This is a genomic window from Aequorivita sp. Q41 (genome assembly GCF_039831855.1).
In the GTDB taxonomy this organism is placed as follows: domain Bacteria; phylum Bacteroidota; class Bacteroidia; order Flavobacteriales; family Flavobacteriaceae; genus Aequorivita.
In genome coordinates, this window is the sequence record NZ_JBDPMS010000001.1 from 1,036,186 (window position 1) to 1,266,871 (window position 230,686).

Genomic DNA, 230,686 nt, shown 5'->3' on the forward strand with positions numbered 1-230,686 from the left:
TACCCATGACGGTTAGTTTTTTTACCAAACAGAGTAAAACACGTGCCGCAGGTATTAAAAATGCAATCATATACGGTATTGCAATCATCCTTATATACATTTTCCTTGGCGCAATAGTTACGTGGCTGTTTGGAGCAGATGCTCTTAATGCCCTATCTACAAACGTTTGGTTTAATGTTATCTTCTTTTTATTATTGGTTGTTTTTGCATTCTCATTCTTAGGGGCTTTTGAAATTATGCTGCCAAATTCTTGGGCAAATAAAGTGGATAGACAAGCAGATCGCGGTGGATTAATTGGAATTTTCTTTATGGCTTTAGCCTTGGCTATCGTTTCCTTTTCTTGCACAGGTCCAATTGTAGGAACCTTGTTGGTTGAAGCCGCTTCAAAAGGAGGTATTGCTCCATTTGTTGGGATGTTTGGGTTCTCTTTAGCACTCGCATTGCCTTTTGCACTTTTTGCCGCTTTCCCAGGCTGGATGAACTCGCTTCCAAAATCTGGTGGTTGGTTAAATACAGTAAAAGTATTTTTAGGCTTTCTAGAACTTGCATTAGCATTCAAATTTTTATCGAATGCAGATTTAGTACTTCAGCTTCATTGGCTGGAAAGAGAAGTGTTCTTAGCTATATGGATTGCTATATTTGGAATTTTGGCACTGTATCTCTTCGGAAAAATAAAGTTACCGCACGATTCTCCTTTATCACACATTTCAGTAGGAAGATTGAGTCTGGGTTTACTCGTTTTAGCCTTTACTATTTATATGATTCCTGGACTTTGGGGCGCACCATTAAAATTAATTAGTGGCTTCCCACCAGCTATGAATTATAGCGAATCTCCGTATGGCGTTGGGTATACAAAACTAGGCAGTGGTGGCACTTCCAGTCTTGAAGAATTTCCAGAAGGCGCACATTTAGGACCACACGATATTATTTCATTCCACGATTACGAAACCGGTTTGGCCTACGCCAAAAAAGTTGGAAAGCCAGTTTTAATCGATTTCACTGGACACGCATGTGTAAATTGCCGTAAAATGGAAGAACGCGTTTGGAGTGAACCAAAAATATTAAAACCACTTAAGGAGGATATTGTGCTTATTTCACTTTATGTGGACGACAAACGTCCGTTACCTGATGGCCAAGAGATTGTTTCAGAAATATCTGGAAAAAAACTTCGCTATATTGGACAAAAATGGAGTGAGTTTCAAATTCTTAAGTATAAAGCAAACGCGCAACCATTCTATGTTTTAATGGACCATGACGAAGAAAACCTTATAGACCCTGTTGGTTACACACCAGACATTGAGGAATACAACACTTGGCTGCGAAATGGGATTGATGCTTTTAAAAAATAAAAAAGGATAATTTGAAAAAAATCATATTCTTACTTTTATTCATTCCATGGATAACATTTTCACAAGAATATGTAGATATTTTTCGCCTTAATTATGGCCAGACCTTCAATAATAATTTTGAAGGTGTAACCAGCAGTACCTATGTAAAATCTTTCGAAGCGGGTCTTACTTTTCCTGTGGTTATAAATGAAAAACATGCCATAATAACAGGGGCAGATTTTAGCAGAAACAACCTTCAACTCTTTCCAGACACCGAATTCGTCAGTCTTTATAGCACAAACATAAAACTGGGAATGGCTTCAACTTGGTCTGAAAAGTGGAGCACAACTATTGTTTTATTACCCAAAATTGCCTCAGATTACAACCATATTTCAAGTGATGATTTTTATTTAGGTGGTTTTGCGGTTTTAAAGCTGAAAAAGAATGAAAATCTTAAATACCGCTTTGGTGTTTACGCATCGCAAGAAGCTTTCGGACTTTTTACAACACCCATTTTAGGCTGGTATTATATGAGTCCTAATAAAAGGTTTGAAATGGATATGAGCTTACCCATTTCTGCAGCTGTAAGCTATAAATTGGGCATTACAACAATTGGGATAGATTATTTTGGAATTGGGCGGAGTTATAATGTTCAGTATAAAAATAACCCTACAGTATATGCAGACCTTAGCTCTTTAGAGTTTGCCAGCTATGTACAATTTAATGCCTTGGAAGAAAGTGTTCTAATACGAGCAAAATTAGGGTATTCTAGTAATAATTATGAAATGTATGCTGCAGGCGATAAACAGGATTTGGGGGTTTCAGCTTTTAGTTTTGGAGACGATCGCACCCAATTGAACCCAGCACTAAATGGAGGTGTATTTTTAAAATTTGAAGCTGTTTATAGATTTCATATAAAAGAAGCTAAAAAAGATAACTAGCAATACTACTGCTTCTTTTTTTGGTTTAGCCTTTCGGAAAAAAATTCTATCTTTAAAATATGGAAAGAACTTGTCCGGAATGTGGCGATAAATTGATTGGACGAATTGACAAAAAATTCTGTAGTGATGCATGTCGAAATGCACACAATAATTCCTTGAATAAGGACAACAAAAACCTGGTGCGAAACATTAATAATAGGCTTCGGAAAAACTATCGCATACTTGAAACTTTAAATCCCGATGACAAAACCAAAACCACTAAGGACAAACTGCTACGAATGGGTTTTAGTTTTGATTATTTTACCGGAATTTACACTACAAAATCTGGCGCAACATACTTTTACTTATACGACCAAGGCTATCTACCGCTGGATAATGATTTCTATCTTTTGGTAAAAAAAGACCTAAAATAAGTTTCATCCCGATTTTTATTTTACTGCTTTATAAAACATTTTGCCTTTATTAATCCACATTTTTTTCACCTTGAGTAATGGTCTATTTAAGTTTTTAGACGGAGATTGTTTTAATTAATACCTTTGAAAAAAAAATGAAGTGCTTTTATGACTTTAGAAAAAAACCTTAAAGAACGTATTAAAGAACTTACCTGTCTATACGAAGTCTCTTCCATAATAGTAAATAACGATTATAAAGAAGTTGATAAAACGCTCTATTCCATTGCGCTTAGTTTACGTAAATCTTTTCAGTATAGTAAAAACACTATCGTAGAAATCAAGGCCGAAAAACTTCACCTTATCACTTCAGCTTTACCACATAAAAGTGTGTTTATTGAAAGTATAATTACTATTTTCAATGAACCCAAAGGATATATAAAAGTTCACTATTCCACAGATAAATTTGAGAAAAAAGATTTTTTAAAAGAAGAAAAAAAATTGCTGAAAAACGTCGCCATCAATGTCGGAGATTTATTAGAGCGTGTTGCCATCAGAGAAAATGAAGCGGTTATAAAACGAAAAATGGAACATGCGGATCGTTTAAGTATTTTGGGCGAAATTACTGCTGGTATAGCACACGAACTTAACACCCCCCTTGCAAATATTCTAGGCTTTGCGGAACTTCTTAAAGGCAAAGAGCCAAACAGCACTCAGGCTAATAAAGATCTCGATAAAATTATAAACAGTGCTATTTTTTCGCGTGAAGTAGTGAAAAAACTAATGTTCTTTGCTTGTGAAATGCCACAAAATTTCACAAAAACCGATATCGTGCCAGTAATAAAAGAAGCTATAAATCTTCTAGATGCTACTTTTAAAAAAAACGAACTTACTTGTAAAACCACACTTCCAAAAGGTGAAATATTATTAAAAGCAGACACCATCCAACTTACTCAAGTAATCTTTAATTTGGTCCTTAATGCCATCTATTTTTCACCTAAAAATGGGTTGATTGAAATAACCTTGGAAGAAACTTCAAAAAAAATAATTCTTAAAATTTCTGATGAAGGCTCTGGTATTGAACCAGAAAATGTTCAGAAAATATTTCAGCCTTTTTTTACAACAAAAACCGTGGGAGATGGCTCTGGTCTAGGATTAAGCGTGGTTCATGGGATTATAAAAAGCCACCGAGGCACCATAGATTATCAGGCAAATAACCCCACAGGTGCATTATTTATTATTACTTTTCCGAAACAATAACAACAATGCTGCAAAAGGAAAACATATTAATTGTAGATGACGACATCAATATTCTGGAGCTTATCCAGCGTCATTTGCAATCGTTACATTACCATACTTACAAAGCTGTTTCGGTAAAAGAAGCCATCGTCATTCTGCGTGATACGGAAATCGATTTGCTTATTACAGACTTAAAAATGCCAGAAGTTGATGGATTTCAACTTATAAAATTTGCTGCAGAGCATTATCCTACGCTCCCGAAACTTGTAGTTACAGGCTATCCGTCTGTGCAGGACGAACTTTCAGTAATTAAATTCGGGGCTGTAGATTATTTGGTGAAACCTTTTACCAAAGAAGAATTAAAAAAAAGTGTCCTAAAATCGCTTCCACTAGAAAAGAATAAAAAGACATCTACTGCAAACAAGCAAACTAAAAAATACAACGAAATAATTGGCGAAAGTGAAGCTATAAAAAATGTAACGCAAATTATTGATCGTGTAAAAGACAACAAAGCCACAATTTATATTAGCGGTGAAAGCGGTACCGGAAAAGAGCTTGTTGCACGATCTATTCATTATAACGGAAAGTTTTCGCGCGCACCATTTATCGCGGTTAATTGCGGTGGAATTCCTGAAAACTTATTGGAATCTGAACTTTTTGGGTATATAAAAGGTGCTTTTACAGGAGCAAATGACAATCGGGAAGGGTTTTTTCAAGCTGCTGAAGGCGGTACAATTTTTCTTGATGAAATAGGCAACGCCTCTCTCGCGGTGCAATCTAGACTTTTAAGAGTTTTACAAGAAAAAGAAATTGTAAAAGTAGGTGCCCGGAAAAGTGAAAAAATAGACGTACGTGTTATCGCGGCTACTAATAGCAATTTAAAGGAAATGATTGCAAAGGAAACTTTCCGCGAAGATCTTTTTTATCGCTTAACGGTTGTAGAAATTAATGTCCCACCTCTTCGTGAACGCAAAGAGGATATTGCATTATTGGCAGATAAATTTCTTCTTAAATATGGAAATGAATATAAGGACCGGTATATAACAATTGATTCCGAAGCAAAAGCGCTGATGCAACGTTATAATTGGCCAGGAAATATTCGAGAGTTAGAAAATGTAATTCAGCGGGCTGTAATTATGTGTGATAGAACGATTGGCATCAAAGATTTGCCTGAAAGTTTAAAATATCAAATAGATTTTCCGAAGGACGATTTGCTTTCTTTAAAGGAAATTGAAAAAAAATATATTGAAAAGGTATTGGCTGCAACAGATAACAATCAAACGAAAGCTGCAGAAATTTTAAAAATTGACCGCAAAACACTTCGCAGTAAATTCAAAAAGTAGTTTTATATTTCTATAAATTTTATTCTAAAATATATAGTTTAAAATATCGCAATTGGGGAGTTTTACCCCACTACGGTACGAATTTCCCCACATACACTACACCACACAAACTCCCCAAAAACACTTAAACCTTTTTATTTCAGCCGTTTACCTAATCCCTTAGACTCTAAAGGTGCTAATGGCACACAGCTTGTCAATAGGAATAGCAAACAAAAAGTATCTATGAATGCTAATTCTTTAAACCTTTGTCCTAAATGTGCGTACGAATCTTTTTGTGTGTTAACGCACAATAAAAGCTTGGTATTTTCATGTAGTGAATTTGATGAATCACAGTACCAAGCACCAAAACCTATTGTGAAAATCAAAGAAAGCGAGCCAGAATTGGTTACAATTTAAAAAAATATTAAAATGACAAATGAACAAACAGTGGAAAAACCAATAACTGTAAAAAAAGGAATGTTGGAAAATGTGTTGGAACAGTTTAATACAGCTGCCGACCAAATAAAGCTAAACCCAAACGTTCGCAAGATTCTAAGTATTACGAATACAGAGATAATCATCAATTTTCCAGTTCGTATGGACAATGGTGATGTGCAAATATTTACTGGATATAGAGTACAGCACAACAATGCTTTGGGGCCATATAAAGGAGGGCTTCGCTATCACCCAACTGTAGATATTGACGCTGCACGTGCTTTAGCAATGTGGATGACATGGAAAACTTCGTTGGCAGGTCTACCTTATGGAGGCGCTAAAGGAGGTATCCAAATTGATCCTTCAAAATATTCAAAAAGTGAACTAGAACGCATTACACGTAGATTCACTTATGCTTTAGGCGAAAATATTGGGCCTGAGCATGATATTCCTGCACCAGACGTAAATACAAACGACCAAACAATGGCGTGGATTGCAGATACGTATATGAGTACTAAAAATACGAGTGAACGCTCTAAAAACCAACACGTAGTTACAGGAAAGCCTGTAGGTAGCGGTGGTTTAGAGGGTCGTGATCGCGCAACCGGTTACGGTGTATTTTTAACTATTAAATTTTGGGCTGAAAAAAACAATCAAAGCTTAAAAGGTAAAACTTTTATTGTTCAAGGTTTTGGAAACGTTGGGTATTGGGCTGCACATTTTCTTGAAAATGAAGGCGCAAAAATGATCGGAGTTCAAGATGCCTTCGGAAGCGTTCAAAACAATTCTGGAATCACAGTTGAAGATCTTTTCAACTACGGAAAAGCAAACAATGGTAGCATTGTAGGGTTCCCTGAGGCTACACCTTTAGAAAGTAGTGATTTCTTTGCATTAGATTGCGATATCTGTATACCTGCAGCTTTGGGCAACCAAATTACAAAACACAATGCCAATGCTGTAAAAGCATCATTAATTGCCGAAGGTGCTAATGGGCCTACAGATGTGGAAGGCGAAAAAATATTGCTGGAACGTGGCATTACCATTATTCCAGACATTATGTGTAATTCTGGGGGTGTAATTGGCAGCTATTTTGAATGGCTTCAAAATCGTAACGGAGAGCTTTGGCAGATGGATGAAATCCTTGAGAAATTAGAGAAAAAACTTCGTACTACCTTTAAAAAGGTTACAGCCTATTCTGAAGAAAACTCGGTAGACATGCGTACTGCAGCTTTTAGTATTGCCATAGAACGTATTGAAAAAGCATATATTTTAAGAGGTATTTTCCCATAATAAATATGGGGTTGATGGAACATCCATTAGAAATTAAAACACTAATGGATGTTTTATCATTTTAAAAAATTGAAGAGCGATGAAATATGAAAATATAGTATTAGAGAAAAAAGAATATGTTTTTTTAAAGCGCCTTTTGAATGTAACAGGGTACTACAAAGACCAAAACACAAAAGATTCTTTAAAAAAGTTAAGTGGTGAACTTACAAGTGCAATTATTTACGACAATGAAAGCATGCCTGAAGATGTAATTCGCTTTAACAGCCTTGTAACAGTAAAATCTGGGACTTGGGAAACTCAATTTCAATTGGTAATCCCAACAGACCGTGATATTTCGGCCAACAAAATTTCCATTTTGGCACCAATGGGTTCGGCAGTTATGGGCTATGCAGAAGGAGATTCCGTTATCTGGAATTTTCCAAATGGTGCTAAAGAATTACAGATTACAAATGTAAAACAAGCTGAAAAACCTATTGATATAGACGTTCTATTATAGAAATTATCACCTAAAAATTAGTTATATAATGCAGATTTACGATCACGATTCTCCGGAAACAATCACTTTCAAAAACAATTCAATTGAATTAGAGAGCTGGATTGAGCATCTCTATTATATAGCCAAAGAAATTACAAACTTGTTAAATCTTGAGAATTTAGAAGTTCACAAAAATGAAGCATCTAAAACGATTCGTCTTAAACTCAAAAAAGAAAGTGAAGATAATACACGAGTTATAAACGACTTTTTAAAATACAAAGAAGTACTTCCTAAAGCTACCGAATGTGAAGATGCAGACTGTGATATGTTTTATATAACCGAGCATGAAAAATTCAGAAAAAAATACATGCTTTATTTAAAAAAATATAGAGAAGTTAAGGAAGAATATTTTTCAATTCTGAGCAAATAAGTACAACGACATAATTTATTTAAAACAATGAGCGAGCAGCCAAAGCTTATGACAATTGGAATTTTAAAAACCCCAAATGATCCACGGGTTTGTTTGTTGCCCAAGGAGGTAGCGCGTATTACAGGGGAGTTAAACCTCCATGTGCTTTTTGAACCTGGGCTGGGCAGCTCGCTTCAAATTGAAGATGAAGAATACACAAAAGCGGGAGCCACGTGCATGCCTCGTGAAACCGTAGTTAAAAAATCGGATACCATTGTATCCATAAATCATACTTTTAGCGAAGTGGAAATGAAGGGGGATTGTTGCTTCATTGGTATTTTCAATCCCCTATTTCATGATTCGAAATTCGCTACTTATAAAAATCATGGTGCTACAGTTTATAGTCTGGACCTTTTACCAAGAACTACCTTAGCACAGTCTATGGATGTACTTTCGTCCATGGCATCCTTGGCTGGGTATCGTGCCATATTAAAATCGGCTGAATTTTATAACGGGGTGTTCCCAATGTTTACAACAGCTGCCGGAACACTTACCCCAGCAAAAATATTAGTATTGGGTGCGGGTGTTGCTGGCTTGCAAGCAATTGCCACCGCAAGAAGATTGGGGGCCGTAGTAGAAGTGTTTGACGTTAGAAAATCTGCTGGCGAAGAAGTACGCAGCCTTGGCGCAACATTTATTGAAGTGGAAGGTTATGTAGAATCCTCAAATGCTGGAGGGTATGCCGTAGAGCAAAGCGAAGAATACCAACAAAAGCAAAAAGAATTAATTCACAAGCATATCCAATCTGCAAATATTATTATCAGTACCGCCAACATTCCTGGAAGAAAAGCACCTTTACTCATAGAAACGCGCTCTGTACAGGCGATGCAGCCTGGAAGTGTTATTATCGATCTTGCTGCAGAACAAGGAGGAAACTGTGAACTTTCAAAAAACAAAGAAGTTGTCAACTATAAGGGAGTTACCATCATAGGAAACTCAAGCCTTTCAGCTGAAATACCTGCGGCAGCTTCAAAATTACTTTCAAATAACTATTTCTCATTTATTAAATATATGTCTAAATCTGAAAATCCAGAAGACATCTTGCTTTCTGCTTGCAAAATATTAGATAAAGGTGAATGGTCACACCCTCATTTCACAAAACAACTACAACCAGCATAACCATGGATTTTATTAACCTACACATTCAAGAAATTTATTTTGTAATTTTCTGTGTCTTTATTGGCATTGAAGTAATTGCAAATGTACCTGCAATTTTACATACTCCTTTAATGTCTGGCGCTAATGCCATAAGCGGAGTAATTTTGGTAGGAGCAATAATTGTTATGCTTCGCGTTCCTGCCGATGATTACCTAAACCTCACCTTGGGTGGAATCGCAATTTTTCTCGGCACCCTTAATATTTCTGGAGGATTTTTTGTTACTGGGCGTATGTTAAAAATGTTTAGCCCTAAAAAATAATAACCCATGCACGCAATTATTGAAGTAGGCTATTTATTAGCCACCCTATCCTTTTTGGGAGGATTAAAGTTTATGAGTTCCCCAAAAAGCGCAAAAACAGGAAATTTAATAGCCGCCATCGGTATGGTTTTGGCCGTAATCCTAACTTTTATAGCCGCTATTACCGCAACGGTTCCTTACACAAACCTGATAATAATGTTTTTAGCAATAGCTGTGGGAACTGTAGTAGGCAAACGTCTTTCAGATAAAGTAGAAATGACCGGAATGCCTCAATTGGTTTCTTTGTTTAACGCAACGGGTGGTGGTTGTGCAATGCTTTTAGGGTTAATGGAAGCCAACCAAATTGATGTTTCAACTACAATTTTAGGAAATAAAATACTCCTTATTGCCGGCTTAGTTACTGGTGCAATTGCCTTAACAGGAAGTATAATCGCTGAACGAAAACTGGCAGGAAACGTAAAAGATAGCCGTAGCAAAGCAGTTATCTTTTCAGCAAGAATACTTTTAGGATTAATACTAGTATTACCAATAGTATATTTCATTGGCCTTATTCCTATAGGTTTTACTGCTTTTATGTATGTTTTGGCTTCAATCGCCATGATATATGGGGTGCTTTTTGTACTGCCAATTGGGGGTGCAGATATGCCCGTTGTAATTTCACTTTTAAATAGTATTACAGGTATTGCAACTGCTTTTGCTGGCTTTGTTTATGGCAATAAAGCAATGATTGCGGGTGGTATTTTTGTTGGAGCCGCAGGAATTTTACTTACACTTTTAATGTGTAAAGCGATGAACCGCTCACTAATGAAAGTACTGGCTGGAACTTTTAAAAAGAGTAAGGCTGGTGCTGTTGAAGAAGAACAAGAAATAAAGGAAATAAGTATCTCTGAAACTGCCTTAACACTATCATTTGCTCAAAAAGTTGCAATTATCCCTGGCTATGGATTAGCAGTTGCGCAGGCACAGCATATTTGTGGCCAGCTTCAACAGTTATTAGAAAAAAGAAATTGTGAAGTCGATTATATTATTCACCCCGTTGCTGGCCGTATGCCTGGACACATGAACGTGCTACTTGCTGAAGCAAATGTAGATTATGCGCGTCTAAAAGAAATGGATGAAGGCAATGAAAACATGGCGCAATACGATACTGTTTTAGTTTTAGGAGCCAATGATGTGGTAAACCCTGCAGCCGAAAACAATCCGGATAGCCCTGTGTTCGGGATGCCTATAATTCGTGCCTATGAAAGCAAGCAGGTTATTGTGATGAAAAGAAGTATGAATAAAGGCTACGCCGGCATTCAGAATGATCTTTTTGGCCTTGATAACTGTAGCATCCTTTTTGGTGATGCAAAGGCTTCTTTACAGGAAATTGTAAACCAGTTGAAGTTGGTGTAATCGACGTAGAGGTCACTGTGTAGTAAACCTAGATTTAAAAAAAAGTTTTAATACCTTTAAGCTCCAAAAAAAAAATCATGTTTATGAACTCTTTTTCTGCTAAAATCACACTCTTTGTATTTCCGCTACTTTTCTTATGTTTTTCAGGGAATGCCCAAGTTTTAAGTGGATCACAAATTGATAGCTTGGTTCAGAAAACAATGAAAACTTTTGATGTTCCAGGAATGGCGGTAGCCGTTTTAAAAGATGGGAAAATTTATCATAAAAATACCTTTGGCGTACGTTCCCTTAAAACAAATGCGCCAGTAGACGAAAATACACTTTTTGGTGTAGCTTCAAACACCAAAGCATTTACAACAGCTGCTTTGGGGCAACTTATAGATCAGGGAAACTTAACTTGGGATACCAAAGTAACAGATATTATTCCTGAATTTAAATTACATGACGCCTACGTTACAAGTGAATTTACAGTACGCGATCTTGTTACTCACCGAAGTGGCTTAGGGCTTGGCGCTGGCGATTTAATGATTTTTCCTGCTGCAAACACAACTACAAAAGCTGAATTGATTCATAATCTTAGATATTTAAAACCTGTTTCTTCTTTTAGAAGCAAGTTTGACTATGACAACTTGCTTTATATCGTTGCTGGTGAGATAGTTGCAAGAATTTCGGGCAAAGATTTTGACAATTATATTTCAGCTAACTTTTTTAAGCCTTTAGGAATGAGCCGTTCTTTACTGTCTATTCCAGAAATAAAGGCCGATGCAAACCGTATTGATGGGCACGCTCCAGTAAACGGAAACCTAGAGGTAACAGGAGATACATTTACTCAACTTGCCACACCAGCCGGTGGTATTTATGCTTCAATAAATGATATGAGTGTTTGGGCACAAGCACAATTAAATCGTGGTAGGTATGGGGCAAAATTACAGGATAGTCTTTTTAGTAAAGATGTTCATGCCGAAATGTGGACGCCACAAACCATTTTAAGAAGTGGAAAAGGTCCATACAATACTCATTTTTCGGCCTATGGTTTGGGCTGGTTTTTAAGTGATGTAAATGGTTATTTTCAAGCTACACACACAGGAGGTTTGTTAGGAATTGTTAGTCAAGTAACCCTTATTCCAGAATTAGATTTGGGGATAATTGTGCTTACCAACCAACAAAGTGGCGCAGCGTTTACGGCTATCACTAATTCTATAAAAGATGGCTACTTTAATATAAAAGGGGAAGATAGAATTAAACAATACAACGACCGTCGTTTGGCAGGAGAACGCAAAGCAGATAGCATTGTGCTGGCTGTAGAAAAAAATATTGCTGCCCAGCTTAAAACAAAAGCTCAAAAACCAAATCCATTAGATTATATAGGTGTTTACGAAGATGCTTGGTTTGGCAAAGTTACTATCAGCAACCAAAATGGGAAGCTACGTTTTATTTCAGAAAAATCTGCAGATTTAAAGGGAACCATGACTTTCTATAAAGGAACAACCTATGTGGTTTATTGGGATGATCCAGCATTAAAAGCAGATGCGTTTGTTAATTTCAGTTTAGATGAAGAAGCTAAAGCGGCTGGTTTCTTAATTAGTGCTATTTCGCCATTGACTGATTTTAGCTATGATTTTCAGGATTTAGATTTCCAAAAGGTTGAATAAAAAATAAATTTTCGTACTTCAATCAGGAAAATAACTGATTTAAAACTGCGAGCGATTTCGGCTTTTGGTACCCTTGCATATGAAAGCTATAATAATTCAAAATCAATTCCAACACATCATGGCGTTGTTTTTTTGTGAGCTTAATATCTTTTATCGCTTGTATTTTTATATCAAAAAAACTTTTAAAATTTGCTATTCTTTCTCCTTCTAAACAATAACTATTAGTGTTTCTTGCTTGAAAATTTCCTTCGCTAATATTGAAATATTTTTGTTCAATATTGGAAGCATCTGGATAAAAACCCAAGTACATACTTAACTGTAATAAGAAGTAAATGTGGAAGTTGGCAACAGCGTCATTTTGGTCTAACCAATGCAGTGCGTTTTCTAAAAAAGTATAGAGCTCTTGGTTTGTTTCTTCCTCACGGATACAGTTTTTTAGCATTTCAGATAGAAACAATACCAGGCCAGACTTTACAATATCGGTATGTAAGGTTTGATACGGATTATTAATTTTTGCTTCTTTTATATATTCTAAAGTGCCTTTGTTTTTATGGTCGGCAATAAGCTCGAGTTGTGTAAGGGGAAGAAAATAAGACGCCTTTAATTTTCCTTTTCTTGATTTTAGGATGTTGCGAAGTAAATAGCTTTTAACTCCAGCAATTTCCGTATAACAACTAACAATTAAATCTGCTTCGGAATATTTTATAGCTGAAAAAACAATGGCTTTTGTAGCAACAACCATTAGCGAATAATCATAATTTTAGCCACTTTGGTTTCCAAACTATCATCTGTAGTAACAAGAACTAAATACACCCCAGAACGAACCCTATATTTCCCAAAAGCCGTTGTATCCCACAGAACACTTCCCCCTTCTGATGTTTCTTCAAAAACAAGGTTGCCGGTAATATCGGTTATTTTTACATTGGCTTGAGCAGTAAGCCCGTCGATAGTAACGTTTCCAAAGAAACCTGGGCGTACAGGATTAGGAAAAGCGTGAAGGTTTTCTAAATTATCACTAGGTGCGGTGGCACTTCCTTTAAAAGCAACAAGACCTTGAGTAGTTGCAAAATATACAACTCCAGTAAATGGGTCTATGGCAATATCTTGAACATTATTTGTGGGCAATGGAGAATTATCTTTTGTAAAACGAAGTAGCGTTTCCTGACCATTTGGAGATAAATAAAACACGCCCGAAGTAGCTGTGGCTACCCATTTATTATTGGAACCATCTACTTCAATGTCTGTTATGGACTGTTCAAATAAAAGTTCTTGAGCCACCCCATCTTCAAGTATAATAATTGATTGGGATTCTGGCGTGGTACCTTGTTCAAAAAAACTTCCAGGGCTATAAATCACTCTTAGCCCTTTTCGGGTTCCAATCCATAGTCTATTTTGTTTATCGAATGAGAGTGCGCGAATATCTTTGTTGGGAAGATTCCCTGAACCAGGATTTTCAGAAATGATATTAAACTCTTTAGTCGTACGATTATAGCCTATAAGTCCCGCCCCATAGGTTCCAAAAAACACATGCCCCTCACGACTAATTGCAAGTTTAGTAAGTGCGGTTTCTTTTTCATTATCTATAATGCTTGAAATATCTATTTTTTGAAACGCTCCATTTGGGCTAAGCATAATTAAACCTTCATTCTCTCTACTTTGCACAAACCAAAAATTTCCTTGAGAGTCATACTCAGAACCATAAATACGTATTCCTGCATCATCAAATCCACCACCTGGTTTTGGAATAAGAACTCTATCTAATGGACTATTGGTTTCATCGTATAAAATGGTTGGGGTCGCTTCTTTAACCTTAAGAAGCCCTTTTTGATAAGAACTCATAAAAACTTCGGAAGGATCCTGCGGATTTATAGTAACTTTTACTAAATCTGTTGGGTCTGCGCCAACAGCAGTATTTAAATCTTTGTACGGAATGTTATTCCAAAGCGTATCCTTTAACTGGCTTATACCTCTTTTACTTAAAACTCCATTTGGAAAATATGGATTAAAATTAATATCTACTTCTCCAAAACTAACCCATAATTGACCTGGAGCACTAGCTATAGAAAATGGATCGTTTCTAATCGGGCCATTTGGCAATATTTGTAATGGCTGTCTGCTCCCAAAAGGAACAATTAACAATCCATCTTCTGAGGTTCCTAAATATAAGTTTGAATCGTAGGCATATCCAGATAAAAGATTAAGTTCAAAATCTGGGAGTGTTGTTACGGAAGCCTCCATCACAAAACCTTCGGAATAAGTTTGAATGGATTTTGTTGTGGTTATAGTAAGCAGCTTATCTGCAGATCTAAATTTTTTAATATTCGAGTTAAAATTTTCTACAACCGTAGTGGCCCCTGTGGGTGTAAAACGAAGCACACTATTTGATGAAGTGGCTGCGTACAGCTCGTTTCGTAGGCTTTCTACTGCAATAAAACTGCCTCCCATAATCGTTGTCCAGTTTTCGTAATCAATCAGATCGTCATCAGCAACTGCGGCTCTTCGCATTCCATTTGAAGCGCTTGCAGCATAAATATAAGGCTCCTTTACGGCAATTTGCATAATGTTTATTTGGCTTCCACCGTCACCAATAAAATAAGTATCTCCAAATTCAAGTCTGGCTAGATTGTAAACCGAGATTCCATATTGTGTAGCAATGTAGAGGTTGCCGTTGTATTCTTTAAAGTTATTTATTCGTTTTCTATCTGCAGGAATGGTTTGCTTGTCAACAATATCCACTATTCTCAAGATATTTTCATCCCCATTTTTTACAATTTCCATCAATCCACTTTCATAGCCAATAATTAGCAATTCATATTCTTCACTGTAATGGATTGTCGTTATAAACTCTCCTGAAAGACCATTTATGGTAGAAAGCGTTTCCACCTCCTTTGTGGAAAGGTTATATGAATAGACTGCATTTTCGGCACCTACATACATTTTGTTTCCGCCTTGGGAAATGTCTTTTATTGAAATATATGAAAAATGGCCTGTCCAATTGTCTTCAAAATTCTGAGCGCTGACAAGAATAGGAAATAGGATAAGGAAAGCAATAACCCACTGCTTCATAAAAAAGGTTTTGTTTATTAACACGCTAAAATACTATTTATTGCGGTATATAAATGAAAAAGCCTTTTCCTATCTTTTTTAAATGCAAAAGATAATTGAAAAGGCTTTAATTTATTTTTAGTGGAATATTAAACTACTCCTTGAGCAAGCATTGCATCAGCTACTTTTACAAAACCAGCAACATTTGCACCTTTTACGTAATCTACATACCCATCAGCATCTTTTCCGTATTGTACACAAGCCGCATGAATATCTTTCATAATACCGTAAAGTTTTTCATCTACTTCTTCAGCAGTCCAGCTTAAACGCAGTGAGTTTTGAGACATTTCAAGACCCGAAGTAGCAACTCCACCTGCATTTGATGCTTTTCCTGGAGAAAATAAAATTTTCGCTTTATGAAAAACTTCAATAGCCTCAGGAGTACAAGGCATGTTTGCCCCTTCACCCACGCAAGTACATCCATTATCTACAAGCATTTTTGCCTCTTCGCCATTAAGTTCGTTTTGAGTTGCACAAGGAAGTGCAATATCACATTTTACTTCCCAAGGGCGCTTACCTTCAACATATGTTGCCCCTGTATATTTTTTTGTGTATTCTGAAATTCGGGCGCGTTTTTCATTTTTAAGTTCCATTACATAAGCCAGTTTTTCTTCATTAATTCCTTCTGAATCATAAATATATCCCGCAGAATCTGAGAATGTAACTACTTTTCCTCCAAATTGAATTGCTTTTTCAGCAGCATACTGAGCCACATTTCCAGAACCAGAAATTACTACCGTTTTACCGTTGAAGCTTTCCCCACGAGTTTCAAGCATATTTTTTGCGAAATATACATTTCCATAACCTGTAGCTTCTGGACGAATTAATGACCCACCATACGAGCGGCCTTTTCCAGTAAGTACTCCAGTAAATTCATTACGAATACGTTTGTATTGCCCAAACATATAGCCAATTTCTCGCCCTCCAACACCTATATCGCCAGCAGGAACATCTGTATCTGGGCCAATATGTCTTGAAAGCTCCGTCATAAAGCTTTGGCAAAAACGCATAATTTCGGCATCGCTTTTCCCTTTAGGGTCAAAATTTGAACCTCCTTTACCACCCCCCATTGGAAGTGTAGTAAGACTGTTTTTAAAAGTTTGTTCAAACCCTAAAAACTTAAGAATACTTAGGTTTACGGATGGGTGAAAACGCAACCCCCCTTTATAAGGCCCAATAGCTGAATTAAATTCAACTCGATACGCTTTGTTTACTTGTATTTCACCAGTATCGTCCGTCCAAGGCACACGGAAAAGTATGGTGCGCTCTGGTTCTACCATTCTTTCCAACAATTTTTTGTTGGCATATTTTTCATTTTCTTCAATAAATGGGATTACTGTTTCAGCAACTTCGGTTACTGCCTGTAGAAATTCAGGTTCATTAGGATTGAGTTTTTCAACTTCAGTAATGAAATCTCTTATACTTTGCTTCATTGTTTTTCTTTTAATTTTACTTTTAGCGAATTCCGTTGGTATCTTTTTGCACAATATGTCTTACAAAACCACTTTTTTTAAAAGCTGAAAAAAAGACATTAAATGAACAAGTTACAAAAGGAAGCACAAATATAAGTGTTATGATAAAAACTGTAACTCAATTTTTTACAAATTAGCTAAATCACAGTTTAAAGTTTCAGCCTTGAATATGTTTTTATATATTTGCTACCTCTCACACTAAACCCTATTTTAATGAATACCAGAGTATTATTAGTGGTATTTTCCCTGTTGTTTTTAAGTAATCAACAAGCGCATAGCCAATTAGGCTTTTCTAATGAATTGGGTATAATTGCTGGGCCAGTAGTATTTTATTCAGATTTTGGTCAGCGTAATGATTTCGACACAAATTCAAACAACGTTGGTATAGGGGTTGGCCTTATACATTATATAAATTTTTCATATAGTGCGGACTGTAAGTGCTATACAAGAGATCGGTATTTTAATGACCATTTTAAAATCCGCAACGAAATAGATTATCATAAAACAAATCTACAACACTATGGGCGTTGGGTTGAACCCGACCAAACGTCTTTATTTGCTGATCAGCTTCGGGCAATGAGTGGTACTGTAACCGTTTTTGAAGTAGGCTCGCATTTAGAATATTTCCCTTTAAGTCTCCGAGATTTTGTAGGTGGCGACTATAAAATAGCACCCTTTGTAAGCCTAGGTGTTCATTGGGTAAGTTATGACCCTGAAGTTGAATCTACTTTAGGCCCCTTAAATAGCCCCGTTTCTACCCCAACAAAATATTTTAATTCTTTCTACCAAAACCCGGAAACCACGTGGGCTATTATTGGCAGTGTTGGTTTTCGGTATAAACTGTCTCAATCAAGCGATTTAATGTTAGACAGTAGGTGGCAATATTATTTCTCTGACACACTGGACGGCCTTAACCCAACACTTGAAAATAATGGCTCAAAACCTGTTCCTGAAAATAAATCTAAGGAATGGATTTATTGGTTGAATATTGGGTATATTTATTATATAGATTAAGAGGTTAAGGAGGCTCTTTTTATAGAAAAATATTATCCTATAGCCTGTTTTAAATCTGCTATTAAATCATCCGCATCTTCAATTCCTACACTCAATCTAATTAACGCATCTACAATACCTATTTTTTCGCGTTCTTCTTTCGGAATACTTGCATGCGTCATACTTGCAGGATGACCAGCCAAACTTTCCACCCCACCCAAACTTTCCGCTAAAGTGAATATCTTAAGGTTTTCAACTATTTTAATAGCGTCTTTATAATTATTCCCTTTGGTTACAAATGATATCATTCCTCCAAAATCCTTCATCTGTTCCTTTGCTATATTATGGTTAGGATGACTTTCAAAACCTGGCCAATATACTTTTTCAATCTTTGGATGCATTGCTAAATATTCAGCAATTATTTTTCCATTTTCACAATGACGTTGCATTCGAATAGGAAGCGTTTTTAGCCCTCTTAAAACAAGAAAACTATCCTGCGGACCACAAATGGCACCACTTGCATTCTGTATAAAGTATAATTTGTCAGCAAGTTTTTTATCCTTTATAATTAATGCCCCCATCACCACGTCGCTATGGCCACCAAGATATTTTGTAGCGCTATGCATTACAATATCTGCTCCCATTTCTAAGGGTTGTTGTAAATAAGGGGTTGCAAAAGTATTATCTACCGCAAGGAGCACTTTGTGTTTCTTAGCAATGGTAGCTACTTTTTTAATATCAATAATATTCATCATTGGGTTTGTTGGTGTTTCAACCCAAATTAATTTTGTTTTAGTGTTTATATAGCTTTCAACTGCAGTGGCATTTTCCATGCCCACTAAATGAAATTTGATTCCAAAGCCTTCAAATATTTTTGTAAACAAGCGATACGTTCCTCCATAAAGATCGCTCGTAGCGATAACTTCGTCACCAGGTTTTAAAAGCTTCATTACCGCATCAATTGCAGCAAGACCGCTGCCAAAAGCAAGGCCATAATTTCCATTTTCAATACTTGCAAAAGCCCTTTCTAAAGCGGTTCTTGTTGGGTTTGCACTACGTGAATATTCAAACCCTTTATGACCTCCTGGTGTCGCTTGTGCATAGGTAGTGGTTTGATATATCGGCGGCATTACTGCGCCATAAGCCGGATCTATATCATGCTGTCCGCCGTGAATTGCTTTTGTATTGAATTTCATACTACTCTTGAAAATTTAATGTGAAAACAGAAAGTTAGAAAGCTATAGGGTACTATTTAATATAACTTTCACAATAGCTGGTATTAAAGTTATTACTTTTGATAGACAAATGTAATAGTTTCATTTGGCAATGCTAAAAACCTATTTCTTTTATCTTATGAAAAACAACATTACGATTCTTGTGCTAATTGCGTTTATCTGCATGAGTTGCGATCAAGAAAAAAGTATTGAATTCGCTTCGGAAAGTTTTACCGAAAAAGAACTTCCTATATGTAAAAACAATAGCTGCCCAGAAGTAACAATAAACTATGTTAAAGTATTTGGCGAGACTCCCGCTTCATTAAAAATAAACGAAGAAATTAAAAATTTTATTTTTAGTGCTTTACTTATGGGTGAGGATACTATTCCCACTGCAAAAACCATTCAAGAAGCCGCTACAAATTTTATTGAAGCGTATAATGCAGACAAACTTCAGTTTCCAGATATGGCTGGAGAATATTTTGCTGAAATTTCTGTAAATGAAATATACAATTCACCAGCGCATATCTGTTTTGAAATGCGTCAATATCTTTTCACTGGCGGTGCCCACGGGTATGGTACCACCTCATTTTTAAATATAAATCCAAAAACAGGGAATAGGTTAACTTCAAGTGAACTCTTTAAAAACAATGAAAAATTTATTGCTTTTGCTGAAAATAAATTTCGTGAACAACAAAATATAGCTTCGAATCTTTCTATAAATAGTACTGGTTTTTGGTTTGATGATGACGTTTTTTATTTACCTGAGAGCACTGGGTTTACCAACGATAGCATCATTTTCGTTTACAATCAATACGATATTGCAAGTTATGCAGACGGCCCTATTGAGCTAAAAATACCGATAAAAGAAGCAATCCCTTTTCTTAATATTCATTAATTTTAACCCATGCAAAAAGTATATTATTTATCAAGTTGTGATACCTGTAAAAGAGTATTAGCCGAAATCGAGATTCCATCATCATTTATAAAACAAGATATAAAAGTTCAAGGGATTACGGAGGAAGAATTGGATGAACTTTTTAACCTTACTGATAAATATGAGGATCTTTTTAGTCGAAGAGCTAAACTTTACCAAGAAAGAAATCTAAAAGATAAAAATCTTTTAGAGGAAGATTATAAAAATTTACTCGTAGATCATTACACCTTTTTAAAGCGTCCAGTAATAGTAAATAATGATGAAATTTTTATTGGCAGTAGCCCAAAAACTGTAGCCGCAGCAAAAACCTCTATCCATAAAAATTGAACAAACACCGCATTTTTGCACTTATAGCAGCAACTACTGCCAGTACTATTTATGGCATAAACCACACAATTGCAAAGGGCTTAATGCCCGAAGTAATCAACCCCTTTGGCTTTATATTACTTCGTGTAATGGGAGCTGCCGTATTTTTTTGGGCAATCAGTCTGTTTTTTCCTTCTGAAAAAATAGATCGTAAAGATTGGCTTCGTTTTATTGGCTGTGCTTTTTTTGGAATGGCTTTAAATATGCTCGCCTTTTTTAAAGGGTTAAGCTTATCAACCCCTATTAATAGTTCTGTAATTATTACGCTATCACCCGTGTTGCTTTTAGTACTTTCTGCTTTTATTTTAAAAGAAAAAATTACGTTAATAAAAAGTTTCGGAATATTTTTAGGGCTGGCAGGAGCTTTAGTACTCATTTTATTTGGCTTAAAAGAACAACCAAATGCACCAAACATCCCGATGGGAAATTTCTTGTTTATCATCAATGCTACCGCCTATTCAATTTACCTAATTTTAGTAAAGCCCTTAACTAAAAAATACAGTTCAATTACCTTAATGAAATTTCTTTTTCTATTTGCATTACTGATAAATCTTCCCATCGGCATTACAGAATTTTCGGCAGTTGAATGGACCCGTCTTGGATTTGACGAGGTATGGAAACTAGGCTTTGTAGTACTTTGTACAACAGTAATGACCTACCTTTTAAATATTTACGCCTTAAAACAATTGAGCCCCACCACCCTTGGAGCCTTTATCTATCTTCAACCTGTTATTGCAGTACTTTTTGCTATTTTGGTTGGCGCAGATAGTTTGTCACCGCTACGAATAGGCGCCGCGGCAATGATATTTATAGGTGTTTATCTTTCCACAATAAAACGATCTAAAAAAGCAGCGTTTTAAAGATCCTGTGGATATTCACTTTTTTTTCGAGTGTCTTCTTTAGTTAAAATTTTAAAGTCTTCTGTTTTTTCTAAAGATTCTAACTTTTCAAAAAGATCTTTTGGAAGTCCAACTAATTTGCGCTCTTTCAAATTAATCCAACCTCCCATCATTTCACAACGTGCAAAATTCTTTCCCTTTTCATCATAGAAATTATGAAGAAACTGAAAATACATCCCATCCTCAGAAATACCTTTAAGTTGAAGTGATACACGAACCGGTTTTCCTGGAAAAGCTTCTCTAAAGTAATTCATATGCTCATAAAAAGCCACAGGCCCAATGTCGTGCTTTGCCAAATGTTGGTGGCCAAGCCCCTTTTCTAGCATATAGCTCATTCGGGTATGACTCATAAAATCTATATAAGCACTGTTTCGCAAATGGCGATTGGCATCTACATCGCTCCAGCGTATTTCAAATTGTTTAAGGTACATCTTCAAATTTTTATACAAATTTAAAGTACTTTTGCTATGCAAGCATAATAAATTTGTTTAGTTTTTGTTAAAATTATTTTAAGAAAATGCCTCAAATTAAAAGTAATTACAAGCCACCCTTTCCCTTTAGAAACGCACATTTTTCTACCATTTATTCTGCTAAGCTGAGACCATCACCAAGGATAGCGCAACAACGCGAACGTTTGCAATTGCCTGACGGTGATTTTTTAGATATTGATTGGTCGTTTGCCAAAAAGTCGAATCAAAAAGTTACAATACTCCTTCACGGACTAGAAGGCAATGCGCAGCGAACATACATAAAAGGACAGGCTTATATTTTAAACGAAAATGGCTGGGATGTTGCTGCCGTGAACTTTCGTGGGTGTAGCGGCGAAACAAACACAGTGTACCAATCATACAATGCTGGAAAAACAGATGATCTTGATAGCGTTATTAAGGCCGTTTTAGAAAGGGATATTTACATTGAGGTTAGCCTGCTAGGTTTTAGCCTTGGCGGAAACTTACTTCTTAAATATTTAGGAGAACGTGAAACCCTTCCAAAAGAAATTAAAAAAGCAGTCGCCATTTCAACGCCACTTAGTTTAAAAGGTTCTTTAGAGTCTTTGAACCAATACTATAATTGGGTATATAGAAGTTCTTTCTTGATAAATCTTCGGAAGAAATACAAATTAAAAATGAAAGATTTCCCTGAAAAAATGACAGCTGAAGATTATAAAAAAATCACTTCTTTATATGAATTTGATAATCTATACACTGCTCCAGCTCATGGTTTTAAAGATGCTTTAGAGTATTATAAAAAAAACAGCAGCTTGCAGTTTCTTCCAAATATTAAGATTCCGATCTATCTTTTAAACGCTAAAAACGACACTTTTCTTTCATCCGAATGTTATCCAATAGAATTGGCCTTAAAAATGAAAAACTTACATTTAGAAATCCCAAACTATGGTGGACACGTAGGTTTTCATCAGTCAAATAAAATATACTACAGCGAAAAAAAGGCTTTAGCTTTTATAAAAGAATAAGAAATAAAACCCGCTTGGCTCCAATCTACAACCAACCGCCTAATTTTAGTACCTTTGCCCTTCAATAAAATAGGAATATGATCCAATCCATGACCGGATACGGCAAAGAAGTTATTCAATTGCCATCCAAAACAATAACAATTGAAATTAAATCACTAAATAGTAAAGGGCTTGACCTTAACACCCGCGTACCTTCTGCATACCGAGAAAAGGAACTAGAAATTCGTGATTTGTTAGCAAAATCTTTACAAAGAGGGAAAGTGGATCTTTCCCTTTATATAGAAGTAACTGGCGAAGAGACAAGTACCCAACTTAATGAAGCTACAGTAAAAAAATATATTGAACAGTTGGCTAATGTAGTAAACGGTGACCCTGTAGAACTTTTAAAAATGGCGGTTCGAATGCCAGATGCTTTAAAAACAGAACGGGAGGAAATTGACGAAAAGGAATATGAAACAATCTTAAAGGGATTAAGGAAGGCACTTGAAGCAATCAATACATACAGAACCGATGAAGGTTTGGTGCTCGAAAATGATTTTATAGCACGTACTAAAACAATTTCAAAATTACTGGAGGAAGTAATTACAATAGACCCAGAACGTATTGATGCTGTTAAAGAACGCCTTCGAAAAGCTGTTTCAGATTTAAAAGAAAAAGTAGATGAAAACCGTTTTGAGCAAGAATTGATTTATTATCTTGAAAAATACGACATTACCGAAGAAAAGGTGCGGTTAAAAAACCATTTAGAATATTTTGAGGCAACACTTAGCTCGCACGATTCTAACGGAAAGAAATTAGGCTTCATCACCCAAGAAATTGGACGTGAAATCAACACCATTGGCAGCAAGGCTAATTATGCGCCGATGCAGCAAATTGTGGTACAAATGAAAGACGAGTTAGAAAAAATTAAAGAGCAAGCCTTAAACGTTTTATAGATGAAAGGAGGAAAATTGATAGTATTTTCGGCACCTTCCGGAAGTGGAAAAACTACCATTGTACAACATTTACTTAAGCAGAAAGATCTTAACTTGGAATTTTCCATTTCGTGTACTTCCCGTGAAGCTCGTGGGGATGAAAAACACGGTGAAAATTATTATTTTATTTCACTAAAAGACTTTAAGCAACATATAAAAGACGAAGATTTTTTAGAATGGGAAGAAGTATATCGCGATAATTTTTACGGAACTTTAAAAACAGAAATAGAACGTATTTGGAGTCATGGTAAAAACGTGATTTTCGATATTGATGTTGCTGGCGGGCTTCGTATAAAAAAGAAATTTCCAGATAAAACCTTGGCTGTTTTTGTAAAACCACCAAGCATAGACGAGCTTAAAATTCGTTTAAAAAAGCGTAAAACGGAAAGCGAGGATCGCATAAATATGCGTATTGCAAAAGCCTCTGTAGAGCTTGCTACTGCGCCACAATTTGATTACATAATAAAAAATTACGACCTAGAAACTGCCTTAAACGAAGCGCATGATTTAGTAAAAGGTTTTATACATAAATAAGCACCAAGATTTGAAATCGTCAAAAAAAATAGGGCTCTACTTTGGCACATTCAATCCCATACATGCTGGGCATTTAATTCTTGCCAATTATATGGCGGAGTTTAGCGATTTAGATGAAGTTTGGTTTGTTGTAACACCCCATAACCCACATAAAAAGAAAAAAACATTATTGGAGGATCACCACCGTTTGGCAATGGTCCAAATTGCGGTGGAAGACTACCCAAAATTGCATGCTAGCAATGCAGAATTTAATTTACCACAACCCAATTACACTGTAAATACATTAGCTTATTTAGAAGAAAAATATCCTAAAAAACATTTTTGCTTAATTATGGGTGAGGACAATCTAAAAAGTTTTCAGAAGTGGAAAAACTACGAAATAATCCTTGAAAGGTATGCTATCTATGTGTACCCAAGAATTTCCGAAGGCACTGTTGAAACACAATTCAACAATCATAAAAAGATAACAAAAATTGATGCTCCCATTATTGAGTTATCGTCTACGTTTATTAGAAAAAGTATAAAATCTGGAAAAAATATCCAACCGATGCTTGCTGCTAACGTTTGGAAATATCTAGATGAAATGAATTTTTACAAATAGAAAAAACCGCCCAACAAATTAACTCTGAAGAGCGGCCTCAACTAAATAACCAACCAAAATCATTGAAACTACTTTCGTATTGATGGGAAACCCCACCTCAACAATCAAATGCAATAACGAAACGTATTCTTGAATCATTGCATGGCCATTCTTAAGCTACTGTTAAATGTTTAAAACAAGAAATTATGTACTTTTGGTGCTATAACTAAAAATAATGTCTGATAAACCAAAATTTGCAGTATTTGGCGGAGGAAGCTGGGCTACTGCAATCGTAAAAATGCTTTGCGAAAATCTCGATGAAGTACACTGGTACATGCGAGGGAAGGAGTCTTTGGATTTTATTAAAAAGAATAATCACAATCCAAATTATTTAAGTTCTGTTGAATTCAATTTAAAGCAGTTGAAACTCAGTAACGATATTAATGAAACCGTTTCAGCAGCAGATTATTTAATTTTTGTGATTCCGTCTGCCTTTCTTCACCAAGAACTCGAAAAATTGACAGTTTCTTTAGAAGATAAAATAGTTTTCTCAGCAATTAAAGGAATTGTTCCAGAAACCAGCTTGATAGTGGGCGATCATTTCAATACATTTTATAAAGTTCCATTCAACAATATTGGTGTAATTTCGGGTCCTTGCCATGCAGAAGAAGTTGCGCTAGAACGCCTCTCCTACCTTACCATTGCCAGTGCAGACGATGAAAAAGCAAAAATTATTGCCAATGTGTTACGAAGCGATTATATAAAATGTACCACCAGCGATGATGTTTTAGGGACAGAATATGCTGCCATGTTAAAAAATATTTATGCCGTTGCCGCAGGTATTGCCCACGGCCTTGGTTATGGTGATAATTTTCAAAGCGTTTTAATGAGCAACGCCATCCGCGAGATGAAAAAGTATGTGAAGAAAGTCCACAAAATGAAACGGGATATTAACGATTCAGCTTATTTAGGAGATTTATTGGTAACGGGATATTCCGTTTTCAGCAGAAACCGTTTGTTTGGTACAATGATAGGCAAAGGGTATACCGTTAAAAGTGCTCAATTAGAAATGAGTATGATTGCGGAAGGGTATTACGCCACCAAAAGCGCTTATAAACTAAATCAACAAAAAGGCAAGAAGAAAGCCAAAACACCAATTATTGATGCCGTTTATGAGGTTTTATACGAAAATAAAGATCCTAAAAAGACCTTTAAGAAATTAACAGATAAATTAGATTAAAAAAGAAGCTGCCTAAAATGTATTGATCGATTAAAAATCGATTTATTAATACATTTTAGGCAGCTTCTTTTATTGCTTAATAGCTTTACTTATATTTTCTGGCAATTCTTCATACCCCATATTGAATAGGGTAAAACCAAAAATATCTGCGTACTGTTCGATTGTTTTACTTACAGGAGTTCCTGCACCATGCCCCGCATCAGTTTCAATTCGAATTAAAACAGGATTATCCCCAACATGCTTCGATTGAAGCTCCGCAGCAAATTTAAAACTGTGTGCTGGAACTACTCTATCATCGTGATCGCCAGTTGTAATTAAAGTTGCTGGATAACTAGTGCCTTCTTTTACATTATTCAAAGGAGAGTATCCTTTTAAATACGCAAACATCTCTTTACTGTCTTCAGCAGTTCCATAATCATAAGCCCATCCAGCTCCCGCAGTAAATGTGTGGTAACGAAGCATATCTAAAACGCCTACGGCAGGAAGCGCTACTTTCATTAAATCTGGGCGTTGCGTCATTGTTGCTCCAACAAGCAAACCACCATTAGAACCTCCTCGAATCGCTAGGTAATCTTTTGAGGTATACTTATTCTCCGTTAAATACTCCGCAGCAGCTATAAAATCGTCAAACACATTTTGTTTCTTCATTTGGGTTCCTGCATCGTGCCATTTTTTTCCATATTCACCACCTCCACGTAGATTTGGTACTGCATAGATACCGCCTTGTTCCATCCAGACTGCATTGCTTATACTAAAACTTGGAGTTAGACTAATGTTAAACCCTCCATAACCATACAGAATTGTTGGATTTTTACCATCCATTTTCAAGCCTTTTTTATGTGTTATTATCATCGGAATTTTAGTTCCATCTTTTGAATTATAAAAAACTTGGTGACTTTCATAATTTTCAGGATTGAAATCAATTTCAGGTTTAATAAATAATTCTGAAGTACCACTTGCTATATTGTATTTATAGATACTTCCTGGCGTTACGTAATTTGTAAATGAAAAATAAAGTTCTTTTTCTTCTTTCTTAGTTCCAAAACCACCTACAGAACCTATGCCTGGAAGTTGTACTTCACGTACTAATTTACCTTCATAATCATATTGCATTACTTTTGAAACAGCATCTACCATATAGTTTGCAAAAATGTATCCCCCACCCGTGCTTGCAGAAAGTACATTCTCTGTTTCAGGAAGAAAATCTTGCCAATTTTCTGGGCTTGGGTTGTTAGCATCTACAGTAACTATTTTTTTATTTGGCGCATTTAGATTTGTAACAATATAAAGCTTTGAACCTACATTTTCCATTACATACGAGTCTGTTTCTGTATGGTCTAGAATAGTTACAAATTTGGAGTTTGGCTTTGTTAAATCTTTAATTAAAAGCTTGTTTCCTGAAGTTGAAACGCTAAGGCTTAAAATTAAATACCGATCATCTTCTGTAACATTAGCGCCAATATAACGGTGTTTTTCTTCTGGGGTGGCACCAAAAACTATTTGATCTTCACTTTGTGAAGTTCCCATTTTATGAAAATACACTTTGTGTTGGTCTGTTTTTGCAGAAAGCTGGCTTCCCTTAGGTTTATCATAACTTGAATAGTAGAATCCTTCTTCACCTTTCCATGACAACCCGCTAAACTTAATATCGTGAAGTGTATCGCCAACCAATTCTTTCGTTTCGGTATTCATTACAAGTACTTTTCGCCAATCGCTACCTCCTTCAGAGATACCGTAAGCTAGTTTGCTTCCATCTTTTGAGAAACTCACATTCCCTAAGGAAATAGTTCCATCTTCTTTAAAAGTATTTGGGTCTAAAAATACCTCAGCTGTTGAAGGGGCTTCACCTGTTTTATAACGATAAATTACATATTGGTTTTGAAGCCCATCATTTTTATAAAAATAGGTGTAATTTCCTTCTTTAAAAGGGGCTCCTACTTTTTCATAATTCCAAAGGTCGGAAAGACGATTTTTTAATTCTTCACGGAAAGGAATTTTATTTAAATAACCAAAAGTTACTTCATTTTCAGCTTTCACCCAAGCTGCGGTTTCTTCGCTACGGTCATCTTCTAGCCAGCGATATGGATCTTGTACTTCAACACCAAAATAAGTGTCTACAGTATCAACTTTTTTGGTTTGTGGATAGGTCACGGAAATAGATTCTTTTTTTTGTTCTTCTTTACAGCCAACGAATGCCAGCACTACAATAAGGGAAGCAATTGATATTTTCATGGGTTTTTATTTTTACGAAATGTAAATGTAGCATTTTTAATAGATAAAGAAAATAGCCACAAATTAAAAAAGGCTCCCTTTTATAGAAGCCTTTAGTGTTATGATTGTATTTATTCTTTAATGAAAAAGCGGCCTGTAAACTTTCCAATGTTTATAAATTAACATCGCATTTAAGGCTATAACCAGCAGTGCTGGAATGATACCTGGTATGTCTAAAAACAAATGAAACATCATAATATTAAATGTAATTGGCGCTAATAAAAGCAACGCAAATGGAACCCACTTATTTAATATTAGAAGCACGCCAATTAAAATTTCAAAAAAGCCAACTATCTTCAAAATATAACCTGAGTTGCTAAGTGAATCAATAAAAAGGGCTGCGTCTCCAGTATAAATATGCGTAGGCATAAAGTTAAAATGAATCAATTTGCTCAGTCCGAAAAAGAGTAATCCTAAGCCTAAAATAATTCTTAGAATTTTAGTAAAAGTTGAATTCATAAAATTTCCTTTTAAAGTTAATTATCTAAAGATAAATAAAATATAAAAGAAAGCATCTTGTGGCTTTAATAAATAATTAAGAAAAAACATACATTAAAAGCTATTGTAACGCTGAAAGTAATTTCTGCGCTTTTTTATATTCTGGTGTAGTAGAAGGAATCGTTTCAAGTAAGTTTATAACTTCTTTATACTTTTCTTGTTTTAACATGCTTAAAGCTGCAACCCATTTCGCTTTTGAGGCATAGACCGAAGGGCCGTTATAAAGCACTTTCAATAAATTATCAGCTTCTTCAAAACGATTTATTTCTACAAGTGCCGTTGCTTTGTAGTATTGAAACTGAGCATTATCCGGTTGCTCCTGAAGCAATGCATCAAAATAAGAAAGCGCTTCCTTATAATTTCCAACATTGTAATTCGCTTCAGCCTTTTTGGCTATTTTAGAAGTATTACTCCTTACAGTTAACGAAATATCTTCATGTGCAGCATATTCTATATAAGTAGGTTTGTTCGAATCATTAAATAGAAAGAAGCCAATTACTAACAAAATAGAAGCCGCCACCCCGTACTGCCACGGTTTAAAGCTAATTAGTTTCCCTTTTGATTGAAGCGTATTTGCCTGTGGCCTGAATTTGGAATCTGCTTTCTTTACACTTTCAACAAAAGAAACTCTTTCTTCCGAAAATTGATTCTCCAAAACTTTATAAATACTTTTAAACTCATAAAATGCTTCTGAAAAAGAAGAATCTTCAGCAAGTTTTTTTTCGAATGCGTTGCGTTCGGCAACTGCTAAAGTTTCTTCCAAATACGCTATAAATAGGTCGTTCCCTTTAATTTCCATATTAATAATAATCTTTATAAAGCTTCCTGTATTGCGGACTCTGTTTAATTAATTGGGTTAGTTTGGTTATGCAGAGCGACTTTTTTTTCCGAGCATACGCATAGGTTATATCCAGTTGGTCTGCCACTTCTTGCATTGATGCAGCAGTAAGCCCTAAGGTGATAATTTTTTTACAGATATCACCCATTTCAGACAATACAGAAAGGTATAATTTCTGTTGGGCTTCAAATTGTTGGGTTCTCAATGCTTGTTGATCTGCATCATCAGTTATAGATAAACGTTCGTCCTCGATTGTTACCGTTTTAGAACCACTTTTTTTTAGTGCGTTAAGCCATTTGCGTTTACAGATTAAGAAAAAATAAGCGTCAAAGGGGCAGCTAAGCTGCAATCCTTTAGTTTTTGCTTGATCGTAAATAGTTAGAAGTGCTTCCTGAACTATATCGCGTGCCGAAGCTTCGTCGCCATTATTTTTACAGATATAGGCAATCACTTTTGGAACAAATTTCAAATATATTTCATCTATAAGAACATGATCGTTTGCCACAAGTGCCGCTACGTATTGCTGATCTGGGTGTGTTTTATTTGTTGTCAACTAAAATTATTTTTTATTAAAAGTAAAAAAAATTGAGAGCTTGGGGGTAACAAAAAGTAAAACTATTGATATAAGGGTATAGAAACACAAAAAATAAATATTATGAAAACTTCAATGTATCAACAAGCAAAAAAAATGACTTACTGTCTTGCAGCATTAACAGTAATGGGATTGGTTAACTTAAGCTGTGAAAAAGAAGAAGGGGAGGTGCCACAAATAGCATTTACACCACCAACCGCTGCCGAATATAATTCTTTAAAGAATGATGCGCTGGCAGTACATACAGAAAAGGTAACTTTTAATGCTGAAGATGGAATCTTTTTTACTTCAAATGACGGCGCAACTTTAGATATCTCTCCTAATTGTCTTCTAAAAAACGGAGCCCCTGCAACTGGTGAAGTAGAACTTACTTTTATAGATCTTTATGATAAAAAAGATATGTTGGCAACAAATAAGCCTACCATGGGGCTAAAACCAGATGGCAAAAAAGCAGCATTGGTTTCTGGGGGCGAATTCTTTATTGAAGTACGTCAAGATGGAGATTTGCTTCAAATGGGGTGTAATTATCAACTTATAGTTCCAGGAGATAATACAGGAGGAGCAGATCCCGAAATGAGCCTTTGGAAAGGAATTATTGATGCTAATGGAGACCTAACCTGGGACGAAATGGAAGAACAGGATCAAGAAATATTTGTTGAAGGTGTAGATTATTACATATTCGGAAATGAGATAGGATGGACTAATGTAGATAGGTTTTATAACGACCCAAGAGAAAAAACTACCATAAAGGTAAAAGCGCCTACAGGGTTTAATTCAGAAAATAGTGCCGTTTACCTTTCTTATGATGGTGAACCAAACACATTAGCACAATTAGATACCTATGATGCAGCTACTGGAACCTTCTCTGAACATTACGGACAAATTCCTATTGGATTGGAGGTACACATCATTTTTGCAACTGCCGATGGCGACAACTGGCGTTATGCAATACAAGGACAAACGATCTCTGAAGACGAAGTGTATACATTTACTCTGGAAGAAACACAAGTAGATACGATGGAAAATTTACTAGCAGTTATCCAGGCCTTACCATAAATTGTTGATTAATTTGTTTGAATGCCACTTAAGCCGCTATTATTAGCGGCTTTTTTGCACAACTTATTAAAAAGCAAAACCTTTAAATAATAAAAAGGAAGCATTAACGAAGAAAGCTTGTCAATTATATAATTATAGTATCTATTGAAATTATTGTATGTTATATTTGTCAAAAATCGCGCTATGATTCATTTTATTAAAATTTTTAGCTTTGCTTTCATTCTACTTTTTTTAGGATGCAATACGGATAGTGAAGATTGTGTTCACGGGGCGCTTGAACACATAAATCCACAACACGATATAGCTGGCGAAAATTACAAAGAGAGTTTAATGGCTTGTAGACTACCCAAAGTGCAAACCTTCCAATTCAACGGTTTTCAGGAAATGGAAATTACCACAGCAAAAGGTACTATATTTAGTATTTCATCGCAAACATTTTCACAACTAGATGGTTCACCAATAGATGAGGATATTAATTTTGACGTTATTGAAATGTATACTCCTGGCGAAATTGTTGCTTGCCAGTTATCTACTAACGGAATTAAAGAAAACGATATTATAGAACCTTTACTAAGTGAAGGTATACTCTATATAAACGTAACTTATAACGGTGCTCCTGTGTTAATAAATCAACAAATAGAAGTGTTTATGCCTTCTGAAAATGAAGATCTGTTTTTATCTCTTTTTCATTCACCTAGTTGTCTTGATGTACACTGCAAGGTACTTTGGGAAAGAGCTACTAACACTGAAGTGATTTTTGACCAATACACAGATTCAAATGGAAATGTAATTACAGGCTACAGAACTTTTGTACAAAACATAGGGTGGAAAAGCATTGCCCGTTATAATGAAAACCCAGAATCGCGAGGTATCCTATACAATAAAGCACTTCAAGGCTATGACAATACAAACAGCACTGTGTATTTAATCTACGATTCCCCAAGTATAGCCGTTGGAATGTTTTCAGAATTTGATACTAAAAATGAAGTTTTTAGCGAAAAATACCGGCAAATACCTAATAATACGTCTGCAAACGTACTCTTTGTAAGTAAACCAGAAAATGAATTTACTTTTGGCATGCAGCCAGTAGTTACACAAGACGAAAAAATAGCAGTAACCAGAACGGTACAAACGGGAACTGAAAGTAGCTTAATAACCTTCATAAACAACCTATAGGCTATGAAAAAAGCGAACCAAGCTTATTATTATTTTTTACTCATCTTAATGGTTTCAGCAGGGAGCTTTAGCCAAAACCCTGTTCAAGATACACTCACTAGAACAGCCCCTATATTTTATGATGTAATGGGAAATAAAGTGGCGTTTCGCCCCGAAATGCCACCTTTAAACCAGATTGCTGGCGCCCCAAAAGCCTTCTACACCTATTATTGGGAGTTTGGCGACGGAAGTTTCGGTTTTAAAGAAAAGCCCAAACACGCTTATAAAAACAAAGGCGAATACACCGCAAGACTTTGGAGTACAAATAATTACGACAACGGAAAACCGCCAAAAAGCAGACCCGAAATTATTAAAATTGAAACCGATTATTTAGATCAAGCTAGCGCTTCAAATGATTTTATAGAAGATTCGAGTCCCACGGTTTTTCTTCAGGATGAAGATTTAATAATTAAAACAAACCGAGATCCACTTCCTGAGCAAGAAATGGTATTAATAACCAGTTATAAAAACACTAAAAATTACAGTACTAGCGGAAGTCTTTATCTTTATTACAACGATAAAAAATTTAAAGACGATAATTTTAGTATAGAAGATACCCGTATGCACAATGGTGAAACCATTGTATCAGCAAGCCAAGGTTTTGCTTCACATCTTGAAAAAGATAACACTACTTCTTTTTTAGCAACTACAGCTGAAGCCATTTTAATAAACACTAGAAGCATACAGGATTCTACTAAACGGTTAATATTACCGGTTACCTTAGAAGAGTCTGAGAAACTATACAGAAACGTGCAGCATATAGAGTTTGAAAATATGCAACCTGGCGAAGAACGTCATATTTTCAGAACATTAAAAACTACACCAGAAATGCTGAAAGACACTAGTGCAATCGTTACACTGCGCACTATATATGTTCCAGATAATAAGTATGGAAACCACACAGTTAAAGACACCGAATTAGAGATAGTAACATCTCATGACCCCAACAAAATGTCTAATAACGGAACGCTTCTAAACTATCGCCTCGTTCGTTATAAAAAGGTAAAGTTTAAAGTGAAATTTCAAAACAATGGAGAAGGGCCTGCAAATACCATTCGCCTTGAAGTAGACACTCCAGACATGTTTGACAAAAACACTTTAGAAGTTACAGAAATGTACCCTGAATGCCCTATTTGTCCTAAAGAACGAGAGGTAAATTATTCTTGTTTGGATACTATTATAGCAAAAGATAAAATCATCTTTACATTCAAAAAAATATATTTACCAGGTACTGCACAAAAAAATGTAGTAGAACGTGACTCTACCAAAGGGTTTGTAAAATACGCTATGAAATTTGGTAAGGATTTCCACAAGCAGAAAACACGGAGTCGCACCGCTATTTATTTTGATAAAAATGAACCTATTATTACCAATTACAGTACCACTCGGTTTATGCCCGGAATTTCTATAGGTGCAAAAGCAGGTTATATATTTACCCCTTCTAAAAATAACAGTCGCGAGTATTTTGCAGGAGTAACTGTTTCGCCCTTTAAATCGTACCGCGGGTACCTACAAGCTGAGTTTTACCTTTCTGCTGCTTCTTTCGATGACTTAAAGAACTTTGAAACGAGTAGCATCAACGATCTAGGCATTGAAAGCCTAATGCGTTTTTCCGAACAGAACAAAGAAAATAGCATCAAGGCGTATTTGGTTCCAATATCCTATAGGTATAATATCAATAACTTTCTGGCGGTAGGTGCGGGTGTACAACTCAATCTAGATCTCACCAGTACAACAGAAACAACCACTAACGGCACTGGGTTTATAAACGTTCCAGGGGAGGGCACATTTCGCGATGAAAGAAACGATACTTTTCAGGAGAGTGAATGCTCATCTAGCTTTTCAAACTTTAACAGCGGTATTTTTATTGGTGTGAATGCGGGTGCTGTCCGAATTGGCCCCAGTGTAGGGGTACGGTATGTTCTTAACTTTAATGAGCCCAACTCGCAAATTCAGGCATACGCAATTTGGAAACTGTAAAACATCATATACGCTGCTTAACAATATTGCTTTTTAGCACATTAACAGCTATTTCACAGCAAAATTCAACAGATTCTATCTACAAACATTTAGATGTTTTTTTAGAAAATCCATCTTCACAAAACAGTACAACACTTGCGCTTTTTTTAGAAAAATCTACTACTACCAAAAAAGAAGTTCTATTAGCAAAAGCAGTAGCGTATTGTAATTTAGGCTATGTGGAAGCTGAAAAAAACAACTATCAATCAGCTATTGGGTTTTATGAAAAAGCAAAGCAATTGTATTTTTTCGAAAACCTTAATGGGTATGATATTATAGAGTATTGCTTAAAACCTTTGGGCAATTTATATGTAAAGACACAAGCCTTTTCTGAAGCTGAAAATACTATCAAACATTATATTGTAATAGCGCAAGAAACAAAGCAGCTTAATCAAGAAGTAAGTGGAATCGTAAATCTTTCAATACTGTATCACAACCGTGGAGAGTTTAATAAAGCTGGACTAATATTGAAGCAAGGGCTTCAAATAGCACCAAACAATACAGCTCTAAAATTAAATCTCGCCACAAATTATTTTGGCATGGGCAATTATAACCTTATAAAACCATTGCTTAACGAGGTTTTGGCGAAGGCTCCAAAAAATCCACAAGCCTACCAGCTTTTAGCACAATTATATCTCTCAGAAAAAGAATACAACAAGGCTATCTCAGCCTTAAAAGTTGCCTTAACTGTTTTTGAAAATTCGCCAAAAGGAAATAAAAGAGCTTTGGCAAAAACATATTTAACACTTGCAGATACTTATTATGTAACTAATGATATTCAAAAATCTATAGCCACAATTCAAAAAACATACAGCCTGTTGCTTCCCTCATATACAAAGACGCAACAATTTCCATATAAAAAACAGTTGTATGCCGACACGGCATTACTAGACGCATTAGACCTTCAGGCAACTGCATTTACAACTTTAGGAGAAACAGACAAAGCCATTGAATGTTTTGAAATGGCTGCAGAAGTGTGCGATTATTTAGCCATCCAACTTTATAGCCAAGAGAGCAAGTTGATTATTCAACAACAAGTAAAATTTCGCGCTGAGCACTTATTGGATTTATATTTTGAGAAATACCAAAAAACAAAACATCCACAATGGATAGAGCGAGCTTTACAACTTGAAAGCACTATAAAAGGACGCGTTGTTCTCGATGCTATTAATTATAAAAACAAGCTAAACAAGGCCGAAAATGGAACTTTTAAGCTTTTTAACAAACAGCAAAACAACTTAGCCGTTTTACACTCCCAAATTCTTGAAATTACCAGTCGCCAGGAAATTGATTATGAAAAATTAAAAACTCTTCAAAAACAATATAGTAATGTTTTAACCCGCCAACGAATACTCTATGACAGCACAAGGAGGAGTGTCTCAACACTTAAAAAACAATTTTTTTTAACCGAAATTAAAACAAAAGCTGCTGAATTAAATCAAACCGTGGTAAGTTATTTTGTTGGAGGACAAACAGTCTATCAATTTATAATTTCAGCAGAAAACACAGCATTTGTTAAACTTACAAATTCTAAAGAAACCTATGAAAAATTCATAGAAAATATAGCTGCTTACAATCGCTTTTTTAATGCTGCTGAAACTATAAATAATGATATTTCACTTTTTAAGAAAACCGCATATACTTTATTGGAACAGTTAAATATTCCAAAAGCGAAAAAATTGCTGATCATCCCAGATGGTATTTTATCTTTTGTTCCATTTCAAACGTTAATAACAAAAGAAACGGAAACTTTAATGTATGAAAAAATGCCATTTTTAGTATTTGAAAGTGAAGTGTCTAATGCAGTTTCTCTTTTGGAATATTTAAAAAATGATACTCCTTTTATTAATGGCCAAACGGTATTAGGAATCTTTCCCGGATTTAAAAACACCCCTCAGGAATTAGAATATTCTGGTCTGGAAGCTAAAACGATTGCAGCACTTTTTCCTACAAAATTACTTATCGAAAAACAAGCAAATACAACTGCTTTTAGAGAAAGCACCTCATCGTATAGTATTTTGCACATTGCAACTCACGCACTTGGAGGTACATTTACGAGCGAACCTTCTATACTCTTTAGTGATAGCACTCTTTCAATAGAATCAATTTACGGACTCCATTTATCGAACCAATTAGTAGTTTTAAGTGCATGTGATACGGGCATAGGAAAAGTAGTAAAAGGGGAGGGTGTTCAGAGTTTGGCTCGTGCATTTCAATATGCTGGAGCTCCAAATATATTATTTTCACTCTGGCAAGTAAATGACAAAAGCACCGCGTTTTGGATGGGGTATTATTATGAAAATTTAAAGAAAACAAAGTCTAGAAATTATTCGCAACAACAAGCAAGTTTACAGTATTTAACCAATGAAAACATTGATAATTCACGAAAATCCCCATATTATTGGGGTGCTTTCGTATACTATGGAGCCATTGATATACCACAACCATCCTTTGGAGTGCATTGGTACCTGGCGGGACTTGTCTTTCTACTTATTTTGGGAATTTTATCTTGGATTTATTTTATTCGAAAATAAACTTTATACCAAAGCATTTTTAACTAAGTATTCCGCAATCTGCACTGCATTGGTCGCTGCTCCTTTTCGAAGGTTATCGCTTACAACCCACATATTTAATGTGTTTGGTTGTGTTTCATCACGACGAATTCTTCCTACAAAAACATCATCTTTATCGTGCGCGTATATTGGCATGGGGTAGGTGTTTGTTTCTGGGTTATCTTGAACAGTTATTCCAGCCGTTTCATGCAATATTTTTCGAATATCGCTTAAATCAAAATCATTTTCAAACTGTACATTTACGGCTTCACTATGCCCACCGGCTGTAGGAATCCGTACTGCTGTTGCGGTAATTGAAAAAGTACGATCGTCCAATATTTTTTGTGGCTCCCGCGCTAATTTCATTTCTTCTTTGGTGTAGCCGTTTTCTTCAAAAACATCGCAATGTGGCAATGCATTTTTATGTATTGGATACGGATAGGCCATTTCACCTTTTATACCCGCCATTTCATTTTCCATTTGTTGAACGGCTTTTAAACCTGTGCCTGAAACAGATTGGTAAGTAGAAACCACAACTCGTTTCATTTTATATTTTTCATGAAGCGGCGCTAAAGCCATTACTAGTTGTATTGTAGAACAATTTGGATTTGCTATAATTTTATCCTCTTGAGTTAATAAATGTGCATTAATTTCAGGAACGATAAGTTTCTTGTCTACTTCCATACGCCATGCGGAAGAATTATCAATTACAGTAGTTCCTACTGCTGCAAATTTTGGAGCCCATGTTAAAGAAGTGCTTCCTCCAGCGGAGAAAATAGCGATGTTTGGTTTTGCAGAAACTGCTTCCTTTAACCCAATTACTTTATAGACTTTACCCTTAAAAGAAATCTCCTTCCCTACAGATCTTTCTGAAGCGACTAAAAAAAGTTCATCAATCTGAAAATTGCGTTCTTCTAATACTTTCAACATTACTTCGCCAACCATTCCGGTAGCTCCAATTAAGGCTAGTTTCATTCTTTCTAATTTTTTCACAAAAATAGTTTATCGAAGCTTATCTTTTCAAGATAATTAATAAAAAAACCCTCTTTTATAAAGTAAAAAAAGGGTTTAAGGTTAAAAATATATAATGCAGCGGTGGCTGTAATTTATTTTTTTCTAAGTTCGTCACGAATTTCCATCAATAAATCTACTTCTGATGGTCCTGGTGCGGGTGCGGGTGCTTCCTCTATTTTTTTAGCTTTTACCTTTGAGTACGATTTAACAATTATAAACAATACAAAACCAACAATTACAAGGTTAATGAGAGAGTTTATCCACTTACCCCACATAATAGCATTTTCGGGTTTTGTAATTTTACCTTCTGGGCCAACAACAGCTGGATCCAACACAAATTTAAGGTCAGAAAAATCCATGCCCCCAGTAAAATGCCCAACGATTGGCATAATCATATCGTTTGTAAATCCAGTAACAACAAGACCTACAGCTCCTGCCAAGATCACCGCAACGGCTAGATCTATGACATTCCCGGTCATAATAAAATTTTTAAATTCTTTTAACATATTGAATGGTTTTTGGAGTTAATAATCACTAAGTTAGATAAATGCAATTTAATGTAGAAAAAATTAATGTGAAAATAACTATTTCCTACAGATTACTCTTTTTATACGTTGCGAAACAGAAGTTATAAGTTCATAAGAAATGGAATTAATTGCAGCCGATAGTTCTTCTGCTGTATTAGAACATCCAAAAACAATGGCTTCATCGCCTTCTTCACAATCAATATTTGTTACGTTTACCATAATCATATCCATACAGACATTTCCAAGAATAGGTGCTTTTTCTCCATTTATGGTAACCCATCCTTTGCCTTTTCCATAGGAGCGTGAAATTCCATCAGCATGACCAATGGGCAAGGTTGCAGAACGTGTATCTTGTTCAGCAATTAGTCCGCGATTATACCCAACACTTTCTCCTTTTTTAATTGAATGAATTTGAGAAATAATAGTTTTTAAAGTCGCAATTGGCTTTAAATGGCTATTTTCTTTTTTGTCATTCCCAAAGCCATAAAGACCAATTCCAGAGCGAACCATATTAAAATGAGCGTCAGGATAATTTACGATTCCCGAGGTGTTTGCGCAATGCAATAATGGGGTATATCCTATTTTTGAAATAAGCTTTTCTGAAATTCTATTAAACGCTTCAATTTGATTTAATGTGAATTCTTTTTCATTCAAATCTTCACTTGCAGCAAGATGAGAAAACATTGATTTCACTTTTACACTTTCGGTTTTTGAAAGTAAATTATCAATAAATATTAGGTCATTTTCAACAAACCCCAAACGGTTTAATCCTGTGTTAAATTTTAAATGAATTGGATAGTTTGTCTGCTTGTTTTTTTCTGCAAAATGAATAAACTCTTCAAGCATTTTTCGGGAATAAATACTTGGCTCCAGACAACGACTTACAATTTTTTCAAAATTAACAGGTAGTGGATGCAGTACCAAAATAGGGGTTTCAATCTTTGCGTCTCTAAGCGTTTCACCCTCATTTGTATAGGCAACCGCTAAATAATCAATGCCTAAACCTACAAGTTCTTTGGCTATAATTACAGCATCGCTTCCATAACCATAGGCTTTTACAACAGCCATAAACTTTGTTCCAGGTTTAACTTTGGAAACTAAATATTGATAGTTATTTGCAAGAGCATTAAGGTCTATCTCCAGCACGGTTTGGGTGGTTTTGGGCATATTAGGCTTGTTTTCCAGTATTTTCGGAAGGGTTGCTTTTAGAAATTTCTTCGGCATCATTTACCTCCAGTTTTACCACTTTTTCACGAAGTTGCGCTTTAAAAAAGGCTGCGCGGCTTAAGGGTTCGTATTCTTCGGTTTCGCCAAGTAAAACAAGCGCTTCACTTTTTGCTTTACGGTAGCTATAATTTGCTAGATTTCCTGTGCGCGTGCAAATGGCGTGAACTTTAGTAACATATTCTGCAGTTGCCATCAAAGCAGGCATGGGGCCAAAAGGGTTTCCTTTATAATCCATATCCAAACCAGCAACAATAACGCGCACCCCGCGATTGGCAAGATCATTACAAACTTTTACAATTTCATCGTCAAAAAATTGCGCTTCATCAATACCAACAACATCACAATTATCTGCCAAGATAGGGATGTTTGCAGCAGCAGGTACTGGGGTAGATCTAATTTTATTGCTATCGTGACTGGTTACTGCATCTTCAGCATAGCGCGTATCGATGGAGGGTGTGAAAATTTCTACTTTCTGACGCGCAAATTTTGCACGTTTCAGTCTTCGGATAAGTTCTTCGCTTTTTCCTGAAAACATAGACCCACAGATGACTTCAATCCATCCAAATTGTTCTTTCTGATTTACGGTATTTTCAAGAAACATAGTTTAATTTTACGCGAAATTTTAAGTATCAATAGTATTCTTTACAGAATTTTCAACCAAAAACTGCTTGCTTTTAGTATAAAAACAAAGGTTTTAAATAAGAAAACAAAAATAGTTGACGTTTACAGTAATGATGCGTAAATTTATAAAAACAAAATAGAAATTCAGTTTAATTTAAAAAGATATGCGACAGAAAATCCGCAAGCAGGTAACAGCACTGGCAAAGCAATTGATCGAAGAGGAGAAAACGTTTAATCCCACTACTGTAAAAGGTTTGCTGAATACACTTTACGAAAAACTAACCATTCTTGAATATCTTGAAAACCAGCTGGAAGACACTTCAGAAGATGTTGCTGAAAAAGCTATGGACTCCAAAAGCTTTCGGGAGGAAAACTGGTTTACCGAACCAGAACCTTTGCCACAACCCGAACATAAAGAAGACCTTATTGAACCCTTAATGGAAAAAATAAAAGATATTGTAGCTCAAATGCCTGAAGAAAGTGAACGTATAGACGAGCTATTAGATGAAATGCTCCCTAAGTACCCTCAATCAGTTTCTGAAGAACAAGAGCCGCCTTCTCAAAAATATATAAAAAATGATTTAGAGGAATTTGCTTCAAGTTATCAACAAATGCCAGAGTTTGAACGTAAACAACCAGAAATTTTCCCCAATGTTGTTGAAAATAAAGAAGCCGAAAATAACATGACAGAATCTCGGGCAAAATCTTTAAACGATTCAATAAATAAAGGTTTGAATATTGGACTTAATGATCGGTTGGCATTTATAAAACATCTTTTTGAAGATCAAGCTGAAGATTTTACCCGCGTACTTTCCCAAATTAATACGATGGAAAATTATGAAGAGGCACAAAATTTTATTACCGGAAAAGTAAAACCCGATTATAACAACTGGAGCGACAAAGAAGAGTATTCTGAACGATTTATGACTATTATTGAAAAGCGTTTTAATTAATCATACCATTTATGAAAGCCCAAAAATTAATATATTGGTTTGCCACTGGGCTTCTTAGCGCCTTATTTCTCTATTCCGCATTTATGTACCTAACTAATACCGCAGTTGTAGAAGGTTATTATCAAGATTATCAATACCCCGTTTATTTAGTTATCCCAATGGCAATTGCAAAAATCTTAGCGATTGTATTTATTCTTTTAAGAAAACCAAAATGGGTAATGGAATGGGCTTATGCCGGGCTTTTTTTTGATATGGTGCTAGCTTGCTTTGCGCACTATCGCATAAACGACGCTGGAATTACACTGCCTTTAGTTGGAATTTTAGTATTGTTGCTTTCGTATTTTTTCGGAAAAACTGTTCGTGTATAAATTATGGGAAAACTATACCTAGTACCTACGCCTATTGGTAATTTAAAAGACATGACTTTTCGCGCTGTTGAAGTGTTAAAAGCAGTAGATTTAATCCTCGCTGAAGACACTCGAAATAGCGGAAAATTATTAAAGCATTTTGAAATTGGCACACAAATGCACTCCCACCATATGCACAACGAACACAAAACCGTTGAAGGCATTGTAAAAAAAATTCAAAATGGCGAAAACATAGCATTAATTAGTGATGCTGGCACACCTGCCATAAGCGATCCTGGTTTTTTATTAGTGCGCGCCTGTGTTGAAGCCGGAATTGAAATAGATTGCCTTCCTGGACCTACGGCCTTTGTACCAGCACTTGTAAACAGTGGCTTCCCTAATGATAAATTTATTTTTGAAGGTTTTCTTCCAGTAAAAAAAGGACGGCAAACACGTTTAGAGCTTTTGGCCGAAGAAACCCGAACGATTATCTTTTATGAATCGCCTCACAAACTTTTAAAAACACTTACCCAATTTGTTGCTTTTTTTGGTGCAGAAAGACGAATATCTGTTTCACGTGAACTCACAAAATTGCATGAAGAAACCATTCGCGGTACCACGGAAGAGGTGTTAAAACATTTTGAAAACAAACCCCCTAAAGGAGAAATTGTGATTGTAGTTTCTGGAAAAAAAGGCGTTAGGGAGAAGGCATTTGGCATTAGGAAAGTTCAGTAGCAGTATGTAGTTGCAGTAGGCAGTTGCAGTTTGCAGTGTTTACCAACAAAAATCGGGTGAAAACGAAATCGAAAAACCCAGAACCCATCCCGATAACTATCGGGAAGAACCCTAAACCCTAAAGAACTAACCGTGTTTCCCCTTATTCCAGCCGTGTTTTCCAAGGTATTGCTCACCACTTTCTACGGCACCATCTGTTAAACAACAGAACGGCAAGTTTTAATAAATCAAGAAGAAAAAGCACTTGATTTATTAAAAACAACCACCATAATCTATGAGAACTAGCCGTGTTTCCCCTTATTCCAGCCGTGTTTTCCAAGGTATTGCTCACCACTTTCTACGGCACCATCTTCAATAGAAGTTCCCATAGAATCATTCCAACGGTTTAAATACCCAAAGAGCGAAATAACGCCTAGCATTTCTACTATTTCACCTTCATTCCAGTGTTTGTATAATTCTTCTTTAATATGCTCATTAACGGCATTAGGCACTTGACTAGCAGCTAGAGAGAAATCGAGTGCAGCACGTTCTGCTTCCGAAAAAGCGGGATGCGTTCTGTACTCCCAGATATTATCCAGCTGTTCTTGCTCCGCTCCATAGCGTTCTGCAGCGCGAATGGCATGTGCTTGACAATATCTGCAACCTGTAGCATTACTACTTACCCAAGCAATCATCCTTTTTAAAGCCGAAGTCACTCTGCCTTCATTTGCCATTACAGCTTTGTTTAAATTGATAAAAGCTTTACTTATTGCTGGTCTATGCTGCATAGTAAGTACACTGTTTGGGCAAAAACCGAGGGTTTCGTTGAAAAATTCAGCCAATTGCTTAGTATCGGCATCGTGGTTTGGGGAAAGCGGGGTTACTAATGGCATTATTTTTTTATTTGATTCCAAAGTACAAAATAATTAAAAAACGGCTGCGGAAAAATTTCAATTTCCCACAACCGTTTTAACAAATAGAATTACTAGCTTATCTACAGAATAATATCCTATCCCTAATATTACGATGATTATCCCTTCCGTTGGTAAGATTTAAACCTACTTCCAAACGGATTTCATATGCACAAGGTTTTAAATCAGTAAAACTACCCAAGTATCTCGCTGTTCCATTGGCTTCCTCTCCTGGTACTGGAAAAATAATAGGCTCAAAGGTATTGGTAGCACCTTGACCCGTAAACTCAATAGAAACACTACCAAGGTTTGCACTTCCTGCGGTATAATTTACCGTGATAGAATCGTTTATTTTTTTACACCCATTTCCAGCACCTGTTAATTCTTCCAAATCAACCATTGCAATTCCATGTTCTTTAGGGTCTTGGATTGTAGAAAACCAAGATCCACCTTTATGAACATCCTTATATTTAGTATTAAAAATAGCCAATGGACGTGAAAAGCCACAATTAACTTTCGAGGCTTCATTACCACTTTCACGTTTGAGCATACGAAGCGCAAAATATTTGTTTTTTTGAATTAAAGCAGCTGGATCTCCTGCAACTACGGAGTTTTTATTTTCTTCACCATTGTATAAAACATCTGTTTTCAGAGCTATTAATGATTCCAATAAATTAATTTCATTAATAGTTCCTGCTGGTTGTTGTGGAATTTTTATCCAATTACCATCAAAATCAACTTTAATTTCTGTTCTGCCCCATACATCTGTAACACCCGTTCCGTGAATTACATAAGTGTCATTTCTCCAAATCGAACCCTCGAGTAATCTATCGGCAATTTTGGTGGTGGCTATATCACTCGGAGTAACATCTGTCCATTCACTATCAGTAATCGTACTTAAATCAATTGAAAGGTCTTCCACCTTCACGTATTGAAATTTATACTCCCCAGGCTGGCCATTGACTTTTTGATTTAGGGAACCTTTAAGCTCAATAGTGCTATAAAATGCTTTTCCATTCCATGAAGTTTCAACTTTTCCAGAAGTTTTACCAGTTGTTGGGTCAATATTCAAAATTGGGTGGTAATTCCTTTCCCCTATTCCATAAAATGCAATTGGAACACCTGGGTTATTGCCTTGTACATCTTTCAAACAAAGTGAAACACACAGGCAATGCCCTACGTTTCTTCTGCTTGGTTTATGAGCTTCATAATGGCTTTCTGCAAAAAACTCTACTCCCCCAACTGCATATTTAAAATAAATATCTGGACCACTACCAGAGGCAAAGAAAGGTGTGGTTTCTATATTAATAAAAGGAGACAAAAATGTTTTTTTAAAATCCTTGGAGCGATAGTAAATACAAAATCTACCATTTATATCTGTTACTTTACTACCCAGAAAATCATCGGTAATTATATCATCATCCATTGCTATTACTTCAATTCCTGGAAGTGGCTCTTTACTTTCGCAATTAGTAAGTATGCCACAAATTACCCAAATGTCTAGACGTTGAAGAATATAACACCAAACTTTTTTAAGAATAGTATAGTTCCAGCCTGCTAGAAAATCGTTCTCTACTTGGCGCCATTTTGGTTGAATAACGTCAAGAAGCACTTCAAAAGGCATAAAGTTTTTCGGTTTTTTAGTATCGCCTTGTCCATAATCTGGTACCTTGTCATAAAAAACTGTTATAGCTACAACACCACCTTGATATGTAAGCTTTTTACCATTAATTATTATTTCATAATTCCCTGATGCATCCGTTTTTGTTTCTGCAAGTAATTGTTTACTTCGTTTTTTTATATCGGCTTCCTCAAAAACCTGTGAAACTTCCTTACTTTGTGCAGCCGTATACGCAGTTGTAGCGTTTAAATCTTCATTTAAACTATAAACTCGAATGCTTGTATTCGCAATAGCGAAATCGTTTCCATCGCAAATTGCTGATTGCAACCTACCTTTAATTGTGTACCCCATAATACTTTTTTTAAATTAATACTTTAAATACATCTTAGTGTATTTGTAGAATACTAAAGTAATGCGACTCAATTAATTAAATAAAAATAAACAACTGATTTTAAAGCCATTAAACCCTGTTTTTTTAAGGGGGAAATCCCTTTTTTGACTCAAGAAAAAGGGGTAAATTTAAAATGCAATCCCTTATCTTGTACCTTTATTTTAGAATACCAAAACATGCGCTGGACCCTTAAACCAAAACCTGATAACGAAAAGGTGAAATCACTTTCAAAAACACTGAAAGTAGAGCCAATTATTGCCTCGCTTTTGGTGCAACGGGGCATTGAAACTTTTAAAGAAGCAGAAAAATTTTTCCGTCCAAATTTAAAAGATTTACACGATCCTTTTTTAATGAAAGACATGGATAAAGCCGTGTTTCGGATTGAAAAAGCTATTGAAAATGAAGAAAATATATTAATCTATGGCGATTATGATGTGGATGGAACCACAAGTGTAGCGCTGCTTTCTTCCTATTTAAAAAGTTATTATCCAAATATCTCAACATACATTCCAGATAGATATGATGAAGGTTATGGAATTTCATACAAGGGAATTGATTTTGCTGCAGACAATGATTTTTCACTCATCATCGCTTTGGATTGTGGTATAAAGGCGATTGAAAAAGTAGCGTATGCTTCCGAAAAAAATATAGATTTTATTATCTGTGACCACCATCGACCAGGAAAAGAAATTCCAAATGCAATGGCAGTACTCGACCCAAAACGAGAAGATTGTGAGTATCCTTATAAAGAGCTTTGTGGCTGTGGTGTTGGTTTTAAATTAGTTCAAGCCTTGGCTGGTAAACGCGGTTTAGAAATCAAGGATTTGCTGCTGTATTTAGATTTGGTGGCTACTGCAATTGCTGCCGATATAGTTCCAATTACAGAGGAAAATAGAATCCTTGCCTATTACGGCTTAAAGGTAATAAATAGCAATCCACGTGCTGGAATGCTGGCTATTTTAAAGCAAGTAAAAAAAGAAACGCTTACAATTACTGATGTCGTTTTTATAATCGCCCCGCGTATAAATGCTGCGGGTAGAATGAAACACGGGAATCACGCGGTTACCTTACTTACTGAAACAGCTATTGAAAAAGCAGAAGCCTATGCAGCCGAAATAGAAGTTTTCAACACAAATCGTAGAGAAGCGGATAAGCAAATTACCGAAGAAGCACTTCAGCAAATAATCGCCAATAAAGAAGAAAACCGAAAAACCACCGTAGTTTATCAAGAAAACTGGCATAAAGGCGTTATTGGTATTGTTGCTTCGCGGCTAACAGAAACGTATTATCGCCCTACATTGGTATTTACCAAAAGCGGTGAAAAACTTGCTGCCTCTGCACGTTCTGTTACAGGGTTTGATGTTTATAATGCTTTGGAAAGTTGTTCCGAACACATAGAACAGTTTGGAGGACATATGTATGCTGCTGGCTTAACTCTGCTTGAAAAGAATTATGTGAAATTCAAAAATGAATTTGAACGCGTTGTTTCTGAAACAATCGACACTCAGTTACTTACACCAGAAATTAGAATAGATTCCGAAATAAATTTGAGTGACATAAGCCCGAAATTTTTTAGAATTTTAAAACAATTTGCGCCATTTGGCCCCGGAAATATGACCCCGACATTTATGACTCAAAACGTATTGGACATTGGTTTTGGAAAATGTGTGGGTGAAGATAAAACGCATTTACGCCTTGTTGTAAAACAAGGAAATTCAAAGGAATTTACAGGAATTGGCTTCGGTATGGGAGAAAAACACGCTATTGCCTGCAATGGAAAAGCTTTTAAAGCAGCCTACTGTATTGATGAAAATGATTGGCAAGGAACTGTTAGCTTACAACTTCGGCTAAAGGACATAAAAGAATAAGTGCGTCTTCGACCTGCAATGGTTTAAGAGGCATGTGTTTTTAACTCAAATTTTTCGCCATCAAAAACGCCATATGTATAGTGATTTATCCAGTCGCCAAGATTAAAATACCAAGCGTTTTCACCTACTTTAATTTCCATTGGCAGATGGCGGTGTCCAAAAACAAAATAATCAAAGTGTTTAGTTGCAAGTTTTCGTTTGGAATACTGCGCAAGCCATTCTTGCTCTTCACCTAAAAACTGTTTGTCATCATCGCCAGAAATAAGTTTGTTTTTAACTGAAAGGTGCTGTGCCAACCGTACACCAATGTCCGGATGCAACCAACGAAAAAGCCACTTTGAAAAGGGGTTTGTAAACACTTTTTTCATCCGTTTATAACCCATATCGCCAGGGCCTTTACCGTCACCATGGCCAATAAAAAAGTGTTTATTATTAAAAACGAATTCCTTAGGGTCGTGATAAACGGGAATATTTAATTCCTTTTCAAAATAATCGTTCATCCATAAATCGTGGTTTCCTACAAAAAAATAAACCTGAATTCCGCTATCGCGAAGCTCGGCGAGTTTTCCCAAGGTGCGTACAAATCCTTTTGGAACAACAGTTTTATATTCAAACCAAAAATCGAAGAGATCTCCCAACAAAAAGATTGCTTCAGCATCATGCTTAATACTGTCTAGCCAGTTTACAAAAATCTTTTCACGTGGAAAGCTTTCAGCTTGGGTAGGTGCGCCAAGGTGGTTGTCGCTGGAAAAGTATATTTTTTTGCCTTTTGGAATTTGCATATTCAAAGATAGGAAAGTGATTTGGTTTAATTATCTCCAGCAAACCATTCCGCATAACTGCTATCAGTTTCTTGAAGCCTTAGGGAATGAAGTTGAATATTTTTTGGCAAACGACTCTTTATTTTTTCAGAAAAATCAATCACCATCATTTCGCTGGTTGGTTGGTACTTTACCAACAGTACATTATGTCCACGATCACTCAGTTCCTTCGCCAACTCTACATGAGGGGTGTTTTTATTAAAGACCGTGGCATGGTCAAAAACATCCACAATTTCTTCTTTTACAATCTTTTTTAGGTCGCCAAAATCTATTACCATCCCAAATTTCACGTTTGTATCATCTTCAATTGGTCGCCCAATAACAGTAACAGAAAGCTTATAACTATGGCCGTGTACGTTCCGACATTTACCATCATACCCATAAAGTGCATGACCTGTTTCAAAAGAAAAAATTTTAGTAATTCGTATTGTGTTCATTGGTTTTCTTTAGATTTCAAAGATACTGCTTTTGTAAGGAAAATTATTTTCTGAAACCCTATTGATTTCTGACCTATATTTGTCCACTTTTTTATAGGAGCAGAAAAATGACAACAGAACTTTTTGAACAACTGGATTTTATTGAAAACCCTTTGTTTGAAACAATTATTACTGAACTGCTTCAGAAGCAATTCAGCATTGTAAACGACTTTTTTTCGTTAGAGGAAGTTGAAATTTTACGCAATTCATTAGTGGCAAAATACGAAGCAGATCGCTTTAAAAAATCGGCAATCGGTAACCGCATCAATGAAGAAATAGATAAAACCATCCGTGGAGATTTTATTCTTTGGATGGATGAAAAAAATGCTAATGAAGCAGAATTACTTTTCTTCAAAAAAATTAATGAGCTCGTAAAGTATCTTAATAAAACCTGCTTTTTAGGAATCCTTTATAAGGAGTTTCACTATGCCGTTTATCCGAAAGGAAGCTTTTATAAGCGCCATTTAGATACCTTTCAAAATGACGACCGCAGAAAACTATCTCTTGTCTGCTATCTAAATGAAGCTGACTGGTTGCCAGAAAATGGAGGAGAACTTACTATATATAATGAAAAAGACGCGTTAAATATTTTACCGCTTCCTGGAAGATTGGTGATTTTTGAAAGTCAAATTTTGGAGCACGAAGTAAAAATAGTGAAAGCCTCGGAGCGGATGAGTATTACAGGTTGGCTAAAAACAAGGTAATTAGTTCCTTATTGTATAGATAATTCAAAGCGATACTTACACTTTTTAATTAGTTTTTAATAAGTGGAATGTATTTTCTTCGGAATTTAATCAGCAATGCAACAGCGCGATATGCGATCCAAACAATAAGTGCTGCCCAAATACCTATGAGCCCCCAATCCATATATTTTGAAAAATAAAGTACGGGGATAAAACCAAAAATGGTGGCGCCTAAGAGTACATTTCGTAAGTACCCCATCTCGCCCAAGCCTTTAAATATAGAATCTAACGTAAATGCCAACGCATTAAATGGCAAGCATATAAGCACCATAAAAAACATGCTATAGAAAACAGCAAGTACTTTTTCGTCTTTATTAAAGAGTGTTCCTAAAGGTTCGTAAAGAACTAATCCGACCAATACAAGCATTGCTGCTACGCCCAAATTATAAAGGTTTACTTTTTTAGTAAGTTTCCACAGTAAATTATAATTGCGTTCACCCAAAAGTTTTCCGCTTAAAATATTTCCTGCAGCACCATAACCATCAATAAAAAAGGCAGTGAAAATCCAAATATTAAACGCAATGGTATGTGCCGCAATGTATTCTTTTCCAAGTGCTGCAGCTTCACGAGTAGCTAAAATTAATGCCGTATTTAAAGCTACAGATCGCAAAAAAAGGTTAAGACTCATATTGACCAACCGTTTTATTTCTGGATGCAATGGAAATCTCAATTTTAAGGAAATTTCGGTCTTCTTTAAAAGAAAAACAAGTGCCATAACTGCCATTATTGCTTGTGCAATTAGACTCGCCCATGCCGCCCCTTTTATTCCCATTGGAAGCACAAAACCGTCAACTCCATACACCAAAGCAAAATCGAGCGCAATGTTTATAGCGGCTCCAATAGCGGCAATAATCATTGGCCAAAACGTATTTTGAAGTCCCCGAAACAATCCAAATACCGCGAATGTAAAGAGTGTAAGTGGAAAACCCCAAACGCGAATGTTATAATAATCAATACTAAATGAGAGAATGATCCCCTCTGCATTTAGTAATGAAAAAATTTCTGCCACAAAAAAATAGGTAGAAAACAACACGATAATGCTTAACGCAATATTAAAATAAATAGCTTGAGCCGGAAAATTATGTAAATCTTTCAACTTTCCAGCGCCTAAATTTTGTGAAACAATGGCAGAAATAGCAGAGCGTGTTTGCCCTAGAATCCAAATTAAAGCTGAAAGAAAAGAACCGACAATACCAACAGCAGCAAGCGATTCAATACCAAAATCTTTAATGTTTCCTACTATAGCTGCATCGGTTGCAGAAAGTACGGGTTCTGCAATGCCAGAAATAATGGCAGGAATGGCAAGTTGCTGAATTCGCTTAAATGAAATGTTCGTTTGTGACATTTTGGAAGCTGCAAATTTACATAAATTGCGAAAGCACAAAGGGATAGATTAGCTATAAAATACATAGAATTTATTGAAAATGTGAAAGAATTTTGAGTTGAACGATATTTAACCTTAATTTTGCATACACTTAAAGAAGTATCAAATCATGAATAATATTTTAGTACCTGTTGGGGCTTCAGAAAATTCGGCAAGCAACCTTCAATACGCTATAGATTTGGCGGAAGAGATTAATGCCAATGTATATGTAGTTTCTGTTTTTCAGGAACTTTCTAAGGTTGGTGGACTTTCAAAAGTGAATACTATTCTGAAAGAGGATTCTGAAAACCGTTTGGATGAAGTATTGTCTAAGGTTGATAAAAAGGGGGTAAATGTAGTAGCACACCCTATAAAAGGTGAAGTTTTAGAAGGCATTAGCCGTATCAGTAAACAAGTGCCAATCGATTTAATGGTTTTGGCTCCACGAAGTAATTCTATAAAAGAAGAAGTTTATCTCGGAAAAACTTCTGGAAAATTATTGAAGCAAACTAACATTCCTATTCTCATTGTTCCTGAAGGTGCTAAATTTCAAGCACCAAAAAATATGCTGATGGCATTTAAAAATGGAACATTTGAAGAAGATTCATTATTGACAGCCGTCAAAAAATTCAAACAAATTTTTGGAACTGAAGTACATGTACTTCATGTAGAAACACCTGAAACTACTCAAGAAATGAAAATAGTTTCCGAGAATTTAAAAGAACTTCAAACTTCGTATACACAAGTTGAAGCCGCTACTACTTTTCAAGCTGTAATTGAATATTTTCAGCAGTTTAATCCAGCTATGCTTTGTGTAGTAAGAAGAAAACGTGGTTTTTTCAAAAAGCTATGGGAGAAGAATGAAATTCTAAAAAAAGAATTTTATACCAGCAAACCACTTTTGGTATTGCCAGTTCAGGAATAATATTTAAGACACTAGAAGATATACGGAGAATTGATATTTTTATTCTCTAAACTAAAAAAACCACCCTTTTGCGGTGGTTTTTTTGTGGAGAATATCGGAGTCGAACCGATGACCTCTTGCCTGCCAGGCAAGCACTCTAGCCAGCTGAGCTAATCCCCCTTATATCCTTTTAGGAATGCCAAAAATAGTGAATTTTTCAATACACTTCTTTTATTTTAAAAATTCGATCGTATGCTCAGTTACTTTTTTAAGATCGCTAGGCATTTTATCTTCTTCCCAAGGATGTTTGGCACCAAAAACATGATCTGCGGCATCAATTACAACCAATTCACTTTTAGGGTTCCACGAATGAATTGCCTGTGCTTCTTTTAAGGAAACTGTAGGGTCTTCATTTCCGTGAATAATTAGTTGTGGGACCTTTATATTTTTAGTTACACGAGCTAATGTATAACGCTGTTCATTTTCTTTAAAATCTTTGTAAAATTGAAAATTATGAGGCAGCATTTGCTTCGTTCTGCTGTTTTCAACATAGGTTACCCCTGTTTTTTTCCAGGTATCAAACTCCGTTGTGCCTTCTAAAAATCGCGCTTTAAAATCACTTATTCCTGCCCAGCTAATAACTTTGTTTATTCGCTTATCTTCTGAGGCTTTAATCAAGACTATTCCACCGCCGCGACTATGGCCAATCAATGATATTGTTGCGATTTTTTTTGGAAAATTATCGTTTTCGCTTTCAATTTCATTTAAAATTCTATCTAAATCATCCAGCTCAATACTAAAATTATTTTCTGCAAAAGCTTCCAGATCTGCGAAATCAAGAGGTTGTTCTATCGTTCCGCCGTTATGTGAAAAATTAAACTTTACAAAACAAAAACCTGCTTCCGCAAAAGTTTCTGCCACTAAATGCCATGCACCCCAATCCTTGAAACCTTTGTAACCGTGACAAAGAAGCACTACTGGTTTCGGTTTGTTGGATTCTTTATAATATACGTCGTAAAGGATAGGTTTTTTTGCTTCGGAAGTAAGTATTTGGTTTTGTTTAATAATCATTATTCAATTTCTTTTTCTGTAAATGCTATCTTTTGATTGCAAATTTCAACAATAAGTTTCTTTAATTCAACCGTAAATGTTTCTAAAATATCAGTTGTAATAATTTGAGATTTTTTTCCGCCGCGGGCCTTTTCTTTTACGCCAAATTTTAAATATCCGCTACTTAAATTTTTAAATGAAATTATTCCAGCTTCACCATTAGCTATTGGCATTTCGTTGTTCATCATTAATGCATACATTAAAACTTGAAATGCTTTGCTAAATTTATAGTCTAAAGTCAACTCCTCCCAGTCAAATAATTCTACATCGGCTTGTTTTACAACCCCCGTTTTATAATCAATTATTCTAAGTTGACCGTTATACTCATCAACTCTATCTACTTTTCCGTGAATTTTTACAGGAAAATTAAGCTCCGGAATTGAAAGTTGAAACGTGAGATCAGTCTCTATTTTTATGATTTTTATTCTGTTTCCAGCTTTAATTTCTGCAATTTCACTATCAAGAAAATTGGAAATATAACGTTTCGCAACTTCAAAAACGATTAAGTTTTTTCCTTTAGAAAAACTGCCCCCCTTAAAGGTTTTTTTAAATTGATTTGTTACTTCTTCGTGAATTTCTTTCTTTAAATCTATAAGCTGTTGAGCGGTTAAATATTCTCCAATAAATGGTTTATAAAATGTCTCTAAGGTGTCGTGAACAATGGTTCCTAACGTATTGGCTGCAACATTTTCTTCAACTTCTTCAAAGTCATTTAGCTTTAAAATTTTTTGAAAATAAAAATCTAAGGGATTGCGAATATAGGATGTTAATGCCGAAGGTGAAAAACCTTTTACGGCAATCTCCTGAAGGCGTTGCATAACCGCTTCGGTTTTTTGAATTTGCTTAAGTGCTTGCTTTTTTATTTGAACTTTTGGAGACAAAATTCGTTTTTCAATTGTATGATTTGGCTGTTTCTCTATTTCTAATTGTCTAATAAAACGGCTTTTTTCACCAGTATTAATGCCTTCAGAATGGTTGTTATAAATTAAGGTACAGCTCTTAGCACGGTGTAATAACCTATAAAAATGGTAGGAATAAATAGCATCTTTCTCTGTGAAAAGTGGCAGGTTAAATTGCTGTTTTAAATCGTAGGTTATAAAAGATGCATTAGATTTTCCAGAAGGAAAAATACCTTCGTTAACCGAAGTTATAATAACGTTTTCAAAGTCGAGCACGCGGGTTTCTAACACCCCCATTAATTGGAGCCCGCTATATGCATCACCTTCAAAATCGAGCGATGTGGAAGCTGATAGTTCTGAAAATAGATTTAGTACACTCTTAACAGATTTTAAATGAGGATACTTTTGATTTAGGGTTTCAATTTTATTGAAAATACTTGCAAGTTGACGAAATATAGCACGTTCAATAGAATTTGTTTTATGCTTTTCTTCCAATAAATGGATAATTTTTAAGCCTATAGTTATAGCTTTCTTACTATCATCATTCCAATCTTCAAAAAGAAGTTGAAATAATTGTTTGTCAGCAGTACTAACTAGTTCTGCAAAAGTAGCTGGTGAAATATGAGTTATATTTTCTCGAATTATACTGTGGGTAATTTGGCTTGCATTTGGCAACAAATCAGCGGCAATAGGATGATTTAGTATCGCGAGAATATCTTTATAGTATAGGGTTTCTATGCTATGAAGATGAATAGAAAAAAGCAATTCAAAAAAGACGGTTGCGGGAAAATTTTTCAATGAAACGCCCATGGTAACATTTAGACTCTTCACATTTTCTGGTAAAGAATAAAGCACAGGAATCAGCAAGTTTTCATCTCCCAGTACGATTGCGGTTTTATTTAACGCGTCTATAGAAAGTTTGGAAAGCAATTCTCCTATATATTTTGCCTGTCCTATGTTTTTTTGAACCTCTATGAATTGAATTTTTTTAGCGGTTTCGAAATTAGAAGCTATAAATTTGGGTGTTTCCTTTTGAAAGTACTTCCAATCCTTTAAATATTTCCTAACAAAATAAGAAGCGCTGTGTTTTACATCTTTATAAAATGAGTGATCTGCATCCCAATAAATTTTAGTGTTTCCTGTTTCTAGAAGCTCTTGAATAATGTTTTGCTCTGCCGTATTTAAGGCATTAAACCCAATAAACACATGAATTTTAGAAGGGGTAGCACGAATGTAATGTTCAAGATTTAATGAAGCTTCACGGTATACCATCCCTTGATACCCAATACTTTCATTTAATAATAACGACTGCATCTTTTCATAGAAATCTGGGAGGCTTTCCCAAAACTGCAGGTAGTTAGTTATAAGTTCTGTTTTTTCACCTTGCACACCCCATCTTTCTAAGGTTTTTATACTTGCCAAATAACCGAAAAAAGGTTTTGGATCTACCAAATAGCGATCCATTTCATTAAAATCATTAAGGAGTGTAATGGCCCAAGTAGAATACGATTCGAAATCTTCTTTTTCTAAAATACCTCTTGTACTTAGATAAGCTTCATAGCTTTTAAATAGCAGCTCTGTATTATCAATTATAGAAAGATTAGAGATATCCTCTACAAACTCTTCGATGCTGCAAATATGTGGTGCAAATTGTGTTTTATCGATGTCCTTTTTAAGTTCATTCATCAAAAACCCTCCTGCTCTTTTACTTGGAAGTATGAAGGTAATTTCAGAAATATCTGAAAAGGTTTTTTTAATATCGGCGAGGGTTTCTTGAATGAATGTTACCATAGCCTAAAAATAAGAAACGCCTCCGAAATTCGGAGGCGTTTCAAAAATATTTATTAAAACTTGTTTGTTGAAATTATTTCTTTAAAGAAATTTCAACACGACGGTTTTGTTGTCTTCCTGCTTTAGTAGCATTAGTTGCAATTGGTTTTGCTTCACCATATCCAACTGAAGTCAATCTGTTACCGTCCATACCAATAGTAGTTAAGTAATCTTTTACAGAAGCAGCTCTAGAGTTAGACAACTTTAAGTTGTTTGCCTCACTACCTTGGCTATCTGTGTGACCTTCGATTTCAAAATTATCGTTAGGATATTCTTTCATAATATCTGCGATATTTTGAAGAACAGCGTAAGATTCTTTTCTGATAGAAGATTTTCCTAAGTCAAAAAGGATTGTTTTAGAGTAGTCGTTCAATTGCTTAACGATTTCGATAGAAACCTCAGGACAACCTTTGTTTGCTACAGTACCTGCAACATCTGGACATTGATCATCTTTATCTAGTACACCGTCACCGTCTCTATCTTTGTAAGGACAACCGTTGTTAGCTTTTGGACCAGCTTCATTAGGACAAGCGTCATCTTTATCAGCAATACCATCGCCATCAGCATCAGGACAACCGTTAAGAGCAGCTACACCAGCTACAGTAGGACATTCGTCTTGTGGATCAGCAATACCGTCACCATCTGTATCAGGACAACCATTGAATTCAGCTAAACCTGCAGTGTTTGGACATGCATCGTTTCTGTCTTCGATTCCGTCACCGTCAGTATCAGGACAACCGTTAAATTCAGCTAAACCTGGAGTTTCTGGACATTCATCATCTTTATCGTAGATTCCGTCACCGTCAGTATCTTTTCCACCAAATTGGAAAATTACACCAGCAGAATGTTGGAAATGAGTTACCCCATATTCTTCTTCAAATGCATGCTTATAAGTAGATTGGAAGTTAAGACCAATGTATTCGTTAAACCAAAATTTAACACCAACGATCCCGTTTGCAGTTCCAAAACCGATATCATCGATCCATGTGTAACCACCACCAACACCAATAGAAGGATCAAACCAGCTACTTCCTAAAGCGTTTTTGAAGCTATATTTAATTTCACCATCAGCACCGTAGTAGCTTAGGTCGTTTACTTCTACATCACCCATTCTATCTAAACGGTTAATAGAACCACCAGCAGTAAACACAAATCCACTACCTACATATCTACTAATAGCAATTTTAGAAACTGAAGGTAGAATGTTCCAATGGTTATCTGCATTAAAATACTCGTCAAAGATTTCTCCTCTCATACCATGATCTTGGTATAGTACTTGATCCTCATTAAGGCCAGCGGAGAAAACGTCAACTGCGTTTACACCAACCTCAACAGCCCAAGGATTGTTTTCGTCTTGTGCGTTCGCTACGCCAGTCCCTAAAATAAGGATGGCAGCAACTAATAATCTGTTAAGATGTTTCATATTCGATTGTTTAATTTTTAAGTGTTAATTATGAGCAAAAGTAAGTTGTTAAATATTATAAACAAAAGCAAATCTAATAAAATTTTCCTAAAATCAGTGCTATTGATACGTAATTGAAGGATTTATCTTTCAATTACATCTAATTCTTTTCCAATCTTAATAAACGCATTAATTGCTTTATCCAAATGTTCCTTAGAGTGTGCTGCTGAAAGCTGCACTCGTATTCTTGCTTTTTCTTTTGGCACTACTGGAAAAAAGAACCCGATTACATAGATTCCTTCTTCTAATAATTTATCTGCCATTTGTTGGGAAAGTTTTGCATCATAAAGCATTACAGGCACTATTGCAGAGTCTCCATCAATAATATCGAATCCTGCTTTTTTCATTCCTTCTTTAAAGTATGCGGTATTTTCAGCAAGTTTATCTCTTAATGATGTGTCTTTAGAAAGCATTTCGAACACCTTAATAGATGCACCTACAATTGCTGGCGCCAAAGAATTTGAAAAAAGATACGGTCGAGAGCGCTGACGCAATACTTCAATGATTTCTTTTTTTCCTGTGGTATAGCCTCCCATTGCACCTCCTAGCGCTTTTCCCAAAGTACCTGTTATAATGTCTATTCTTCCCATTACACCTTTTTCCTCAAGAGTCCCTCTACCTGTTTCGCCAATAAAACCTGCTGCATGGCATTCATCTATCATTACCAAGGCGTCATATTTATCTGCCAAATCGCATATTGTATCTAAAGGAGCCACCAAACCATCCATAGAAAACACACCATCGGTTACAATAATTTTAAACCGAGCACCTTTTTCATTGGCTGCAATGAGTTGGTTTTCCAAGTCTTCCATATTGCTGTTTTCATAACGGTAGCGCGCCGCTTTACACAAACGCACACCATCTATAATAGAAGCGTGGTTTAAGGAATCTGAAATAATTGCGTCTTCAGCTCCTAATAATGGTTCAAAAACACCTCCATTTGCATCAAAAGCAGCTGCGTATAAGATAGTGTCTTCAGTTTGATAATAATCGGCAATTTTCTGTTCCAATTCTTTATGAATATCTTGCGTCCCACAAATAAAACGCACTGATGACATGCCGAAGCCATGCGTATCCATAGCATCTTTTGCAGCTTGAATAACTTCTTTGTTTGATGAAAGTCCCAAATAATTATTGGCACAAAAATTTATCACTGTCTCACCTGTAGAAATAGTGATTTCAGCATCTTGAGGTGAAGTAATAATTCGCTCTTTTTTAAATAAGCCATTATCTTTTATTTCTTCAAGTTCCTTTTCTAGATGGTCTTTAATTTTTCCGTACATTTTTATCTTTTTTTAAAGCTCCAAAATTAAACTTTATTTATTACTATTTCACCTCCATTGCTATAGATAAGCATTTTTTTAGAAATTGAAAACCCCATATCTTCTATAGCATTGGCATAATCCAATAGTTGATCATTATGCCATATGTTAGGACTACCTGTCTTATAATCAATGATTATAACATTATTATTTTTTGCAATATTGATTCTATCAGGACGTAAAACCAAGCCGTCTTTTGTAACTATATTGCGCTCATTATATACTTTTTCATCACTATTAAATAAGCTTTCTAACGCCGGATGTTCAATAATTTGATGTACTGTTTTCTTTAAAACCTCAAATTCATCCTTTGGAATTATTGCTCGTGCTTCCAATTCCGATAAAACACGCGTCGCATCCGTTTTTGAAAAAATTTGTGCCATCGTATCATGCAGTAAGTTTCCAGCAGAAATTGCAGCTTCCGTTTCTGCTTCATATTTTTGTTCAGAAACAACTATTTTAAGACCATGATCGCTTGGATTACTAGATATAAAGCGTGGCTTAATTTGATAAACAACTTCTTTTACTTTTGAAATTTTCTCCAAATCGATTCCAAATTCATAAAGCATCTGCTCACTATTCCACATGCCTTTTTCCTTCAGAAACGCCATAAAAAGATGATTGTACGTTGAAGGCTCTTCATTTGACTCTGAAGGCATTTCTGAAAAAACAAAAAGCTTTTCAACTGCCCGCGTTAAAGTTACATACAGCAAATTAATCGTATCCAACTCCAACTGGCTTCGATGTGCTGTATACATTTTTTCGCCAACCTCGCTATAGTCTGTAATTTCTTTTTTGAACTTTATCTGCGCTTCCTGAAAGTTAAAATCATCCCCTTTATCTAACGGATACCATAGGGTATCATTCTTTCCGTCATATAATTGCATATCTGCAAAAGGAAAAAGAACAACGGGAAACTCTAGGCCTTTTGACTTATGAATTGTCATCAACTGAACCGCGTTTATCCCTTCGCTTGTAGCGATGGCAGTATTTTCTCTTTTACTTTCCCACTTATCTAAAAACGAAATTTTATCTGCTTTTGGGCTTGCTTCAAACTCAAAAACTAAATCCATAAACCCAAATAAATATGCATCCGCTGCGGCAGCAAGCTTAAATTTTTCAATACAATACTCAAAAGTTTCATATAGAGAAATGGAACGTATTTCGGCAAATGAAAAGTCAATTCCATATTCTTTTAATCGCTCACTAAATTTTTCTTCTGAAATATTTAAAAACCTAGTGAAAAAAGTGTGCTTCGCTTCTTGAAGATTAAGATGATCGTGTAGCAAATCCAATAAATTTATGGTTGCTTCATCATTTTTTGGATATAAACTAACGACTAAACTTGACACCAAAATTTGCACAATCGGTGAAGACTGAAGCAATAATGTTTCAGCAGAGATTACAGAAATACCTCGCTCCATCAAAAAAGCACCCAGTGCAATTCCGTCATCTTTTTTACGCGTTAAAATACAAATATCACTTTCTGAAAACCCTTTGTTTTTTAAATTCAGAATGGTTTCAAGAACTAATCCTGAATATGCTTCTTGCTTTTCAGCCTTATTTCCTTTCTCAATAAATTCAAATTTAACATACCCGCCATTTGTATCATTACGTTCTTGTTTATTGCCCTCTAGATATAATTTTGTATGATCTAAATCCGCAAAATAAGAAGAAACAAAGGTGAAAAACTGGTTGTTGAAATCCACAATTTCATCACAACTGCGATAATTTTTATCTAAAGAAAGCACCTCTTTTTCACGGGAAAAAGGATTTTGAGTTCCATATAAGCCCATAAACTGTTCTGGCAAACCACCACGCCACCTATATATAGATTGTTTGGCGTCGCCCACTAACAAAAGACTGCCGGAAGCTGGATCCAATTCTTGAGAAAGCGCATTGTCAATTAATGGGATTAGATTTTCCCATTGTAATTTTGAAGTATCTTGGAATTCATCAATAAAAAAATGTCGGTATTTTTCGCCTAAGCGTTCATAAATAAAAGGCGCTGGTTGGTTTTTTATTTCCTTATTTATAAGCGAATTAAATTCTGAAATAGGAAAAATATTTTTCTCCTCCTTAATCCTTTCAATTTCTTGGTTCACCAAATTCAAGACGGAAAGCGGGGTGATATTTTTTAAAATTGATTCATATAATTTTAGCTTGTGTACATGCTTTTTTATAGCCAAGTAATGAAATAACAATTCTGGGCGGATGGCATCAATAACCGAAGTAATAGCACTGACTTCCTTTACTTTATACAGTCCTTTTCCTTCCTCCAAGTTTTCCTGAAGTTTATTGGCATAAACCTCATAATTGCCTTCTTTTAATTTTAAAAAATGATTGGGTAGTGTCCCTCGGGTAAAATCTGAATGTTCTAAACCACTTTCATCAATAAGCAAAAGTACTTGTCTTGCATTATTTTTAATTTCTTCTGAAAGCGTTTTAATTTTTTGAACCAATTGCTTTTTAAAATCTAGAAAATCTCCTAAGGTTTTTTCCTTTAAAACAGCAACGTGATCTGCATCATTTTCTATATAAAGCAGTTTGGCGGCATTAGCAATATCACGAGAAATATCCCAAGATTTATCATCGTCTGTTTTGTCTAAAGCAAAATCAAGCAAAACCTTTGTTATTTCTTTATTTTCTCCCGCTTTGCTCAGCAATAAATCTACTGCTTCTGCTAATAATTCATTGGTTTCAAGGGTAACTTCAAAGTTGGTTGCCAGTTTTAAATCGCGCGCAAAGGTTCTAATCAATCTGTGGTTAAAACGATCGATGGTTTCTACACTAAAAGCGGCATAATTATGAAGTAAGTTTTTTAGAATTTTTTTAGAACGCTTCTGAATTTCCATTAAATTCATGCCATTTTCTTCAGAAATTCTAAGCATAATTGGCAGCGGCTCCGTCACACTTTTTTCCTCACTAAAGCGCACCAATGTTTCTACGATTCGTTGTTTCATTTCAGCTACCGCTTTGTTTGTAAAAGTGATTGCTAACAAGTGTTTAAAATAATCGTCCTGCTGTACGGAAAGAATTTTTTTTAGATATTCTTTTACCAGTGTAAAAGTTTTTCCGCTTCCTGCTGAAGCATCATAAATAGAAAAGGAGGTTTGATTTTTCAAGAAACTGGCTTTTTGCACTAAATTAGTGATTTTATATGGTTAGAATCAAATTAATCTATCGCAGCATAGAAATCTTATAAAATCTATAACACTTTAAAAAATTGATAATGTTTAACTTTGAGTGAATTTAGTAATAACCAATATAAAACAATATACTTATGTCTTTCGAATTACCAAAATTACCGTATGCATTTGATGCTTTAGAACCAAACATCGATGCACAAACAATGGAAATACACCATGATAAGCACCATCAAGGGTATACAAATAACCTTAATGCTGCCATAAAAGATACCGACCTAGAAGGAAAAACAATCGAAAATATTTTGAACAACTTAGACATGGATAATAAAGCTGTGCGTAATAATGGCGGCGGATTTTATAACCACAGTCTTTTTTGGAAAGTAATGTCTCCAAATGGCGGCGGAAAACCTTCAGGGGATTTAGCTACTGCAATTGATAGCGCTTTTGGAAGTTTTGAAGATTTTAAGGAAAAATTTTCGGAAGCGGCAAAAACACAATTTGGATCTGGATGGGCTTGGCTTTGTGTGCACAAAGGAGGGAAAGTGACCGTTTGCGCCACCCCAAACCAAGACAATCCACTAATGCCAGGCGTTGGTTGTGGTGGAACTCCAATTTTAGGACTAGACGTTTGGGAACACGCATACTATTTAAAATACCAAAACAAACGCCCAGATTATGTTGGTGCATTTTGGAATGTGATTAATTGGGAAGAAGTTTCTACCAATTATGAGAACAATAAATAACGGGTATAAAACCCTTTTATTTAACTATAAAAAAACTGCAGTCAAAATTTTGACTGCGGTTTTTTTTTGTGAAAATGTCTGTTTAAATGAAATACCCGCAACCCAAATATTGGAATGTAAAAAAAGGCAAACATTAGTTTGCCTTTTTTTGCCCCAAATCTACCATTTAATTTTACCTGTTTAGGCTAATGGTATATATAAATGTACGGCAATAAACTATTAGTTATGAATGTTTTAGACAAACAACCTGTTTTTCAGTTAAAAAGTATATTAAACAGTTAATTGTATTTAAAATTAAGACTAGTTTCCTAAAACAGGCACCAAAAAATGTTTTTGAAAATTGATTGCTACCCCAAACATAGAAATAAAAAAAGGCAGGCTTTCGCCAGGAGAATAGACAACGGCTCATCAAACTCTAGATAAAAAACAGATTTTCGCCACCCTTAGGATTGGGACCAATGAAAAAAGGCAGGCTTTCGCCTACCTTTTTTGCCCCAAATCTTACCATAGACCTAACCTACTTACGCCATATGGTAAGCCAAATATATAGTAAGTTTTATCACTAAAACAGTGTTACTTAACAAATTCGATTAAGTGAATTAGCTTTCCGTTAAACGGTAAACTGTAGGTTAATTTTGGCTTAAAGGCTAATAGGCGCGGTCTGGGTTACCTTCATAAAAATTAATATAAGCCCGATTTACAACTCTATTACCTCCTGCCGTTGGATAGTTTCCTGTAAAATACCAATCTCCAAGATTTTTTGGACATGCCTTGTGCAAATCAGTTACTGATTGAAATATCAATTTTACTTTGGCAGTAATATTTTCTTCACTTATAATCTCCGCTATTTTATCTGAAATTTCTTCATCCGTAAAAGGAGCATACAAGTTTTTTACGTGATTAATAACAGAAGCATCTTCCATAGCAACTTGCTTTTTACATTTATGGTAGATTTCTTCAACTATCCCAAAAGTTCCATGGTCTTTATGAAGTGCCAAAGCAGCTTGAAACGCTATTAAATCCTCAAGACGCGCCATATCAATTCCATAACAATCTGGGTAACGAATTTGAGGTGCAGACGAGACAACTACAATTTGTTTGGGATGCAGCCTGTCTAACATCTTTAATATACTCTTCTTTAGGGTAGTTCCTCGAACTATACTATCGTCTATAATAACGAGGTTGTCCTCTGGCTTCACTACGCCATAAGTAACATCATAAACGTGTGCAACCAGATCATCACGACTACTATCATCAGTAATAAACGTTCTAAGTTTAACGTCTTTTATCGCTATTTTTTCTGTTCGCACTTTATGTGCTTGTATCTGCTGAAGTCTTTGTGTTGTTAAACTTTCTTTTTCGTTGAGGATTGCTTCATTCTTTTGTTTGTTCAATTCATCTTGTGCAGCTTCCAACATTCCATAAAATGATGTTTCAGCAGTATTTGGAATGAATGAAAAGACAGAATTCTCTGTATCAAAATTAATCGCTTCCAAAACTTTAGGCATAACCAATTTTCCAAGGGTTTTACGTTCTTGGTAGATTTCGGCATCGCTTCCACGGGAAAAATAAATTCGTTCAAAAGAACACGACTTTCTTTCTAAAGGAGTAAGAATTTCAGAAAGAGTAAAGCTTCCATCCTTTTTGATGATAAGTGCGTTCCCTGGATCCAACTCTTTTACTTCTTCAAAAGGAACATTAAAAACGGTTTGAATTGCTGGTCTTTCGGAAGCAACTACAATTACTTCATCATCATGATAATAATATGCGGGACGAATTCCTGCTGGATCTCGTAGCACAAATGAATCTCCATGCCCTAAAAGTCCTGCCATGGCGTAACCGCCATCCCAATTTGAAGCAGATTTTCGAAGAATTTTTGCAAGGTTTAAGTTTTCAGCAATATAAGGCGAAGCTTCTTGCTTATTAAACCCTTTGGCTTTTGCTTTTTTATATAATTTACGAACCGCATCATCTAAAAAATGCCCTATTTTTTCCATTACCGTTACGGTATCGGCCTTTTCTTTAGGATGCATTCCAAGCTTTATAAGATTATCAAAAAGCTCATTGGTATTGGTCATGTTAAAATTTCCAGCGATAATTAGATTTCGATGCATCCAATTATTTTGACGAAGAAAAGGGTGCACGTTTTCAACACTATTTATTCCGAAAGTACCATAGCGAACATGGCCAAGAAATAATTCACCTATATATGGTATGTTCTTTTTTTGTGCAGCTACGTCATCTTTATATTCTGGATGCTCTAAAAACTCATGATTTATGCGTTCGTTTATTTGCGCAAAAATATCCTGAATAGGCTGCGATTCATTAGAGCGAACCCTACTTATATAACGTTCTCCGGGATTAACATCCATTTTAATGCTTGCAAAACCAGCACCGTCTTGTCCGCGGTTATGCTGTTTTTCCATCATTAAATACATTTTATTGACTCCGTAGAAAGCAGTACCGTATTTTTCTTTGTAATATTCCAAAGGTTTCAACAGTCTTACTAGGGCAATTCCACATTCATGTTTTAAAGCGTCGCTCATATTTTTCTGAAACTATATAAATGTACAAAAAACGCCCTGAATTTTCAGGGCGCGTATTTAGGTTAATTTGATATCAAATTGTGTTAAGCTTTTAAATTGCTGTAAACGCTGGTGTATTTCCTTGTTTGAAAGGTTTAGCAGTCGTTCTGGGCCAAATTTTTCTACACAGAAAGAAGCTAATGCTGACCCATTGATTATAGCATTTTTCATGTTTTCATAACTGTAATCGCCTGTTTTTGCCAAGTATCCTGTAAATCCACCAGCAAAAGTATCTCCTGCGCCAGTTGGGTCAAAAACTTCTTCTAATGGAAGCGCTGGTGCAAAGAAAACGTCGTCATTACCAAAAAGCAATGCCCCGTGTTCTCCTTTTTTTATCACTACATATTTTGGCCCCATTTCCATTATTTTATGAGCCGCTTTTACTAGTGAATATTCCCCTGAAAGTTGTCTTGCTTCTTCATCATTGATTGTAATAACATCAACTTTGGCAATAACTTGAAGTAACTCATCCAATGCGCTATCCATCCAGAAATTCATGGTATCTAACACGATTAGTTTTGGAGCTTTCATCTGCGCAATTACACCAAGTTGGACGAGTGGATGTAAGTTTCCTAACATAACCACTTCGGCATCTTGGTACTTAGCTGGAACTTGTGGATTAAAATCTGCAAGTACGTTTAGATCTGTAATAAGAGTATCGCGCGTATTCATATCGTTATGATATTTTCCGCTCCAGAAGAAAGTTTTTCCGTTTTCAACCACTTCAAGACCTGAAATGTCGATATTTTTAGATTCGAGCATTTTTAAGTCTTCCTTCGGAAAATCACCTCCAACGATTGACACAATAGCGCCATCTACATTAAATTGTGAAGCAGCCAAACCTATGTAGGTAGCTGCACCACCAAGTATTTTATCCGTTTTACCGAAAGGAGTTTCAATAGCATCAAAGGCAACTGTGCCTACAATTACGAGTTTGCTCATAAAGGGTTTTTGAAATGAAGGTGCAAATTTAATCAAATTAATAATAAAAACAGGTCTTTTAACAGCTTAGATAGCAAGTGAAGTAAAATCTATTTCCGACCAAAATCTGCAGGGATTTCACCCCAAGCTTTGGTTTCCCATTTCACGATTTTTGTTTCGTATTTATTCGCTTTTAGCCAATTTTCGGCTCTTTCAACCAATTCAAAAAGGGTTTTGTTTTTTGTGGATTGTTTCAGTTTTGTGTTGCATATGCCAAAAAAATAAACCTTTCAGTTTTTAGGCTGAAAGGTTTTAGAATCTTCAATATTAATTTATCTATTCTAGTTATTTTTGAACCGTAATTGCGTACTCCTCATAAATAAAATTGGTCGCTTCAATTTGTTGTTCATTAACAAAAAAAGTGAACGTTCTATTATAAGGGTTTATGGTCTGTACGTCATGAATTCTTAGCGTATCCACGTCTTCATTAGCATAACGCAATAACCAATATTTGTCTTTCTCAAAAGGTACTGAACCTTTTACATCAACGCCCTCTGCTCCTGAAGCAAATTCAATTGACCCAAAATCAGAAACACAATTGGGTCCACCACAAGGACTACCGTACAAGGTTCTCCCGCTTCCCTGAGTTTCCTCGGTAACGATTTTGCCCAAACCTAAAAAGGGGTATTGTCCATTTGTGAGTTCTATCAAGGTAGCAATTCCAGTATTATTAGTGATTTCCACCTCTCCATCTTCGTATGTACTCCCATCAACACGAAATAGTTCAAAGTTTAGATTGTATATTTTAGGATATCCCCCAGAAGGCTCGTTACTTTCCTTATTGCAACTATTAAGTGAAAGTACCATTACCAATAATAAAATATATGTTTTCATACTATTTTTATTTAATGATTAATCTTTTTGTCACGGTATTATTATCCGTTGTTAAATAAATGAAATAGATTCCTGCTGGATATTTTTCCAGATTTAAATTAAATTCATTTTCAGTAATATTATTTTCTTTAAGGAGTGTCCTACCATTAATATCTTTCAAATCTAGATTATAAAATTCCTGTGAAGGCCAAAAAACAGTTACATTTGAATTGGTTGGGTTGGGATAAACCTTTATATCATCATTTACATAATCATCTAGGTTTTTATTTCCAAGGGGGCGATCTCCAACAGAAAGACATTGTAAGGCAGGTGGCGGTGGGTCGCCGTGGGTTATTACCTTTTGTTTATAAACTGTTGAAGCACAAGCACCATTTATATTTAAAGAAAGCCACGTTTTGTTAGAAGAATTTGGTATAAGACTTATATTTACTGTCCTAGTGCCTTGCCCATAATTTATGGTTCCATTCGTAATGCTCCAAGTATAACTTGCTCCAGATACTGGTGGAATATTATAATCATATGTATATCCATTTTGAGCACAGGCGGAATCATATCCCTGAATTTCCAAATCATAAAATTCACTTATAGTCCAACTTCTTGAACCATACCCGCATCCTGGGAAAACTCTTACATAACCTCCGTTATTGTTTGTAGCCTGTACTGTTATACTACTTGTGCCTTGCCCGCTTGTAATAGGTAAATTACTCGAAGTTTCCCAAAAGAAATTAGAAACCCCTGATATGTTTGAGACTGAATAATATGCGGTTTGCCCACTGCACACATAATTAGCCCCATTAATTGAATAAATAGGGTGGCTTATGCCTATTTGGGTATAATAGTAATTCATTTTGCCTACTTGCAAAGGGGAGAAATACTCAAAACAATCTAAATTTGAATAACTCATTATATTAGATGTGTTTGGAGTCCATACCTCACCCCAATTGTCCGTTCCGCCATTGGCACTTTTATATATACAGGAATAACTTACTAAACCTGTTAATTCGGGGGTCAGCTGCTGTATCACATAAAAAATCTCCGTTAACATCACATTTCAATTCATTATAAGTACCTATACATCCTAGTTCCTGCCTTCTTGATCTACTAACGGATTCTTGATGGCAATCACCACAACCCCCATTGTTGGAATGGCTCCAACTTCTGCCTGAGCTATGTGTATGGTAAAGCCCCAAAGTATGACCAATTTCATGAGCCAAAATAGCCTCCATTTCAGATATACTATGCTGTTCAATAGCACAAGTATATCTTAGCCATAGATTGCCGTTAGGAAAATTCGCTTTACCTCCCCAATCACTATTGCTGTCAATAATAAAATGTACATTAATTACGCCAGATTCTTTATATTGGTAGCACATATAATTGAAATATTGATCTCCATTATTAGTAATATCGCTATTGTTCATCTCTGAAATTTCGCAAAGAAGATAGAACCTTATGTTAGTGTTGTTTGAAAATAATTGATTGAGACCATTTATTACCTGATTAACTTGGGAGAGGCTAATATTACCAGAACCGTTAGTATTTCTCCATACCCATGCTTTTATAGGGATTTCTCTTAATACTGATGCTGAAGCCTTATTGACATAATCTTTATTTCTTCCTATATAATTACCATAAGTGTCCAAATTGTCCAAATAATCTTCGGGCATATCATAGCCAGCTTTCCGCAATATATTCAAGAGTGACTTGCTGTTCCCATAAAAAGGATCTCTTAGGTATCCATCTTCAATAGGTAATGTACCACAACCAAGTTTACCTTCTTCTTGGGCAAGCAAAGAAAAACCAACTAAAAGGAAAAGGAAAAATAGATATCGTTTTAGGATAGTGAGGGGGGGGGGGGGGGGTAAAAATACATTTCATAACTTAAAAATTTAAAGGTTAAACTTTTTCTAGGGAGTTACGATTTTTAAAGATAAAATGAAACAATTAAAAAAGCAAATTAGTTACATAAAATTATATGGCAAAATCTATTTCCGCCCAAAATCTGCTGGGATTTCACCCCAAGCTTTGGTTTCCCATTTCACGATTTTTGATTCGTATTTATTCGCTTTTAGCCAATTTTCGGCTCTTTCAACCAATTCAAAAAGGGTTTTATTTTTTGCGGATTGTTTCAGTTTTGTGTTGCATTTTTTCTTTTTCACCCATCCCATCGCAATGCGAGAGTCACTATAAATAATACGGTCGCTATTATTATTTTTTAGAAAGGCCAAGCCATGAACAAGCGCTAAAAACTCACCAATATTATTCGTTCCTTGCTGAAAAGGACCCTGATGAAATAATTGTTTGTGCGTCTGCGTATCTACTCCACGGTATTCCATTATCCCAGGATTACCGCTAGAAGCCGCATCTACAGCAATAGAATATAGGTTTGGCTCTCCAATTTTTTGAAGCTGTTCTTTAGTAAGTGCTTTTTTTACCGTTTTACCTTTATAATCCGCATACTCTTTATTAAACGCTTTTTTAGCTTCATCAAAAGTCTCGAAGCTTTTATATTGTGCGCCTTTTACACCGTCTATAGAACGCTTGCATTCTTGCCAACTGCCAAAAATTCCGGCTGGGTTGCCAAACCAAACCACATAAAATTTCTGCTTTTTACCCATGCTGAAGTATTTCTTCAATTATTTTTGGAAACCATTCGTACTCTAAATTATGAACTTTTTTAGCAACTGTTTCTGCTGTGTCACTCATTGAAAGTGCTACTTTCTTTTGTGAAATAATGGCGCCTTCATCATAATTTTCATTTACATAATGAATTGTTATTCCTGTTTCAACTTCATGGTTTGCTACCACAGCTTCGTGCACAAAACTCCCATACATTCCTTTTCCGCCGTATTTAGGAAGCAAGGCTGGATGAACATTTATCACTTTGTTTGGAAACTCTTTCAATATTAATTCTGGAAATTTTAGAAGAAATCCGGCTAAAACGATACAGTCTGGATGGCTGTTTTTTAAAATTTGCAATACTCCATTTTTAGAAAACAAGGCCTCTTTTGTAAATGATAAAGCGTTAATATTCAAGTTTTTAGCACGCTCCAATACTTTGGCATCCTTCTTGTTTGATAACACAAGAACGACCTCGGCAACTTGGGTTCGTTGAAAGTATTTAATAATGTTCTCGGTATTGGTACCGCTACCCGACGCAAAAATTACAATCCGCTTCTTCATTCCCGTTTCCAATGTTTTTCTCGAAGTAAAAATTAACAAAATAAAACACAAAAGTAAGGCAATAGGGTTTTACTTCGCCCAAAATTGTTTAAATTGGTTTAATCTTTCTGAACTATTATAAATTTTTAGAAAGATGGAATGCACAAAGAAAATAGCGTTATAATAAAAAAATTAGCGGGTTGCATTTTCCAAATTTTGTTCAAATGTGAAATTTTGAAAACTATCAAAGCCACATTTTTAACATTAAATGGTATTTTCAATTAAAATATTTTATTTTTGCCACTTATATTTAAATTTAAAAATCAAGAATTATGTCAGACATTGCATCAAGAGTAAAAGCGATTATCGTAGACAAATTAGGTGTAGACGAGAACGAAGTTGTAAACGAAGCAAGCTTCACTAACGACTTAGGAGCAGACTCCCTAGATACGGTTGAGCTTATTATGGAATTTGAAAAAGAATTTGATATCCAAATTCCAGACGACCAAGCTGAAAATATTGCTACAGTTGGTCAAGCAATTTCCTATATAGAAGCAGCAAAATAAGAATTCTTCTATGGAATTAAAGCGAGTTGTAGTTACAGGCCTTGGTGCCCTTACCCCTATCGGCAACAATATTAACGAATATTGGGAAGCGCTTATCAGCGGGAAAAGCGGCTGTGCGCCCATTACGTATTTTGATACTGAAAAGTTCAAAACAAAATTCGCTTGCGAATTGAAGAATTTCAACGCAGAAGATCATTTTGACAGGAAAGAAGCCCGAAAACTGGACCGTTTTGCTCAATATGCCTTAGTTTCATCAGATGAAGCTATACTAGACGCCGGAATAAACCTAGATAAGATTGATAAATTTCGCGTAGGTGTAATATGGGGTGCCGGAATTGGTGGCTTAGAGACTTTTCAAAATGAAGTAATAAACTTTGCAGAAGGGGATGGAACACCACGTTTCAACCCCTTCTTTATTCCAAAAATGATTGCAGACATTGCGCCTGGAAACATTTCTATAAAGCATGGTTTTATGGGGCCAAACTACACTACCGTTTCGGCCTGTGCCTCCTCTGCCAACGCAATGATTGATGCCCTAAACTACATTCGTTTAGGACATTGCGATATTATTGTAACTGGTGGAAGTGAAGCCGCAGTAACCAAAGCAGGAATGGGAGGGTTTAACGCAATGCATGCTTTATCAACCCTTAATGAAAGCCCTACTACAGCCTCTCGCCCTTTTGATGCGACACGCGATGGTTTTGTTTTAGGCGAAGGTGCAGGTGCTTTAATCCTAGAGGAGTATGAACACGCAAAAAAGCGTGGCGCAAAAATTTACGCCGAAGTTGTAGGCGGCGGAATGAGCAGTGATGCATACCATATGACTGCCCCTCATCCAGACGGAATTGGCGTAGAACGCGTAATGCTAAATACGCTTCGCGATGCCAATATGGACCCTAGCGAAGTAGATGCTATAAACACACACGGAACTTCAACACCTCTTGGGGATGTTGCCGAATTGAAAGCAATTGTAAATGTTTTTGGAGATCATGCCAAAGATATCAACATCAATTCTACAAAATCTATGACCGGACACCTTTTAGGTGCAGCCGGTGCTATTGAAGCAATCGCTTCAATTTTAGGAATGAAACACGGGATTGTTCCACCTACAATAAACCATACTACGGTAGATGAAAAAATAGATCCTTCTTTAAACCTTACCTTAAATAAAGCTCAAAAACGCGAAATAAAAGTAGCAATGAGTAATACCTTTGGGTTTGGTGGGCACAATGCTTGTGTGCTCTTTAAAAAACTAGATGCCTAAAACAATTAATGGCTTCCATTAAAAACATATTTACATCTCGTTCAAACAAGAATGGGGAATTTTCTAGTTCCCTAAAAAAAATATTAGGCTTTAAGCCCAAAGACATTTCAATATACGAAACTGCCTTTACCCATCGCTCCACCAACGAAAAAAATACGGATGGACAACCTCAAAACTATGAACGCTTAGAATTTTTGGGGGATGCCATGCTTGGCGCTGTAATAGCAGCACATCTTTTTAAAAAAGTGCCTAGCGGAAATGAAGGGTATCTTACAAAAATGCGAAGTAAAGTGGTGAGCCGAGAACATCTAAATGAACTTGGCCGAGATTTGCACCTCGTGAAATTTTTAAAAACCACCATCCCCACCCAACAATTTAGCGGGAATATTTATGGGAATGTTTTTGAAGCCCTTGTTGGCGCAATCTATTTAGACAGAGGGTTTAATTATTGCGAAAAATTTATTCAAAAAAGGGTTGTAAAACCATATGTAGACATCAAAAAACTAGAAGGAAAAGTAATAAGCTATAAAAGCCTTTTTATTGAATGGTGCCAAAAACACAAAAAACAATTTAATTTTGAAATCTATGAAGACAACGGCAAAGATGAATTAAAACATTTTGCCGTTCGTTTAAAGGTAGATGATGAAATAATTACAAAAGCACGTGCAACTTCAAAAAAGAAAGCTGAAGAACGTGCCGCAAAGAGAGCTTTTTACAAACTCCAAATTAAAATTGATTCAGAAAAACCTTAAAGCAAAGGTTAATTTTCTGTCAAGATTCGCAAGAACCAGCAAGTTGTTTCGTTATTACATTTAAAGTTGTTTATTTTTGTAATAGACTTTGTGAAACCTATTACAATCGCAAACCTTAAGCAATAACAGGATTAAAATCTTCCATGGCAAATCACAAATTACTTATTGAAGATGATTTTGAAGAGCCATTTACACTCATTGCAATACATTCTGGGGAAGAAGATTATAAAATTGCATATTTAATTAATAAATATCTTCACACTAGATTTCAAAGAAGAAGAGTAGATATTGATTATCCTGCAAATGGCTTAATGATTACGTTTCCAATTTTCGATTTTATAGACGAGCGAAACTTCAATCAATTTTACCTCGTTGCCAATAAATGTAGAACCACGGAAGCAACTTTACAAAGTTCAGACGGATTGTTTTCAGAATTTAATTCAGAGAAAGCTACAAATCATTATTTGCTTCCTGAGTTTAAAAAAGTAGATTATTTTCTGAAAATATATTCAGATTTTGAAAATATATCATTGCGAAACTTTGTTTCAGAAATAAATAATATAACACAAATTGTTTCCGCTTATACGGTAGATACAGACACTATAAAATCTAAAAACAATTTAATATTCGATTAAATGTCAAACAAAAAAAGAACAAAAATAGTTGCTACGCTAGGCCCTTCAACCTCAAGTGAAGAAATTCTAAGACACATGATTTTAGAAGGAGTAGATGTTTTTAGAGTAAATTTTTCGCATGCAGATTATGCTACTGTAAAAAAGAATATAAAAACCATCCGAAAACTTTCTGAAGAACTAGATATACACGTCGCTATTTTAGCAGACCTTCAAGGGCCAAAACTGCGTGTAGGTATGATGAAAGAAGAAGTAGTTGTACAACCAGGTGATGAACTATTTTTCTGTACTGGTGATGAGTTTGAGGGAAATCGTGAAAAAGTCTATATGAATTATGACAATTTTCCGATAGATGTTCAAGCTGGAGAACGTGTACTTTTGGATGATGGTAAACTTATCTTTGAAGTACTTGAAACAAACAAAAAAGACTCCGTAAAAGTTATGGTAATTCAAGGTGGTCCTTTACGTTCTAAAAAAGGTGTAAACCTACCAAACACAAAAATTTCGCTTCCTGCATTAACCCCAAAAGATAAGGAAGATGCCATTTTTGCAATCACACAAAATGTAGATTGGTTTGCACTCTCCTTTGTGCGCCATGCTGAAGATTTAAAAGAGCTTCAAGCCTTGATTGAAGCACATTCAGAGTATAAAATACCCATCATTGCAAAAATAGAAAAGCCAGAAGCGGTTGAAAACATTGATAAAATAGTTGCTTATTGTGATGGGCTAATGGTTGCCCGTGGCGATTTGGGCGTTGAAGTTCCAGCGGAAGAAGTTCCACTTATTCAAAAAGAGTTGGTGCTAACTGCAAAACGCGCACGTATTCCAGTAATTATTGCAACCCAAATGATGGAAACAATGATTACCTCCCTTACCCCAACACGTGCAGAAGTAAACGACGTAGCAAACTCGGTAATGGATGGTGCAGATGCTGTCATGCTTTCTGGTGAAACCTCCGTAGGTAATTATCCTGTGGCGGTTATTAAAACCATGACAAAAATTTTAAAGAGTGTTGAAAATTCTGAATTAATCAATGTACCCCAACAACCGCCACAAATAAAAACAAACCGTTACGTAACAAAATCTATTTGTTACCACGCAGCGCATATGGCTAATGAAATTGAAGCCCAAGCTATTTGTACATTAACAAATAGTGGGTATACAGCTTTCCAAATTTCTGCTTGGAGGCCTTCAGCTTTCATTTTGGCTTTTACCTCAAACAAGCTTATCCTTGCACGTCTAAACTTGTTATGGGGCGTAAAAGCATTTTATTATGACAAATATGTGAGTACCGATGAAACCGTTGACGATGTAAACAGAATTGCTTTTGAAAAAGGGTATGTCCACAAAGGGGATTATCTGATTAACCTTGCAGCCATGCCGATTGTGGACAAAGGGATGGTAAATACGCTGCGGGTTACACAGGTAAAATAATTAATCCGCTACCTCAACTTTTTCAAGTTTCATATTATTTGCATCTTTAGTAATAGTTACCACATACCCAAAACCAGTTGTTTTGTAGTTATACACTATTTTTTGAAGTTCGTTTTCATTTCTTGAAATTTGAAGCTCGCTGATAAAATCGGTTTTCTTTTTACTTCTACTCTGCTGGGTTTCATTGTTGGCGCCTTTTGGGTTTGGAAAAGCAAATTCTTTTGGAATATTAAAAAGTTGTTGCGCAGTAAAAAAGGATTCATGCCATTTAGAGGTAGGTAAAATAAGCGTTTCTGTTTTTGTGGGTTTACTTACTGAACCTCCTGTCGCCTCCGAATATATTACATTCGGAAAATCTTTTTTAAGTTCTTCGGCATAGTTTTTTGCCAAAGCATCTTCTTCGGGAGGGAAAAATTTCGACATAAAACCATTAAAAGCAAATCCTTTTTTATTATTGAATTCAACCTCATCCATTGCGCCCTCAATGCCGCCCACATTCATCGTCGCCTTTCCTTCAGAGGTCACAATTTTTAATTTTGTCCCCAAAGGCATTACGGCTAATTTTTCACTTTGTAAATTAGGATGTTCCCGCAAGGTTAAACCACTTACAGCAGTTACGTACATTGCTTTTGGGGTTACTGCTACGGGAATAGAATCTGTTACAACCGCCTGAATTTCTTGGTTGTTTTTGGCATCATTATTACAGGAGGAAAGAAAAATTAAACCTGCAAGTGCAATAATAGAAAAGGTTACGGTCTTCATAATTTGGAGTTTTTAATTAATAATAAGCTAAGTAACTTTTTCTCATATTTAAAATTCAAGTTTAAGTTGTACGTCAATAGATTCTCTTGCAACTACCTTTTTCTTAGGCGTTTCGTTGTTAAGGTTCGATATTGAAATTCCCAACAATCGTACCGATTCTTTCATTTTTTCTTGAAATAACAAATCTTTAACTATCTCTAAAATCAACTCTTTAGAAGCAATAAAAAGCGGGAGTGTTTTACTTCTCGTTTGCAATGAAAAATCGCTGTATTTTATTTTTAAAGTTACTGTTTTTCCAGCAAGTTTGCTTCGTTTCAATCTATTTTCAACTTCAGTGGCAATTTCTTTTAAGCGTTCCATCATAAAAATTTCAGATGAAATATTTTCTGAAAAAGTATGTTCTGCAGCCAATGATTTTTGTGTGCGGGAAGGTTTTACGGTACTATTATGAATTCCGCGAACCACATTATAATAAAAATCACCACTTTTTCCGAAATGTAGATGCAAAAATTCTAACGGTTTTTCTTTTAGATCTTTTCCCGTAAAGATCCCCAAGCGGTACATTTTCTCCTTAGTAACTTTTCCTACGCCATAAAATTTTTTTACGTCCAGTATTTCTAAAAAAGGGATTACTTCTTCTGGTCCAATCGTTTTTTGTCCATTAGGTTTATTAATATCACTGGCTATTTTTGCTACAAATTTGTTTACCGATATTCCCGCAGAAGCATTTAAACCAGTTTTCTCCTTTATTTTTTGTCTTATTTCAGTGGCAATCATTGTTGCGCTGGGATTGCCTTTTTTGTTTTCGGTTACATCCAGATAGGCTTCATCTAAAGAAAGCGGTTCCACCAAATCTGTATATTCAAAAAATATATTTCGAATTTGTTTTGAAACCTCTTTATAGCGATCAAAATTTGTTTTCACAAAAATTAATTCTGGACAAAGTTTTCGTGCCATTGCACCACTCATCGCGCTTCGAACACCATATTTTCTGGCTTCATAACTTGCAGCACTCACTACGCCGCGTGCAGATTTTCCACCAACAGCAATAGGCTTTTCGCGCAATTCTGGATTGTCTAATTGCTCCACAGATGCATAAAAAGCATCCATGTCTACATGGATTATTTTGCGTAAGTGAAGCTTTTCTTGCATCTTGTAAATTTAATATCTTTAAGGCAAGTCTCACACTTTTTAAAATACCAATGCAAGAAATAGAACGCAAATTTTTAATTACTTCCGCAGCTTTCAAAAAAGAAGCTCATAAACGCACTAGAATTGTGCAAGGTTTTTTAAATACGCATCCCGAACGAACGGTTCGCGTCCGAATTAAAGGGGAAGAAGGTTTTATAACAGTTAAAGGAAAGGCTAATAAAGCGGGGCTTTCAAGATTTGAATGGGAAAAACAAATTTCGTTGCTAGAAGCCGAAGAACTTCTGGGGCTTTGTGAACAAGGAAGTATCGAAAAAACACGGTATGAAATTTTTTATGGTGCCCATACTTTTGAAGTAGATGATTTTATGGGCGAAAACAAGGGGTTAATTATAGCAGAAATTGAATTAAAATCTGAAACTGAATCATTTTCCAAGCCAGATTGGTTAGGAAAAGAAGTTACTGGAGATGTAAAATATTACAATTCCCAGTTAAGTAAAAATCCTTATAGAAGTTGGCTGCATGATTAAACTTATGGAGCTAATTCTTAGTTGAAATCCATTCAGAAAAAACATTTAAAATGGGTAAAACAGCACAATTGATTAAAAAAATTAAAAATATTTTAAATATTTAGAGTAATGTTTAATATATTGAGACCAAATTAACTTTTCTAACAAAATCTATTTCAATGAAAAAAACGTTACTTATGGGTTTATTCCTAAGCTTTTGCTTTATAGGAAATGCTCAAGATTATCTCGCCGAAAATTATGTAAAAATCAAAAATGTTACTTCTGATGGGGTATTAAAATTTGTCTCTTTTAAAACAAATTCAAACATACCCTTAGCCAAAGGTACGATGTTGCTTCAAGAAGTTTTAAAAATTGAAGGAGCCAATACCCTAGAAAAATCAACTACAGAAATGGATGTTTTTGGCGCGCAACATGATATTTACAAACAGTATTTTAATAGTGTCGAAGTAGCTTATAACTCTTATAAAGTTCACTCAAAAAACGGATTTATTACATCTATAAATGGAACTTTTTCAAATATTGAACTACCTACTACTATTGCCAATTTAAAATCAAGTACCGAGGTATTAAGCCTCGGATTAAACAATCTAGGCGCAAGTTATGCCGTTAATATAGGTGAAAATATAACTGGAAAATTATTAGTATTACCTAGCTTGTTTTCTGCAAATAATGAAGATCGTTATGCGTATGTGTACAAACTTGCTTCATCTACTTATGGTATTGAAGAGGTTTATCTAGACGCACTTTCTGGAGAGGTTTTGCTGAAGGATGCATTAATGATGACACATGCCTCTGCCCCACAAACAGAAATCACTGAAGCACAGATTGATTATGTACTTCGTAAATCACAAAAGGATTTGTTGTTTAAAAAATCTGATGAAAGTAGCTCTTTCCTAGATACTGGAACAGCTGAAACGAGATATAGTGGAACCAAATCTATAGAAACAGTACAAAACATATTTAATTACAATTTAACAGATGAAGGGAAAGATATCTATACAAAAGATATACTACACACGGACCCTCTTGTTGTACAATTAATGGCTGTATTAGGGGGTATGGGCGCTGTTGATGTGCTCAGCGCAGAATTTAAAGACGATGATAATAATTGGACTACTGCAGAACACAGTGACAATAAAGATACTGCGGCACTCGATGTACATTGGGGAATAACGCAAGTTTATGATTTCTTTTTAGATAGGTATAATCGTGATAGCTTTGATGGTGCGGGAGCAAAAATTAGAAGCTACGTTCATGTAGGAAATGAATATATAAATGCCGCATGGCTTGGCCTTAGCGCGAATGAAGGTGGCATGATATACGGCGATGGAAATTATGATGAAACCACTGGTACGGGAGCTTATGATGCTTTGGTTTCGTTAGACGTTACTGCACATGAGTTAGGCCATGCAATTGATGGTGCCGAAGGTGGTTTGGTTTATCAAAGAGAATCTGGAGCTTTAAACGAAAGCTTTTCAGATATCTGGGGATCGGTTGTAGAATTTCATGCTGCTCCCGAAAAAGAAAAATGGATTATGGGAGAAGATTTTGTGCTTGTTGCCCCACGAGGAATTAGATCTATGGACAACCCAAAATTGTTTAATCAACCCGACACCTATTTAGGTCAATTTTGGAAAGATGCAACCACTGCTGGATGCCCAACGCCCGATTCTACAAATGACAATTGTGGCGTACACACCAATTCAGGAGTGTTTAATTATTGGTTCTATTTATTGTCTGATGGAGGAAATGGCACAAACGACAATAATTATGACTATGATGTTACAGGAATTGGAATTGAAAAAGCAACAGATATAATATATGCTACTGAAACTTCGTATGTAGAGTCTGGATCTGTTTATGAAGATGTGAAGAATTATACCATTGAAGCCACTATTCAACTTTATGGAGATGGTTCTCCAGAGGTCTTAGAAGTAGAAAAAGCATGGTGTGCCGTTGGTTTAGAAACAGCCTTTTGTGATCCAACAGCTGGAGTTTCAGATTTTGGTGCAGCTATTTTCAAAATTTACCCTAACCCTGCAGATAGTGAATTAAATATAAGCTCATCTAAGGTGGCTAGTGGAACATTAAGTTATACCATTTCAAACACAATTGGGCAGCGTATTCAAAGCGGAAAAATTTCGAATAATAAAATTGATGTTTCCAGTTTAGTAAAAGGAGTTTACATTCTTTCATTGGAAGGACCAGATAGCGGAAAATACAACCATAAATTTATAAAGCAATAAGCTTTAGTTTAAGGTTTTTATTCACGTATTACAAAAATTGAAGTACTACAAAAAAACTGCCCCAACTAAAAATGCTGGGACAGTCAATCAATCAACAAAAAAAATATGAAAAAATTATTTCCAACCTCCACCCAAAGCTTCGTATAAATCTACGATGGATTGAAGTTGGTTGTATTTTGCATTCACCAAATTAAGGCTTGAGTTTAACGCATTTTCTTGAGCCGTTAAAACTTCCAAATAAGTAGCCATACCATTATCTAAAAGTTCTTCAGAGTAGGTTGTTGCCAAATTATATGCATTAAATTCTTTTTCTCTAATTTCAATTTTTTCAGTTGCAGCTTTATAACTATAAAGCGCATCGGAAACTTCTTTACTTGCAGTAATCACAGCTAGGCGAAAATCTAAATATGCTTGTTCTTGTTGCGCCTGAGACACTTCGTAGTGGGTGCGTATTTGACGTTTATTAAAAATTGGTTGCGTCAAACCACCTATAACTGTTGCAAATAAGGAATTGGCATTAAAAAGTTTATCAAATTCCAGGTTTTGTATGCCTCCCGTAGCTGAAAGTGTTATGGAAGGGTAGAAACTTGCGCGAGCAGCGTTGGTAAGCTCAAAAGCATTCATTAAATTATATTCAGCAGCCATAACATCTGGACGATTTCGAAGCAATTGCGTGGGGACACCTGTGTTAAGAGGTGCTTCAATAACTTGGTTTTCTAGGTCGCCACGGGGTATTTCTTGTGGAGCACTCCCCAAAAGTATGGATAAGGTGTTTTCCAATAAACGAGCTTGGTTTTTTAAATCGATTAAAATTCCATGGGCGGTATATAACTGCGCTTCCGTTTGTTTTACACCTACTTCAGTTACATTTCCAGCCTCTTTTAAAGCTTTTGTGGTTTCCAAGCCTTTTGAACGTGTTTCAATGGTTTTTTCAGTAAGCTGAATTTGTTCATCCAAAGCCACTAATTGGTAGTATACAGAAGCAATATTTGCAACTAATCTACTTTTTACAGCTTGATGTGCGGCAACGCTTTGTAAATATGTTGCTTGAAAAGCTCTATCATTACTACGTAATTTGCCCCAAATATCTGCTTCCCAAGAAAGGCTTCCACCTAATTCATATTGTGTTAATTCAGAAAACTGAGCTCCAAATTGACTTCCTTGAGAAAATTGTTGATGTGTTACTTTCGCATTTCCATTTAATGTAGGAAGATAACTTGCCTTCCCTTGTTTTATATATGCTTCAGCCACTCTAATTTGTTGAAGTGCTACACGAATGTCTATATTATTTGTAAGTCCTTCTTCAATATATCCTTGAAGAATAGGGTCTGTAAACAATTCTCTCCAAGAAACTGTAGCAAGTGTTAAGGTATCCTGCGGAAGGTTATCTGTTCTGTAATTAGCTTCGTTCACTACTTCTGGGCGAGCATATTCTTTTGCTGCAAAGCAGGATACAAGTAAAAACGGAATACTTGCTAATAACAGTAATGAATAGATTCTATTGGTTTTCATCTGTTTTATTTTAATGTTTTTTATGTCTGAAGAAAAATATCTAGTACCTGTTTTCATCAGTCTTAATTTTATCAGTATCCATTTCAAGCGCCCTGTTTTTTTCAGAAATTTCTATCGAATTTGAAGGAGCTCCTGAAACTTTTTCCTGTAACCATTGGAAAAGGATGAATAGGATAGGAATTACAAACACTCCTAAAAGGGTACCTATTAACATACCGCCAGCTGCACCTGTACCAATAGAGTTGTTACCTTCAGCACCAACACCTTTTGCTAATACTAACGGCATTAACCCAAGTATAAAGGCAAATGAGGTCATTAAAATTGGTCTTAAACGGGCTTTGGCACCATGAATGGCTGCATCCACAATCGACTCTCCATTTTTACGACGTTGGAGCGCAAACTCTACGATTAATATGGCATTTTTAGCGAGTAGGCCAATAAGCATGATCAGAGCAATTTGAAAGTAGATATTGTTTTCTAATCCAAAGAGTTTTGTACTTATATAAGCGCCAAAAACACCAAATGGAATGGAAAGCACCACCGCAAATGGCAATAAATAACTTTCATATTGCGCACTTAATAAGAAAAACACAAAGAGAATACTCAATATAAATATAAAGGTTGTTTGATTTCCTGCATTAACTTCTTCTCGTGTTAAACCAGAATATGCAACGGTATAATTACTTGGTAGTTTTGCCACTTCTTCTTCAATAACCCTAATGGCATCTCCGGTACTAAACCCATCATTTGTAGCACCCGATATCATTGTTGAATTAAACAAATTAAAACGTGTTACCGATTGTGGACCATAAACCCTTTTAAGGTTTACAAACTGTGTAATTGGAGTCATTTCCCCGGAATCTGTGCGTACATACATATTATTCAAGGCATTTGCATCTGCTCTATCATCTGGTAAGGATTGTATGTAAACCCTAAATTGTTTTCCAAATTTTGAAAAATCAGAGGCATAAACCCCTCCAATATATCCTTGTAGAGTTGAGAAAATACTATTTATAGGCACCCCTTTTTCTTTCGCTAAAGGCACATTAACTTCCATTTCATATTGAGGATAATTTGTATTGAAAGACGATTGTGCATATTTAATTTCTGGATGCGACATTAACGCTGCTGCAAATTCTTTGTTTGCCGTATCTAAATCTGTAAATTCACCACCAAACTTATCTAATAAATTTATTTCGAACCCAGCAGAGTTACCAAAACCACGAATACTCGGTGGGGAGAAGAAAATAATATTAGCTTCTGGCATTGTTGATACAACGCCAAACAATTTACCTGTAATAGCCTGTACTGAAAGTGAAGGAGCTTCGCGTTCGCTCCAATCATCTAGTTTTATTATTCCGAAGCCGTAATTACTACCTGCTCCACTTATTAAACTACGTCCTTTAATAAAGTTGACACCTACAATACCATCAATACTATTTATTTTTCCATATAAATCTCTTACCACTGCGTCTGTTCTATCTAAAGAAGCACCAGCAGGCAATTCAATATTTGCGAAAATAATCCCTCTATCTTCATTAGGTACAAATCCTGTTGGAGTTGTTTTTGACGCATAAAATATCCCTACAACTGCCAATACTAACAATAAAGCAGGTACCCATTTTCTTTTGTATAAAAACTGAAGTGATTTTCCATAGCGTTCTACTGTCGCATTAAAACCGCGGTTGAAAAGTGTATAAAAGCGCTTTAATGGACTTTTTCCTTTTAATTCTTCGTCATCTTTATGGGCTTTTAAGAATAGGGCACATAAGGCAGGGCTCAATGTTAATGCGTTAACTGCTGAAATAAGAATTGCAATAATTAGAGTAACACCAAATTGCTCATAAAATACACCTGTTGGTCCCGATACAAAAGTAACTGGTATAAATACAGCTGCCATTACCAAGGTAATAGAGATAATAGCTCCAGAGATTTCGTTCATGGCTGTTAGCGTTGCTTTTTTAGGGCTTTTTTCACCTTCATCCAGTTTCGCATGCACTGCTTCTACCACCACAATAGCATCATCAACCACAATACCAATGGCGAGCACTAATGCAAAAAGGGTTAAAAGGTTGATGGAATACCCAAAAACACTGAGAAAAAAGAAGGTTCCTATAATGGAAACTGGTACTGCAATTGCTGGAATTAAGGTAGAACGGAAATCTTGCAAAAACAGAAATACAACTAAGAATACCAATAAAAAGGCTTCTAATAGTGTGCTTATAACTTTTTCAATTGAAGCATTTAAAAACAGACTTGTATCATAAGGCACAAAAATGCTTAATCCTTCTGGAAGATCTTTTTCTACCGATTCTAAAGTTGTTTTTATGTTTTCAATAATCTCTCTTGCATTCGATCCTTTGGTTTGAAAAATTCCCATAAACACCGCTGGGTTGCCTAAACTCATAGCGTTTGCAGCGTATGATTGTGCGTCTAACTCTATAGTTGCCACATCGTTTAAACGTAGAAATTCACCATTACCTAAGGCCTTAATTACAATATCACCATATTGTTTTTCATCTTTAAAGCGTCCACTATAAGTTAATGAATACGAAAATGCTTCCCCGTTATTTTCACCCAAAGATCCTGCTGCTGCTTCTAAATTTTGTTCTTTTAAGGCCGCAGTGATGTCTGAAGGAATTAAATTATACGCTGCAAGCTTTTCAGGCTTTAACCAAATTCGCATTGCATAATCTTGGCGTGAGAATACACTAACATCTCCCACACCACTAATACGTTGCATTGCCGGAATAACATTTATTTTTAGGTAATTCTGAATAAAAGTAGCGTCATACGCTTCATTTTCAGAATACATAGAAATAAACATCAAGGCACTTGTTTCTTGCTTTTGTGTGGTGACCCCTGTTTGAATAACCTCTTGCGGTAGTAAAGGGTTTGCCCTTGCTACACGGTTTTGCACGTTTACAGCAGCAATATCTGCATCTATTTTTTGATCAAAATAAACTGTAATTTCGGCGGTTCCTGTGTTGGATGCTGTAGAGGTAATATAACTCATCCCTTCTACACCATTAATCTGTTCTTCTATTGGAATAATTACACTCTCTAAAACAGTTTCTGCATTGGCTCCAGTATATGTTGCTGACACCTTAATTGTTGGGGGGGCAATATCTGGATATTCCTCTATAGGTAAACTTGAAATACTGATTACACCAAGTACAACTATAATAATAGAGATTACTGTTGAAAGAACGGGTCTTTCAATAAATGTTTTTAACATAATGACAGGGATCTAATTAATTTTTAAATAATGTTTTGATAGGCTTAATTATACTATCATAAGCAACTTCTTGAGGGGTAATAGGCATATCGTTACGTAGTTTTCCTACACCTGAAACAATAATCTTGTCTCCTTCATTTATCCCAGATTCAACGACATACAAATTATCTATTGTTGCTTTTACTTTAATTATCGTTAGTGAAACGGTGTTGTTTTCATTAAGCTTAAAAGCCATCACATTTCCTTGTTGTTCGTAGGTTGCTTCCTGCGGAATTACGATTGCATTTTCATATACAACAGGGATTTGAACCTTTCCGCTATTCCCATTCGTTAATAACTGATTTGGATTGTTGAAAATAGCTCTAAAACTAACGGTCCCCGTATTTGGATTAATTTGCCCCGAACTGGTTTCAATTTTTCCTTTTTCAGAATAAGGCATTCCATTGGCAAGTATCAAAGTAACTTCAGGGTAATTCGCAATTTTTTCTTCTAGATTTTTCCCTGCGGTATTTTGTAGGAAGTCTAAGTAATCCGATTCATTTAAACTAAAAAAGGCATACACCTGGTTAATGTCGCTTACTGTTGTAAGTGGTTGTTGATCATTCGGACTAACTAAAGACCCTTCTCTAAAGTTAATAGCTCCTACATTTCCATTCACAGGGCTTTTTACCGTTCCATAATTAATATTTGCAGCAATACTATTATAACCGCTTTTTGCCTGCTGAAGCTTTGCTTTTGCCGTTTCTAATTGCACGTTGCTGATAATGTTTTTTGCGACCAAGGGCTTAAGCTTGTCAACCTCAACCTGAGCGGCATTAACATTTGCCTTTGCTGCTGCTGCATCTTGACTTAATGACTGCGTTTCTAAGCGAAAAAGCGCTTGCCCCTTTTTTACTTTCTGCCCATCATCCACAAGAACATCTGTTATATAACCTGAAATTTTAGCTTGTACTTTACTGTTTACAACACCTTCAATACTTGCAGGGTAGGTTGTATATCCCGTTACGGTTTTAAGTGGAATTTGAACCACAGGTAGTGTTTGTGCTGGTGGAGTTCCTTTTGCTTGTTGTGCACTTTTATCATCACCACAGGATGAAAATAGAAGTAATATTCCTAAAATAAATGGAAGGGAGTAGATTAAATTTTTCTTTTTCATTATTTAGCTATTAATCATTTTTAAATTTTTCAATAAGTTTTTTTTGGATTTTTTCAACAGAAGAACTTGCTTGTTCAAGGAAACTCAAATAATCTCTGTGGAATTCTAAATCAAACATTTCATTTGAATCTTCCCCCAAGGTATCATTCACCTCCTTTTTATAATCCATGATCTCCAAATGAATTTCCTTTTCATTATTCCACTTCCGAAGCATCTCAGACATTGATTGAATCATCATATTTGGGATAAGAATAAAATATTTCTTTCTATCTCCAGGTTTTGTAAAATACGTAATCCTATTTCCCGCTTGAAGAGTCGTTAAATGTGTAAATATTGTGCTTTTACTAGCTCCCAATTCACAAACTAACGATTCGAAAGTAATCCCTTTTTTACCTGTTAAAATTAAAGTGGAAAGTATTCTGGCAGCTAATGGCGCAAGTTGCTCCTTGCATTCTATATGCACACCAAGTTTTTCAATTATTTTCTCTCTTTTTGTCAACTTAAAGTAATTTTAAATTTCAAGCTGCAAATATAGGTTTGGTTCGGAATATTACGAACTAAACGATATTAATATTCTGTTAAATAAATTTATGGGGTATTTGAAGAGAATTTTATTGAAATCTGCTCCCGAAGCTCATTCCCTTCTTGATCTACTGCTGTTAAAAGATAATTTCCCGGTTTGGGTGAAATAGCCAGCTCGTGAAAAGTTTCTGTCTGCCCAATAAATTGAGTGTCTAAATACCAAAAAACTGTAGTTGAAGGTGACCTATGGGCAAGTTTAAAAACTACTTCATTGAGGTTTTCTTCAAAATTTTTAGGCAAGAGTACAGCTTCGTTTTTCTTAGGATAAATAAAAGCCATTAATTTTTCTCCTTCCTGCAAACAATCTGGCGCAAACGATGGTAAAACCTTATACTCTGGGTGTAGTGAAGCGTAGTAATACTCCATAACCGGTGGTAGTACAAACCAGTTTTGCTGTTTCATTTCTGAAAGTTCATAACAAGAAGAATTAACACGGTGATTTTCTGAAGTATTTAAAAAAACTGTTTGATGATACGGGCAGGCTTCAGTTCTAGTTCCATTTTTTGGAATCCATGCTACTTTAGTCTCTTCACAATAAAGACCCGATAAATGCCCACTTTTAGAACAAATTTCTATTTCTACTAATTCATCATAAGGGGTATTAAACCAACCACTTTGTGGCAACACATTTAAAACATCAAACAATACTGGGGCGGCGGCTTGAATTCCTGTTAAACCCGGGCGACCTTCCCCATCGGCATTTCCCACCCAAACACCTATGGCGTATTTTGGGGTAACACCAACAGCCCAAGCGTCTTTAAAACCATAACTCGTCCCTGTTTTCCACGCTAGTGGCTGGCTGCTCGTAAAAAACTCCCAGTTTTCCTCTCCGCTAGGGCGATTTACTTTTTCCATAGCTTCGAATGTCTCATAAATTGCTCCAGCATTCCAAACGGAAGGTTTTTGCTGTTTTTCTCCGAAGTCAATCGCTTTGTGGTTTTGAAGATAAACAGGATCTACAAATTCATTTTTTCTGTATTCGCTAGAAGAATTATTGAAAAAATTTAAGGTAGAAGCCATTCCCGCGTAAGCCTTAGTAATATCCCATAAACTACTTTCGGCGCCGCCGAGTATTAATGAAAGCCCATAGTAATCTGGGGCTTTGTTAATGGCTTTTTGGTCTAGTTTATTGAGTACGTTATAAAAACGCTGAAACCCATAATCGCGCAACATACGCACTGCAGGAATATTTAGTGAACGCGAAAGTGCCACGCTAGCCGGAACTGCACCATTAAACTTCTTGTCGAAATTTTCGGGTGTATAGCCATTTACAGTTGTGGGTATATCTGCCACCAATGTGTTTGGGAGTAACTCGCCAGCGTCTAGTAAGGACGTAAATAAAAATGGTTTTAATATACTTCCGGTGCTTCGGGCTCTTTCAATAATGTCTACATAATTATTGTGGGCTCTAGTTGTTGGGGCATTACCTACATATGCCAAAATTTCGCGCGTCTCTACGTCCAAAACCAAAACGGCTAGATTGTTTATTTGGTTTTGAGCCAACTTATAATTATGCTCTTTTACGATATTATTCACTTTTTGTTGCAGTGAAAAGTCTACCGTAGTTACAATTCGTTTTCCAGAGTGTTCTTTTCGTATTTTTTCGGTTAAATGCGAAGCGAATTCGGGTAAGGGCAAGGGTTTTCCGGGTAAATTTTCATCTAAAGCCAATTGATAGGTCGTTTTATCTATCACTTCATTTTGAAAAAGTTTTAGCAGTAAAGCATCTCTTTTTTGCTTCAAGATTTCTTCATTTTTCCCTGGAAAAATAAGTGAAGGCGCATTGGGAAGCACCGCCAAAGCTGCGGATTGCCCCCAGCTTAATTCGCTTGCTGGAATTCCGAAATACCGCCAAGAGGCAGTTTCTAAACCTACAACATTACCGCCAAAAGGAGCGTAAGAAGCATAGAGATTTAAGATAGTTTTCTTTTTGTAAGTAGCTTCTAAGCGTGTTGCTTGAAAAATTTCAATCAATTTTTCAAAATAGGTTCTGCCTTTATTTTTTCGGGAAAGCCTAATTACTTGTTGTGTAATTGTACTTCCGCCACGACGAGAATCACTCGTAAGATTACTCCAAAGTGCTTTAGAAATAGAAACCGGATTAAAACCCGGATGCCAGTAAAAATGTTCATCTTCAAAATAAAGAATACACTGCTCAAAGCGTTTTGGCACCGAATCTACTTGTGGAAACCGCCATTGGCCGTCATCGGCTATACGTGCGCCGAGCATTTGACCATTACTGCTTTCGGCTACGGTTGCGGTTGGAACATTGAATAAAGGTGAAGGAAGGCAAAAAAGCCAAACTAAAAATAAAAAGCCCATCCCGACCTTCCCAAAGGGAAGGTGTTTGATTCGGGATTTTCTTAAAAATTTCAAGCTAAAATAAATTAAGTTAAAAAGATTCTGCTTCCCTCCATCGGAGAGACGGAGGCCTATAATTCAACCCTAACCCACATTCCTTTGTTTCGTGCGTAATAGTTGTTGTCGTACATCGCTTCCACTTGCGTTCCTGGCAGATAATAGGTGCCTAGGTAGGAAGCATTCAGTTTAACTGTAAAAGTTTTGGTTTCATTTCTATTTAAGTCGAAAAAGAAATTTACTCTATCGTCACGTATATCGGTATAACGAGCAGTTCCGCTAGCTCCGCCTCCTAATTCAGAAAAACTGGTATTGACAATTTCCCAACCACTAGGGAAGATCTTAGCCAAAGCAATATTATTTATACTGTTTAGAGACGTATTGCTAACACTTACTTTTGCAATGATTTCTGTTCCTTGTCGCAGTTTGGAAACATCAATTGTATTTCCGGCACCGTCTAAATATTGAGATTGTATTGAGAGGTTTCTCTTTTCTGCAAGCTCATTTCCTAAAGGCAATTTGCCAGCTTGCGAAAGTGTTAAGTAAACGATGTTTCCTTTTTTATTAGTAACGGTAATAGCATTGTTGCCCATCACAAAAGAAAGGTCTCGTTGTGCAACGGCTTTATCAGATTTTAATTCAATTGTTTTACCACCATTCGTAAAACTAAGCTCCATTGCTTTTCCACCGTTTTTGTCAAGCATTTTAGCCATTGCCATCAATGCATAGGCAGTTTCTTGAGTGCTATACCAATTACTAGAAGACAAATCTTTAGCCACCGAAACTGCCAACTCACGTTGTTTAGTATCTTCCAATAACACCATAGTTTCTAGCGCCATAGCCTTATTTCTAAATGGAGAACCATAAGTGTAATAATCGTACTTTTCTGGTGTAAAATTAATATTTGCCGTTTGTGCAATTTGCTGCGCTACATTTTTCTTTCCTGCTAAAGCATAAGCTGCGGCAAGACGCCATTTAGCATCGTTGCTTAACTCTTTGCTTTCGCGAAGTCTGTTCATTGCGGCAAGCTCCGGTTTTCCGGCCAGTGCCAAAGTATAAAGCCTATAGGCTTGTGTTAAACTACTGTTGTACTTTGTGTAATTATTTCGCCATTGACGCGCTGTGTTTTGCTGATATTGCAACCAATTATTCATAAAACTTATTGGTAGTGCATAGCCTTTTTGCTTTGCCTCTAGCATAAAATGCCCCACATAATTGGTGCTCCACTCGTCTGCTTCACGCTCACCAGGCCAATAAGCAAGTCCGCCATTTGTGGTTTGGTATCTTCCTAGTTTTGCAATTGCCGCTTTTACGTTTTTCTCTATTGCTTGTTTTTTATCTAAAGTAATATCAAAAATAGCTGCTAAATAAAGCTGTGGAAAAGCAGAAGAAGTTGTTTGCTCAACACATCCGTAAGGATATTGAATTAGATACTCCATTCTCTTACCAAAATTCATTGGTGGTAAGGTAGAAAACTCAAGCATTGCTGCATTGCTTCCCGGTACACCGTAGGTTTCAAAATTGATAGTTTGCGTTCCGTTTTCTAAAAGCGTGTATTGAGTTGCTTTTTGCGAAATTGGATTCGGGTTTTCTACATCAACTTCAACTTTATAAGTTGCTTTTTCACCATTACCCGAAGCAATTACTTCTATAGTTTGAAACTCTTTTGTAGGCAGTACTTCAAACTCAAAATTAACAATTTGCTCTCCAGGCCCATTGAAAGAAACAGTTTTTGAAGTGCCGTTTATAGGTTTTAACGCTTCTCCTGTTTTTACTGTTATACTAGCGTTTTTCACTTTGTTTTCCATTGCAAAAACGGTGACAGGAAGTGTAACTTTTTCGCCAGGAGATAATTTTCGCGGTAGCGAAGCCAACACCATTAATGGAGTGCGAACTGGTGTTGTATTGTCTACACTACCATAAGCGCTCATTGTTTTGTCGCCCGCAATTACCATAGTGCGAACGGAGCCAATATAGTTTGGCATCATTATATTGTGAGTTGCAGTTTTTCCGCTAGCAAGCTCAAAAGGGCCTAAGTATTTTACAACAGGCTTAAAACGGTCTGCTTTTCTGTTTTTTGCTCCTGCGGCAGCATCGCCACCACCAATAGCGTATATATTATCTACACTGCCAGAATAGGCACCAATAACATAATCAAACATATCAAAAGATTTAACACCTAGCGCTTCACGGCTGTAAAAAGCTTGGTGAATGTTTGGTGTTGCAAAACGAGTTAAATCTAGCAACCCTTCATCAACTACTGCCAAGGTATAGGTCATTGGTTTTCCATTTTTTTCGGAAACTTTTACGCTGAAGTTTTCTTCTGGTTTTAAAACATTAGGCATACTAATTTCTGGATGAAGCACCGTGCTTGGGTCTTCTACCAAAAGTGGAATTACACCGTACAATCTTATAGGAAGGTCGTTTTTAGTCTGGCTATGCGGCTGAAGCAGTGAAATATTCACATATACATTCGGCGTCATTTCCTTAGTGATTTTAATTTTGGCTTGTGTTTCGCCTTTTTGGGTTTCTACCCAATGAGTTTCTAGAACTTCGGTACCGTTTTCAACACTAATTAAAGCACGACCATCACTTCCCGAAGGAAAACGTATTACAGCCTCATCGCCTACATTGTATTTTTCTTTATCTGCTGAAAACACTAACATACGTGCGCTTTCAGAATCGCCATCATTAGGGCGCTGCCACCAGTTTCTATAAAAATACGTAATGCGCCCTGTGGCGTGACCCGATTGTTTGTCTAAAACACGAATTAAATACCTTCCACCTTCTTCCTCGGGAATATTTAGGGTGAATTTACCCTTACCACTAGCATCGGTTTTTATTTTTAATTCTTTAACTGGTCGGTGTACCGTTGAATTTTCGTAAGTAGAAAGATTGTCTGAACCTCTATTCCACCACCAACGCCATTCAATTTTAAAAACCTTTACCTCTAGTTCTCTATTAGGAGCCGTTGCACCTTGGGCGTCTAGAGAAACCACATCAAAAACAGTGTTTTCATCTGTAAAATATGAGCCATAACGCCCGGCTTCTGGAGATTTTAAACCTACAAAATGTGAGAATGGCGCTAGATCTTTTGAAAAAATATCCATTGAAAAATCACCACCACCTTCGTAAACCTTCGTTAAAAAAGTAGCTTTCAACATCCCCGGAGCATTCTTACCAATTTCTAAACTTTGACTGAAAGCAGTACTGCCTTCAGAAGAAAGTTTAGCGTCTAAAACCGGTATTTCTATTTCAGAAAAACTCCTTATAGGGTCAATAAAATTGTATTTAGAATATTTAGGAAAAGCGGTATTACTAGCCCGTAAAGTAGCCGTCATATCAATTTTTAAATTTCGTGCTGGCGAGCCGTGTAACCACATTGCGCTGGCCGTTCCTTTTACGGGTTTTGTAGCATCGAGGATGTCGTCTTCAAAATCTAATTTTATTTTTAAACGGTTTGGCTTTATGGTCGCTACCTTTAAAGTATGGTTAAATTGAGCCCCACCAACACTTATAGTAGCATTCCAGTTACCCGTTGGTGCTGAAGGATCTGTAGCAATTGGGAAATAATAAAATCCTTTTTCAGTAGAAACATTTGTAGCAGAGCTTGAGACCGTACGTTGTACCAATTTTCCACGGGCATCGGTTACAGTAAGCGTTACAGGATGATTTTTTGGAAGTTTATTAGCATTGTCATTTAGCACAAAAGTAAGGTGAATGCTATCGCCTGGTCTATACACACCGCGTTCTGTATAGGTATAGCCTTTTAATCCTTTTTGTAGCTCTTTTCCTGAGATATCAAAATTACTCATAGAAAGCGCATTGCCGTCTTCCAATTTAACGTAAGCGTAATTATTTCCTTTTTGAGCTACTGCAAAAGCTGCATTTTTAGTTCCGTCGTAAATTGTTAGTCCTTCACTATCTGTAGTTACCGTTTCTATAAGTTGCTGTTGGTAATTAAAGAGTTTAACTTTTACACTCCCCTCTGGTTTTGCCGTAATTAGGTTTGTTGCCGCAAAATGATAGGATTGATTGTTCCCTTTTTTTACAATCAGCCCCAAATCTGAACCTAGAATATTTGTTGTAACTATACGGTCTTGGTTGTAATATGCACTATGACAAGGGTTGTCTTGTTGCTCCCAATTATAGGAGTAGTTTCTCCAGCTGTAAAGTTCGTTATCCCAATAACGGGCTTCACGCTCCTCTTCATCTTCCTCTGGATTGGTAGTGTAATAAGGGTCTTCTTCGTAATACTCGTCGTAATATTCGTCTTCATCGACTTCATTCTCTTGTGTAGCTGTTTCTGCACAATCATAGATAATATAGTCTTTTTTAAAACTTAATTCTAACTGGTAAATAGCTCCCGGATCTGCATTAAAATATTCAGAAAGGTTTATTCCGTAGGCTTTCCAGCTTCCGGTATTACTAATATTGTCTTTGTTTAACTCAATGGTCTTTTTAGCTATTCTTCTACCTACGTGTTTAATATTATAAGTGTTGTTGTCGTTTAAGTTATACCCCTGTAGAAACTGAAGCACATTGCTTTCATAAATTTTTACAATACGCACATCTACTTTTGAAAGGTTTACGGCTTCAAAATAAACTGGTGATGAAGCAGAATTTGGAAGAATCACTCCTTTTGAAACCATACGCACTGCAGGTTTTAATTGTTCAAAAGAAACGAGTTCAGAAAATTCGTTTTTCAGCTTAAAACCGGTATCGTTTTTAATTCCGGTAAACACAGTAACTTTTACATTGCCCACTATGCGGTTTGGTGGGTATACATTTAAAACATTGCCTTGAACCTCATAACGCAAATTGTTTGTCTTCTCTATAGTTACAAGTCCGGCAAAATCTTGATTTTCATGTAATGGGTCAGAAAAATTGATACTCAACATAGCTGCTGGTGCCAGAGTACTGCTAATATCTACAATTGTAAAATTGTTTTGACCAGGGATTTTAAAAGTGTTTTCGCCTTTATTTTCTGCATTTATAGGCTTGCCGTCCCATTTTATGAGTACTTCGGAATCTTCAATTTTTCGGCTAATACTATCTATAGTGAAATTAAAATAACGCGCATCGGCATCTTCTGTTGGCCATTTTAACTTTAAATTCTTTCCGTTTTGTGAAGCCGAAACCAATTGTTTTGCCTTTTCTGAAGCTATAAGGTCTGAAGTTTCAACAGTTGCTTCTACATATTGCCACTGTTTATTATACGATTGTAGTTTTCCTAAAGTGACTTTAAAATTTGGTTTTAAAGTAAGAAAACTGAAAGTGTAGGTTTTAAATTCTTTAGCAATATCTTGGTATAATTCATTAAGCTTAACTGTTACGGTATATTCTGTATCTGGCTTTAAATATTCTGAAGGCTGAAAAATTAAAGTAGTCCCGTTTTCAACTATCAATTTACCTTCGGTTTTTGGCGATATTTTTAAATAATCTTCTGCCGAAAGCTCTTGTGTTAGCTCAAATTGTTCTAATGGTTTAAGTAAGGAAACACGAATATCTGTAGTTATAGATTGGTTTCCGTAGGTATTATATGAAATATACTCCTTAAATTTAAAAAGATTGTCTGTTTGGAAATGATCACTCTTGTCATTGCAAGAAAAAACAAAGAGAAGTAAAAGAAAGGAAGCAAACTGAAGAACATTTTTCATAAGCAATGGTTAAAAAGTATCTAAAATTAAGGAAATAGATTGGCCTACAAAGCAAAACCAATTCGTTTTGTTTGAAAAAAGATTTAAATAAATTTTAAGTGGGTGATTTAATTTTAAACGATACTTTTAAAAAAATTCGTATTTAAAAATTCAATATTTAGGATGGAATTAACAACTAATCAAAAACATACACTATTTAATGTGTAAACGCATATTCCCTTTCAACTTTACATATCCGAACTTTATAATAGGAATACCATTGGTCACGACCTTTTTTCTGTGCAACCATATGGTCTAGATTAGCCTTCCATTTTTTAATACTCTCAAGGGTTTGCCAGTAACTCACGGTAATCCCAATTTCATTTCGGGCGTGTTCTATAGCCATAAAACCTGGTTGTTGTTTGGCAAGATTTTCCATTTTTTCAGCCATTTCTGCATAACCTTCAGTGTTTTCGGTTTGAACAGAAGTGAAAATTACCGCGTAATAAGATTGTTCCATTTATTCGTTTTTATAAATTTTAATAATTAACACTTTTTCAAAATTCATTTTTTCCAGATACATTCCTGCCATCTTAGAACCAATATCACAATTATGCACTAGCATCTTGTATCCTTTATATTACTAGATTACTTTCTATAACAGCTCTTTAGAGGATTATTTTTTTCTTTAGTTGCTCTCTGGTGCTTTCATAAATAATAATTCAGAAGCTTTCTTATTCCAATTAAGCATTCTACAGTAGGTTTTCAATGTTTTTGCAAATAAAAACCAATGAAATCACAAAAAAAAGTGATTAAAATTTTAACCCTTACACTTCTAAAAATTTGGATCCTAATATACGTGAAAATTATACTGTTTATAGCACTTAAGGGATATTTCATTTTAACTTTTTATACACAATTAATATTCATATATCCGATAAAGTGTAATGTTTACACGTTTAAAAACCTTTTTTATTAAATTTTTTATATATTTGAGAAATATCATATCCCAAATTTGATAGTCTCCAAATTATGTACCTACTAAAAAACAACCTACTTGCAATGGCATTAGTATGCTTGCTAATTAGCTCTTGTTCAAAAGAGGACTCGGTTGAAGTTGAAGCAGCTAACTATGATATTGATTTGGCTTTAGCTCAGAAAAATGATACTGATATGTCCGTCCAAATTTTAGAGCTCGTAAATATTCACCGTAAATCTTTGGGGCTTTCTACACTTAAAATGGATACTCAATACTCCTCTGCTTTCGCTGTAAATCATACACAATATATGATTGAAAAGGAACAGATAAGTCATGATAATTTCGGATATCGCTCTGAAGGAATAAAATATCATGTTGGCGCACAGGTTGTAGGTGAAAATGTTGCTTATGGTTATGATACTGCTGAAAAAGTTATGAATGCTTGGTTAAAAAGTCCTGGACACAGAGCCATTATTGAAGGCAATTACACACACACAGGTTTTGGAGTAATGAAATGTGATGAGGGCCGAAGCTACTATACCGAGCTCTTTTATAGAAAGTAGCCTCACTTTCTTTTCTATTAGACCATTTTGACTTATTTTTACGTAACAGTATAAAAATATGGCAATGGCTATTAAAAAACCTTTCAACTTAATTAAATGGATTGAAAAAAACCGCGATTTGCTTAAACCGCCGGTTGGCAATAAGAACTTATATGTAGATTCAGGCGATTATATTGTTATGATTGTAGCCGGTCCAAATGCCCGAAAAGATTACCATTACAACGAAACCGAAGAACTTTTCTATCAATTAGAAGGAAATATTCAAGTTGCTATTCAAGAAGATGGTGAGAAAAAAGTAATGGAACTCGGGCCAGGAGATATGTACCTACACCCTGCAAAAGTACCACATTCTCCAGGTAGAAGCGAAGGTTCTATTGGTTTAGTAATTGAAAGAAAACGCAATGATTTAGAAGGAAAGGATGGCCTTTTGTGGTTTTGCGACAATTGCAACAACAAATTATACGAAGTTTACTTCCCCCTAAATGATATTGAAACCGATTTCTTAAAACATTTCAAGCATTTTTATGGCAGTAAGGAACTTCGCAGCTGTTCTAAATGCGGTACCGTTATGGAAACCGACTCACGATTCACAGAGGACTAAAAACATATTTTTCAAACAGATATCTTTTCATTTTACATTCTAAAACGCAATGTGTACCTTTGCGTTTCACTCAATTTTAGAATAAAAAATTACAAAATATATGCAAGCAACAACCACTAGCTTCGGAATTGAAGAAGCATTGGCACAATTAGGAATTAAAGATGTAAACAAAGGGACTTCCACCGGAAACGTGTGGTTTCCTGGAGGTGCAGAAATTGCTTCGTACTCTCCAGTAGATGGTGCTTTAATTGGTAAAGTAACTACAACTTCTAAAGAAGAATACGAAAAGGTGATCGAAACTGCTCAAAAAGCTTTTTTAACTTTTAGAGCAATGCCAGCACCTCAACGTGGGGAGATTGTACGTCAATTTGGTAATAAACTACGTGAATTAAAAGAGCCTTTAGGAAAACTTGTTTCTTATGAAATGGGGAAGTCTTTACAAGAAGGTTATGGTGAAGTACAAGAAATGATTGATATCTGTGATTTCGCCGTTGGTCTTTCTAGACAATTAAACGGACAAACTATTCCGTCGGAGCGCCCAGGTCACGTAATGCGTGAGCAATGGCATTCGCTAGGGATTGTTGGAATTATTTCGGCATTTAACTTCCCTGTAGCAGTTTGGGCTTGGAACACAGCACTTGCCTGGGTTTGTGGCGATGTGTGTGTGTGGAAAGGAAGTGAAAAAGCACCATTATGTGCAGTAGCTTGTCAAAATATTATTGCCGGTGTTTTAAAAGAAAATAAGCTTCCAGAAGGAATTTCTTCTATCATCAACGGAGATTATACCGTAGGTGAAATGATGACTAAAGATACGCGTATTCCGTTAATTTCTGCTACAGGTTCTACAAGAATGGGACGTATAGTTGGCGCAACGGTTGCAGAGCGTTTCGGAAAATCATTACTAGAATTAGGTGGAAACAACGCCATTATCATCACCCCAACAGCAGACCTAAAAGTAGTTGTTCCTGGCGCCGTATTTGGTGCTGTAGGTACTTGTGGACAACGTTGTACCTCTACCAGAAGATTAATTATACATGAAAGTGTGTATGATAAAGTAAGAGATGCTATTGTAGGTGCTTACAAACAAATCGTTATTGGAAATCCATTAGATGAAAAAAATCACGTTGGACCATTAATTGACAAAGAATCTGTTGATACCTATTTAAAAGCAATTGAAAAAGCAAAAGCTGAAGGCGGAAAAGTTCTTGTTGAAGGTGGCGTTCTTGAAGGGGAAGGTTATGAAAGCGGATGCTACGTAAAACCAGCTATTATTGAAGCTGAGAACAGTTTTGAAATCGTACAGCACGAAACTTTTGCTCCTATTTTATACCTTATGAAATATACTGGAGACGTAGAAAATGCCATCGATATGCAAAACGGTGTTGCACAAGGTTTATCTAGTGCAATTATGACCAACGAAATGAAAGAAGCTGAAAAATTCTTGTCATTTGCAGGGTCAGATTGTGGTATTGCAAACGTAAACATTGGTACTTCAGGCGCAGAGATCGGTGGCGCCTTTGGTGGTGAGAAAGAAACCGGTGGCGGTCGTGAATCTGGATCTGATGCATGGAAAGTTTATATGAGAAGACAGACAAATACTGTTAATTACTCTGACGAATTACCATTGGCACAAGGGATTAAGTTCGATTTGTAAAATGTATAAATAGAGAATTTAAAAAAGCCGTTTCAATTTGAAACGGCTTTTTTAAATTATACAATCCCATTAGGTTCAATCCATTTAAAACGGTTGGCGTCTTCTGGTATTTTTATTCTATCTGCAATACGCAGCATTCTAGAAGGTAATTTTAAAAGGTAATCACGTGCTTTTTCAGCTTCATCTGTTAAGCCACTTATTTTTGAAATTTCCCAATGAGAGTTCAATTTTTCAAGAATATCTATATAATCATAGGTCGTGTAAACTCCCAAACGTTGTGCAGCATTGCTAAAATCATCAAAAGCAGAAGCCATTTTTCCGCCACTTTGACGTAGGTTTTGCGCAGGCATAATAATTTTTTTCTGCATCATATCTTGAAAGGCGAGCATCATTTCGCTAGCGTCATACTCAAAAATAGTTTTTACAAATTGGCGGTAGGCTAAATGGTGACGCATTTCATCACCAGCAATAATATTACACATCTTTGAAAGCATTTTATTGCCTTTTTTCTTCGCTATTTTTCCAACGCGATTGTGTGATACATTCGTTGCCAGCTCCTGAAAACTTGTATAAATAAAGTTTCTGTACGGATCGCGACCCGTACCTACTTCAAAACCATCATTTATTAGGTGTTGTGTGGTTTTTTCAACTTCTTTCATATTTACCCTTCCAGATAAATACAGATATTTATTTAATGCATCGCCATGACGGTTTTCCTCTCCCGTCCAATGACGAATCCATTTGCTCCAACCATTCCGGCCGTGCTGATCTACACCTTCCATATCCATTAACCAGCTTTCATAAGTTGGTAAAGCCTCTTCTGTAACCATATCACCCACCAAAACGATCCAGAAATCATAGCCAAGTTCCTTTGCTTCTTCCCGAAGTTGGAAAACTTCATCCATATAATTCTCCTTTTGAAAATTAGGCAACAGATCTGTGGGTTGCCAAATTTCATCTACAGGAATAAGGTATTGGTCAATATAACTATCGATTTCTTTCTCAACAGTTTGCATTACTTCTAGTCTGATATTTTTAAGCGCCATTGTATTTATTTAGAGGAATTACAAAGATAGTGAGTGAAAAATTGAATTTGTAATAAAGAAGTATTAATTCCTTCCTTTTTCATTTGAATACAGTTTATAAACTGGCTCACTCTGCCAAGTTTCTTTAGTATCTACATCCAGCATTGCTAATTTTCCTTTAAAAGCCGCGCCTGTATCTACATTCCATACATTTGCAATATTAAGAGGTTTGTCTTTTCCTAAGCGAGTTACGGGGGTATGACCAATAAAAATTTCGTTAAATAGCTTTAATCGTTTAGGGTATGTATCGTCATCCATAGAAATTGAAGGATCCAATGCACAAACCATCTCCCAAAGCGTTCTATCCCAATAGACCATATTTGCGTAATATTCGTGTTCTGGCCCGAGTTGGTTTGTAAATCCTGCATGTACAAAAAGACGGTTTGCAGAATCTATATGATAATTAACAAGGTTTTCAAAAAACTGAAGGTGTAGCTGTTTTTCTGCTTCGGAAAGCTTTGCATAGCTTTTAATGCTCGTTTCACCGCCATGTTTTATCCAAACTGGGTTTTTATCTCCAAATTTTAAAAAATTATACAGTAACTCATCGTGATTTCCTCTTAAGAAAACACAGTTGTTGTTTTTTGAAAAAGCTATTAAATACGTAATCACTTCCGCAGATTCGCTCCAACCATCTACATAATCTCCCAAAAAGATATAGTTGGTGTTTTCGGGCAGATTATTAGATTCCAATAACTGCTTTAATGCCTTGTAGCCTCCGTGTATATCGCCAATTACAACTGTTTTCATTTTGAAGAAAATAAATAAATTACTCCAATTAGCATTATTATAGTTAAAACGAAGAAAAATATCTTCCAAAAAGAATACGGTCTTTGTCCTGAGATTTCCCCGCTTTGTCCATTTACAAAAAAGTTATAGCGTTTCCCTTTATATTTATAGGTACTTATATACACCGGAAGCAAGATGTGTTTAAAAGTTTCATCGGTAAGCTTCATGTTAATAGTGCTTATGCTTTGTGTATCCCCCCCAATATCGCGACAGGCCAAACTGCGCGCAATCTGCTCTGCAATTTTATTGCTTTCATTGTGGCTTTCTAAAAGCGGAATGGTATATTTTTCGGTAACAAAACCAGATAAATATCCGCTGTTAAAGGGTTTTAGTAATTGTAAATTCCAACGTGCTATTTTTTGAGGAATCACACCTGTTTTTTGATTGGAAGCTTTAATTAACGTATCATCTACAAAGCCTGAAATAGTTCCAGATGCAGGATACCAACGCGTTCTTCTTTCTTGAACGGTGCGTTTGTTTTTACCACTTCCAACGGTTTTTGTAACATAATAATATTCGCCACGCTGTCCCGTATAATCTGCATAAAGCTGGGCATCAAAAGTCCAATAGGGTGAGTATAATCCTCTGGTTTTTTCGGGATCGATTGCTGCTTTTTTAAGATTGTTTGGTGCAAACCAAAGTCCATCAACCCATTTTTTAAAAATTTGAAATGCTTTTTTCTGATCAATTTGAAAAGGCAAAACAGCTCCTGGTAAAATCCATTCTTCTTTGTAGGCGTCTTCAATTATTAATGGTGAACCACAGTAAATACAGGAAAGTGATTTATAATTTTCTTCTATATGTTGGTTTGCGCCACAGTTTTTACAATGAAGCATTGTAATTTCTTCACTATGGCTTTGCGAGCCCATTTTGTCTAAATAGGGCTTCAATTCCAGTTCTTGAAAACCAGCTTTAGAAGCAGCAATTGTTTCTGTATGCCCGCAATAATCACATTTTAAATCAGTCGTTCCAGGAGCATAGGTAAGCGCTGCACCACAATTGACACAGGATTTTTTAAGTTCAGATTTTTTGGGCGAAATTTCTTCCATGAAGTTTTTCTTCCGAAGGAATGGTTATTTCAGAAATTATAAATCAGTTATTGCGGTGGAAGTGGTGGGGGGGTGTTTCCTCCTAAAAATGATTTTAATTCCTCAATTTGTTGAAGTGCTGTCCACTCTGCCAACCCAGCTTTCCAGACCAACGTATCTTTGTTTACAGTCCTATTTGCAAATAATGCCTGTAATTGCTCGAACCCTACAGGGCCAACTTGTGCGCCATTTGCAGCATAAAAATACTGCACTGCGGCAGGCATCGGTGGGGGCATCATTCCACCTTGTTGTTGCTGTTGTGCTTGCTGCTGCCCCATTTGCGGGTTCATCATACCGCCCATTTGTTGGGCAAGCACAAAGCCCATACCCATGCCCATTCCAGCTCCAGCGGTTCCGCCTTCGTTTGCTGCAGCAGCTTCAATAGCTTTTGCAGTTTTAAACTTGGTAAGCTTATCTAAATCTAATTTGTCAATTCGGCTGTACTCGAAGATTTCTTTTTTAAGATCTTCGGGCATTGAAACATTTTCGATGTAGAATTTTTCTAATGAAATCCCAACACTATTAAACTCCGGCTGCATTACTTCTTTACAGGTTTCAGAAAGTTCCGTTGTATTGGCAGCGTACAATTCTATAGGAAGTTTTGCCTCGCCAACAGTATCTGTAAATCGTGTGGCGATAAGGCTTTTTAGGTGTTCATTAATTTCAAAATTGGTGAAATTATTATCTGTCCCCACAATGTCTACAATAAATTTTCCAGCATCATTTATTTTGTAGGCATAGCTTCCAAAAGCACGAATTTCCACCAAACCAAAACGATCATCACTCAGTGTAATCGGGTTTTTTGTTCCCCACTTCTCGTCTGTAAAAAGATGTGTATTCACAAAATAAATTTCCGCTTTAAACGGACTATTAAAACCGTATTTCCATCCTTTTAAGGTCGTTAAAATTGGAAGGTTTTGAGTGTTTAAAGTGTACGTTCCAGGTTTAAAAACATCTGCCAATTGCCCTTCATTGATAAAAACAGCGGTTTGCCCTTCGCGAACAATAAGCTTAGCATTGTTCTTTATTTCGTTTTGGTAACGTTCAAAACGATGACAGATAGTATCTGGAGTATAGTCCAACCATTCAATAATGTCAATAAATTCGTGACTTAGCTTTTCTTTAATTTTGTCGAAAATGCCCATAATTACAGTGAGTTTAAAAATTGAAGTTTAAAGATATAAAAATAGGTTGAAACCAAGGTTAATTATAGCTTACCTTCCTTAAAATACGCAGTGATTCTTTTAAAAGCTGATATGCCTCAGCGCTGTATTGCTTCAAATATTCCTTTGCTTCTTGTAGTTTTTCTTTTGCTTCTTCAAAATCATTTAAATAGCAAATAAGATAGGTTGATGGCAAATTGTGTAAATCTCTTTCTTCGGAAGCATTAAGTGGAATGTGCTTTTTCAGTTTTTCTAAAATGCTGTTGTTTGCATTATAAATATGAAAAAGCGTTTTTTTGTTGAATTGTGGCGGTTCAAAAATAAGTTTGGAATCTATTTTATACGAACCATTTTCTTGAAAATAAATAGTCATTTCTTCCAACGGATAATATTTAAATTGCTCATTCAAACCCAAATGAACATACTCCACGGTTTTAAAATAATCGTCTGTAAAAGTGATGCTAATTTCATCTAAGGCAGAATAAAAAAGTCGTACCTGCTCGTTAATAAGCTCAATATCTACACGAGAATAATATAAATTTCCTTTCACTTTTTTATAATTTCCAGCCCAGCATACTACAAACTGCTCTTTAAAAACTTTATAGTGACTTTCTAGATCTTTGTGGCGGTTGTTTGTAAAATCCATCACGCCGTCTAGCGTATGTTGAATATTATTTTTCGCAGCATTCTCAATGGATTTCACTATTTCTGAATTCACATCTTTTATTTCAATATCAAAATCCTTCGGCATTGATATGCTACCGTCACGAAGAAAAATAGAGCCGCCCCAATATTTCCAAATATTTTTACGTAGCGAAGTGATTTTTCCGTTGGGTCGAATGGTAACCAAACCCACCACTTTATCTGAAGGCAGGTTAGGAAAAGCAATGTTTTCATAGATAATCAAGGGTGCATTTGTGAGATACGCATTTACAAGATTTTGAATTTTACTATCGTCAAAAAAATCTACGCCTCTAATCTCGTTGGTTTCGTCTTCCACCCCAATAACGATAAAAGAGTTATTTGCAGGATTGCTATTGCTGAGTGCGCAAATGTGTTTTAAAAATTTTGCTTTCCCTTCTTTAGTGCCAAGATCTATTTTTCGCTTTTTATCATAAAAACTGCTCTCATCGTTATGCGCGAGTAAATTTTTAATTAAAAGGCGTTTATTGATCATTATTTCTTATTTACAAGCGTTGAAGAAGCTTGATCCAAACACATTACCGTTAAATCTGCAATATTAACATGAGGTGGACGCGTTACAGCAAACCAAATAACATCGGCAATATCTTCAGGTTTTAATGGTGTAAACCCTTGATACACTTTTTCAGCTTTTGTGGAATCTCCTTTAAAACGAACTTCGCTAAATTCCGTTTCAACCAATCCTGGATTTATAGCGCCTACTTTTATTCCTTTTCCGTTAAGGTCTATCCGCATGCCTTGGTTTATGGCATCTACAGCATGTTTACTGGCGCAATACACATTCCCTTTTGGGTACACTTCTTTGCCAGCTGTGCTTCCAATATTTATAATATGCCCACTTTTGCGTTCAATCATTTTTGGAAGAATTGCTTTACTCACATAAAGCAATCCTTTTACATTAATGTCTAGCATGGCATCCCAATCTTCTATAGCACCTTCATCAATTGTGTCCATTCCATGGGCATTACCAGCGTTGTTTAATAGAATATCGACTTCTGAAAATTCAGCTGGAAGCTGCTGTAATTTTGAAAAAACTTCTTCTTTATTCCGCACATCAAAATTTAGTGTGTGTACTTTTGTAAATTCGGAAAGTTCTTCAGAAATTTTTTTCAATCGATTTTCTCTTCTTCCGCAGAGCACTAATTTTAATCCATTTTTTGCAAAAAGCCTTGCTGTGGCCATGCCTATTCCTGAAGTAACTCCAGTAATTACTGCTGTTTTATTTTTCATTTTCAAACTTTTTTTAAAAATACTATTTCTAAAGGGTTCTAAAAGCAAAATAGCGTACTCTAAATTGGTAGGTAAAACTAATTTAAAATGTATCCCATAATTTTAAGTTTTTCTCTTTTTTAATTTAACCAATTGTTAACAGGGTTTTTATCAATAAATTTTCAATTTGCACCGTCTTTTTAAAAAGAAATATACATTGAATCTAAATCATAGTATGGAAAATACAAATTCGACCTTTGACATTGGGGCATTAAATGAGAAAATTGAAAGAGAAAGTGCCTTTGTGGATGTTCTTTCAATGGAAATGAATAAAGTAATTGTAGGCCAAAAACACATGGTGGAACGGCTTATGATTGGGCTTTTAGGCCAAGGCCATATTCTGTTGGAAGGAGTTCCTGGGCTTGCAAAAACGCTTGCTATCAACACACTTTCTAAAGCAGTGCACGGAACTTTTAGCCGAATACAGTTTACGCCAGATTTACTTCCTGCAGATGTAGTGGGAACGATGATCTATAACATGAAGGTGAATGATTTTAGCATCAAAAAAGGTCCCATTTTTGCCAACTTTGTGCTTGCAGATGAAATTAACCGTGCGCCAGCCAAAGTACAATCCGCACTTTTGGAGGCGATGCAGGAAAAGCAAGTTACCATTGGGGAAACTACTTTTAAACTTGACAGGCCATTTTTAGTAATGGCAACACAAAACCCGATTGAACAGGAAGGAACCTATCCGTTACCAGAAGCACAGGTTGACCGTTTTATGCTGAAAACAGTAATAAAATATCCACAGATTGCCGAGGAGCAACTTATTGTGCGCCAAAATTTAAAAGGAAGCTATGAACAAGTGAATCCTGTAGCAACTATAGAGCAAATTACAAGAGCTCAAGCGGCTGTTCGTGAAGTTTATATGGATGAAAAAATTGAAAAATACATTCTAGATATAATTTTCGCAACTAGAACCCCAGAGAATTTTGGTCTTTCAGAAATTAAACCCCTTGTAAACTTTGGTGCTTCCCCGCGTGGTAGTATTAACCTTGCAATTGCTGCAAAGTGTTACGCGTTTATTCGTCGTCGTGGCTATGTAGTTCCTGAAGATGTTCGCGCCGTAGTACACGATGTACTTCGCCACAGAATCGGGATTACCTATGAGGCTGAAGCCGAAAATATTACTTCCGAAGAGATTATCAATAAGATTGTAAACGTAATTGAAGTCCCATAGGATTTACGATTTTAGAATGCCGATTTACGAATTCCTTTCAAATTAAAAATTCATAAATCTAAAATCGTATATCGTAATTAATCAAAATGGATACAAAAGAACTTCTTAAAAAAGTACGGAAAATCGAGATCAAAACACGCCGATTAAGCGATCATGTGTTTGGTGGCGAGTATCATAGTACATTTAAAGGGCGCGGGATGACGTTTAGCGAAGTGCGTCAGTACCAATTTGGCGATGACGTTCGGAATATAGATTGGAATGTTACCGCGCGTTACAACGAGCCTTTTGTAAAAGTTTTTGAAGAAGAGCGCGAACTCACTTTAATGTTGATGGCAGATATAAGTGGTTCTGAATTTTTTGGAACACAAGAACAGTTTAAAAATGAAATTATTACTGAAATAGCCGCAACCTTGGCTTTTTCAGCAATGCAAAATAACGACAAAACGGGATTGATTCTTTTTTCAGATGAAATAGAACTTTATATTCCCCCGAAAAAAGGAAAATCGCACGTACTGCGAATTATTCGTGAGTTGATAGAGTTTCAACCAAAAAGCAATAAAACAGACCTTGCCAACGCATTAAAATTTTTAAGCAACGTAATGAAAAAGAAAGCCATCGTTTTTGTGCTTTCAGATTTTATTGCAGCCGATTATAAAGATACATTGAAAATTGCCGCTAGAAAGCACGACCTCACCGGAATTAGAGTTTATGACAAAGCCGAAGAAAACATTCCAAATTTAGGAATGGTGCAAATGCAAGATCAAGAAACTGGCGAGCTTCTTTTAGTAAATACAGGCTCCAAAAGTGTGCGTAATCACTATTATAGTTACCATCGTGAACGTGTGGATTACTTCACTGAAACTTTTACCAAAAGTGGCGCAGGTGCTTTGAGTTGCAGGGTTGATGAAAGTTATGTAAAAAAATTATTAGGGTATTTTAAAAGACGATAGATTTTATACTTGAGATGTTAGATTTTAGACAAAATAGTAATCAGAAAAACCGAAAAGTTATTTTTCAGGGCAATTCATATTTACTTTTTTCGGTAATCGTATTCTTCTTTTCTTTTTTTGCTAACGCCCAAGTAACCTCTTCCATAGATTCTACAAAAATTAGAATTGGCGAAGAAATACTATACACCATAAACGTTCAAGCAGACTCAACCGATGTAGTTGTTTTTCCTGAAGAGCAAACTTTTATGCCTTTAGAAATGATCACGTCCTATAAAATGGACACTACATTTGAAGCTTCAAAATACCGCCTCATTAAAAAATACGGGTTAACGCAGTTTGATAGTGGTCATTTTACCATTCCGCCCCAACGTATTTTTATCAACAACAAGCCTTTTTTAACCGATTCCATAAAAGTGGAAGTTGCAGATGTGGTTGTAGATACTACAAAACAAAAAATGTTCGATATAAAACCTGCGGTGGAAGTAAAAAGTCCGCCGTTTGATTGGCTATCGCTTTTATACTGGTTACTTCCTGTTTTATTGATTATTGCAATCGCCTTTTATTTATTCCGAAGAAAAAAACGAAAAGACGCTGCCGAAAAACAATTACCTCCTTATGAAGAAGCCATTGTAGCGTTAAAACAATTGGATAATTCACAATTATTGCTGGAGAATAAAAGCAAAGAATACTATAGTAATCTTACTGAAATTGTAAAGCGTTATTTAGACCGTGAAGTAGATGAAGCTGCGCTAGAAAGCACCAGCGACGAACTTATTAGTCGTTTAATGATGCACAAAGATGCTGGAAGTTTTGATTTTGATTTGGACACGATTCGGAAGTTAGATCAAATTTTTAAACGTGCCGATTTGGTGAAATTTGCAAAAATGAACCAACAATCTGGGCAAGCGGAAGTTGATAGAAAAACTATTGAAGAAATTATCAACGAAACCCATGAAGCCGTTCCGGAGCCTACCGAGGAGGAACTCTTAAAAAACCAAGAACACCTAGAAAAGCTTAAGAAAAAGCGCCAACGCAAAAAATGGATTTTGGGAATTTCGGGCGTATTTGCTGCAATTATCTTGTCGGCAATAATCTATGGTAGTATTTCTGGTTTTGATAATTTAAAAGATAAAATTCTTGGCAACGAGCTCCGAGAGCTTTCCGAAGGACGCTGGATAAATAGCGAATACGGAAACCCAGCCGTAATTTTAGAAACCCCCGAAGTACTTATTAGAGGCGAAATGCCTAAAACAAATGCCGATAATAGCATTATAAGCGCTAGAGATGTATTCACTTTTGGTGAAAAAAATGCACCGCTCTACATTATGGTTTCCACAATACAGTTTTCACAAAAACAAGACATTGCATTAGATACTGCTTTAGATGCTGTTTTGGACGATCTTGAGCAAAGTGGAGCTAAAAATTTAATTGTAAAACGCGATGATTTTGAAACCGAAAAAGGCATCAAAGGTTTAAAAGCTTATGGTGCGTTTAATGTTCAGGTTTCAGACAACAAAATTCTAAAAGAGAAAAGCACTTATGAACTCTTACTCTTTGCACAGCAAAATGGTTTGCAAGAAGTTTTGATTGTATATCAAGACGATGGCAACTACGCCGAAAAAATAAAAGAACGTATTATCAATTCCATAGAACTTGAAATTTCAGAGCATGATGGGCAGTAATTTCGAATTTGTAAATCCGCAGTTTTTCTGGTTGTTTCTATTACTTCCAGCACTTGTGCTATGGTATTTATGGAAACGAAAACAACAAACAGCATCTCTAAAAATTTCTAGTATTAGCGGTTTTAAAACTGGAAAAAACTGGCTAGCACGCTTAAAACCATTTTTGTTTGTACTTCGCCTTTTGGCACTTTCAGCATTAATCGTGGCAATGGCAAGACCGCGTACTGTAGATGAAACCACAAAAACAAAAACTACACGTGGAATAGACATTGTTATGGCAATGGATCTTTCTGCAAGTATGCTTGCGCGCGATTTAAAACCAAATCGTTTGGAGGCCCTAAAAACAGTTGCCGCACGTTTTATAAGCAGTCGCCCAAATGACCGAATTGGTTTGGTGGAATATGCAGGAGAAAGTTATACCCGAACCCCTTTAACAAGTGATAAAACCATAGTCCTTTCATCGTTAAAGAGTATGGTTTACAACACAACCATTGAAGGCGGAACAGCAATTGGTTCAGGTTTGGCAACGGCTGTAAACCGTTTGAAGGAAAGCCGTGCCAAAAGTAAAGTTATCATTTTATTGACCGACGGGGTTAACAACTCAGGCTTTATAGACCCAAGAATAGCAAGTGAGCTTGCGGTGGAATTTGGTATAAAAGTATATACCATAGGTTTGGGAAGCAATGGTATGGCAATGTCGCCCATTGGTATTCGCCCAGACGGTGGTTTTCAGTACGGAAATGTGCAAGTGGAAATTGACGAGACTTTGCTAAAGGAAATCGCTGCAAAAACGGGTGGTCAATATTTTCGAGCAACGAGCAATACGAAACTAGAAGAAATTTACGAAGAAATAAACAAGTTAGAGAAAACGGATATCGAAGAATTTAAATACACAAATTATAACGAAATGTTTCGCCCATGGGCAATTTTCGCATTGATTTTAATTGCCTTTGAGTTTTTGTTGCGAACAACCATTTTCCGTGGGTTTTTGTAAAGCTCCTAACCCCCAAAGAAATGGAACAGGAAAATGATTTTGCAAACAAAAAAAACAATTCGTTTTCTGTTGAAAGAATGAATATGAAAACCAAAATAATAAAACTAAAAAACAGCAATAAAGAATAAAAAATGTACCAACTGGAGCAACCCATATATTTTTACATTCTCTTCGCCATACCGGTGTTTGTAGTGCTTTTTCTATTGGTTATACTTTGGAAAAAAACGGTTCAAAAACGGTTTGTGGATAAAGATTTGCTTAAAAAATTGAGTCCAAACCAGTCGCTTTTCAAATCAATTTTGAAGATTTTTGTGCTTTGTTTGGCAATTGCATGTTTAAGTTTTGCTTTGGTAAACCCAAAAATTGGAACCAAGTTAGAAACCGTTAAACGTGAAGGTGTAGATATTGTTTTTGCACTAGATGTTTCAAAAAGTATGCTTGCTGAAGACATTGCGCCAAACCGTTTGGAAAAATCAAAACAACTTATTACCCAGATAATAAACAGCCTTGCTGGCGATAGAATTGGGATTATTGGCTATGCCGGTAGCGCATTTCCGCAGGTTCCAATTACTACAGATTTTTCTTCTGCAAAACTATTTTTAAGCGGCATGAATACTGACATGGTTTCTTCACAAGGAACTGCAATTACGCAGGCAATTGATATGGCGCAGACGTTTTATGATGATGAAGGCCAAACAAACCGGGTTCTTTTTATCATTTCAGACGGAGAAGACCACGAAGGAAATGTTTCAAGTATCGCCGAAGAAGCTGCAGATAATGGGGTTCGCATTTTTACTATTGGGGTAGGAACCGTAAATGGAGGGCCAATTCCTATTAAAGAAAATGGCGTGTTACAATATTACAAACGGGATCAAAACAACGAGCAGGTAATCACTCGTTTAGGGGAAGAAACACTTAAAGAAATTGCCCAAACCGCCAATGGTGCCTATATTAACGGTGCTAATACCAAAGTAGTGGTGGATGAAGTTAAGGCCATTTTGAACGGCATGGACAAAAAAGAATTTGAGGCGAAGCAATTCACTGATTTTAAAGATCAGTTTCAGTGGTTTTTAGCTGGGGCATTATTTTTGTTGGTTTTTGATGTATTGTTGTTAGAACGAAAAACCGCTTGGCTTAAAAAGTTGAATTTGTTTAATGAAAAGGAAAAAGTATAAAGATGATTTTTGAAGTTAAAACATTTTTTCAGAAAAAATCGATGCGAAACATTTCGTGTATGTTTTTATGTGCGGTTATGTTTTCGTGGAATTCATTTGCACAACAAACTAAAGAGCAGGAAAAGGAACTACGCGCAGCACAGAATTATTTAAGTGAAGCACAGCAGTCACTTCAAAAAAATGAATTTGCAACTGCAGAAGCAGATTTCAGAAAAGCAATTTCTTTAAATCCAAAAAGTGAAACTGCAAAGTACAATTTGGGTACCGCTTACTACGGAAAAGAAAAAAATGCCGAGGCAATGCTTCGTTTTCAACAAGCTGCAACCACCGCTACAGAAAAAAGTGAAAAACATAAAGCATTTCATAATTTGGGAAATACTTTTATGAATGAAAAAAAATATACTGAAGCCGTTGAAGCCTATAAAAATGCACTTCGGAATAACCCCAACGATGAGGAATCCCGTTATAATTTAGCATTGGCAAAAGATTTACTAGAAAAAAATCCGCCACCCCCGCAAGACGATAAAAAAGACGATAAAAACCAAGATCAGAACAAGGACGACAAAGACCAAAAAGATCAGCAAGACCAGGATAATAAAGATAAAGAAGGCGATAAAGGCGACGAGAAAGAAGACAAAGATAAAGGCGATCAAAAAGAGGATAAAAAAGAAGGAGATGACGAAAAAGACCAAGGAAAGCCTGATAAACCTAAAGACGAACAAGGTGATAAACCGCAGCAACAGCAGCCTGTTCCAGGGCAATTATCGCCGCAACAGGTAAAAAGCTTGTTGGAAGCAATGAATAACGAAGAGAAAAAAACGCAGGAGAAGATAAATGCCGAAAAGCAAAAAGGCGCAAAAGTAAAATCGGATAAAGATTGGTAGCACTATGAAGACGAAGAATTTTTTATTCTTATTGGGGTTTGTACTGTGCAGTATCACTGCCACGGCGCAAGTTCAGTTTGATGCCAAAGTGAGCAAGAAAAGACTAGGAATAAACGAGCGTATGCGCGTAGATTTTGAAATGAACCAAGATGGCGACAATTTTAGACCGCCAAGTTTTGAAAATTTTAAAGTAGTAGGTGGTCCGAACCAATCTATCAGCAATTCATGGATAAACGGCAAGCGAAGTTTTTCGAAAACGTACTCGTATTTTTTGGCACCACAAACTCGTGGAAAAGTAACTATTGGGCAAGCAACCATTGAGGTTAGTGGAGAAACCTATAAAACCTTGCCGGTTGAAGTTGAGGTTACTGCTGCAGTTGACGTGCCTAAAGATGGAAGTAACGCAAATTATGTGGCGAGTGAGAATGTGCATTTGGTGGCAGAAGTTTCAAACGCAAACCCTTATTTAAACGAAGCTATTACCGTTACTTACAAACTTTATGTTTCACACGATGTAAGTATTACCAGCCAATGGCGTGAAATAGACAATCCAAAATACGCTGATTTCTGGAGCCAGAATATTGACAATAAAAACAATTTTAAAGTTTACGAAGGCAAATACAACGGTGAAAATTACCGCTACGTAGTTTTAAGAACCACCGTTCTTTATCCTCAAAAAACTGGAAAATTAGATATTGAGCCACTTACGTTAGATATTCCCATAGACGTTCAAGGCAATCGCCGCGATATTTTTGGGCGTAGATTGATGGAACGTGTTAATAAAACCATTTCTGCAGGAAATAGAACGATCGATGTAAAACCACTTCCTTTGGAAGGAAAACCTGACGGTTTTAACGGTGCCGTTGGTAATTTTTCTTTTGATGTTACTACCAATAAAACAACACTCAATGCCAACGAATCTTTACAACTAGATGTAAAAATTGCTGGAAAAGGAAACTTAAAATTATTTACTGCGCCGAGCTTAAAAGTACCAAATACACTGGAAATGTATGAGCCAGAACATACGGAAAACGTAAGTACTACTGTAGGTGGAATGCAAGGTTCCATCACAGACACATATACTATTATACCGCAATTTAAAGGAACGTACCCCATAAATCCGATAACTTTTTCGTATTTCGATCCCAAAGCTGAAACCTATAAAACCATCACTTCAAAAGAATTTACCCTTGAAGTTGAAAACGGGCCCATTAGCGCCGCCACTGCATCCACTAATTCAAAGGAAACAAATAAGCAGCTTGTACTTTCAAAAGACAATTTTAAATATTTAAAATTGGAAGCCAACTTAAAGCCTATTAAGCAGGAAGATTTCTTTAAATCCCCACTGTTTTGGTCGCTTTTAGGCGGGCCATTTTTATTAATTCCGATGTTTATACTAGCGGGAAAAAAACGCAGAGCACGTTTAAGCGATGTGGAAGGAAATAAATTGCGCCGTGCGAATAAACTGGCTAAAAAATACCTTTCGGAAGCTAAAAAGAACATTTCAAACCCTGTTGCTTTTTATGAATCTTTGGAACGCGCCCTACATAACTACCTAAAAGCGAAGTTGAATATAGAAACTTCAGATATGGAGAAAAGTGGTATTTCAAAAATGTTGTTGGAGCGGAATGTGGAAATTTCAGTTGTAGATAATTTTATCGCCCTGCTAAAAAGCTGTGAATTCGCTCGTTACGCTTCCTCCTCCACTGCAACTGTACAACAAGATTACAGCAAGGCAGTAGAGATTATTTCAAACATTGATAAACAGATTGTTTAATTATGAATAACGAAATAAATAAGAAGGCTAAAAAATTTCAAGGGAAAATCTTTCTCTTTTTTGTGTTGGTTTTTCTTTCATTTTCTGCTTTTTCGCAAAATCAAAATCTTTTTGAGGAAGGAAAAGAGCTTTATAAAAACGGAAAATACCAACAAGCAATTAATGCTTGGATGGAAATTTTAGAGACAGGAGAGCATTCTGCAGAGTTGTATTTTAACTTAGGAAATGCGCAGTATAAATTAAATCATATTGGGCCGAGTGTTTATTATTACGAAAAGGCACTTCAGCTTTCACCTAATGATGCCGATATAAAAAATAATTTGGCATATGCCGAAAACGCTCGAATTGACGCTATAGAGCCCTTACCTAAAACGGTTTTTGCTAAATGGTATGAAAACGTTTCAACCATATTTACTTTTGAGGGTTGGGCGATTTTAGCAGTCACATTTTCTGTATTTTTTGTGATTTTATTCCTCTTTTATTATTTCGCATTTACGGAAAGAAGAAAACGATTGTTTTTTGTGAGTTCAATGGGTGTTGGGTTATTATTAATTACTTCATTAACAATGGCATTTTTGGTGTATGGCGATAATTCAAAAAACCGTCCTGCCATTATTTTTTCAAGTGAAATTGAAGTAAAAACAGAACCCTCTATGGGCAGTAATGTGGCGTTTACACTTCATGAAGGCACTAAAGTTCAAATTGCTGCGCAAGATGGAAATTGGTACCGTATAACGTTAGCAGATGGCAAAGACGGATGGATTCCTGCGACGGACTTAAAACAGCTTTAGTTTTAATATTTACTTAACAGGAAATAATCTTCAAACACCTATTTTTGTTTTCTTAAAAAAAATCACTTGAGGTTAAGCAGTATTTTTCTTTTAATAGTATTTACAAGTTTTCTTGTAACACCTGCTATTATTACCATTTCTGGGAACCAAGCAGATGTTTCTACTTTCTTTTCAATGAATGAAGAGGAAAACTCTGTTAAGCTTCCTAAACTTGTTTCGGAATATCAAGTGAATGATTTAAAGTCCAGTTTAGCGGCTATTCAATTCTTAAAACAACAAAAAAATAATTTTCAATACTATCTAAACAACTACAAGATGGTATTTCTGGATGTGGTTTCTCCTCCGCCAAAATTAGCATAATCATTTTTACATCTTTTTAATCTTTCCAAAAAGGAAGGATTTCTTGAATACTATCCGACAATAGCTATTGTTCGGACTGTATTCAATCTATCAAATTATTAATTTAAAATTACAGGTTTCCTGTAAGTATTATAGTGTAAAAAAATTATGTTTAAAAATATTAAAAATGACTTGCCGGCAAGTATTGTCGTGTTTTTTGTTGCCTTACCATTGTGTTTAGGGATTGCGCTTGCAAGTGGTGCACCTTTATTTTCTGGCTTAATTGCTGGTATTATTGGAGGAGTTGTTGTTGGAGCCTTAAGTGGTTCTAAAGTTGGCGTTAGTGGTCCTGCGGCAGGATTGGCTGCTATTGTTTTAACTGCCATTGGAACTTTAGGCGGGTATGAAAATTTTCTTGTCGCCGTTGTTTTAGGAGGAATTATTCAAATTCTTTTTGGAGTTTTAAAAGCAGGAATTATTGGTTATTATTTCCCCTCTTCTGTCATTAAAGGAATGCTAACGGGGATTGGAATAATTATTATTCTAAAACAAATTCCTAACTTTTTTGGGTATGATGAAGAATCTGCCTGGGATCTAGTATTTTTTGAAATTGACGGGGGTAATACTTTCTCCGAATTGTTTGCAATTATTGGAAATGTAACGCCAGGTGCCGCTTTAATTGGAATTATAAGTTTATTGCTTTTAATTCTTTGGGATAAAGTTTTAACTAAGAAATCTAAACTATTTAAGATTATTCAAGGGCCATTCGTGGTAGTTGTTCTTGGTATTTTATTTCATATTGTAACCCAAGGGAACAGTTATTTTGCTATAAATGGAAAGCATTTAGTGGAAGTGCCTATCCCGGATACCTTTAATTCATTCTTAGGGCAATTTAGTTTTCCAAATTTTGCTGTAATTACCAATATGGATGTTTGGGTGGTTGCTTTTACCATTGCATTGGTAGCAAGTTTAGAAACATTATTATGTGTTGAAGCTTCCGATAAAATTGACCCCGATAAAAACGTAACTCCAACCAATAGAGAGTTATTGGCACAAGGTACTGGTAATGTTATTTCTGGTTTAATTGGAGGATTGCCTATTACACAAGTAATTGTAAGAAGTTCGGCAAATATTCAATCGGGCGGAAAAACGAAATTAGCAACAATCCTTCATGGGTTTCTTTTACTGATTTCGGTAATTATTATACCTCGCTTACTGAATATGATTCCTTTATCTGTTTTAGCCGCAATACTATTAGTGGTAGGCTATAAACTGGCAAAACCATCCTTATTTAAACAAATGTATAAACAAGGATGGAAGCAATGGATCCCTTTTATTGTTACTGTTCTGGGTATCGTTTTCACCGATTTATTAACTGGTATTGGTTTGGGATTAGGCGTTGGAGTGGTTGTTATTTTGATTAAAAGCTACCAAAACTCACACTTTCTTCATATTGAAGATAAAAGTAATGGGAAGCATAAAATAAAAATGACCCTTGCTGAAGAAGTTACATTTTTTAATAAAGGAGCAATCTTAAATGAACTGGATAGCTTGCCAAGAGATACCTATTTAGAGCTAGATGTTACCAAAACACGGTTTTTAGATAACGATATTATTGAAATATTAGATGATTTCGCATTTAAAGCTAAAGAGCGAAATATAGATATCAAATTAATCTCTGAAAGAGAAATTGTTGAAAATCCTGAAAGCTTTATTGAGTTTTTCAAATTAAGACCTAAAGCTGCTTAAACGAAATCCTATGAAAAATAATAATTATAGAATACTTCTGCTTTCAGATTTAAAAAAACCTACTGAAAGCACCTTAAAAAGTACAGTTAGTCTAGCCAAGATGATTGGTGGGCAGATTGATTTTTTTCACGTTAAAAAACCCACTGATGTTGTAGTAGGGGAAAACCAGTTATCAGCGATTCGAAATATTAAAGAAGAGCAGCACCTAATCCGTAAAAATATACAACAGCTTATTACACCAATTTCAGAAGAATTTGGAATGCCAATCAGCTATAATTTTACCATAGGAAATGTAAAAAATGAAATTGCAGATTATATTAAAGAAACCAAACCAGACATTGTTGTTCTTGGAAAAAGAAAACCAAAACGATTAAAATTTATTGGTGATAGCATTACTCATTTTATACTCACTAATTTTGAAGGAGTTGTATTTATAGCTGCTGAAAACAATGCAATCGAGCCAAATAAAAAAGTTACTATTGGCTTGTTTAATGATGTTACACATTCATTTAATATAGATTTTGCTGCAGCCTTATTAGCAAATACTGAAACGACTTTAAAATCATTTAATATTCTTTCAAAAAACGATACTGGGTTAAACAAAACCACGTCATCCATACCTACAGAAGCGTATACATTTGAGCAAGGCGATAATGCGGTTAAAAACGTCTCAAAATATATAGCTGTAAACAATATTAATTTATTGTGCATTAATAGAAAAAATGGGGTTTCCCTTGCCGAATCAAATATTAATGAAGCAATGGACACCCTAAATGTTTCCCTTTTAGTAAACAGAGAGAAGCTACAATTAAACAATTCTTTATAAAAAATAGTACAAAAATAAAAGCATTATGAAAGCACATACAAGAGAAACACAGGCGACGATGACGCCTCAAAAAGCATTACAATATTTAAAAGAGGGAAACCAAAGGTTTCAAAATAATTTAAAAGCAAATAGAAATCTGCTAGAGCAGGTTAATGATACTAGCGATGGGCAATTTCCTTTTGCTACAATTTTAAGCTGTATTGATTCTAGAGTATCTGCAGAACTGGTTTTCGACCAAGGTTTGGGTGATATATTTAGTGTTAGAATTGCTGGAAATTTCGTCAACGAAGACATTCTAGGAAGCATGGAGTTCGCCTCTAAATTGGCAGGAACCAAACTAATTGTTGTATTAGGGCACACTAGCTGTGGTGCAATAAAAGGAGCATGTGACGATGCTAAAATGGGAAATCTTACAACCATGCTAGAAAAAATAAAACCTGCAGTACACGCGGTGAAACTTCCAAAAGAAGAAGCGCAACGAAACTCTAAAAACCTCGATTTTGTAGACGCGGTAGCAGAAAAAAATGTAAGCATTACTATTGATAAAATAAGAAGCTTAAGCCCCGTTTTAAAAGAAATGGAAGACAATAATGAAATTGATATTGTAGGCGCTATGTACGATATCAATACTGGAGCTGTTTCTTTTATAGCATAAAAGGTATTGCTATTTAATAAATAGCAATAAAAAAGATTGGATAGTGTTCTAAGCTATTTACACTATCCAATTTTATGATAACCAGAACTTTAAGCCAAGGGCTTAGACCTTGAAAAGATAGAAGTACTAACGGTTTCATAACTAAGTTCAAGAATTAAGATTAAGAAAACACCCCTGTTAAAGCGGCATTGAACAAGTTATGGGAACCAAATTTTTAATGAATTAATACCCAATAATTATGACTAAAAATATATTCTCAAATTTTAGAGGAAACCTATTTGGCGGTATTACCGCTGGTATTGTTGCACTCCCACTAGCCTTGGCTTTCGGCGTGCAATCTGGGCTAGGTCCCGATGCAGGATTGTATGGCGCCATATTTATTGGATTTTTTGCTTCACTTTTCGGAGGTACGAATACCCAGATTTCAGGCCCAACAGCTCCAATGACGGCTGTATCTATGGTGATGGTTGCAGGAATAATTGCCGCAAATAATGGCGATGTAGAAGTAGCCATGCCTTACATTTTACTTGTTTTTTTAATGGCAGGTTTAATGCAGGTTTTATTAGGCATTACGGGCGTTGGCAAGTATATAAAATACATTCCATACCCCGTAGTTTCAGGGTTTATGACAGCAATTGGGGTGATAATTTTAATTACACAACTACTTCCGGTTTTAGGATATTATACTGAAAATGACACCGCTTTTATTGAAACCTTTAAACCAAAAGCTGAAGAAGTATTAATGACAAAAATCCTTAAGGACGAAGCTGGTGAAGGCATTTTGGTTCTTGAAGATTTCAGAGAAACTGTAGCACGCTCTGAAAAAATTTCAGAAGAAGAAATTTTTCAAGAAGCAAAAACGCTAGCAAAAGCAGAAAACTCTGGGGTAGCCGGCGCAATTAAAGCATTGCCTAGAGCCCTTTCATTTATAAATTGGTTAGAGTTTATTTTAGCTTCGCTTACCATATTAATAATTTTTGGTTTCAAAAAAATAACCACTAAAATACCAAGTACCTTGGTGGCATTACTGGTAGTTTCAGTCGGTGCGTATGCATTAAACCTAAACTACCAACCTATTGACCAAATTCCAGGAGGATTCCCAATCCCAAACATAGATATGTTTAGTCAATTTCAATTTGGGCAAATTTCGCCTTATGTTTTTACGGCATTAACATTAGCTTTCTTAGGAAGCATCGATTCCTTATTAACTTCTGTAGTTGCAGACAATATGACGAAAACCAAACACAACCCGAATCAGGAATTGATGGGGCAAGGAATTGGTAATAGTGTCGCAGCAATTTTTGGAGGGATTCCAGGAGCGGGAGCAACAATCCGTACGGTTGTAAACATAAATGCTGGAGGAACAACCAAACTTTCAGGAATGGTAGCCGCAGTATTGCTACTCGTTATTTTACTAGCCTTAGGTCCTATAGCCTCCCAAATTCCTGCGGCTGTACTTGCTGGAATCTTAATAACCGTCGGTATCGGTGTAATGGATTATAAAGGACTTAAAGCAATTCCAAAAATGCAAAAAGCCGAGGTAACCATTATGATAGTAGTAATGCTACTTTCTGTCTTTTGGAACTTGGTATATGCTGTAGGAATAGGGCTTGTTTTGGCTTCAATTATATTTATGAAAAAAATTGGAGACTTAACCGCGGGCCAATCTAAACTTGTTCAACTTAAGAATGCAGATGAGCTTTCGATAGCTTGGAAAGATGAATTACATTTCCCTGAAAAGCTTAAAGAAGAAGTATTTATTAAACGTCTGGAAGGGCCATTATTTTTCGGGTATACCTCAGATTTTCAAAAATTAGCTAGTGAACTTCCTGAAACAGCGACACACGTAATTATCAGGATGGGGAAAACACCCTATATTGATCAATCGGGTCTTTACGCACTGGAAGAAGTATTGATGAATATTTCAAAAAAAGGAATAAAAACTATTTTTGAAAACCTTCAGACGCAACCACGCATTATGATGGAAAAAATTGATATCATTCCAGATTTAGTACCAAAAGAAAGAATATTTGAAACTTTTGAAGAAGCATTACTATATGCCAAAGAAAACGTAAAAGATATAAGTTAAAACTTATTAATTTTCAGATTCAAGCTCCGTTTCTACGGGGCTTTTTTCATTTAAAATATCATAATCGCTATCGTTAAATTCTTCAACTTCCTTCATTAGTGTAGGTAAAATCGCAGGAGCAATCATTGCTACCGGAGCGTATAATACAGAAGCATCGCGCTGTTCTTCAGAAAGAATTCTATAGCTTTCTGAAGCGTTAACAAACATAAAAACAACACTGATTAAAAAAGCAAATTTTAACACGTTAAAAGCACCTCCAAGGAGTTTATTAAAAATACCCAACATCGCAAAGTCGGCAACTTTTGTCAATATTTTTCCCAAGAGACTGAACAAAATCATTATTAATAAAAAGGTAACAATAAATGAAACGACACTCGTTGTTCCTTCACTCAAATTAAACCAAGCAACAAGATACTCACCTACAAAACCCGAAAAAAACATAGCGCAATAAACGCCAACTACAATCCCAATTAACGATGCAAGCGACCGCAACAAACCTTTGCTAAAACCCATAAAAAATGCAATTATCAGAATGATGCCTATAACAATGTCTATCGTGTTCATAGTAGAATAAATTTTTTATAAAGATACTACTTTCCAAATTCTGATTTTTGAAATGAAAATTCAGAATTGTAAAATGTATCTTTGCAGCTAATTAATTTATAAAGAAATGGCGCGCGACGAACAATTAAAGGAACGATGGGAAGCAGTAGTGAAAATGCTTGGCGACCGTTTTGCTGATGGACAAACTTTAGATTTGGACGCCATCATTTATTTGGTGGGCATACAAGAATTGGGGCAACTCCATAGAAAGTTTAAAAAAGATGAAAAATTAAACTTGATGCACATTGCTATCTGCCGCCTTTTAGAACCGTATGGATATTATGAATTTGAATATTTTGACGAACAAGGGTGGCCACATTATAAAATTTTAGAACAATTGCCTACTCTTAAAGCAGGCGAGCAAAGTGTTTTGATGAAAGAAGCTATTGTACAATACTTTATTGAAAAGGAAGTGATTGTATAATTACTTTACTTTAGGATTCATTAAGTTTTTGTCGCATTAAAACGGTTACAACTAAACAACAATTTTAAACGCTAACTGTCTGAAACAAGCTACAAAACCTTAAAAATATTAGAAACTTTACAGAAAAATTAATAATGTTGCAAAACAAAAGGGACCGCACTTAACACCACAGTATTTAACCCTCTTTCAGCCAAAAAACGACAGGAAATTTCTGGCAAAAAAAAATGTAAAATGATAGAAACAGTAAAAACACATATTGCAGAAGTAAACGCATTTTCTTCCACAAACAAAGAAGAAATTGAAAACTTCCGCATAAAATATCTAGGCAAGAAAGGACTTTTAAATGATTTTTTCGCCGAATTTAAAAACGTGCCTAACGATCAAAAAAAGGAATATGGGCAGGTTATAAACACCCTTAAAAATGCTGCACAACAAAAGGTAGATTCGCTTAAAGAAGCAATTGAAAACAATACAGAAACTAAAGGTGTTTACGGGGACCTTTCACGACCTGGAGAATCAATTCCGTTGGGGTCGCGTCATCCTATTTCAATCGTAAAAAATAAGCTTATAGACATCTTTTTACGCATTGGGTTTAACGTTTCTGAAGGGCCAGAAATTGAAGACGATTGGCATAATTTTACTGCATTAAACCTGCCAGAATATCACCCAGCGCGCGATATGCAGGATACGTTTTTTATTCAGACAAATCCAGATGTTTTACTACGCACTCATACCTCATCGGTTCAGGTTCGGTATATGGAAGAAAATAAACCGCCTATTCGTACTATTTCTCCAGGGCGCGTATATAGAAACGAAGCCATTTCAGCACGTTCACATTGTTTTTTCCACCAAGTGGAAGGACTTTATGTGGATAAAGGCGTAAGCTTTGCAGATTTGAAGCAAACACTACAGTATTTCACTACTGAAATGTTTGGGAAATCAAAAATTAGACTGCGCCCCTCCTATTTTCCATTTACAGAACCAAGTGCCGAAGTCGATGTTTACTGGGGTTTAGAAACGGAAGCAGATTATAGAATTACCAAAGGAACAGGCTGGTTAGAAATTGGTGGCTGCGGCATGGTAGACCCAAATGTGTTAAAAAACTGTGGCATCGACCCTGAAGAATACTCCGGTTTTGCCTTTGGTGTTGGAATAGACCGAATTGCAATGCTACTACACCAAATTCCAGATATTAGAATGTTTAGCGAAAACGACGTCCGCTTTTTGGAACAGTTTAAGAGTGTGCTTTAAAATAACTCCAAAACATAAAACCGCTGCTCTAGAGCGTAAGACAAAAAAACAATGCGAAAGGATATTGAAATCCCAAAGGTTGAAAACAGCTATATTGCTGCCGTAAAAGAATGGGATAAAGACTTTACAGAAAAACAATGGAATGTTTATTTTATAAATAACCGCGAAGATACTATCGATACAGTATTGGTTCTGTCTCGTGGTAAAAGTGAAGACAAAAAAACGTCTACCTTACGTCACAATTTGGGGAATATAGCGCCAAATACTGCTGCTAAAATAGAATTTATTACTTCTGAAGTTCTAGCGTTTACAAATGAATATTTGGTGACTTTCTTTGCTGAAAATAAATTATATGAACGGAAATTTATTTTTGAACCAAATAGTATTTCTGAAAAAAATAGCATTAAAATTCCAATATTGGAAAGTGAAGGAATTTTGGCAAAATAAAATTTTTAAGCTATGCTAAAAGTTGAAATTGATTCCTTTTCGTACGCTGATAAAATCATTTTAAAAAACATCCACTTTACCCTAAGTCCTGGGGAACATTTAAGTATTTTAGGTGCAAGTGGTTGTGGAAAATCTACCCTTTTACATATTGTTTACGGCTTGCTACATCTAGAAAATGGATGTATTTATTTCAACGAAAAAAAATTACTCGGGCCAACAAAAACACTCATTCCTGGCGAGAAATTTATGAAACTTGTAGCACAGGAATTCAACATTATGCCTTTTACAACTGTTGCCGAAAATTTGGGTTCTCACCTATCGCGATTAGATGAAGAAAAGGACGAAAAAAGAATAAATGAGCTGCTCGAAGTTGTTGAAATGGAAGCATACAAAAATACACTCGTTAAAAATTTAAGTGGCGGACAAAAACAACGTATTGCACTTGCAAAAGCATTGGCAAACGAACCCGAAATCCTTTTGCTAGATGAACCTTTTAGCAATATAGACAGCTTTAGAAAAAATAAATTACAGCGTAAAATTTTCAATTATTTAAAGGAAAAAAAAATCAGCTGCATCACTGCAACCCATGATAGTGAAGAGGCGTTGACTTTTTCAGACCATATTATAATGTTAAAAAACGGTGCTAAGGAAATGGTTGGTACACCGCAGTTTATTTATGAAAATGTTTCAACGGAATACCAAGCTGGTTTTTTTGGTGATGCTAATTTAATACCTAAAAATCTATTTTCTTCAAAAGAAACTTCTGAAAAGAGCATCGTTTTTCCACATGAACTAACAATTTCAGAAGAAAAAACGAATCTAAATGTAGTTGTTAAAAAATGCTATTATAAAGGCAGTCACTTTCTTATTGAAGCAATTTATAACAATAAAGCCCTTTTTTTTAACCACCACTCTCCCTTGAAATTAGGAGAGGAATTCTGGTTAAAAAAGCATCTCTAAAATCAAGTTAATTTTTCTTTTCTGATAAGATTAACGAACTTAAGGAATGCACGCAATATCTTTGCAGCTATAGAAATGCATTCTAGTGAAACCTTCAAAAATTAGCATCGCAACAACATTTAAAGACCTAACGGAATACTTTAAAAGCACCGATTTTTCAAAAGCAATACTTTTGGGGATTGCACTTACAATTCCAATAATTATTGGCGTAAAACTCAATGTACTTTCAGTTGGAATAACCGTTAGCGTTGGTGCCTTGCTCGCTTCCCCCAGTGACGTAAGCGGTAGTATTCGCCATAAAATTACAGGTGTTTTACTCGCCACACTCTTGGCAATGCTTGTAAGTTTAATTGGCGGCTATCTTCATGTTTCACTCTGGTTACTATTTCCCATATTGGGAATTATGATGTTCAGTATTTCTTACATCGCCATTTATGGATTTCGGGCGTCGCTTATTAGTTTTTCGGGACTTTTAGCATTGGTTTTAAGTTTTTCGAATATTTCTAGCGGAATGCAACCCTATGAAAGAATGTTGCTTATTGGAATTGGAGGGCTTTGGTACGCCTTGCTTTCACTACTTCGACATTCAATTTTTCCAAAAGCTCCCACAGAATATTACCTTTCAAGAACACTGAAATTAACTGCAGATTATTTAAAAATTCGTGGCGAACTTGTAGCTGAAAGTAAAGATAGAACAGAACTTCTTAAAACTTTATTGAACATACAAACTGAGCTTACGGCAACACACGAAACCCTTCGCGATATTTTAATAAGCTCTAGAACAGTTTCTGGAAAATCTAATTACGAAGGAAAACGGTTGCTCATTTTTGTGCAATTGGTAGACATGCTAGAATTGGCAATGGCAAACCCAGTAAACTATTCTAAAACGGATGAACTTTTCAAAAAAAATCCTGAACAATTAAAAGATTTTCAAAACTTACTTTTTGCAATGGCGAGTAGATTAAATGCAATTGCAATAACTATTTCCACCCCAAAAAAACTTCGAAAAAGCGGTAAGATTAATGAGTTTCAAGAAAAAATAAATCAAGAGATCGCACTTTATAAATCAAGATCAACAGAAGGCTTTGACGAAAATTTAGTAATGCTTAAAAACCTTTTTAAATACCAAAAAGAGCAAGTTAAGAAAATAGAAAAAATAGAATGGTTACTAAAAAACCCTGCACAGCGTGAAATATCCATGCTCAAAAAAGAAGACTCAAAAAGGTTTTTAACAAAGCAGAAGTACGACTTAAATATCTTGTTTGAAAATTTTAATCTCCGCTCCCCTATTTTTAAACATTCGTTGCGTCTTGGTGTAATGACAATGATTGGTTATGGTGTTGGGATGCTTTTTTCGGTTCAAAATCCATATTGGATTTTGCTTACCTTAATTGTTATTATGCGCCCCACCTTTGGACTTACAAAAACACGATCTATAGAAAGAACTATCGGTACTTTAATCGGTGGGGGCCTAGCAGTAGCAATTGTTTTAATTACGCAAAATGAAACCGTGTATGGTATTTTGGCAATTGTTACTTTGGTAATTGCTTTTTCGATGGTGCAACGAAATTATAAAGCCGCCGCCACTTTTATTACCTTGAGTGTCGTTTTTATTTATGCGCTTTTAAGACCCGATATTTTTAATGTAATCCAGTTTCGTGTTATGGATACTTTAATTGGTGCAGGGCTTGCAACTCTTGGAAATTTATTACTGTGGCCCGCATGGGAAATTCAAGGAATTCAAAATACATTGATGGAGACTATTAAATCGAACAGGATTTATCTAAAAGAAATCGTCGGTTTTTATAACACCAAAGGAAGTCTCTCGTCTGAGTATAAAGTAGCACGAAAGCAAGCTTTTTTAGCAATGTCCGATCTTAGTTCGGCTTTTCAAAGAATGACACAGGAACCAAAATCAAAGCAGAAAAATTTAGATAAGATATATGAAATTGCGGTTTTAAACCATACTTTTTTATCTTCTTTAGCATCGCTCAGTACTTTTATACTGAACAACCCAACAACACCAGCATCCAAAAATTTTAATAAAGTTTCAAAAAAAATTAATCAAAACCTATTGGCTTCAGAAGCTATATTAATAAAAAGTACTACCGAAATAAACGAAGAAAATATCGACTCAGAATCGATACTTAACGACACTTTTGAAACAAACATCTTCTTTTCAAAAGCTGACAAAACAAAAGAAGAGTTAGCAGAATTTCATTCAAAGATTGAAGAAGCACATTTAGTTCATGAACAATTAAAATGGCTGCTTGCAATGAGTGAAAAAATGCCAAAATTGGTTAAAGAAGCACACTTTTAATACGTTGTATTACTTTACACTCGTAATTTTATAACTCGAACCATTCAAATTAAATTCTTCACCTTTTCGTTTTCCAGATAAAAGTAATCCAACGGGTGAGTTTAAGGCAACACAGAGATAGTCCTTCTTTCCTAGGGGAACAGTGCCTATGGATAAGCTTATGAAATAGGTGAATTTATCTGTATAAATTAAACTGCCCAAACGTGCATAATCTGAAGTAGCTGCCACTTCAATTTTTTTTAGTAAGGGAATTATTTTTTCTATTTCTTGCAATTGTTTTCCAGCATTTTCACGTTCTATTTGAAGCATAGCACGCCCCGTTTCGTGTTTGTCGCCACTGCTACTTTTAGATTCTTCCAAAAGGGATTCTTCAATATCTGCAATTGTCTGCTTAATTCTAGAAAACCGATTATCAACCTGCTTTTGGCAGTGTTGTAGCAATTCAGATTTAATTTCTACTACGGTCATTTTTTCTTTTTTGTTTTAGCTTCTTTTGGTTTCTCTTCTAATGTAAATGGGCCGTAATAACGCATTTGGCGAACAATCCATTGGGTCCTTCGCGCTACATATGCGCTAGCAGGGTTGGCTTTATACCGCTGTGGACTTGGTAAAATAGCAGCAATTGCAGCAGCATTTTCAGTGTTTAGCTTATTTGCAGGCTTATGAAACCAATATTGTGAAGCAGCCTCAGCACCAAAAACGCCATTTCCCATTTCAATACTATTTAAATATACCTCCAATATCCGCTCTTTACTCCAAAGGGTTTCAATAAGTACTGTAAAATATGCTTCCATTCCTTTTCTAAACCAACTTCTTTCTGGCCACAAAAAAGCATTTTTTGCCGTTTGTTGCGAAATAGTACTTCCCCCACGTAGTTTTTTACCTTTTTCATTGCTTTCAAATGCCTTTTCTATGGCTTCACGATCAAAACCACTATGACTTAAAAAAGTTTGATCCTCTGCACAGATAACTGCTAATTGCAGATAGGGTGAAATTGCTTCAATAGGAACCCAATCGTGGCGGGTTTCATATTTTTCGTCCCCTTCAATGGTTCGAATAGCCATTAATGGAGTGTATGGAACAGGAACAAATTTATAGATAAGCACCCATAAAACTGAAAGCCCCAGGAACCACAAAAAAAGTTTGAAGAGAAATTTTATAAATTTTTTAATCATATAAAGAAGCTAATTGTTTCCCGATGGAACTACCAATAGCAACGCCCATTCCACCAAGTCTTACACCACAAAACACATTTTTTGAAACAGCTTTTATAATAGGTTTCTTTTGTTTTCCTAATCCCATAATCCCGCTCCAACGGTGTGCAACTTCAAAGGGTTGATCTGGTAAAATTACCGTTTTAAGTAGTTCCTCTAGCTTGTTTTGAATCAGTTGCGTTAATTCCATATCAGTAGTTTCTTCCTTTTTAAAATCAAGATTTCTACCACCTCCAAAGAGGATTCTGTTTTCGATATTTCTAAAATAATAATACCCTTTATCAAGGTGAAAAGTACCTTTTATTTTTAAGTTTTCAATTGGTTTTGTAACTAATACTTGTGCTCTAGCGGGTTTTATATCCTCCTTTAAAAATTGTTTTGCAAAGCCATTAGTAGCTATAAAAACTTTTTTTACTACGATGTCAGACTGCGCTTGTCGAAGTCCAGCCGAAGAATTAAATTGTATTGAAACTGAAGTGCCATTGTCTGAAATAGTAGAAATTTCAGAAGAATTTAAAATTAAAATATTCTCTTTTGAAGCTTTTTTAAGCAAGCCAAGCATCATTTTTCCAGTGTCTATTTGACCTTCAAATTTGTTGTAAATTAAGTTAGACTGAATGTTTTTAAACCCGAAATCATTCCCTTTTTCTGAAAAAACATCGGTATTAAAAATTGGTTTCAACAGTTCATTTACGGTTTTAAGTTTTAAACTACACGTTTCAAAAAGCTCAGTGTCTTCATTTGTAAAAAGTTCATACCCTCCATGTTCTTGGTAATCTAGCTGCGTATCGCCTAGGGTGTTTCGCAATAATTGCAATCCTGCTACTCTATTTTTCACAAGCTGAACAACCTCTTCTTCCGAATGATTTTTAAGATCTTCTAAAATTTCAGAAATACTTCCAAAGCAAGCAAAACCAGCATTTTTAGTACTCGCTCCACTTGGAAGGATTCCGCGTTCAAAAACTACAATTTTACTTTTAGGGTGTTTTTCCCGAAGTGAAAGGGCGCAGTTTAACCCAACGATTCCACTTCCAATAATTGCAAAATCTATAGCTGAAAACCACGTTTTATTTTCCCAGAATGAAAGATTCATTTCCTCATTATTTAAAAACAAATATAGGGAGGAAAACTACTTCTTAAATTTTTGGAATAAAAAAAGCATCAAATTCCAATAAAATATTTTGAAATTTGATGCTCGTTAAAAAGTATTTAGTGTCAGTTTTATATTATAGCTGTTTTCTTTTTTAAAAAAGAAAACGGGATACTGCCACTTTTTATTTATTCTTCTTCCGGTTCATTCATATGAAATGTATTCATAAATGCCGTTGTATAGTTTCCAGCCACATAATCAGGCTCGTCCATCAATTGACGGTGAAATGGAATGGTTGTTTTTATGCCTTCAATTACAAATTCATCCAGTGCACGCTTCATTTTGTTTATTGCTTCCTCACGCGTTTGTGCGGTTGTTATAAGCTTTGCAATCATAGAATCGTAGTTTGGAGGAATAGTATAGCCTGCATACACATGAGTATCTAAACGAATTCCGTGGCCTCCTGGCGCATGTAATACGGTTATCTTTCCAGGGGAAGGACGGAAATCATTGTATGGATCTTCGGCGTTTATTCTACATTCAATAGAGTGCAATTGTGGGGTATAGTTTTTTCCAGAAATTGGAATTCCAGCTGCAACCAAAATTTGTTCGCGAATAAGATCATAATCAATAACCTGTTCGGTAATTGGATGTTCTACTTGAATACGGGTATTCATTTCCATAAAGTAGAAATTTCGGTGTTTATCTACCAAAAATTCTATGGTTCCAGCACCTTCGTATTTTATAAACTCTGCTGCTTTTACGGCTGCATTCCCCATATCTGTACGAAGTTTTTTCGTCATAAATGGGCTAGGAGTTTCTTCAGTAAGTTTTTGGTGACGTCTTTGTATTGAGCAATCACGTTCACTTAAATGGCAGGCTCTACCGGTACTATCACCGATAATTTGTATTTCTATATGGCGAGGCTCTTCAATAAGCTTTTCCATATACATTCCGTCATTTCCGAAGGCAGCGGATGCTTCTTGGCGCGCGCTTTCCCAAGCTTTTTTAAGTTCGTCTTTTTTCCAAACAGCACGCATACCTTTTCCACCCCCACCTGCGGTCGCTTTTAGCATTACTGGATAGCCTACTTCTTCTGCAAGTATTTCACATTTTTCATAGGATTCAATAATACCTTCACTTCCTGGAACTGTAGGCACTCCAGCTGCTTTCATGGTTGCTTTTGCAGAGGCTTTATCACCCATACGATCAATCATTTCTGGAGAAGCGCCAATGAATTTTATTCCGTGCTCTTGGCAGATTTTTGAAAATTTAGAATTTTCTGAAAGAAATCCATAGCCAGGATGTATCGCGTCTGCATTGGTAATTTCCGCAGCAGCGATAATATTAGACATTTTTAAATAGCTTAAATTACTAGGAGCTGGCCCAATACATACTGCTTCATCAGCAAAACGAACGTGCAAACTTTCCTCATCTGCTTTTGAATATACAGCTACAGTTTTAACGCCCATCTCTCTACAGGTGCGGATTATTCGCAATGCAATTTCGCCCCTATTTGCAATCAATATTTTTTTAAACATAATTTTCTGAAAATATCAAATAGCAAATTTCAAAGTCCAGTAGTTGGATTTTGAGATTTGATAATTGGGGTTTATACTATGATGGATCTACTAAAAACAATGGTTGGTCAAATTCTACGGGAGAAGAATCGTCCACCAAAACTTTCACGATTTTTCCAGAAACTTCACTTTCTATTTCATTGAAAAGTTTCATTGCTTCAATTACACAAAGTACATCTCCTGTACCAATTGTACTTCCTACTTCAACAAAAACAGGTTTGTCTGGTGATGGTTTTCTATAAAAAGTACCAATAATTGGCGATTTTATAGTGATAAAGTTAGAATCGGTTGCAGGGGCTGCGTCTGCTGCTTCAGTACTTTGAGGTGCTGCTGCTGTTTGTGGCTGCATTTGCATTTGCGGTTGCGCCATAGTAGGTATCTGTTGAATATACGTGGTTTCGCCTTTACCTTCTTCAGATCCAGTTTTTATTGTAATCTTTATGTCTTCAGTTTCAAGTTTAACTTCGCTAGCACCACTTTTTGCCACGAACTTGATTAAATTTTGAATGTCCTTTAAATCCATAATATTTGGGTTTTGTCTTTTTTTTTGTTGGTAATATTTATTTTGAATTGTAGGCCCATTTCAAATAAACGGCGCCCCAAGTAAAACCTCCTCCAAAGGAAGCAAAAATTAAATTATCTCCTTTTTTAAGTTGTTTTTCATAGTCGGCTAAACATAATGGTAAGGTTGCAGAAGTTGTATTGCCATATTTATGTATGTTTATCATTACTTTATCTTCTGGCAACTTCATACGCGAAGCTGCAGCATCAATAATTCTTTTATTGGCTTGATGTGGAACGAGCCAATTTACATCATCATCAGACAAATTGTTTCGCTTCATTACTTTTTCACAGACATCTGCCATATTTGAAACGGCAAATTTAAACACTGTTTTCCCTTCTTGAAAAACGTAATGTTGTTTGTTTGCTACAGTTTCTGCAGATGCTGGCAATAATGACCCTCCTGCGTCAATCTTTAAAAATGGTCTTCCTATTCCGTCGGTACGCAAATATTCATCCGTTACACCAAGCCCTTCTGTATTGGGCTCAAATAATACTGCACCTGCACCATCACCAAAAATAATACATGTGGTTCTGTCTGTGTAATCAATTATTGAAGACATTTTATCGGCACCTATTAAAAGCACCTTTTTATATTTTCCTGATTCAATATAACGTGCTGCGGTTGACATTCCAAAAAGAAAGCTGGAGCAAGCGGCAACCAAATCATACGAAAAAGCATTTACTGCACCAATTTGTGTGGCTACATACACTCCCGTTGTTGCGACTGGCATATCTGGCGTTGCGGTTGCCATGATAACCAAATCTATTTCGGAAGGGTCTGTATTACTTTTTTTGAGGAGGTCGTTTGCTGCTTGGATAGCAAGATAAGAAGTCCCTTTATCTTTATCCTTTAATATTCTCCGTTCCTTAATTCCAGTTCTGCTGGTGATCCATTCGTCATTGGTATCGACCATTGTTTCCAAAACTTTGTTGGAGAGAACGTAATCTGGAACGTAGCTCCCTACAGCGGTAATAGCTGCCGTGATAGTATTCATAAAGCTGAATTAGAATTCACAAAAAAGACCAAAAATCTTTTAAAAAGAGTGAAAATTACTAAATTTTACTTGAAATTCGGCAATTAATATGTTGTTTTTGACTTTTTGCAAAGTTAAAAAACAAAAAAACCCTCACGTTGCTGTGAGAGTTTAGTATTATATAAAATATATTATGCTTCTACTTGCTCAGTTGCATCAATAACAACTTGACCACGATAATACATTTTTCCTTCGTGCCAATGTGCTCTGTGGAAAAGGTGTGACTCACCTGTTGTTGGGTCTATTGCAATTGTAGGGGCAGTAGCTTTGTAATGCGTTCTTCTCTTATCTCTTCTTGTTTTCGAGATTTTTCTCTTTGGATGTGCCATTGCTATTTATTATTTATCCGTTAATAGTTTTTTTAATGAATCCCATCGGGGATCTGTTTTATCATCTTCAGGCTCAACAATATCGTTGGGTGCTTTTAGACTTAATTCTTCAAGTTTATCAAGTATATCACTTTTTAAAGTGCCATCTATAACTCCTGGATGAATTCTTCGTGATGGCATGGCCAGCACAATAGATTCATATATGTATTGCTGAATATTCACTTCATAACTTCCGTGAGGCAAAATGAGTAAATCTTCATTTTCGTCATTATATTCCTCACCAAATTTCACTACAAATGTATACTCCCCTGATATCTCTTGATCAAATGGTTCGTTTGTGGTGTCGCAAGCTACATTCACACTTCCCTTATAGGTTAATGTAAATTCAAGCAAGGTACTCATTTTTTCCAGCAGTACGTCGAGATTAATGGCAGCGTCATTAAATTCGTCATACTCAAAATGCTCAAAGAACGCTTTTTTTAATTCAAAATTAAACTGGTGTTTTCCTAATTTAAGCCCTACGAAAGGGATTGTAAACTCTTTCAAATCCTTCATTTTCACACCTATTTAAGACCTTTACCTTACGGATAAGGCGGGTGCAAAGATAAAAAATTATTTGATAAGCAATTAGTTTTTTTATTTCTTTTTTGAGTAGCTTCTTTTTCGGGTTGTTTGCATGGGATTTTTTGATATTTCAGCATAACCTTCACGTGTTTCAAATATAGAAACAGCGGTAAAAACGGCTTCGCGAAAGGATTCAAAATTGGCGGTATTTTTTCCAGCTAGATCAAATGCCGTTCCGTGATCTGGGGAGGTCCTAATGCGATTTAGACCCGCAGTAAAATTTACGCCTTTACCAAAAGCCAAGGTTTTAAAGGGTATTAATCCTTGATCGTGATAGGAGGCAATTATCGCATCAAAGTTTTTATAATTTCCCGATCCAAAAAAACTATCTGCAGCATAAGGCCCCAAAACTATTTTGCCATTTTTACGAATATTATCTAAGGCTGGGCGCAAAATGGTGTCATCCTCATCACCAATTACACCATTATCACCAGTATGAGGGTTTATACCCAAAACAGCAATTTTTGGTTTTTCAATTCCGAAGTCTTCAATTAATGTACGGTAAATGATATTTATTTTTTTATCGATACGCTCTCTAGTTATGTTTTTAACAACATCCTTTACCGCTACGTGATCTGTTAATAACCCAACTCGCAAATCTTCTGAAACAAGAAGCATCAAACTTTCACCTTTAAGCTCTTGTGCTAAATAATCTGTGTGGCCTGGAAAATTAAAACTTTCGGATTGTATGTTTGATTTATTGATGGGCGCAGTTACCAAAGCATCAATTTTATTATCTTTTAAAGCAGCAACTGCTTCTTTTAGTGATTTTATGGCAAATTCGCCACCTGTTTTATTTTCTTCTCCGAATTTAACATCAACATGCTCCTTCCAAACATTTAATACATTTATTTTCTTTGGAACAACATCCTCTATTTTGTCAATCCCATGGAAATTGATATCGGTTTCAAAATGTTTCTTAAAAAAAGACATCAACTTTACCGAAGCAAAAATAACAGGGGTGCAAAACTCTAACATTCGTGAATCCTCAAATGTTTTTAAAATTATCTCGCTTCCAATCCCATTGATATCACCGATGGAAATCCCTACCACTATTTTATCCGCTCTGCTCATTATGTTTGGCTTTTTTAATTGTTACTTTTGCAGTACAAATGTAACCAAATACTACAATGTTTACAGGAATTATTGAAACCGTTGGTGAAATAGACCAACTTACAGCAGAGAGCGAAAATCTTCATATAAAAATAAAGAGCCCGCTAGCACAAGAGCTTAAAATAGATCAAAGCGTTTCACACAATGGGGTTTGTTTAACTGTCGTGGAAATAAATGAAAACACCTATGTGGTTACTGCTATTAAAGAAACTTTAGACAAGACAACTTTGAGGTCTCTTAGAAAAGGAGAATTGGTGAATTTGGAAAGAGCCATGCAACTTGGCGATAGGCTAGACGGGCATATAGTGCAAGGCCACGTGGATGGGACGGCTATTTGCGAAAGTGTTGCAGAAGCAAATGGCAGTTGGGTTTTTACTTTTACATATAAAAACGCAGATTTTAGCACCGTTGAAAAAGGTTCTATTACAGTAAATGGGGTTAGCCTAACCGTAGTAAATTCTCAAAAAGGCAGATTTAGTGTAGCAATAATTCCGTATACTTTTGAAAATACAAACTTTAAAGAAATTAAACCCCAAACTGAAGTTAATTTAGAGTTTGATATAATAGGAAAATACGTAAAAAACCTTATGCAGCCTTATGTATAGCTTGCATTTTTTTATAAGCGATATAAACTCCAAAAACAAGCCCGATTACAAGAATTACCCACAAATTATCATCAATCGGCACTAAAGGCGGCCTATTTTGATCTGGTGGTGGTGGTGGCCCAGAATTATCTGATGTAGCTTGAACAACCACTACTATAATATTGTAAATAATTAATTTCATTTTTAAGTATTATCGATATAACGCTGAATTTGAAAGGGCAAAAATATGATTTATTTCAAATATTTATGTAAAAATTAAATTGTGCAGTGTTAATTAAGCTTTTTTTAACTTAAACATAACCTTTAAGGCGTAATTTATAAATATTTCATAAATTTTTAACATTTATAGCCAGGTATTTTATCTAGTATAATATACTAAAATTAATGAAAGAAAAAAAATATGGTTATTACGAATTTTTCTGAACAAGTAGTGTTAATACTCGTACGTCTAGCAAATTCTTTCCGCTAAACATTTAAAGTGAAGTGAAAATAAAAAGTGGTCCCACATGGGCTCGAACCATGGACCCCCTGATTATGAGTCAGGTGCTCTAACCAGCTGAGCTATGGGACCGTTATAAAATTCAAAATTTCAATTATCTCTTTATTTCTATTTTGAATAAAATTAGCTATCCAAAGAAATATTTCGGAGTGCAAATGTAAAACACTTTACAAATACAGCAAAACAATTTTCAGTTATTCTCAATTTCTTGACAAAGTTCTACCAAAACCCCATTAGCAGACTTTGGGTGAAGAAATGCTACCAGCTTATTATCAGCCCCTTTTTTAGGAATATCATTTAGCAAAATAAAGCCTTCTTTTTTAAGTCGTTCCATTTCAGCATTTATATCTTTTACTGCAAAAGCTATATGATGGATTCCTTCCCCACGTTTGGCAATAAATTTAGCAATGGGACTGTCAGGGTTAGTAGCTTCTAAAAGTTCTATTTTGCTTTCACCACAGCGAAAAAAGGAAGTTTCAACTCCTTCTTTTGCTACTTTTTCACTTTTATAAGGAGCGCTTCCTAATAAAGCTTCGTATACTTTATTTGCTTCAACAATATTTTTTACTGCAATCCCTATATGTTCAATTTTCTCCATAAATACCTCTTAAAAGCATCAAAAATACAAACTTAATTCTATAAATTTTAAACAAGCTTGCAGCTTCATTAACATTCTGTACCGTTTATTGTCCTATTTTTGCAATATGGTAGAAAGTAACAGACAAAAAAAAATAGCAGGCGTTTTGCAAAATGACCTTGCAAAGGTACTCCAGAATATGCTTCGTGAAGCAGGACAAATGGGGATTATTATTTCAGTAAGCAAAGTGGGTGTAACCACTGATCTTTCCATTGCAAAGGTTTATGTAAGCGTTTTTCCAGCTGATAAAGCTGAAGCAATTGTAAAAGAACTTAATAAGATTAAGCCCAATATTAAACATCAAATTGCGCAGCTTACAAAAAATCAATTACGAAAAATGCCCGAATTATCATTTTATAATGATGATTCCTTAGAGTATATAGAAAAAATTGACAAAGCTGTAAAAGGTGAAGAAAACCCATTGAAAGATCCCGATTTACTTCCGAAAAGAAAAAAATCATAAATTGAACTTCTCGCTCTACATCGCTAAGCGTTATTTGTTTTCAAAAAGTAGCAATAATGCCATCAATATCATTACTGGCATTGCAGCAGTTGGTGTAGTTGTGGGCGCAATGTCATTGTTTATAGTGCTTTCAGGGTTTTCTGGTTTAAAAGATTTTAGTCTTCAGTTTACAACTGAATTTGACAGCGACCTTAAAATTCTTCCTAAAAGTGGAAAAACAATCGCTTTTTCGGAAGCTCAAAAACTAGAGTTAAAACAAATTGAAGGGATTGAACACTTTTCAGAAATAATTGAGGAGCGTGTTTTTTTACATTATAGAGGAAAAAATCATATTGCATATATTAAAGGTGTTGATTCTCTTTATGGAAAAGTAACACAACTTGATAGCATCATGTATTTTGGTGAGTGGTTATACCCTTCGGAACACCAAGTAGTTATTGGTCTTTCCACAATTGCAAAATTATCTATTGGCGTAAATGATTATACAGATTTATTGGAAATTTACGTGCCAAAACCTGGATCTGGACAACTTAATACACTGGATCCTTCAAGTGCTTTTGTTAAAGAAAACGTGGTTGTTTCTGGAGTATATCAGGTAAATGAGGATTTGGATGCTAAATACGTTTTTGCTGACCTAGCCTTCGCAAGAAACTTACTTTCTTTAGATAGTTCAAAAATTTCTTCCATAGAAATAAAGCTACAACCAAATACTTCCGAAGAAAAAGTGCGTAGTGAAATTGAAAAAATATTTCCTAAAGAAATTCTTCTCAAGAATAGAATTCAGCAAAATGATGCGCTTTATAAAATGCTGAATACCGAAAACATTGCAGTTTACTTAATCTTCACTTTGGTGTTAATTATTGCGCTTTTCAACGTGATTGGTTCTATAATTATGATGATTCTAGACAAGCGAAAAAATATTAAAACACTTTATAATATGGGTGCTTCGCTTAAGGAAATTCGTCGCATCTTTTTTTTACAAGGAACCTTAATGACCATTATAGGAGGCCTTTTAGGAATTTTTATAGGAATACTTGCGGTGTTGGCACAACTAAAATTTGAGTTTGTTAAAATAACTACTTCCCTTCCATATCCCGTAAAATTAGAGTTCCTTAATAGTATCGTTGTTTTTGCAACAATAAGTATTTTAGGAATTCTCGCTTCGTGGATTGCTTCGAGTAGGGTTCGGGAAAAACTGCTTGCTTAATTTGTTATAATCAAATTTTAAGTGTGTTAAACCACAAAATATTCAGGATCTGAACCTAAACTTACCAAGGCTTCACAGATTTCTTCTGTAAACATTTTTGGACCACACACATAAAAACGTGCGTTAAAATCACCAATGGTTTCAATAAGAAATTTACGATCTATTCTTCGTTCACGAAAACCAATTACCCCTTCGCGTGTAAATACATTTTTGTAAGCAGGCCCGAGCATTTCTGTCAATTCTGTATGTAAAATAATATCGTCTTTAGATTTATTTGAATATAGAAGCGCCACATTGCGAAGGTTGCCACTACTAAAAAGTGCTCTGAAAATTGCGATAAAAGGAGTAATACCAGTACCGCCAGCTATAAATATACCTGGGCCTTTAAATTTGATTGTCCCGTCTATACTATGAAGTAAGAGCTCAGCACCCGTTTTTAATTTCCCTAATTGGGAGGTAACTCCGTTATGCTCTTCATAAATCTTAATAATAAACTCTAAATAATCCCAATCCTGTAGTGAGGTGAAAGTAAAGGACCTTATTTGTTCTTCCCAGCCAGGAATATTAATAGAAATATTTGCAGACTGTCCAGGTGTATACTCAAAGTCCTTAGGTTTTTCTAGCACAAAGCGCTTAACGTTATGAGTAATATAATGGGTTTCTACTATTTTGAGTTTCTGCATCGTATTAATTTAGGGTTTTAAAGATAAGAAGGATTTTCAAAAAATCACTTAAAATTAAAGATGCGAATAACTGTATTTTTTTATAAAATAGCTAAATTTTATAAGAAGAGGTATAAACTAATAACTAAGCAAATTCATACCCTTTAAAAAACTTCAAAACGGCATCAAAAGCTTCAAAAACCGAAGCAGAATCATCACTGGTTACCATCTTCATTCGGTTATCTTTAAAGTTTAGGATGCCTTTAAAATAGTTGGTGTAATGACGGCGAGTTTTAAAGATATCGGCATTTCACTTTTTAATTATTTAACAAAAGATAGTGTAAAACACTAATAAATCAATTTTTTAACTAATCTATTAGGATTATCGTATATAATATTATATTTTTAAAAATCCTAGCTTCCCAGAAAGTGTAAAATTTAACCTTTAATTCTTTATGTTATTAGTAAAAATTCTCCCCCCCCCTTTCACTCGTATTTGAGAAAATGGTTTTTTGCCTTTTTGTTAATAACGACCAGTTTTTTGTTTGCTCAAAAAAGTATACCGGTCACTCCTAAAAGTGTAGTGTTTAATTTAAATGATGGAGCGATTGTTAATGCCAACAAGGAATTTTTACCCCCATTAAATCTTTCAACGATAGCCTCTGAAGACATTATGGATGAACAAAATGGATTGCCTCCAAGATTTGGTGTGCCCGTTGATGTAAATTATAATCTGACAAATTCTGGGATTTGGACAATATTACCTAATAACGACAGGATTTGGCGTTTAAAGGTCACATGTTCAGAAGCGGTTTCAATAAATTTGCTATATGACCAGTTTTGGTTACCAGAAGGTGCAAAACTTCATCTTTACACTCAAGACAAAACCCAAATGTTGGGTGCGTTTACCTCAGAAAATAACAGAGGCACAAACAATAATCCTAGCAAATTTACTACGGGTTTATTGTTTGACGAAAGCATTATATTAGAACTTTATGAGCCAAAAAATGTTGAAAATTTATCTGTACTCTCAATTGATAAGGTGGTTCAGGGTTACATAGAGTTGAGTCAATTGGCAAGTGCAGCAAATGGTTATGGTGATTCTGGGCCCTGTCAAGTAAATGTAAACTGCATTGAAGGGCAAAATTGGCAAGATGAGAAAAAAGGCGTGGCCATGATTTTGGTCAATGGTTCTAGGGTTTGTACAGGCTCTCTTGTAAATAATACCGAAGCTGATTTCAAGCCATATTTTTTAACAGCCAATCATTGTATAGGAAGTTTGGACGCAAATGGCAATACTGATGCTTCGCATTATTCATTTTATTGGAATTACGAAAGTAACAGTTGCAATAATTCGTTTAATTATGTGCCCAATGCTACGTCTGGGGCAACTCTTAAAGCTAATAACCCCTATTCTGATTTTGCACTTTTCGAGCTCACTGAATCCCCACTAAATAGTAATATTGATGTGTACTTTAATGGTTGGGATAGAACTATAACCCCTGGTCAAACTGGTGCTGGTATACATCACCCAAGAGGCGATTTTAAAAAAATTTCTACACATTATATGGTGCCTACACAAGGGCAGAATCCAAACCCGAATGCAAGCTGGAGGATAAATTGGATTGCAACACAAAATGGACATTCGGTTACCGAACCAGGATCATCTGGATCTCCTTTGTTTTCATATAATCATAGAATAATTGGGCAATTATGGGGAGGAAATACTGAATTCTGTAACAATCCAGGAGATGCCCACTCAGATTATGGAAAATTTAATTATTCTTGGGTCGGTAATAGCCCTCAACGTAGATTAAAAGATTGGTTGGATCCAAATAATATAAATCCACTATTTGTAGACGGCCTTAAAGTAATTGATGTCGTGACACCAGAAAATTTGGTCTGTGCAAATAGTGCTACTACATTTACAATACAAAATGCTGCTCCACCATATAACTGGACATCATCTACTAATATTACAATAAGCCCGCCAACTAACGGAAGTACAATAACAGCACAAGCATATAATTCTAATACAAGAGCACCTGGATTTGTCCAAGTAACCCACGCAACGGGCACTGAAACTATAAATGTTTGGGTAGGAAAACCATTAGTTAGTGTTTTGCTGACCCCAGATATAAGTGTTCCAGAAAAATTTGTGTTTGTAGATTTGGTAAATAGTAATTATGCTCCAGAGCTTCAAGAAGTAACAAATGCTAATTGGCAAAAAACTGGAGGCACCGGTTTTCTCCATCAATTTGGTTTATTTGATGGAATGGGTCACGGTAGTGCAGTTCATCCTTGGATTGTTAACGTTAGCATAGAACTAACAAACTCCTGTGGCACCACCACCAATATATTCGATATTGCCCCTCCAGCACCCCCCTTGGAAAGTGTCGTCCCTATTCCTAATTCTACAGACGAACAATTTAGTTTGGATTTTTCTAACTTACCTTTAGATACATATTATATTATAGTTTACGATCAATATTCAAATATTCATTATTCGGGTGAAAATTCAAATACCGAAAAAACTATAGAGACACTTAATATTCCAGAAGGTCTATATATTATACAAATATATGATTCGCAAGGAAACATGACCGCCAAAAATCTTATTGTTGACCATTAAAAACAAACATTATGAAAAAAGCAATTCTATTTTTAATAATCTTCGCCTCATTGCTAGGCTGTAGTTCTGAAAAAGATGATACTCAAAATAATAAATTATTTGGAAATTGGAAACTTGAAGCCTTTGTAAACGAAACTAATGGAATAATTTTGACAGCAGATGATTTCGAAAATTCCAATGAAATAAACATTGATTTTAAAGAAAATAATAAATTTGAAGGCTATACTGGTATAAACGATTTTCTTGGAAATTATTTCATGAAAACAAAGGAATTATTAATTTTTAATGATGTTAATTTATCATTTGTTAGCGAAAATGATTGGGGTAATTTATTTTTTGATTCTCTTTATTTAAATTATAATGTGACAACAAGCAATTACGAAAATAATATCAAACTTTCAGCTAACATTTTAAAACTCTATTATTCAGAAAATGAATATATGAGGTTTGAAAAAATGTAATGTTATAAACGATATAGTTCAAAAACCTTCTTCTCCCAAAGAAGGTTTTTTTTATTAACAAGAATTAAGCAAGCTCATAATCGCCATACTTCGACTATGTTCAGCAGCCTTAAACAAACTCATAATCACCAAAAGTCTCCAAAACTTCATCAAAAGCTTCAAAAACCGAAGCAGAATCATCACTGGTTACCATTTTCATTCGGTATTCCTTAAAGTTTGGGATGCCTTTAAAATAGTTTGTATAATGACGGCGGGTTTCAAAAACGCCTAGGGTTTCACCTTTCCAATCTATTGCCATTTGTAAGTGGCGTTTGGCAGCATACACGCGTTCTTCCATGGTAGGTGGTGGTAAATGTTCTCCTGTTTTAAAAAAATGCTTTACTTCTTTAAAAAACCATGGATACCCAATGCTGGCACGACCAATCATTGCGCCGTCCAAACCATATTTGTCACGCATTTCCATTGCTTTTTCGGGAGTATCTACATCGCCATTGCCAAATACAGGTATATGCATACGCGGGTTGTTTTTTACTTCTGCAATAGGTCTCCAGTCGGCTTCGCCTTTATACATTTGCGCGCGCGTACGTCCGTGTATAGAAATTGCTTGACAACCTACATCTTGCAAGCGTTCTGCAACCTCAACAATTTTAATAGAATCGTGATCCCAGCCCAAACGCGTTTTTACGGTTACTGGCAGTTTGGTGTGTTTTACCATCGCTTCGGTAAGACTTACCATAAGGTCTATATCTTTTAAAATTCCCGCACCGGCACCTTTTGAAACTACTTTTTTTACGGGACAACCAAAGTTAATGTCAATCATATCTGGGCCACTGGCTTCAACAATTTCCACACTGCGAAGCATTGATTCTAAAACGGCGCCAAATATTTGAATTCCCACGGGGCGTTCTTTTTCATAAATATCGAGCTTCATCACACTTTTAGCGGCATCGCGAATAAGCCCTTCAGAAGAGATAAACTCTGTAAAAACCACATCTGCACCTTGTTCTTTGCACAATGCGCGAAACGGTGGGTCGCTTACATCTTCCATAGGCGCGAGTAGCAATGGAAAATCGGGTAATACTATGTTTCCTATTTTTGGCAATTCTTTTTATTTAGAACTGCAAAAGTAATAAATATCAGTAAAATAAGTTCGAATCACGCTTATACATCTATAAAATAAAAACAACGTATTTTTCATTAAAAGTTGATTAAAAAATAAATTTTAAGACACAGTCAACTTAATAATTCTGAAAGAAATAATCATAACTATAAAATCACTCTTTTACTATATATTTGCAAATTCTAGCACGAGAAGGAATTTTTATGAAGAACATACGTAATTTTTGCATTATCGCCCATATTGACCACGGTAAAAGCACCTTGGCAGATCGTCTTTTGGACGCCACTGGTACTGTTACCGATCGCGAAAAACAGGCGCAATTGCTTGATAACATGGATTTGGAGCGCGAACGTGGCATCACAATTAAGAGCCATGCAATCCAAATGGATTATGAGTATAAAGGTGAAAAATATATACTCAACCTAATTGATACTCCGGGTCACGTAGATTTTTCGTACGAAGTTTCACGTTCCATTGCTGCTTGTGAAGGCGCTTTATTAATTGTTGATGCTGCACAAAGCATACAGGCACAGACTATTTCAAATTTATATTTGGCACTTGAAAACGATCTAGAAATCATTCCTGTACTAAATAAAGTGGATCTTCCTTCTGCAAATGTGGAAGAAGTTACCGATGATATTGTGGATCTTCTAGGCTGTAAGCCTGAAGAAGTTATTCCTGCAAGTGCTAAAACAGGCCTTGGTATTGACGAAATATTGAGTGCTATTATTGAGCGGGTCCCACCACCAAAAGGCAATCCTGACGAATCATTACAGGCCTTAATTTTTGACTCTGTTTACAATCCTTTCCGTGGAGTAGAAACCTATTTTAGGGTTCTGAATGGTGAAATACGAAAAGGGCAGCACATAAAATTTATGGCTACCGGAAAAAGCTATTTTGCAGATGAAGTAGGAACGTTGAGGTTAAAGCAATTTCCAAGAGATGTAATTAAAACAGGCGATGTAGGTTATTTAATTACGGGGATTAAAGAAGCAAAAGAAGTTAAAGTAGGGGATACAATTACCGATTCAAAAAGCCCCACTGTTAATATGATTGAGGGTTTTGAAGACGTAAAACCAATGGTTTTTGCCGGAATTTATCCTGTAGACACTGAAGATTATGAAGAGTTGCGAAACTCGATGGAAAAACTACAATTAAATGATGCTTCCCTGGTTTTTGTGCCAGAAAGTTCAGCAGCACTTGGTTTTGGTTTCCGTTGTGGATTTTTAGGAATGCTTCACTTAGAAATTATTCAAGAAAGACTGGAAAGAGAATTTGATATGACGGTAATCACTACCGTTCCAAACGTTTCTTACCACGCCTATACCAATAAAGATCCTGAAGTTCCAGTTTTAGTTAACAACCCTTCAGATTTACCAGAGCCTTCAAAACTTAATCGCGTTGAAGAGCCTTTTATTAAAGCTACCATCATTACAAAATCGGATTTTGTTGGTTCTGTTATGTCACTTTGTATTGAAAAAAGAGGAGAAATAACCAATCAAACATACCTGACAACCGAAAGAGTTGAACTTACATTTGATATGCCATTGGCAGAAATAGTTTTCGATTTTTATGATCGTTTAAAAACCGTTTCAAAAGGCTATGCATCCTTTGACTATTCGCCAATTGGGATGCGTATGTCGCATCTTGTAAAGGTAGATGTGCTTCTTAATGCAAATATTGTCGATGCACTTTCTGCTTTACTTCACCGTGATAATGCTTATGATATTGGGAAGAAAATCTGTGAAAAACTACGTCAGTTAATTCCAAGACAACAGTTTGATATTCCTATTCAGGCAGCAATCGGCGCCAAAATTATAGCCCGTGAAACTGTTAAAGCCTTACGAAAAGATGTTACCGCAAAATGTTATGGTGGTGATATTTCGCGAAAGCGTAAACTTTTAGAAAAGCAGAAAAAAGGAAAGAAACGTATGCGCCAAGTAGGAAACGTAGAGATTCCACAAGAAGCTTTTATGGCGGTACTAAAGCTAAACGACTAACTATTATTTAGCCCCACAGCTAGCTCCAGCCTGTTCTAATCCAGAAATATAGGTGCTGTACTCGGTTCCTGTATCTTGCCCATTTACGGATGCATTGCCATTTCGCTCTTTACATACCTGAAAGTCTGCTGTTTCAGACGATGAGCAGGAGGTACAGCTTATGCCATCATCTTTTTTACATGAATAAATGGATAAACAACAAATTATAGCACTAAATAGGACGCCTTTTTTCATCAGAAGTTTTTCTTAAAACGATATAATCGTAACATTATTTCTTAGCTTTCTCTTCAATTTCTGGGCGTGTGGTAGTCATAATTTCTTCAAAATCCATTGGTTTTCCCATGTACACCAAGTTACTACCTTCAACAACATCTAGTTCCTTTGGGTCACTAATAAGCTCAAGATAGTTATCAGGTCCTTTTAGAAAGAGTGGAATAGCACTATCGTCTTTACCAAACAATTTTAGCATTTGTAAAAATTCTTTGCTTCCGTCTACAGGTATTTCTTGTATGGAAGGATAGTTTTCTGCTACTTCCGTAAATTTTAGATAATCATGTGTTTGGCAAAATAATTCAGTAGATCGTAAGTGTGAGCTATTGCGTAATTCTTCGGGAGTCATTAACCTAAAGGTTCCATTTTCACCAAATACTTTTCCAAAGCGAGAAATAGCTTGTCTATTTATTTCGCTGCTACCCGTCATTGCAAGTAAATATCCAACATCGTTTAATTCAATATTATCGGTTAAATCGTCTGCATATATGTTGGAATTTATAGCGTCTAGCCCTAATTCTTTTGCTTTATTTATATTTAAACGGTTGGTATCTACCAGCACCACATGACGATTATTTTTTTGAAGATAGGTGCCAATTAATCGAGATACTTTTGAGGCACCTATGATTACAATTCCTTCAGATTTTTTAAGAAAGACCCCAACGATAGAAGCAAAAAGCCTGGCAGTGGTAGCGTTTAGTAATACGGTTACAAGTACAAGACCGAAAACTAAGGGCGTAATGTATTCTGCACCAGGCACCCCGCTAGCCACTAATTTTGTTCCAAAAAGTGAAGCAATACCTGCGGCTACAATTCCTCTTGGCCCCACCCAGCTTATAAAAAGTTTTTCGTTGGTTTTAAGCGAACTATTTATAGTACTAAGGAAAACACCTATTGGTCTTAACAAAAATATTATTATGGCAAATAATATGGCTGTTTTCAAATTATAAACTAGCAATAAGTCTTCAAGACTAATATTTGCAGCCAGCAAAATAAAGAGGATGGAAATAAGTAAAACGCTTAATGATTCTTTAAAGTAAAGTAACTCTTTAAGATTGGGAGTGTCGCTATTACCAAGAAACATTCCCATCACCACTACTGATAAAAGTCCGGATTCGTGGGCAAAAAGGTCGCTTAAAACAAAAATAAGAAGCACCATTGAGAGTGATACCACATTCAATAAATAATGAGGAACCCATCTTTTTTTAATTGCCATATATAGCGCATACCCTCCAGAAATACCAAAAGCAAAACCAATTAGCATAATTTTTCCAAACTCCATAAGCGCCTGCTTGGTAAAACCACTGTGGCCCTCCACACTTATAAATTCAAAAACCAATACAGCTACTAATGCTCCAATAGGGTCAATTAAAATACCTTCCCATTTTAAAACTGCAGAAACATCTTTTTTAAGCGGGATATTTCGCAGAATTGGTGTTATAACTGTTGGGCCTGTAACGATTATAAGGGCAGAAAAAAGAAATGCAATACGCCAGTCCAGTCCAAAAACATAATGCGCAGCAACTCCAGCACCAATAAAGGTTATTGCAGAGCCTATGCTTATAAGTTTTCCTATTACAGAGCCTACTTTCGAAATTTCACCACGCCGCAAAGTAAGACCTCCTTCAAAAAGAATAATTCCGATTGCCAACGATACAAAATAAAAAAGACCATCTCCAGGAAAAAGTCCTTTCTCGCCATTCCAAATAGGCTGAATCCACTGATAACCATCTTCAGAAAGTAGGGTAGATATTGGTCCCACAAAAAGACCGATTAATATTAAAGGGAGAATAGCTGGAATTTTAAACTTCCACGCAACCCATTGCGCCAAAATTCCTAAAATTATAATTCCTGCAAGTTCTACCATAAAATCGAGGTTTTTAACAAATTAAATACATTTCGTTTTTTCTGAATGGAAATGAATTGTTAAAAATAGCATAATTAATTTATAGTTAATCGCTCGATCTCTATCCCTTTTGTTATTTTGCAATTCATTTCTTCATATTATGCAAATATACCCTATTGAAGCTGGCAATTTTAAACTTGATGGAGGCGCTATGTTTGGCGTAGTACCAAAAAAACTTTGGACTAAAACAAACCCAGCAGACGACAACAATATGATTGACATTGCCGCCCGATGTTTACTTATAGAAAACGGTGATAGGCTTACATTAATTGATACCGGTATGGGTAATAAACAAAGTGATAAATTCTTTGGGTATTACTATCGTTGGGGGGATCATAGCTTAGAAAATTCCCTTAAAAAATATGGTTTTCATCCCGATGATATTACGGATGTTTTTATGACGCACCTTCACTTTGACCATTGCGGCGGAAGTGTCCAGTGGAATAAAGATAGAACAGGCTACGAACCAGCTTTTAAAAATGCTGCTTATTGGAGTAATAAAGACCATTGGCGTTGGGCTACAGAACCCAATAGAAGAGAACAAGCTTCTTTTTTAAAAGAAAATATTATGCCAATGCAAGAAAGCGGACACTTAAAGTTTGTATCGCAACCCAGTTCCGATTTTGCAAAAGCTAACGAACTCGATTTTGGAATTCTTTTTGTAAACGGCCATACAGACAAACAAATGATTCCACATATTAATTACAAGGGAAAAACATTGGTTTTTATGGCAGATTTGCTTCCTACGGCTGGCCACCTGCCTCTCCCATTTGTAATGGGATACGATACAAGACCTTTACTAACACTTCCTGAAAAAGAAAAATTTTTAAAAGTGGCAGCGGAAAATAAGTATTACCTCTTCCTTGAGCACGATGCGCACAACCCAATAATAACAGTACAAAATACAGATAAAGGAGTTCGCTTAAACGAAACCTTATCTTTAAATGAATTTTTTAATTAATAAACATTTTTCAGAATAATGAAAATATTTAAAATCACTCTTTTTGCAGTTGCAGCGGCAACTGTTTTAGCTAGCTGTGGAAGCGGGGCTGCAATTATAGCTACGCCTATCCAAAACATTGATACCAATCCTTTAAAAATCACCCCCCTTGAAGACGCCCAAATGAAACACTGGCCGTTAATGGATTTGGTTACTGACACGGTTCCCGGAATGAGCGTGAATAAAGCTTACAGCGAACTTATTAAAAATCGTAAAGGTGAAACGGTTATCGTTGGTGTAATTGATAGCGGAGTAGATATTGAGCATGAAGATCTTACAAACGTTATTTGGACCAACCCGAATGAAATTGCTGGTAATGGTATTGACGATGATAAAAATGGATATATAGATGATATGCATGGCTGGAATTTCTTGGGAAATATTACTGGTGAAAACATGGAATATGTTCGTATTGTTAGAAAACTAAAGCCTAAATACGAAGGGAAAAGTGAATCATCCATCAGTGCGGCAGATAGAGAAGAATTTGCTATGTATAAAAAAGCAAAAGCTGAATTTGAAAAAGAATCTTCTGAAATTAATGCTAATAAAGCACGATACGATCAAATTCTTTCACAATTAAAGCCACTACACCAAGCAATGACACAAAAACTTGGAAAAGAAAATTACACCCAAGAAGATTTGGCTAATATAAAAGACCCTTCAATTGAAGAACAGCAACAAATTGGAATGCTAAACCAAATGTTGAATTTTGCCGATACCGTTCCTGAGGTAATTGAGGAGCTTGAAGGCGGTGTTAAATATTTTACAGGTAGAATTGAAAATAATTTCAACACAACCAAAGATTTCAGAAGTATTTTAGGGGATAATCCTGACGATATTACAGACACTATTTATGGTGATAATAACGTAGCTGGGCCAGACCCAACAAGAGATAATGTAAAGCATGGAACACATGTTTCTGGAATTATTGCAGCACAGCGTGCTAATGGCATTGGAATGGATGGGGTAGCAAACAACGTACAAATTATGGCTGTACGTGCTGTGCCAGATGGAGATGAGTATGATAAAGATATTGCTTTAGCTATTCGTTATGCGGTAGATAATGGTGCAAAAGTATTAAATACTAGTTTCGGAAAATATTACTCACCACAAGCAGATTGGGTGTATGATGCAATTAAATATGCAGCTGCTAAAGATGTTTTAATTGTTAATGCAGCTGGAAATGAAGGTTTAAATTTAGATACCGTAAATGTTTATCCAAACGATCAAGTAGATAACAGCCCTGAAATAGCAGATACTTTTTTAACCGTTGGTGCGCTTAATTATAAATATGGAGGCGAACTGGTTGCAAACTTTTCTAACTACGGAAAAACAAACGTTGATGTTTTTGCTCCAGGTGTAAAAATTTGGGCAACAACGCCTTTAAACACCTATGAATATTTACAGGGAACTTCAATGGCAGCTCCTGAAGTTGCTGGGGTTGCGGCAATAATTCGTTCGTATTATCCAAAACTTTCAGCGAAACAAGTAAAACAAATTATTATGGATAGCGGCTTAACAACAACTACACAAGTTGTTTTAGGTGGTGATAGTTCTAACACAGATTCATTTGCCAATATTTCTAAATCAGGAAAAATGGTAAACTTATATAACGCCTTAATTATGGCTGATAAAATATCAAGATAATGAAGTATATACTAAACGGATTTTTTTTAACGGCAATCTTTTTTTCGGCTTTTAGCCAAAACAATACTAGCTATTGGCAACAAGAAGTTGATTATAAAATGGACGTTCAGATGGACGTAAAAACCTTTCAATATAAAGGAACACAAGAATTAAAATACACAAATAATTCTCCCGATACTTTAAAAAAGGTTTTCTATCATCTTTACTTCAACGCTTTTCAACCAGGAAGTGAAATGGATGTTCGGTCCCGAACCATTCTCGATCCGGATAGCCGTGTAACAGATAGAATTTCAAAATTGACTCCTTCTGAAATTGGATATATAAAACCAACATTATTTACGCAAGATGGTACGGCTGCCACGTATAAAATTGAAGGCACAGTAATGGAAGTCATGCTTAACAAACCAATATTTCCAGGTGAAAGCACTGTTTTTAATATGAATTGGGACGCACAAGTACCCTTGCAAGTTCGTCGTTCTGGAAGAAACAGTTCAGAAGGCGTAGCATTAACCATGACGCAATGGTACCCTAAACTTGCGGAATACGACTTTCAAGGATGGCATGCCGATCCATACATTGGCCGTGAGTTTCATGGTGTTTGGGGTAATTTTGATGTAACAATTACCATTGATGAAGCATATACAATTGGCGGTACAGGTTACCTTCAAAACCCTGCTGAAGTTGGCCACGGGTATACAGAACCTGGACAAAAATGGATGAGACCCAAAAAAGGAAAATATACCTGGCATTTTTTAGCTCCAGATGTGCACGATTTTGCTTGGGCCGCAGATGCTAATTATATTCACGATACGTATCCAGGTCCAAATGGAGTTACACTTCATTTTTTCTATAAAGACAATCCTGAAATTGCTGAAAAATGGAAAAACCTTCAACCAAAAACAGCTGAATTAATGGAGTTTTTCAACGAACATATAGGTCAATACCCATACGAACAATATTCTGTAATTCAAGGAGGTGATGGCGGGATGGAATACGCCATGTGTACAATGATTACCGGGGAACGTGAATTTGGGAGTCTTGTGGGAGTAACGGCACACGAGCTTGCACATACGTGGTTTCAATTTGTTTTGGCCACCAACGAAAGCAAACATGGATGGATGGACGAAGGTTTTACTTCTTATATTTCAAATGAAGCCATGAATTATGTAATGAAAGAAGATAAACCAAACCCACATGCTGGTTCCTATAGGGGTTACTTATATTTAGCAAATAGTGGCAATGAACAACCCCAAACCACACATGCTGATCGCTATGCTACAAATAGAGCATACAGCATAAATGCCTATAGCAAAGGTGCTGTTTTTTTAACGCAATTAGGGTATGTAATTGGCCCAGAAAACCTTTCAAAAACATTGAAACGATATTACTCTGAATTTAAATTTAAACACCCTACACCAAATGACTTTATTCGTATTGCCGAAAAAGTTTCAGACTTTGAATTGGATTGGTATTTAACAGACTGGACACAAACTACCAATACTATCGATTATGCGATAAAAACGGTTGAGAGTGAAAGTGAAAACACCAAAATAACTTTGGAAAGAATAGGGTTAATGCCGATGCCAATAGATCTTTATGTAACCTATGAAGATGGTACACAAGAATTATTTTACATACCGCTACGAATGATGTGGGGCGAAAAACCAAATCCGTTTACAGCATTAAACCGCACTATTTTGGATAATTGGGCCTGGGCATATCCAACCTATACGTTTGAAATAAAAAACGGTAAAAAAGTAAAAAGCATGATGATTGATGCTAGCCAGCGAATGGCAGATATCAATCCTGAAAATAATATGTGGGAAGCGGAATAGTTTTTACTTTCCTCTTTTAAACAGACCTCGCATTAGTTAATTTCTGCGAGGTCTTTTTATATATTTACATGGTGAACCAAAAATTTCCTAAAACCGAAAAATTAAAAAGCACCAAAACAATCGAAAGTTTGTTTTTGGAGGGAAAAACGCTTTCAAAATTTCCTATAAAAATATTTTTTCTTCCACAGGAAGGCATAGCAATTAACCTTGCTGCCTTCGCTGTTCCCAAGCGTAATTTTAAATCTGCGGTAGACCGAAACCGAGTAAAGCGACAGCTTCGCGAAGCCTACCGACTTAATAAACAATTGCTTGAAAAAAATCACGGCAAGAAATTTGTAATGCTTTTCCTTTTTATTGGAAAAGTTAAACCGCAGTATGCCGAACTAGACAAAGCAATGGTAAAACTGCTTAAAAAATTACAAAATGAAAATAGTTAGCGTTTTACTTTTATTTATTGTTTTAGGGTGCTCCAATGAAGGAACAAATAGAGAATTTCAAGCTTTAGAAGCGCCATTGCTCGCTTATGAGGTAATGCCAGAAGTAAATTATACTACGGAAAACAATCAAGCGCAGGAGCAGAAAATAATTAAAACGGCACGTTTGGCTTTTGAAACACAAGATGTAGAAGCCACACATAAAAAAATTATTAATCTTGTGAGTCAGCATAAAGGTATAGTGCAGAATGATAATAGCGGGAAAGAGTATAACCGAATTTTTAAAAGCTTAATCCTTCGTGTGCCTACTGAAAATTTTCAACAGCTTATCAACGGGATTTCTGAAGGTGTGGCATACTTTGATCAACGCGATATTTCGCGCCAAGATGTTTCCGAAGAGTTTGTTGATCTTGAAGCACGTTTAAAAGCTAAACGTACTTTAGAAAAACGCTATCTTGAGTTGCTTAAAAAAGCAAACAACGTTAAAGAAATGCTAGAAATAGAACGCGAACTTTCAAACATTCGTGAAGAAATTGAAGCAAAACAAGGGCGGTTACAATACCTTCAAAGTCAAGTTTCAATGAGCACTATAACGGTTGAGTTTTATAAAACCACTGCAGAAACTGGGGTTACCGAATCTTATGGACAAAAAATGAAAAACGCTATGCAAGGCGGATGGAATGGCATTTCGGTGTTTTTCTTAGGCATTTTATATTTATGGCCACTATTTTTACTTGCATTAACTATCTTTATTGTTCTTCGTCTATTTTTAAAGAAAAGAAAGAAAAAGCACTAAAAATTTCAGAAAATGAAAAAGAGAATAGTAGTTCCAATTATCGCCATAGGTATATTTTTTACCACCGTAAGTTTTAAAAGTGACTTCTTTGAAATTGCAAAACAGATTGAAATATTTACCACACTTTTCAAAGAATTAAACATGAATTATGTGGATGAAGTAACGCCAGCAACGCTTATGGATAAAGCCATAAAGGGCATGCTCGAAGATTTGGATCCATACACCGTTTACTGGAACGAACAGCAAGTAGAAGACGCTAAAATCAATAATTCGGGTGTTTATACAGGTATTGGCGCCTCCGCACAAAGCAAAAAAGATAAAATTATAATTGTAGAGCCTTATAAAGATTATCCTGCAGACAAAGCGGGGTTAAAAGCTGGGGACGAAATTATAAAAATTGGAAACGTTACTATTGCAGCTTTAGAAGACGATGCTGGCGAATTATTAAAAGGTGCGCCAGGCTCTACAGTAGAAGTTACCTATACTAGACAAGGAAAAACTGCCAAAGCAACAATTACGCGTGACGCTGTGGAAATTAAAGCGGTACCTTTTTATAAACTCATTGATAACACTATTGGCTATATTGTTTTGAGTAAATTCAATAGTAAAACGACTATAGAAACCAAAACTGCTTTAGTAAATTTAAAATCTCAAGGCGCCACAAAAATTATTTTAGACCTCCGTGGCAATCCAGGAGGTTTATTAACGGAAGCTATAAATGTGGTCAATTTATTTGTGGATAAAGGCGAAGTAATTACCACCACTCAATCTGTAATAGAAAAATACAACCAGACGTACAAAACGAGGTTCGATCCTATAGATACTGAAATTCCTTTGGTTGTTTTGGTAAACGGAAGAAGTGCTTCTGCCAGTGAAATTGTTTCTGGTGGTTTGCAAGATTTGGATCGTGCAGTGATTGTAGGCGCACGAAGTTTCGGAAAAGGACTTGTACAGCGTCCAAAAAAATTAACCTACGGAACCCAACTTAAAGTTACCATTTCGCGCTATTACACACCAAGTGGACGCTGTATTCAAGCGTTAGATTACTGGCACCGTGATGAAAATGGAGATCCTGTTCGGAAAGATGCAAAAGAGTATAATGCATACAAAACAAAAGGAGGAAGAACGGTTTATGACGGTGGTGGAATTCTTCCAGACGTACAATTAAAATCTGCTGTTTACAGCCCAATTACTACCGCTTTATTAAAAGATAATGCAATTTTTGATTACGCCACAAAATATTATTACAGTCACCAAATGTCCGATTGGAGTGATTTTAAATTCGGAGAAGCAGATTTTCAAGATTTTCTAAAATTTTTGAAAGAAAACAATTTTGAATATGAAACCGAAACCGAAAAAAAGTTTGCTGAAGGGTTAAGAATTTCTGAAGACGATGCTTTAAACAAAGATATTTCCGTGGGTTACCAACAATTAATGAAAGCTATTGACGCAGCCAAAGACAAGGCTATCGTTGATAAAAAAATAGAAATAGAAGCGTTATTAACAGATGAAATTTTGAAGCGTTATTTTTATCGTGAAGGTTTGTATTCGTACCAAATAGAACACAATCCAGAAATATTGGAGGCAGTTGCTATTTTGAATGATGAAGGACGTTATAAAAAGATTTTAAACTAATATATTAACATCAGCTCGTTTCACTTAACATATCATTAACTATCTGTTGCTCAATGTTTTTGTATCTTACCTTTTATGGTACAAACAGACAGAGAAGAAAATCAAGAGATTCTAAAGGAATCAGTAACCTATTTAGAGCATAGGGGTTTTGAACACATTAAAGCCGCTATAGAAGGTTATGAAACTCCAAAATCCTATCATAAAAAAGATAGTGATGTAGTAATTACCCCAGATATTGTTGCCGACAGAGCTGGAATAAAACATTATTTTGAAATCAGCTTAAAATCCGCAAAGCCGCGATTGTTAAAGTCTAAATGGCAATTTCTTGATACATTAACCCGTATGCGAAATCAGCGTTTTAGAATAATTACACGTCGTGGTCACTATAAATTTACAGATGAAATGCTTAAAGATCTTAATCTTGAAAAAAATCTTATTAAGCTTTAATCATTGTAATATGGGGAATTCCATCTTCTAAATAGCGATCGCCAACAGTTTTAAAACCGTGGCTTTCATAAAAGATAATCAAATAAATTTGAGCTGATATCTTTATTTTATCGGCTTTAAAATTGGTTTTTATAGCTGCAATAGCTGCTTTGGTAATTTCATGACCATAGCCAAATTTTCTATAGTTCTCACGCACTAAAACTCTTCCTATAGCTGCTTCATCAAAATAATCCCCTGGTTTAAAACAGCGCGCATATGCCACTAATTTTTCATCGGTGTAACCAATAATATGTAAGGATCTTTCGTCTTTCCCATCAATATCTTGATAAACGCAGTCTTGTTCTACCACAAAAATTTCGCTTCGCAATTGTAGAATGTTGTATAACTCTTTACTTGTTAACGCATCAAATGTTTTAATATCAATTCTCATAGCTTTTCTTAAAATCAATCTTGCACAATAATATCTTTTGGGTCGTCTTTTTGGTGTTCTGGTTGAATCGTTACATGGTTTATCCCGAAGTCGTTATAAAGCAATTCTTCAACCTTTGTAAGAACCAGATCAAATTCTGAAAGTGTAACATCTTCATAAAAATCTAAATGCGCTTCTAAGTGCATTTCTTGCTCATTAAGCATCCATATATGCATATGATGCACATTTTTAATTTCAGGAAATTGACAAATTGCTTTGTTAATTACTTCCAAATTAAGATTATCTGGAGTAAAGAGCATCAATATTTTATAAGAACTTTTTAATAAACCATATCCCATAAAAATTAAGTAGAGTGCAATTAGCATCGTTAAAAAGCTATCTACCCAAAACCAATTTAAATATTTCATCAATAAACCGCCAATTAAAACGGCTACTGAAGCTGCCATATCTGTAAGCAAATGTAAATACGCAGAACGCATATTTATATTTCCTTTTGCTTCTTTTGAAAGCAATAAAACACTAAAACCATTTGCAATAATTCCTAAAATTGCGAGCCAAATAACTAAATTACTTTCTATAATTTGTGGATTATTAAAACGAACTATAGCTTCGTATATAAGGTAAATAGCAACAACTATTAGGATGGCAGAATTAACAAAAGCGGCAATTATTTCTGCGCGTTTGTAGCCAAAAGTTTTTTCAACAGAAGCTTCTTTTTTTGAATACCTATCAGCAATATAACTTACAAGTAAAGAAAGTACATCACTAAAATTATGAAGTGCATCAGAAAGTAATGCCAAACTTCCAGAAACCAAACCGCCAATTATTTGTGCAACAGTAATAATACTGTTTAAAAGAATGGAAAGTAAAAGTTTCTTTCCTTTTAAATCAGGATTATAAAGGGTGTCGGAAGTTCCGTGGCTATGTGACATTTTAAACGTTTATGAACACGCTATTTTCTGTACACGATTTTGGTGACGTCCACCTTCAAATTCTGTGTTTAAAAAAGTTTTTACCATTGCTACAGCTTGTTGTTTGCTGGTATAACGTGCTGGAATGCTTAAAATATTAGCATCGTTATGCTGACGCGCTAATTCGGTAATTTCTTTTGTCCAACAAAGTGCTGAACGTACTTTTTGGTGTTTGTTAGCAGTCATATTAGCGCCATTTCCACTTCCACAGATTATAATTCCAAGTGTTACTATACCGTTTTCTACATCGGTAGCAACAGGATGTACAAAATCTGGATAATCTACACTTGTTTCACCATCGGTGCCATAGTTAATAACTGTATGTCCTTCTTTTTCTAAAAAAGAAACAATTTCTAATTTATACTCTGTCCCTGCGTGATCGTTACCAATGGAAATTTTCATAATCTTATTTTTTTCAAAGATAAAACATCATCGTTTTATTTAAAGCGAATTACTTTAATAATTATGTACGCTTTTATATTTATTAGAGACTGAGGCTCAAAAGATAACCATTTCTTAACGGTTAGAACATATTTTAGTTAACAACATTGTTGATATTTGTTTACGGAAATACTACAACTAAAATTGCGTGAATGAATATTATTTACAATAGGTTTAAAATTATTCAACTTCCAAAAATTTAAACCTTTTTTTACATACTAGTTGTCATCAAAAATTCTTCTGTTTCAAACAAAATTTCACCAAAAACTTATAAGATTTCGGTTATAAAAATAGGTTATCCACAGTTGTTAACTAAATACATTACTTCATTATTTCAAAGGCATTTAAATATTAAATATATGTTAATAACCTTTTATTAAGTAGCGATAAATTGATTTCAAAATAAAATATCAAAAAGTTATACTACATATTAACACCCTATAATCATCACCATTTTTTATTTTAAATTTAAGAAAAAAAGAAATGATGTATATATATATGTTGATAACCTAAAACAGAGGTTAAATTTCATTTTTAAATAAAGAAGCTTTTGGTTTTTTTAAAAAACGTACTTAAAATTTTAAAACTGATTTTAACTATCGCAACCGTTCATTAGGGTACTAAATGTTTCATAATGTAAACACGTCATTCTTTGAGAAGTAGTACTTTTACACTAATTACAAAATAACTATGCCAAGACATAAACGAAAAAAGAAAATAAATAAAATTGAAAATCTTTCCCAAACTATACTAAACATTCTTCGGAAAGACCATTCACAAGCTTTTAACTACAAGCAAATTGCTGCAAAACTACAATTGGATGATCCAAGCAGCAGAAATCAAATTATTAAAAAATTAAAAGACCTTCAAGGCAAAGCTACCATCCAAGAAATTGAACGTGGTAAATATATACTTACTCCTTCGCAAAATTATTATACTGGAAAAGTAGATATCGCAGGCCGTGGGCAAGGCTATATAATTGTTGAAGATTTAGAGGAGGATATTTATGTGAAAAGTAAAAACTTAAACAAAGCCTTAAATGGTGATATTGTTGAAGTATATGTATTTAAACGTAAAAAAGGAGGTAAAACAGAAGGTGAAGTTACTAAAATTATAACACGTAAACGCACAGAATTTGTGGGTACCATTCAAGTACAAGAAAATTTTGCTTTTGTAGATGTTACTGATTATAAGATGTATACCGATATTTTTGTTCCAAAAAATAAAATTAACGGTGCAAAGAACGGAGAAAAAGTATTGGTCGTTATGGAAGATTGGCCTGAAAAAGCAGATTCTCCCTTTGGAAGTGTTCTAAAAGTACTTGGAATGCCAGGGGAACATAATACCGAAATACATTCCATTCTTGCACAGTACGGATTGCCGTATGATTTTCCGAAAGAAGTAGAAGATTATGCAAATAATATTGATACTTCCATTAAAGCTTCCGAAATAAAAAAACGTCGTGATATGCGCGATGTTTTAACTTTTACCATCGATCCAAAAGATGCAAAAGATTTTGATGATGCGCTTTCTTTTAAAAAAATAGAAAATGGAAATTTCGAAATAGGAATTCATATAGCAGACGTTTCACATTATGTTACTCCTGGAAATGAACTTGATGATGAAGCGTATGAACGTGCAACTTCTGTGTATTTGGTTGATAGAGTGGTACCAATGCTTCCTGAAATTCTTTCAAACAATGCTTGTTCACTTCGTCCAAATGAAGAAAAATATACTTTTTCAGCAGTTTTCGAAATAAATCCAAAAGCTGAAGTTGTAAACCAATGGTTTGGTAGAACGGTAACCTATAGTGATGCGCGTTTTGCTTATGAAGAAGCACAGCATATTATTGAAAACCCAAAAGCTGAAGCGCATGTAATTCCTTCAAATATTTCAATTACAGATACCGAATATACAGTTAAACCAGAAATAGCAGAAGCTATACTCGAAATGGATCGTTTGGCGAAAACCTTACGTACAAAACGGATGCGTGCTGGCGCAATTTCTTTTGATAAAGTGGAAGTAAAATTTATTCTTAACGAAAATAATAATCCAGAAGGTGTTTACTTTAAAGAAAGTAAAGATGCTAATAAACTTATTGAGGAATTTATGCTTCTAGCAAATAGAAGTGTTGCAGAATTTATAGGAAAACAAGAGCCAAAAAAGACTTTTGTATATCGTGTTCACGATGAGCCAGATGATGAAAAAATTGCTGCTTTAGAGAATATAATTAAACGTTTTGGGTATAAACTCAATACCAAGGATCGTCATTCTACAGCAACTTCAATGAATAAATTATTAAAGGATGTGCAAGGAAAAAAAGAACAAAATTTAATAGATACTCTTGCTATTCGCAGTATGAGTAAAGCAATTTATACCACGAATAATATTGGTCATTACGGTTTATCGTTTAAGTATTATACACATTTTACCTCCCCAATTCGGCGGTATCCCGATGTTATGGTACACCGTTTGCTACAGTATTATTTAGACAACGGAAAATCTGCAAAAGAAGAAGAATATGAAGAAAAATGCAGGCATAGTAGCGATATGGAAAACCTTGCATCAAGTGCTGAACGCGATAGTATAAAATACATGCAAGTAAAATACATGCAGGATCATCAAGATCAAGAGTTTTTAGGCGTAATTTCTGGCGTTACCGAATGGGGAATTTATGTAGAAATTATAACGAATAAATGTGAAGGAATGGTTCGTTTGCAAGATATACAAGACGATCGCTATGAGTTTGATAGAGAAGAATATGCCGTAATTGGTCAACGCACCAAAAATATATATCAGCTGGGTGATGAAGTTTATGTAAAAGTAAAAAATGCCGATTTGGTAAAGAAACATTTAGATTTTACCATATTAGGACATAGTGATGAGTTTAAAAACTAAAATTTTAAAAAAATGAAAAATCTAATTAATATTTTAATGTTATGTATTTCAGTGGTTTCGTTTGCACAACAAACCACAGATGTAGGTGATTTTAGTGAATTAAAAGTATATGATTTAATAACTGTAAAGCTTATTCCTTCCACCGAAAATAAAATGGTTGTTGAAGGAAATAATACAGATTATGTAAAAACAATTAATGATAATGGAGTATTAAAAATACGCATGGCTATAGAAGAGCGTTTTGACGGAAATGCTACAACCGTTACACTACACTATAAAAATATTGCGATTATTGATGCTAACGAAGGTTCTAAAATTTATTCAGAAAGTGAAATAAATGCAGCTTCATTAGAACTTAAAACTCAGGAAGGTGGTAAAATAAATTTAGCAGTTACTACAGAAAATCTTTCTATTAAATCGGTTTCTGGAGGGGTTATTAATGTAAGTGGAAAAACTAAAAACCAAGATATAAATATTAATTCTGGAGGTGTTTATGAAGCTAAAAATTTAATTTCTCAAGTTACATATGTTAATGTTACAGCTGGTGGTTCCGCTACAGTATATTCTTCTGAAAAAATAGATGCTAAAGTTACCGCAGGGGGAAATATTACTGTTTATGGTAACCCAAAAGAGGTTACAAAAAAGAGATTGGCAGGTGGGAAGATAAAAATAGTGAAAGCGTAAAATTTTAGTTTTACTGTAATTAGGTAAAAGTAATTTGTATTTTTACCATACTATGTTTGACGGTTTAGGCTACGCTGCATTTTATGGTTTTTTATTGGCATTTGCTGTTGGTCCTGTGTTTTTTACATTGATAGAAACAGCAATTACCAAAGGTATAAAGGCGGCAATATTTTTTGATTTAGGAGCGCTATTTGCAGATGTAGTTTTTGTTTTAATAGCTTTTTTTAGTACAACTAGAATACTTGAAAAAGTAAAACACGACCCTGGCTTACTTATTTTTGGAGGTGCTATTCTTATTGCTTATGGTATTATTTCATATATACGCACAAACAAATCGGTTTTTAAAATAGTTCGTGAACACTATGCTGTAAAAGTGAAAAAAAATCTAGGAGGCTTATTCTTAAAAGGCTTTCTTTTGAATTTTGTAAACTTTGGAGTATTAGCTGGTTGGATTGGAACTTTAATTATGGCAAACGCCCTTACTACTTCAGATAATGGAGTATATATGTTTATTGCTACGGTGTTGGCTACGTTCTTTTTTATAGACCTTTTGAAAATACTTTTAGCTAAAAAACTAAAAAATAAAATGACCCCTCGTTTTATTTTTAAAGCAAAAAAATGGGTTAGTATTTTAATACTCGGTTTTGGAGTTATACTTCTTATTCAAGGTATTTTTCCAAAAGGAATGGAAGCAGGACTTGAAAAAATTCCTGGACAATCGCAGCCCTTAGAAAAACCAATTCCCCCTGTTGAAACGCCGTTATAGATTACTTTCATTATAATAAACCTTGAAGAAGCCTCTATTAAGGTTTTATAAGTATCGAGTATCACGGTACTTCAAAGGAGTCGCTGTATTTTAGAATAATAAACCAATAAGAATTGAGGTTATAATTGCATCGAGCGCCCCGATACTTCAGGGAAACCCGCTTTATATCTGAGAATAAAAAAACCCCAACGAAAGTTGAGGTTTTGGAGGCATCGAGCGGATTCGAACCGCTGTAGCAGCTTTTGCAGAGCTGAGCCTAGCCACTCGGCCACGATGCCATTTGAGAGTGCAAATATAAAAGATAAAGTTGGATTTAAAAGTAGAACACTAAGGATTATTCCAATTTTCATCCGTGTAGTGGTTTATGAGTTCCTTTTCTGCTGCATTGTTACCCGTACTTCAGCTACATCACCACCAATGGGGGGGTTTATTTTAGCAACACTAACTTTCACTGTAGTAACAGCTTCTACTTTTTCTAAAATAGAATTAATAATTCGCCTTGCTACATGCTCTAAAAGTTTAGCACGAATTGCCATTTCTTCCTGTACAATTTTTTGTAACAAAACATAATCCACAGTATCTTCAAGTTCATCGGTAGTAGAAGCCTTCTTTAAATCTGCTTTTACAGCAAGATTTACCAAATAATCAGACCCAATTTGCCCTTCTTCTACCAAACAGCCATGAAAGGCATATATCTTAATATTTTTTAACTGAATTGTTCCCATGGAATTAGTTTTTGCAAAGATACTTTTTTATGTTATTTGGTTACCTTTGTAGCGCTTAAATCAAAAGGATTATTAAAGGACATTTTTAGTCTTCAAACTTAAAATATATGACAAACGAAGCCGCGCCGCTGAATTTTATTGAACACATAATTGAAGAAGACCTTAGCAAAGGATATAAAAAAGAACACTTGTGTTTTCGTTTTCCGCCAGAACCTAATGGCTACCTCCACATTGGCCACGCATCTTCTATTTGCTTAAATTTTGGTTTGGGTGAAAAGTATAATGCCCCCGTAAACCTTCGTTTTGACGATACCAATCCTGCAAAAGAAGAGCAGGAATTTGTAGACGCCATAAAGCGCGATATTTCTTGGTTAGGTTATGAATGGGCTGAAGAACGCTATGCATCTGATTATTTTCAGGAGTTATATGATTGGGCTGTTCAACTAATTAAAAATGGAAAAGCCTACGTAGATTCCCAAACTTCTGAAGCAATTGCAGAACAAAAGGGAACTCCAAGTATTCCTGGAAAACCAAGTCCATATAGATCGCGTTCTATTGAAGAAAATTTAGAGCTGTTAGAAAAAATGAAGAACGGAGAAACCAAAGAAGGGGAACACGTACTTCGTGCAAAAATAAATATGGAGTCGCCAAATATGTTGATGCGCGACCCAGTTATGTATCGAACCATTAATAAAAGTCACCACAGAACAGGTACAGAGTGGAAAATTTTTCCAATGTACGATTGGACACATGGAGAAAGCGATTATATAGAACAAGTATCACATTCCTTCTGTACGTTGGAGTTTTTACCACATAGAGAGCTTTACGATTGGTTTTTGGACCAAATATATGATTCTAAAAAGTTACGCCCTAAGCAACGCGAATTTGCCCGTAGAAATTTAAGTCATACGGTAGTGAGTAAACGAAAACTTGCAAAATTAGTAAGTAGTGGTGTTGTAACAGGATGGGACGATCCACGGATGCCAACTATTTCTGGGCTACGTCGAAGAGGATATACCCCAGAATCCATCAAGAATTTTGCTGATAGTATTGGTGTTGGTAAGCGCGAAAACTTGATAGATGTTTCCCATTTAGAATTTAATGTTCGCGAAGACCTCAATAAAAAAGCACCACGAATTATGGTGGTTTTAAATCCAGTAAAATTAATTATTGATAATTATCCTGAAGGAAAAACAGAGTTATTGGAAGCTGAAAATAACCCTGAAGATGATAGCGCAGGAAACAGAGAAGTTCCCTTTTCACGAGAATTATTAATAGAAAGAGAAGATTTTTTAGAAGAAGCAAACCGTAAATTTTTCCGTTTAACCCTTGGGAAAGAAGTTCGTTTAAAGAATGCATACATCATAAAAGGGGAAAGCGTTGTAAAAGATGCAGCGGGTAATATTACTGAAATTCATTGTACTTACGATCCAGATAGTAAAAGTGGTAGTGGTTCTGAGGCTTCCCTTCGAAAAGTAAAAGGAACCTTACATTGGGTATCAGCAGCACACGCTTTGCCAGTTGAGGTACGTTTGTATGATCGTCTATTTACCGAAGCATCTCCAGATACCAACAAGGAAAAGGATTTTATGGAATTTATTAATCCAGATTCCTTACAAGTTATTACAGGATATGCGGAGCCAAGTATAAAAAATGCAGCAGTTGAAGCCAAATTTCAGTTTCAACGTTTGGGTTATTTTGTGGTAGATCAAGATTCTACTTCCCAAAAAATTGTGTTTAATAGAACCGTTGCTTTGCGTGATTCTTGGACGAAATTGGCAGATTAATCAGCTAATTCCAAGCGTAGCTTTTCTAGTTGATTCCTAAAATTTGTTGGAGGTTGTATTGTTTTAAAAGTGTGATAATTAACGCACGTATTTAAGTCTAATTTAATTTTTAACATTTTAAGTTCTATTATTCTTAAGTTTTAAGAGTTTTTAGCTAAAAATATGCTGTTTTAAGACAAGTTTATGGAATATATTTCATCTATTAACCGGTTGTTAACAGCAGATGATTAGTAGATTAGGTAAATTTGTCATTATTAACTTTAAACAACAAAATAAAATGGCATCAAATACAGGTCAAACTCTCATCGCATTGCTAACTGGAGCAGTAATTGGAGCTGGAATAGGGATTCTCTACGCCCCAGATAAAGGTTCAAAAACGCGTACTAAGCTTACTAAAGAAGCAAAGAAAACGCAAAAAAAACTTAATAAGCAATTGAAAGAAACTACAGATAATTTGAGTGTTAAAGCTCAAAAAGCACGTTTAAGTTTTGAAGAAAAATTAAATGAGACGCTTTCTTCTGCAAGTTATAAAGCAGATGATATTCTGCTTGCTATGGAAGATAAGCTCGAATCGCTTCGCAAGCAAAATGCTAAACTTCAAAAAGAAGCTGTAGTAAATTCAACAAAAGCAACCGCCAAAAAAGTAACTGCATAATATGGCATTTAAAAGCTTTACGGATAGCCTACACAAGGTAACAGAAAAAATTGAAGATTATAGTATAAGCACGGCAGAGTACTACAAACTTCGCCTGTTTAAATCTTCAATGAAAGGCGCTGTTTCCTTAGTAAACCTTTTGGTTTATGGAAGCCTTTTTCTTTTTGTAATGCTTTTCCTTTCCATTGGCGCAGCCTTTTGGTTGGGTACTTTTTTTGAACATTCGTATGTTGGATTTTTATTGGTTGGCGTATTTTATGGAATCATTTTAATCTTTATGTTTATTTACGGCAGAAAAATGATAGAACGTAAAATGCTTTATAAATTTTCTGGATTATTATATGATGAAGATGATTTAGCACCTAAAGAGGTTGCTGAAAATGAAGTTAAGGAATATGAAAAAACGCTTGATAATGAAGTTCTTCAAAATGTAAATAATTCAAATGTATGAAGCGATATACCACTTTTAAGGAAATAGATAGAGATTTAAAATACCTTCGTTTAAAATCGCAAATAGATTTGGAGGAGGTAAAATTAGGATTTAATCACAGCAAAGAAGCCATTAGTGAAACACTTTCTCCACTAAATTTAGTGGCAAGTACAGTGAGTTCTATAGTAAAGAAAGCCTTTGTATTAAAGATTGTAGATAAATTAATTGGTATTAAACCTGTGAAAAAGAAAGAATATAAAGATTAAAATAAAACCTTAATACTACTTCTATAAAGTATAAAAGCGCCTTTCAATAATATCTTGAAAGGCGCTTTATTTTAGATTTTTCGTTTGTGTTAGTACGTAAGGTCGTCACCTTCTTGTGCTCGTGGAGGCATTTCACGTTTTGGTTTCTTTTTTGGAATGATACCTTTTTCAATATTATCTTTTTTCATTTGCTCCCCAATTTGGTTACTTGCTACAAATGAAGCAATCATATTGTTTAACATATCGCTTCCAGCTTGTGGTGAGTTTGGTAAAAGAATAAGGTTTGTATTAGTCGCTTCTCCAATAGATTGTAGGGTGTCATAATGTTGGGTCACCACAATTAAAGCAGATGCTTCTTGAGAGTTTATACCAACATTGTTTAAAACATCCACACTTTCTTCTAATCCACGTGCAATTTCACGGCGTTGATCTGCGATACCTTGCCCTTGTAAACGCTTACTTTCTGCTTCAGCTCTTGCTTTAGCTACAATTTTTATACGTTCAGCTTCGGCTTCAAACTCCGCAGCTACTTTTTCACGTTCTGCGGCATTAATACGATTCATGGCTTCTTTAACTTGTACATCAGGATCAATATCTGTAACAAGTGTTTTTATTATATCGTAACCATAGGTGCTCATTGCTTCGTTCAATTCAGATTTTACAGCTATTGCAACATCATCTTTCCTTTCAAAAACATCATCCAGTTTCATTTTTGGTACTTCAGCCCGAACCACATCAAATACATAGGAAGTAATCTGATCGTGTGGATTTTCTAATTTATAGAAGGCGTCATAAACTTTTTGTTCCAAAACTTGAAATTGGACTGAAATTTTCAACCTTACAAATACATCATCTTTGGTTTTTGTTTCAACAATTACATCTAGTTGTTGAATTTTTAAATTAATACGCCCTGCAATTTTATCAAAAACAGGAATTTTAATTTGTAATCCCGAATGGCGGATACTTAAAAACTTTCCAAAACGCTCTACTACTGCTGCGGTTTGTTGCTTCACAGTAAAAATACCTGATAGCAATATGAAAAACCCAAATATTAATAATGGCACTAAAAAAACATATCCGTTCATATTTTTTAAAATTTTAAATTTATATGTTGTTGAAGATACAAAATTAAAGCTATTTTCAAGCCCCTAACTTAGATACCTACATTATGAATTTTAAATTAGTATTATTTGCTTCATTTTCGCTCCTTATTTTTACCCAAAGTTTTGCTCAACGTAACTACGATGGGTCTAATTTTTTAGGAATTCAAGGCGGCTTGTCATTTTTTGATATCCAAACAGACGATCTTGTTACCCAACAACGACAAGGGTTTTCAGCGGGATTTACTACGCGTGGTGCTTTTAGAAATGATTTTGACCTTATATATGGACTTAGTTTTCAAAACGCTTCAGTGGGTGTGGAAGGAAGTGCTGTTTTAGAAAATGACACTCAAAATATAGGATATACAATTCAAGGGGCACAACTTAATTTTTTAGGAAGCTATAATATCGTAGTTAAACATTTAAGCATCGAATTTGGCCCCGTTTTAAATATAAACAGTAAAATGAAGTTGGATAATGAAAAGTTTGAAGAATACATTTTAACAGGTTATAACGCCATTACCGCAAACGATATTCAAGAAATATCGCGGTTTAATGTGCGCCTTGCAGGTGGATTGACTGCCGGTTTGGAACATTTTAGACTTAGCGCACAATATCAATACGGGCTTACAAATATACTAGGCAAATTGAACGATAAAGGTTTAGAAAATAAAAACTTTAAAGGTAATAGCACTACAATTATAGTGGCTGGTGTTATTTATTTTTAACCTATAAAAGTGATTGCTTTTTGAATTCTTGCAATACTTTCATCTTTTCCTAAAAGTGAAATTATCTCAAAAACATCAGGACCTTTCATTTCGCCAACCAAGGCCAAACGCAACGGCATCATTACTTTTCCGAAGCCTATATTTTCTGAGGTAATCCAAGCTTTTATATGTTCTGAAAGGTTTTCAGCTGAAAAATCTTCTGCTGTAGTAAGTATTGAAATTACTTTTTGCAACAACCTTGGCGTTTCTGGTTTAAATGCTTTATCCACTGCTTTTGCATCAAAATTACTTGGCGCTTCAAAAAAGAAACTTCCTTGCTCCCAAAGGTCCCCAACAAAAGTGGCACGTTCTTTTAAAAGTGAAGTAATTTTAACCAAATTTTTAGTTTCAGCAGCAATATTTTTCTTTTGAAGAAGTTCTTTAAAAGCTGTAGCAAGGGGTTCATCAGTTACCTTTTGTAGGTATTGATGTTGAAACCATTTTGTTTTTTCAGGATCAAATTTAGCCCCTGCTTTATGAACACGCTCTAAATCAAAAGTATTCACTAATTCTTCCAGACTGAAAATTTCTTGTTCTGTTCCAGGATTCCAACCCAAAAAAGCGAGCATATTTACAACAGCTTCAGGTAAATAGCCATCTTCACGGTAGCCAGAAAAAATATCGCCATCCGTTGTTTTCCATTGCAACGGGAATACAGGGAAGCCCATTTTATCGCCATCACGTTTACTTAGTTTGCCGTTACCAGTGGGTTTTAAAATTAAAGGTAAGTGTGCAAATTGTGGAGCATCCCAATCAAAAGCACGGTATAATAAAACGTGAAGTGCTAATGAAGGTAGCCACTCCTCCCCACGAATTACATGGGAGATTTCCATTAAATGGTCGTCTACAATATTTGCTAAGTGATAGGTTGGCATCCCATCACTTTTAAACAAAACTTTATCGTCTAGAATGCTAGTTTCTACTTGCATTTTTCCACGAATGATATCTCTTAAATAAAGCGTTTCATTTTCTGGAGATTTAAAACGAATTACATAATCCTCCCCATTATCAATTTTCTGTTGCGTTTCTGCTGCAGAAAAAACCAAGGAGTTTTTCAGTTTTAATCGGTTGTGCCAGTTATAAATAAAAGTTTTCCCTTTTGCTTCGTGGTCCTTTCTATGTGCCTCAAGTTCTTCAGAAGTATCAAAAGCATAATAGGCATTTCCAGAAGCAACCAATGCATCAGCGTATTTTTTGTAACTGCTTTTACGTTCACTTTGGCGATAAGGCCCACAATCTTTTTCTTTACCGGGACCTTCATCATAAGGAATATTAAGCCAATTTAGCGCTTCAATTATGTAAGCCTCAGCACCTTCCACATAACGGTTTTGGTCAGTATCTTCAATTCGTAAAAGAAAATCACCACCGTGTTTTTTAGCGAATAAATAATTGTATAAAGCGGTACGAACACCACCAATGTGTAAAGGTCCTGTTGGACTGGGAGCAAAACGAACCCGAACTTTTTGAGACATAATCTGCATTCTTTTTATGAATGTACAAAGGTACAATTCTGCACTCGCATTTTAAAGTTATTCCGGCTATGGGTATTTCTTTTTTTTGGAGTAATATTTGTAGCTCTTTAAGAACAAAATAATATTGTATTTTAGAAGTTTTGATTATAGGGGTATAGATCTATGAGCACTTTCAAAAGCATCCAGTATAAACTGGAGGAGTTTATTAAAAAATATTATATCAATGAGCTTATTAAAGGAGCCATCCTTTTTTTCGCCATTGGCTTGCTGTATTTATTGATTACACTGCTTGTAGAATATTTTTTATGGCTTAATCCACTTGGAAGGCTTTTGCTTTTTTGGACATTTATTTTAGTTGAGCTTGCTTTATTTGTTCGTTTTATAGCTTTTCCAATAGCGAAACTTTTTAAACTACAACGAGGCATAAATTACGAAGAAGCTTCGAAAATTATTGGAAATCATTTCCCGCAGGTAAATGATAAATTACTAAATGTAATTCAGCTAAATCAAAACCAACGCGAAAGTGAGTTACTTGCTGCTAGTATTGATCAAAAAGCAACCGAATTACAACCGGTTCCCTTTAAAAGTGCTGTAAATTTTAATAAAAATGCTAAATATTTAAAATATGCAGCCATTCCTGTTTTGGTGTTTTTGCTTTTTAGTGTTTTGGGCGGAATGGATATTTTTTCTAGCAGTTACAAACGGGTGGTACAGTACGATACTGCTTTTGAACCGCCAGCACCTTTTTCGTTTATTGTTATAAATGAAGGTTTAAGTGCTATTGAAAACAAACCCTTTAACTTAAAAATTAAAACTCAAGGAACGGCTATTCCTGAAAACACCAGTATTAATTTTAATGGGGAAACCTATTATATGCAGCAAACTGCGCCAGGATTTTTTGAATACACGTTTCAAGAACCTTTAGAGTCTGTTAGTTTCAATTTAAAAGCAAATAAAGTTACTTCACCTAAGTACGTTTTAGAGGTTATAAAAACGCCTTCCTTACTTAATTTTGAAATGATTTTAGATTACCCTTCATACACAGGGAAAAAAGACGAAATTCTTAAAAGCAGCGGCACCGCTACAATTCCTGAGGGAACACGGGTAAAATGGAATGTTGCTACAAAAAATACAAATGCAGTTACTTTAAAAACTTCAGACACTCTTTTTTCTTTTACCTCAAAAGGGGAAATGTATTATTATGAAAGAGACATATACAGTAAATTGGATTATGCTATTACTACTTCAAACGAAAAATTAAAGAATTATGAAAACCTTGCTTTTACGCTAAATGTTGTAAAAGATCAATTTCCGGAGATTACAATCCAATCCAAGCAAGACAGTACTGACAGCCAGCGTGTTTTCTTTTTAGGACAGGTGTCAGACGATTATGGGCTTACAAAACTGCGTTTGGTCTATTTTCCGGTTGGTGATGAAGAAAAATCTAAAACAGAAGCCTTGCCTTTAAATAAGGCAACTTTTGATCAATTTACCTACTCATTTCCAGGCAATCTTAGTTTAGATGAAGGTGTTTCGTATGAATATTACTTCGAAATTTTTGATAATGATGCGCTTCATAATTACAAATCTTCAAAATCAGGGATATATTCCTTTAGAAAATTTACTAAAAGTGAATTGGAAGATGAGCAGTTACAAAATCAGCAAAACGCTATAAAGGGTCTTGATAATTCGTTGGAAGAGTTAAAGGATAGTAAGCAAACTCTAGAAGAACTTGCTAAAACCCAAAAAGAAAAAAAAGAACTTAATTATAACGATAAAAAGAAACTTGATAATTTTCTTCAACGTCAAAAGCAGCAAGAGGAAATGATGAAGAATTTTTCAAAAGAATTAAAAGAAGAACTTCAAAATTTTCAACCTGAAAATACTGAAAAGGATCCTTTTAAAGAACAACTTGAAAAGCGTTTGGATGAAAATGAGGAACGTTTAAAAGAAAATGAAAAATTACTTGAAGAACTTGAAAAACTTCAAGATAAAATTGAAAAAGAAGAATTAACAGACAAACTTGAGAAGCTTTCAAAGCAAAACAAAAATCAGGAGAAAAATCTTGAACAATTGTTGGAGCTTACCAAACGATATTATGTAGAAAAGAAAGCTGAAAAATTAGCAGAAGAAATATTTAAAATGGGGGAAACACAAGAAAAGCTTGCTGATAAACCTACAGATGAAAACACCAAAGAAGCACAAGAGGAACTAAATAATAAGTTTGAAGAATATAAAAAGAAGCTAGCGGAACTCAAAAAAGAAAATGAGGAATTAAAAAAGCCAATAGATCTTCCAGATAGCAAGCCAAACGAAGATAAAATTGATGAAGAACAACAAAAGGCTACAGATAAACTTGAAGATCAAAAACCTAGTGAGGCTGGAGAAAACCAAAAAAAGGCTGGTGAAAAAATGAAAGAAATGGGCGCTCAAATGAAAATGCAAATGCAAGCGGGCCAGATGGAAACCATTGAAGAAGATGTTAAAATGCTTCGCCAGATTGTGGATAATCTTGTAATATTTTCATTTGAACAAGAGGATTTAATGGAGAATTTTAAAAAAATAACATATGGAAATCCAATATTTGGGAAAAAATTAAATGCTCAAAATGATTTAAAAATAAATTTTGAACATATTGACGATAGTATTTTTTCATTGTCATTACGTCAGCCAATGTTAGGGACCAAAATTACTACTTCCCTTACTGAGATTCAATACAATATAGATAAGTCTCTTGAACGATTAGCTGAAAATCAAACCCGACAAGGTATTGGTAATCAACAATATACAATAACTTCAGCGAATGATTTAGCAATATTATTAAGTGATATTTTAGGAAATATGCAGATGCAGATGGCAATGGGTATGGGGTCTGGTTCAGGAAAAGGAAAGCCCAGTCCTGGGCAAGGAAGTGGAGGTGGATTTCAACTTCCCGATATTATTAAAAAGCAAGAGAGTCTTAGTGATAAGATGAAAGAAGGAATGGAAAAAGGGGAAGAAGGTTCTATGGGTAAAGGTGAAAAAGGGGGTGAGGGAGAAAATGGTGAAGAAGGCCAAGGTAATGGAGATGGTCAAGGAAAAGAAGGAAGCAATGGAAGAGATGGTAACAATGGTCCTAAAGATGGAAGTAATAAAGACGGTAATGCCAATAGTGAACAAATGAATGGTGAACTGTTTGAGATCTATAAACAACAACAGGATTTGAGAAATCAACTTCAGGATTTACTGAACAGTAAAGGTTTTAAAGGCAATGGTGGAAGTTTAATAAAGAAAATGGAGGGTATTGAGCAACAATTACTCGATAAAGGTTTTAATAAAAATACACTTCAACAAATGCAAAATTTAAAGCATGAATTACTCAAATTAGATAAAGCTGAGTTAGAGCAAGGACAGGAAGAAAGAAGAGAATCTAAAAGCAATAAAAAAGATTTTCAAAATTCCACTACATTAACTCCTGACGAGATTAAAAAATATTTTAACACGATTGAAATATTGAATCGTGAGGCACTACCTTTGCGACAAGATTATAAAAATAAAGTTCAAGAATATTTTAAGCAAAACAATGATTGATTTTAATTTTGAAACAGATTTTGATTTAAATAATGAATCAGAATTAAAAGTATGGATAGCTGAAACAATACATTCAGAGGGGTTTGAACTAGGTGAAATTACCTATGTGTTTTGTAATGATACTTTTCTTTACAATCTTAATGTTGAGTTTTTAAATCACGAAACTTTAACCGACATTATAAGTTTTGATTATAAACTAGGAAATCAAATAAACGGTGAAATTTATATTTCTATAGAACGTGTTTTAGATAACTCAAAAGAATTTGATACAAGTTTTGAAAATGAATTGCATCGGGTACTAATTCATGGAATTTTGCATTTTTGTGGTTATAAGGATAAAACTGTTTCTGAAGAACAATTAATGAGACAAAAAGAAGATGAAGCCCTACAAAAGTTAAATGCGTAATATTCTAAAACTTTAATCTGCTACTAATTACAAATAGTGTAATTTTGCAGCCCTTTAAAATAATCAATTTTACAAAATGTTCCACGTGGAACAATTACGATTTTATATGTTTCCAAACGAGTATGATGTTATAGTAGTTGGAGGAGGCCATGCAGGTTCTGAGGCAGCGGCAGCAGCAGCAAATTTAGGCTCTAAAACTTTATTGGTTACTATGAACCTTCAAAATATTGCTCAGATGAGTTGTAATCCCGCCATGGGTGGTATTGCAAAAGGTCAAATTGTCCGCGAAATAGATGCCATGGGTGGTTATAGTGGCATAGTTTCAGATAAAACAGCAATTCAATTTAAAATGCTTAATAAATCTAAAGGTCCTGCAATGTGGAGTCCAAGGGTTCAAAGTGATCGGATGCGTTTTGCTGAAACTTGGAGATTGATGCTTGAAGATACTCCTAATCTTGATTTTTACCAGGAAATGATTTCTGGTATTATAGTTGAAAATGGTGCTATTAAAGGTGTAAAAACTTCTTTGGGATTAACGATAAAAGCTAAAAGTGTAGTTCTTACAAATGGCACTTTTTTAAATGGATTAATACATATTGGTGAAAAACAATTTGGAGGAGGAAGAGCGGGAGAAAAAGCTTCAACTGGTATTACAAAAGATTTGGTTGATTTAGGTTTTGAATCAGGAAGAATGAAAACAGGCACCCCTCCACGTGTTGATGGTCGTTCCTTAGACTTTTCTAAAATGATTGAACAACCTGGTGATGAAATTCCAGAGAAATTCTCTTATTCTGATAGGACTAGTGCTTTAAAAAAGCAGCGTTCTTGCCATATGAGTTATACCAGTTTGGATGTGCATAATATTCTTCGCGAAGGCTTTGATCGTTCGCCAATGTTTAATGGGGCCATACAAAGTTTAGGCCCTAGGTATTGCCCTTCCATTGAAGATAAAATTAATCGTTTTGCAGATAAAGATAGGCATCAACTTTTTGTAGAACCCGAAGGTTGGGACACTGTTGAATATTATATAAATGGGTTCTCAACTTCATTACCAGAAGATGTTCAATTTAAAGCATTACGCCAAGTTGCGGGTTTTGAAAATGTAAAATTTTTCCGTCCGGGCTATGCGATTGAATATGATTATTTTCCTCCAACACAGTTGATGCATACCCTGGAAACAAAATTAGTTTCTGGGCTTTATTTTGCTGGACAAATTAACGGGACAACAGGATATGAAGAGGCTGCATCGCAAGGGTTGATGGCTGGAATAAACGCACACTTAAAAGTGCATGAAAAAGACCCGTTTATTCTTCAGCGTAACGAAGCGTATATTGGTGTATTGATTGACGACCTTATTACAAAAGGCACGGAAGAACCTTATAGAATGTTTACTTCACGAGCGGAATACCGCACATTATTACGACAGGATAATGCAGATTTTCGTTTAACACCAAAAGCACATGCTATTGGTTTGGCGGGTGATGTTAGAATGAAAAAGATGGAACAAAAAAGAGAGAAGTCATCTGCCTTCGTTCAATTTTTTAAAGATACAAGTGCTTCGACTGAAGAAATCAATCCTATTTTCGAATCTAGGAATACTGCTGTTGTTGCGCAAAGCGATAAAATGTTTAAGTTCTTTTCACGCCCAGAAGTTACAATGGAGGATATGCGAAAAATAGCATCCGTTAAAAACTTTATAGCTGAAAACGAACTTGATTCTGAAATTATTCAGCAAGCTGAAATTCAAGTAAAATATGCTGGGTATATACAAAAAGAAAAAAATAATGCAGATAAATTAAACAGGCTTGAAGGTTTAAAAATTCCTGCATCTTTTGATTATTCAAAACTAAAATCACTTTCATACGAAGCAAGAGAGAAGCTCACAAAAATTAAGCCTGCAACAGTTTCTCAGGCGTCTCGGATAAGTGGTGTTTCTCCAAACGATGTCTCCGTGCTTTTGGTTTATATGGGCCGCTAACCAAATTGTTTCACGTGGAACAATTAAATATTAATTTATCATTTTCATAAATTTTTTCTTTGGAAACCAACTCGAATATATTTTTAAAAGTTAAAGATTATTTAGTTTCAGATGAATCTTTCAATTTGATTTATGATGAAAACTTAGATTTTTTAACAACATCTCCTCAGCCAAAAAAAGAAGAACTTTCTAAATATTATGAAAGCCTAGATTATATTTCACACACAGACGAAAAGCGTGGTTTTATAGCTTATTTATATCAAAGAGTGAAAAAATGGTCTTTAAGTAAAAAAGCCAATCTTATATTTAAACAAAACGATGGTGTTGGGACGCTATTAGATATTGGTGCCGGGACAGGAGATTTTTTAAAAATTGCAAAAGAAAAAGGATGGAAGATTTCTGGAATGGAACCCAATAAAAATGCGGTACTATTAGCTTCCAAAAAAGGAATAGATTTAAAGACGTCATTAAATGATTTGGAAGGAGCGCAATTTGATGTTGTTACATTATGGCATGTTCTTGAACATATTCCGAATCTGGAAAACACGATTGTAGCTTTATCAAATTTGGTAAAACCGAATGGGGTGCTTCTAATTGCTGTTCCAAATTTTAAGAGTTTTGATGCAACGTATTACGGAGAGTTTTGGGCGGCATTTGATGTACCTAGACATTTGTGGCATTTTTCTAAAAAGGCAATCAAGCAATTTTTCGCTAAAGAATTTGAACTAGAAAAAATTAAACCAATGGTTTTCGATTCCTTTTATGTAAGTCTCCTTTCTGAAAAATATAAAAGTGGAAATAAGTTTTCTATTAAAGCAATTTGGATAGGTTTTTTGTCAAATTTTAAAGCGTTAAGCACAAAAGAGTATTCTTCCCACATTTATTGCTTTAAAAAAACCAAATAAGCTATTTTAAGCCGGTTTAAGCGCGTTTTAATCGTTAGTCGAGGGTTTGATTTTGTTTTTCAGAGATTCTCATTAAGAGCCAAGGAAAGCAATCAATTTAACATAGAAACAAACTATTTATTTTAATTGTTTAATAAATTATACTTATGCTTGTTCTGATTTGTGAATAAGACGTGTTAATTTAATGGACAGGTCTGTAAAAATAATTTTGGCATTACCATTTCGTTCAATGTGGTAAGAAGCATCTTCAATTACTTTCGTAATTTCAAAAATATTATTTTGGTGTACAAAAGGCGCAAATTTTAGAAGTGAGAAACTTTTATCTTTTGCTTCAAAAAATAAAAGTGAATCTGCTTTGTAATTTTTTAAAAGAGCTTGTCTAAAAATTTCAATACAATAGAAAAGAAATTTCTTTTGAGTTTCGCGACCTTGACTCGCAAGCTCATCGCTCCAAGCTAATAAATTAGTAATCGCTCCTTTGTTTCCTTTTGCTCTAAAAGCGGTTCGAACCCAGCTGATAAACCATTTTTCAAAAATTTCTTCATCTCCTGTTTCTTCAAGGAGTTGCAAAGCTTTATTAAAATCACCTTGCGATCTACGGGCAGTTAAAAGTGCTAGATTTTCATTAATTTCTAGTTTTTTTATCAACTTTTCAGCAATATCTGTTTCAGAAAGCAAAGGAAAAGTAAGCTGTTGGCAACGAGAACGAATGGTTGTGATTATTTGCTCTTCTTTTTCAGTAAGTAGAATCAATACTGTTTTATCTGATGGCTCTTCTACTAATTTTAAGATTTTGTTGGCGCACTCTCCATTCATACTGTCTGCCATCCACATAATTAATACTTTATAACCTCCTTCAAAGGCTTTTAGCGCAAGCTTTTTTGAAATATTTTCAGCTTCATATTTGCTAATATTTCCTTGTTTTTTTTCAATTCCAATACTTTGAAGCCATTCAAAAAGAGAAGCATATGGATTATTAAAAACAAAATTGCGCCATGCTTCAGCATAATTGTCTGAAATAGCATTTTTCTTTATAGCGTCACTCGTATTTACGGGGTAAACAAAATGTAAATCTGGATGTGCTAATTTTAAAACCTTGTTTTTGCATGAATTATATTCAGGACTTCCAACTTCGTATTGGCTACACAGTAATTGCGAAGCATATGCAATTGCCATAGGTAAAAGACCGCTGCCATTTACTCCCGAAAATAGCTGGGCATGGGGTATGCGTCCATTTTTTACGGTTGTTAAAAGATGTGATTTTATATGCTCTTGCCCAATTACCTCTGAAAAATCCATGCGCAAATCTAATCAATTTTGAACTTTCTTTTTTGTAAGAAAAATTTTATAATAGTTCGGAATTTTTAAAAAGGGTTAAAATTCAAAAAAGTATATTTGCACTTAAAATTTTAGCTTATGAAAACGGTAAATGATATTAATTTCAAAGAAAAAAAGGCATTAATTCGCGTAGATTTTAATGTTCCTTTAGACGCTTCTTTCAATATAACTGACGACACTAGAATTCGTGCCGCAAAGCCTACTATAATGAAGATTTTGGAAGATGGAGGAAGCTGTGTTTTAATGTCTCACCTAGGAAGGCCGAAAAACAAAGAAAATGAATTTTCATTAAAGCATCTTGTAAAGCCCTTGTCTGATGTGTTGGGGGTGCAAGTAAAATTTGCTGACGATTGTATAAGTGAAAATACTTCTAAAATGGTTTCAAATTTGAAATCTGGTGAAATTCTTTTATTAGAAAATTTGCGTTACTATGAAGAAGAAACAAAAGGAGCTATAACTTTTGCTGAAAAACTATCAAAATTTGGGGATGTTTATGTTAATGATGCCTTTGGAACTGCACATAGAGCACATGCTTCCACTGCTATTATTGCTAATTTTTTTCCAGAAAATAAATGTTTGGGATTGCTACTTGCTTCTGAAATTGAAAACGTAAAAAAAGTTTTAGAAACAAGCGAAAAACCCGTAACGGCTATTATTGGAGGCGCAAAGGTCTCTTCAAAAATCACAATAATTGAAAATATTTTAGATAAAATAGACCATCTAATTATTGGTGGCGGAATGGCGTTCACTTTTGTAAAAGCATTGGGTGGAAAAATAGGAAGTTCGCTGGTAGAAGAGGACAAACAAGACCTTGCTTTGGAAATTCTGGAAGAAGCAAAAAAGAAGAATGTAGCGGTGCATTTACCTATAGACGCTATTATTGCGGATAGTTTTTCTGCAACTGCCAACACACGGGTAGAAAGTGTTGGCGATATTCCAGCAGGCTGGATGGGACTTGATGTAGGTCCGAAGACAAATGAACTTTTCGCCAAAGTAATTAGGGATTCTAAAACTATTTTATGGAATGGTCCCGTAGGAGTTTTTGAGATGGAAAAATTTGCTGAAGGAACCATTGTATTAGGGAAAAACATAGCGAAAGCAACTCAAAATGGATCATTTTCGTTAGTAGGCGGTGGAGATTCCGTAGCTGCGGTACAAAAATTTAACTTAACAGATAAAGTAAGTTATGTATCAACAGGTGGTGGCGCGATGCTAGAAATGCTTGAAGGTAAGACACTTCCGGGAATAAAAGCGTTAATGTAAAAAAGTTAAATAGCAGGATATTAGCTGCTATGCGTAAAAAATTTGCTTAATTTCGTGAATTAACTAATTTTGATAAAATCTTTTACTTAAAAAGACGTTTCAGTTTTTAGAAAATTTAACTGTAATTCCTCTAAAAATGTATTAATCAGGCGAGTTTGCCTTATCCCCAAAAGCAATAAATAAGCTGATGAAACTAAACAAAATACTCCCTTTTATACTGTTGATGGTCTTCAGTATGAGTTTTGCCCAAAAAGGTAAAAACACTAACGAAAAGCTCAACACCACAAAAGTTCAAATTGTAGATTCTTTAAACATTTCAAAAATTGCCTCTGAATTACCTACCGTTACAATTGCAGCGGGTGTTAAGGATACAATTATCTATGATTTGAAGGATATGGCACTGGCGAGAAAAAAAGACAGCCTGTGGTTAAAAGAGCTCTATAAATCGGATCTTTTTGATGATATCTACAATAGCGTGGCAAACCAGGAATATGAAGCTGTAGATTATGAAGAGCTTCCTACAGAGGTTTTAAAACAACGCCTTAAAGATCTTGATGCACGTACTCCCTTTAAAGTAGAATACAACCCTTCTCTTGAAAGCGTAATTAAGCAATATTTAAAAAATCGAAGAGGTTCCTTGGAGCGTTTAATGGGGTTAAGCGAATATTATTTCCCAATGTTTGAACAGGAATTAGACAAGCACAACCTTCCTTTAGAATTAAAATATCTAGCAATTGTTGAATCTGCATTAAACCCACGAGCACGGTCAAGAGTTGGTGCAACTGGCTTATGGCAGTTTATGTACCCTACAGGAAAAATGTTTGGGCTAGATGTAAACTCGTATGTAGATGAACGCTCAGATCCAATTATGGCTACGGAGGCTGCTTGTAAGTACCTAAAAAGTCTAAATGCTAGTTTTAATGATTGGGACTTAGCGCTTGCGGCATACAATTCTGGACCTGGAAATGTGTCAAAAGCAATTCGTCGTTCGGGGGGGAAAACAAATTATTGGAATTTAAGAAGTTATCTTCCACGTGAAACGGCAGGTTATGTGCCAGCATTTTTGGCTACCATGTATATTTTTGAATATGCGCAGGAACACGGTTTTAAAAAGCAAGGGCCTAGAATTCCGTATGTGGCTACAGATACTATAAAAATAAGACAACAGATTACATTAGATCAAGTTTCAAAATTAGCCAATTTAGATAAAGAGGAGCTTGAGTTTTTAAATCCTTCATACAAATTGGGGATTATTCCAGTTATCAGTGGCGAAAACTATGTGTTACGTCTTCCCCTTACCGCTGTGGGAACCTTTGTCACTAATGAAGAGGCTATTTATGCTTTTGCTCAAAAAGAATTGGAAGAAGCTGAAAAGCCACTTCCGGAGTTATTTGAACAACCTTCAAAAATTAGGTATCGTGTAAAAAGAGGCGATTACTTAGGTAAAATTGCAGAAAGATATGGAGTGGGCGTTAGTCAAATTAAAGGCTGGAATGGCATGCGAAGTAATAATCTACGCATAGGTCAAAATTTAATTATTTATCCTAAAAATAGTAGTCAAGACCTTGCGAGTAGCCAATCACCTTCTAACCAGAATAATACTTCTGAAAAAACATATACGGTACGTAGTGGAGATTCACTATGGAGTATTTCACAGAAGTTTCCTGGAGTTTCAGTACAGAATATAAAAAAATGGAACGATATTAGTGGTACTAAATTGAAGCCCGGAACTAAACTAAAAATATATAAAGGATAGTTCCTAAAAACATCCTTTTAATGCGACACCTATTCCTAAATTTTAATTTCAGATTTAAACAATTGAAAATGAATTTTTTATCTGTACCTAAAGTTACTTTTCTAGTATTATTTTCCTTGCTTTTTTCATTTACTTCTTGTAGTGAAGGGGGCAAGCGAGACAAATCATTACTTCCAAGTTCTGTTGGAAATATTAATTCATTGGTAATTATTACCCCAAACGAGCTTTGGAATGGAATTGTAGGGGAAGCAATACGAAATAATTTTGCAGCACCTACAGATGGTCTTCCGCAAGATGAGCCCTTATTTTCAATGAACCAGATGCCACCAGAAGCATTTACAGGCTTTGCACGTAGCAATAGAATTTTTCTTTACGTTACTTTAAGCGATGAAGATAAAGTTACTCTTGCAACTGATGAATATGCAAAACCACAGACAGGATCGCTAATTAAAGCTACTTCAGAAGAAAAGTTAGTGGCATTAATAAATGAAAATGCTGCGAAGATAATAGCCTCTTTTCATGATTCTGAAATAAAAGAAAGACAACGTCGTACTTCAATTTCACTCATGAAAACAGATTCATTGAAGCATGTTATGGGGGTAAGTATGAAAATACCAAGTGCATACCGCATTGCAAAGGCTACAGATAGCTTTTTTTGGCTTCGGAAAGACTTAAAAGATGGAACCACAAACATACTTGTATATCAAACTCCGCTAAGTATGATAAAAAATGACAGCACTGCGGTTGGGGATATTATAAAAATTAGAGATTCTATTGGCAGCAAGCTTTTACCTGTAGAAGATGACGATCAATTTATTACTGAGGATGCCTATGCGCCATATCTTTTTAAAACCACAATAGACGGTAAATTTGCATATGAAACCAAGGGAACATGGGAGGTAAAAGACGCACTGATGGGCGGGCCTTTTATTAATTTTGCAGTAAAAGACGAAAAAAATAACCGCTATTTAATTCTTGAAGGGTTTACCTACGCCCCTTCTGTTTCAAAAAGAGATCTTCAATTTGAATTGGAGTCTATCTTGTTGAGTTCTAAGTTAGAAGAGTAGTAGAATAAGATAAAAAAAGAGCCTTTCAGTTTACTGAAAGGCTCTTTTTTATGTGTCTAAATAGAATTTATTTAGTATCGTCAATTTTTGTATCTGTTGATTCTTCTTTAGAAGCATCTTTAAATTCTTTAAGACCACTTCCTAAGCCACGCATAAGTTCTGGAATTTTCTTTCCACCAAAAAGAAGTAGCACTATAACTACAATCAATACAATTTGCCATGGCCCTATAACACCTAAGGGAATAAATAATGCACTCATATTTTTATATTTAATTATGCAAATGTAGCAAGAAATGTTTAGATAGAACGTTTTGAAGCTAACTTTAGCGTATGTGCTTATAGTTTATTTTATATTTGTAAAAAGCAATTGCAAGGTATGGCAAACAAAGAGAAAGGAACAAAGCGATTTAAAAGAAAGTTATTACACAAATACAGATTGGTCATTTTAAATGAAGAAACCTTTGAAGAACGTTTTTCATTTAAACTGAATAGATTAAATGTTTTTGTGTTTAGTACCCTTTTTGCCTTGTTTTTAATACTTACAACCACTTTTATAATTGCTTTCACCCCCCTTCGTGAGTATATTCCGGGCTATTCATCAACGACTTTAAAGAAGAAGGCTACTGAATTAACGTACAAAACAGACTCGCTACAGAGAAGTCTCGATTTTAATGAAAAATACCTTGCTTCAATCAAAAAAGTGCTTACAGGAGACGTAAAATCGATAGATTTCAATAAAGATTCATTAATTGAAGTTGCTAAAACCGATCCATCAGTTTTAATACGCACGTCAAAAAAAGACTCTCTTTTACGTCAACAAGTTACCAAAGAGGACAAATACAACCCGCTTATAGCACCACAAGTGCAAGAATTTGCCTTGTTTGCACCCGTTAAAGGCGCTATTTCAGAACCCTACAACTCTAAAGCTAAGCATTATGCGGTAGATGTTGTAACCGCTAAAGATTCTCCTGTGAAATCTGTGGCAGACGGAACTGTTATTTTTTCGGAATGGACAGGACAGACAGGGTATGTAATTATTGTAAAACACACTAACAACCTCATTTCTGTATACAAACACAATGCAATGCTTACGAAAGAACAGGGCGAAATAGTGAAAGCTGGAGAAGTTATTGCTACTGTTGGCAATACCGGCGATTTAACAACGGGGCCTCACCTTCATTTTGAACTTTGGCGAGACGGTTACCCTATAAACCCTACAAGTTTCATCGATTTTGATTGATAGCCTATGTCCCTAAAATCTAATGCCGCAAAAATTTTTGCTAGAATTGTTGTAAGCCGAATTCAAAAATGGGCTGCAAATCCTGTAAAAACACAAGAAGATGTTTTTAAGGAATTAATTTCAAAAGCAAAAAATACTGCCTTCGGAAAAGAGCACAATTTTCAGAATATTAAGTCATTTGAAGATTTTGCAATGCAGGTGCCCATTCGTGATTATGAAGCGCTAAAACCATATGTAGACCGTGTGGTTTCAGGGGAAGAAGATGTACTATGGCCAGGAAAACCACTTTATTTTGCTAAAACATCTGGTACTACTTCCGGCGCAAAATACATTCCGCTCACCAAGGAATCGATGCCGTTTCATATTGAAGCTGCACGAAATGCTATTCTCTGTTACATCAATGAAACCGGGAAAGCTGCTTTTGTGGACGGGAAAATGATTTTTTTACAAGGAAGCCCAGAAATGCAAGAAAATAACGGCATAAAAACAGGAAGGCTTTCTGGAATAGTGGCGCATTATGTGCCAAGTTACCTTCAAAAAAACAGATTGCCAAGTTGGGAAACCAATTGCATTGATGATTGGGAAACAAAGGTAGATGCTGTTGTTGATGAGACCAAAAACGAAAACATGACGGTAATTAGCGGTATTCCGTCTTGGGTGCAAATGTATTTTGAAAGACTTCAAAAGAGCTCAGGAAAGAAGGTTGGAGATTTATTCAAAAACTTTAATTTATTCATTTATGGCGGTGTAAATTTTGAGCCGTATCGCGCAAAATTTGAAAATTTAATAGGAAGAAAAGTGGCTAGTATTGAGCTTTTCCCAGCAAGTGAAGGTTTTTTTGCCTTTCAGGATAGCCAAAAGGAAAAAGGCATGCTATTGCTATTAAATTCAGGTATCTTTTATGAATTTGTAGAAGCCGCTTCTTTTTTTGATGAAAATCCAAAACGATTCCCCATTGGCGAAGTAAAAACGAATGTTAATTACGTGATGCTAATTTCGACTAATGCAGGTTTGTGGGCGTATAACCTAGGCGATACCGTACAGTTTACTTCAACCAAACCTTATCGCGTTATTGTTTCGGGAAGAATTAAGCATTTTATTTCGGCATTTGGCGAACATGTAATTGGGAAAGAAGTAGAGGAAGCGATGAATAAAGCCATTTCAAAATTCAATTTTTCAATTACTGAATTCAACGTCGCACCACAGATTACACCAGTAAACGATGAATTACCCTATCATGAATGGCTGGTGGAGTTTGATGATACTCCTGAAAATCTTCACCAAGTGGCAGCATTTTTGGACACCGAAATGCAACAACAAAATTCATATTATTTCGATTTAATTGTAGGGAAAGTGCTTCAACCATTAAAAATTACGCCCCTTAAAAAAAATAGCTTCCAAGAATTTATGAAAGCTCAAGGAAAACTTGGAGGTCAAAACAAGGTGCCCCGTCTTTCTAACGACCGTAAAATAGCGGATGCATTGCTTGAAATTCAGACATAAAATTAGTAGTATATTTGCATTTAATGAACAATTTGAAATCACATACAAGAACGCGTGCTCAGGAGAGTACGGGTGCTATCGAAAGGCTTTACATTACCATGCGCCATCTTTTTAACCGTGGGTTTTACAAACCAATGGGCGTTTCTGGAGAGTCTCTTCGCGAATCATTATTAATACTTCGTCCAGAAATTTATGGCTCTATAAAAGAAGAAAAAATTGAGCTGCAAGGTTTGCTGTATGTTATGGATCGCCTACCTATAGGGATTGAGGAGTGTAGGTTTATTAATTTAACGAGTGATGAAGGGTATAAAAACTCTCATTTTGAACCTATAATTCCGCTTAAACGACGTCGAAATTGCTACCGGATTGATGCGGAACAGATGAATATTGAAATTACCCGAGGGCGTTCAGAAATCTATGACATTTTAACGCATTTAACCTTTCTTTTTATAGAATCTCACAAAATTATGAAGCAAGTAGTCATTGACGAAAGCGGCGATGTGATTCGCGATTGGAAAAAACTAGAGCAAGCCGTTCAGAAAAAAGGCAAGCTTACCCAAGAAGAGAAGGAAGTTGCGCTTACCCATACGGCAAACTTTTTAGGAAGAACTTTTGAAGAAGTAAAAAATGTATTTCCTTATTTCGCTTCAGAAAAGAATGAAAATCGCTTTTTTAATATAATCTATTTCCTTGGTAAGCTAGCCATAGACGAAGTAATCGGGAACAACCAACGCATTATTACCTTTAGTCCTGTATTGCGGGAGCGTTTAGGGCATCATATTCATGGGGAACAATGGGCATACCGCATAAAACTTACCTTACAAGAAAAAGGGTTGTTAGAACGTCCGCTACACATTATTAGCGCAAATATGCATAGTGTAATGAATAGTATTTATGCTCCAAAAGCATTGGCTGCAGAGTTTTCAAAGAAGAAACCGATGGAGGTTTTTGAAATGCTAAGCAGTCCAACAAATATTAAACTACGCGAAAAGGTTACTAAAGCGGCACTTAATGAAGGCATGGTCTTTATTGAAGATAAAAGCGGCACCAACATAGACGTACAGATAATTGATACCGAAAAAATAAAGAATAGCCCTTATTCAGAAGGATTAGCGAGCTTTGAAGCTTCACAGAAACCCGTAATTATTGTAATGGATTACGCCTTTGGCGAGCAGGCTTATGAAACCATGGATGAACTTTTAAAACCGTTTGTAGACGCAATGAAAGTGCGTCATTTTTTAAACGTAGCTTCGGTTTCAATAATGGGAAAAGCAGGTATTTTGGAAGGTGGAAAAGGCGATATTATGATCCCTTCAGCCCATGTTTTTGAAGGGACTGCGGATAATTACCCATTTAAAAATAAGTTGAAAAAATCACATTTTAAAGACGACGATGTTCAAGTTTGCACTGGAGCAATGATATCTGTTTTGGGAACCTCACTTCAAAATAGAGATGTGCTTAAGTTTTTTCATAATTCCACGTGGAATGTTATTGGGTTGGAAATGGAAGGGGCACATTATCAAAAAGCAATTCAAGCAGCTGCAAAAATTCGCCGAAGCATAAGTCCGAAAGTAAAGGTGAGGTATGCGTATTATGCTTCAGATAATCCATTAGAAACAGGAAGCACTTTAGCTTCGGGTGGTTTGGGAACAAGTGGCGTAAAACCTACGTATTTGATTACCGAAAAAATGTTAAAACAAATTTTAGACACTTCTAAAAAATAATTTTGAAAGAGATTAAAGTACTGATTACTGGAGGCGCAGGATTTATAGGTTCTAATTATGTGGAATACGTCCGTAATAATTCAGAAGACGAAATATTCGTGCTGGATAAGCTTACTTATGCTGGAAATATGAAGAATCTAGAAGCTGTTTCCGATAAAATTACTTTTATAAAAGGAGATATTTGCGATTTAGATTTAGTTCAAAAATTATTTACCACACATAAATTTCAGAAAGTAGTCCATTTTGCTGCCGAAAGCCATGTGGACAATTCTATTTCGGGCCCTTCAGAATTTATTCAAACAAATATTGTTGGCACCTTCAATTTACTTCAAAGTGCTTATAAAACGTGGATGGATGGTCCAAATAAGTTGAAAGAAGATTTTAATATCGCACGATTCCTTCACATTTCTACCGATGAGGTTTATGGAACTTTAGGAGAAACAGGGCTTTTTACGGAAGAAACCTCATATGCGCCAAACAGCCCATACAGTGCTTCAAAAGCTTCATCAGATTTTATTGTTCGCAGTTATTTTCACACCTACGGAATGCCTGTTATTACTACCAATTGCTCAAATAATTACGGCCCCAATCAGCATAAAGAAAAATTAATTCCTACAATAATCAGAAAAGCACTTTCAGCTGCACCAATCCCAATTTATGGCGATGGAAAAAACATTCGGGATTGGCTTTATGTAACGGATCATTGCAGTGGAATTTACCTAGCTTTGGAAAACGGAAAATTAGGAGCAACCTATAATATTGGCGGTAACAACGAACGTGAAAACTTATACATTGCCCATGTTATCTGTGAATTATTGGACGAAATACGTCCTAAAAACAGTTCCTATAAAGAACAGATAACCTTTGTAAAAGACCGGCCTGGACATGATTTTAGGTATGCCATTGATGCTTCAAAAATAGAAAATGAGCTTGGCTGGAAAGCAAACGAAAATTTTGAAAGCGGCATTCGGAAAACGATTGAATGGTATTTAGATAATAGCGATAGATTATAATTTAAAACCTAGTAATAGGACGTTTTATAGAGAAGCTAGGTGGTAAAAAACAAAAGATGAAAGGAATAATTTTAGCAGGAGGCTCAGGCACCAGATTACACCCAATTACATTGGCGGTAAGCAAGCAGTTAATGCCAGTTTATGACAAACCGATGATTTATTATCCGTTATCAACACTTATGTATGCTGGGATTACTGAAATTTTAATTATTTCCACCCCACAAGACCTTCCTTTGTTTAAACAACTTTTGGGAGATGGGAAAAAGCTAGGTTGTAATTTTCAATATGCCGAACAAGCAGCACCAAATGGGCTTGCAGAAGCTTTTATAATTGGAAGAGAATTTATTGGTACCGATAAAGTAGCTTTAATTTTAGGGGATAATATTTTTTATGGCTCTGGTTTGAAGGAATTGCTGCAATCTAATAACAATCCCGATGGCGGTGTAATTTATGCGTATCACGTTTTAGATCCTGAACGCTATGGAGTGGTTGAATTCGATAAAAATGGAAAAGCGCTTTCTATTGAAGAGAAACCTATAGTCCCAAAATCAAACTTTGCAGTTCCTGGAATCTATTTTTATGATAATAGTGTGGTGGAAATTGCGGCAAATATAAAACCGAGCGCCCGCGGCGAACTTGAAATAACAGATGTAAACAACGTGTATTTAAAACAAGAAAAACTAAATGTTAGTATCCTTGATAAAGGTACGGCTTGGTTAGATACAGGTACTTTTGCATCCTTGATGCAAGCTGCACAATTTGTTGAGGTTATTGAAGAAAGGCAAGGTTTAAAAATTGGTGCTATTGAAGAAGCAGCTTATGAAATGGGATATATTTCAAAACAACAACTCATCAAATTAGCTGAGCCGTTAATGAAAAGTGGCTACGGAAAACATTTAATTCAACTAGATTAATTTTGGAATTACAAAAAACACCATTAAAAGATTGTTTTATCTTAAAACCAAACGTTTTTAGAGATGAACGCGGGCTTTTTTACGAAACTTACAACCAAAAAATTTTTGAAAAAACAACAGGCCTGAAGATAGATTTTGTCCAGGATAATCAATCCATTTCTACAAAAGGAGTGTTGCGTGGGCTACATTTTCAAAATGGTGCAATGGCACAAGCAAAATTAGTTCGTGTGGTGAAAGGGAGAGTTTTAGACATTGTGGTAGATATTCGAAAGGATTCTGAAACTTTTGGAAAATCATTTTCTATTATTCTGGACGATTTGGAACAGTTGCAACTTTTTGTGCCACGTGGCTTTGCACATGGGTTTATTACTCTTTCGGAAGCATCTATTTTTTCATATAAATGCGATAATTATTACGATAAAGCTTCCGAAAGTGGAATTATCTATAATGACGCAACCTTAGCATTAGATTGGCATCTTTCAAAGGAAGAATTTATTATTTCAGAAAAAGATTTAGAACTTTCCACTTTTGAGAAAGCGATTTCATGAAAAAAATATTGGTAACAGGTGCGAATGGACAACTGGGCAGCTGCATAAAAGATGCTGCTACCAATTTTCCCGACCTTGATTTTGTCTTTGTTTCAAAAGAAGAGCTAGCGATAGAAAAAACAAACTTACTGACGGATTTTTTTAAAAAAAATACTTTTGATTATTGTATAAATACCGCCGCTTATACGAATGTTGAACAGGCAGAAAGTGACAAAGAGCGTGCGTTTGCTATTAATGGCGAAGCTGTTAAAAATATAGCTGAAAGTTGTAAAGAAAACGATATTGTTTTAATACATATTTCCACAGATTATGTGTTTGATGGAAAAAAGAAAGCACCGTATTTAGAAACAGATAGTACAAACCCCCTTAATGTTTATGGAGCTTCCAAGCTAAAAGGGGAGCACTATATTCAAGAAATTTGTTCTAAATATTACATTTTTAGAACCTCGTGGTTGTATTCGCAGTATGGGCATAATTTTTTAAAAACTATATTGAAGTATTCACAGGAGGATAAACCCCTTACCATTACTACCGAACAAACAGGAACACCAACAAATGCCAACGATTTAGCGAATGCAATGCTAGAAGTAATTGCTAAAAACTCAACAGATTATGGCATGTATCATTACAGTAATAGCGGAGAAACAACATGGTTTGGCTTTGCAGAAGAAATCCTTCGGCAGCGCGAAAAATTAAAAGATGCAAATCTTGCAAAAACCAATCATTACCGTACTTTTGCCGCAAGACCAGAGTATAGTGTATTAAGTAATAAAAAATTTTTATTTTTTTTTGATCAACCCTCAATTGACTGGAGGAAAAGCTTACAGAATTTGTTCAACCATTATTCATAAAAAAAATGAACTCAAACAAAGAAGAAATTGATTTAGACTCTTTATTTAAAGGATTAGAAAGGGTTAGGAATAAGTTTTTATCAACGTGCTATCACGCAATTCAATTTTTGATAAAATCTTGGTACATTTTTTTAATACTAATAATACTGGGGGGCGTGCTCGGTTATTTTTCACAAAAATATGGCGAAACCAATCAAGAGGCTACTGTCGTTATTCGCACTAATTTCAACAGTGAACAATATACCTATAATGCTATTGACGTTATAGCAAAAAAAGCCAAGTCTAAAGACACTTTATTTTTTAAAACGAATGGATTACGAGCTGATTCCTTAGAAATAAAAAACATTGAAATTACTCCTATCTTTAGCTTTAAAGACTTGACAGAAGAGTTTAAAGAAAATGGGAGAGATATAGATGCGCTTTTAAGAAACCTTAACTTTCAAGATATCGTAGAAGAAAAAATAGAGCCTTTTAGAAGTTCTTTTAAATACCATACATTGACTTTAACGCTATCTTCCGTTGCAGATGAGAAATCTGTAGAAAGTGTTTTAAACTATCTTAATAACCAAGAGGTTATAAAAAGACTGGGAGAAGTTGGAAAGAAAGGAATTGAAGAACAAATAAAAGTTAATTCTGAAACCTTGGCACAAATTGATACCGTAATAAGTACATATAGCAAAGGAGAATCATTGCCAAGTTCTAGTTCTCAAATTTTTGTGGTCGACAAGAATTTTAATATTTCCAATATATTGGAATTAAAAATGGAATTGCAAAAAAACAATAAAGAACTAAGTGAAGATTTAGTTTTTGCCGACAAACCTATAATTAGTATAGATAGTAACATTGCAGTAGTTGATGAAAAGGGAATTTTAACGAATAAAGTTATTTTTTACCCAATGCTGTTTGTGTTTCTATTCTTAGTTTTTGCCGTAAGTAGACACTTATATCGATATATTAAAACTATTGCAATGAAGCAATAAAAAAATTGCTTTCTATGCTTTCAAGCCTAATTATTTTTGGTACTCGACCTGAAGCTATAAAAATGGCTCCTTTGGTTAAAGCTTTTAAATCTCAGCCTGAAATTTTTAACACGAAAGTGTGTATCACAGCACAACATAGGGAAATGCTTGATCAGGTCTTGGATTTTTTTGAAATAATTCCAGACTATGATCTGAATTTGATGAAGCCAAATCAGAATTTATATTCCTTAACTGCTGATATTATTACGGAATTAAAACCTGTTTTAGAGGATTTTAAACCTGATTATGTATACGTTCACGGTGATACCACCACCACAATGGCAGCAAGTATCGCTGCGTTCTATTCTGGAGCAAAAGTTTGCCATATAGAAGCGGGTTTACGTACGTTTAATAAATTTTCGCCTTTCCCAGAAGAAATAAATAGATCGATTACTGGAAGAGTAAGTGATTTACACTTTGCTCCTACTGAAACATCTCGTGCCAATTTATTAAAAGAAAATATTCATCCAGATCAAATTTTGGTTACTGGAAATACTGTTATAGATGCTTTAAACTATAGTGTAAAAAAAGTTACTTCTCCTGCATTTGAAGATAAAGAGGTTAATACTCTTAAAGAAATTATTGAACCTGATAAACAATTAATACTAGTAACGGGCCATAGACGAGAAAACCATGGAGAAGGCTTTATTAATATTTGTAATGCACTAAAAGAGATAGCCAAATCTTCTTTAAATTATCAAATTATTTATCCAGTACATCTAAATCCAAATGTTCAAAAACCCGTATATGAACTTTTAAAAGGATTGGATAATGTACATCTAATTGCTCCACTAAGTTATCCGGCTTTTGTCTGGTTAATGAATGAATCTAAACTTATTATAACAGATAGTGGAGGTGTACAAGAAGAGGCACCTAGTCTAGGGAAGCCTGTTCTAGTAATGAGAAATACAACAGAACGCCCTGAGGCAGTAAAAGCAGGCACTGTAAAACTTGTAGGTACAGATAAAAACAAAATAATCGCAGAGGCTTTAAACCTCATGAAAAATAAAGAACAATACGAGAAAATGTGTAAACTGCACAACCCCTATGGCGATGGTAAAGCTTGCGAAAGAATTGTAGATTTTATAAAAAAATTACAATAACAATTCGGATGTATTTGAAGGATAAGCAATGAAAAAGATAAATATTGAATCAGACTTAATGGAAGTTTTAAAAAAAGGAGGGATAGCCCTTTTTTTAAGAATATTAGGTTTCCTAGCAGGTTATCTTTTTGTTTATTACACCGTACTTTATTTTGGCGCAGAAACACAAGGAAGAATTTCATTAAGCTTTTCTTTTTTAATGATTGCCTCACTAATTTGTATATTAGGAGCAGACGTAAACTTTGTTAAGCTTTTTGCAATTGAAAATAATTTTGATAACGCAAAAGGCTTATTTTTAAAAGCATACCCTTTTTTTGTTGGAGGTTCGTTGCTTATTGGAATACTTATCTTTTTGGGGTCAAACTGGATCAGTATTAATTTTTTTAAGGACCCTGAGTTAGCACCCTTTTTAAAATGGACCGCACCAAGTATTGTTTTATATACTTTAATGTTAATTAATGCTTCAGTATTTAGGGGCTTAAGACAAAATACACTTTATGCTTTTTTGTTTAATGGCGGAAGGTTCATTTTTACAATGATCTTTTTTTGGCTGTTGGTTTTTTTCTGGTCAAAAGACCCTATTACAACAGCGATTGCTCATACTATAGCAGTGGCAGTGCTCTTTATAATATCTCTCGGGTATTTAAGAAAGTATATAACGCCACTTTCAAAAAAAACCAAATACAAAGTAGCCTCTTTTCTTAAAGATTCTTTCCCGATGTTTTTGTCTGCCTCTATGATTGTTTTATTAGGGTGGGCAGATACCATTATTTTAGGAATTTATGAAGATAGCGCAACAGTAGGTATGTATAGTGTTGCTTTGAAAATTGCAACCGTGGTAAGTTTTTCATTACAAGCAGTCGATTCTATTTTAGCACCAAAATTATCGCATGCTTACCATGGAGGAAATTATTTACTTTTTAAAAAGCTAATTAAATTTGCGACATATATTAATGCCCTTTTTTCAATTACTTCAGTAGTAGGAATTTTTCTTTTTAAAGATTTTATTTTAAATATTTTTGGCTCAGAATTTATAGCAGCTTCAACAGCGTTATTGATTTTATGTGTGGGACAATTATTCAATTCTGTAGTTGGCCCGGTTGGATCTATTTTTCAAATGACTGGATATCAAAAAGTTTTTCAAAACATATTGGTAGTTTCATTTATAATAAATCTTATTTTAAACTTAACTTTAGTTACAGCATACGGTATCAATGGGGTTGCATTTGCAACTGCCTTTAGTTTGATATTTTCTAAAATAGCAAGCGCTTTTTATATTAAAAAATTAATTTGGAAAACGCCATGAATGCTATAATTAGAAGTTTCTTTCTGTTTCTTTCAGCTCTTAGTATTTTTAATTTCTTTTTTAAGACTACTACAACTTTAAGCATATTCGATTACTCAGATGAATTTATGCTTTTATTTTCTTTGGTTATAATCATTTATGATATATGGAGTAGAAGGAAAACCACACTAATGCATATTGCAATATTTGGCTTTTTAGCATATTCTATTCTTATAAGCTTCATTTTTGGACTTAATAGTAATATCCTACAAATAATAATACAAAGTCTAGTAACTATTAAGTTTTTTATATTCTTAACAGCATTTATCATGTTGTTTAAAAACCATATAGAGAAAATAAAAAAATTCTTCTTTTGGGTACTTGTATTTGCTGGGATTGGAATCTTTCTACACCTTTTATTAGGAGAGATTTTTAACTATACCTATGGCGTTTCAAAATACACGAGACCTGGTATTTCAAGCATTAGATATACGGGGTTTTTTAGACATCCTAATCATATGGCATATATGGTTATAGTGTTTATAGCACTGGTATTGGATAAGTTTAAAAAAGAAAACAGAAATATAGATAGAACAGGATGGATAAAAATAAGTATTGGGCTTGCTATTATTGTATTAGCAGATACTAGAACTGCAATTTTTGGAGTAGCTATATTGCTTACCTTTTTTTATTGGGATTATATCTATAAAAACTTCCTTGTGTTTTTTGCTTTTGTTTTTCTAGGAATATTGATTGTAACAGGAGTTTTAATTTTCACGGACCTACCCGAAAGCATCATGGCCAATTTAGAAGCATCGTATAGTCTGGATTCAAACTACATTAGGGGGTTGATGTTCTATATGTCTATATTGTTAATTGGTAAATATTTTCCAATTGGCTCGGGAGCAGGTACTTTTGGCTCTATTTACGCTAAAGATAGCCAGGTTTATAAAGATTTTGGCGTAGATCAAAGATATTATTTTGTTGAAGAGTGGGGTATTTATGACAGTAATTTTGCATCAATTTTAGGAGAATATGGATTTATGGGCATTATTATTTTTATTCTTCTTTTTCGAATTTCTTATTCATATTTAAAGCATGCCTTTAGTTTTGGAAAAACCCCTCCTATGCTCAGGGCCTTGCTTTGGGTTTTTGTTTTCTTTTGTATTTCAAACCCTATGCTTACAAACAATGTGTATATATTGTTAAGTGTCCCTGTATTTATGTTAATTGCCAATACTGAAAAAACGTGAGAATATTACTTATAACAAGTATGTATCCTAGTGCTCAAAAAAAGTATTCAGGGATTTTTGTGAAGAATCAATTTGAGTGTATACAAAGATTGATAACGCCAGATGAGGACATCGCTATTTTTTTTATGAGAAGAAAAATAACGGGTCCAATAGGCAGCATTACAAAGCACCTACTTTCTTTTTTTCGTTTTATCCCCTTCCTATTTAAAAAATATGATGTAGTACATCTTCACAGTTTTTTTCCTTTAATTTTTTCTGCATGGATTTATAAAGTATTTCATCCTAAAACTAAGTTGGTTGTTACTTTTCATGGGATGGACGCAAATATTCAGGTTAATAAAAAAAATGAAAAATTACTTCGTTTTTTTTCAAAAAAGATTGACTTTACCATACCCGTAGGAAAAGAGGTTGCAAAAAACGTTACGAAAAAACTCAAATTACCCATTGGTAAAATACTTCCAGTAGGTGTTAATCCTAGCATTTTTTATCCAGAACCAAAGCAAAAGATTTACGATTATCTTTTTGTGGGTTCTTTTTTTGAAGTAAAAGGAATTGATATACTATATCAATCAATAAAAGATTTAAACAAAGACATTCGTTTTTGTATTGTTGGCAATGGAGAAAAATATAAAAAGCTATTCCTGCAACTTATTAATGATGGCTTCACATTAGAATTAAAGGAAGATCAAACCCATGAGCAATTAAGAACTCTATACAATCAGTCTAAATTTTTGGTGCTTCCCTCAAGGTCTGAAGGATTTGCTACGGTGATAGTTGAAGCTATGTATTGCGGAATACCTGTTTTAACTTCAAACATACCCCAGTTTAAAGAGCAAATTACAGAAAATGAAAATGGGTTTACATTCCCCCTTGAAACTCCCGAAAAACTTACGGCGCTTTTAGGCAACCTTATGGATATTTCGCCATCTGAATACCAAAGACTGTCAGCAAATGCCGTAGCTTCTTTTAAGGATATTTCCTTAGACACTGTGTGTACTGAACTTTTGAAAATTTATAGAAAATGAAAAAATTTTTATATTTCATCTATCTAGTTTTTTTTAGAAATACACCTGAAGATTATAGACCTTATAGTCTTTTCTTTCCTCAGGTACGCAGTTTCTTAGTCAAAAACTATTTAAAAAGCTGCGGCAAAAAGCCATTAGTAAAAAACCGCGCAGAAATTTCACTTTTTGCCACCGTTGGTGATTTTTCAGAAATGGGAACACGTTGTATGATTCAAACCAACGTACATATAGGCAGTTATGTAATTATGGGGCCAGATGTAAAAATCTATTCTAGAAACCATAAATTTGATTCTTTAGAGATTCCCATTGCTAAGCAAGGAAAACATTATCTAGAAACCTTTGTTGGGGATGATGTTTGGATAGGCGCCAATGTAATTATTACCGCCGGATGTAAAGTAGGTAATCACTGTGTTATTGCCGCAGGCTCTGTAGTAACCAAAGACATTCCAGATTATGCAATTGTTGGAGGCGTGCCTGCAAAAATCATTAAATATAGAAATCAGACTGAAAGTAAAAAAGATGAATGACCGAGGCGAGAATGGTGCTATGGAAGAAAAACCAGTTAACTTAATTTATCTTTTGGGAGCTGGAAGAAGCGGCACTACAATGTTGGCAACTATTCTAAATAACCACCCGAATATACATACTGTTGGTGAAATGCACCAATTTTTGGATTATCTTCTTGAAGATAAAGATTGTTCTTGTGGTGAAAATCTTTCTCTATGTAATTTTTGGGCTCCCGTATTAAACGATATAGACTTATCGCTTTTAAAAAATAAAGCGAATGTAGCTCTTTCTAATTCATTAGAGAAACACCATAACATTCCTTTGCTTCTTTTGGGAAAACCCTTAAATACTACCTACAGCGCAATGACCGATATGGTCTTTAAAGCTATCCATACTAAAGTTTCGAAACCTTGGCTGTTGGATTCTTCAAAATATATTTCTAGGTACCTTCTTTTAAGAAAGAATAAAAACATTAATCTTAAAGGCATTTATTTGGTACGAGACGTTAGAGGGGTTGTCTACTCCTTCGGGAAAAATGTACAAACTCCAAAAAATCCACTATCAGCGATTTTCTATTATTCATTAGTAAATATTTGGGCGCAATTGGTCTCATTATTAGACAGAAAAGTGATTAAAATACGCTACGAAGACTTTGTTAATGAACCAGAGCTAACCATTCAAAAAATAGAAAAACACCTTTTTGGTAAGACCGAAAATATTTCAGACTTAAATGATAAAACCTTCGATATTCCACATATTATCGCTGGAAACCGATTGCGATCACAAAAGCAACTTGTAATAAAAAAAGATGTAAAGTGGAAGGAAGGAATATCTCGGAGTAAACAAATTCTCTATTATATAGCAGCTTTTCCCTTAATGGCCATAAATAAATATAAGCCTTGAAACAGATAGCCATTATAAAAAAATATGTGTTTTATCTTGTATTGTTTACATTGCCCATGTACACAATTATAAACAATATTTTACTTGTTGTTTTTTTTGCATTATTTATTATTGAAGGAAATTTTAAAAGAAGGTTTTATACCATAAAAAAAAACTACAGTCTTTTTATACCACTTGGTTTATTTTTTATGTTGGCATTATTTGCTGCCTTAAATCCTTTTGAAGGTATTGGTGTCTTTTTAAAAGGTATAGAAAAATATTGGAGCTTAATACTTATTCCAATTACATTTATTAGCTGTAAGGAGGAATATACTAAAGACTGGAAAAATCTATTTCTAGCGTTATTATGGGGTTGTATAGCTACTTTGTCTCTATGTTATGCAAATGCAATTTACGAAATGATTGTAGGTAATGAGCCCTTACACTATTTTTGGAGATGGCGCCATTTAAACCATCAATTTACAGCAATAGCTGATACACATCCTGCTTATCTTGGACTGTACATTGTAACCTCTATTGTGTTTTTATTTATGGAGTCTTCCTATAAAAAATGGACTAAAATAATTCTATGTGTTATTTTATTTCTAGGATTAATTCAATTAGCGAGTAGAACGGCATTATTAAGTCTATCTATTCTTGTCGTTTTTTTAATATTGACAAAAATAAAAACCCATTGGAAAGAAATTGGTATAACCTTTTCCGTGTTAGTTTTAATTGGGGCATTATTTATGGGCACAGCAAGCAGTTTTCTAAAAGAAAGACTGGTTTCATTCCAAAATCTAGGGAAAGATCAACGCATAAGTAGGTTTAAAATTTCGTATGATATTTTTACGGAATATCCAATTTTTGGGGTTGGGAACGCATGCAAAGAGGAAGTGCGTAAGAAGAAATATTTAGAGAATAATTTTCAGACCGCAGCTCTGGAAAAATACAATGCACACAATCAGTTTTTAGAATATTTGAGTGTTAATGGAATTATTGGTGCCATCGTATTTTTATCTGTTTTCGCTTACCTACTTTTTATTTGTTGGAGAAAAAAACAATACTTTTTTCTAACCGTACTTTTATTGTTTTTAGTGGCGAATATAACCGAGTCAATGTTAGTTAGAATTAAGGGTATAGAATTCTTTGCCTTTACCGTATCTTTGCTGATTATTTTGAAAAATAAAGAAGAAACCTCGGAATGAAGATACTGATTACGCTAGATTATGAACTTTTTTATGAAAACAACCCCAAGCCAGAGGATTGTATCATAAAACCCATGGAGGAGCTTCTTAAAATTGTTGAGCCATTAAATGTGAAACTTGTACTTTTTGTAGATGTTGGTTATTTAAAATATCTAGAGAAATTTAAAGACACTTATCCTTCACTGGAAAAAGATTATCAACTTGTTACCAATCAATTAAAGGACTTATGTGCGAAAGGCCATGAAGTACAATTACACATTCACCCGCATTGGGAAGATACCGACTATGATGGTACCCAATGGATTTTTGATTTAACAAGATATAAATTGTCTGATTTTTCAGACGAGGAAGTTCTTGAAATAGTTACTGAATATACAAACATCCTTCACCGAATTACAGGGCAAGAAATTACCGCCTTTAGAGCCGGCGGATGGTCTGCGCAACCTTTTGAGCCTATAGGAAAGGCATTGCTTAAAAATGGTGTTACTATTGACAGTACAGTATACCCCAAAGGTGTTTTAAAATCCAAAGACCAATGGTTTGATTTTAAAAACATAGGTTTTGATAAATCTAGCTGGAAATTTTCTTTAGATCTTGTTAAAGAAGATTCTCTTGGGAGTTTTACAGAAGTAGCTATTAGTTCGTTTAAAGTACTCCCTTTCTTTTTTTGGAAATTTGTTGCAGTACGCCTCTTAAAAATCCCCGAACATGTTTCATATAGTAAATCTTCGGCGGTTGGCCCTTCAAAACTTCATATTTTAAAGTTATTGCTTCGCCCGTCCTACTCAGTTGTTGCTATAGATGGGTTTAAGGCTGGATATCTAGAAAAAGCTTTTCAATTTTATAAAAAGAAAAACCTTGAGGATTTTGTAATAATTGGGCACCCCAAAGCATTTACGCCTTTTTCAATGAAAAAATTTAAAGAATTCATAGAAAAGGAAAATCGCGCCAAACAGGTCGTGGTTTTTTCTGAATATAAATAATTGAAACCTACAAGAAAGGTTTATGGAAAGTAAGACAATAGAAATACTCGGAACGCAGATAGAAAATTTTTCTCAAGCTGAGGTAATCAGAAAAGTAGAACATGCAATTGAATCAAACACTCAAATACATTTGGAAGGTGTAAATGCGGGTAAATTGGTCGATATGCAAATAGACGCTGAACTTAAAGAAAGTGTTTTGTGTAGTAATCTTATTACTGCAGATGGACAATCCGTGATATGGGCTTCAAACTTTTTAGGAACACCATTGAAAGAACGAGTTGCTGGTATTGATCTTATGATTAAACTAGTTGAAAGTGCTTCAAAAAATGGCTATAAAGTATTTTTATTTGGCGCAAAAGAAGAAATTGTTCAAGGAGTAGTCAATAAATATACCCAGCTTTATGGATCAGATGTAATTGCTGGTCACCGTAATGGCTATTTTAAAGCTTCAGACGAAGAAAAAATTGTGCAAGAGATTGTAACTAGTGGTGCTCAAATGCTTTTTGTAGGTATAACTTCTCCAATCAAGGAAAATTTTCTTAGGAGACATAAAGAACAACTCAAGCACATTAACCTTATTATGGGCGTTGGCGGTAGTTTTGATGTTATTTCTGGAAAAACCAAACGCGCACCTCTTTGGATGCAAAAATATGGATTAGAATGGTTTTATCGCTTTTTACAAGAACCAAGAAGAATGTGGAAACGTTATCTTGTAGGGAATTCAAGATTTATTTATTTGGTTTTAAAAGAACGGTTTTCAAAATAGAAATACGTTTGTTTTCCTAGTATTAGCATCTTTTCACTAATATTTCATCAGAGTTTTTTATCTTCCCCTAGAATTTTCAGCTTATAGTAATAGTTATGAGGATACTGCTCTCCGCCATATATCCATATGCGTTTATGTTGCTCTACCTAATCATCCCATTTGATGATTATTTTCGAGCACCACCAAATATTTTAATGGGTATTCTTGTTGTAGCTTTTCCATTTATTGTAAGAAAAGAAGATTTTAAAAAATTGAAATCTTTACCAATCGCAATATTTTTAGGCTTTTTTGCTTACTTATGTATAAACTCGCTGATTTCTGGACGTGGATTGGAAGACTTTACCACTCTTAAGAAAGTAATAATCGCTGTTGGTCTTGCTATTCTTTACATTCCTATAGCCGATGTAAAAAAAATCAATAATGCCATTATATTTTCTTCATTGGCAGCGATTCTTTTTTCAGTGTATAATTTTGTGTTAATAACAGATGCAACGGGTAGTTTTGCTTTGGGAGAATCTCCTCAAGTTATCGAATCCCTGCTAATTGATAGGCTTTATCTTGGGCTTCTTAGCACCTTTAGTATCCTGATTTCATTTCAAGCAATACAAAAAAAATACCATCCCAATAACAACTATTACTTGGCAAATATCTTTGTAAATGCTTTGTTTATCATATTAATTTCATCAAAAATTGCGGTTATCGCCCTATGTGTATTGTTATTAGTTAGACAGTTTTATGGGCAACGTAAAATTTGGAAAGCAATTATTGGAATAGTAGCCATCGTAGCTGTGGTAGGATTATTTTTTCTGTTGAAAAACGAAAACGGTTTTCAGACAAATTATGAAAACCATAAAACCAGCCCCCCCACATTTATCCAAAACTCCATGACCTATGAACTTAGGGCAGTAATTTGGAGTTGCGCTCAAAATGTTATTACAAATGAAGGTTTTTCTTTAACAGGTATCGGGCTTAAAGCCACTGAAGAAAAACTTGCAGTATGCTATGAATCTACTATCGCTAATCCTACAAAAAAGGAACAGTTTGTTTCTGCACGATACAATACACACAACCAGTTTTTAGACTTTTATTTGAGTGCAGGCTTTCTTGCTTTGTTGTTTTTTACAACTTTTATTGTAGTTAATTTTTTTGCTGTTAGAAAACAATTTTTCCCAACAGCAATGCTAACTATTTTGGTACTATACTGCCTAGTCGAAAATTTATTTCATAGACAGATTGGAGCATATTACACTGGGTTTATATTAATAATACTCCTAACGAGTGTTAAACCCAATGAAAACAACACTATAAAAAACAAATAAAAAGAATTGCAAATTGTACTTTTGCGCTTTGATAATTTAAAAATAATGCCAAAGTTTATTCTAAATACCGCTCTTTTAGCAGCGTTAAGGGTTTACTAAAGGCTTACTAAATATGAAAATAGCAGTAATAGGAACAGGCTACGTAGGTCTGGTAACGGGAACTTGTTTGGCAGAAACAGGAAATGAAGTAGTTTGTGTAGATATTGACGAAGCAAAAGTTAAAAAAATGCGCAATGGTGAAGTACCAATCTATGAGCCACATCTTGATGTACTTTTTGAACGAAATATAAAAGCGAACCGTTTAAAATTTACAACTTCGTTAGACGAAGGTTTGGTGCATGGCGATATAATATTCCTTGCACTCCCAACTCCTGAAGATGAAGACGGTTCCGCAGATCTTTCCTATGTTTTAAATGTTTCTGAAGAAATCGGGAAAAAAATTAAAGAATACAAGGTTATTGTAGATAAAAGTACGGTCCCAGTTGGTACTGCTGAAAAAGTTCAGGCTATAATCGCAAAAAATGCTTCTTGTGAATTTGACGTAGTTTCCAATCCTGAATTTTTAAGAGAAGGTTTTGCGGTAGACGATTTTTTAAAACCCGAACGTATCGTTGTTGGTTCTAGTAGTGAAAAGGCCACAGCATTGATGAAAAAACTGTATAGCCCTTTTGTGCGCTCTGGAAATCCAATAATTATTATGGATGAAAAGTCGGCAGAACTCACAAAATACGCTGCAAATTCCTTTTTGGCAACTAAGATTACCTTTATGAACGAGATTGCCAACTATTGCGAAAAAGTTGGCGCAGATGTAGATATGGTTCGCGCAGGTATGGGCACCGATAGCCGCATTGGCAAAAGGTTTCTATTCCCTGGTATTGGTTATGGGGGTTCTTGCTTCCCTAAAGACGTTAAAGCACTTCAAAAAGCTGGAAAAGATAACGATTATGATTTCAAAATATTAAATTCAGTTATTGAAATCAATTCCAACCAAAAAACAGTTTTATTGCCTAAAATTTCCGAGTGCTTTAATAATGATTTAAAGGGAAAAACCATTGCAGTTTGGGGTTTGGCTTTTAAACCTGAAACAGACGATATTCGCGAAGCACCTTCCATCGATATGATGGAAAAATTACTTGAGAAAGGAGCAAAACTCCAAGTTTTTGATCCAGAAGCGATGCCAAATATTGAAAAACGCTTTGGCAATAAATTAAACTATTCAGAAACCATGTATACTGCACTCGAAAATGCAGACGCATTGTTAATTTGTACGGAGTGGAGTATTTTTAGAACCCCAAATTATACTAAATTAAAGCAACTGCTAAAGCAACCCATTATATTTGACGGCAGAAATTTGTATAATACCGACGATATGGAAACAGAAGGGTTTACATATGTTTCAATCGGAAGAAAAGCTGTAAACCTATGAAAAAACGTGTGCTGATTACTGGTGCCGCCGGATTTTTAGGTTCGCATCTTTGTGATAAATTTATTGCAGAAGATTTTCACGTTATTGCGATGGATAACCTTATAACAGGTGATCTTAAAAATATTGAACATCTTTTTAAGTTGGAAGCTTTCGAATTTTATCATCACGATGTAACCAAATTCGTGCACGTACCTGGAAAAGTAGATTATATTCTTCATTTTGCTTCCCCTGCAAGTCCGATAGATTATTTAAAAATCCCCATTCAAACATTAAAAGTTGGGTCTTTAGGCACTCATAATTTATTGGGATTAGCAAAAGAAAAAAACGCACGAATTTTAATTGCTTCTACTTCTGAAGTATATGGAGACCCCCAAGTGCATCCACAAACAGAAGCGTATTTTGGGAATGTAAATACCATTGGACCTCGTGGCGTTTATGATGAAGCCAAACGTTTTCAAGAATCCATTACAATGGCATATCACAGATTTCATGGTTTAGAAACGCGTATTGCCCGAATTTTTAATACTTATGGCCCAAGAATGCGACTTAATGACGGTAGGGTAATCCCAGCGTTTATTGGACAAACGTTACGAGGTGAAAACCTAACAGTTTTTGGTGATGGTAAGCAAACACGCTCTTTTTGCTATGTAGACGATCAGGTGGAAGGATTATATCGTTTGTTACTTAGTGATTATGCGCTACCCGTAAATATTGGCAATCCTGAAGAAATAACTATATTGGATTTTGCAAAAGAGATTATTAAACTCTCAGGCACAAATCAGGAAATAATATACAAACCTTTACCTCAAGACGACCCCTTGCAACGTGAGCCAGATATTACAAAAGCAAGAGATATACTGGGCTGGGAGCCAAAAATTTCTAGAGAAGAAGGAATGAAAAAAACATTTGAATATTTTAAAAACCTCACCAAAGAAGAGCTTTTTAAAAGTGAACATAAAGATTTTTCAAAACACAACAGATAAGGAATATGTTTAAAAGTGGAAGATATTCGGGATTTTTGAGGCCTATTTCTTACGGAATTGATCTCTTTTTTATCCATTTTTTGGCTTTTGAATTTTTTGGGAATCCTTTCCCCTATTTCAATTATATAATCTTTTTAACCGTTGCGTGGCTATTGCTCTCCTTACGATCTGGGTTCTATGAAATTTATAGGTTTACCCATTTTGCCAAAATCATTTCTTTGATTGTAAAACAAGGCGTTATATATGTTTTAATTGTTTTTTCTTTTTTTGGCTTTTATAACCATTTAACAACTTCGGCTACCATCATTTTTGAGTATATTTTAGTGGTTATGCTATGCATTGCCCTAGTGAAATTGAGCATATTTTATCTATTAAAGAAGTATCGTTTACACTTGGGAGGAAATGTTCGAAAAGTGGTAATAATTGGCCTAAATCAAAAAACAGATCAACTCCGAAAGTTTTTTAATAACAATCCAGTATATGGGTATAAACTATACAAAACCTTTGATTTAAAAGGACCTAACAAAGTCTCTATCGAAGAGTGTATGGATTACATCATGAAGGAAGAAATTGATGAAGTATATTCTTCTGTCGCAGAAATTGGTAATAAAGATTTGATTAAGTTGATTGATTTCGTTGACAACAACCTTAAAATCTTAAAATTTCTTCCAGACAATAAAGAAATTTATAGTAAAAAGCTCGATTTTACTTATTATGGAGTACTTCCTATACTTTCCATGCGGAAAATACCAATGGACGAACCTTTTAATAAATTTTTAAAACGAAGCTTTGATATCATTCTTTCACTCCTTGTAATTATCGGAGTTTTGTCCTGGCTTACTCCTTTACTTGGCCTTTTAATAAAACTAGAGTCAAAAGGGCCTGTGTTTTTCAAACAAAAGCGAAACGGCTTAGATTATCAAGAGTTTTATTGCTTTAAATTTCGATCAATGAAGCCAAACCCAATGGCGCATCTTCATCAAATTTCAAAAGGAGATGAACGTGTAACTCGGGTTGGGCGGGTAATTCGAAAAACTAGTATTGACGAGCTTCCTCAGTTTATTAATGTATTAAAAGGAGATATGTCTGTTGTGGGGCCGCGTCCGCACATGGTAAGCCATACGCATATGTACGCGGAACGAATTGATAAATTTATGGTGCGTCATTTTATAAAACCAGGGATTACTGGCTTAGCTCAGGTAAGCGGGTATCGAGGGGAGGTTGAAGATGATAATCATATTATTAATCGCGTAAAATACGATATTTTTTACCTTGAAAATTGGAGTCTTTTAATTGATATAAAAATTGTATTCCAAACCATTTATAATGCGCTTCGTGGCGAGGAAAAGGCATATTAAATTTTTTCAATTGAAGTAATAAAGCCTTCTAATTGCTTCTTAAAATCAAAAGCTAGAAGGGACCTTTCCTGAACAATTTTACTTGGAAAACCACCTATAATTTCATTTGAAACGGTATTAATAAATTGTTGTAATGCACTCAAGTCATTAACAGGAATATTCCACCCTAAAGCTTCTTTTAGCACAAGATTTCCGCCTTCTCCCCCTGCAAAATAAAGGACAGGAAGGCCCAAACGCGTATATTCAAATATTTTTGAGGGGACGGATCCATAAATCCTTTTTAACAACGGAATAAAAGCGATATCATAGCTATACAATTCCTTATGAAGGGAGTCTCGCTCCAGTTCTCCATAAAAAAATACTTGCTTCTTTTGTAATAATTTTATTTTTTCAGCCTCAGGACCTGCTCCGTATATATGAAGACTCACGTTTTTTGGTAATGAGATTTGTTGGCATAGGTAAAAAATCCCTTGCGCAACACCCAACAACCCAGCATAAACGATTTTTATTTCATCTGAGGCTAATTTTTCTTTTGGAATAGAAACCTTAAAATTTGGAATGTTTCGATACAAAAAAGTTGTTTTTTCTTTTTCAAAATCAGAAACATATTGTAGTATTTCTTGAGATTGTCCTACAATTAAATCTGCATGTTTATAACAGAAACGCTCCATTTTAAGCAATAGAGAATAATACCAACCTTTGTTTAGTATCTCCATTTCTAAGCCTGCTAGAGGCCATAAATCTGAAATATTCAGTATTATTTTTTTTGAGAATAGCTTTCCTAAAAAGACTGCAGTAAAACCGACAAAAACAGGAGAATATTGAATAAAAATCTTTTTTGGTGTTTTTGAAAAAAGAAAGAATAACACCAAACTAAACGAAAAAGAAAGCATTGAGAGCAATCGTATAAATTTATTAGCAGAATTGCTTGGCCATATCCATAACCGAGTTATTTCTCCAAAGCTAGTTTTTTCTGAAACGGAGGTTTTTCCTTTATACTCTTTAAACACGTTTCCATTTGGATAATTTGGCAATGGACAAACAACTTTTACTTTATAAGCTGCCGCAGCCAAGCCTTCAGCAAGACTGAACATTCTATTGGATGCAGCGCCTTTTTCAGGAGGGAAATAATTAGTTATAAGAAGAATTTCTTTTTGCACGGAAAAACATGATTATGATTCTACCAACGAAATAAACTGTTTCAGTTTACCGCTTGTTGTTCTGTCTAGGTGTTCTTTTCTATTAAAATTAAATTGAATTCCACTTTCTAAAAATTGTTCAAATGTTTTTGTAATCGAGTTTATTTTCTCATTCGTTAGTGGAGTATCGCTTACATAATTAATTTCAAAAGTATCGGTCTTTGTTTGGATAACTTTAAACTCTTTAATGTTTCCACTTTCCTCCATTATTTTTTTTGCAATAACATAAAAGGTCATTCCGGCTGCTTTTTTGCCACTAGGAAGTAAGGCAAAATCATTAGTCCTTCCCAAAAGTTTTTTTAGAATGGGTTTTTTTAAGGTGCTTTTTTCACTCAAAGCACCATAATCTCCAATTTCATAACGGATAAATGGATGCGCTTTGTTGTGGAGCGAAGTAATTACAATTTTACCTTCCGCGCCCAATGGAACTGGAATGTCATTTTCATCCAAAATTTCAACAAATAATGTTTTGGAATCTACCTCCCATTCCCCCTCTAGATTGGTAAATGCAAGAACACCAGCTTCCGCAAAGCCGTATTCATTAACTACCGCAACTCCTAGCTGTTTCTCAAGCAGCATTTTATCGGCCTCAAAGAGCATTTCAGAAGTAACAATACAAACCTTTAGCGTTGGGCAAATATCTTTTAAAATAAGGTCGTTTTCTTTTAAATATTTTGCAAAAAGCACAATGCTGCTGGTATATCCGTTTATATAATCAAAAGGTGTGCTTTTATATACTTCCAACATATCTTTCAATGCTTTTTCCGAAAAATCCGTTATGGAAAACCGATACCGTTTTGCCAACCAATCTTTTAATCGAATTTTTTTATTTTCGATAAAGTCTAGTGGAATTCCATAATAACGTGCCTGAAATGATTTATTAAAATCAATGCCATGCCACCCAAAACGCTCCATGTGGTACGCCCAAGTTATGGCATGGCTGTATTTATCTTTTGCAAACCGAATCGGATTGCCACTGGACCCCGAAGTTTTGTTACTATATATATTTTTCTCTGAAAAGCCAGTAGACAAACGTTGTTTTAATGGAATTTGAAAATCCTGCTTTTTTAGAACCGGAAGCGATTGCCAAGTAGTAAAACCATTTTTAACTTTGGTTCGATAAAAAGAATTGTTTTTTAAGTGGTAATTTACAATATCAGCCTTTTTTTTCTTTAAAAAATCATCGTATGTAGCTTCTTCAATTTCAGAAATTTTTTTCAACTCTTCCTTTGCTCTCTTTACAGGAAAGCGTTTTAGATAAAGCGAAAGGTTGAAAATTTTCAAAATTATTTTGATTTTAAAGTAAAAGATTTTTTATAAAGCTAAATTTACTTTAAATAAAGTAGCGGTTCAAGGTACAAACATTTATTTTTGACACCGAAACAAAACAGTTCAATTATGAATATTCTTATCCTTGGTTCCGGTGGTCGCGAACATACATTTGCTTATAAAATTTCACAAAGCTCTCGTTGTGAAAAACTATTTGTGGCGCCTGGAAATGCAGGTACAGCTTCAATTGCAACAAATATTGATATTAATATAACTGATTTTGAAGCAGTAAAAAAATGTGTGCTAGACCACACTATTGAAATGGTGATAGTAGGGCCAGAAGATCCTTTGGTGCATGGTATTGCTGATTATTTTGCGGAAACGGAAGCATTAAAAAGGGTAATGCTCATTGGTCCTTCAAAACGCGGCGCTTTGCTAGAAGGTAGTAAACAACGTGCAAAGGAATTTATGATGCAACACAACATTCCAACCGCGGCTTATGAAAGTTTTACAGCAGAAACCTTGGAAGCTGGAAAAATATTTTTGGAGAAGCTAAACCCTCCATATGTATTGAAAGCAGACGGATTGGCGGCTGGAAAAGGGGTTTTAATTTTAACTAATTTAGAGGAAGCAAAACAAGAATTAGAAAACATGCTTGCGCATAGTAAATTTGGTGAAGCGAGCTCTAAAGTTGTTATCGAAGAATTTTTAGACGGAATTGAACTCAGCGTTTTTGTGCTTACCGATGGAAAAAATTATAAAATACTTCCTACGGCAAAAGATTACAAACGTATTGGTGAAGGCGATACAGGTTTAAATACAGGCGGAATGGGTGCTATTTCGCCAGTTCCTTTTGCGGATGCAGTTTTGATGAAAAAAATTGAAGACCGAATCGTTAAGCCGACAGTAAATGGACTTTCCAAAGAAAATATTGATTATAAAGGCTTTGTTTTTATAGGCCTTATTAAAGTTGGTGATGAGCCTCTCGTAATTGAATATAATGTGCGTATGGGCGATCCGGAAACCGAAGTTGTATTACCACGAATACAATCTGATTTGGTAACGCTATTTGAAGCGACATATAAACAACAACTGCATACCTTACAGATTGATATTGATGAAAGAGCAGCCACAACTGTAATGCTTGTGTCAGGAGGATATCCAGAAGGGTATGAAAAAGGTAAAGAAATTACAGGGATAGAAAATGTAGAAGATTCAATCGTTTTTCACGCGGGAACAAAACTTGAAAACGGTAAAATTGTTACTAATGGCGGACGTGTTTTGGCAGTAACTTCATTGGATACTGATTACAAAAAGGCACTAAAAAAATCCTATCAAAACATAGATAAACTATCTTTTGACAGGATGCAGTATCGTTCTGATATTGGTTTTGATCTTTAAAAGGATCAAGGGGTATCTTTGTACGTATAGGTAACTTCAGTGTTCTCATTGAAATCCTTCAACTTGATCAACCAATACACAAAAGCAACAGAACCGATGAGTAAAAACACCCATGAAATACTGTTTGCTAAGTACCAACTGTCAAATTGGATTTCAGTAAGCCAATCGTAAGGCTTAAATAGAACTATTTCAAAAAGAGAAGCGATTCCTTCCCAAATACCTTTCCAAGTCATATCTTTAATCTTTAGACCGCAAAAATATAAAATTACCCTATATGCTAACAAGATTTTTCGGAAAATCTAACCCAATAAACTATTTAATCCTTGGGATTTTTATTATTGCAGGTTATTTGGGGATATTACTAAAAACCCCATTAGTTGTTAGTGCATACCAGATTTTTTTACACGTCTCCTTTATAATCCTTTCTGTGTTAAGCATGTGGCTTCTGGATTTCATTATTCGAAAAAATAGCTTAACCAAGAATAACACCTATGCAATCCTGTTTTTTACGTGTTTTATGGGTATGCTACCCGTTATTTTTTTGCAACCTAAAATACTTTTGGCAAATGCATTTTTAATACTTGCACTACGTAGAATTATGAGTTTGCATAGCGATAAGAATTCGACAAAAAAAATTCTAGATACTAGTATTTGGATTTCTTTAGCCTCTCTTTTTTACTTTTGGAGTCTTTTGTTTTTTGTGCCACTTTGGATTGCTATTATCCAAAAACCGAATACAAATTACAAACAAATGTTGATGCCATTTATAGGTTTTTTAGCCATTTTTAGCATAACAACAGCATATCATTTGCTTGTAAATGATTCTATAGCATGGATTTTTAACTGGCAAGAAACGATAAATTTAGATTTTTCAAAATACAACTCTTTGTCTGTATTGGTGCCTGTTACAGTAATACTCGCTTTTTATATTTGGACGGGAATGTTTCGAGTTTTAAAACTTTCGGCATTTTTTTTAAAAATGAAATCGAATTACCTCTTGCTTTTATACGTTAGTATCATCTGTGTTTTTATTGCATTAGCAGGACCAGAAAAAACAGGAGCCGAATTACTTTTTATTTTAGCCCCAGTTTCCATTATTGCTGCTAATTACATTGAAAAATTTGAAGCCGAACGCTCTTATGAAACGGATGCGATAGAGTTTTGGTTTAAAGAAGCCCTGCTGTGGTTGGTCGTGATTTTACCTTTTGTCTTTTTGTTTTTATAAACCTAGTTGAAACTTTTAAAATGACTGATTTTAAGTAAAATTTATTGCTGTCTTTCTTTACAATGTCCATCAATAGCTAGTCAAGTATCAATTATTAAATACTATTGCAAAATATGATACCTTTGTAGCCAAATGGAAATCGTGGCTGCGAAATTATAATAAAACAACTGTCGCTACTCGAGAAAAACCTTTGAATTTTTTAAAAAATTGATTAAAACCTATCTAAATAATAACACTAAAGACTCTACAATGTTTAGCGATAAAGCCAATAAAATTTTTGCAGAAGTAATTGATACCTACCACATAATCAACACTGTGGATCAATCTTTTAGTAATCCGTACAACAAAGAAAGCAATTTAATTGAGCATCTTCTTTATAGAAAATGTTGGATAGATACCGTGCAATGGCATTATGAAGATATAATACGCGATCCAAATATAGATCCTGTTGCTGCATTAAAACTAAAACGGCAAATTGACGCCTCTAACCAAGATAGAACAGATATGGTTGAATATATTGACAGCTATTTTCTGGAAAAATATAAGGATGTAGCTGTACATACTAACGCAACAATCAACACAGAAAGTCCTGCATGGGGCGTGGATCGTCTTTCTATTTTGGCTTTAAAAGTGTACCATATGAACGAGGAAACTACACGTACAGACGCTTCTCAGGAACACCAAATAGCGTGTAAAACAAAATTGAATGTGCTGCTGGAGCAACGTGTAGATTTAAGCACTGCTATTAACCAATTGCTGGACGATATTGCGCACGGCAGAAAATACATGAAAGTCTATAAGCAGATGAAAATGTATAATGACGATGAACTGAATCCAGTTTTACGAAAAAAATAAGTTGTAAAATAGTTTTAGGCTTGCTTTTTAGGTGCTAGTACCATGAACAAACCCACTCACATTTTAGTTATTCGCCTCTCTGCAATGGGCGATGTGGCTATGACAGTGCCTGTAATTCGTGTGTTAGCACAAAGCTACCCTGAATTAAAAATTACGGTACTTTCGCGTCCTTTTTTCAAACCTTTATTTGAAGGCATTCCCAATCTTGATTTTTTAGAAGCTGATGTCTATGGAAAACACAAGCGTTTTGGGTTAATCAAATTAGCGAAGGAAGCAAAAGCAGTAGGTATTGATGGCGTTGCAGATCTTCATAATGTAATTCGATCAAAAATAATTGCTAACTACTTAAATTTTAAAGGGTTAAATACGGCTACAATCGATAAGGGTAGAGCTGAAAAAAAAGCGTTGGTTGCTTCCGAAGGAAAAAATAATTCGCAACTAAAAACAACACACCAACGGTATGCAGCTGTTTTTGAAAAGCTTGGTTTTCCAATAGATTTAAAAAATTTCAGTGCGCCACCAAGAAAAAGATTAACACCCAAGCTAAACGGACTTTTAGGCATTGAACCCAAAAAAATTTTAGGGATTGCGCCCTATGCAGCCTATACTAGCAAAATGTACCCTTTACCCCTTATGGCTGAGGTAATTCGATTGTTAGATACTACCAATAATTATAGAATTTTTCTTTTTGGTGGCGGGAAAAAAGAAATTGAAGTGCTAAAAAAACTTGAAAGTCCATTTGCAAATGTTACTTCCGTTGCTGGAAAATTAACGTTCGATGAAGAATTAGCACTCATCTCAAACTTAGATTTAATGCTTTCTATGGACAGTGGTAACGGCCATTTAGCAGCAATGTTTGGGGTAAAAGTGCTTACCCTTTGGGGGGTTACCCATCCGTATGCAGGTTTTGTACCTTTCAATCAACCTGAAAATAATCAATTACTTTCTGATAGTGAAAAATACCCCTTGATTCCTACTTCTATTTATGGCAATAAATATCCGAATGGATATGATGAGGTGATGAAAACGATTGCTCCTGAAACAGTAGTTTTGAAAATTAAAGAAATCGTACTCAAACAGGTTATTAAATAATACCCAGCCTCTATATAGATTTCAAAAATCTTTGGAGCCTACTTTATGTGTGTAAGAGTTCCCCCTTCGGGGGCTAGGAGGCCGTTACACATCATCAAAATCTACAACAATTGTAGGCGTGGTAGGATGCGCTTGGCAGGTAAGTATTAATCCATCTGCAATTTCAGACTCGGTAAGAATTTGATTTTTTCGCATTTCGGCTTTTCCTTCTTTTAGGCGGGCAATACAGGTGCTACAAATTCCGCCTTGGCAAGAATATGGAGGGTCTAAACCTGCATCTAACGCAGCTTCAAGGATGCTTTTGGTTTGTGGCATCACAAAAGTTTCCGCTTCATCATCAAGTGTAATGGTAATATTGGTGTCGCCATCGTGCATTTCAACCAACAATCCTTTTTCAGCAGTTGAAAAAAGCTCGTGGTGTATTTGTTTAGAATTAATGCCGTTATGCTTCAAGGTGGCAGAAACTTCATCAATCATTTGTTCTGGACCACATACATAAAAGGCTTCATAGGTGGTTTCTGCATATTTATTTTTTAAAAAATAGTTTACAACAGAACGGTCTATTCTTCCAAAACGGGCATTTTCTTCTTCTTTTCTACTAAAAACAAATTCAGCATAAAAACGTTTCGGAAATTGTTTTTGAAGCGCCACAATTTCAGTGTAAAACATGGTTTCTTCAATAGTTTTATTACCATAAATAAGCAAGAAGGTGCTTTGGGGCATTTCTTCTAAGGTGCTTTTAGCTAAGGAAATAACGGGCGTAATTCCACTTCCTGCTGCAATAGCAGCATAGTTTTTTAAATTTGGCTCCAACACAAATTTTCCAGTTGGAGGCATTACTTGTAGCGTAGCTCCCGCTTTTAACTCGGTATTTGCATAAACCGAAAAAATACCTTTTTCCACTTTTTTAACTCCAACTTTTAGCACGCCACTTTTTGGGGAAGAACAAATGGAATATGCGCGACGCAATTCTTTCCCGCCGTTTTGGTGTTTTATAGTTATATATTGTCCTGCTTTAAAAGCAAAAACATTTTTTAGGGCATCTGGAACCTGAAAGCTAATTGAAACAGAATTTGGGGTCTCTTTTCGTACTTCGGAAACGGTAAGCGTATGAAATTCGCTCATAATCTTGAAAATTTTTGTGCAAAAGTACAAAGGAATTCAAGGAAACAAAGCTTGATTGACTTTAAAAGTGGCGCATTTTTTCGACGTTTCCTTAAGTAGATATTAAAAAGAAATGTATTTTTACCGCTCTTTAGCGATTCTACATACTAAAAAAGAACCTTTTAAGTTAGAATATCATATAAACTGAAAATATTTTGAAGGGCACATATAAAATTACACTATTTATTCTTTCTGTTATTTTGTTAGCAGCATGTTCGCGCAAAAAAAATACTTTTTTAAATCGCAATCTACATGCGGTTGCTACAGAATTTAATACGCTTTATAATGGCGATGTTGCATTTACGTCTGGAAAAGACCAACTAGCAGCAGGATACCGCGATAATTTTTGGGAAATACTTCCGGTAGAACGTATTGAAATTGAAGAAGCAGAAATTAAAGCACCCGGAGCTTCTAAAAATGGAGAGTTCAATCGTGCTGAAGAAAAAGCAGCAAAAGCCATTCAAAAACATTCCATGTATATTGATGGTAAAGAATACAATCCACAAATTGATGAAGCGTATATTTTGCTAGGAAAAGCGCGTTATTATGACGGACGCTTTATTCCAGCTTTAGATGCGTTCAACTTTATTTTAGATCGTTATCCAACGAGTAACAATATTAATATTGCGAAAGTTTGGAAAGCAAAAACCAACATCCGTTTAAAAAATGAGGATTATGCAATTGAAAACCTCAAAAAAATGTTTGACGAAGCGGAGCTTGAAGATGAAGAAATCGCTGATGGCGCTGCAATGATGGCGCAGGCATATATAAACTTAGATTCGTTAGATTCAGCACTTGAATACATTAAAATTGCAACTGAAACTGTAAAAGACAAGGAGCTTAAAGGAAGATATACCTTTATAAAAGGGCAACTTTACAACCGTCTGGACCTAAAAGATAGCGCTAATATTGCTTTCGATGAAGTTATAGCTATGAACCGCAAAACATCGCGGGTCTACATGATAAATGCATATTTAGAAAAAGGGAAAAATTTCGATTATAAAAATGGCGACCGAACAGCTTTCTTAGAATTGCTACAAGACCTTGAAAAAAATCGTGAAAATCGCCCTTTCTTAGACAAAATCTACAACCAGTTTGGAGATTATTACCGAAATAGCGACAGTATAGCAACTGCGGTTACCTACTACAACAAGTCTATTAAGGCGTTTAAACAGGATAGAATCCTTCAAGCTGTAAACTATCAAACCCTGGCGGAAATCAATTTTGACAATTCTGAATATAAAAATGCAGGCGCTTATTACGATAGCACCCTTACTTTTCTTGAAGAAAATAGCCGCCAATGGCGACGCATTACGAAGAAGCGTGAAAACCTAGACGACGTTATTAAATATGAAGACATTGCTACAGCCAATGACAGTATTTTAAAACTGACAAAAATGAGCGAAGCTGAACAGCTAGCATTTTTTACAGATTACACCACAAAATTAAAGGAACAAGCAATAAAAGATTCGTTAGAAGCTATTAAAATTGAAAAGAAAATAGCCGACAATGAGTTTTATAAAAAAGGTAAAACAGCGAATGCTCCTAATAAAAATAGCACATTCTACTTTTATAATACTTCGACAGTAGCCTACGGAAAAGGAGAATTTAGAAAAATTTGGGGAGATCGAATTCTAGAAGATAATTGGAGACTTTCCAATAAAAAATCATCTCTTGAAACATTGGAAGACGTACAGGTTGATGCTACGCCCATTGCAGAAAATGAATTGTATAAGCCACAGACATACCTTGCGAAAATTCCAACCGATCAAAAAGTAATAGACAGTTTGGCGAAGGATAGAAACTTTGCGTATTATCAATTAGGATTGATTTATAAAGAAAAGTTTAAGGAGTACAATCTAGCTGCAAATAGGCTTGAAAAACTGCTTACATATAGTCCACAAGAACGTTTGGTGGTTCCTGCAAAATATAATTTGGTGAAGATTTATGAAATTTTGGAAAACCCTTCTGAAGCAACTAAGTTTAAAAATGACGTCTTGACCAATCATGCCGATACACGTTATGCGGAGATACTTCGCAACCCAAATTCACAGCTTTCTACAGACGAATCAAGCCCAGAATTTAAGTATAAGCAATTATATAAAGAGTTTGAAGCAGCCAATTATGCCCAGGTAATTGAAAAGTGTGATGCGTACATTACGGTTTATAATGGCAATGATATAATTCCAAAATTTGAATTGCTAAAAGCTACTGCAATTGGTCGCCAACAAGGGTTTGAAGCCTATAAAAAAGCATTAAATTTTGTTTCTTTAAACTATCCAAATAGTGACGAAGGCAAGCAAGCGCAGCAAATTTATAGTGGTGTACTTCCGTTGCTTGAAATGAAAAGCTTTGCGCCAGAAATGGAAACGGATCAATGGAAGCTGGTGTATAAGTTTACAGTAGCAGAAGGCGAAGAAGCGCAAAAATTAAAAGAAAAGTTAGACAAGGCAATCGAGAATTACCGATATACTAACATGAGTACCTCTCTTGATTATTACAATCCAGAAACGCGTTTGGTAATTGTTCATGGATGGAACACAAAGATGGGTGCAAATGGTTTTGGAGCCGTCTTAAAAGAAAATAAGGAATATAAGGTGAAACGTCCGTTTTTTGAAATCTCAACACCTAATTATAAAATTATTCAAATACATAAAAATTTAGATGATTATCTTCAAGAAGATTCAACTAAATAGTTTACCCCAATTATAACCTATAAAACCAACGACTATGTTTTCAGAAAAAAAACAGAAACGTGTACCTAATGAACCAGGAACTGCCCAAAATAGAATAAATGAAGGCACAAAGTTAAAAGGAGATGTTTCTTCTACAGGGTTTTTTAGAATTGACGGTACTATTGAAGGTAATGTAAAAACGCCATCAAAAGTTGTGTTAGGAAAATCGGGGGTTATTATAGGGACATTAACCTGTGAAAATGCCGATATTGAAGGTAGGTTTGAAGGGACGCTTCAAGTATCAGGAACGCTTTCATTAAGAGCAACTGCAGTAATTGATGGTGATGTAACGGTAGGTAAATTGGCAGTTGAACCTGGAGCGACACTAAATGCGTCATGTGTAATGCAGAGTGGAAAATCGCAAAATACAACTTCAGAAAATAGCAAAGCACATCCTTTTGATCGCCAGCAACGTGCTAAAAAAACAACGGCAGAACATTCAGAAACATAGTCTTTTTATATTTTTCGTATGGATGATGATAAAAAAAGTGGCGGAAATAAATGGGCAGCCCTTTCGGGTATTGGGCTACAAATGGGGTTAACAATTTTTCTTGGAAATATACTCGGAAAATGGTTAGACACTACTTTCAATAAAACTTTTTTAGAACCTACCCTTACAATCCTTGCTATCTTCATCTCTATTTTTAGCGTAATAAAGGGCGTCAATAAATTAAATAAGTAATATGCTTCAAAAAAAAATACTTCAGTATACGCTACTTTGCGCTTTAGTTTTAATTGTAGGGTATTTCGTACATTATGCAATTCTTACTTATTTTCAAGTGGAACATCCTTTTACACTTTGGAAAATTTATCTTTTTCAGGGCATCGCAACCCTGATTCTTTGCGCTTCGTTTGAAGTAATTTCTCAAAAATCTCAAAAATATAAAGACCAAATGGGTTTTTTATATTTGGGGGCGATGGTTTTAAAAGTAGTTTTGTTTTGTGGGTTTTTTAGTAGCATACTTTTTTCAAGCCTTGTCTTATCTAAGCTAGACAGCCTTTCGTTATTAATACCGATTTTTATTTTTCTATTTCTAGAAGTTGTTATTATTGTAAAAATCCTAAATAGAAACATCTAAAATATAAATATGCATTTGTTGTGGGTATTTTATTTAGAAATTCACTAATTTTGCGCCCAAATTAGACAGGCATTATTTTTTTAAAAGAAACAATGAAAATATCATTTTATTCTATTAAATTTTTCGGACTATTAGTTACTTTTTTGTTGACCTTCAATAGTTTTGCTAGTGATAGCAGCAAAGAGAAGAGCCAAGGTGACGAAAGAGTAAATACAGAAAGTGAAATTATTGATTACATTCAGCATCACATTAAGGATTCACATGATTTTCATTTGTTGTCTTATACAAATGCTGCTGAAGAGCGTGTGCATATAGGTTTTCCACTTCCCGTTATCTTATACGGAAACAATGGAATAACTGCTTTTATGTCTTCTGAATTTCATCACGATACAAACGGAGAAGTTGTTGTAGAAAAAAATGGCAGCCGTTTTGTAAATTACCACAGTAAAATTTATGAATTGGAAGATGGAGCTACTCAAGTTACTTTTGATGCGGAGCACCATCCATTAAACGCATCAAAACCGTTAGACTTTTCTATTTCGAAAAGTGTTTTTGGTATCTTAGTTATTGGTTTATTAATGCTATGGTGGTTTTCATCATTGGCAAGACAATATAAAAACAGAAACATACCAAAAGGGTTTGGACGTGTTTTAGAACCTTTAGTAATATACGTAAGGGATGAAATTGCAAAGCCAAACATTGGTGAAAAAAAATACAGAAAATTTACAGGCTACCTTTTAACTGTGTTTTTCTTTATTTGGATTTTAAATTTATTAGGCCTTACCCCACTTGGGTTTAACGTAACAGGCCAAATTGCAGTTACCGCAGCTTTAGCTATTTTTACACTAGTTATTTATACCGTAAGCGGAAATAAAGATTACTGGATGCACATGATATGGATGCCAGGAGTGCCAATTTTAATTCGTCCCGTATTGGCTATTATTGAATTGGTAGGAGCTTTTATTATTAAGCCATTCTCATTGCTTGTTCGTTTATTTGCAAATATTTCGGCAGGGCATATTATTGTAATGAGCTTAGTTGCGATTATGATAACTTTAAAAGGGGAGATTACAGCATTTGGTTCAACAAGCTTATCGTTTGTATTGGCTTTATTTATCTCAGTTATCGAATTGTTGGTTGCCTTTTTACAGGCGTATATTTTTACAATGCTTTCAGCTTTATTTATTGGTATGGCTGTAGCAGAACATGATCACGAACACGAACATGATTCAAAAGGACATGAAATTCCAGATGCGGAAGATGTAAGAGAGAATTTTATTTAGTAACGTATTTTTTTGTTTAATTAATATATATACATTTTTTATGGAAACAATGGTTCCAAATTTAGTAGGTGCAGGTCTAATCGTGATTGGAGCTGGTATTGGTTTAGGTAAAATTGGTGGAGGTGCAATGGAAGCTATTGCGCGTCAGCCAGAAGCTACTGGAAAAATCCAAACAGCGATGATTATTATTGCAGCACTTTTAGAAGGTTTAGCATTTGGTGCACTTTTCTTAGGAAAGTAATCAACAAAACCCAAATTCACTTTCCTGTAACGGTTGGTTACAGGAAGTGGATTTTTTAAAGAAAATTAAAAACAATCACATTTTCCCCTCAGGGTAATATTCATAATTATGGATCAATTATTAAATGATTTTTCTCCAGGGCTGTTTATAATGCAAACAGTCATTTTAATAGTGCTTATTTTCTTAATGGTAAAATTTGCTTGGAAACCTATATTAAACTCTTTAAATGAGAGAGAAGAAGGTATCCAAGGAGCATTAGATGCTGCAGAAAAAGCAAAGCTTGAAATGCAAAATCTTCAAGCAGACAACGAAAAGTTGTTGCAAGAAGCTCGTTCTGAACGCGAAGCAATGCTTAAAGATGCCCGCGAGATAAAAGCGAAAATGATTGCAGACGCCAAAGAAGAAGCAAAAACGGAAGCAGATAAAATGGTTGCTCACGCACAAGCAGCAATTGAAAGCGAAAAGAAAGCTGCTATTTCAGAATTAAAGCAACAAGTAGCAAGCCTCTCTTTAGAAATTGCTGAAAAAGTGGTAAAACACGAACTTTCAGATAAAGAAAAGCAATTGCAACTTGTAGACCAAATGTTGGGCGACGCCAAATTAAACTAAAATTCAATGAGCAGAGCAGCGATTAGATACGCGAAAGCAATTTTGCATAAAGCAAACGAAAGCAACACAGAAGCTGTTGTTTTTGGCGATATGCAATCTGTTTACAAAACCATTGAAGGCAGTAGTGAATTGCAATCAATGCTTCAAAACCCCGTGATTAAAGCCCATGATAAAAAAGAGGCTTTATTAAAAATTTTTAGCGGACAATCTGAAGCTACACATTCACTTATCAAAATATTGGTAGCCAACAAACGGTTAGCATTATTAAGTAACGTAGCTGAAAGTTATATAAATATTTATAACGAAACACTAGGAATAAAAGCAGCTACCGTTGTAACTGCCGTTGCGCTTTCTTCAGAATTAGAAAGTAAAGTAATGGCCAAAGTAAAAGAATTAACGGGGAGTGAAAAAGTAACCCTTAAAAGCGAGATAGATCCAGCAATAATTGGTGGGTTTATTCTTAGAGTGGGCGATATTCAGTATAACGCAAGTATCGCAAACCAATTAGGAAATTTAAAAAGAGAATTCAGTAAATCAATATAATAAGGAGATTAGGTTTAGTCTAACGTCTAAAATCTAGCATCTAATATCTAAACAAAATGGCAGAAGTAAAACCAGCTGAAGTATCAGCAATCTTAAAGCAACAACTTACAGGCTTTGAAGCAACTGCTTCCCTGGATGAAGTAGGAACTGTTTTAACCGTAGGTGACGGTATTGTTCGTGCATACGGACTTTCAAACGCACAATATGGTGAATTGGTAGCCTTTGAAAGTGGTCTTGAAGGTATTGTATTGAACCTTGAAGAAGATAACGTAGGTATTGTACTTTTAGGCCCTTCAAAAGACATTAAAGAAGGCTCAACAGTAAAACGTACCCAACGTATTGCATCACTTAATGTAGGTGAAGGTATTGTTGGTCGTGTAGTAAACACTTTGGGGCAGCCTATTGATGGAAAAGGTCCAATAACGGGTGAAACTTACGAAATGCCATTGGAGCGTAAAGCACCAGGTGTTATTTATCGTCAGCCAGTAACTGAGCCACTTCAAACAGGTATTAAATCTATCGATGCAATGATTCCTGTAGGTCGCGGCCAACGTGAACTTGTTATTGGTGACCGTCAGACAGGTAAATCTACCGTTTGTTTGGATACTATTTTGAACCAAAAAGAATTTTATGATGCAGGTCAGCCTGTATACTGTATATATGTTGCCATTGGACAAAAAGCTTCAACGGTAGCAAACATTGCGAATGTTTTGGAAGAAAAAGGCGCAATGGCTTATACTACAATCGTAGCGGCAAATGCTTCTGATCCTGCACCAATGCAGGTTTATGCTCCATTTGCGGGGGCTGCAATCGGGGAGTATTTCCGTGATACGGGTCGTCCAGCTTTAATTATTTACGATGACCTTTCAAAACAAGCTGTTGCTTACCGTGAGGTATCGCTATTACTTCGTCGCCCACCAGGACGTGAAGCATACCCTGGGGATGTTTTCTTCTTGCACTCAAGATTGTTAGAGCGTGCTGCGAAGGTAATTGCTGATGATGGTATTGCAAAAGAAATGAACGACCTTCCAGAATCATTGAAAGGAATTGTAAAAGGGGGTGGTTCATTAACGGCACTTCCCATTATTGAAACACAAGCGGGTGACGTATCGGCCTATATTCCTACCAACGTAATTTCGATTACCGATGGTCAGATTTTCTTGGATGGAGATTTGTTTAATGCTGGTGTACGTCCTGCAATTAACGTAGGTATTTCGGTATCACGTGTGGGTGGTAACGCACAGATTAAGTCAATGAAGAAAGTAGCAGGTACTTTAAAACTGGATCAAGCAGCATTCCGTGAATTGGAAGCCTTTGCAAAATTTGGTTCAGACTTGGATGCTGCAACCTTAAATGTAATTGAAAAAGGAAAACGTAACGTAGAGATATTAAAGCAAAATGAAAACGACCCTTATACGGTTGAAGATCAAATTGCAGTGATCTACGCAGGTTCTAAAAACTTAATGCGTAACGTTCCTGTAGATAAAATTAAGGAATTTGAAAGAGATTACCTTGAAATGCTAAACGTAAAGCACAGAGATACGCTTAACGATTTGAAAGCAGGTAAACTTACTGATGAAGCTATTGACGTAATGGTTTCAGTAGCAAACGATCTTTCAGCGAAATATAAAAAGTAGTTAGATTTTGTTATTGCGTATTGAGATAGAGTTTTTCAATACGCAATACACATATCTTAATTCTATAAGAAAATGGCAAATTTAAAGGAAATACGTAACAGAATATCATCCGTTGGTTCTACAATGCAGATTACCAGTGCCATGAAAATGGTTTCTGCTGCAAAGTTGAAAAAAGCACAGGACGCCATTACAGCAATGCGTCCGTATTCTGAAAAACTTACCGAACTTCTACAAAATCTAAGTGCCACACTTGATGCCGATACGGGAAGTAAATATTCAGAGCAACGTGAAGTGAACAAAGTTTTGGTTGTTTCCATTACCAGTAACCGTGGTTTGGCTGGCGCTTTCAATAGTAATATTATAAAAGAATCACGCAACTTGGCTACCAATGTGTATGCAGGGAAACAAGTTGATTACATTACCCTTGGAAAAAAAGGAAATGATATTCTAAAGAAAACGGGTTCTGTTATCGAAAATAATAATGGCATTTTTGACGACCTTTCTTTTGAAAACACTTCAGAAATTGCTGAAAAATTGATGGATCTTTTTTCCGAAGGAAAATATGATAAAATCATTTTGGTATATAACAACTTCAAAAATGCAGCCACGCAAATTGTGAAGACCGAACAGTTTTTGCCAATTTTACCACCAAAACCTATTGAAGGTCAAGAAGCAAACAGCGCAGATACGTTCTATATTTTTGAACCTTCAAAAGAAGAAATTGTAGAAGCTTTGATTCCAAAAAGCTTAAAAACACAATTGTTTAAAGCACTTCGCGATAGTTCCGCAAGTGAACACGGAGCACGTATGACGGCGATGCACAAAGCAACCGACAATGCCACCGAACTGCGTGATGCTTTAAAACTACAATACAACAAAGCACGTCAAGCTGCTATTACCAACGAAATTCTTGAAATTGTTGGTGGTGCGGAAGCATTGGCAGGATAATATTTTTATATAATATATCTAAAAAACCTTTCGTTCTTCGGAAGGTTTTTTTTTGCTAAATATTTAAGTATCTTCATTTAAAATATGAAAAGATGCCAAAGCTATTTTTTTTATTCTTGTTTCTATATTCAGTAACAGCCTACTCCCAAATTCAAAAAGGTGAAATGATAGTCTCAACAACAGTAGCGCCATATCCTACTACTACACAGAATAAAGATGATTTTGGTGCAATTGGTTTAGCGAGTTTTGAATTTTTTGCAACACATAAAATAGCGCTTTCGGGCAGCTTTTTTGCGTCAAACAATACACTCTTTAAAGATAATAGCGGCATAACGATCCATTCCTACGGTTTTATACCATCAATACATTACTATTTTGTAACTAAAGAAAAATGGAATGTATTTGCCCAAGCGGGTTACGGGTTTGGCTTTGAAGACCAAACACAGGGTTATATTCAAAACAGTGCGTTAACCGTTTATAACATTGGTCCAGGAGCACATTACAGAATTGGGGAAAAGCTATATTTAAAAATATTGCTGCCTTATTTTAAGGCGCGAAATATAACTTTAAATGTAGCTGCTGCAGATGGTATTGCTGTATTTTTGGGTGTTAGTTTTAAATTGTAATTTTGATCTATGATGAAATATATAAAAAAAACAATCGCACTTTTAGCAATTTCGTTCCTATTTATGAGTTTAAGTAACTGTGGAGGCGCGCAAGCGATAAACGGGAAAATGGATTTGATTCAAAATCCACCCTTTAAAATTACTGACGCTTACTTTCAAAAATGGGTTGCTGGTGTAAAAGAAGGGGGCTCCGGAACAAATATTTATATTGTTTTTGAGGAAGTAAAACCAAATGTGGTCTTTCAGGATGTTTACTTTCAAAAGCAAATTAGTTCGCTTAAAAAAAGCTCAGAAAATACATCAAGCTATGTTTCCCATTTTATTGACGCTCCATCAAAGGAAACAATTATGAGTGCGGACGCTATAAAAGAAGCACAAAATACGCCTTCAAAACCCTTTCCTTTTGCATTGGAAGAAAACCAAGCCATCATAGCCTATATGTTTGAAGGAAAACAACAGTATTATAAAGTCTTAACTATTTCGGAAAAAGAAAGTATTGCGTATCCGCAAGGTAATCCAAATGTGCACGAATAACTTTTTGGTAAATTTATAAATGAATATTCTTCACCTCGATACGAACCATCCTTTATTGCTAAAAATGCTCGAGGACGCAGGGTTTTCAAACGAAGAAAACTATACAGCCTCCAAAGTAGAAATTGAATCAATAATTTCAAAATACCAAGGTATTGTTATCCGAAGTCGTTTCAATATTGATAAACAATTTCTAGATGCCGCAAAAAACCTAAAATTTATTGCGCGCGTTGGGGCAGGTCTTGAAAGTATTGAAACTGATTATGCCGAAACCCTTGGCATCAAGCTAATCGCCGCGCCTGAGGGCAATAGAAACGCTGTTGGCGAACATACGCTTGGAATGCTTCTTTCGCTATTCAACAAGCTAAATAATGCGGATAAAGAGGTTAAAAGCGGGCATTGGAATCGTGAAGCTAACCGTGGAGTTGAACTTGATGGAAAAACGGTTGGAATTATTGGTTATGGAAATATGGGACAAGCTTTTGCAAAGAAATTGCGCGGTTTTGAATGTGAAGTAATCTGTTATGATTTAAAAGAAAACGTGGGTAATGAAGATGCAAGGCAAGTTTCTTTAAATGTGCTTCAACAAAATGCAGACGTATTGAGTCTTCATACGCCATGGACACCATTGACTGACAAAATGATTGATTCGGTATTTATCCATTCGTTTGCAAAACCCTTTTGGTTATTAAACACGGCACGCGGAAAAAGTGTGGTTACTGCAGATTTAGTTTCGGCTTTAAAAACGGGAAAGGTTTTAGGAGCTGGTCTCGATGTTTTAGAATATGAAAAGTTATCTTTTGAATCGCTTTTTCAGCCAGATGCTTCACAAAATAATACTAATCGTTTACCTGAATCATTAAAAGAACTCTTTAAAATGAAGCAAGTAATTTTAAGCCCGCACATTGCTGGATGGACCATAGAAAGCAAAGAAAAATTAGCAAAAGTAATTGCTGAAAAAATTATAAATAACTTCAAAATTTAAGAATTATGAAAAAGAGGGTAACAGGCATAGGTGGTATTTTTTTCAAAACAAAAGACCCAGATAAAACGAAAGAATGGTATAAAAACCACTTGGGATTAAATACCGATGCTTATGGTTGTACTTTTTGGTGGCAAGATGAAAAAGGGAATAAGTGCAGTACACAATGGAGTCCTTTTAAAGAAGACACACCTTATTTTTCGCCTAGCGGGAAGGATTTTATGTTCAATTATAGAGTTGAAAATCTTGAAGAACTGCTTAAAGTTTTAAAAGAAGAAGGCGTTACGATTGTTGGTAAAATGGAAGAATACGATTATGGTAAATTTGGCTGGATTCTTGACCCCGAAGGAAATAAAATTGAACTTTGGGAGCCTGTGGACAGCACATTTTTATAATTTTTTATACATTTAATTCTTATTATAACTACAAACTAAACTATGGAAGAAAATCAAAACTCAGACTACGACAGCACTAAAAAACGTATGGATGATACCTCAGATACTTTTGAGCAACAAGCAAAGCATACCGCAAATGAGTTTAAAGAAGGCTGGAATCAAGTGTCTAATACACAAGAAAACAAAAAAATCCTAGCTGGAATTTTGGCTATTGTTATTGGATCTTTGGGGGTACATAAATTTATTCTTGGCTATACCCAAGAAGGGATCATTCAAATAGTTGTTACTTTTGTTACCTGCGGTATTGGTGGTATTATTCCGCTTATAGAAGGGATTATTTACCTGACAAAAAGCGATGAGGAATTTTATCAAACCTATCAAGTAGGGAAAAAGGGATGGTTCTAAACATTCTCAAAAACCTTTGAAAGAAATTTCAAAGGTTTTTTATTTATCACTGTTTTGTGAGTCAGAATATTTTTTTTCAAGTTCCGCCTGAAACTCTTCCATAACTGGTTTTACGGTACTTTCAGGTAAATCTGCAATACGAATATACATTAAACCATCTACTGCATTATTAAATAACGGATCAACATTAAACGCTACCACTTTTGCATTTTGCTTGATGTATTTTTTAATAAGCACAGGCAAACGAAGACTTCCAGGTTCAACCTCATCAATTATTTTGTCGAATTTATTAAGATCAGCTTCACTCTCATCAAATATAAAATCTTTATCAGCATCCTTTAATTTTACTTTATATTCCTTTTTGGGGTTGATGTACTGTGCAATATATGGGTCGTAATAGTTTGATTTCATAAACTCAATCATCAAACTTTTAGAAAATTCTGAAAATTTATTACTAATACTTACACCGCCAATTAAATACCGATGTTCAGGATAACGTAAGGTGGTGTGCACTATTCCTTTCCAGAGTAGAAAAAGAGGCATTGGGCGTTGTTGGTATTCTTTGATGATGAACGCACGACCCATTTCAATAGATTTGCTCATCATTTCATGCAGTTCTGGTTCAAACCGGAAAAGATCTTGAAGGTAAAAACCATCAATACCAAACCGCGGAAAAATCTCTGATCCAAGGCCCATTCTATAAGCTCCAGCCATTTTTTGCGCTTCGTTATCCCACAAAAACATATGGTGGTAGTAGCTGTCAAATTTATCAAGATCGGTGCTATTATTGGTTCCTTCACCAACTTCACGGAATGTAATTTCGCGCAATCTGCCAATTTCTTGTAAAATATAGGGAATGGTGTCAGCTTGCGCCAAAAACACTTCATAATTTTTACTGGTAAGCAAACGCTTGTCATTATCACGTAATTTTTCAATTTCGGCTTCCATTGCTTTTAACGGAATTGGTCCAGCAATTTTTTTCGGTGGTTTCGGAAATTTTAGCGTTTTAGGAATGTTGTCTAATAGTTTTTTCTTCTGAAAAGCATTCGAAAGCATATAGGTTTTCTTCCGAAGAAACTCCGTAAACATTTGTAGCGATTCGTGTTCCTTTTGGTCAGCTACCGAAATAGCATTTCCAATTCTCACTTTTATCAATCGTTCTTTTTGAGTCAATAATTCAGATGGTAATTTTGCGGTACGTAGTGTATCGCTCATTTTTGCCAAGCGGTAAAATAATTTACTATTTTTTGCGTGAAAATAGATAGGGACAATTGGCACTTCAGCCTTTTTTATCAATTTCATTGCGGCTTCCTCCCAAGGTTTGTCAACCAATAATTTTCCGTCTCTATAGGTAGAAACTTCTCCAGCAGGAAAAATCCCTAAAGACTGCCCTTCTTTTAAATGGGTTAACGCAGCTTTAAAACCTGCAACACTAGACTTTACATCCTTTCTGCTTTCAAAAGGATTTACAGGCATTACATACGGCTTTAATGGCTCAATTCTATGAAGAAGAAAGTTAGCTACAATCTTAAAGTCAGGACGGTGTTCTAGTAATAATTTTAGTAATAAAATTCCGTCGATGCCTCCCAGTGGATGGTTTGAAATTGTAATAAAAGCACCTGTTTTTGGAATTCTTCGAAGGTCTTCTTCGGGGATTTCAAACTTTATTTCGAATTCTTCAATCAATGCATTTATAAACTCAAGATCGTTTAAATGCTTGTTGTTATCATAAATTTTATTGAGCGTAGAAATATTTAGAACCTTCATTAACGACCAGCCCATAAAAGTGCCCAGAAAGCCGAATTTATCGACCTTAATTGCCTGAGCAACCTCTTTTGCATTGACTAATCCCATAAATTATTTTGATTGTTTGATTTCAACAAATATAACGAAACCAATTCACACTATTCTTTAATAATCAATTGTACGGTTTCCTTGCTTTCTTGTTTTAAAAGCACGTTTTTATTTTCGGCAAGTGCCTTTACTTCAGCAGGGTTAAAATGACGAATGGTATAAAGTGTTACATTTTCATTCCACTTTACGCTAAATTTTTCACGAAGCTTTGCCAGCAAAGGCTCTAGATTGTTGAACTTGTTATCCACACATACCGAAAAACTAATCGCAGAATTTTGAATAAGCTCTACTTTCATTTTAAATTTATGAAGCCATTTAAAAACATCACCAATATGATCTTCCATCATAAACGAAAAATCTAGGGATGATAATGAAATTAAAACTTGGTTTTTCTTTAAAATAAAACACGAAGTCATCGGATCCAGTAAAACACCTTTGCCAACGCAGGTGCCGGGGGCAGTAGGATTTAAAAATGATTTTACATACAACGGGATTTCTTTGCGTTGCATAGGTTGCAAGGTTTTTGGGTGAATTACCGATGCTCCATAAAAAGCGAGCTCAATCGCCTCACGATAAGAGATATGATTAAAAAGTTGTGTTTCTGTAAAATACCGTGGATCTGCATTTAAAACACCGGGAACATCCTTCCAAATGGTAACGCTTTCAGCATTTAAACAATAGGCAAAAATGGCTGCGGTATAATCACTTCCCTCCCGACCCAAAGTTGTCGTAAAGTTATTTGTGTTTTCAGAACCTAAAAATCCTTGTGTAACCGTAATACCTTTTAGGCTTACTTTATCTGAAATAGTTTGTTGGGTTTTTTCCCAATCTACGTTTGCATCACGATAATTCGCGTCGGTTTTAATGCATTGACGCACATCGAGCCACGTATTATTTATACCATTTTCTTCAAAATAAGCAGCAATAATTGTGGAAGAAATAAGCTCTCCAAACGAAACCACTTGGTCATACACAAAAGCGTGATTTTTTGATTTATTGGTTTCAAGAAAGCGTTCCAATTCTTTGAAAATCCTGTTTAAATTCTCAAAAGCAGGGTGCTGCGGAGAGGAGAATAATCCGTTGAGAATGTTATGGTGATAGTCGTAAACAAACTGCAACGAATGTTTTAAATTCCCATCTTCAGAAAAATAATCTTTAAGCACTTCTTCTAAAGCATTTGTAGTTTTGCCCATAGCCGAAACTACTATTACTAAGTCCTTTTCAGCTGTTTTAGTAATTACGGATACTACATTTTTTACACTTTCAGCATCTTTTGTGGAAGCTCCACCAAATTTAAAAATTTTCATTTTTTTATGAATTTAAATAATTGTGAAGTCCTTTTTCGTTCATATGGACAACACGCCACTCGCTCATTATTTCTGCACCACTACGTTCGTAAAAACGAATAGCACCTTTATTCCAATCTAACACATCCCAAGCAACGCGTTTAAGCCCTTGACGGTGTGCAAAATCCATCACCTGTTTATAAAGCGCTTCTCCAATGCCTTTGCCACGTTTGGCTTCTTTTACAATTAAATCTTCAAGGTGGAGCGTTCTGCCTTTCCAAGTAGAAAATCTATAATAAACCAAAGCTGCACCAACAATTTCAGAGTCTGTATGGAGTGTGTCTGTAGTATCTACCGCCACAAAACAAGTAAACAACGGATTTTCACCAAAACCTTCTTGTTCTAAGTCGTTTACAGTAATTTCAACTGCGTCAGGTTCTTTTTCAAAAATTGCAAGCTCTTTTATGAGTTCCAAAACTTGTGGCATATCAGTTTTTAGGGCTTTTCTAACGTTCATTTTTTTTGAAATTTAAATAGGGTTACAAATATCGGTTCAATTTCTTAAAAATCCCGATATTTGCATCAAATTCAGGATACCTATAACAAATGGCAAAATTAAATCAATCTCTCGGCGAGTTTATAATTGAAAATCAAAGCGAATTCAAATACTCTTCCGGCGAATTGTCGCGGCTTATAAACTCGATCCGTTTGGCGGCAAAAGTGGTAAATCACAAAGTAAATAAAGCAGGATTGGTAGATATTTTGGGCGCAGCAGGAGATATGAATGTGCAAGGAGAAGACCAACAAAAACTGGATGTTTTTGCAAATGAAGTTTTTATAAATACCCTTACCAATCGTGAAATTGTCTGTGGAATTGCCAGCGAAGAAGAAGACGATTTTATTACTATAAAAGGCCGAAACGAAAAAAATGATAACAAATATGTAGTGTTGATGGATCCTTTAGATGGCTCTTCAAACATTGATGTAAATGTTTCGGTGGGTACTATTTTTTCTATCTTTAGAAGAGTTACTCCTTCGGGAACACCTGTAACTATTGAAGATTTTCTTCAGCCGGGTGTAAACCAAGTAGCAGCGGGATATATCGTTTATGGCACTTCAACAATGATTGTGTATACTACGGGGCACGGCGTAAACGGTTTTACCTTAAACCCGGCAATTGGAACCTATTATCTTTCGCACCCAAACATGCGTTTTCCAGAAGAAGGCCATATATATTCTGTAAATGAAGGTAATTACGTTCACTTTCCACAGGGCGTAAAAGATTATATAAAATATTGCCAAAAAGAGGAGGAGGATCGCCCTTATACTTCACGTTATATAGGCTCTTTAGTGTCAGATTTTCATAGAAATATGATAAAAGGAGGGATTTATATTTATCCGAGTACTTCAAAAGATCCAAAAGGAAAACTTAGACTTTTATATGAATGCAATCCAATGGCGATGATTGCGGAACAAGCTGGAGGAAAGGCCAGCGATGGATTTGGGCGTATTATGGAAGTGCAACCTACAACATTACACCAACGGGTACCTTTTTTCTGTGGTAGTACAAAAATGGTAGAAAAAGCAGAACAATTTATGAAACAAGCAGATTCTTAAGGTAACTTCATATTCAAAAAATAAAAAAAGCTCCAAAAGGAGCTTTTTTTATTTTTTGAAACCCTATATAAATCTCAAAACGGTGAGATTTATATAGGGTTTTATTTTTTATTTAAAAGATATATATAGTCTTCAAGATCAAGACCACCACTGTAAATTTCAATAGACCTTTTTATTAATTTTTGTGCAGACTCTGAGCTATATCCTAAACCGATTGCATATTTCTCAATTAAAAAACGCTCATGGTCATCTATATCGTGATCGGCAAAAATAATTTGGAATAAATCATGCAAACGCTCCAAACGTCTCTCAGACGAATTTGGTGGGTTTATTGGGTATTTTGTTGGATTTTTTAAAACTTCAGCGTATTCTGTTTCATTAATATCCAACTTTCGTGCAAAACGTTGCAACATTTTTTCTTCCTCAGGATTCAACTCTCCATCAATGGAAGCCATATTTGCAATAGATGCAAAATGCCCTAAATTTCGGGAATGCTCCCCGCTTTCAAATAAATCTGTAAATGACATATATTGGATTTTTATGTTGCAAATATAAAACTTGTAAACGACAATTACGAGCAAAGCATGGCAATCTCTATAGTTTTTTAGTGTATTTTTTTAGAAGTAAGAAATGCCCTAAACTTTTCATAATTATAAGAAAACATAGCAGGCTTTTAGTAATTTTAATATCCATCTTAGTTTGTACATTCCCCAGCCTTCGGTGTTGTTAGATACAATAAAAATTATACCCTATGAAAAAAACACTACAATTAGCAAACATAGTTGCCTTCGTAGCAACAGTTTTTTTAAATTACCTTTCAAATACTGGCGCAATAAACGAGACAACAATTGGAGAAATTTCAAATATTTCTAAAAACCTTTTTACTCCTTCAGGGTATGCTTTTTCAATTTGGGGACTGATTTATGCATTGCTTTTTGGGTTTATTATCTACCAAAGCAGAAGCCTTTTTGTAAAAGTTCGGGACGATGAGTTTATTTTAAAAACAGGCTGGTGGTTTGTTATTTCTTGTATTTTAAATAGTATCTGGATTATTTTTTGGCTTTATGGATATATGGAATTTTCTGTTTTAGCCATTTTTCTATTGCTCTTCTCATTGCTAAAAATTGTAAGCATAAACCGAATGGAACTTTGGGATGCGCCAATTTCCGTAATTGCTTTTCTTTGGTGGCCCTTTGTAATTTATAGCGGGTGGATAACCGTTGCGAGTATTGCAAATGTTGCGGCATATCTAAAAACGATTGCATGGAATGCTTGGGGGTTTAGTGAGATTTTCTGGACGATAACCATGATTGTTATCGCAGCAATCATAAATATTCTTGTTACTTGGCGTAGAAATATGCGCGAATTTGCCTTGGTTGGAGTGTGGGCGTTGGCTGCCATTGCAATTGCTAACTGGGAAGTAAGTCAAACAGTTTCTTATGTGGCAATTTTTGGTGCTTCTACTTTATTTATTAGTAGCAGTTATCACGGTTTTAAAAATAGAAGCACAAGTCCGATTACGAAATACAAGGATTTTTTAAAAAAGTAATTTTTTCTTAATTCTTAACTTTAATAATGCCTTGTAGCATAAGCAGTTTTTGATTTACCTTTGCCAACCAATGAGCAAAAATCTCGTTACTACACTTTATTCGCAGTCTTCGCAAACACGAAAACTAGGGGATATTATTGCCGCCTCCCAACAAAACATAAACGTTTCAAACCTTGTGGGGTCGTCAGTCTCATTAGTGATTGCACAAACTTTTGCTACTACAGAAGTACCCTTTCTTTTAATTTTTAATGATAAAGAAGAAGCAGCATACCATTTAAACGATTTGGAAAATTTATTGGGAAGTCAAAACGTGCTTTTCTACCCAGGAAGCTACCGACGTCCCTATCAGATTGAAGAAACTGATAATGCCAATGTGCTTTTGCGAAGCGAAGTTTTAAATAGAATTAATTCTAGGAAAAAACCCGTCCTGATTGTAAGCTATCCTGAAGCGCTTTTTGAAAAAGTGGTTACCCGAAAAGAGTTGGAACGCAACACACTTAAAATTGCAGTTAACGATCAGCTTTCAATCGATTTTGTAAATGAAGTTTTATTTGAATATCGCTTTAAAAGAACTGACTTTGTAACGGAACCAGGTGAGTTTTCAGTCCGTGGTGGGATTTTAGATGTGTTTAGTTTTAGTAATGACGAACCCTACCGCATTGAGTTTTTTGGTGACGATGTGGATAGTATTCGAACGTTTGATGTAGAGACACAGCTTTCTTTAGTACAAGTGAAAAAAGTTTCCATTATCCCAAATGTGGAAAACAAGATGGTTGACGAAAATAGGGAAACTTTTTTAAAATATATTGCTTCAAAAACAGTAGTTTTTTTAAAAAACGAAGCACTTTTTAGCAGCGCTATAGATTCACTTTTCAAAAAAGCAATGGATGCTTTCAACGCCATTGATTCAGAAATAAAACGTGCAAAACCTTCCGAATTATTCTGCACTTCCGAATTATTGAAAGGGCAGTTAAATGAATTTACAACTGTTCATTTAAAAAATAGTTCGATTTCAGAGTCGATTTCGTTTTCTACGAGACCACAACCGTCATTCAACAAACAATTCAATTTGCTGATTGAAAATTTGAATGAAAACACTGAAAAGGGTTATAAAAACTATATTTTCTGTAGTAGTGAACAACAAGCTAAACGCTTTCACGATATTTTTGAAGATGCAGAACAACAGGTAGCACAATATGAAACCATTGTTTTTCCACTTTTTCAAGGCTTTATAGATGACGATTTAAAACTAGTTTGTTATACGGACCACCAGATTTTTGAACGTTACCATAAATTTCAACTCAAAAATGGCTACGCCAAAAAACAGGCAATCACACTAAAGGAAATTTCCAATCTGGAAGTAGGCGATTATGTAACCCATATTGACCATGGAATTGGAAAATTTGGCGGTTTACAGAAAATAGATGTGGAAGGAAAAATGCAGGAAGCCATCAAGCTTTTTTATGGCGAACGCGATATTCTGTACTTAAGCATTCATTCATTACATAAAATTTCAAAATACAACGGTAAGGACGGAAAAGAGCCCAAAATTTATAAATTGGGTAGTGATGCGTGGAAAAAACTAAAGCAAAAAACCAAAACGCGCGTTAAGGAAATTGCATTCAATTTAATTGAACTTTACGCCAAACGCCGCACTCTAAAAGGGTTTGCCTTCGATCCAGACAGTTATTTGCAAGCCGAATTGGAATCTTCTTTTATTTATGAAGACACGCCAGACCAAAGTACTGCTACAGAAGACGTAAAAAAAGATATGGAAAACGAACGCCCTATGGATCGATTGGTCTGTGGCGATGTTGGTTTCGGAAAAACAGAAGTTGCAATTCGTGCAGCTTTTAAAGCTGTAGATAATGGCAAGCAAGTTGCCGTGTTGGTGCCGACTACCATTTTAGCATTTCAACATTTTAAAACATTTTCTGAAAGGCTTTCTGAAATGCCTGTAAAAGTTGATTACCTAAACCGATTTAGAACTTCCAAAGAGCGCAAAACGGTTTTGGAAGAATTGAAAAACGGCAGCTTAGATATTGTAATTGGCACACATCAATTGGTTAATAAAACAGTGGAATTTAAAGATTTGGGACTGTTAATAATTGATGAAGAACAGAAATTCGGAGTTGCGGTAAAAGACAAATTGAAAACTATTAAAGAAAATGTAGATACACTCACGCTAACAGCAACGCCCATTCCACGAACGTTACAGTTTAGTTTAATGGCAGCACGCGATCTGTCGGTTATTACTACGCCGCCCCCAAACCGTTACCCTGTAGAGACCCATGTTGTGCGTTTTGGAGAAGAAAATATTCGCGATGCAGTACGTTATGAAATTTCTCGCGGGGGGCAAGTTTTCTTCGTTCATAACCGTATAGAAAACATAAAAGAAGTTGCTGGAATGATACAGCGGTTGGTGCCAGATGCAAAAATAGGTATTGGTCACGGGCAGATGGATGGCAAAAAGCTGGAAGATTTAATGCTTCGGTTTATGAACAATGAATTTGACGTTTTGGTTTCTACAACCATTATTGAAAGTGGTTTGGATGTGCCAAATGCGAATACTATTTTTATTAATAATGCCAATAATTTTGGGCTTTCAGACCTACACCAGATGCGTGGACGCGTAGGGAGAAGTAATAAAAAAGCATTTTGTTATTTTATTACCCCAGAATATTCTGCAATGACTGATGATGCGCGAAAACGAATTACTGCCTTGGAACAATTTAGCGAATTAGGAAGCGGAATAAATATCGCAATGAAGGATTTGGAAATTCGTGGTGCAGGCGATTTGCTAGGGGGGGAACAGAGTGGTTTTATAAATGAAATTGGATTTGAAACTTACCAAAAAATCCTTTCTGAGGCGATTGAAGAACTAAAAGAAAAAGAGTTTAAAAACCTATATGAAGATACTTCAACTTCACATGGAGACCGAGATTTAAGCGGTGACAAAGAGCGTAAGTTTGTAAAAGAAATTACAATAGATACCGACTTTGAACTTCTGTTTCCCGATGATTATGTAAACAACATTACGGAAAGGCTAAACCTGTACACCAAGCTGAACGAGTTAAAAAATGAAGCCGAACTTCAGCAGTTTGAAAAAGAATTAGTAGACCGTTTTGGAGAAATGCCCAAACAAGCCGAAGACCTGCTAAACAGTGTCCGCATAAAGTGGATTGCAATTTCGATGGGCTTGG

At 35.2% G+C, this 230,686-nt stretch carries 208 protein-coding genes, 3 tRNA genes and 2 pseudogenes (2 of these 213 running past the window's edge); 131 read left to right on the forward strand and 82 right to left on the reverse strand.

Annotated features, from left to right (window positions below; genetic code table 11):
- From ABJ955_RS04850 to ABJ955_RS04905, 12 genes are all read left to right on the forward strand, one after another.
- Positions 1-1,349, forward strand: partial view of a cytochrome c biogenesis protein CcdA gene (locus ABJ955_RS04850; protein ID WP_347373475.1) — the 3' portion only. 718 nt of this gene lie to the left of the window's left edge; 1,349 of the gene's 2,067 nt are visible here — the last part of the coding sequence; its start codon lies off the left edge, out of view; it ends in the stop codon at positions 1,347-1,349.
- Between the two features lie 11 nt (positions 1,350-1,360).
- A complete protein-coding gene (locus ABJ955_RS04855) occupies positions 1,361-2,269 on the forward strand; it encodes a DUF6268 family outer membrane beta-barrel protein (RefSeq protein WP_347373476.1) in 909 nt (302 codons plus the stop codon).
- Between the two features lie 59 nt (positions 2,270-2,328).
- Positions 2,329-2,682 carry a hypothetical protein gene (locus ABJ955_RS04860; RefSeq protein ID WP_347373477.1) on the forward strand — a complete coding sequence of 118 codons (354 nt, stop codon included), beginning with the start codon at positions 2,329-2,331 and terminating at the stop codon, positions 2,680-2,682.
- Between the two features lie 147 nt (positions 2,683-2,829).
- The gene (locus tag ABJ955_RS04865; protein WP_347373478.1) at positions 2,830-3,918 is read left to right on the forward strand and encodes a HAMP domain-containing sensor histidine kinase; all 1,089 of its coding nucleotides are present in this window, start codon (positions 2,830-2,832) and stop codon (positions 3,916-3,918) included.
- Positions 3,919-3,923: 5 nt separating this feature from the next.
- Positions 3,924-5,240: a sigma-54 dependent transcriptional regulator gene (locus tag ABJ955_RS04870; protein WP_347373479.1), complete on the forward strand. Its 1,317-nt coding sequence runs from the start codon at positions 3,924-3,926 to the stop codon at positions 5,238-5,240.
- Between the two features lie 408 nt (positions 5,241-5,648).
- Positions 5,649-6,944 (forward strand): Glu/Leu/Phe/Val dehydrogenase, encoded by a 1,296-nt coding sequence (locus ABJ955_RS04875; RefSeq protein ID WP_347373480.1) that lies wholly within the window; start codon positions 5,649-5,651, stop codon positions 6,942-6,944.
- A gap of 79 nt (positions 6,945-7,023) precedes the next feature.
- Complete coding sequence (locus ABJ955_RS04880; RefSeq protein WP_347373481.1) at positions 7,024-7,440, forward strand: GreA/GreB family elongation factor; 417 nt, start codon at positions 7,024-7,026, stop codon at positions 7,438-7,440.
- Positions 7,441-7,468: 28 nt separating this feature from the next.
- Entirely contained in the window at positions 7,469-7,849 is a 381-nt protein-coding gene (locus ABJ955_RS04885) for a hypothetical protein (RefSeq protein ID WP_347373482.1), read from the forward strand.
- Between the two features lie 27 nt (positions 7,850-7,876).
- Positions 7,877-9,007, forward strand: coding sequence for an NAD(P) transhydrogenase subunit alpha (locus ABJ955_RS04890; RefSeq protein ID WP_347373483.1), 1,131 nt, complete (start codon positions 7,877-7,879; stop codon positions 9,005-9,007).
- 2 nt (positions 9,008-9,009) lie between these two features.
- Positions 9,010-9,306 (forward strand): NAD(P) transhydrogenase subunit alpha, encoded by a 297-nt coding sequence (locus ABJ955_RS04895; RefSeq protein WP_347373484.1) that lies wholly within the window; start codon positions 9,010-9,012, stop codon positions 9,304-9,306.
- 6 nt (positions 9,307-9,312) lie between these two features.
- Positions 9,313-10,701 (forward strand): NAD(P)(+) transhydrogenase (Re/Si-specific) subunit beta, encoded by a 1,389-nt coding sequence (locus tag ABJ955_RS04900; RefSeq protein WP_347373485.1) that lies wholly within the window; start codon positions 9,313-9,315, stop codon positions 10,699-10,701.
- A gap of 83 nt (positions 10,702-10,784) precedes the next feature.
- The gene (locus ABJ955_RS04905) at positions 10,785-12,353 is read left to right on the forward strand and encodes a serine hydrolase (RefSeq protein ID WP_347373486.1); all 1,569 of its coding nucleotides are present in this window, start codon (positions 10,785-10,787) and stop codon (positions 12,351-12,353) included.
- A gap of 22 nt (positions 12,354-12,375) precedes the next feature.
- Here ABJ955_RS04905 and recO read toward each other — a convergent pair whose 3' ends face one another.
- The 3 genes from recO to gdhA form a co-directional block, all read right to left on the reverse strand.
- Positions 12,376-13,095, reverse strand: a complete 720-nt coding sequence (recO, locus tag ABJ955_RS04910) for a DNA repair protein RecO (RefSeq protein ID WP_347373487.1) — start codon at positions 13,093-13,095, stop codon at positions 12,376-12,378.
- Positions 13,095-15,419, reverse strand: coding sequence for a two-component regulator propeller domain-containing protein (locus tag ABJ955_RS04915; protein ID WP_347373488.1), 2,325 nt, complete (start codon positions 15,417-15,419; stop codon positions 13,095-13,097). The genes recO and ABJ955_RS04915 overlap by 1 nt, the downstream gene beginning before the upstream one ends.
- A 128-nt stretch (positions 15,420-15,547) precedes the next feature.
- The gene (gene gdhA / locus ABJ955_RS04920) at positions 15,548-16,891 is read right to left on the reverse strand and encodes an NADP-specific glutamate dehydrogenase (RefSeq protein WP_347373489.1); all 1,344 of its coding nucleotides are present in this window, start codon (positions 16,889-16,891) and stop codon (positions 15,548-15,550) included.
- A 252-nt stretch (positions 16,892-17,143) separates the two neighbouring features.
- On the opposite strand from gdhA, the gene ABJ955_RS04925 reads away from it, so the two are divergent.
- Positions 17,144-17,944 (forward strand): glutamate dehydrogenase, encoded by an 801-nt coding sequence (locus ABJ955_RS04925; protein ID WP_347373490.1) that lies wholly within the window; start codon positions 17,144-17,146, stop codon positions 17,942-17,944.
- A 32-nt stretch (positions 17,945-17,976) separates the two neighbouring features.
- Here the strand turns inward: ABJ955_RS04925 and ABJ955_RS04930 are convergent, their stop codons facing one another.
- Positions 17,977-19,119 (reverse strand): cystathionine gamma-synthase, encoded by a 1,143-nt coding sequence (locus ABJ955_RS04930; protein ID WP_347373491.1) that lies wholly within the window; start codon positions 19,117-19,119, stop codon positions 17,977-17,979.
- A gap of 157 nt (positions 19,120-19,276) precedes the next feature.
- On the opposite strand from ABJ955_RS04930, the gene ABJ955_RS04935 reads away from it, so the two are divergent.
- From ABJ955_RS04935 to ABJ955_RS04945, 3 genes are read left to right on the forward strand one after another with little or no spacing between them, the layout of a single operon-like run.
- Positions 19,277-20,035 (forward strand): DUF3298 domain-containing protein, encoded by a 759-nt coding sequence (locus ABJ955_RS04935; protein ID WP_347373492.1) that lies wholly within the window; start codon positions 19,277-19,279, stop codon positions 20,033-20,035.
- Between the two features lie 9 nt (positions 20,036-20,044).
- Entirely contained in the window at positions 20,045-20,401 is a 357-nt protein-coding gene (locus ABJ955_RS04940) for an ArsC/Spx/MgsR family protein (RefSeq protein WP_347373493.1), read from the forward strand.
- Positions 20,398-21,300, forward strand: coding sequence for a DMT family transporter (locus tag ABJ955_RS04945; protein ID WP_347373494.1), 903 nt, complete (start codon positions 20,398-20,400; stop codon positions 21,298-21,300). The genes ABJ955_RS04940 and ABJ955_RS04945 overlap by 4 nt, the downstream gene beginning before the upstream one ends.
- Here the strand turns inward: ABJ955_RS04945 and ABJ955_RS04950 are convergent.
- A complete protein-coding gene (locus ABJ955_RS04950) occupies positions 21,297-21,770 on the reverse strand; it encodes a thioesterase family protein (RefSeq protein WP_347373495.1) in 474 nt (157 codons plus the stop codon). The two genes, ABJ955_RS04945 and ABJ955_RS04950, sit on opposite strands and share 4 nt — an antisense overlap.
- A gap of 86 nt (positions 21,771-21,856) precedes the next feature.
- Here ABJ955_RS04950 and ABJ955_RS04955 point away from each other — a divergent pair, with 86 nt between their 5' ends.
- The 5 genes from ABJ955_RS04955 to ABJ955_RS04975 all read left to right on the forward strand — a co-directional run bounded on the left by ABJ955_RS04955 (position 21,857) and on the right by ABJ955_RS04975 (position 26,141).
- The gene (locus tag ABJ955_RS04955) at positions 21,857-22,813 is read left to right on the forward strand and encodes an alpha/beta fold hydrolase (RefSeq protein WP_347373496.1); all 957 of its coding nucleotides are present in this window, start codon (positions 21,857-21,859) and stop codon (positions 22,811-22,813) included.
- Between the two features lie 77 nt (positions 22,814-22,890).
- Positions 22,891-23,748 carry a YicC/YloC family endoribonuclease gene (locus tag ABJ955_RS04960; RefSeq protein WP_347373497.1) on the forward strand — a complete coding sequence of 286 codons (858 nt, stop codon included), beginning with the start codon at positions 22,891-22,893 and terminating at the stop codon, positions 23,746-23,748.
- Entirely contained in the window at positions 23,749-24,321 is a 573-nt protein-coding gene (gene gmk / locus ABJ955_RS04965) for a guanylate kinase (protein ID WP_347373498.1), read from the forward strand.
- A gap of 10 nt (positions 24,322-24,331) precedes the next feature.
- Positions 24,332-24,922, forward strand: a complete 591-nt coding sequence (nadD, locus tag ABJ955_RS04970) for a nicotinate (nicotinamide) nucleotide adenylyltransferase (RefSeq protein ID WP_347373499.1) — start codon at positions 24,332-24,334, stop codon at positions 24,920-24,922.
- Between the two features lie 214 nt (positions 24,923-25,136).
- Positions 25,137-26,141: an NAD(P)H-dependent glycerol-3-phosphate dehydrogenase gene (locus ABJ955_RS04975; RefSeq protein WP_347373500.1), complete on the forward strand. Its 1,005-nt coding sequence runs from the start codon at positions 25,137-25,139 to the stop codon at positions 26,139-26,141.
- A gap of 69 nt (positions 26,142-26,210) precedes the next feature.
- Here the strand turns inward: ABJ955_RS04975 and ABJ955_RS04980 are convergent, their stop codons facing one another.
- The 4 genes from ABJ955_RS04980 to ABJ955_RS04995 all read right to left on the reverse strand — a co-directional run bounded on the left by ABJ955_RS04980 (position 26,211) and on the right by ABJ955_RS04995 (position 30,301).
- Positions 26,211-28,373, reverse strand: coding sequence for a prolyl oligopeptidase family serine peptidase (locus ABJ955_RS04980; RefSeq protein WP_347373501.1), 2,163 nt, complete (start codon positions 28,371-28,373; stop codon positions 26,211-26,213).
- A 117-nt stretch (positions 28,374-28,490) separates the two neighbouring features.
- Positions 28,491-28,871, reverse strand: a complete 381-nt coding sequence (locus ABJ955_RS04985; protein ID WP_347373502.1) for a DoxX family membrane protein — start codon at positions 28,869-28,871, stop codon at positions 28,491-28,493.
- 100 nt (positions 28,872-28,971) lie between these two features.
- The gene (locus tag ABJ955_RS04990; RefSeq protein WP_347373503.1) at positions 28,972-29,709 is read right to left on the reverse strand and encodes a tetratricopeptide repeat protein; all 738 of its coding nucleotides are present in this window, start codon (positions 29,707-29,709) and stop codon (positions 28,972-28,974) included.
- A 1-nt stretch (position 29,710) separates the two neighbouring features.
- A complete protein-coding gene (locus tag ABJ955_RS04995) occupies positions 29,711-30,301 on the reverse strand; it encodes a sigma-70 family RNA polymerase sigma factor (protein WP_347373504.1) in 591 nt (196 codons plus the stop codon).
- 102 nt (positions 30,302-30,403) lie between these two features.
- Between ABJ955_RS04995 and ABJ955_RS05000 the strand changes: the two genes are divergently transcribed.
- The 4 genes from ABJ955_RS05000 to ABJ955_RS05015 all read left to right on the forward strand — a co-directional run bounded on the left by ABJ955_RS05000 (position 30,404) and on the right by ABJ955_RS05015 (position 37,164).
- On the forward strand, positions 30,404-31,396 hold the full coding sequence (locus tag ABJ955_RS05000; protein WP_347373505.1) for a hypothetical protein: 993 nt from the start codon (positions 30,404-30,406) through the stop codon (positions 31,394-31,396).
- A 183-nt stretch (positions 31,397-31,579) separates the two neighbouring features.
- Positions 31,580-32,572: a hypothetical protein gene (locus tag ABJ955_RS05005; RefSeq protein WP_347373506.1), complete on the forward strand. Its 993-nt coding sequence runs from the start codon at positions 31,580-31,582 to the stop codon at positions 32,570-32,572.
- Between the two features lie 3 nt (positions 32,573-32,575).
- Entirely contained in the window at positions 32,576-34,591 is a 2,016-nt protein-coding gene (locus ABJ955_RS05010; protein WP_347373507.1) for a PKD domain-containing protein, read from the forward strand.
- A 26-nt stretch (positions 34,592-34,617) separates the two neighbouring features.
- Positions 34,618-37,164, forward strand: a complete 2,547-nt coding sequence (locus tag ABJ955_RS05015; RefSeq protein WP_347373508.1) for a CHAT domain-containing protein — start codon at positions 34,618-34,620, stop codon at positions 37,162-37,164.
- A gap of 3 nt (positions 37,165-37,167) precedes the next feature.
- Here the strand turns inward: ABJ955_RS05015 and ABJ955_RS05020 are convergent, their stop codons facing one another.
- The 4 genes from ABJ955_RS05020 to ABJ955_RS05035 all read right to left on the reverse strand — a co-directional run bounded on the left by ABJ955_RS05020 (position 37,168) and on the right by ABJ955_RS05035 (position 40,551).
- Positions 37,168-38,157 carry an aspartate-semialdehyde dehydrogenase gene (locus ABJ955_RS05020; protein WP_347373509.1) on the reverse strand — a complete coding sequence of 330 codons (990 nt, stop codon included), beginning with the start codon at positions 38,155-38,157 and terminating at the stop codon, positions 37,168-37,170.
- A 131-nt stretch (positions 38,158-38,288) separates the two neighbouring features.
- Positions 38,289-38,702, reverse strand: coding sequence for a large conductance mechanosensitive channel protein MscL (gene mscL / locus ABJ955_RS05025; RefSeq protein ID WP_347373510.1), 414 nt, complete (start codon positions 38,700-38,702; stop codon positions 38,289-38,291).
- A gap of 78 nt (positions 38,703-38,780) precedes the next feature.
- Complete coding sequence (alr, locus tag ABJ955_RS05030) at positions 38,781-39,890, reverse strand: alanine racemase (protein ID WP_347374362.1); 1,110 nt, start codon at positions 39,888-39,890, stop codon at positions 38,781-38,783.
- A 1-nt stretch (position 39,891) separates the two neighbouring features.
- Positions 39,892-40,551, reverse strand: a complete 660-nt coding sequence (locus tag ABJ955_RS05035) for a thymidine kinase (protein ID WP_347373511.1) — start codon at positions 40,549-40,551, stop codon at positions 39,892-39,894.
- 184 nt (positions 40,552-40,735) lie between these two features.
- On the opposite strand from ABJ955_RS05035, the gene ABJ955_RS05040 reads away from it, so the two are divergent.
- From ABJ955_RS05040 to rsmI, 3 genes are read left to right on the forward strand one after another with little or no spacing between them, the layout of a single operon-like run.
- Positions 40,736-41,524 carry a hypothetical protein gene (locus tag ABJ955_RS05040; RefSeq protein ID WP_347373512.1) on the forward strand — a complete coding sequence of 263 codons (789 nt, stop codon included), beginning with the start codon at positions 40,736-40,738 and terminating at the stop codon, positions 41,522-41,524.
- A gap of 11 nt (positions 41,525-41,535) precedes the next feature.
- Positions 41,536-41,892 carry a DoxX family protein gene (locus ABJ955_RS05045; protein WP_347373513.1) on the forward strand — a complete coding sequence of 119 codons (357 nt, stop codon included), beginning with the start codon at positions 41,536-41,538 and terminating at the stop codon, positions 41,890-41,892.
- A gap of 3 nt (positions 41,893-41,895) precedes the next feature.
- Positions 41,896-42,606: a 16S rRNA (cytidine(1402)-2'-O)-methyltransferase gene (rsmI, locus tag ABJ955_RS05050; protein ID WP_347373514.1), complete on the forward strand. Its 711-nt coding sequence runs from the start codon at positions 41,896-41,898 to the stop codon at positions 42,604-42,606.
- 281 nt (positions 42,607-42,887) lie between these two features.
- Here the strand turns inward: rsmI and ABJ955_RS05055 are convergent, their stop codons facing one another.
- Both ABJ955_RS05055 and ABJ955_RS05060 read right to left on the reverse strand, forming a co-directional pair.
- Positions 42,888-43,478, reverse strand: coding sequence for a carboxymuconolactone decarboxylase family protein (locus ABJ955_RS05055; RefSeq protein ID WP_347373515.1), 591 nt, complete (start codon positions 43,476-43,478; stop codon positions 42,888-42,890).
- Between the two features lie 97 nt (positions 43,479-43,575).
- Positions 43,576-45,468: a hypothetical protein gene (locus ABJ955_RS05060; RefSeq protein WP_347373516.1), complete on the reverse strand. Its 1,893-nt coding sequence runs from the start codon at positions 45,466-45,468 to the stop codon at positions 43,576-43,578.
- A gap of 216 nt (positions 45,469-45,684) precedes the next feature.
- On the opposite strand from ABJ955_RS05060, the gene recJ reads away from it, so the two are divergent.
- Complete coding sequence (gene recJ, locus ABJ955_RS05065) at positions 45,685-47,376, forward strand: single-stranded-DNA-specific exonuclease RecJ (RefSeq protein WP_347373517.1); 1,692 nt, start codon at positions 45,685-45,687, stop codon at positions 47,374-47,376.
- Positions 47,377-47,399: 23 nt separating this feature from the next.
- On the opposite strand, the gene ABJ955_RS05070 is transcribed toward recJ, so the two are convergent.
- Positions 47,400-48,158, reverse strand: a complete 759-nt coding sequence (locus ABJ955_RS05070; protein ID WP_347373518.1) for a UDP-2,3-diacylglucosamine diphosphatase — start codon at positions 48,156-48,158, stop codon at positions 47,400-47,402.
- A gap of 26 nt (positions 48,159-48,184) precedes the next feature.
- Positions 48,185-48,634, reverse strand: coding sequence for a 6-carboxytetrahydropterin synthase (locus ABJ955_RS05075; protein WP_347373519.1), 450 nt, complete (start codon positions 48,632-48,634; stop codon positions 48,185-48,187).
- Positions 48,635-48,741: 107 nt separating this feature from the next.
- On the opposite strand from ABJ955_RS05075, the gene ABJ955_RS05080 reads away from it, so the two are divergent.
- Positions 48,742-49,377, forward strand: a complete 636-nt coding sequence (locus ABJ955_RS05080) for a 2OG-Fe(II) oxygenase (protein ID WP_347373520.1) — start codon at positions 48,742-48,744, stop codon at positions 49,375-49,377.
- A gap of 49 nt (positions 49,378-49,426) precedes the next feature.
- On the opposite strand, the gene ABJ955_RS05085 is transcribed toward ABJ955_RS05080, so the two are convergent.
- Positions 49,427-50,761, reverse strand: a complete 1,335-nt coding sequence (locus ABJ955_RS05085) for an MATE family efflux transporter (protein WP_347373521.1) — start codon at positions 50,759-50,761, stop codon at positions 49,427-49,429.
- A 148-nt stretch (positions 50,762-50,909) separates the two neighbouring features.
- Between ABJ955_RS05085 and ABJ955_RS05090 the strand changes: the two genes are divergently transcribed.
- Positions 50,910-51,704, forward strand: coding sequence for a universal stress protein (locus ABJ955_RS05090; RefSeq protein WP_347373522.1), 795 nt, complete (start codon positions 50,910-50,912; stop codon positions 51,702-51,704).
- 85 nt (positions 51,705-51,789) lie between these two features.
- Here ABJ955_RS05090 and ABJ955_RS05095 read toward each other — a convergent pair.
- The 6 genes from ABJ955_RS05095 to ABJ955_RS05120 all read right to left on the reverse strand — a co-directional run bounded on the left by ABJ955_RS05095 (position 51,790) and on the right by ABJ955_RS05120 (position 61,431).
- Positions 51,790-51,863 (reverse strand) — tRNA-Ala (locus tag ABJ955_RS05095).
- A gap of 51 nt (positions 51,864-51,914) precedes the next feature.
- Positions 51,915-52,754: an alpha/beta fold hydrolase gene (locus tag ABJ955_RS05100; protein ID WP_347373523.1), complete on the reverse strand. Its 840-nt coding sequence runs from the start codon at positions 52,752-52,754 to the stop codon at positions 51,915-51,917.
- Positions 52,754-55,483, reverse strand: coding sequence for a PD-(D/E)XK nuclease family protein (locus ABJ955_RS05105; protein WP_347373524.1), 2,730 nt, complete (start codon positions 55,481-55,483; stop codon positions 52,754-52,756). Before ABJ955_RS05105 ends, ABJ955_RS05100 begins: the two co-directional genes overlap by 1 nt.
- A gap of 73 nt (positions 55,484-55,556) precedes the next feature.
- Positions 55,557-56,945, reverse strand: a complete 1,389-nt coding sequence (locus tag ABJ955_RS05110) for an OmpA family protein (RefSeq protein WP_347373525.1) — start codon at positions 56,943-56,945, stop codon at positions 55,557-55,559.
- Positions 56,946-57,067: 122 nt separating this feature from the next.
- Positions 57,068-58,267, reverse strand: a complete 1,200-nt coding sequence (gene kbl, locus ABJ955_RS05115) for a glycine C-acetyltransferase (RefSeq protein WP_347373526.1) — start codon at positions 58,265-58,267, stop codon at positions 57,068-57,070.
- A gap of 26 nt (positions 58,268-58,293) precedes the next feature.
- Positions 58,294-61,431: a UvrD-helicase domain-containing protein gene (locus ABJ955_RS05120; protein WP_347373527.1), complete on the reverse strand. Its 3,138-nt coding sequence runs from the start codon at positions 61,429-61,431 to the stop codon at positions 58,294-58,296.
- A gap of 158 nt (positions 61,432-61,589) precedes the next feature.
- Here ABJ955_RS05120 and ABJ955_RS05125 point away from each other — a divergent pair, with 158 nt between their 5' ends.
- A complete protein-coding gene (locus tag ABJ955_RS05125) occupies positions 61,590-62,198 on the forward strand; it encodes a superoxide dismutase (protein ID WP_347373528.1) in 609 nt (202 codons plus the stop codon).
- Positions 62,199-62,845: 647 nt separating this feature from the next.
- Here ABJ955_RS05125 and ABJ955_RS05130 read toward each other — a convergent pair.
- The 8 genes and pseudogenes from ABJ955_RS05130 to ABJ955_RS05165 form a co-directional block, all read right to left on the reverse strand.
- Positions 62,846-64,744 carry an amidophosphoribosyltransferase gene (locus ABJ955_RS05130; RefSeq protein ID WP_347373529.1) on the reverse strand — a complete coding sequence of 633 codons (1,899 nt, stop codon included), beginning with the start codon at positions 64,742-64,744 and terminating at the stop codon, positions 62,846-62,848.
- A 57-nt stretch (positions 64,745-64,801) separates the two neighbouring features.
- Positions 64,802-65,725: a PfkB family carbohydrate kinase gene (locus ABJ955_RS05135; protein ID WP_347373530.1), complete on the reverse strand. Its 924-nt coding sequence runs from the start codon at positions 65,723-65,725 to the stop codon at positions 64,802-64,804.
- An 89-nt stretch (positions 65,726-65,814) separates the two neighbouring features.
- Positions 65,815-65,973: pseudogene (locus ABJ955_RS05140) on the reverse strand (ribonuclease H); the annotation flags it as partial.
- Positions 65,974-66,049: 76 nt separating this feature from the next.
- The gene (locus ABJ955_RS05145) at positions 66,050-66,598 is read right to left on the reverse strand and encodes a hypothetical protein (protein ID WP_347373531.1); all 549 of its coding nucleotides are present in this window, start codon (positions 66,596-66,598) and stop codon (positions 66,050-66,052) included.
- A gap of 7 nt (positions 66,599-66,605) precedes the next feature.
- Entirely contained in the window at positions 66,606-67,445 is an 840-nt protein-coding gene (locus ABJ955_RS05150) for a T9SS type A sorting domain-containing protein (protein ID WP_347373532.1), read from the reverse strand.
- Positions 67,446-67,563: 118 nt separating this feature from the next.
- Entirely contained in the window at positions 67,564-68,391 is an 828-nt protein-coding gene (locus ABJ955_RS05155) for a M57 family metalloprotease (RefSeq protein WP_347373533.1), read from the reverse strand.
- A gap of 192 nt (positions 68,392-68,583) precedes the next feature.
- Positions 68,584-69,216, reverse strand: a complete 633-nt coding sequence (locus ABJ955_RS05160) for a ribonuclease H family protein (protein WP_347373534.1) — start codon at positions 69,214-69,216, stop codon at positions 68,584-68,586.
- Entirely contained in the window at positions 69,209-69,781 is a 573-nt protein-coding gene (locus ABJ955_RS05165) for a phosphoribosylglycinamide formyltransferase (protein ID WP_347373535.1), read from the reverse strand. The genes ABJ955_RS05160 and ABJ955_RS05165 overlap by 8 nt, the downstream gene beginning before the upstream one ends.
- Before the next feature lie 311 nt (positions 69,782-70,092).
- Here ABJ955_RS05165 and ABJ955_RS05170 point away from each other — a divergent pair, with 311 nt between their 5' ends.
- From ABJ955_RS05170 to pyk, 5 genes are all read left to right on the forward strand, one after another.
- Entirely contained in the window at positions 70,093-70,326 is a 234-nt protein-coding gene (locus ABJ955_RS05170) for an acyl carrier protein (RefSeq protein ID WP_014781833.1), read from the forward strand.
- A 10-nt stretch (positions 70,327-70,336) separates the two neighbouring features.
- The gene (fabF, locus tag ABJ955_RS05175; protein ID WP_347373536.1) at positions 70,337-71,590 is read left to right on the forward strand and encodes a beta-ketoacyl-ACP synthase II; all 1,254 of its coding nucleotides are present in this window, start codon (positions 70,337-70,339) and stop codon (positions 71,588-71,590) included.
- An 8-nt stretch (positions 71,591-71,598) separates the two neighbouring features.
- On the forward strand, positions 71,599-72,342 hold the full coding sequence (gene rnc / locus ABJ955_RS05180) for a ribonuclease III (RefSeq protein WP_347373537.1): 744 nt from the start codon (positions 71,599-71,601) through the stop codon (positions 72,340-72,342).
- 143 nt (positions 72,343-72,485) lie between these two features.
- Positions 72,486-72,977 carry an IPExxxVDY family protein gene (locus ABJ955_RS05185; protein ID WP_347373538.1) on the forward strand — a complete coding sequence of 164 codons (492 nt, stop codon included), beginning with the start codon at positions 72,486-72,488 and terminating at the stop codon, positions 72,975-72,977.
- Positions 72,978-74,408 (forward strand): pyruvate kinase, encoded by a 1,431-nt coding sequence (gene pyk, locus ABJ955_RS05190; RefSeq protein WP_347373539.1) that lies wholly within the window; start codon positions 72,978-72,980, stop codon positions 74,406-74,408. It begins immediately after the preceding gene.
- Here pyk and ABJ955_RS05195 read toward each other — a convergent pair whose 3' ends face one another.
- Together ABJ955_RS05195 and dinB are read right to left on the reverse strand one after the other, a co-directional pair.
- The gene (locus tag ABJ955_RS05195) at positions 74,409-75,170 is read right to left on the reverse strand and encodes an SH3 domain-containing protein (protein ID WP_347373540.1); all 762 of its coding nucleotides are present in this window, start codon (positions 75,168-75,170) and stop codon (positions 74,409-74,411) included.
- A gap of 48 nt (positions 75,171-75,218) precedes the next feature.
- Complete coding sequence (dinB, locus tag ABJ955_RS05200; RefSeq protein WP_347373541.1) at positions 75,219-76,322, reverse strand: DNA polymerase IV; 1,104 nt, start codon at positions 76,320-76,322, stop codon at positions 75,219-75,221.
- Positions 76,323-76,372: 50 nt separating this feature from the next.
- On the opposite strand from dinB, the gene ABJ955_RS05205 reads away from it, so the two are divergent.
- Entirely contained in the window at positions 76,373-76,849 is a 477-nt protein-coding gene (locus tag ABJ955_RS05205; RefSeq protein WP_347373542.1) for a CYTH domain-containing protein, read from the forward strand.
- A gap of 158 nt (positions 76,850-77,007) precedes the next feature.
- Positions 77,008-79,095 (forward strand): M4 family metallopeptidase, encoded by a 2,088-nt coding sequence (locus ABJ955_RS05210; protein ID WP_347373543.1) that lies wholly within the window; start codon positions 77,008-77,010, stop codon positions 79,093-79,095.
- Positions 79,096-79,209: 114 nt separating this feature from the next.
- Here ABJ955_RS05210 and ABJ955_RS05215 read toward each other — a convergent pair whose 3' ends face one another.
- From ABJ955_RS05215 to ABJ955_RS05245, 7 genes are all read right to left on the reverse strand, one after another.
- Entirely contained in the window at positions 79,210-80,607 is a 1,398-nt protein-coding gene (locus tag ABJ955_RS05215; protein ID WP_347374363.1) for an efflux transporter outer membrane subunit, read from the reverse strand.
- Between the two features lie 40 nt (positions 80,608-80,647).
- A complete protein-coding gene (locus tag ABJ955_RS05220) occupies positions 80,648-83,845 on the reverse strand; it encodes an efflux RND transporter permease subunit (RefSeq protein WP_347373544.1) in 3,198 nt (1,065 codons plus the stop codon).
- A gap of 16 nt (positions 83,846-83,861) precedes the next feature.
- Positions 83,862-85,001 carry an efflux RND transporter periplasmic adaptor subunit gene (locus tag ABJ955_RS05225; RefSeq protein WP_347373545.1) on the reverse strand — a complete coding sequence of 380 codons (1,140 nt, stop codon included), beginning with the start codon at positions 84,999-85,001 and terminating at the stop codon, positions 83,862-83,864.
- Between the two features lie 10 nt (positions 85,002-85,011).
- A complete protein-coding gene (locus tag ABJ955_RS05230; protein ID WP_347373546.1) occupies positions 85,012-85,500 on the reverse strand; it encodes a transcriptional regulator in 489 nt (162 codons plus the stop codon).
- A gap of 89 nt (positions 85,501-85,589) precedes the next feature.
- On the reverse strand, positions 85,590-87,905 hold the full coding sequence (pbpC, locus tag ABJ955_RS05235; RefSeq protein ID WP_347374364.1) for a penicillin-binding protein 1C: 2,316 nt from the start codon (positions 87,903-87,905) through the stop codon (positions 85,590-85,592).
- Positions 87,906-88,015: 110 nt separating this feature from the next.
- Positions 88,016-93,601 (reverse strand): MG2 domain-containing protein, encoded by a 5,586-nt coding sequence (locus ABJ955_RS05240; protein ID WP_347373547.1) that lies wholly within the window; start codon positions 93,599-93,601, stop codon positions 88,016-88,018.
- Between the two features lie 196 nt (positions 93,602-93,797).
- Positions 93,798-94,100, reverse strand: coding sequence for an antibiotic biosynthesis monooxygenase (locus ABJ955_RS05245; RefSeq protein WP_347373548.1), 303 nt, complete (start codon positions 94,098-94,100; stop codon positions 93,798-93,800).
- 512 nt (positions 94,101-94,612) lie between these two features.
- On the opposite strand from ABJ955_RS05245, the gene ABJ955_RS05250 reads away from it, so the two are divergent.
- The 3 genes from ABJ955_RS05250 (at position 94,613) to ABJ955_RS05260 (ending at position 97,377) form a co-directional block, all read left to right on the forward strand.
- A complete protein-coding gene (locus ABJ955_RS05250) occupies positions 94,613-95,122 on the forward strand; it encodes a CAP domain-containing protein (RefSeq protein ID WP_347373549.1) in 510 nt (169 codons plus the stop codon).
- A 64-nt stretch (positions 95,123-95,186) separates the two neighbouring features.
- Positions 95,187-95,723 carry a 3-hydroxyanthranilate 3,4-dioxygenase gene (locus tag ABJ955_RS05255; protein ID WP_347373550.1) on the forward strand — a complete coding sequence of 179 codons (537 nt, stop codon included), beginning with the start codon at positions 95,187-95,189 and terminating at the stop codon, positions 95,721-95,723.
- Between the two features lie 100 nt (positions 95,724-95,823).
- A complete protein-coding gene (locus ABJ955_RS05260; RefSeq protein WP_347373551.1) occupies positions 95,824-97,377 on the forward strand; it encodes an aldehyde dehydrogenase family protein in 1,554 nt (517 codons plus the stop codon).
- Between the two features lie 56 nt (positions 97,378-97,433).
- Here ABJ955_RS05260 and ABJ955_RS05265 read toward each other — a convergent pair whose 3' ends face one another.
- The 6 genes from ABJ955_RS05265 to ABJ955_RS05290 all read right to left on the reverse strand — a co-directional run bounded on the left by ABJ955_RS05265 (position 97,434) and on the right by ABJ955_RS05290 (position 103,434).
- Entirely contained in the window at positions 97,434-98,423 is a 990-nt protein-coding gene (locus ABJ955_RS05265; RefSeq protein WP_347373552.1) for an acyl-ACP desaturase, read from the reverse strand.
- A 63-nt stretch (positions 98,424-98,486) separates the two neighbouring features.
- Positions 98,487-99,212 (reverse strand): metallophosphoesterase family protein, encoded by a 726-nt coding sequence (locus ABJ955_RS05270; protein WP_347373553.1) that lies wholly within the window; start codon positions 99,210-99,212, stop codon positions 98,487-98,489.
- Positions 99,209-100,300: a DNA helicase PriA gene (locus ABJ955_RS05275; protein ID WP_347373554.1), complete on the reverse strand. Its 1,092-nt coding sequence runs from the start codon at positions 100,298-100,300 to the stop codon at positions 99,209-99,211. The genes ABJ955_RS05270 and ABJ955_RS05275 overlap by 4 nt, the downstream gene beginning before the upstream one ends.
- A 47-nt stretch (positions 100,301-100,347) precedes the next feature.
- Entirely contained in the window at positions 100,348-101,484 is a 1,137-nt protein-coding gene (locus ABJ955_RS05280) for an SPFH domain-containing protein (protein ID WP_347373555.1), read from the reverse strand.
- Positions 101,485-101,542: 58 nt separating this feature from the next.
- The gene (locus ABJ955_RS05285) at positions 101,543-102,679 is read right to left on the reverse strand and encodes an ATP-binding protein (RefSeq protein WP_347373556.1); all 1,137 of its coding nucleotides are present in this window, start codon (positions 102,677-102,679) and stop codon (positions 101,543-101,545) included.
- Positions 102,679-103,434, reverse strand: coding sequence for an SDR family NAD(P)-dependent oxidoreductase (locus tag ABJ955_RS05290; RefSeq protein WP_347373557.1), 756 nt, complete (start codon positions 103,432-103,434; stop codon positions 102,679-102,681). Before ABJ955_RS05290 ends, ABJ955_RS05285 begins: the two co-directional genes overlap by 1 nt.
- Positions 103,435-103,648: 214 nt before the next feature.
- On the opposite strand from ABJ955_RS05290, the gene ABJ955_RS05295 reads away from it, so the two are divergent.
- The 13 genes from ABJ955_RS05295 (at position 103,649) to ABJ955_RS05355 (ending at position 118,564) form a co-directional block, all read left to right on the forward strand.
- A complete protein-coding gene (locus ABJ955_RS05295; RefSeq protein WP_347373558.1) occupies positions 103,649-104,653 on the forward strand; it encodes a MoxR family ATPase in 1,005 nt (334 codons plus the stop codon).
- Positions 104,654-104,739: 86 nt separating this feature from the next.
- Positions 104,740-105,603 (forward strand): DUF58 domain-containing protein, encoded by an 864-nt coding sequence (locus tag ABJ955_RS05300; protein WP_347373559.1) that lies wholly within the window; start codon positions 104,740-104,742, stop codon positions 105,601-105,603.
- A 14-nt stretch (positions 105,604-105,617) separates the two neighbouring features.
- The gene (locus tag ABJ955_RS05305; protein WP_347373560.1) at positions 105,618-107,285 is read left to right on the forward strand and encodes a DUF4381 domain-containing protein; all 1,668 of its coding nucleotides are present in this window, start codon (positions 105,618-105,620) and stop codon (positions 107,283-107,285) included.
- Positions 107,275-108,279, forward strand: a complete 1,005-nt coding sequence (locus ABJ955_RS05310; RefSeq protein WP_347374365.1) for a VWA domain-containing protein — start codon at positions 107,275-107,277, stop codon at positions 108,277-108,279. Before ABJ955_RS05305 ends, ABJ955_RS05310 begins: the two co-directional genes overlap by 11 nt.
- A gap of 131 nt (positions 108,280-108,410) precedes the next feature.
- Positions 108,411-109,454, forward strand: a complete 1,044-nt coding sequence (locus ABJ955_RS05315; protein ID WP_347373561.1) for a VWA domain-containing protein — start codon at positions 108,411-108,413, stop codon at positions 109,452-109,454.
- A gap of 2 nt (positions 109,455-109,456) precedes the next feature.
- Positions 109,457-110,338, forward strand: coding sequence for a tetratricopeptide repeat protein (locus ABJ955_RS05320; RefSeq protein ID WP_347373562.1), 882 nt, complete (start codon positions 109,457-109,459; stop codon positions 110,336-110,338).
- Between the two features lie 4 nt (positions 110,339-110,342).
- Positions 110,343-112,115 carry a BatD family protein gene (locus ABJ955_RS05325; RefSeq protein ID WP_347373563.1) on the forward strand — a complete coding sequence of 591 codons (1,773 nt, stop codon included), beginning with the start codon at positions 110,343-110,345 and terminating at the stop codon, positions 112,113-112,115.
- A gap of 2 nt (positions 112,116-112,117) precedes the next feature.
- On the forward strand, positions 112,118-112,906 hold the full coding sequence (locus ABJ955_RS05330; RefSeq protein ID WP_347373564.1) for a tetratricopeptide repeat protein: 789 nt from the start codon (positions 112,118-112,120) through the stop codon (positions 112,904-112,906).
- Positions 112,907-112,972: 66 nt separating this feature from the next.
- Complete coding sequence (locus ABJ955_RS05335; RefSeq protein ID WP_347373565.1) at positions 112,973-113,266, forward strand: hypothetical protein; 294 nt, start codon at positions 112,973-112,975, stop codon at positions 113,264-113,266.
- 147 nt (positions 113,267-113,413) lie between these two features.
- Positions 113,414-114,994, forward strand: coding sequence for a SulP family inorganic anion transporter (locus tag ABJ955_RS05340; protein ID WP_347373566.1), 1,581 nt, complete (start codon positions 113,414-113,416; stop codon positions 114,992-114,994).
- A 10-nt stretch (positions 114,995-115,004) separates the two neighbouring features.
- Complete coding sequence (locus ABJ955_RS05345) at positions 115,005-115,820, forward strand: universal stress protein (protein WP_347373567.1); 816 nt, start codon at positions 115,005-115,007, stop codon at positions 115,818-115,820.
- Between the two features lie 25 nt (positions 115,821-115,845).
- The gene (locus tag ABJ955_RS05350; protein WP_347373568.1) at positions 115,846-116,475 is read left to right on the forward strand and encodes a carbonic anhydrase family protein; all 630 of its coding nucleotides are present in this window, start codon (positions 115,846-115,848) and stop codon (positions 116,473-116,475) included.
- Between the two features lie 238 nt (positions 116,476-116,713).
- On the forward strand, positions 116,714-118,564 hold the full coding sequence (locus ABJ955_RS05355; protein WP_347373569.1) for a SulP family inorganic anion transporter: 1,851 nt from the start codon (positions 116,714-116,716) through the stop codon (positions 118,562-118,564).
- A gap of 6 nt (positions 118,565-118,570) precedes the next feature.
- On the opposite strand, the gene ABJ955_RS05360 is transcribed toward ABJ955_RS05355, so the two are convergent.
- Entirely contained in the window at positions 118,571-119,128 is a 558-nt protein-coding gene (locus ABJ955_RS05360; protein ID WP_347373570.1) for a CvpA family protein, read from the reverse strand.
- A gap of 106 nt (positions 119,129-119,234) precedes the next feature.
- Here ABJ955_RS05360 and ABJ955_RS05365 point away from each other — a divergent pair, with 106 nt between their 5' ends.
- The 5 genes from ABJ955_RS05365 (at position 119,235) to ABJ955_RS05385 (ending at position 124,569) form a co-directional block, all read left to right on the forward strand.
- Entirely contained in the window at positions 119,235-119,591 is a 357-nt protein-coding gene (locus ABJ955_RS05365) for a hypothetical protein (protein WP_347373571.1), read from the forward strand.
- A 231-nt stretch (positions 119,592-119,822) separates the two neighbouring features.
- Positions 119,823-120,842, forward strand: coding sequence for a phenylalanine--tRNA ligase subunit alpha (pheS, locus tag ABJ955_RS05370; protein ID WP_347373572.1), 1,020 nt, complete (start codon positions 119,823-119,825; stop codon positions 120,840-120,842).
- A 51-nt stretch (positions 120,843-120,893) separates the two neighbouring features.
- Positions 120,894-121,289, forward strand: coding sequence for a hypothetical protein (locus ABJ955_RS05375; RefSeq protein WP_347373573.1), 396 nt, complete (start codon positions 120,894-120,896; stop codon positions 121,287-121,289).
- Between the two features lie 12 nt (positions 121,290-121,301).
- Positions 121,302-122,249, forward strand: a complete 948-nt coding sequence (locus tag ABJ955_RS05380; protein WP_347373574.1) for an ABC transporter ATP-binding protein — start codon at positions 121,302-121,304, stop codon at positions 122,247-122,249.
- Between the two features lie 85 nt (positions 122,250-122,334).
- Positions 122,335-124,569 (forward strand): FUSC family membrane protein, encoded by a 2,235-nt coding sequence (locus ABJ955_RS05385; RefSeq protein ID WP_347373575.1) that lies wholly within the window; start codon positions 122,335-122,337, stop codon positions 124,567-124,569.
- A gap of 9 nt (positions 124,570-124,578) precedes the next feature.
- On the opposite strand, the gene ABJ955_RS05390 is transcribed toward ABJ955_RS05385, so the two are convergent.
- The 9 genes from ABJ955_RS05390 to pdxA form a co-directional block, all read right to left on the reverse strand.
- Positions 124,579-125,037 carry a 3-oxoacyl-ACP synthase gene (locus tag ABJ955_RS05390; protein WP_347373576.1) on the reverse strand — a complete coding sequence of 153 codons (459 nt, stop codon included), beginning with the start codon at positions 125,035-125,037 and terminating at the stop codon, positions 124,579-124,581.
- Complete coding sequence (gene mtgA / locus ABJ955_RS05395) at positions 125,034-125,744, reverse strand: monofunctional biosynthetic peptidoglycan transglycosylase (RefSeq protein ID WP_347373577.1); 711 nt, start codon at positions 125,742-125,744, stop codon at positions 125,034-125,036. The genes ABJ955_RS05390 and mtgA overlap by 4 nt, the downstream gene beginning before the upstream one ends.
- Complete coding sequence (locus ABJ955_RS05400) at positions 125,737-126,876, reverse strand: FAD-dependent oxidoreductase (RefSeq protein WP_347373578.1); 1,140 nt, start codon at positions 126,874-126,876, stop codon at positions 125,737-125,739. Before ABJ955_RS05400 ends, mtgA begins: the two co-directional genes overlap by 8 nt.
- Positions 126,877-127,061: 185 nt before the next feature.
- Positions 127,062-128,414 carry an acetyl-CoA carboxylase biotin carboxylase subunit gene (gene accC, locus ABJ955_RS05405; protein WP_347373579.1) on the reverse strand — a complete coding sequence of 451 codons (1,353 nt, stop codon included), beginning with the start codon at positions 128,412-128,414 and terminating at the stop codon, positions 127,062-127,064.
- A 76-nt stretch (positions 128,415-128,490) separates the two neighbouring features.
- Entirely contained in the window at positions 128,491-128,976 is a 486-nt protein-coding gene (gene accB / locus ABJ955_RS05410) for an acetyl-CoA carboxylase biotin carboxyl carrier protein (RefSeq protein WP_347373580.1), read from the reverse strand.
- Between the two features lie 37 nt (positions 128,977-129,013).
- On the reverse strand, positions 129,014-130,012 hold the full coding sequence (locus ABJ955_RS05415; protein ID WP_347373581.1) for a beta-ketoacyl-ACP synthase III: 999 nt from the start codon (positions 130,010-130,012) through the stop codon (positions 129,014-129,016).
- Positions 130,013-130,182: 170 nt separating this feature from the next.
- Positions 130,183-130,380: a 50S ribosomal protein L32 gene (gene rpmF, locus ABJ955_RS05420; protein ID WP_111815263.1), complete on the reverse strand. Its 198-nt coding sequence runs from the start codon at positions 130,378-130,380 to the stop codon at positions 130,183-130,185.
- Positions 130,381-130,389: 9 nt separating this feature from the next.
- A complete protein-coding gene (locus ABJ955_RS05425; RefSeq protein ID WP_347373582.1) occupies positions 130,390-130,935 on the reverse strand; it encodes a DUF177 domain-containing protein in 546 nt (181 codons plus the stop codon).
- A gap of 81 nt (positions 130,936-131,016) precedes the next feature.
- On the reverse strand, positions 131,017-132,078 hold the full coding sequence (gene pdxA / locus ABJ955_RS05430; protein WP_347373583.1) for a 4-hydroxythreonine-4-phosphate dehydrogenase PdxA: 1,062 nt from the start codon (positions 132,076-132,078) through the stop codon (positions 131,017-131,019).
- 56 nt (positions 132,079-132,134) lie between these two features.
- Here pdxA and ABJ955_RS05435 point away from each other — a divergent pair, with 56 nt between their 5' ends.
- Positions 132,135-132,722 carry a riboflavin synthase gene (locus tag ABJ955_RS05435; protein ID WP_347373584.1) on the forward strand — a complete coding sequence of 196 codons (588 nt, stop codon included), beginning with the start codon at positions 132,135-132,137 and terminating at the stop codon, positions 132,720-132,722.
- On the opposite strand, the gene ABJ955_RS05440 is transcribed toward ABJ955_RS05435, so the two are convergent.
- The 3 genes from ABJ955_RS05440 to mce all read right to left on the reverse strand — a co-directional run bounded on the left by ABJ955_RS05440 (position 132,703) and on the right by mce (position 133,819).
- The gene (locus ABJ955_RS05440) at positions 132,703-132,903 is read right to left on the reverse strand and encodes a hypothetical protein (protein ID WP_347373585.1); all 201 of its coding nucleotides are present in this window, start codon (positions 132,901-132,903) and stop codon (positions 132,703-132,705) included. The two genes, ABJ955_RS05435 and ABJ955_RS05440, sit on opposite strands and share 20 nt — an antisense overlap.
- A 316-nt stretch (positions 132,904-133,219) precedes the next feature.
- Positions 133,220-133,293, reverse strand: a tRNA-Ile gene (locus ABJ955_RS05445).
- A gap of 118 nt (positions 133,294-133,411) precedes the next feature.
- Positions 133,412-133,819, reverse strand: coding sequence for a methylmalonyl-CoA epimerase (gene mce / locus ABJ955_RS05450; protein WP_347373586.1), 408 nt, complete (start codon positions 133,817-133,819; stop codon positions 133,412-133,414).
- Between the two features lie 106 nt (positions 133,820-133,925).
- Here mce and rbfA point away from each other — a divergent pair, with 106 nt between their 5' ends.
- Positions 133,926-134,321, forward strand: coding sequence for a 30S ribosome-binding factor RbfA (gene rbfA, locus ABJ955_RS05455; RefSeq protein WP_347373587.1), 396 nt, complete (start codon positions 133,926-133,928; stop codon positions 134,319-134,321).
- Between the two features lies 1 nt (position 134,322).
- Positions 134,323-135,528: an FtsX-like permease family protein gene (locus ABJ955_RS05460; protein WP_347373588.1), complete on the forward strand. Its 1,206-nt coding sequence runs from the start codon at positions 134,323-134,325 to the stop codon at positions 135,526-135,528.
- Positions 135,529-135,554: 26 nt separating this feature from the next.
- Here ABJ955_RS05460 and ABJ955_RS05465 read toward each other — a convergent pair whose 3' ends face one another.
- Positions 135,555-136,211 carry an FAD-binding oxidoreductase gene (locus ABJ955_RS05465; RefSeq protein ID WP_347373589.1) on the reverse strand — a complete coding sequence of 219 codons (657 nt, stop codon included), beginning with the start codon at positions 136,209-136,211 and terminating at the stop codon, positions 135,555-135,557.
- A 124-nt stretch (positions 136,212-136,335) separates the two neighbouring features.
- Positions 136,336-136,491 (reverse strand): annotated as a pseudogene (locus ABJ955_RS05470) (tRNA dihydrouridine synthase DusB); the annotation flags it as partial.
- A gap of 282 nt (positions 136,492-136,773) precedes the next feature.
- Here ABJ955_RS05470 and ABJ955_RS05475 point away from each other — a divergent pair.
- Together ABJ955_RS05475 and ABJ955_RS05480 are read left to right on the forward strand one after the other, a co-directional pair.
- Positions 136,774-138,822, forward strand: coding sequence for a trypsin-like peptidase domain-containing protein (locus ABJ955_RS05475; protein WP_347373590.1), 2,049 nt, complete (start codon positions 136,774-136,776; stop codon positions 138,820-138,822).
- A gap of 11 nt (positions 138,823-138,833) precedes the next feature.
- Entirely contained in the window at positions 138,834-139,283 is a 450-nt protein-coding gene (locus ABJ955_RS05480; RefSeq protein WP_347373591.1) for a hypothetical protein, read from the forward strand.
- 109 nt (positions 139,284-139,392) lie between these two features.
- Here the strand turns inward: ABJ955_RS05480 and dusB are convergent, their stop codons facing one another.
- Positions 139,393-140,385, reverse strand: coding sequence for a tRNA dihydrouridine synthase DusB (gene dusB, locus ABJ955_RS05485; protein WP_347373592.1), 993 nt, complete (start codon positions 140,383-140,385; stop codon positions 139,393-139,395).
- A gap of 221 nt (positions 140,386-140,606) precedes the next feature.
- Here dusB and lepA point away from each other — a divergent pair, with 221 nt between their 5' ends.
- Entirely contained in the window at positions 140,607-142,403 is a 1,797-nt protein-coding gene (gene lepA / locus ABJ955_RS05490; protein ID WP_347373593.1) for a translation elongation factor 4, read from the forward strand.
- 3 nt (positions 142,404-142,406) lie between these two features.
- On the opposite strand, the gene ABJ955_RS05495 is transcribed toward lepA, so the two are convergent.
- Positions 142,407-142,637 carry a hypothetical protein gene (locus tag ABJ955_RS05495; RefSeq protein ID WP_347373594.1) on the reverse strand — a complete coding sequence of 77 codons (231 nt, stop codon included), beginning with the start codon at positions 142,635-142,637 and terminating at the stop codon, positions 142,407-142,409.
- Positions 142,638-142,671: 34 nt separating this feature from the next.
- Positions 142,672-144,540: a sodium:proton antiporter gene (locus ABJ955_RS05500; RefSeq protein ID WP_347373595.1), complete on the reverse strand. Its 1,869-nt coding sequence runs from the start codon at positions 144,538-144,540 to the stop codon at positions 142,672-142,674.
- 139 nt (positions 144,541-144,679) lie between these two features.
- On the opposite strand from ABJ955_RS05500, the gene ABJ955_RS05505 reads away from it, so the two are divergent.
- From ABJ955_RS05505 to ABJ955_RS05535, 7 genes are all read left to right on the forward strand, one after another.
- A complete protein-coding gene (locus ABJ955_RS05505; protein WP_347373596.1) occupies positions 144,680-145,540 on the forward strand; it encodes an MBL fold metallo-hydrolase in 861 nt (286 codons plus the stop codon).
- Between the two features lie 18 nt (positions 145,541-145,558).
- Positions 145,559-147,226: a S8 family peptidase gene (locus tag ABJ955_RS05510; RefSeq protein WP_347373597.1), complete on the forward strand. Its 1,668-nt coding sequence runs from the start codon at positions 145,559-145,561 to the stop codon at positions 147,224-147,226.
- On the forward strand, positions 147,226-149,061 hold the full coding sequence (locus ABJ955_RS05515; protein WP_347373598.1) for a M1 family metallopeptidase: 1,836 nt from the start codon (positions 147,226-147,228) through the stop codon (positions 149,059-149,061). The genes ABJ955_RS05510 and ABJ955_RS05515 overlap by 1 nt, the downstream gene beginning before the upstream one ends.
- A gap of 68 nt (positions 149,062-149,129) precedes the next feature.
- Entirely contained in the window at positions 149,130-149,498 is a 369-nt protein-coding gene (gene rnpA, locus ABJ955_RS05520; protein ID WP_347373599.1) for a ribonuclease P protein component, read from the forward strand.
- Positions 149,485-150,291, forward strand: coding sequence for a DUF4349 domain-containing protein (locus tag ABJ955_RS05525; protein ID WP_347373600.1), 807 nt, complete (start codon positions 149,485-149,487; stop codon positions 150,289-150,291). The genes rnpA and ABJ955_RS05525 overlap by 14 nt, the downstream gene beginning before the upstream one ends.
- A 12-nt stretch (positions 150,292-150,303) precedes the next feature.
- Positions 150,304-151,926 carry a S41 family peptidase gene (locus ABJ955_RS05530; RefSeq protein WP_347373601.1) on the forward strand — a complete coding sequence of 541 codons (1,623 nt, stop codon included), beginning with the start codon at positions 150,304-150,306 and terminating at the stop codon, positions 151,924-151,926.
- A gap of 75 nt (positions 151,927-152,001) precedes the next feature.
- Positions 152,002-152,373: a hypothetical protein gene (locus ABJ955_RS05535; RefSeq protein WP_347373602.1), complete on the forward strand. Its 372-nt coding sequence runs from the start codon at positions 152,002-152,004 to the stop codon at positions 152,371-152,373.
- Here ABJ955_RS05535 and ABJ955_RS05540 read toward each other — a convergent pair.
- Genes ABJ955_RS05540 through rpiB form a run of 3 tightly spaced genes read right to left on the reverse strand, consistent with a single transcriptional unit; the run spans position 152,363 to position 154,176 of the window.
- Entirely contained in the window at positions 152,363-152,803 is a 441-nt protein-coding gene (locus ABJ955_RS05540) for a GNAT family N-acetyltransferase (protein ID WP_347373603.1), read from the reverse strand. The genes ABJ955_RS05535 and ABJ955_RS05540 overlap by 11 nt on opposite strands.
- A gap of 14 nt (positions 152,804-152,817) precedes the next feature.
- Positions 152,818-153,735, reverse strand: a complete 918-nt coding sequence (locus ABJ955_RS05545) for a cation diffusion facilitator family transporter (protein ID WP_347373604.1) — start codon at positions 153,733-153,735, stop codon at positions 152,818-152,820.
- 9 nt (positions 153,736-153,744) lie between these two features.
- Positions 153,745-154,176 (reverse strand): ribose 5-phosphate isomerase B, encoded by a 432-nt coding sequence (gene rpiB / locus ABJ955_RS05550; RefSeq protein WP_347373605.1) that lies wholly within the window; start codon positions 154,174-154,176, stop codon positions 153,745-153,747.
- A 729-nt stretch (positions 154,177-154,905) separates the two neighbouring features.
- Between rpiB and rnr the strand changes: the two genes are divergently transcribed.
- The 3 genes from rnr to ABJ955_RS05565 are packed head-to-tail and all read left to right on the forward strand — an operon-like array spanning position 154,906 to position 158,563.
- Positions 154,906-157,113, forward strand: a complete 2,208-nt coding sequence (gene rnr / locus ABJ955_RS05555) for a ribonuclease R (protein WP_347373606.1) — start codon at positions 154,906-154,908, stop codon at positions 157,111-157,113.
- A 12-nt stretch (positions 157,114-157,125) separates the two neighbouring features.
- Complete coding sequence (locus ABJ955_RS05560; RefSeq protein ID WP_347373607.1) at positions 157,126-157,797, forward strand: head GIN domain-containing protein; 672 nt, start codon at positions 157,126-157,128, stop codon at positions 157,795-157,797.
- Between the two features lie 52 nt (positions 157,798-157,849).
- Positions 157,850-158,563, forward strand: a complete 714-nt coding sequence (locus ABJ955_RS05565) for a LysE family transporter (protein WP_347373608.1) — start codon at positions 157,850-157,852, stop codon at positions 158,561-158,563.
- 204 nt (positions 158,564-158,767) lie between these two features.
- On the opposite strand, the gene ABJ955_RS05570 is transcribed toward ABJ955_RS05565, so the two are convergent.
- Positions 158,768-158,841 (reverse strand) — tRNA-Cys (locus ABJ955_RS05570).
- An 84-nt stretch (positions 158,842-158,925) separates the two neighbouring features.
- A complete protein-coding gene (folB, locus tag ABJ955_RS05575) occupies positions 158,926-159,288 on the reverse strand; it encodes a dihydroneopterin aldolase (protein WP_347373609.1) in 363 nt (120 codons plus the stop codon).
- Positions 159,289-159,395: 107 nt separating this feature from the next.
- Between folB and ABJ955_RS05580 the strand changes: the two genes are divergently transcribed.
- From ABJ955_RS05580 to ABJ955_RS05595, 4 genes are all read left to right on the forward strand, one after another.
- The gene (locus ABJ955_RS05580; protein ID WP_347373610.1) at positions 159,396-161,075 is read left to right on the forward strand and encodes a glutamine--tRNA ligase/YqeY domain fusion protein; all 1,680 of its coding nucleotides are present in this window, start codon (positions 159,396-159,398) and stop codon (positions 161,073-161,075) included.
- Positions 161,076-161,352: 277 nt separating this feature from the next.
- Positions 161,353-161,730, forward strand: coding sequence for a YtxH domain-containing protein (locus tag ABJ955_RS05585; protein ID WP_347373611.1), 378 nt, complete (start codon positions 161,353-161,355; stop codon positions 161,728-161,730).
- A gap of 1 nt (position 161,731) precedes the next feature.
- Positions 161,732-162,181, forward strand: coding sequence for a phage holin family protein (locus ABJ955_RS05590; RefSeq protein ID WP_347373612.1), 450 nt, complete (start codon positions 161,732-161,734; stop codon positions 162,179-162,181).
- Complete coding sequence (locus ABJ955_RS05595; protein ID WP_347373613.1) at positions 162,178-162,426, forward strand: hypothetical protein; 249 nt, start codon at positions 162,178-162,180, stop codon at positions 162,424-162,426. The genes ABJ955_RS05590 and ABJ955_RS05595 overlap by 4 nt, the downstream gene beginning before the upstream one ends.
- A gap of 89 nt (positions 162,427-162,515) precedes the next feature.
- Here ABJ955_RS05595 and ABJ955_RS05600 read toward each other — a convergent pair whose 3' ends face one another.
- Positions 162,516-163,511 carry an SPFH domain-containing protein gene (locus ABJ955_RS05600; protein WP_347373614.1) on the reverse strand — a complete coding sequence of 332 codons (996 nt, stop codon included), beginning with the start codon at positions 163,509-163,511 and terminating at the stop codon, positions 162,516-162,518.
- A gap of 83 nt (positions 163,512-163,594) precedes the next feature.
- Here ABJ955_RS05600 and ABJ955_RS05605 point away from each other — a divergent pair, with 83 nt between their 5' ends.
- Positions 163,595-164,254: an outer membrane beta-barrel protein gene (locus tag ABJ955_RS05605; RefSeq protein ID WP_347373615.1), complete on the forward strand. Its 660-nt coding sequence runs from the start codon at positions 163,595-163,597 to the stop codon at positions 164,252-164,254.
- Here ABJ955_RS05605 and gltX read toward each other — a convergent pair.
- Entirely contained in the window at positions 164,251-165,765 is a 1,515-nt protein-coding gene (gltX, locus tag ABJ955_RS05610) for a glutamate--tRNA ligase (protein WP_347373616.1), read from the reverse strand. The two genes, ABJ955_RS05605 and gltX, sit on opposite strands and share 4 nt — an antisense overlap.
- A 162-nt stretch (positions 165,766-165,927) precedes the next feature.
- On the opposite strand from gltX, the gene ABJ955_RS05615 reads away from it, so the two are divergent.
- The 4 genes from ABJ955_RS05615 to ABJ955_RS05630 all read left to right on the forward strand — a co-directional run bounded on the left by ABJ955_RS05615 (position 165,928) and on the right by ABJ955_RS05630 (position 172,624).
- Positions 165,928-169,335: a DUF4175 family protein gene (locus tag ABJ955_RS05615; RefSeq protein ID WP_347373617.1), complete on the forward strand. Its 3,408-nt coding sequence runs from the start codon at positions 165,928-165,930 to the stop codon at positions 169,333-169,335.
- Positions 169,328-169,741: an rRNA maturation RNase YbeY gene (gene ybeY / locus ABJ955_RS05620; RefSeq protein WP_347373618.1), complete on the forward strand. Its 414-nt coding sequence runs from the start codon at positions 169,328-169,330 to the stop codon at positions 169,739-169,741. Before ABJ955_RS05615 ends, ybeY begins: the two co-directional genes overlap by 8 nt.
- 106 nt (positions 169,742-169,847) lie before the next feature.
- Positions 169,848-171,719, forward strand: a complete 1,872-nt coding sequence (gene mnmG, locus ABJ955_RS05625; RefSeq protein WP_347374366.1) for a tRNA uridine-5-carboxymethylaminomethyl(34) synthesis enzyme MnmG — start codon at positions 169,848-169,850, stop codon at positions 171,717-171,719.
- Between the two features lie 59 nt (positions 171,720-171,778).
- Positions 171,779-172,624, forward strand: a complete 846-nt coding sequence (locus tag ABJ955_RS05630; RefSeq protein ID WP_347373619.1) for a class I SAM-dependent methyltransferase — start codon at positions 171,779-171,781, stop codon at positions 172,622-172,624.
- A gap of 144 nt (positions 172,625-172,768) precedes the next feature.
- Here ABJ955_RS05630 and ABJ955_RS05635 read toward each other — a convergent pair whose 3' ends face one another.
- The gene (locus ABJ955_RS05635; protein WP_347373620.1) at positions 172,769-173,923 is read right to left on the reverse strand and encodes a DNA polymerase III subunit delta'; all 1,155 of its coding nucleotides are present in this window, start codon (positions 173,921-173,923) and stop codon (positions 172,769-172,771) included.
- 117 nt (positions 173,924-174,040) lie between these two features.
- Between ABJ955_RS05635 and ABJ955_RS05640 the strand changes: the two genes are divergently transcribed.
- The 3 genes from ABJ955_RS05640 to ABJ955_RS05650 all read left to right on the forward strand — a co-directional run bounded on the left by ABJ955_RS05640 (position 174,041) and on the right by ABJ955_RS05650 (position 178,048).
- A complete protein-coding gene (locus tag ABJ955_RS05640; protein ID WP_347373621.1) occupies positions 174,041-175,225 on the forward strand; it encodes a phosphoglycerate kinase in 1,185 nt (394 codons plus the stop codon).
- 187 nt (positions 175,226-175,412) lie between these two features.
- Positions 175,413-176,981, forward strand: coding sequence for a LysM peptidoglycan-binding domain-containing protein (locus ABJ955_RS05645; RefSeq protein WP_347373622.1), 1,569 nt, complete (start codon positions 175,413-175,415; stop codon positions 176,979-176,981).
- A gap of 68 nt (positions 176,982-177,049) precedes the next feature.
- Complete coding sequence (locus tag ABJ955_RS05650) at positions 177,050-178,048, forward strand: DUF4837 family protein (protein ID WP_347373623.1); 999 nt, start codon at positions 177,050-177,052, stop codon at positions 178,046-178,048.
- A 67-nt stretch (positions 178,049-178,115) separates the two neighbouring features.
- Here the strand turns inward: ABJ955_RS05650 and tatA are convergent, their stop codons facing one another.
- A complete protein-coding gene (tatA, locus tag ABJ955_RS05655; protein WP_347373624.1) occupies positions 178,116-178,307 on the reverse strand; it encodes a twin-arginine translocase TatA/TatE family subunit in 192 nt (63 codons plus the stop codon).
- A gap of 117 nt (positions 178,308-178,424) precedes the next feature.
- On the opposite strand from tatA, the gene ABJ955_RS05660 reads away from it, so the two are divergent.
- The 21 genes from ABJ955_RS05660 to ABJ955_RS05760 all read left to right on the forward strand — a co-directional run bounded on the left by ABJ955_RS05660 (position 178,425) and on the right by ABJ955_RS05760 (position 200,958).
- Positions 178,425-179,288 carry a M23 family metallopeptidase gene (locus ABJ955_RS05660; RefSeq protein ID WP_347373625.1) on the forward strand — a complete coding sequence of 288 codons (864 nt, stop codon included), beginning with the start codon at positions 178,425-178,427 and terminating at the stop codon, positions 179,286-179,288.
- 6 nt (positions 179,289-179,294) lie between these two features.
- Positions 179,295-180,791 carry a GH3 auxin-responsive promoter family protein gene (locus tag ABJ955_RS05665; RefSeq protein WP_347373626.1) on the forward strand — a complete coding sequence of 499 codons (1,497 nt, stop codon included), beginning with the start codon at positions 179,295-179,297 and terminating at the stop codon, positions 180,789-180,791.
- Positions 180,792-180,814: 23 nt separating this feature from the next.
- A complete protein-coding gene (locus ABJ955_RS05670) occupies positions 180,815-182,515 on the forward strand; it encodes a hypothetical protein (RefSeq protein WP_347373627.1) in 1,701 nt (566 codons plus the stop codon).
- Between the two features lie 2 nt (positions 182,516-182,517).
- Entirely contained in the window at positions 182,518-183,528 is a 1,011-nt protein-coding gene (rfbB, locus tag ABJ955_RS05675; RefSeq protein WP_347373628.1) for a dTDP-glucose 4,6-dehydratase, read from the forward strand.
- Positions 183,529-183,584: 56 nt separating this feature from the next.
- Positions 183,585-184,442, forward strand: coding sequence for a glucose-1-phosphate thymidylyltransferase RfbA (rfbA, locus tag ABJ955_RS05680; protein WP_347373629.1), 858 nt, complete (start codon positions 183,585-183,587; stop codon positions 184,440-184,442).
- A 2-nt stretch (positions 184,443-184,444) separates the two neighbouring features.
- Positions 184,445-184,990: a dTDP-4-dehydrorhamnose 3,5-epimerase gene (gene rfbC / locus ABJ955_RS05685; protein WP_347373630.1), complete on the forward strand. Its 546-nt coding sequence runs from the start codon at positions 184,445-184,447 to the stop codon at positions 184,988-184,990.
- Positions 184,987-185,841 carry a dTDP-4-dehydrorhamnose reductase gene (rfbD, locus tag ABJ955_RS05690; RefSeq protein WP_347373631.1) on the forward strand — a complete coding sequence of 285 codons (855 nt, stop codon included), beginning with the start codon at positions 184,987-184,989 and terminating at the stop codon, positions 185,839-185,841. The genes rfbC and rfbD overlap by 4 nt, the downstream gene beginning before the upstream one ends.
- Before the next feature lie 5 nt (positions 185,842-185,846).
- Positions 185,847-186,821, forward strand: a complete 975-nt coding sequence (locus ABJ955_RS05695) for a hypothetical protein (RefSeq protein ID WP_347373632.1) — start codon at positions 185,847-185,849, stop codon at positions 186,819-186,821.
- A 14-nt stretch (positions 186,822-186,835) separates the two neighbouring features.
- Positions 186,836-187,963: a UDP-N-acetylglucosamine 2-epimerase (non-hydrolyzing) gene (wecB, locus tag ABJ955_RS05700; protein WP_347374367.1), complete on the forward strand. Its 1,128-nt coding sequence runs from the start codon at positions 186,836-186,838 to the stop codon at positions 187,961-187,963.
- 28 nt (positions 187,964-187,991) lie between these two features.
- The gene (locus ABJ955_RS05705; protein WP_347373633.1) at positions 187,992-189,269 is read left to right on the forward strand and encodes a flippase; all 1,278 of its coding nucleotides are present in this window, start codon (positions 187,992-187,994) and stop codon (positions 189,267-189,269) included.
- 308 nt (positions 189,270-189,577) lie between these two features.
- Complete coding sequence (locus tag ABJ955_RS05710; RefSeq protein WP_347373634.1) at positions 189,578-190,501, forward strand: O-antigen ligase family protein; 924 nt, start codon at positions 189,578-189,580, stop codon at positions 190,499-190,501.
- Positions 190,498-191,526, forward strand: coding sequence for a glycosyltransferase family 4 protein (locus ABJ955_RS05715; RefSeq protein ID WP_347373635.1), 1,029 nt, complete (start codon positions 190,498-190,500; stop codon positions 191,524-191,526). Before ABJ955_RS05710 ends, ABJ955_RS05715 begins: the two co-directional genes overlap by 4 nt.
- Positions 191,523-192,053 (forward strand): acyltransferase, encoded by a 531-nt coding sequence (locus ABJ955_RS05720; RefSeq protein ID WP_347373636.1) that lies wholly within the window; start codon positions 191,523-191,525, stop codon positions 192,051-192,053. The genes ABJ955_RS05715 and ABJ955_RS05720 overlap by 4 nt, the downstream gene beginning before the upstream one ends.
- A complete protein-coding gene (locus ABJ955_RS05725) occupies positions 192,046-192,936 on the forward strand; it encodes a sulfotransferase (protein ID WP_347373637.1) in 891 nt (296 codons plus the stop codon). Before ABJ955_RS05720 ends, ABJ955_RS05725 begins: the two co-directional genes overlap by 8 nt.
- Before the next feature lie 56 nt (positions 192,937-192,992).
- Positions 192,993-194,123 (forward strand): O-antigen ligase family protein, encoded by a 1,131-nt coding sequence (locus tag ABJ955_RS05730; RefSeq protein WP_347373638.1) that lies wholly within the window; start codon positions 192,993-192,995, stop codon positions 194,121-194,123.
- Positions 194,120-195,106 (forward strand): hypothetical protein, encoded by a 987-nt coding sequence (locus ABJ955_RS05735; protein WP_347373639.1) that lies wholly within the window; start codon positions 194,120-194,122, stop codon positions 195,104-195,106. The genes ABJ955_RS05730 and ABJ955_RS05735 overlap by 4 nt, the downstream gene beginning before the upstream one ends.
- A 22-nt stretch (positions 195,107-195,128) precedes the next feature.
- Complete coding sequence (locus tag ABJ955_RS05740) at positions 195,129-195,872, forward strand: WecB/TagA/CpsF family glycosyltransferase (protein WP_347373640.1); 744 nt, start codon at positions 195,129-195,131, stop codon at positions 195,870-195,872.
- A 95-nt stretch (positions 195,873-195,967) separates the two neighbouring features.
- Positions 195,968-197,191 (forward strand): O-antigen ligase family protein, encoded by a 1,224-nt coding sequence (locus ABJ955_RS05745; protein ID WP_347373641.1) that lies wholly within the window; start codon positions 195,968-195,970, stop codon positions 197,189-197,191.
- 112 nt (positions 197,192-197,303) lie between these two features.
- Positions 197,304-198,617, forward strand: coding sequence for a UDP-glucose/GDP-mannose dehydrogenase family protein (locus ABJ955_RS05750; protein WP_347373642.1), 1,314 nt, complete (start codon positions 197,304-197,306; stop codon positions 198,615-198,617).
- Positions 198,614-199,600, forward strand: coding sequence for a UDP-glucuronic acid decarboxylase family protein (locus ABJ955_RS05755; RefSeq protein ID WP_347373643.1), 987 nt, complete (start codon positions 198,614-198,616; stop codon positions 199,598-199,600). Before ABJ955_RS05750 ends, ABJ955_RS05755 begins: the two co-directional genes overlap by 4 nt.
- 5 nt (positions 199,601-199,605) lie before the next feature.
- Positions 199,606-200,958, forward strand: coding sequence for an exopolysaccharide biosynthesis polyprenyl glycosylphosphotransferase (locus ABJ955_RS05760; RefSeq protein WP_347373644.1), 1,353 nt, complete (start codon positions 199,606-199,608; stop codon positions 200,956-200,958).
- Here the strand turns inward: ABJ955_RS05760 and ABJ955_RS05765 are convergent.
- Together ABJ955_RS05765 and ABJ955_RS05770 are read right to left on the reverse strand one after the other, a co-directional pair.
- A complete protein-coding gene (locus ABJ955_RS05765) occupies positions 200,955-202,118 on the reverse strand; it encodes a glycosyltransferase family 4 protein (protein WP_347373645.1) in 1,164 nt (387 codons plus the stop codon). The genes ABJ955_RS05760 and ABJ955_RS05765 overlap by 4 nt on opposite strands.
- Before the next feature lie 12 nt (positions 202,119-202,130).
- Positions 202,131-203,444, reverse strand: a complete 1,314-nt coding sequence (locus tag ABJ955_RS05770; protein WP_347374368.1) for a phenylacetate--CoA ligase family protein — start codon at positions 203,442-203,444, stop codon at positions 202,131-202,133.
- A gap of 111 nt (positions 203,445-203,555) precedes the next feature.
- Here ABJ955_RS05770 and purD point away from each other — a divergent pair, with 111 nt between their 5' ends.
- Positions 203,556-204,827, forward strand: a complete 1,272-nt coding sequence (gene purD / locus ABJ955_RS05775; RefSeq protein WP_347373646.1) for a phosphoribosylamine--glycine ligase — start codon at positions 203,556-203,558, stop codon at positions 204,825-204,827.
- Positions 204,828-204,832: 5 nt separating this feature from the next.
- On the opposite strand, the gene ABJ955_RS05780 is transcribed toward purD, so the two are convergent.
- A complete protein-coding gene (locus tag ABJ955_RS05780) occupies positions 204,833-205,060 on the reverse strand; it encodes a uracil phosphoribosyltransferase (protein ID WP_347373647.1) in 228 nt (75 codons plus the stop codon).
- Positions 205,061-205,101: 41 nt separating this feature from the next.
- On the opposite strand from ABJ955_RS05780, the gene ABJ955_RS05785 reads away from it, so the two are divergent.
- The 3 genes from ABJ955_RS05785 to ABJ955_RS05795 all read left to right on the forward strand — a co-directional run bounded on the left by ABJ955_RS05785 (position 205,102) and on the right by ABJ955_RS05795 (position 207,999).
- Positions 205,102-206,052, forward strand: a complete 951-nt coding sequence (locus tag ABJ955_RS05785; RefSeq protein ID WP_347373648.1) for a DUF6427 family protein — start codon at positions 205,102-205,104, stop codon at positions 206,050-206,052.
- Between the two features lie 249 nt (positions 206,053-206,301).
- Complete coding sequence (locus ABJ955_RS05790; protein WP_347374369.1) at positions 206,302-206,907, forward strand: DUF4254 domain-containing protein; 606 nt, start codon at positions 206,302-206,304, stop codon at positions 206,905-206,907.
- Between the two features lie 42 nt (positions 206,908-206,949).
- A complete protein-coding gene (locus tag ABJ955_RS05795; protein WP_347373649.1) occupies positions 206,950-207,999 on the forward strand; it encodes a glycosyltransferase family 9 protein in 1,050 nt (349 codons plus the stop codon).
- An 84-nt stretch (positions 208,000-208,083) separates the two neighbouring features.
- On the opposite strand, the gene ABJ955_RS05800 is transcribed toward ABJ955_RS05795, so the two are convergent.
- On the reverse strand, positions 208,084-209,124 hold the full coding sequence (locus ABJ955_RS05800; RefSeq protein WP_347373650.1) for a ferredoxin--NADP reductase: 1,041 nt from the start codon (positions 209,122-209,124) through the stop codon (positions 208,084-208,086).
- A gap of 194 nt (positions 209,125-209,318) precedes the next feature.
- Here ABJ955_RS05800 and ABJ955_RS05805 point away from each other — a divergent pair, with 194 nt between their 5' ends.
- The 15 genes from ABJ955_RS05805 (at position 209,319) to ABJ955_RS05875 (ending at position 221,177) form a co-directional block, all read left to right on the forward strand.
- Positions 209,319-211,859 carry a hypothetical protein gene (locus ABJ955_RS05805; protein ID WP_347373651.1) on the forward strand — a complete coding sequence of 847 codons (2,541 nt, stop codon included), beginning with the start codon at positions 209,319-209,321 and terminating at the stop codon, positions 211,857-211,859.
- A 34-nt stretch (positions 211,860-211,893) separates the two neighbouring features.
- Entirely contained in the window at positions 211,894-212,349 is a 456-nt protein-coding gene (locus tag ABJ955_RS05810) for a polymer-forming cytoskeletal protein (protein ID WP_347373652.1), read from the forward strand.
- 18 nt (positions 212,350-212,367) lie between these two features.
- Positions 212,368-212,580: an AtpZ/AtpI family protein gene (locus ABJ955_RS05815; protein ID WP_347373653.1), complete on the forward strand. Its 213-nt coding sequence runs from the start codon at positions 212,368-212,370 to the stop codon at positions 212,578-212,580.
- Between the two features lies 1 nt (position 212,581).
- A complete protein-coding gene (locus tag ABJ955_RS05820; protein ID WP_347373654.1) occupies positions 212,582-212,977 on the forward strand; it encodes a DUF6168 family protein in 396 nt (131 codons plus the stop codon).
- Between the two features lie 92 nt (positions 212,978-213,069).
- The gene (atpB, locus tag ABJ955_RS05825) at positions 213,070-214,260 is read left to right on the forward strand and encodes a F0F1 ATP synthase subunit A (RefSeq protein ID WP_347373655.1); all 1,191 of its coding nucleotides are present in this window, start codon (positions 213,070-213,072) and stop codon (positions 214,258-214,260) included.
- A gap of 40 nt (positions 214,261-214,300) precedes the next feature.
- The gene (gene atpE, locus ABJ955_RS05830; protein WP_347373656.1) at positions 214,301-214,501 is read left to right on the forward strand and encodes an ATP synthase F0 subunit C; all 201 of its coding nucleotides are present in this window, start codon (positions 214,301-214,303) and stop codon (positions 214,499-214,501) included.
- A 108-nt stretch (positions 214,502-214,609) separates the two neighbouring features.
- Entirely contained in the window at positions 214,610-215,110 is a 501-nt protein-coding gene (locus ABJ955_RS05835; protein WP_347373657.1) for a F0F1 ATP synthase subunit B, read from the forward strand.
- Positions 215,111-215,116: 6 nt separating this feature from the next.
- On the forward strand, positions 215,117-215,653 hold the full coding sequence (gene atpH, locus ABJ955_RS05840) for an ATP synthase F1 subunit delta (RefSeq protein WP_347373658.1): 537 nt from the start codon (positions 215,117-215,119) through the stop codon (positions 215,651-215,653).
- 56 nt (positions 215,654-215,709) lie between these two features.
- On the forward strand, positions 215,710-217,290 hold the full coding sequence (gene atpA, locus ABJ955_RS05845; RefSeq protein ID WP_347373659.1) for a F0F1 ATP synthase subunit alpha: 1,581 nt from the start codon (positions 215,710-215,712) through the stop codon (positions 217,288-217,290).
- Positions 217,291-217,362: 72 nt separating this feature from the next.
- The gene (gene atpG, locus ABJ955_RS05850) at positions 217,363-218,238 is read left to right on the forward strand and encodes an ATP synthase F1 subunit gamma (RefSeq protein WP_347373660.1); all 876 of its coding nucleotides are present in this window, start codon (positions 217,363-217,365) and stop codon (positions 218,236-218,238) included.
- A gap of 92 nt (positions 218,239-218,330) precedes the next feature.
- Positions 218,331-218,864: a hypothetical protein gene (locus ABJ955_RS05855; protein WP_347373661.1), complete on the forward strand. Its 534-nt coding sequence runs from the start codon at positions 218,331-218,333 to the stop codon at positions 218,862-218,864.
- 9 nt (positions 218,865-218,873) lie between these two features.
- A complete protein-coding gene (locus ABJ955_RS05860; RefSeq protein ID WP_347373662.1) occupies positions 218,874-219,398 on the forward strand; it encodes a hypothetical protein in 525 nt (174 codons plus the stop codon).
- 19 nt (positions 219,399-219,417) lie between these two features.
- Complete coding sequence (locus ABJ955_RS05865) at positions 219,418-220,380, forward strand: 2-hydroxyacid dehydrogenase (RefSeq protein WP_347373663.1); 963 nt, start codon at positions 219,418-219,420, stop codon at positions 220,378-220,380.
- Between the two features lie 5 nt (positions 220,381-220,385).
- On the forward strand, positions 220,386-220,772 hold the full coding sequence (locus ABJ955_RS05870; RefSeq protein ID WP_347373664.1) for a VOC family protein: 387 nt from the start codon (positions 220,386-220,388) through the stop codon (positions 220,770-220,772).
- Positions 220,773-220,814: 42 nt separating this feature from the next.
- Positions 220,815-221,177 carry a TM2 domain-containing protein gene (locus ABJ955_RS05875; protein WP_347373665.1) on the forward strand — a complete coding sequence of 121 codons (363 nt, stop codon included), beginning with the start codon at positions 220,815-220,817 and terminating at the stop codon, positions 221,175-221,177.
- Between the two features lie 39 nt (positions 221,178-221,216).
- Here ABJ955_RS05875 and ABJ955_RS05880 read toward each other — a convergent pair whose 3' ends face one another.
- Genes ABJ955_RS05880 through ABJ955_RS05890 form a run of 3 tightly spaced genes read right to left on the reverse strand, consistent with a single transcriptional unit; the run spans position 221,217 to position 224,834 of the window.
- The gene (locus ABJ955_RS05880; RefSeq protein ID WP_347373666.1) at positions 221,217-223,031 is read right to left on the reverse strand and encodes a lysophospholipid acyltransferase family protein; all 1,815 of its coding nucleotides are present in this window, start codon (positions 223,029-223,031) and stop codon (positions 221,217-221,219) included.
- Positions 223,032-223,081: 50 nt separating this feature from the next.
- A complete protein-coding gene (locus ABJ955_RS05885) occupies positions 223,082-224,338 on the reverse strand; it encodes an aspartate kinase (protein ID WP_347373667.1) in 1,257 nt (418 codons plus the stop codon).
- Between the two features lie 4 nt (positions 224,339-224,342).
- Positions 224,343-224,834 carry a GNAT family N-acetyltransferase gene (locus ABJ955_RS05890; RefSeq protein ID WP_347373668.1) on the reverse strand — a complete coding sequence of 164 codons (492 nt, stop codon included), beginning with the start codon at positions 224,832-224,834 and terminating at the stop codon, positions 224,343-224,345.
- A gap of 89 nt (positions 224,835-224,923) precedes the next feature.
- Here ABJ955_RS05890 and fbp point away from each other — a divergent pair, with 89 nt between their 5' ends.
- Positions 224,924-225,934, forward strand: a complete 1,011-nt coding sequence (gene fbp, locus ABJ955_RS05895) for a class 1 fructose-bisphosphatase (RefSeq protein WP_347373669.1) — start codon at positions 224,924-224,926, stop codon at positions 225,932-225,934.
- 101 nt (positions 225,935-226,035) lie between these two features.
- On the opposite strand, the gene ABJ955_RS05900 is transcribed toward fbp, so the two are convergent.
- Positions 226,036-226,461, reverse strand: a complete 426-nt coding sequence (locus ABJ955_RS05900; RefSeq protein ID WP_347373670.1) for a TerB family tellurite resistance protein — start codon at positions 226,459-226,461, stop codon at positions 226,036-226,038.
- Positions 226,462-226,685: 224 nt separating this feature from the next.
- On the opposite strand from ABJ955_RS05900, the gene ABJ955_RS05905 reads away from it, so the two are divergent.
- Positions 226,686-227,483, forward strand: a complete 798-nt coding sequence (locus tag ABJ955_RS05905) for a tryptophan-rich sensory protein (protein ID WP_347373671.1) — start codon at positions 226,686-226,688, stop codon at positions 227,481-227,483.
- Between the two features lie 70 nt (positions 227,484-227,553).
- On the forward strand, positions 227,554-230,686 hold the 5' portion of the coding sequence (gene mfd / locus ABJ955_RS05910; RefSeq protein ID WP_347373672.1) for a transcription-repair coupling factor. Its footprint extends 242 nt past the window's final position; the window shows 3,133 of its 3,375 coding nt (coding positions 1-3,133); it begins with the start codon at positions 227,554-227,556; the stop codon falls past the right edge of the window.

What these genes read in the sequence shown, in the direction of transcription:
- mtgA (WP_347373577.1), bottom strand. Translation starts at nt 125,744, where the DNA reads ATGATTAAAAAATTTATAAAATTTCTCTTCAAACTTTTTTTGTGGTTC.
- ABJ955_RS05565 (WP_347373608.1), top strand. Translation starts at nt 157,850, where the DNA reads ATGTTTGACGGTTTAGGCTACGCTGCATTTTATGGTTTTTTATTGGCA.
- ABJ955_RS05560 (WP_347373607.1), top strand. Translation starts at nt 157,126, where the DNA reads ATGAAAAATCTAATTAATATTTTAATGTTATGTATTTCAGTGGTTTCG.
- ABJ955_RS05650 (WP_347373623.1), top strand. Translation starts at nt 177,050, where the DNA reads ATGAATTTTTTATCTGTACCTAAAGTTACTTTTCTAGTATTATTTTCC.
- ABJ955_RS04955 (WP_347373496.1), top strand. Translation starts at nt 21,857, where the DNA reads ATGCCTCAAATTAAAAGTAATTACAAGCCACCCTTTCCCTTTAGAAAC.
- ABJ955_RS05330 (WP_347373564.1), top strand. Translation starts at nt 112,118, where the DNA reads ATGAATAACGAAATAAATAAGAAGGCTAAAAAATTTCAAGGGAAAATC.
- ABJ955_RS05285 (WP_347373556.1), bottom strand. Translation starts at nt 102,679, where the DNA reads ATGATCAATAAACGCCTTTTAATTAAAAATTTACTCGCGCATAACGAT.
- ABJ955_RS05640 (WP_347373621.1), top strand. Translation starts at nt 174,041, where the DNA reads ATGAAAACGGTAAATGATATTAATTTCAAAGAAAAAAAGGCATTAATT.
- pheS (WP_347373572.1), top strand. Translation starts at nt 119,823, where the DNA reads ATGATAGAAACAGTAAAAACACATATTGCAGAAGTAAACGCATTTTCT.
- ABJ955_RS05005 (WP_347373506.1), top strand. Translation starts at nt 31,580, where the DNA reads ATGATTCATTTTATTAAAATTTTTAGCTTTGCTTTCATTCTACTTTTT.
- gmk (WP_347373498.1), top strand. Translation starts at nt 23,749, where the DNA reads ATGAAAGGAGGAAAATTGATAGTATTTTCGGCACCTTCCGGAAGTGGA.
- ABJ955_RS05415 (WP_347373581.1), bottom strand. Translation starts at nt 130,012, where the DNA reads ATGAATACTATCACGGCAGCTATTACCGCTGTAGGGAGCTACGTTCCA.
- ABJ955_RS05185 (WP_347373538.1), top strand. Translation starts at nt 72,486, where the DNA reads ATGGCAAATCACAAATTACTTATTGAAGATGATTTTGAAGAGCCATTT.
- ABJ955_RS05540 (WP_347373603.1), bottom strand. Translation starts at nt 152,803, where the DNA reads ATGAGAATTGATATTAAAACATTTGATGCGTTAACAAGTAAAGAGTTA.
- ABJ955_RS05255 (WP_347373550.1), top strand. Translation starts at nt 95,187, where the DNA reads ATGGCTATTAAAAAACCTTTCAACTTAATTAAATGGATTGAAAAAAAC.
- ABJ955_RS05280 (WP_347373555.1), bottom strand. Translation starts at nt 101,484, where the DNA reads ATGGGCATTTTCGACAAAATTAAAGAAAAGCTAAGTCACGAATTTATT.
- ABJ955_RS05260 (WP_347373551.1), top strand. Translation starts at nt 95,824, where the DNA reads ATGCAAGCAACAACCACTAGCTTCGGAATTGAAGAAGCATTGGCACAA.
- ybeY (WP_347373618.1), top strand. Translation starts at nt 169,328, where the DNA reads ATGATTGATTTTAATTTTGAAACAGATTTTGATTTAAATAATGAATCA.
- ABJ955_RS05350 (WP_347373568.1), top strand. Translation starts at nt 115,846, where the DNA reads ATGAAAGCACATACAAGAGAAACACAGGCGACGATGACGCCTCAAAAA.
- kbl (WP_347373526.1), bottom strand. Translation starts at nt 58,267, where the DNA reads ATGTACGGAAAAATTAAAGACCATCTAGAAAAGGAACTTGAAGAAATA.
- accB (WP_347373580.1), bottom strand. Translation starts at nt 128,976, where the DNA reads ATGGATTTAAAGGACATTCAAAATTTAATCAAGTTCGTGGCAAAAAGT.
- atpE (WP_347373656.1), top strand. Translation starts at nt 214,301, where the DNA reads ATGGAAACAATGGTTCCAAATTTAGTAGGTGCAGGTCTAATCGTGATT.
- ABJ955_RS05885 (WP_347373667.1), bottom strand. Translation starts at nt 224,338, where the DNA reads ATGAAAATTTTTAAATTTGGTGGAGCTTCCACAAAAGATGCTGAAAGT.
- ABJ955_RS04930 (WP_347373491.1), bottom strand. Translation starts at nt 19,119, where the DNA reads ATGAAATTCAATACAAAAGCAATTCACGGCGGACAGCATGATATAGAT.
- ABJ955_RS04860 (WP_347373477.1), top strand. Translation starts at nt 2,329, where the DNA reads ATGGAAAGAACTTGTCCGGAATGTGGCGATAAATTGATTGGACGAATT.
- ABJ955_RS05515 (WP_347373598.1), top strand. Translation starts at nt 147,226, where the DNA reads ATGAAGTATATACTAAACGGATTTTTTTTAACGGCAATCTTTTTTTCG.
- ABJ955_RS04915 (WP_347373488.1), bottom strand. Translation starts at nt 15,419, where the DNA reads ATGAAGCAGTGGGTTATTGCTTTCCTTATCCTATTTCCTATTCTTGTC.
- tatA (WP_347373624.1), bottom strand. Translation starts at nt 178,307, where the DNA reads ATGAGTGCATTATTTATTCCCTTAGGTGTTATAGGGCCATGGCAAATT.
- ABJ955_RS05390 (WP_347373576.1), bottom strand. Translation starts at nt 125,037, where the DNA reads ATGACCGTAGTAGAAATTAAATCTGAATTGCTACAACACTGCCAAAAG.
- ABJ955_RS05240 (WP_347373547.1), bottom strand. Translation starts at nt 93,601, where the DNA reads ATGAAAAATGTTCTTCAGTTTGCTTCCTTTCTTTTACTTCTCTTTGTT.
- ABJ955_RS04900 (WP_347373485.1), top strand. Translation starts at nt 9,313, where the DNA reads ATGCACGCAATTATTGAAGTAGGCTATTTATTAGCCACCCTATCCTTT.
- ABJ955_RS05905 (WP_347373671.1), top strand. Translation starts at nt 226,686, where the DNA reads ATGAAAAAAACACTACAATTAGCAAACATAGTTGCCTTCGTAGCAACA.
- ABJ955_RS05265 (WP_347373552.1), bottom strand. Translation starts at nt 98,423, where the DNA reads ATGGCGCTTAAAAATATCAGACTAGAAGTAATGCAAACTGTTGAGAAA.
- rnc (WP_347373537.1), top strand. Translation starts at nt 71,599, where the DNA reads ATGGCTTCCATTAAAAACATATTTACATCTCGTTCAAACAAGAATGGG.
- ABJ955_RS05875 (WP_347373665.1), top strand. Translation starts at nt 220,815, where the DNA reads ATGGAAGAAAATCAAAACTCAGACTACGACAGCACTAAAAAACGTATG.
- ABJ955_RS04875 (WP_347373480.1), top strand. Translation starts at nt 5,649, where the DNA reads ATGACAAATGAACAAACAGTGGAAAAACCAATAACTGTAAAAAAAGGA.
- ABJ955_RS05580 (WP_347373610.1), top strand. Translation starts at nt 159,396, where the DNA reads ATGACAAACGAAGCCGCGCCGCTGAATTTTATTGAACACATAATTGAA.
- atpA (WP_347373659.1), top strand. Translation starts at nt 215,710, where the DNA reads ATGGCAGAAGTAAAACCAGCTGAAGTATCAGCAATCTTAAAGCAACAA.
- ABJ955_RS04990 (WP_347373503.1), bottom strand. Translation starts at nt 29,709, where the DNA reads ATGGAAATTAAAGGGAACGACCTATTTATAGCGTATTTGGAAGAAACT.
- ABJ955_RS05290 (WP_347373557.1), bottom strand. Translation starts at nt 103,434, where the DNA reads ATGAAAAATAAAACAGCAGTAATTACTGGAGTTACTTCAGGAATAGGC.
- pyk (WP_347373539.1), top strand. Translation starts at nt 72,978, where the DNA reads ATGTCAAACAAAAAAAGAACAAAAATAGTTGCTACGCTAGGCCCTTCA.
- ABJ955_RS05585 (WP_347373611.1), top strand. Translation starts at nt 161,353, where the DNA reads ATGGCATCAAATACAGGTCAAACTCTCATCGCATTGCTAACTGGAGCA.
- ABJ955_RS05855 (WP_347373661.1), top strand. Translation starts at nt 218,331, where the DNA reads ATGCCAAAGCTATTTTTTTTATTCTTGTTTCTATATTCAGTAACAGCC.
- ABJ955_RS05085 (WP_347373521.1), bottom strand. Translation starts at nt 50,761, where the DNA reads ATGTCACAAACGAACATTTCATTTAAGCGAATTCAGCAACTTGCCATT.
- ABJ955_RS05880 (WP_347373666.1), bottom strand. Translation starts at nt 223,031, where the DNA reads ATGGGATTAGTCAATGCAAAAGAGGTTGCTCAGGCAATTAAGGTCGAT.
- ABJ955_RS05790 (WP_347374369.1), top strand. Translation starts at nt 206,302, where the DNA reads ATGTTTAGCGATAAAGCCAATAAAATTTTTGCAGAAGTAATTGATACC.
- mnmG (WP_347374366.1), top strand. Translation starts at nt 169,848, where the DNA reads ATGTTTCCAAACGAGTATGATGTTATAGTAGTTGGAGGAGGCCATGCA.
- dinB (WP_347373541.1), bottom strand. Translation starts at nt 76,322, where the DNA reads ATGCAAGAAAAGCTTCACTTACGCAAAATAATCCATGTAGACATGGAT.
- ABJ955_RS05020 (WP_347373509.1), bottom strand. Translation starts at nt 38,157, where the DNA reads ATGAAACTAGCCTTAATTGGAGCTACCGGAATGGTTGGCGAAGTAATG.
- ABJ955_RS05195 (WP_347373540.1), bottom strand. Translation starts at nt 75,170, where the DNA reads ATGAAGACCGTAACCTTTTCTATTATTGCACTTGCAGGTTTAATTTTT.
- fbp (WP_347373669.1), top strand. Translation starts at nt 224,924, where the DNA reads ATGGCAAAATTAAATCAATCTCTCGGCGAGTTTATAATTGAAAATCAA.
- ABJ955_RS05435 (WP_347373584.1), top strand. Translation starts at nt 132,135, where the DNA reads ATGTTTACAGGAATTATTGAAACCGTTGGTGAAATAGACCAACTTACA.
- ABJ955_RS04890 (WP_347373483.1), top strand. Translation starts at nt 7,877, where the DNA reads ATGAGCGAGCAGCCAAAGCTTATGACAATTGGAATTTTAAAAACCCCA.
- ABJ955_RS04940 (WP_347373493.1), top strand. Translation starts at nt 20,045, where the DNA reads ATGCAAAAAGTATATTATTTATCAAGTTGTGATACCTGTAAAAGAGTA.
- ABJ955_RS05465 (WP_347373589.1), bottom strand. Translation starts at nt 136,211, where the DNA reads ATGCAGAAACTCAAAATAGTAGAAACCCATTATATTACTCATAACGTT.
- ABJ955_RS05170 (WP_014781833.1), top strand. Translation starts at nt 70,093, where the DNA reads ATGTCAGACATTGCATCAAGAGTAAAAGCGATTATCGTAGACAAATTA.
- ABJ955_RS04865 (WP_347373478.1), top strand. Translation starts at nt 2,830, where the DNA reads ATGACTTTAGAAAAAAACCTTAAAGAACGTATTAAAGAACTTACCTGT.
- ABJ955_RS05305 (WP_347373560.1), top strand. Translation starts at nt 105,618, where the DNA reads ATGTTAGATTTTAGACAAAATAGTAATCAGAAAAACCGAAAAGTTATT.
- folB (WP_347373609.1), bottom strand. Translation starts at nt 159,288, where the DNA reads ATGGGAACAATTCAGTTAAAAAATATTAAGATATATGCCTTTCATGGC.
- ABJ955_RS05110 (WP_347373525.1), bottom strand. Translation starts at nt 56,945, where the DNA reads ATGAAACATCTTAACAGATTATTAGTTGCTGCCATCCTTATTTTAGGG.
- ABJ955_RS05310 (WP_347374365.1), top strand. Translation starts at nt 107,275, where the DNA reads ATGGGCAGTAATTTCGAATTTGTAAATCCGCAGTTTTTCTGGTTGTTT.
- ABJ955_RS05130 (WP_347373529.1), bottom strand. Translation starts at nt 64,744, where the DNA reads ATGAGCGACGCTTTAAAACATGAATGTGGAATTGCCCTAGTAAGACTG.
- ABJ955_RS05215 (WP_347374363.1), bottom strand. Translation starts at nt 80,607, where the DNA reads ATGAAAACCAATAGAATCTATTCATTACTGTTATTAGCAAGTATTCCG.
- rnpA (WP_347373599.1), top strand. Translation starts at nt 149,130, where the DNA reads ATGGTGAACCAAAAATTTCCTAAAACCGAAAAATTAAAAAGCACCAAA.
- ABJ955_RS05355 (WP_347373569.1), top strand. Translation starts at nt 116,714, where the DNA reads ATGACTAAAAATATATTCTCAAATTTTAGAGGAAACCTATTTGGCGGT.
- ABJ955_RS05860 (WP_347373662.1), top strand. Translation starts at nt 218,874, where the DNA reads ATGATGAAATATATAAAAAAAACAATCGCACTTTTAGCAATTTCGTTC.
- ABJ955_RS05480 (WP_347373591.1), top strand. Translation starts at nt 138,834, where the DNA reads ATGAAAAAAGCAATTCTATTTTTAATAATCTTCGCCTCATTGCTAGGC.
- ABJ955_RS05375 (WP_347373573.1), top strand. Translation starts at nt 120,894, where the DNA reads ATGCGAAAGGATATTGAAATCCCAAAGGTTGAAAACAGCTATATTGCT.
- ABJ955_RS05660 (WP_347373625.1), top strand. Translation starts at nt 178,425, where the DNA reads ATGGCAAACAAAGAGAAAGGAACAAAGCGATTTAAAAGAAAGTTATTA.
- ABJ955_RS05760 (WP_347373644.1), top strand. Translation starts at nt 199,606, where the DNA reads ATGTTTAAAAGTGGAAGATATTCGGGATTTTTGAGGCCTATTTCTTAC.
- ABJ955_RS04950 (WP_347373495.1), bottom strand. Translation starts at nt 21,770, where the DNA reads ATGTACCTTAAACAATTTGAAATACGCTGGAGCGATGTAGATGCCAAT.
- ABJ955_RS04960 (WP_347373497.1), top strand. Translation starts at nt 22,891, where the DNA reads ATGATCCAATCCATGACCGGATACGGCAAAGAAGTTATTCAATTGCCA.
- alr (WP_347374362.1), bottom strand. Translation starts at nt 39,890, where the DNA reads ATGCCCAAAACCACCCAAACCGTGCTGGAGATAGACCTTAATGCTCTT.
- ABJ955_RS05780 (WP_347373647.1), bottom strand. Translation starts at nt 205,060, where the DNA reads ATGACTTGGAAAGGTATTTGGGAAGGAATCGCTTCTCTTTTTGAAATA.
- ABJ955_RS05160 (WP_347373534.1), bottom strand. Translation starts at nt 69,216, where the DNA reads ATGGGTAAAAAGCAGAAATTTTATGTGGTTTGGTTTGGCAACCCAGCC.
- ABJ955_RS05125 (WP_347373528.1), top strand. Translation starts at nt 61,590, where the DNA reads ATGTCTTTCGAATTACCAAAATTACCGTATGCATTTGATGCTTTAGAA.
- ABJ955_RS05795 (WP_347373649.1), top strand. Translation starts at nt 206,950, where the DNA reads ATGAACAAACCCACTCACATTTTAGTTATTCGCCTCTCTGCAATGGGC.
- ABJ955_RS05165 (WP_347373535.1), bottom strand. Translation starts at nt 69,781, where the DNA reads ATGAAGAAGCGGATTGTAATTTTTGCGTCGGGTAGCGGTACCAATACC.
- ABJ955_RS05055 (WP_347373515.1), bottom strand. Translation starts at nt 43,478, where the DNA reads ATGCCATTAGTAACCCCGCTTTCCCCAAACCACGATGCCGATACTAAG.
- rpiB (WP_347373605.1), bottom strand. Translation starts at nt 154,176, where the DNA reads ATGAAAATTTCCATTGGTAACGATCACGCAGGGACAGAGTATAAATTA.
- ABJ955_RS05090 (WP_347373522.1), top strand. Translation starts at nt 50,910, where the DNA reads ATGAATAATATTTTAGTACCTGTTGGGGCTTCAGAAAATTCGGCAAGC.
- ABJ955_RS05635 (WP_347373620.1), bottom strand. Translation starts at nt 173,923, where the DNA reads ATGGATTTTTCAGAGGTAATTGGGCAAGAGCATATAAAATCACATCTT.
- ABJ955_RS04980 (WP_347373501.1), bottom strand. Translation starts at nt 28,373, where the DNA reads ATGAAAATATCAATTGCTTCCCTTATTGTAGTGCTGGCATTCGTTGGC.
- ABJ955_RS05820 (WP_347373654.1), top strand. Translation starts at nt 212,582, where the DNA reads ATGCTTCAAAAAAAAATACTTCAGTATACGCTACTTTGCGCTTTAGTT.
- atpB (WP_347373655.1), top strand. Translation starts at nt 213,070, where the DNA reads ATGAAAATATCATTTTATTCTATTAAATTTTTCGGACTATTAGTTACT.
- ABJ955_RS05495 (WP_347373594.1), bottom strand. Translation starts at nt 142,637, where the DNA reads ATGAAAAAAGGCGTCCTATTTAGTGCTATAATTTGTTGTTTATCCATT.
- ABJ955_RS05070 (WP_347373518.1), bottom strand. Translation starts at nt 48,158, where the DNA reads ATGCAAATTCCAAAAGGCAAAAAAATATACTTTTCCAGCGACAACCAC.
- ABJ955_RS05150 (WP_347373532.1), bottom strand. Translation starts at nt 67,445, where the DNA reads ATGAATTACTATTATACCCAAATAGGCATAAGCCACCCTATTTATTCA.
- ABJ955_RS05605 (WP_347373615.1), top strand. Translation starts at nt 163,595, where the DNA reads ATGAATTTTAAATTAGTATTATTTGCTTCATTTTCGCTCCTTATTTTT.
- ABJ955_RS05010 (WP_347373507.1), top strand. Translation starts at nt 32,576, where the DNA reads ATGAAAAAAGCGAACCAAGCTTATTATTATTTTTTACTCATCTTAATG.
- ABJ955_RS05725 (WP_347373637.1), top strand. Translation starts at nt 192,046, where the DNA reads ATGAATGACCGAGGCGAGAATGGTGCTATGGAAGAAAAACCAGTTAAC.
- ABJ955_RS05900 (WP_347373670.1), bottom strand. Translation starts at nt 226,461, where the DNA reads ATGTCATTTACAGATTTATTTGAAAGCGGGGAGCATTCCCGAAATTTA.
- ABJ955_RS04905 (WP_347373486.1), top strand. Translation starts at nt 10,785, where the DNA reads ATGAACTCTTTTTCTGCTAAAATCACACTCTTTGTATTTCCGCTACTT.
- ABJ955_RS05100 (WP_347373523.1), bottom strand. Translation starts at nt 52,754, where the DNA reads ATGATTATTAAACAAAACCAAATACTTACTTCCGAAGCAAAAAAACCT.
- ABJ955_RS05000 (WP_347373505.1), top strand. Translation starts at nt 30,404, where the DNA reads ATGAAAACTTCAATGTATCAACAAGCAAAAAAAATGACTTACTGTCTT.
- ABJ955_RS05040 (WP_347373512.1), top strand. Translation starts at nt 40,736, where the DNA reads ATGCGACAGAAAATCCGCAAGCAGGTAACAGCACTGGCAAAGCAATTG.
- ABJ955_RS05320 (WP_347373562.1), top strand. Translation starts at nt 109,457, where the DNA reads ATGATTTTTGAAGTTAAAACATTTTTTCAGAAAAAATCGATGCGAAAC.
- ABJ955_RS05380 (WP_347373574.1), top strand. Translation starts at nt 121,302, where the DNA reads ATGCTAAAAGTTGAAATTGATTCCTTTTCGTACGCTGATAAAATCATT.
- ABJ955_RS05505 (WP_347373596.1), top strand. Translation starts at nt 144,680, where the DNA reads ATGCAAATATACCCTATTGAAGCTGGCAATTTTAAACTTGATGGAGGC.
- ABJ955_RS05645 (WP_347373622.1), top strand. Translation starts at nt 175,413, where the DNA reads ATGAAACTAAACAAAATACTCCCTTTTATACTGTTGATGGTCTTCAGT.
- ABJ955_RS05750 (WP_347373642.1), top strand. Translation starts at nt 197,304, where the DNA reads ATGAAAATAGCAGTAATAGGAACAGGCTACGTAGGTCTGGTAACGGGA.
- ABJ955_RS04880 (WP_347373481.1), top strand. Translation starts at nt 7,024, where the DNA reads ATGAAATATGAAAATATAGTATTAGAGAAAAAAGAATATGTTTTTTTA.
- gdhA (WP_347373489.1), bottom strand. Translation starts at nt 16,891, where the DNA reads ATGAAGCAAAGTATAAGAGATTTCATTACTGAAGTTGAAAAACTCAAT.
- ABJ955_RS05345 (WP_347373567.1), top strand. Translation starts at nt 115,005, where the DNA reads ATGAAAAATAATAATTATAGAATACTTCTGCTTTCAGATTTAAAAAAA.
- ABJ955_RS05695 (WP_347373632.1), top strand. Translation starts at nt 185,847, where the DNA reads ATGAACTCAAACAAAGAAGAAATTGATTTAGACTCTTTATTTAAAGGA.
- ABJ955_RS05730 (WP_347373638.1), top strand. Translation starts at nt 192,993, where the DNA reads ATGTACACAATTATAAACAATATTTTACTTGTTGTTTTTTTTGCATTA.
- ABJ955_RS05400 (WP_347373578.1), bottom strand. Translation starts at nt 126,876, where the DNA reads ATGAATCTTTCATTCTGGGAAAATAAAACGTGGTTTTCAGCTATAGAT.
- ABJ955_RS05325 (WP_347373563.1), top strand. Translation starts at nt 110,343, where the DNA reads ATGAAGACGAAGAATTTTTTATTCTTATTGGGGTTTGTACTGTGCAGT.
- ABJ955_RS05720 (WP_347373636.1), top strand. Translation starts at nt 191,523, where the DNA reads ATGAAAAAATTTTTATATTTCATCTATCTAGTTTTTTTTAGAAATACA.
- ABJ955_RS05245 (WP_347373548.1), bottom strand. Translation starts at nt 94,100, where the DNA reads ATGGAACAATCTTATTACGCGGTAATTTTCACTTCTGTTCAAACCGAA.
- ABJ955_RS05535 (WP_347373602.1), top strand. Translation starts at nt 152,002, where the DNA reads ATGGTACAAACAGACAGAGAAGAAAATCAAGAGATTCTAAAGGAATCA.
- ABJ955_RS05060 (WP_347373516.1), bottom strand. Translation starts at nt 45,468, where the DNA reads ATGGGGTACACAATTAAAGGTAGGTTGCAATCAGCAATTTGCGATGGA.
- ABJ955_RS05500 (WP_347373595.1), bottom strand. Translation starts at nt 144,540, where the DNA reads ATGGTAGAACTTGCAGGAATTATAATTTTAGGAATTTTGGCGCAATGG.
- rfbD (WP_347373631.1), top strand. Translation starts at nt 184,987, where the DNA reads ATGAAAAAAATATTGGTAACAGGTGCGAATGGACAACTGGGCAGCTGC.
- recJ (WP_347373517.1), top strand. Translation starts at nt 45,685, where the DNA reads ATGCGCTGGACCCTTAAACCAAAACCTGATAACGAAAAGGTGAAATCA.
- accC (WP_347373579.1), bottom strand. Translation starts at nt 128,414, where the DNA reads ATGTTTAAAAAAATATTGATTGCAAATAGGGGCGAAATTGCATTGCGA.
- ABJ955_RS04985 (WP_347373502.1), bottom strand. Translation starts at nt 28,871, where the DNA reads ATGAATTCAACTTTTACTAAAATTCTAAGAATTATTTTAGGCTTAGGA.
- ABJ955_RS05220 (WP_347373544.1), bottom strand. Translation starts at nt 83,845, where the DNA reads ATGTTAAAAACATTTATTGAAAGACCCGTTCTTTCAACAGTAATCTCT.
- ABJ955_RS04870 (WP_347373479.1), top strand. Translation starts at nt 3,924, where the DNA reads ATGCTGCAAAAGGAAAACATATTAATTGTAGATGACGACATCAATATT.
- ABJ955_RS05250 (WP_347373549.1), top strand. Translation starts at nt 94,613, where the DNA reads ATGTACCTACTAAAAAACAACCTACTTGCAATGGCATTAGTATGCTTG.
- rfbA (WP_347373629.1), top strand. Translation starts at nt 183,585, where the DNA reads ATGAAAGGAATAATTTTAGCAGGAGGCTCAGGCACCAGATTACACCCA.
- rbfA (WP_347373587.1), top strand. Translation starts at nt 133,926, where the DNA reads ATGGTAGAAAGTAACAGACAAAAAAAAATAGCAGGCGTTTTGCAAAAT.
- ABJ955_RS05205 (WP_347373542.1), top strand. Translation starts at nt 76,373, where the DNA reads ATGCAAGAAATAGAACGCAAATTTTTAATTACTTCCGCAGCTTTCAAA.
- ABJ955_RS05815 (WP_347373653.1), top strand. Translation starts at nt 212,368, where the DNA reads ATGGATGATGATAAAAAAAGTGGCGGAAATAAATGGGCAGCCCTTTCG.
- wecB (WP_347374367.1), top strand. Translation starts at nt 186,836, where the DNA reads ATGCTTTCAAGCCTAATTATTTTTGGTACTCGACCTGAAGCTATAAAA.
- mscL (WP_347373510.1), bottom strand. Translation starts at nt 38,702, where the DNA reads ATGTTAAAAGAATTTAAAAATTTTATTATGACCGGGAATGTCATAGAT.
- ABJ955_RS05315 (WP_347373561.1), top strand. Translation starts at nt 108,411, where the DNA reads ATGTACCAACTGGAGCAACCCATATATTTTTACATTCTCTTCGCCATA.
- ABJ955_RS05745 (WP_347373641.1), top strand. Translation starts at nt 195,968, where the DNA reads ATGAGGATACTGCTCTCCGCCATATATCCATATGCGTTTATGTTGCTC.
- atpG (WP_347373660.1), top strand. Translation starts at nt 217,363, where the DNA reads ATGGCAAATTTAAAGGAAATACGTAACAGAATATCATCCGTTGGTTCT.
- ABJ955_RS05035 (WP_347373511.1), bottom strand. Translation starts at nt 40,551, where the DNA reads ATGTTTCTTGAAAATACCGTAAATCAGAAAGAACAATTTGGATGGATT.
- pdxA (WP_347373583.1), bottom strand. Translation starts at nt 132,078, where the DNA reads ATGAGCAGAGCGGATAAAATAGTGGTAGGGATTTCCATCGGTGATATC.
- ABJ955_RS05740 (WP_347373640.1), top strand. Translation starts at nt 195,129, where the DNA reads ATGGAAAGTAAGACAATAGAAATACTCGGAACGCAGATAGAAAATTTT.
- ABJ955_RS05425 (WP_347373582.1), bottom strand. Translation starts at nt 130,935, where the DNA reads ATGAAGGATTTGAAAGAGTTTACAATCCCTTTCGTAGGGCTTAAATTA.
- purD (WP_347373646.1), top strand. Translation starts at nt 203,556, where the DNA reads ATGAATATTCTTATCCTTGGTTCCGGTGGTCGCGAACATACATTTGCT.
- pbpC (WP_347374364.1), bottom strand. Translation starts at nt 87,905, where the DNA reads ATGGGCTTTTTATTTTTAGTTTGGCTTTTTTGCCTTCCTTCACCTTTA.
- ABJ955_RS05600 (WP_347373614.1), bottom strand. Translation starts at nt 163,511, where the DNA reads ATGAACGGATATGTTTTTTTAGTGCCATTATTAATATTTGGGTTTTTC.
- ABJ955_RS04895 (WP_347373484.1), top strand. Translation starts at nt 9,010, where the DNA reads ATGGATTTTATTAACCTACACATTCAAGAAATTTATTTTGTAATTTTC.
- ABJ955_RS05045 (WP_347373513.1), top strand. Translation starts at nt 41,536, where the DNA reads ATGAAAGCCCAAAAATTAATATATTGGTTTGCCACTGGGCTTCTTAGC.
- atpH (WP_347373658.1), top strand. Translation starts at nt 215,117, where the DNA reads ATGAGCAGAGCAGCGATTAGATACGCGAAAGCAATTTTGCATAAAGCA.
- ABJ955_RS05300 (WP_347373559.1), top strand. Translation starts at nt 104,740, where the DNA reads ATGGATACAAAAGAACTTCTTAAAAAAGTACGGAAAATCGAGATCAAA.
- ABJ955_RS05295 (WP_347373558.1), top strand. Translation starts at nt 103,649, where the DNA reads ATGGAAAATACAAATTCGACCTTTGACATTGGGGCATTAAATGAGAAA.
- ABJ955_RS05525 (WP_347373600.1), top strand. Translation starts at nt 149,485, where the DNA reads ATGAAAATAGTTAGCGTTTTACTTTTATTTATTGTTTTAGGGTGCTCC.
- ABJ955_RS05810 (WP_347373652.1), top strand. Translation starts at nt 211,894, where the DNA reads ATGTTTTCAGAAAAAAAACAGAAACGTGTACCTAATGAACCAGGAACT.
- ABJ955_RS05340 (WP_347373566.1), top strand. Translation starts at nt 113,414, where the DNA reads ATGTTTAAAAATATTAAAAATGACTTGCCGGCAAGTATTGTCGTGTTT.
- ABJ955_RS04925 (WP_347373490.1), top strand. Translation starts at nt 17,144, where the DNA reads ATGAATACCAGAGTATTATTAGTGGTATTTTCCCTGTTGTTTTTAAGT.
- ABJ955_RS05670 (WP_347373627.1), top strand. Translation starts at nt 180,815, where the DNA reads ATGAACAATTTGAAATCACATACAAGAACGCGTGCTCAGGAGAGTACG.
- ABJ955_RS05865 (WP_347373663.1), top strand. Translation starts at nt 219,418, where the DNA reads ATGAATATTCTTCACCTCGATACGAACCATCCTTTATTGCTAAAAATG.
- ABJ955_RS05595 (WP_347373613.1), top strand. Translation starts at nt 162,178, where the DNA reads ATGAAGCGATATACCACTTTTAAGGAAATAGATAGAGATTTAAAATAC.
- fabF (WP_347373536.1), top strand. Translation starts at nt 70,337, where the DNA reads ATGGAATTAAAGCGAGTTGTAGTTACAGGCCTTGGTGCCCTTACCCCT.
- rsmI (WP_347373514.1), top strand. Translation starts at nt 41,896, where the DNA reads ATGGGAAAACTATACCTAGTACCTACGCCTATTGGTAATTTAAAAGAC.
- ABJ955_RS05755 (WP_347373643.1), top strand. Translation starts at nt 198,614, where the DNA reads ATGAAAAAACGTGTGCTGATTACTGGTGCCGCCGGATTTTTAGGTTCG.
- ABJ955_RS05665 (WP_347373626.1), top strand. Translation starts at nt 179,295, where the DNA reads ATGTCCCTAAAATCTAATGCCGCAAAAATTTTTGCTAGAATTGTTGTA.
- ABJ955_RS05785 (WP_347373648.1), top strand. Translation starts at nt 205,102, where the DNA reads ATGCTAACAAGATTTTTCGGAAAATCTAACCCAATAAACTATTTAATC.
- ABJ955_RS04935 (WP_347373492.1), top strand. Translation starts at nt 19,277, where the DNA reads ATGAAAAACAACATTACGATTCTTGTGCTAATTGCGTTTATCTGCATG.
- ABJ955_RS05710 (WP_347373634.1), top strand. Translation starts at nt 189,578, where the DNA reads ATGTTGTTTAAAAACCATATAGAGAAAATAAAAAAATTCTTCTTTTGG.
- ABJ955_RS05270 (WP_347373553.1), bottom strand. Translation starts at nt 99,212, where the DNA reads ATGAAAACAGTTGTAATTGGCGATATACACGGAGGCTACAAGGCATTA.
- ABJ955_RS05530 (WP_347373601.1), top strand. Translation starts at nt 150,304, where the DNA reads ATGAAAAAGAGAATAGTAGTTCCAATTATCGCCATAGGTATATTTTTT.
- ABJ955_RS05890 (WP_347373668.1), bottom strand. Translation starts at nt 224,834, where the DNA reads ATGAACGTTAGAAAAGCCCTAAAAACTGATATGCCACAAGTTTTGGAA.
- ABJ955_RS05225 (WP_347373545.1), bottom strand. Translation starts at nt 85,001, where the DNA reads ATGAAAAAGAAAAATTTAATCTACTCCCTTCCATTTATTTTAGGAATA.
- rpmF (WP_111815263.1), bottom strand. Translation starts at nt 130,380, where the DNA reads ATGGCACATCCAAAGAGAAAAATCTCGAAAACAAGAAGAGATAAGAGA.
- ABJ955_RS05275 (WP_347373554.1), bottom strand. Translation starts at nt 100,300, where the DNA reads ATGGAAGAAATTTCGCCCAAAAAATCTGAACTTAAAAAATCCTGTGTC.
- recO (WP_347373487.1), bottom strand. Translation starts at nt 13,095, where the DNA reads ATGGTTGTTGCTACAAAAGCCATTGTTTTTTCAGCTATAAAATATTCC.
- rnr (WP_347373606.1), top strand. Translation starts at nt 154,906, where the DNA reads ATGCCAAGACATAAACGAAAAAAGAAAATAAATAAAATTGAAAATCTT.
- lepA (WP_347373593.1), top strand. Translation starts at nt 140,607, where the DNA reads ATGAAGAACATACGTAATTTTTGCATTATCGCCCATATTGACCACGGT.
- ABJ955_RS05135 (WP_347373530.1), bottom strand. Translation starts at nt 65,725, where the DNA reads ATGAGCAAACTCGTAATTGTAGGCACAGTTGCCTTTGATGCTATTGAA.
- ABJ955_RS05800 (WP_347373650.1), bottom strand. Translation starts at nt 209,124, where the DNA reads ATGAGCGAATTTCATACGCTTACCGTTTCCGAAGTACGAAAAGAGACC.
- ABJ955_RS05705 (WP_347373633.1), top strand. Translation starts at nt 187,992, where the DNA reads ATGAAAAAGATAAATATTGAATCAGACTTAATGGAAGTTTTAAAAAAA.
- ABJ955_RS05105 (WP_347373524.1), bottom strand. Translation starts at nt 55,483, where the DNA reads ATGGTAACATTCATTCAAGAAACCCTCGCCGATATTAAAAAAACCTTT.
- ABJ955_RS05080 (WP_347373520.1), top strand. Translation starts at nt 48,742, where the DNA reads ATGACAACAGAACTTTTTGAACAACTGGATTTTATTGAAAACCCTTTG.
- ABJ955_RS05735 (WP_347373639.1), top strand. Translation starts at nt 194,120, where the DNA reads ATGAAGATACTGATTACGCTAGATTATGAACTTTTTTATGAAAACAAC.
- ABJ955_RS05510 (WP_347373597.1), top strand. Translation starts at nt 145,559, where the DNA reads ATGAAAATATTTAAAATCACTCTTTTTGCAGTTGCAGCGGCAACTGTT.
- ABJ955_RS05075 (WP_347373519.1), bottom strand. Translation starts at nt 48,634, where the DNA reads ATGAACACAATACGAATTACTAAAATTTTTTCTTTTGAAACAGGTCAT.
- ABJ955_RS05360 (WP_347373570.1), bottom strand. Translation starts at nt 119,128, where the DNA reads ATGAACACGATAGACATTGTTATAGGCATCATTCTGATAATTGCATTT.
- mce (WP_347373586.1), bottom strand. Translation starts at nt 133,819, where the DNA reads ATGGAGAAAATTGAACATATAGGGATTGCAGTAAAAAATATTGTTGAA.
- ABJ955_RS05590 (WP_347373612.1), top strand. Translation starts at nt 161,732, where the DNA reads ATGGCATTTAAAAGCTTTACGGATAGCCTACACAAGGTAACAGAAAAA.
- ABJ955_RS04885 (WP_347373482.1), top strand. Translation starts at nt 7,469, where the DNA reads ATGCAGATTTACGATCACGATTCTCCGGAAACAATCACTTTCAAAAAC.
- ABJ955_RS05545 (WP_347373604.1), bottom strand. Translation starts at nt 153,735, where the DNA reads ATGTCACATAGCCACGGAACTTCCGACACCCTTTATAATCCTGATTTA.
- ABJ955_RS05615 (WP_347373617.1), top strand. Translation starts at nt 165,928, where the DNA reads ATGAGCACTTTCAAAAGCATCCAGTATAAACTGGAGGAGTTTATTAAA.
- ABJ955_RS05365 (WP_347373571.1), top strand. Translation starts at nt 119,235, where the DNA reads ATGGCGCGCGACGAACAATTAAAGGAACGATGGGAAGCAGTAGTGAAA.
- gltX (WP_347373616.1), bottom strand. Translation starts at nt 165,765, where the DNA reads ATGTCTCAAAAAGTTCGGGTTCGTTTTGCTCCCAGTCCAACAGGACCT.
- ABJ955_RS04975 (WP_347373500.1), top strand. Translation starts at nt 25,137, where the DNA reads ATGTCTGATAAACCAAAATTTGCAGTATTTGGCGGAGGAAGCTGGGCT.
- ABJ955_RS05440 (WP_347373585.1), bottom strand. Translation starts at nt 132,903, where the DNA reads ATGAAATTAATTATTTACAATATTATAGTAGTGGTTGTTCAAGCTACA.
- ABJ955_RS05210 (WP_347373543.1), top strand. Translation starts at nt 77,008, where the DNA reads ATGAAAAAAACGTTACTTATGGGTTTATTCCTAAGCTTTTGCTTTATA.
- ABJ955_RS05870 (WP_347373664.1), top strand. Translation starts at nt 220,386, where the DNA reads ATGAAAAAGAGGGTAACAGGCATAGGTGGTATTTTTTTCAAAACAAAA.
- ABJ955_RS05145 (WP_347373531.1), bottom strand. Translation starts at nt 66,598, where the DNA reads ATGAAAACATATATTTTATTATTGGTAATGGTACTTTCACTTAATAGT.
- ABJ955_RS05835 (WP_347373657.1), top strand. Translation starts at nt 214,610, where the DNA reads ATGGATCAATTATTAAATGATTTTTCTCCAGGGCTGTTTATAATGCAA.